Source organism: Terrabacter sp. R4-6 (assembly GCF_057529065.1).
In genome coordinates this window covers 1,644,657-1,869,122 of record NZ_CP197224.1, presented here as the reverse complement: position 1 = coordinate 1,869,122, position 224,466 = coordinate 1,644,657, and the positions used below count along the sequence as shown (strand labels likewise).

Annotated in this window: 211 protein-coding genes, 4 pseudogenes and 1 riboswitch (1 of these 216 cut by a window edge); of the genes and pseudogenes, 112 read left to right on the top strand and 103 right to left on the bottom strand. The window is 72.7% G+C overall.

Features of this window, described 5'->3' with window-relative positions; all coding sequences use genetic code 11:
• The first annotated feature begins 49 nt into the window (after positions 1 to 49).
• Positions 50 to 610: a type 1 glutamine amidotransferase domain-containing protein gene (locus ACSSS0_RS08825; RefSeq protein WP_435984365.1), complete on the top strand. Its 561-nt coding sequence runs from the start codon at positions 50 to 52 to the stop codon at positions 608 to 610.
• 4 nt (positions 611 to 614) lie between these two features.
• Here ACSSS0_RS08825 and ACSSS0_RS08820 read toward each other — a convergent pair whose 3' ends face one another.
• A complete protein-coding gene (locus ACSSS0_RS08820; RefSeq protein WP_487230822.1) occupies positions 615 to 2,168 on the bottom strand; it encodes an LLM class flavin-dependent oxidoreductase in 1,554 nt (517 codons plus the stop codon).
• A 28-nt stretch (positions 2,169 to 2,196) separates the two neighbouring features.
• Here ACSSS0_RS08820 and ACSSS0_RS08815 point away from each other — a divergent pair, with 28 nt between their 5' ends.
• From ACSSS0_RS08815 to ACSSS0_RS08805, 3 genes are all read left to right on the top strand, one after another.
• Positions 2,197 to 3,522, top strand: coding sequence for a M20/M25/M40 family metallo-hydrolase (locus ACSSS0_RS08815; RefSeq protein WP_487230821.1), 1,326 nt, complete (start codon positions 2,197 to 2,199; stop codon positions 3,520 to 3,522).
• Between the two features lie 31 nt (positions 3,523 to 3,553).
• Complete coding sequence (locus tag ACSSS0_RS08810; protein WP_487230820.1) at positions 3,554 to 5,008, top strand: MFS transporter; 1,455 nt, start codon at positions 3,554 to 3,556, stop codon at positions 5,006 to 5,008.
• Positions 5,009 to 5,188: 180 nt separating this feature from the next.
• Positions 5,189 to 5,434: a hypothetical protein gene (locus ACSSS0_RS08805; RefSeq protein ID WP_487230819.1), complete on the top strand. Its 246-nt coding sequence runs from the start codon at positions 5,189 to 5,191 to the stop codon at positions 5,432 to 5,434.
• A gap of 16 nt (positions 5,435 to 5,450) precedes the next feature.
• Here ACSSS0_RS08805 and ACSSS0_RS08800 read toward each other — a convergent pair whose 3' ends face one another.
• Complete coding sequence (locus tag ACSSS0_RS08800) at positions 5,451 to 7,025, bottom strand: HNH endonuclease signature motif containing protein (RefSeq protein ID WP_487230818.1); 1,575 nt, start codon at positions 7,023 to 7,025, stop codon at positions 5,451 to 5,453.
• Between the two features lie 182 nt (positions 7,026 to 7,207).
• Between ACSSS0_RS08800 and ACSSS0_RS08795 the strand changes: the two genes are divergently transcribed.
• Together ACSSS0_RS08795 and ACSSS0_RS08790 are read left to right on the top strand one after the other, a co-directional pair.
• Complete coding sequence (locus tag ACSSS0_RS08795) at positions 7,208 to 7,918, top strand: alpha/beta hydrolase (RefSeq protein ID WP_487230817.1); 711 nt, start codon at positions 7,208 to 7,210, stop codon at positions 7,916 to 7,918.
• A 72-nt stretch (positions 7,919 to 7,990) separates the two neighbouring features.
• The gene (locus ACSSS0_RS08790; RefSeq protein WP_487230816.1) at positions 7,991 to 9,286 is read left to right on the top strand and encodes an ATP-grasp domain-containing protein; all 1,296 of its coding nucleotides are present in this window, start codon (positions 7,991 to 7,993) and stop codon (positions 9,284 to 9,286) included.
• Here the strand turns inward: ACSSS0_RS08790 and ACSSS0_RS08785 are convergent.
• On the bottom strand, positions 9,283 to 9,921 hold the full coding sequence (locus ACSSS0_RS08785) for a DUF1345 domain-containing protein (RefSeq protein ID WP_487230815.1): 639 nt from the start codon (positions 9,919 to 9,921) through the stop codon (positions 9,283 to 9,285). The two genes, ACSSS0_RS08790 and ACSSS0_RS08785, sit on opposite strands and share 4 nt — an antisense overlap.
• A gap of 148 nt (positions 9,922 to 10,069) precedes the next feature.
• On the opposite strand from ACSSS0_RS08785, the gene ACSSS0_RS08780 reads away from it, so the two are divergent.
• Genes ACSSS0_RS08780 through ACSSS0_RS08770 form a run of 3 tightly spaced genes read left to right on the top strand, consistent with a single transcriptional unit; the run spans position 10,070 to position 12,562 of the window.
• A complete protein-coding gene (locus tag ACSSS0_RS08780) occupies positions 10,070 to 11,098 on the top strand; it encodes a diacylglycerol/lipid kinase family protein (protein ID WP_487230814.1) in 1,029 nt (342 codons plus the stop codon).
• A gap of 25 nt (positions 11,099 to 11,123) precedes the next feature.
• Entirely contained in the window at positions 11,124 to 11,834 is a 711-nt protein-coding gene (locus ACSSS0_RS08775; RefSeq protein WP_487230813.1) for a phosphatase PAP2 family protein, read from the top strand.
• Positions 11,831 to 12,562, top strand: coding sequence for a phosphatase PAP2 family protein (locus ACSSS0_RS08770; RefSeq protein WP_487230812.1), 732 nt, complete (start codon positions 11,831 to 11,833; stop codon positions 12,560 to 12,562). The genes ACSSS0_RS08775 and ACSSS0_RS08770 overlap by 4 nt, the downstream gene beginning before the upstream one ends.
• A gap of 81 nt (positions 12,563 to 12,643) precedes the next feature.
• Here the strand turns inward: ACSSS0_RS08770 and ACSSS0_RS08765 are convergent, their stop codons facing one another.
• The 5 genes from ACSSS0_RS08765 to ACSSS0_RS08745 form a co-directional block, all read right to left on the bottom strand.
• On the bottom strand, positions 12,644 to 12,814 hold the full coding sequence (locus ACSSS0_RS08765) for a hypothetical protein (RefSeq protein WP_487230811.1): 171 nt from the start codon (positions 12,812 to 12,814) through the stop codon (positions 12,644 to 12,646).
• Positions 12,815 to 12,955: 141 nt separating this feature from the next.
• Positions 12,956 to 13,741 (bottom strand): DUF1206 domain-containing protein, encoded by a 786-nt coding sequence (locus ACSSS0_RS08760; RefSeq protein WP_487230810.1) that lies wholly within the window; start codon positions 13,739 to 13,741, stop codon positions 12,956 to 12,958.
• 105 nt (positions 13,742 to 13,846) lie between these two features.
• Complete coding sequence (locus ACSSS0_RS08755; protein WP_435984379.1) at positions 13,847 to 14,023, bottom strand: hypothetical protein; 177 nt, start codon at positions 14,021 to 14,023, stop codon at positions 13,847 to 13,849.
• A gap of 104 nt (positions 14,024 to 14,127) precedes the next feature.
• A complete protein-coding gene (locus ACSSS0_RS08750; RefSeq protein WP_487230809.1) occupies positions 14,128 to 14,991 on the bottom strand; it encodes an acyl-CoA thioester hydrolase/BAAT C-terminal domain-containing protein in 864 nt (287 codons plus the stop codon).
• Positions 14,992 to 14,993: 2 nt separating this feature from the next.
• The gene (locus ACSSS0_RS08745; protein WP_487230808.1) at positions 14,994 to 17,543 is read right to left on the bottom strand and encodes a DEAD/DEAH box helicase; all 2,550 of its coding nucleotides are present in this window, start codon (positions 17,541 to 17,543) and stop codon (positions 14,994 to 14,996) included.
• Here ACSSS0_RS08745 and ACSSS0_RS08740 point away from each other — a divergent pair.
• Positions 17,515 to 18,306: pseudogene (locus ACSSS0_RS08740) on the top strand (family 43 glycosylhydrolase); the annotation flags it as partial. The gene ACSSS0_RS08745 and the pseudogene ACSSS0_RS08740 sit on opposite strands and share 29 nt — an antisense overlap.
• Here the strand turns inward: ACSSS0_RS08740 and ACSSS0_RS08735 are convergent.
• Positions 18,285 to 18,443 (bottom strand): hypothetical protein, encoded by a 159-nt coding sequence (locus ACSSS0_RS08735; protein WP_487231237.1) that lies wholly within the window; start codon positions 18,441 to 18,443, stop codon positions 18,285 to 18,287. The pseudogene ACSSS0_RS08740 and the gene ACSSS0_RS08735 overlap by 22 nt on opposite strands.
• On the opposite strand from ACSSS0_RS08735, the gene ACSSS0_RS08730 reads away from it, so the two are divergent.
• From ACSSS0_RS08730 to ACSSS0_RS08710, 5 genes are all read left to right on the top strand, one after another.
• Positions 18,438 to 18,716, top strand: coding sequence for a hypothetical protein (locus ACSSS0_RS08730; protein ID WP_487231236.1), 279 nt, complete (start codon positions 18,438 to 18,440; stop codon positions 18,714 to 18,716). The two genes, ACSSS0_RS08735 and ACSSS0_RS08730, sit on opposite strands and share 6 nt — an antisense overlap.
• Positions 18,717 to 18,764: 48 nt before the next feature.
• Positions 18,765 to 23,684 (top strand): ATP-dependent helicase, encoded by a 4,920-nt coding sequence (locus tag ACSSS0_RS08725; protein WP_487230807.1) that lies wholly within the window; start codon positions 18,765 to 18,767, stop codon positions 23,682 to 23,684.
• Between the two features lie 206 nt (positions 23,685 to 23,890).
• Positions 23,891 to 25,924, top strand: coding sequence for a multicopper oxidase family protein (locus ACSSS0_RS08720; RefSeq protein WP_487230806.1), 2,034 nt, complete (start codon positions 23,891 to 23,893; stop codon positions 25,922 to 25,924).
• A 263-nt stretch (positions 25,925 to 26,187) separates the two neighbouring features.
• A complete protein-coding gene (locus ACSSS0_RS08715) occupies positions 26,188 to 26,667 on the top strand; it encodes a hypothetical protein (RefSeq protein ID WP_487230805.1) in 480 nt (159 codons plus the stop codon).
• 80 nt (positions 26,668 to 26,747) lie between these two features.
• Entirely contained in the window at positions 26,748 to 27,521 is a 774-nt protein-coding gene (locus ACSSS0_RS08710; protein WP_487230804.1) for an isocitrate lyase/PEP mutase family protein, read from the top strand.
• Positions 27,522 to 27,527: 6 nt separating this feature from the next.
• On the opposite strand, the gene ACSSS0_RS08705 is transcribed toward ACSSS0_RS08710, so the two are convergent.
• Entirely contained in the window at positions 27,528 to 29,201 is a 1,674-nt protein-coding gene (locus ACSSS0_RS08705; RefSeq protein ID WP_487231199.1) for an extracellular catalytic domain type 1 short-chain-length polyhydroxyalkanoate depolymerase, read from the bottom strand.
• A 1,070-nt stretch (positions 29,202 to 30,271) separates the two neighbouring features.
• A pseudogene (locus ACSSS0_RS08700) lies at positions 30,272 to 30,649 on the bottom strand (glycosyltransferase family A protein); the annotation flags it as partial.
• Between the two features lie 103 nt (positions 30,650 to 30,752).
• Here ACSSS0_RS08700 and ACSSS0_RS08695 point away from each other — a divergent pair.
• Entirely contained in the window at positions 30,753 to 31,625 is an 873-nt protein-coding gene (locus tag ACSSS0_RS08695) for a DNA-formamidopyrimidine glycosylase family protein (RefSeq protein WP_487230803.1), read from the top strand.
• 68 nt (positions 31,626 to 31,693) lie between these two features.
• The gene (locus ACSSS0_RS08690; RefSeq protein WP_487230802.1) at positions 31,694 to 32,122 is read left to right on the top strand and encodes a VOC family protein; all 429 of its coding nucleotides are present in this window, start codon (positions 31,694 to 31,696) and stop codon (positions 32,120 to 32,122) included.
• 25 nt (positions 32,123 to 32,147) lie between these two features.
• On the opposite strand, the gene ACSSS0_RS08685 is transcribed toward ACSSS0_RS08690, so the two are convergent.
• Genes ACSSS0_RS08685 through ACSSS0_RS08675 form a run of 3 tightly spaced genes read right to left on the bottom strand, consistent with a single transcriptional unit; the run spans position 32,148 to position 36,123 of the window.
• The gene (locus ACSSS0_RS08685) at positions 32,148 to 33,068 is read right to left on the bottom strand and encodes a carbohydrate kinase family protein (protein ID WP_487230801.1); all 921 of its coding nucleotides are present in this window, start codon (positions 33,066 to 33,068) and stop codon (positions 32,148 to 32,150) included.
• Positions 33,069 to 33,094: 26 nt separating this feature from the next.
• Entirely contained in the window at positions 33,095 to 34,342 is a 1,248-nt protein-coding gene (locus tag ACSSS0_RS08680) for a hypothetical protein (RefSeq protein WP_487230800.1), read from the bottom strand.
• Between the two features lie 56 nt (positions 34,343 to 34,398).
• A complete protein-coding gene (locus ACSSS0_RS08675) occupies positions 34,399 to 36,123 on the bottom strand; it encodes a glycerol-3-phosphate dehydrogenase/oxidase (RefSeq protein ID WP_435984403.1) in 1,725 nt (574 codons plus the stop codon).
• Between the two features lie 102 nt (positions 36,124 to 36,225).
• Between ACSSS0_RS08675 and ACSSS0_RS08670 the strand changes: the two genes are divergently transcribed.
• The 3 genes from ACSSS0_RS08670 to glpK all read left to right on the top strand — a co-directional run bounded on the left by ACSSS0_RS08670 (position 36,226) and on the right by glpK (position 38,703).
• A complete protein-coding gene (locus ACSSS0_RS08670; RefSeq protein WP_487230799.1) occupies positions 36,226 to 36,744 on the top strand; it encodes a YfbM family protein in 519 nt (172 codons plus the stop codon).
• A gap of 27 nt (positions 36,745 to 36,771) precedes the next feature.
• Positions 36,772 to 36,930 (top strand): DUF1660 family phage protein, encoded by a 159-nt coding sequence (locus ACSSS0_RS08665; RefSeq protein ID WP_435984405.1) that lies wholly within the window; start codon positions 36,772 to 36,774, stop codon positions 36,928 to 36,930.
• Positions 36,931 to 37,176: 246 nt separating this feature from the next.
• A complete protein-coding gene (glpK, locus tag ACSSS0_RS08660; RefSeq protein ID WP_487230798.1) occupies positions 37,177 to 38,703 on the top strand; it encodes a glycerol kinase GlpK in 1,527 nt (508 codons plus the stop codon).
• A gap of 16 nt (positions 38,704 to 38,719) precedes the next feature.
• Here the strand turns inward: glpK and ACSSS0_RS08655 are convergent, their stop codons facing one another.
• Positions 38,720 to 39,226: a MarR family winged helix-turn-helix transcriptional regulator gene (locus ACSSS0_RS08655; protein ID WP_487230797.1), complete on the bottom strand. Its 507-nt coding sequence runs from the start codon at positions 39,224 to 39,226 to the stop codon at positions 38,720 to 38,722.
• Positions 39,227 to 39,316: 90 nt separating this feature from the next.
• Here ACSSS0_RS08655 and ACSSS0_RS08650 point away from each other — a divergent pair.
• Positions 39,317 to 40,462, top strand: a pseudogene (locus ACSSS0_RS08650) (MFS transporter); the annotation flags it as partial.
• A 63-nt stretch (positions 40,463 to 40,525) separates the two neighbouring features.
• Here ACSSS0_RS08650 and tpx read toward each other — a convergent pair.
• Positions 40,526 to 41,020, bottom strand: coding sequence for a thiol peroxidase (gene tpx / locus ACSSS0_RS08645; protein ID WP_435984409.1), 495 nt, complete (start codon positions 41,018 to 41,020; stop codon positions 40,526 to 40,528).
• Between the two features lie 41 nt (positions 41,021 to 41,061).
• Between tpx and ACSSS0_RS08640 the strand changes: the two genes are divergently transcribed.
• The 5 genes from ACSSS0_RS08640 (at position 41,062) to ACSSS0_RS08620 (ending at position 46,154) form a co-directional block, all read left to right on the top strand.
• Positions 41,062 to 41,727, top strand: a complete 666-nt coding sequence (locus ACSSS0_RS08640; RefSeq protein ID WP_487230796.1) for a ceramidase domain-containing protein — start codon at positions 41,062 to 41,064, stop codon at positions 41,725 to 41,727.
• Positions 41,724 to 42,122 carry an ankyrin repeat domain-containing protein gene (locus ACSSS0_RS08635; protein ID WP_487230795.1) on the top strand — a complete coding sequence of 133 codons (399 nt, stop codon included), beginning with the start codon at positions 41,724 to 41,726 and terminating at the stop codon, positions 42,120 to 42,122. The genes ACSSS0_RS08640 and ACSSS0_RS08635 overlap by 4 nt, the downstream gene beginning before the upstream one ends.
• Positions 42,119 to 42,367 (top strand): hypothetical protein, encoded by a 249-nt coding sequence (locus ACSSS0_RS08630; RefSeq protein WP_487230794.1) that lies wholly within the window; start codon positions 42,119 to 42,121, stop codon positions 42,365 to 42,367. The genes ACSSS0_RS08635 and ACSSS0_RS08630 overlap by 4 nt, the downstream gene beginning before the upstream one ends.
• 62 nt (positions 42,368 to 42,429) lie before the next feature.
• On the top strand, positions 42,430 to 45,234 hold the full coding sequence (locus ACSSS0_RS08625; protein ID WP_487230793.1) for an alpha/beta fold hydrolase: 2,805 nt from the start codon (positions 42,430 to 42,432) through the stop codon (positions 45,232 to 45,234).
• Positions 45,231 to 46,154 (top strand): ABC transporter permease subunit, encoded by a 924-nt coding sequence (locus ACSSS0_RS08620; protein ID WP_487230792.1) that lies wholly within the window; start codon positions 45,231 to 45,233, stop codon positions 46,152 to 46,154. The genes ACSSS0_RS08625 and ACSSS0_RS08620 overlap by 4 nt, the downstream gene beginning before the upstream one ends.
• 3 nt (positions 46,155 to 46,157) lie before the next feature.
• Here ACSSS0_RS08620 and ACSSS0_RS08615 read toward each other — a convergent pair whose 3' ends face one another.
• The 3 genes from ACSSS0_RS08615 to ACSSS0_RS08605 are packed head-to-tail and all read right to left on the bottom strand — an operon-like array spanning position 46,158 to position 48,084.
• Positions 46,158 to 47,030, bottom strand: a complete 873-nt coding sequence (locus ACSSS0_RS08615; RefSeq protein ID WP_487230791.1) for an LLM class F420-dependent oxidoreductase — start codon at positions 47,028 to 47,030, stop codon at positions 46,158 to 46,160.
• 36 nt (positions 47,031 to 47,066) lie between these two features.
• Positions 47,067 to 47,600, bottom strand: coding sequence for a phosphoribosyltransferase (locus ACSSS0_RS08610; RefSeq protein ID WP_435984417.1), 534 nt, complete (start codon positions 47,598 to 47,600; stop codon positions 47,067 to 47,069).
• Between the two features lie 37 nt (positions 47,601 to 47,637).
• On the bottom strand, positions 47,638 to 48,084 hold the full coding sequence (locus ACSSS0_RS08605) for a hypothetical protein (protein WP_487230790.1): 447 nt from the start codon (positions 48,082 to 48,084) through the stop codon (positions 47,638 to 47,640).
• 64 nt (positions 48,085 to 48,148) lie between these two features.
• On the opposite strand from ACSSS0_RS08605, the gene ACSSS0_RS08600 reads away from it, so the two are divergent.
• Entirely contained in the window at positions 48,149 to 49,387 is a 1,239-nt protein-coding gene (locus ACSSS0_RS08600) for an aminotransferase class I/II-fold pyridoxal phosphate-dependent enzyme (protein ID WP_487230789.1), read from the top strand.
• A 107-nt stretch (positions 49,388 to 49,494) separates the two neighbouring features.
• On the opposite strand, the gene ACSSS0_RS08595 is transcribed toward ACSSS0_RS08600, so the two are convergent.
• Positions 49,495 to 49,815 (bottom strand): hypothetical protein, encoded by a 321-nt coding sequence (locus tag ACSSS0_RS08595; protein ID WP_487230788.1) that lies wholly within the window; start codon positions 49,813 to 49,815, stop codon positions 49,495 to 49,497.
• A gap of 143 nt (positions 49,816 to 49,958) precedes the next feature.
• On the opposite strand from ACSSS0_RS08595, the gene ACSSS0_RS08590 reads away from it, so the two are divergent.
• On the top strand, positions 49,959 to 50,720 hold the full coding sequence (locus ACSSS0_RS08590) for a DUF5995 family protein (protein WP_487230787.1): 762 nt from the start codon (positions 49,959 to 49,961) through the stop codon (positions 50,718 to 50,720).
• Positions 50,721 to 50,739: 19 nt separating this feature from the next.
• On the opposite strand, the gene ACSSS0_RS08585 is transcribed toward ACSSS0_RS08590, so the two are convergent.
• On the bottom strand, positions 50,740 to 52,026 hold the full coding sequence (locus ACSSS0_RS08585; protein WP_435984422.1) for an MFS transporter: 1,287 nt from the start codon (positions 52,024 to 52,026) through the stop codon (positions 50,740 to 50,742).
• A gap of 132 nt (positions 52,027 to 52,158) precedes the next feature.
• On the opposite strand from ACSSS0_RS08585, the gene ACSSS0_RS08580 reads away from it, so the two are divergent.
• The 5 genes from ACSSS0_RS08580 (at position 52,159) to ACSSS0_RS08560 (ending at position 57,381) form a co-directional block, all read left to right on the top strand.
• The gene (locus ACSSS0_RS08580; RefSeq protein WP_435984423.1) at positions 52,159 to 52,671 is read left to right on the top strand and encodes a MarR family winged helix-turn-helix transcriptional regulator; all 513 of its coding nucleotides are present in this window, start codon (positions 52,159 to 52,161) and stop codon (positions 52,669 to 52,671) included.
• A 25-nt stretch (positions 52,672 to 52,696) separates the two neighbouring features.
• Entirely contained in the window at positions 52,697 to 53,536 is an 840-nt protein-coding gene (locus tag ACSSS0_RS08575; protein ID WP_487230786.1) for an SDR family oxidoreductase, read from the top strand.
• A gap of 22 nt (positions 53,537 to 53,558) precedes the next feature.
• Positions 53,559 to 55,229: a 5,6-dimethylbenzimidazole synthase gene (gene bluB / locus ACSSS0_RS08570; protein WP_487230785.1), complete on the top strand. Its 1,671-nt coding sequence runs from the start codon at positions 53,559 to 53,561 to the stop codon at positions 55,227 to 55,229.
• A 78-nt stretch (positions 55,230 to 55,307) separates the two neighbouring features.
• On the top strand, positions 55,308 to 56,864 hold the full coding sequence (locus ACSSS0_RS08565; RefSeq protein WP_487230784.1) for a peptide MFS transporter: 1,557 nt from the start codon (positions 55,308 to 55,310) through the stop codon (positions 56,862 to 56,864).
• Position 56,865: 1 nt separating this feature from the next.
• Positions 56,866 to 57,381 carry a gamma carbonic anhydrase family protein gene (locus ACSSS0_RS08560; protein ID WP_487230783.1) on the top strand — a complete coding sequence of 172 codons (516 nt, stop codon included), beginning with the start codon at positions 56,866 to 56,868 and terminating at the stop codon, positions 57,379 to 57,381.
• A gap of 52 nt (positions 57,382 to 57,433) precedes the next feature.
• Here the strand turns inward: ACSSS0_RS08560 and ACSSS0_RS08555 are convergent, their stop codons facing one another.
• Together ACSSS0_RS08555 and ACSSS0_RS08550 are read right to left on the bottom strand one after the other, a co-directional pair.
• Positions 57,434 to 58,195, bottom strand: coding sequence for a sulfite exporter TauE/SafE family protein (locus tag ACSSS0_RS08555; RefSeq protein ID WP_487230782.1), 762 nt, complete (start codon positions 58,193 to 58,195; stop codon positions 57,434 to 57,436).
• Positions 58,192 to 58,890 carry a FadR/GntR family transcriptional regulator gene (locus ACSSS0_RS08550; RefSeq protein WP_487230781.1) on the bottom strand — a complete coding sequence of 233 codons (699 nt, stop codon included), beginning with the start codon at positions 58,888 to 58,890 and terminating at the stop codon, positions 58,192 to 58,194. The genes ACSSS0_RS08555 and ACSSS0_RS08550 overlap by 4 nt, the downstream gene beginning before the upstream one ends.
• Before the next feature lie 119 nt (positions 58,891 to 59,009).
• On the opposite strand from ACSSS0_RS08550, the gene ACSSS0_RS08545 reads away from it, so the two are divergent.
• The 4 genes from ACSSS0_RS08545 to ACSSS0_RS08530 all read left to right on the top strand — a co-directional run bounded on the left by ACSSS0_RS08545 (position 59,010) and on the right by ACSSS0_RS08530 (position 63,854).
• Positions 59,010 to 60,350, top strand: a complete 1,341-nt coding sequence (locus tag ACSSS0_RS08545; RefSeq protein WP_487230780.1) for an SLC13 family permease — start codon at positions 59,010 to 59,012, stop codon at positions 60,348 to 60,350.
• Between the two features lie 4 nt (positions 60,351 to 60,354).
• On the top strand, positions 60,355 to 61,530 hold the full coding sequence (locus tag ACSSS0_RS08540; protein ID WP_435984431.1) for a CaiB/BaiF CoA transferase family protein: 1,176 nt from the start codon (positions 60,355 to 60,357) through the stop codon (positions 61,528 to 61,530).
• Positions 61,530 to 62,981, top strand: a complete 1,452-nt coding sequence (locus tag ACSSS0_RS08535) for a carboxyl transferase domain-containing protein (protein ID WP_487230779.1) — start codon at positions 61,530 to 61,532, stop codon at positions 62,979 to 62,981. The genes ACSSS0_RS08540 and ACSSS0_RS08535 overlap by 1 nt, the downstream gene beginning before the upstream one ends.
• A 99-nt stretch (positions 62,982 to 63,080) precedes the next feature.
• Entirely contained in the window at positions 63,081 to 63,854 is a 774-nt protein-coding gene (locus ACSSS0_RS08530; protein ID WP_487230778.1) for a LuxR C-terminal-related transcriptional regulator, read from the top strand.
• Between the two features lie 19 nt (positions 63,855 to 63,873).
• Here ACSSS0_RS08530 and ACSSS0_RS08525 read toward each other — a convergent pair whose 3' ends face one another.
• Positions 63,874 to 64,716 carry a helix-turn-helix domain-containing protein gene (locus ACSSS0_RS08525; RefSeq protein WP_487230777.1) on the bottom strand — a complete coding sequence of 281 codons (843 nt, stop codon included), beginning with the start codon at positions 64,714 to 64,716 and terminating at the stop codon, positions 63,874 to 63,876.
• A gap of 51 nt (positions 64,717 to 64,767) precedes the next feature.
• On the opposite strand from ACSSS0_RS08525, the gene ACSSS0_RS08520 reads away from it, so the two are divergent.
• Complete coding sequence (locus tag ACSSS0_RS08520) at positions 64,768 to 65,337, top strand: TIGR03086 family metal-binding protein (RefSeq protein WP_487230776.1); 570 nt, start codon at positions 64,768 to 64,770, stop codon at positions 65,335 to 65,337.
• 4 nt (positions 65,338 to 65,341) lie between these two features.
• Here ACSSS0_RS08520 and ACSSS0_RS08515 read toward each other — a convergent pair whose 3' ends face one another.
• The gene (locus tag ACSSS0_RS08515) at positions 65,342 to 66,040 is read right to left on the bottom strand and encodes a response regulator (RefSeq protein ID WP_487230775.1); all 699 of its coding nucleotides are present in this window, start codon (positions 66,038 to 66,040) and stop codon (positions 65,342 to 65,344) included.
• The gene (locus ACSSS0_RS08510; protein WP_487230774.1) at positions 66,033 to 67,688 is read right to left on the bottom strand and encodes a sensor histidine kinase; all 1,656 of its coding nucleotides are present in this window, start codon (positions 67,686 to 67,688) and stop codon (positions 66,033 to 66,035) included. Before ACSSS0_RS08510 ends, ACSSS0_RS08515 begins: the two co-directional genes overlap by 8 nt.
• Positions 67,689 to 67,775: 87 nt before the next feature.
• Between ACSSS0_RS08510 and ACSSS0_RS08505 the strand changes: the two genes are divergently transcribed.
• Positions 67,776 to 69,176, top strand: a complete 1,401-nt coding sequence (locus ACSSS0_RS08505; protein ID WP_435984438.1) for a cation:dicarboxylate symporter family transporter — start codon at positions 67,776 to 67,778, stop codon at positions 69,174 to 69,176.
• A 265-nt stretch (positions 69,177 to 69,441) separates the two neighbouring features.
• Positions 69,442 to 71,262 carry a BCCT family transporter gene (locus tag ACSSS0_RS08500; RefSeq protein WP_487230773.1) on the top strand — a complete coding sequence of 607 codons (1,821 nt, stop codon included), beginning with the start codon at positions 69,442 to 69,444 and terminating at the stop codon, positions 71,260 to 71,262.
• Between the two features lie 45 nt (positions 71,263 to 71,307).
• Here the strand turns inward: ACSSS0_RS08500 and ACSSS0_RS08495 are convergent, their stop codons facing one another.
• Both ACSSS0_RS08495 and ACSSS0_RS08490 read right to left on the bottom strand, forming a co-directional pair.
• Positions 71,308 to 71,955, bottom strand: coding sequence for a response regulator (locus ACSSS0_RS08495; protein WP_435984440.1), 648 nt, complete (start codon positions 71,953 to 71,955; stop codon positions 71,308 to 71,310).
• Complete coding sequence (locus ACSSS0_RS08490; protein ID WP_487230772.1) at positions 71,948 to 73,144, bottom strand: sensor histidine kinase; 1,197 nt, start codon at positions 73,142 to 73,144, stop codon at positions 71,948 to 71,950. The genes ACSSS0_RS08495 and ACSSS0_RS08490 overlap by 8 nt, the downstream gene beginning before the upstream one ends.
• Positions 73,145 to 73,291: 147 nt before the next feature.
• Between ACSSS0_RS08490 and ACSSS0_RS08485 the strand changes: the two genes are divergently transcribed.
• Positions 73,292 to 74,251, top strand: a complete 960-nt coding sequence (locus tag ACSSS0_RS08485; protein WP_487230771.1) for an SMP-30/gluconolactonase/LRE family protein — start codon at positions 73,292 to 73,294, stop codon at positions 74,249 to 74,251.
• Here ACSSS0_RS08485 and ACSSS0_RS08480 read toward each other — a convergent pair.
• Positions 74,229 to 74,366 (bottom strand): hypothetical protein, encoded by a 138-nt coding sequence (locus ACSSS0_RS08480; RefSeq protein WP_487230770.1) that lies wholly within the window; start codon positions 74,364 to 74,366, stop codon positions 74,229 to 74,231. The genes ACSSS0_RS08485 and ACSSS0_RS08480 overlap by 23 nt on opposite strands.
• A 106-nt stretch (positions 74,367 to 74,472) precedes the next feature.
• Between ACSSS0_RS08480 and ACSSS0_RS08475 the strand changes: the two genes are divergently transcribed.
• Entirely contained in the window at positions 74,473 to 75,627 is a 1,155-nt protein-coding gene (locus tag ACSSS0_RS08475) for an ankyrin repeat domain-containing protein (protein WP_487230769.1), read from the top strand.
• On the opposite strand, the gene ACSSS0_RS08470 is transcribed toward ACSSS0_RS08475, so the two are convergent.
• Complete coding sequence (locus ACSSS0_RS08470) at positions 75,611 to 76,066, bottom strand: MarR family winged helix-turn-helix transcriptional regulator (protein WP_435984444.1); 456 nt, start codon at positions 76,064 to 76,066, stop codon at positions 75,611 to 75,613. The two genes, ACSSS0_RS08475 and ACSSS0_RS08470, sit on opposite strands and share 17 nt — an antisense overlap.
• Positions 76,067 to 76,128: 62 nt before the next feature.
• On the opposite strand from ACSSS0_RS08470, the gene ACSSS0_RS08465 reads away from it, so the two are divergent.
• A complete protein-coding gene (locus ACSSS0_RS08465) occupies positions 76,129 to 76,497 on the top strand; it encodes a VOC family protein (RefSeq protein WP_487230768.1) in 369 nt (122 codons plus the stop codon).
• Between the two features lie 3 nt (positions 76,498 to 76,500).
• Here ACSSS0_RS08465 and ACSSS0_RS08460 read toward each other — a convergent pair whose 3' ends face one another.
• From ACSSS0_RS08460 to ACSSS0_RS08445, 4 genes are all read right to left on the bottom strand, one after another.
• Positions 76,501 to 77,748: a VOC family protein gene (locus tag ACSSS0_RS08460; protein WP_487230767.1), complete on the bottom strand. Its 1,248-nt coding sequence runs from the start codon at positions 77,746 to 77,748 to the stop codon at positions 76,501 to 76,503.
• 83 nt (positions 77,749 to 77,831) lie between these two features.
• On the bottom strand, positions 77,832 to 79,358 hold the full coding sequence (locus ACSSS0_RS08455; protein WP_487230766.1) for a PH domain-containing protein: 1,527 nt from the start codon (positions 79,356 to 79,358) through the stop codon (positions 77,832 to 77,834).
• Complete coding sequence (locus tag ACSSS0_RS08450; RefSeq protein ID WP_435984448.1) at positions 79,355 to 79,858, bottom strand: PH domain-containing protein; 504 nt, start codon at positions 79,856 to 79,858, stop codon at positions 79,355 to 79,357. The genes ACSSS0_RS08455 and ACSSS0_RS08450 overlap by 4 nt, the downstream gene beginning before the upstream one ends.
• 93 nt (positions 79,859 to 79,951) lie before the next feature.
• Positions 79,952 to 81,820, bottom strand: a complete 1,869-nt coding sequence (locus ACSSS0_RS08445; protein WP_487230765.1) for an ABC transporter ATP-binding protein — start codon at positions 81,818 to 81,820, stop codon at positions 79,952 to 79,954.
• A gap of 90 nt (positions 81,821 to 81,910) precedes the next feature.
• Here ACSSS0_RS08445 and ACSSS0_RS08440 point away from each other — a divergent pair, with 90 nt between their 5' ends.
• The 5 genes from ACSSS0_RS08440 to ACSSS0_RS08420 all read left to right on the top strand — a co-directional run bounded on the left by ACSSS0_RS08440 (position 81,911) and on the right by ACSSS0_RS08420 (position 86,008).
• Positions 81,911 to 82,333, top strand: a complete 423-nt coding sequence (locus ACSSS0_RS08440; protein WP_487230764.1) for a MarR family winged helix-turn-helix transcriptional regulator — start codon at positions 81,911 to 81,913, stop codon at positions 82,331 to 82,333.
• An 85-nt stretch (positions 82,334 to 82,418) separates the two neighbouring features.
• Entirely contained in the window at positions 82,419 to 83,129 is a 711-nt protein-coding gene (locus ACSSS0_RS08435) for a P-loop NTPase family protein (protein ID WP_487230763.1), read from the top strand.
• Positions 83,130 to 83,131: 2 nt separating this feature from the next.
• Entirely contained in the window at positions 83,132 to 83,674 is a 543-nt protein-coding gene (locus tag ACSSS0_RS08430) for a 2'-5' RNA ligase family protein (RefSeq protein ID WP_487230762.1), read from the top strand.
• Positions 83,671 to 84,705 (top strand): LLM class flavin-dependent oxidoreductase, encoded by a 1,035-nt coding sequence (locus tag ACSSS0_RS08425; RefSeq protein ID WP_487230761.1) that lies wholly within the window; start codon positions 83,671 to 83,673, stop codon positions 84,703 to 84,705. The genes ACSSS0_RS08430 and ACSSS0_RS08425 overlap by 4 nt, the downstream gene beginning before the upstream one ends.
• 1 nt (position 84,706) lies before the next feature.
• Complete coding sequence (locus ACSSS0_RS08420; RefSeq protein ID WP_487230760.1) at positions 84,707 to 86,008, top strand: glycosyltransferase; 1,302 nt, start codon at positions 84,707 to 84,709, stop codon at positions 86,006 to 86,008.
• A gap of 48 nt (positions 86,009 to 86,056) precedes the next feature.
• Here ACSSS0_RS08420 and ACSSS0_RS08415 read toward each other — a convergent pair whose 3' ends face one another.
• The gene (locus ACSSS0_RS08415; RefSeq protein ID WP_487230759.1) at positions 86,057 to 87,346 is read right to left on the bottom strand and encodes an adenylate/guanylate cyclase domain-containing protein; all 1,290 of its coding nucleotides are present in this window, start codon (positions 87,344 to 87,346) and stop codon (positions 86,057 to 86,059) included.
• A 171-nt stretch (positions 87,347 to 87,517) separates the two neighbouring features.
• Positions 87,518 to 89,539, bottom strand: coding sequence for an FAD-dependent oxidoreductase (locus ACSSS0_RS08410; RefSeq protein WP_487230758.1), 2,022 nt, complete (start codon positions 89,537 to 89,539; stop codon positions 87,518 to 87,520).
• 88 nt (positions 89,540 to 89,627) lie between these two features.
• Here ACSSS0_RS08410 and ACSSS0_RS08405 point away from each other — a divergent pair, with 88 nt between their 5' ends.
• Positions 89,628 to 91,073, top strand: coding sequence for a flavin-containing monooxygenase (locus tag ACSSS0_RS08405; protein WP_487230757.1), 1,446 nt, complete (start codon positions 89,628 to 89,630; stop codon positions 91,071 to 91,073).
• Positions 91,074 to 91,079: 6 nt separating this feature from the next.
• On the opposite strand, the gene ACSSS0_RS08400 is transcribed toward ACSSS0_RS08405, so the two are convergent.
• The 3 genes from ACSSS0_RS08400 to ACSSS0_RS08390 form a co-directional block, all read right to left on the bottom strand.
• On the bottom strand, positions 91,080 to 91,373 hold the full coding sequence (locus tag ACSSS0_RS08400; RefSeq protein ID WP_487230756.1) for a DUF3072 domain-containing protein: 294 nt from the start codon (positions 91,371 to 91,373) through the stop codon (positions 91,080 to 91,082).
• 38 nt (positions 91,374 to 91,411) lie between these two features.
• A complete protein-coding gene (locus ACSSS0_RS08395) occupies positions 91,412 to 91,918 on the bottom strand; it encodes a sigma factor (protein WP_487230755.1) in 507 nt (168 codons plus the stop codon).
• 116 nt (positions 91,919 to 92,034) lie between these two features.
• Positions 92,035 to 93,372, bottom strand: a complete 1,338-nt coding sequence (locus ACSSS0_RS08390; protein WP_487230754.1) for an HNH endonuclease signature motif containing protein — start codon at positions 93,370 to 93,372, stop codon at positions 92,035 to 92,037.
• Between the two features lie 90 nt (positions 93,373 to 93,462).
• Between ACSSS0_RS08390 and ACSSS0_RS08385 the strand changes: the two genes are divergently transcribed.
• A complete protein-coding gene (locus ACSSS0_RS08385) occupies positions 93,463 to 94,419 on the top strand; it encodes an IS1595 family transposase (RefSeq protein WP_487229256.1) in 957 nt (318 codons plus the stop codon).
• Positions 94,420 to 94,512: 93 nt separating this feature from the next.
• On the opposite strand, the gene ACSSS0_RS08380 is transcribed toward ACSSS0_RS08385, so the two are convergent.
• Positions 94,513 to 95,787 carry a DUF4921 family protein gene (locus ACSSS0_RS08380; protein WP_487230753.1) on the bottom strand — a complete coding sequence of 425 codons (1,275 nt, stop codon included), beginning with the start codon at positions 95,785 to 95,787 and terminating at the stop codon, positions 94,513 to 94,515.
• A 60-nt stretch (positions 95,788 to 95,847) separates the two neighbouring features.
• Between ACSSS0_RS08380 and ACSSS0_RS08375 the strand changes: the two genes are divergently transcribed.
• Complete coding sequence (locus tag ACSSS0_RS08375; protein ID WP_487230752.1) at positions 95,848 to 98,175, top strand: exo-beta-d-1,3/1,6-glucosidase; 2,328 nt, start codon at positions 95,848 to 95,850, stop codon at positions 98,173 to 98,175.
• Here the strand turns inward: ACSSS0_RS08375 and ACSSS0_RS08370 are convergent.
• Complete coding sequence (locus tag ACSSS0_RS08370) at positions 98,123 to 98,572, bottom strand: nitroreductase/quinone reductase family protein (RefSeq protein ID WP_487230751.1); 450 nt, start codon at positions 98,570 to 98,572, stop codon at positions 98,123 to 98,125. The genes ACSSS0_RS08375 and ACSSS0_RS08370 overlap by 53 nt on opposite strands.
• Before the next feature lie 96 nt (positions 98,573 to 98,668).
• Here ACSSS0_RS08370 and ACSSS0_RS08365 point away from each other — a divergent pair, with 96 nt between their 5' ends.
• A complete protein-coding gene (locus ACSSS0_RS08365; RefSeq protein ID WP_487230750.1) occupies positions 98,669 to 99,640 on the top strand; it encodes an NADPH:quinone oxidoreductase family protein in 972 nt (323 codons plus the stop codon).
• A 10-nt stretch (positions 99,641 to 99,650) separates the two neighbouring features.
• Entirely contained in the window at positions 99,651 to 100,469 is an 819-nt protein-coding gene (locus ACSSS0_RS08360; protein WP_487230749.1) for an SDR family NAD(P)-dependent oxidoreductase, read from the top strand.
• Positions 100,470 to 100,477: 8 nt separating this feature from the next.
• On the opposite strand, the gene ACSSS0_RS08355 is transcribed toward ACSSS0_RS08360, so the two are convergent.
• From ACSSS0_RS08355 to ACSSS0_RS08345, 3 genes are all read right to left on the bottom strand, one after another.
• The gene (locus ACSSS0_RS08355; RefSeq protein WP_487230748.1) at positions 100,478 to 101,212 is read right to left on the bottom strand and encodes a helix-turn-helix transcriptional regulator; all 735 of its coding nucleotides are present in this window, start codon (positions 101,210 to 101,212) and stop codon (positions 100,478 to 100,480) included.
• A gap of 61 nt (positions 101,213 to 101,273) precedes the next feature.
• Positions 101,274 to 101,741, bottom strand: coding sequence for a TY-Chap domain-containing protein (locus tag ACSSS0_RS08350; RefSeq protein ID WP_487230747.1), 468 nt, complete (start codon positions 101,739 to 101,741; stop codon positions 101,274 to 101,276).
• On the bottom strand, positions 101,738 to 102,220 hold the full coding sequence (locus ACSSS0_RS08345) for an acyl-CoA thioesterase (RefSeq protein WP_487230746.1): 483 nt from the start codon (positions 102,218 to 102,220) through the stop codon (positions 101,738 to 101,740). Before ACSSS0_RS08345 ends, ACSSS0_RS08350 begins: the two co-directional genes overlap by 4 nt.
• Positions 102,221 to 102,287: 67 nt before the next feature.
• Here ACSSS0_RS08345 and ACSSS0_RS08340 point away from each other — a divergent pair, with 67 nt between their 5' ends.
• The 4 genes from ACSSS0_RS08340 (at position 102,288) to ACSSS0_RS08325 (ending at position 107,507) form a co-directional block, all read left to right on the top strand.
• A complete protein-coding gene (locus tag ACSSS0_RS08340) occupies positions 102,288 to 105,701 on the top strand; it encodes a DEAD/DEAH box helicase (protein WP_487230745.1) in 3,414 nt (1,137 codons plus the stop codon).
• 119 nt (positions 105,702 to 105,820) lie between these two features.
• Positions 105,821 to 106,267, top strand: coding sequence for an aromatic ring-opening dioxygenase LigA (locus ACSSS0_RS08335; RefSeq protein ID WP_487230744.1), 447 nt, complete (start codon positions 105,821 to 105,823; stop codon positions 106,265 to 106,267).
• Positions 106,264 to 106,734, top strand: coding sequence for a heme-degrading domain-containing protein (locus tag ACSSS0_RS08330; protein WP_487230743.1), 471 nt, complete (start codon positions 106,264 to 106,266; stop codon positions 106,732 to 106,734). Before ACSSS0_RS08335 ends, ACSSS0_RS08330 begins: the two co-directional genes overlap by 4 nt.
• Positions 106,735 to 106,886: 152 nt before the next feature.
• Positions 106,887 to 107,507: a superoxide dismutase gene (locus ACSSS0_RS08325; RefSeq protein WP_487230742.1), complete on the top strand. Its 621-nt coding sequence runs from the start codon at positions 106,887 to 106,889 to the stop codon at positions 107,505 to 107,507.
• 65 nt (positions 107,508 to 107,572) lie between these two features.
• On the opposite strand, the gene ACSSS0_RS08320 is transcribed toward ACSSS0_RS08325, so the two are convergent.
• Genes ACSSS0_RS08320 through ACSSS0_RS08295 form a run of 6 tightly spaced genes read right to left on the bottom strand, consistent with a single transcriptional unit; the run spans position 107,573 to position 115,465 of the window.
• The gene (locus tag ACSSS0_RS08320; RefSeq protein ID WP_487230741.1) at positions 107,573 to 109,003 is read right to left on the bottom strand and encodes a pyridoxal phosphate-dependent decarboxylase family protein; all 1,431 of its coding nucleotides are present in this window, start codon (positions 109,001 to 109,003) and stop codon (positions 107,573 to 107,575) included.
• A 4-nt stretch (positions 109,004 to 109,007) separates the two neighbouring features.
• Complete coding sequence (locus ACSSS0_RS08315) at positions 109,008 to 110,354, bottom strand: MFS transporter (RefSeq protein ID WP_487230740.1); 1,347 nt, start codon at positions 110,352 to 110,354, stop codon at positions 109,008 to 109,010.
• 26 nt (positions 110,355 to 110,380) lie between these two features.
• On the bottom strand, positions 110,381 to 111,565 hold the full coding sequence (gene galK, locus ACSSS0_RS08310; RefSeq protein WP_487230739.1) for a galactokinase: 1,185 nt from the start codon (positions 111,563 to 111,565) through the stop codon (positions 110,381 to 110,383).
• The gene (galT, locus tag ACSSS0_RS08305; RefSeq protein ID WP_487230738.1) at positions 111,562 to 112,689 is read right to left on the bottom strand and encodes a galactose-1-phosphate uridylyltransferase; all 1,128 of its coding nucleotides are present in this window, start codon (positions 112,687 to 112,689) and stop codon (positions 111,562 to 111,564) included. The genes galK and galT overlap by 4 nt, the downstream gene beginning before the upstream one ends.
• Positions 112,689 to 113,465, bottom strand: coding sequence for a DeoR/GlpR family DNA-binding transcription regulator (locus ACSSS0_RS08300; protein ID WP_435984477.1), 777 nt, complete (start codon positions 113,463 to 113,465; stop codon positions 112,689 to 112,691). Before ACSSS0_RS08300 ends, galT begins: the two co-directional genes overlap by 1 nt.
• A 2-nt stretch (positions 113,466 to 113,467) precedes the next feature.
• A complete protein-coding gene (locus ACSSS0_RS08295) occupies positions 113,468 to 115,465 on the bottom strand; it encodes a beta-galactosidase (RefSeq protein WP_487230737.1) in 1,998 nt (665 codons plus the stop codon).
• A 362-nt stretch (positions 115,466 to 115,827) separates the two neighbouring features.
• Here ACSSS0_RS08295 and ACSSS0_RS08290 point away from each other — a divergent pair, with 362 nt between their 5' ends.
• Genes ACSSS0_RS08290 through ACSSS0_RS08275 form a run of 4 tightly spaced genes read left to right on the top strand, consistent with a single transcriptional unit; the run spans position 115,828 to position 121,212 of the window.
• Entirely contained in the window at positions 115,828 to 117,180 is a 1,353-nt protein-coding gene (locus ACSSS0_RS08290; RefSeq protein ID WP_435984479.1) for an ABC transporter substrate-binding protein, read from the top strand.
• Between the two features lie 16 nt (positions 117,181 to 117,196).
• Complete coding sequence (locus tag ACSSS0_RS08285) at positions 117,197 to 118,090, top strand: carbohydrate ABC transporter permease (protein ID WP_435984480.1); 894 nt, start codon at positions 117,197 to 117,199, stop codon at positions 118,088 to 118,090.
• A 1-nt stretch (position 118,091) separates the two neighbouring features.
• Positions 118,092 to 119,009 carry a carbohydrate ABC transporter permease gene (locus tag ACSSS0_RS08280; protein WP_487230736.1) on the top strand — a complete coding sequence of 306 codons (918 nt, stop codon included), beginning with the start codon at positions 118,092 to 118,094 and terminating at the stop codon, positions 119,007 to 119,009.
• 1 nt (position 119,010) lies between these two features.
• On the top strand, positions 119,011 to 121,212 hold the full coding sequence (locus ACSSS0_RS08275) for an alpha-galactosidase (protein WP_487230735.1): 2,202 nt from the start codon (positions 119,011 to 119,013) through the stop codon (positions 121,210 to 121,212).
• A 69-nt stretch (positions 121,213 to 121,281) separates the two neighbouring features.
• Here ACSSS0_RS08275 and ACSSS0_RS08270 read toward each other — a convergent pair whose 3' ends face one another.
• Entirely contained in the window at positions 121,282 to 121,791 is a 510-nt protein-coding gene (locus ACSSS0_RS08270; protein ID WP_487230734.1) for a Fur family transcriptional regulator, read from the bottom strand.
• A 32-nt stretch (positions 121,792 to 121,823) separates the two neighbouring features.
• Between ACSSS0_RS08270 and tdh the strand changes: the two genes are divergently transcribed.
• Genes tdh through ACSSS0_RS08255 form a run of 3 tightly spaced genes read left to right on the top strand, consistent with a single transcriptional unit; the run spans position 121,824 to position 123,884 of the window.
• On the top strand, positions 121,824 to 122,861 hold the full coding sequence (tdh, locus tag ACSSS0_RS08265) for an L-threonine 3-dehydrogenase (protein WP_487230733.1): 1,038 nt from the start codon (positions 121,824 to 121,826) through the stop codon (positions 122,859 to 122,861).
• 1 nt (position 122,862) lies between these two features.
• Positions 122,863 to 123,510, top strand: coding sequence for an alpha/beta fold hydrolase (locus ACSSS0_RS08260; protein WP_487230732.1), 648 nt, complete (start codon positions 122,863 to 122,865; stop codon positions 123,508 to 123,510).
• Positions 123,507 to 123,884 (top strand): DUF2568 domain-containing protein, encoded by a 378-nt coding sequence (locus ACSSS0_RS08255; protein WP_487230731.1) that lies wholly within the window; start codon positions 123,507 to 123,509, stop codon positions 123,882 to 123,884. Before ACSSS0_RS08260 ends, ACSSS0_RS08255 begins: the two co-directional genes overlap by 4 nt.
• Positions 123,885 to 123,902: 18 nt before the next feature.
• Here ACSSS0_RS08255 and ACSSS0_RS08250 read toward each other — a convergent pair whose 3' ends face one another.
• Entirely contained in the window at positions 123,903 to 124,283 is a 381-nt protein-coding gene (locus ACSSS0_RS08250; RefSeq protein ID WP_487230730.1) for a hypothetical protein, read from the bottom strand.
• A 143-nt stretch (positions 124,284 to 124,426) separates the two neighbouring features.
• Here ACSSS0_RS08250 and ACSSS0_RS08245 point away from each other — a divergent pair, with 143 nt between their 5' ends.
• Positions 124,427 to 125,029 (top strand): dihydrofolate reductase family protein, encoded by a 603-nt coding sequence (locus tag ACSSS0_RS08245; RefSeq protein WP_487230729.1) that lies wholly within the window; start codon positions 124,427 to 124,429, stop codon positions 125,027 to 125,029.
• Here the strand turns inward: ACSSS0_RS08245 and ACSSS0_RS08240 are convergent.
• The 4 genes from ACSSS0_RS08240 to ACSSS0_RS08225 all read right to left on the bottom strand — a co-directional run bounded on the left by ACSSS0_RS08240 (position 125,019) and on the right by ACSSS0_RS08225 (position 129,850).
• On the bottom strand, positions 125,019 to 128,057 hold the full coding sequence (locus ACSSS0_RS08240; protein WP_487230728.1) for a CHAT domain-containing protein: 3,039 nt from the start codon (positions 128,055 to 128,057) through the stop codon (positions 125,019 to 125,021). The genes ACSSS0_RS08245 and ACSSS0_RS08240 overlap by 11 nt on opposite strands.
• Positions 128,058 to 128,060: 3 nt before the next feature.
• Positions 128,061 to 128,888, bottom strand: coding sequence for a caspase family protein (locus ACSSS0_RS08235; RefSeq protein ID WP_487230727.1), 828 nt, complete (start codon positions 128,886 to 128,888; stop codon positions 128,061 to 128,063).
• A gap of 128 nt (positions 128,889 to 129,016) precedes the next feature.
• Positions 129,017 to 129,265: an SCO4226 family nickel-binding protein gene (locus ACSSS0_RS08230; RefSeq protein WP_056772372.1), complete on the bottom strand. Its 249-nt coding sequence runs from the start codon at positions 129,263 to 129,265 to the stop codon at positions 129,017 to 129,019.
• A 93-nt stretch (positions 129,266 to 129,358) separates the two neighbouring features.
• Positions 129,359 to 129,850 carry a pyridoxamine 5'-phosphate oxidase family protein gene (locus ACSSS0_RS08225; protein WP_487230726.1) on the bottom strand — a complete coding sequence of 164 codons (492 nt, stop codon included), beginning with the start codon at positions 129,848 to 129,850 and terminating at the stop codon, positions 129,359 to 129,361.
• A 144-nt stretch (positions 129,851 to 129,994) separates the two neighbouring features.
• Here ACSSS0_RS08225 and ACSSS0_RS08220 point away from each other — a divergent pair, with 144 nt between their 5' ends.
• Positions 129,995 to 131,188: a glycine C-acetyltransferase gene (locus ACSSS0_RS08220; RefSeq protein WP_487230725.1), complete on the top strand. Its 1,194-nt coding sequence runs from the start codon at positions 129,995 to 129,997 to the stop codon at positions 131,186 to 131,188.
• A gap of 43 nt (positions 131,189 to 131,231) precedes the next feature.
• Here ACSSS0_RS08220 and ACSSS0_RS08215 read toward each other — a convergent pair whose 3' ends face one another.
• The 3 genes from ACSSS0_RS08215 to ACSSS0_RS08205 all read right to left on the bottom strand — a co-directional run bounded on the left by ACSSS0_RS08215 (position 131,232) and on the right by ACSSS0_RS08205 (position 133,917).
• On the bottom strand, positions 131,232 to 132,656 hold the full coding sequence (locus ACSSS0_RS08215) for a PepSY-associated TM helix domain-containing protein (RefSeq protein ID WP_487230724.1): 1,425 nt from the start codon (positions 132,654 to 132,656) through the stop codon (positions 131,232 to 131,234).
• 64 nt (positions 132,657 to 132,720) lie between these two features.
• Positions 132,721 to 133,425 (bottom strand): hypothetical protein, encoded by a 705-nt coding sequence (locus tag ACSSS0_RS08210; protein WP_487230723.1) that lies wholly within the window; start codon positions 133,423 to 133,425, stop codon positions 132,721 to 132,723.
• Positions 133,426 to 133,479: 54 nt separating this feature from the next.
• Complete coding sequence (locus ACSSS0_RS08205) at positions 133,480 to 133,917, bottom strand: pyridoxamine 5'-phosphate oxidase family protein (protein ID WP_487230722.1); 438 nt, start codon at positions 133,915 to 133,917, stop codon at positions 133,480 to 133,482.
• A 138-nt stretch (positions 133,918 to 134,055) separates the two neighbouring features.
• Here ACSSS0_RS08205 and ACSSS0_RS08200 point away from each other — a divergent pair, with 138 nt between their 5' ends.
• Together ACSSS0_RS08200 and ACSSS0_RS08195 are read left to right on the top strand one after the other, a co-directional pair.
• Complete coding sequence (locus tag ACSSS0_RS08200) at positions 134,056 to 136,098, top strand: NAD(+) synthase (protein ID WP_487230721.1); 2,043 nt, start codon at positions 134,056 to 134,058, stop codon at positions 136,096 to 136,098.
• Between the two features lie 10 nt (positions 136,099 to 136,108).
• Positions 136,109 to 136,609, top strand: a complete 501-nt coding sequence (locus ACSSS0_RS08195; protein ID WP_487230720.1) for a GNAT family N-acetyltransferase — start codon at positions 136,109 to 136,111, stop codon at positions 136,607 to 136,609.
• A gap of 13 nt (positions 136,610 to 136,622) precedes the next feature.
• On the opposite strand, the gene ACSSS0_RS08190 is transcribed toward ACSSS0_RS08195, so the two are convergent.
• The 3 genes from ACSSS0_RS08190 to ACSSS0_RS08180 all read right to left on the bottom strand — a co-directional run bounded on the left by ACSSS0_RS08190 (position 136,623) and on the right by ACSSS0_RS08180 (position 140,993).
• Positions 136,623 to 137,663, bottom strand: coding sequence for a zinc-dependent alcohol dehydrogenase family protein (locus tag ACSSS0_RS08190; protein ID WP_487231198.1), 1,041 nt, complete (start codon positions 137,661 to 137,663; stop codon positions 136,623 to 136,625).
• A 138-nt stretch (positions 137,664 to 137,801) separates the two neighbouring features.
• The gene (locus tag ACSSS0_RS08185; RefSeq protein WP_487230719.1) at positions 137,802 to 139,988 is read right to left on the bottom strand and encodes a DEAD/DEAH box helicase; all 2,187 of its coding nucleotides are present in this window, start codon (positions 139,986 to 139,988) and stop codon (positions 137,802 to 137,804) included.
• Positions 139,989 to 140,243: 255 nt separating this feature from the next.
• A complete protein-coding gene (locus ACSSS0_RS08180; RefSeq protein ID WP_487230718.1) occupies positions 140,244 to 140,993 on the bottom strand; it encodes a VIT1/CCC1 transporter family protein in 750 nt (249 codons plus the stop codon).
• Between the two features lie 157 nt (positions 140,994 to 141,150).
• Here ACSSS0_RS08180 and ACSSS0_RS08175 point away from each other — a divergent pair, with 157 nt between their 5' ends.
• Positions 141,151 to 144,375 carry an ATP-binding protein gene (locus ACSSS0_RS08175; RefSeq protein ID WP_487230717.1) on the top strand — a complete coding sequence of 1,075 codons (3,225 nt, stop codon included), beginning with the start codon at positions 141,151 to 141,153 and terminating at the stop codon, positions 144,373 to 144,375.
• Here ACSSS0_RS08175 and ACSSS0_RS08170 read toward each other — a convergent pair whose 3' ends face one another.
• Positions 144,376 to 145,083, bottom strand: coding sequence for a hypothetical protein (locus ACSSS0_RS08170; RefSeq protein WP_487230716.1), 708 nt, complete (start codon positions 145,081 to 145,083; stop codon positions 144,376 to 144,378).
• A 140-nt stretch (positions 145,084 to 145,223) separates the two neighbouring features.
• On the opposite strand from ACSSS0_RS08170, the gene ACSSS0_RS08165 reads away from it, so the two are divergent.
• From ACSSS0_RS08165 to ACSSS0_RS08150, 4 genes are all read left to right on the top strand, one after another.
• Positions 145,224 to 145,961, top strand: a complete 738-nt coding sequence (locus ACSSS0_RS08165) for a response regulator transcription factor (RefSeq protein ID WP_435984501.1) — start codon at positions 145,224 to 145,226, stop codon at positions 145,959 to 145,961.
• A complete protein-coding gene (locus ACSSS0_RS08160; RefSeq protein ID WP_487230715.1) occupies positions 145,939 to 147,684 on the top strand; it encodes a sensor histidine kinase in 1,746 nt (581 codons plus the stop codon). Before ACSSS0_RS08165 ends, ACSSS0_RS08160 begins: the two co-directional genes overlap by 23 nt.
• Before the next feature lie 89 nt (positions 147,685 to 147,773).
• Positions 147,774 to 149,768 carry a glycosyltransferase family 39 protein gene (locus ACSSS0_RS08155; protein WP_487230714.1) on the top strand — a complete coding sequence of 665 codons (1,995 nt, stop codon included), beginning with the start codon at positions 147,774 to 147,776 and terminating at the stop codon, positions 149,766 to 149,768.
• A gap of 1 nt (position 149,769) precedes the next feature.
• The gene (locus tag ACSSS0_RS08150) at positions 149,770 to 150,294 is read left to right on the top strand and encodes a GtrA family protein (RefSeq protein WP_487230713.1); all 525 of its coding nucleotides are present in this window, start codon (positions 149,770 to 149,772) and stop codon (positions 150,292 to 150,294) included.
• A gap of 25 nt (positions 150,295 to 150,319) precedes the next feature.
• On the opposite strand, the gene ACSSS0_RS08145 is transcribed toward ACSSS0_RS08150, so the two are convergent.
• Entirely contained in the window at positions 150,320 to 151,426 is a 1,107-nt protein-coding gene (locus tag ACSSS0_RS08145) for an MBL fold metallo-hydrolase (RefSeq protein ID WP_487230712.1), read from the bottom strand.
• A gap of 103 nt (positions 151,427 to 151,529) precedes the next feature.
• The gene (locus ACSSS0_RS08140) at positions 151,530 to 152,846 is read right to left on the bottom strand and encodes an MBL fold metallo-hydrolase (RefSeq protein WP_435984506.1); all 1,317 of its coding nucleotides are present in this window, start codon (positions 152,844 to 152,846) and stop codon (positions 151,530 to 151,532) included.
• Between the two features lie 105 nt (positions 152,847 to 152,951).
• Between ACSSS0_RS08140 and ACSSS0_RS08135 the strand changes: the two genes are divergently transcribed.
• The 5 genes from ACSSS0_RS08135 (at position 152,952) to ACSSS0_RS08115 (ending at position 155,802) form a co-directional block, all read left to right on the top strand.
• Complete coding sequence (locus ACSSS0_RS08135; RefSeq protein WP_435984507.1) at positions 152,952 to 153,512, top strand: toxin-antitoxin system HicB family antitoxin; 561 nt, start codon at positions 152,952 to 152,954, stop codon at positions 153,510 to 153,512.
• A 56-nt stretch (positions 153,513 to 153,568) separates the two neighbouring features.
• On the top strand, positions 153,569 to 154,438 hold the full coding sequence (locus tag ACSSS0_RS08130) for a DUF4097 family beta strand repeat-containing protein (RefSeq protein ID WP_435984508.1): 870 nt from the start codon (positions 153,569 to 153,571) through the stop codon (positions 154,436 to 154,438).
• A complete protein-coding gene (locus tag ACSSS0_RS08125) occupies positions 154,435 to 154,707 on the top strand; it encodes a hypothetical protein (RefSeq protein WP_487230711.1) in 273 nt (90 codons plus the stop codon). The genes ACSSS0_RS08130 and ACSSS0_RS08125 overlap by 4 nt, the downstream gene beginning before the upstream one ends.
• A gap of 87 nt (positions 154,708 to 154,794) precedes the next feature.
• Positions 154,795 to 155,418, top strand: coding sequence for an FMN-binding negative transcriptional regulator (locus ACSSS0_RS08120; RefSeq protein ID WP_487230710.1), 624 nt, complete (start codon positions 154,795 to 154,797; stop codon positions 155,416 to 155,418).
• Positions 155,419 to 155,508: 90 nt separating this feature from the next.
• Positions 155,509 to 155,802 (top strand): hypothetical protein, encoded by a 294-nt coding sequence (locus tag ACSSS0_RS08115; protein WP_435984511.1) that lies wholly within the window; start codon positions 155,509 to 155,511, stop codon positions 155,800 to 155,802.
• 16 nt (positions 155,803 to 155,818) lie between these two features.
• Here ACSSS0_RS08115 and ACSSS0_RS08110 read toward each other — a convergent pair whose 3' ends face one another.
• The 3 genes from ACSSS0_RS08110 to ACSSS0_RS08100 are packed head-to-tail and all read right to left on the bottom strand — an operon-like array spanning position 155,819 to position 160,475.
• Positions 155,819 to 157,504, bottom strand: coding sequence for an NAD(P)/FAD-dependent oxidoreductase (locus ACSSS0_RS08110; protein ID WP_435984512.1), 1,686 nt, complete (start codon positions 157,502 to 157,504; stop codon positions 155,819 to 155,821).
• A gap of 46 nt (positions 157,505 to 157,550) precedes the next feature.
• Positions 157,551 to 159,653, bottom strand: coding sequence for a glycogen debranching N-terminal domain-containing protein (locus ACSSS0_RS08105; protein WP_487230709.1), 2,103 nt, complete (start codon positions 159,651 to 159,653; stop codon positions 157,551 to 157,553).
• A gap of 48 nt (positions 159,654 to 159,701) precedes the next feature.
• Positions 159,702 to 160,475 (bottom strand): hypothetical protein, encoded by a 774-nt coding sequence (locus ACSSS0_RS08100; protein WP_435984514.1) that lies wholly within the window; start codon positions 160,473 to 160,475, stop codon positions 159,702 to 159,704.
• Positions 160,476 to 160,699: 224 nt separating this feature from the next.
• On the opposite strand from ACSSS0_RS08100, the pseudogene ACSSS0_RS08095 reads away from it, so the two are divergent.
• Positions 160,700 to 160,798: pseudogene (locus ACSSS0_RS08095) on the top strand (carbohydrate ABC transporter permease); the annotation flags it as partial.
• Here ACSSS0_RS08095 and ACSSS0_RS08090 read toward each other — a convergent pair.
• Positions 160,788 to 161,654 (bottom strand): phosphatase PAP2 family protein, encoded by an 867-nt coding sequence (locus ACSSS0_RS08090; protein ID WP_487230708.1) that lies wholly within the window; start codon positions 161,652 to 161,654, stop codon positions 160,788 to 160,790. The pseudogene ACSSS0_RS08095 and the gene ACSSS0_RS08090 sit on opposite strands and share 11 nt — an antisense overlap.
• Positions 161,655 to 161,798: 144 nt before the next feature.
• On the opposite strand from ACSSS0_RS08090, the gene ACSSS0_RS08085 reads away from it, so the two are divergent.
• Positions 161,799 to 163,241 carry an HNH endonuclease signature motif containing protein gene (locus ACSSS0_RS08085; RefSeq protein WP_487230707.1) on the top strand — a complete coding sequence of 481 codons (1,443 nt, stop codon included), beginning with the start codon at positions 161,799 to 161,801 and terminating at the stop codon, positions 163,239 to 163,241.
• Between the two features lie 27 nt (positions 163,242 to 163,268).
• On the opposite strand, the gene ACSSS0_RS08080 is transcribed toward ACSSS0_RS08085, so the two are convergent.
• From ACSSS0_RS08080 to ACSSS0_RS08070, 3 genes are read right to left on the bottom strand one after another with little or no spacing between them, the layout of a single operon-like run.
• Positions 163,269 to 163,649: a VOC family protein gene (locus tag ACSSS0_RS08080; RefSeq protein WP_487230706.1), complete on the bottom strand. Its 381-nt coding sequence runs from the start codon at positions 163,647 to 163,649 to the stop codon at positions 163,269 to 163,271.
• On the bottom strand, positions 163,649 to 164,173 hold the full coding sequence (locus ACSSS0_RS08075) for an SRPBCC family protein (protein ID WP_487230705.1): 525 nt from the start codon (positions 164,171 to 164,173) through the stop codon (positions 163,649 to 163,651). Before ACSSS0_RS08075 ends, ACSSS0_RS08080 begins: the two co-directional genes overlap by 1 nt.
• On the bottom strand, positions 164,170 to 164,487 hold the full coding sequence (locus ACSSS0_RS08070; RefSeq protein ID WP_435984519.1) for an ArsR/SmtB family transcription factor: 318 nt from the start codon (positions 164,485 to 164,487) through the stop codon (positions 164,170 to 164,172). The genes ACSSS0_RS08075 and ACSSS0_RS08070 overlap by 4 nt, the downstream gene beginning before the upstream one ends.
• Before the next feature lie 78 nt (positions 164,488 to 164,565).
• Here ACSSS0_RS08070 and ACSSS0_RS08065 point away from each other — a divergent pair, with 78 nt between their 5' ends.
• Positions 164,566 to 165,084 carry a putative immunity protein gene (locus tag ACSSS0_RS08065; protein WP_487230704.1) on the top strand — a complete coding sequence of 173 codons (519 nt, stop codon included), beginning with the start codon at positions 164,566 to 164,568 and terminating at the stop codon, positions 165,082 to 165,084.
• A gap of 12 nt (positions 165,085 to 165,096) precedes the next feature.
• Here the strand turns inward: ACSSS0_RS08065 and ACSSS0_RS08060 are convergent, their stop codons facing one another.
• Together ACSSS0_RS08060 and ACSSS0_RS08055 are read right to left on the bottom strand one after the other, a co-directional pair.
• Positions 165,097 to 165,591 (bottom strand): CAP domain-containing protein, encoded by a 495-nt coding sequence (locus tag ACSSS0_RS08060; protein WP_435984521.1) that lies wholly within the window; start codon positions 165,589 to 165,591, stop codon positions 165,097 to 165,099.
• A gap of 103 nt (positions 165,592 to 165,694) precedes the next feature.
• A complete protein-coding gene (locus tag ACSSS0_RS08055; protein ID WP_435984522.1) occupies positions 165,695 to 166,189 on the bottom strand; it encodes a DUF4385 domain-containing protein in 495 nt (164 codons plus the stop codon).
• Positions 166,190 to 166,262: 73 nt separating this feature from the next.
• Here ACSSS0_RS08055 and ACSSS0_RS08050 point away from each other — a divergent pair, with 73 nt between their 5' ends.
• Both ACSSS0_RS08050 and ACSSS0_RS08045 read left to right on the top strand, forming a co-directional pair.
• A complete protein-coding gene (locus tag ACSSS0_RS08050) occupies positions 166,263 to 166,841 on the top strand; it encodes a GNAT family N-acetyltransferase (protein ID WP_487230703.1) in 579 nt (192 codons plus the stop codon).
• A 9-nt stretch (positions 166,842 to 166,850) separates the two neighbouring features.
• On the top strand, positions 166,851 to 167,438 hold the full coding sequence (locus ACSSS0_RS08045) for a DNA-3-methyladenine glycosylase I (protein WP_435984524.1): 588 nt from the start codon (positions 166,851 to 166,853) through the stop codon (positions 167,436 to 167,438).
• Positions 167,439 to 167,441: 3 nt separating this feature from the next.
• Here ACSSS0_RS08045 and ACSSS0_RS08040 read toward each other — a convergent pair whose 3' ends face one another.
• From ACSSS0_RS08040 to ACSSS0_RS08025, 4 genes are all read right to left on the bottom strand, one after another.
• Positions 167,442 to 168,998 carry a phytoene desaturase family protein gene (locus ACSSS0_RS08040; protein ID WP_487230702.1) on the bottom strand — a complete coding sequence of 519 codons (1,557 nt, stop codon included), beginning with the start codon at positions 168,996 to 168,998 and terminating at the stop codon, positions 167,442 to 167,444.
• Positions 168,999 to 169,062: 64 nt separating this feature from the next.
• On the bottom strand, positions 169,063 to 170,151 hold the full coding sequence (locus ACSSS0_RS08035; protein ID WP_487230701.1) for an SGNH/GDSL hydrolase family protein: 1,089 nt from the start codon (positions 170,149 to 170,151) through the stop codon (positions 169,063 to 169,065).
• A 188-nt stretch (positions 170,152 to 170,339) separates the two neighbouring features.
• Positions 170,340 to 171,467 carry an AI-2E family transporter gene (locus tag ACSSS0_RS08030; protein ID WP_487230700.1) on the bottom strand — a complete coding sequence of 376 codons (1,128 nt, stop codon included), beginning with the start codon at positions 171,465 to 171,467 and terminating at the stop codon, positions 170,340 to 170,342.
• Between the two features lie 11 nt (positions 171,468 to 171,478).
• Positions 171,479 to 173,353 (bottom strand): alkyl/aryl-sulfatase, encoded by a 1,875-nt coding sequence (locus ACSSS0_RS08025; RefSeq protein ID WP_487230699.1) that lies wholly within the window; start codon positions 173,351 to 173,353, stop codon positions 171,479 to 171,481.
• A 131-nt stretch (positions 173,354 to 173,484) separates the two neighbouring features.
• On the opposite strand from ACSSS0_RS08025, the gene ACSSS0_RS08020 reads away from it, so the two are divergent.
• From ACSSS0_RS08020 to ACSSS0_RS08000, 5 genes are read left to right on the top strand one after another with little or no spacing between them, the layout of a single operon-like run.
• Positions 173,485 to 173,934 carry a DUF6325 family protein gene (locus ACSSS0_RS08020; protein WP_435984528.1) on the top strand — a complete coding sequence of 150 codons (450 nt, stop codon included), beginning with the start codon at positions 173,485 to 173,487 and terminating at the stop codon, positions 173,932 to 173,934.
• A complete protein-coding gene (locus ACSSS0_RS08015) occupies positions 173,931 to 174,302 on the top strand; it encodes an SHOCT domain-containing protein (RefSeq protein WP_487230698.1) in 372 nt (123 codons plus the stop codon). Before ACSSS0_RS08020 ends, ACSSS0_RS08015 begins: the two co-directional genes overlap by 4 nt.
• A gap of 7 nt (positions 174,303 to 174,309) precedes the next feature.
• The gene (locus ACSSS0_RS08010; RefSeq protein ID WP_487230697.1) at positions 174,310 to 176,046 is read left to right on the top strand and encodes a SulP family inorganic anion transporter; all 1,737 of its coding nucleotides are present in this window, start codon (positions 174,310 to 174,312) and stop codon (positions 176,044 to 176,046) included.
• 52 nt (positions 176,047 to 176,098) lie between these two features.
• Complete coding sequence (locus ACSSS0_RS08005; RefSeq protein WP_487230696.1) at positions 176,099 to 176,788, top strand: PH domain-containing protein; 690 nt, start codon at positions 176,099 to 176,101, stop codon at positions 176,786 to 176,788.
• 51 nt (positions 176,789 to 176,839) lie between these two features.
• Positions 176,840 to 178,603: an AMP-binding protein gene (locus ACSSS0_RS08000; protein ID WP_487230695.1), complete on the top strand. Its 1,764-nt coding sequence runs from the start codon at positions 176,840 to 176,842 to the stop codon at positions 178,601 to 178,603.
• Here the strand turns inward: ACSSS0_RS08000 and ACSSS0_RS07995 are convergent.
• A complete protein-coding gene (locus ACSSS0_RS07995) occupies positions 178,593 to 180,275 on the bottom strand; it encodes a metallophosphoesterase family protein (protein WP_487230694.1) in 1,683 nt (560 codons plus the stop codon). The two genes, ACSSS0_RS08000 and ACSSS0_RS07995, sit on opposite strands and share 11 nt — an antisense overlap.
• 103 nt (positions 180,276 to 180,378) lie before the next feature.
• On the opposite strand from ACSSS0_RS07995, the gene ACSSS0_RS07990 reads away from it, so the two are divergent.
• Together ACSSS0_RS07990 and ACSSS0_RS07985 are read left to right on the top strand one after the other, a co-directional pair.
• Entirely contained in the window at positions 180,379 to 180,603 is a 225-nt protein-coding gene (locus tag ACSSS0_RS07990; protein ID WP_487230693.1) for a hypothetical protein, read from the top strand.
• Positions 180,600 to 181,283, top strand: coding sequence for a histidine phosphatase family protein (locus ACSSS0_RS07985; protein ID WP_435984535.1), 684 nt, complete (start codon positions 180,600 to 180,602; stop codon positions 181,281 to 181,283). Before ACSSS0_RS07990 ends, ACSSS0_RS07985 begins: the two co-directional genes overlap by 4 nt.
• Positions 181,284 to 181,304: 21 nt before the next feature.
• Here the strand turns inward: ACSSS0_RS07985 and ACSSS0_RS07980 are convergent, their stop codons facing one another.
• The 5 genes from ACSSS0_RS07980 to ACSSS0_RS07960 all read right to left on the bottom strand — a co-directional run bounded on the left by ACSSS0_RS07980 (position 181,305) and on the right by ACSSS0_RS07960 (position 185,300).
• Positions 181,305 to 181,946 (bottom strand): proteasome activator, encoded by a 642-nt coding sequence (locus ACSSS0_RS07980; protein ID WP_487230692.1) that lies wholly within the window; start codon positions 181,944 to 181,946, stop codon positions 181,305 to 181,307.
• Between the two features lie 106 nt (positions 181,947 to 182,052).
• Positions 182,053 to 182,664 (bottom strand): hypothetical protein, encoded by a 612-nt coding sequence (locus tag ACSSS0_RS07975; protein WP_487230691.1) that lies wholly within the window; start codon positions 182,662 to 182,664, stop codon positions 182,053 to 182,055.
• A 156-nt stretch (positions 182,665 to 182,820) separates the two neighbouring features.
• Positions 182,821 to 183,798, bottom strand: a complete 978-nt coding sequence (locus ACSSS0_RS07970; protein WP_487230690.1) for an NAD(P)H-quinone oxidoreductase — start codon at positions 183,796 to 183,798, stop codon at positions 182,821 to 182,823.
• Between the two features lie 10 nt (positions 183,799 to 183,808).
• On the bottom strand, positions 183,809 to 184,525 hold the full coding sequence (locus ACSSS0_RS07965) for a Type 1 glutamine amidotransferase-like domain-containing protein (RefSeq protein WP_487230689.1): 717 nt from the start codon (positions 184,523 to 184,525) through the stop codon (positions 183,809 to 183,811).
• Position 184,526: 1 nt separating this feature from the next.
• On the bottom strand, positions 184,527 to 185,300 hold the full coding sequence (locus tag ACSSS0_RS07960) for an IclR family transcriptional regulator (protein ID WP_487230688.1): 774 nt from the start codon (positions 185,298 to 185,300) through the stop codon (positions 184,527 to 184,529).
• Positions 185,301 to 185,401: 101 nt separating this feature from the next.
• On the opposite strand from ACSSS0_RS07960, the gene hutH reads away from it, so the two are divergent.
• Entirely contained in the window at positions 185,402 to 186,967 is a 1,566-nt protein-coding gene (gene hutH, locus ACSSS0_RS07955) for a histidine ammonia-lyase (RefSeq protein ID WP_487230687.1), read from the top strand.
• 43 nt (positions 186,968 to 187,010) lie between these two features.
• Positions 187,011 to 188,666, top strand: a complete 1,656-nt coding sequence (gene hutU / locus ACSSS0_RS07950) for a urocanate hydratase (protein ID WP_487230686.1) — start codon at positions 187,011 to 187,013, stop codon at positions 188,664 to 188,666.
• A 37-nt stretch (positions 188,667 to 188,703) separates the two neighbouring features.
• On the opposite strand, the gene ACSSS0_RS07945 is transcribed toward hutU, so the two are convergent.
• Positions 188,704 to 189,081, bottom strand: coding sequence for a DUF3253 domain-containing protein (locus tag ACSSS0_RS07945; protein WP_435984543.1), 378 nt, complete (start codon positions 189,079 to 189,081; stop codon positions 188,704 to 188,706).
• Positions 189,082 to 189,115: 34 nt separating this feature from the next.
• On the bottom strand, positions 189,116 to 189,649 hold the full coding sequence (locus ACSSS0_RS07940; protein WP_487230685.1) for an aminoacyl-tRNA deacylase: 534 nt from the start codon (positions 189,647 to 189,649) through the stop codon (positions 189,116 to 189,118).
• 53 nt (positions 189,650 to 189,702) lie between these two features.
• On the opposite strand from ACSSS0_RS07940, the gene ACSSS0_RS07935 reads away from it, so the two are divergent.
• From ACSSS0_RS07935 to hutI, 3 genes are read left to right on the top strand one after another with little or no spacing between them, the layout of a single operon-like run.
• On the top strand, positions 189,703 to 190,965 hold the full coding sequence (locus ACSSS0_RS07935) for an allantoate amidohydrolase (RefSeq protein WP_435984545.1): 1,263 nt from the start codon (positions 189,703 to 189,705) through the stop codon (positions 190,963 to 190,965).
• Entirely contained in the window at positions 190,962 to 192,308 is a 1,347-nt protein-coding gene (locus ACSSS0_RS07930; protein ID WP_487230684.1) for a formimidoylglutamate deiminase, read from the top strand. Before ACSSS0_RS07935 ends, ACSSS0_RS07930 begins: the two co-directional genes overlap by 4 nt.
• A complete protein-coding gene (hutI, locus tag ACSSS0_RS07925; RefSeq protein ID WP_487230683.1) occupies positions 192,305 to 193,501 on the top strand; it encodes an imidazolonepropionase in 1,197 nt (398 codons plus the stop codon). Before ACSSS0_RS07930 ends, hutI begins: the two co-directional genes overlap by 4 nt.
• On the opposite strand, the gene ACSSS0_RS07920 is transcribed toward hutI, so the two are convergent.
• Both ACSSS0_RS07920 and ACSSS0_RS07915 read right to left on the bottom strand, forming a co-directional pair.
• Positions 193,498 to 193,707, bottom strand: a complete 210-nt coding sequence (locus tag ACSSS0_RS07920) for a DUF1918 domain-containing protein (RefSeq protein ID WP_435984548.1) — start codon at positions 193,705 to 193,707, stop codon at positions 193,498 to 193,500. The genes hutI and ACSSS0_RS07920 overlap by 4 nt on opposite strands.
• Positions 193,708 to 193,799: 92 nt before the next feature.
• Positions 193,800 to 195,212 (bottom strand): MBL fold metallo-hydrolase, encoded by a 1,413-nt coding sequence (locus ACSSS0_RS07915; protein WP_487230682.1) that lies wholly within the window; start codon positions 195,210 to 195,212, stop codon positions 193,800 to 193,802.
• Positions 195,213 to 195,373: 161 nt separating this feature from the next.
• Between ACSSS0_RS07915 and ACSSS0_RS07910 the strand changes: the two genes are divergently transcribed.
• Together ACSSS0_RS07910 and ACSSS0_RS07905 are read left to right on the top strand one after the other, a co-directional pair.
• Positions 195,374 to 196,558, top strand: a complete 1,185-nt coding sequence (locus ACSSS0_RS07910; RefSeq protein ID WP_487230681.1) for a sensor histidine kinase — start codon at positions 195,374 to 195,376, stop codon at positions 196,556 to 196,558.
• 44 nt (positions 196,559 to 196,602) lie between these two features.
• Positions 196,603 to 197,256 (top strand): response regulator transcription factor, encoded by a 654-nt coding sequence (locus ACSSS0_RS07905; RefSeq protein WP_435987805.1) that lies wholly within the window; start codon positions 196,603 to 196,605, stop codon positions 197,254 to 197,256.
• Positions 197,257 to 197,306: 50 nt separating this feature from the next.
• Here the strand turns inward: ACSSS0_RS07905 and ACSSS0_RS07900 are convergent, their stop codons facing one another.
• Positions 197,307 to 197,825, bottom strand: coding sequence for a DUF1918 domain-containing protein (locus tag ACSSS0_RS07900; protein WP_487230680.1), 519 nt, complete (start codon positions 197,823 to 197,825; stop codon positions 197,307 to 197,309).
• A gap of 133 nt (positions 197,826 to 197,958) precedes the next feature.
• Between ACSSS0_RS07900 and ACSSS0_RS07895 the strand changes: the two genes are divergently transcribed.
• Entirely contained in the window at positions 197,959 to 199,014 is a 1,056-nt protein-coding gene (locus ACSSS0_RS07895) for a zinc-dependent alcohol dehydrogenase family protein (protein WP_487230679.1), read from the top strand.
• 49 nt (positions 199,015 to 199,063) lie between these two features.
• Here ACSSS0_RS07895 and ACSSS0_RS07890 read toward each other — a convergent pair whose 3' ends face one another.
• Positions 199,064 to 199,522: a DUF4235 domain-containing protein gene (locus tag ACSSS0_RS07890; RefSeq protein WP_487230678.1), complete on the bottom strand. Its 459-nt coding sequence runs from the start codon at positions 199,520 to 199,522 to the stop codon at positions 199,064 to 199,066.
• Between the two features lie 73 nt (positions 199,523 to 199,595).
• Positions 199,596 to 199,711: riboswitch (TPP riboswitch) on the top strand.
• Positions 199,712 to 199,800: 89 nt separating this feature from the next.
• On the opposite strand from ACSSS0_RS07890, the gene ACSSS0_RS07885 reads away from it, so the two are divergent.
• From ACSSS0_RS07885 to ACSSS0_RS07855, 7 genes are all read left to right on the top strand, one after another.
• The gene (locus ACSSS0_RS07885; protein WP_487230677.1) at positions 199,801 to 200,415 is read left to right on the top strand and encodes an ECF transporter S component; all 615 of its coding nucleotides are present in this window, start codon (positions 199,801 to 199,803) and stop codon (positions 200,413 to 200,415) included.
• 22 nt (positions 200,416 to 200,437) lie between these two features.
• Positions 200,438 to 202,768 carry an ATP-binding cassette domain-containing protein gene (locus tag ACSSS0_RS07880; protein WP_487230676.1) on the top strand — a complete coding sequence of 777 codons (2,331 nt, stop codon included), beginning with the start codon at positions 200,438 to 200,440 and terminating at the stop codon, positions 202,766 to 202,768.
• Positions 202,769 to 202,823: 55 nt separating this feature from the next.
• Entirely contained in the window at positions 202,824 to 203,360 is a 537-nt protein-coding gene (locus ACSSS0_RS07875) for a hypothetical protein (RefSeq protein WP_487230675.1), read from the top strand.
• Between the two features lie 2 nt (positions 203,361 to 203,362).
• On the top strand, positions 203,363 to 203,959 hold the full coding sequence (locus ACSSS0_RS07870; protein ID WP_487230674.1) for a histidine phosphatase family protein: 597 nt from the start codon (positions 203,363 to 203,365) through the stop codon (positions 203,957 to 203,959).
• Entirely contained in the window at positions 203,952 to 205,508 is a 1,557-nt protein-coding gene (gene mptB, locus ACSSS0_RS07865; RefSeq protein ID WP_487230673.1) for a polyprenol phosphomannose-dependent alpha 1,6 mannosyltransferase MptB, read from the top strand. Before ACSSS0_RS07870 ends, mptB begins: the two co-directional genes overlap by 8 nt.
• Before the next feature lie 76 nt (positions 205,509 to 205,584).
• Entirely contained in the window at positions 205,585 to 206,145 is a 561-nt protein-coding gene (locus ACSSS0_RS07860; RefSeq protein WP_487230672.1) for a hypothetical protein, read from the top strand.
• 167 nt (positions 206,146 to 206,312) lie between these two features.
• Complete coding sequence (locus ACSSS0_RS07855) at positions 206,313 to 207,527, top strand: pyridoxal phosphate-dependent aminotransferase (protein ID WP_435987806.1); 1,215 nt, start codon at positions 206,313 to 206,315, stop codon at positions 207,525 to 207,527.
• 10 nt (positions 207,528 to 207,537) lie between these two features.
• Here the strand turns inward: ACSSS0_RS07855 and ACSSS0_RS07850 are convergent, their stop codons facing one another.
• Complete coding sequence (locus tag ACSSS0_RS07850; protein WP_435984560.1) at positions 207,538 to 207,819, bottom strand: hypothetical protein; 282 nt, start codon at positions 207,817 to 207,819, stop codon at positions 207,538 to 207,540.
• 24 nt (positions 207,820 to 207,843) lie between these two features.
• Between ACSSS0_RS07850 and ACSSS0_RS07845 the strand changes: the two genes are divergently transcribed.
• The 3 genes from ACSSS0_RS07845 to ACSSS0_RS07835 all read left to right on the top strand — a co-directional run bounded on the left by ACSSS0_RS07845 (position 207,844) and on the right by ACSSS0_RS07835 (position 209,838).
• Positions 207,844 to 208,284: a hypothetical protein gene (locus ACSSS0_RS07845; RefSeq protein WP_487230671.1), complete on the top strand. Its 441-nt coding sequence runs from the start codon at positions 207,844 to 207,846 to the stop codon at positions 208,282 to 208,284.
• A gap of 61 nt (positions 208,285 to 208,345) precedes the next feature.
• Positions 208,346 to 209,359: an LLM class flavin-dependent oxidoreductase gene (locus ACSSS0_RS07840; protein ID WP_487230670.1), complete on the top strand. Its 1,014-nt coding sequence runs from the start codon at positions 208,346 to 208,348 to the stop codon at positions 209,357 to 209,359.
• A 50-nt stretch (positions 209,360 to 209,409) separates the two neighbouring features.
• Entirely contained in the window at positions 209,410 to 209,838 is a 429-nt protein-coding gene (locus tag ACSSS0_RS07835) for an OsmC family protein (RefSeq protein ID WP_435984563.1), read from the top strand.
• 15 nt (positions 209,839 to 209,853) lie between these two features.
• On the opposite strand, the gene ACSSS0_RS07830 is transcribed toward ACSSS0_RS07835, so the two are convergent.
• The 4 genes from ACSSS0_RS07830 to ACSSS0_RS07815 all read right to left on the bottom strand — a co-directional run bounded on the left by ACSSS0_RS07830 (position 209,854) and on the right by ACSSS0_RS07815 (position 214,024).
• Complete coding sequence (locus tag ACSSS0_RS07830) at positions 209,854 to 210,777, bottom strand: helix-turn-helix transcriptional regulator (RefSeq protein WP_435984564.1); 924 nt, start codon at positions 210,775 to 210,777, stop codon at positions 209,854 to 209,856.
• 100 nt (positions 210,778 to 210,877) lie between these two features.
• Complete coding sequence (locus ACSSS0_RS07825) at positions 210,878 to 212,263, bottom strand: L,D-transpeptidase family protein (protein ID WP_487230669.1); 1,386 nt, start codon at positions 212,261 to 212,263, stop codon at positions 210,878 to 210,880.
• 174 nt (positions 212,264 to 212,437) lie between these two features.
• Entirely contained in the window at positions 212,438 to 213,286 is an 849-nt protein-coding gene (locus ACSSS0_RS07820; RefSeq protein ID WP_487230668.1) for a thioesterase family protein, read from the bottom strand.
• A 9-nt stretch (positions 213,287 to 213,295) separates the two neighbouring features.
• Positions 213,296 to 214,024, bottom strand: coding sequence for a TetR/AcrR family transcriptional regulator (locus ACSSS0_RS07815; protein ID WP_487230667.1), 729 nt, complete (start codon positions 214,022 to 214,024; stop codon positions 213,296 to 213,298).
• Positions 214,025 to 214,113: 89 nt separating this feature from the next.
• On the opposite strand from ACSSS0_RS07815, the gene ACSSS0_RS07810 reads away from it, so the two are divergent.
• The gene (locus ACSSS0_RS07810) at positions 214,114 to 214,497 is read left to right on the top strand and encodes a VOC family protein (RefSeq protein ID WP_487230666.1); all 384 of its coding nucleotides are present in this window, start codon (positions 214,114 to 214,116) and stop codon (positions 214,495 to 214,497) included.
• A 21-nt stretch (positions 214,498 to 214,518) separates the two neighbouring features.
• Here the strand turns inward: ACSSS0_RS07810 and ACSSS0_RS07805 are convergent, their stop codons facing one another.
• The 3 genes from ACSSS0_RS07805 to ACSSS0_RS07795 are packed head-to-tail and all read right to left on the bottom strand — an operon-like array spanning position 214,519 to position 217,295.
• The gene (locus tag ACSSS0_RS07805; RefSeq protein WP_487230665.1) at positions 214,519 to 215,217 is read right to left on the bottom strand and encodes a TetR/AcrR family transcriptional regulator; all 699 of its coding nucleotides are present in this window, start codon (positions 215,215 to 215,217) and stop codon (positions 214,519 to 214,521) included.
• Between the two features lie 34 nt (positions 215,218 to 215,251).
• Complete coding sequence (locus tag ACSSS0_RS07800; RefSeq protein ID WP_487230664.1) at positions 215,252 to 216,310, bottom strand: glycerophosphodiester phosphodiesterase family protein; 1,059 nt, start codon at positions 216,308 to 216,310, stop codon at positions 215,252 to 215,254.
• Between the two features lie 4 nt (positions 216,311 to 216,314).
• Positions 216,315 to 217,295, bottom strand: coding sequence for an L-lactate dehydrogenase (locus ACSSS0_RS07795; RefSeq protein ID WP_487230663.1), 981 nt, complete (start codon positions 217,293 to 217,295; stop codon positions 216,315 to 216,317).
• A gap of 55 nt (positions 217,296 to 217,350) precedes the next feature.
• Here ACSSS0_RS07795 and ACSSS0_RS07790 point away from each other — a divergent pair, with 55 nt between their 5' ends.
• Together ACSSS0_RS07790 and ACSSS0_RS07785 are read left to right on the top strand one after the other, a co-directional pair.
• Complete coding sequence (locus ACSSS0_RS07790) at positions 217,351 to 217,833, top strand: P-loop nucleotide/nucleoside kinase family protein (RefSeq protein ID WP_435984572.1); 483 nt, start codon at positions 217,351 to 217,353, stop codon at positions 217,831 to 217,833.
• Between the two features lie 44 nt (positions 217,834 to 217,877).
• Positions 217,878 to 218,636: a YqjF family protein gene (locus tag ACSSS0_RS07785; RefSeq protein ID WP_487230662.1), complete on the top strand. Its 759-nt coding sequence runs from the start codon at positions 217,878 to 217,880 to the stop codon at positions 218,634 to 218,636.
• 3 nt (positions 218,637 to 218,639) lie between these two features.
• Here ACSSS0_RS07785 and ACSSS0_RS07780 read toward each other — a convergent pair whose 3' ends face one another.
• Positions 218,640 to 220,016: an aspartate aminotransferase family protein gene (locus ACSSS0_RS07780; RefSeq protein ID WP_487230661.1), complete on the bottom strand. Its 1,377-nt coding sequence runs from the start codon at positions 220,014 to 220,016 to the stop codon at positions 218,640 to 218,642.
• Between the two features lie 152 nt (positions 220,017 to 220,168).
• Between ACSSS0_RS07780 and ACSSS0_RS07775 the strand changes: the two genes are divergently transcribed.
• Positions 220,169 to 221,551, top strand: a complete 1,383-nt coding sequence (locus ACSSS0_RS07775; RefSeq protein ID WP_487230660.1) for an NAD(P)/FAD-dependent oxidoreductase — start codon at positions 220,169 to 220,171, stop codon at positions 221,549 to 221,551.
• Between the two features lie 147 nt (positions 221,552 to 221,698).
• Here the strand turns inward: ACSSS0_RS07775 and ACSSS0_RS07770 are convergent, their stop codons facing one another.
• The 4 genes from ACSSS0_RS07770 to ACSSS0_RS07755 form a co-directional block, all read right to left on the bottom strand.
• Complete coding sequence (locus tag ACSSS0_RS07770) at positions 221,699 to 222,520, bottom strand: 2-phosphosulfolactate phosphatase (RefSeq protein ID WP_487230659.1); 822 nt, start codon at positions 222,518 to 222,520, stop codon at positions 221,699 to 221,701.
• A 21-nt stretch (positions 222,521 to 222,541) separates the two neighbouring features.
• Positions 222,542 to 223,354: a CAP domain-containing protein gene (locus tag ACSSS0_RS07765; protein WP_487230658.1), complete on the bottom strand. Its 813-nt coding sequence runs from the start codon at positions 223,352 to 223,354 to the stop codon at positions 222,542 to 222,544.
• A gap of 69 nt (positions 223,355 to 223,423) precedes the next feature.
• On the bottom strand, positions 223,424 to 223,837 hold the full coding sequence (locus tag ACSSS0_RS07760; RefSeq protein ID WP_487230657.1) for an MmcQ/YjbR family DNA-binding protein: 414 nt from the start codon (positions 223,835 to 223,837) through the stop codon (positions 223,424 to 223,426).
• A gap of 38 nt (positions 223,838 to 223,875) precedes the next feature.
• Positions 223,876 to 224,466, bottom strand: partial view of a DsbA family oxidoreductase gene (locus ACSSS0_RS07755; protein WP_487230656.1) — the 3' portion only. The gene runs 129 nt beyond the window's last position; 591 of the gene's 720 nt are visible here — the last part of the coding sequence; its start codon lies beyond the right edge, outside the window — the gene reads right to left on this strand; it ends in the stop codon at positions 223,876 to 223,878.

The window sequence follows — 224,466 nt, the reverse complement described above, 5'->3', positions numbered from 1 at the left end:
AGGAGCCGAGGGTGGCAGTTCACGCCACCCCAGAGCAAAGGAGGGCCACATGGCCAAGCGAGTCGCATTCCTCGTCGCGAACGAGGGCATCGAGCAGGTCGAGCTGACCGAGCCGTGGAAGGCCGTCACCGACGCCGGGCACGAGGCCGTCGTCGTCAGCCCCGAGGCCGGCGAGGTGCAGATGTTCAACCACCTCGACAAGGGGGACACCAAGGCCGTAGACGTCACGGTCGCCGACGCCAGGGCCGAGGACTTCGACGCGCTCGTGCTGCCCGGTGGCGTCGCCAACCCCGACAACCTGCGCACGCACGCCGACGCCGTGGGGCTCGTGCGGGACTTCGTCGCGTCGGGCCGACCCGTCGCCGCGATCTGCCACGCGCCGTGGACCCTCATCGAGGCCGACGTCGTCAAGGGGCGTCGCCTGACGTCGTGGCCGAGCCTGCAGACCGACATCCGCAACGCGGGTGGCGAGTGGACCGACGAGTCGCTCGTCGTCGACGGCAACCTCATCACGAGCCGCAACCCCGACGACCTGCCCGACTTCTGCGGCGCCGTCGTCGAGGCGCTCGAGCACGGCTCGGCGGCCGCCACGGCCGCACCGTCGGCCTGAGCGATCAGCCGAACCCGTGGCGGGCCAGCGGGTGGAGCAGCTCGCGCTCCTCGTAGGCGAGGTGTGACAGGAGCGTGTCGGTGAGCAGGTCGAGGGCGCGCTGGACCTCGTCCAGCGCGCCCTGCCCTGCCCGGCCGTACTCCTCGGTCCCGACGAGCCCGACAAGGGCGTCGTCGACCTGTTCGAGCACGTCGGCGATGACGTGGTGCTCCTCCTCGAGCCGGTCGATGACCGGGCCGAGGTCGGGCTCGGCGCCGCGCAGGTGGACGAAGATGCTGCGGTCCTCGAGCGTGTGGTGCCCCGTAACGAGGCGGCAGTACGTCTCGCAGTAAGCCCCGAGCGTCCAGTTGTTCTGGCGCATCGCCATCGTGTTGATGACCGAGCGCGCCGCCCCGGTGGACATCGAGCCACGGCGCACCTGGCCGACGATGTCGCGCAGCTGGGCGAGCTCGCCGCGCAGGTGGTCGTGCACGTCGACGAGGTGCTGCGGGACCGCCTGCTGGGCGGGAGAGTATGCCGCGTGCTCGGCCTTGGCGGTCACGGGACGGTCGTCCTCGCGCCAGGGGAGGGCGGGGCTGAGTCGGACCCCGTCGTCCGGTGTCGCGCGGACGGTGAGCGGGGAGCCGTCGACAGGAGCAGCGGCTGGGTGGACCGGAGTCGCTGAGGCGCGTTCGGCGTCGACGAGGTCACGCACCGCTGGGGCGACCTCGGCGGCATACCGCCTCACGACGTCGGGATCGTCGGTGCCGAGGACGAAGGTGCTCATCCCCTCCGTCAGCGCCAGGCCGGCCAGCTGCTCGGCCCAGTCGTCGGCCGTGCCGCGGAGGAAGCCGCGGCCCGTGCCGAACGAGCCGAAGACGTTGTACATCCGCCGGATCGCCTGGGGGCCGCGCCCGGCCCGGTCGGCGGCCTCGTCGATGACGGCGTTCATCCCGGCGAGGGCCTCGGGGTCGGCGTAGCCCATGCTCGGCAGCCAGCCGTCGGCGAGACGGGCGGTGACCCGCAGCATGCGCGGCTTGTAGGCGCCGAGCCAGATCTCGACGCGGTGCACAGGGAAGGGGCCGGCGTGCATCCCCGCGACGGAGTAGTGCTCGCCCGGGACCGTCACCGACCGCGCCCCCGGCTGGTCGGGGTCCTGGCCCCAGACGCCGCGGATGATGCGGATCGCCTCGACGAGCGCGTCGACCGCCTCCCCGGGCGTGCGGCGCTCGCCGCCCGCCGCGACGATCGCGTCCCAGAAGGCGCCGGTGCCGAGGCCCAGCTCGGCGCGGCCCCCGCTGATGACGTCGAGGGTCGCGACCTGCTTGGCCAGGCCGACGGGTGGACGGAGCGGCAGGTTGGCCACGTTGGCCGCGACCCGGATCGCGCTGGTGCGCACGGCGACGGCCGTGAGCAGGGTGGAGGTGTCGAGGTGCTTGGCGTTGTAGGGGTGGTCCTGGACCGTGAAGAGGTCGATGCCCACGACGTCGGCGAGCTGCGCCAGCTCGAGCGTCTCGTGCACCCGTGAGGCATCGGGGCTCGCGAACACCCCGAACTGCAGCTCGTGCCCGTAGTCCATGCGGTCAGGGTGGCATACGCTCCGGGCCATGAACGGGGACGACGCTGCCGTCGAGGCGCTACGGGCGCTCATCCGCATCCCGACGGTCTCCGACTGGGACCCGGCGCTCGAGGACCGGGCGGCGTTCGAGGCTCTCCTCGCCGAGCTGCGCGAGCGGTTCCCGCGGCTGCACGCCGCGTGCGAGGTCGACCGCATCAGCGGGGACGCCCTCCTCGTGCGCTGGCCGGGGCGTACGCCTCAGGCGCCGGTCGTGCTCATGGCGCACCTCGACGTGGTCCCGGTCGACGACCCCTCCGTCTGGACGCACCCGCCCTTCGCGGCGGAGCTCGCCGACGGGCACGTCTGGGGTCGTGGGGCGCTCGACTGCAAGGGATCGCTCGTCGCGACGTGCCAGGCGGTCGAGGACCTCATCACCGAGGGCGTCACGCCGGGCCGGGACGTGTGGCTCTCGTTCGGCTGCAACGAGGAGGTGTCGGGGCGCGCCGCCAAGGACGCCGTCGCGATCCTGCGCGAGCGGGGCGTCGAGCCGTGGTTCGTCATCGACGAGGGCGGCGCCATCGTCCAGGGCGCGCTCCCGGGCGTCGACGCCCCCATGGCCGTCATCGGGGTCTCCGAGAAGGGCACGGTCGACGTCGACCTCACCGCCCGGGGCGACGGTGGCCACGCCTCGGCGCCGCGCCGGATGGGCGCGACGAGCCGGCTCGCCCGCGCCATCCTCCGCCTCGAGCGCAGGCCCTTCCCGAGCCACCTGCCCGACGCCACCGTCGACATGCTCGAGCGCGCCGGCGCCCACGCGCGGATGCCGTATGCCGCGGTCTTCGGCCACGCGCGCCGTCTACGACCCGTGCTCTCCCGGGTCCTCCCGCGGCTGGGGCACGAGACCGCGGCGCTCACCCGGACGACGGTGGCCGTCACCCAGCTCTCGGGGTCTCCCGGCGCCAACGTCATCGCCGCGACCGCCCGCGCGCACGTCAACATGCGGGTCATGGTGGGGGAGACGGTCGACGGCGCCATCGAGCGGATCCGCCGCACCGTCAAGGACCCCCACGTCGAGGTGACGCTGGTCAGTGGCGACGAGCCCAGCCCCGTGTCGCCGACGGACGACACGGCATACGCCCTCCTCGAGTCGACGCTGCGGGACGTGTTCCCCGGGACGGTCGCCGTCCCGTACGTCATGCTCGCGGCGACGGACTCACGCCACTTCCACCGGGTGTGGCCGCGCGTCTACCGCTTCACGCCGTTCCGGATGACCGACGCGCAGCGCGCCTCGATCCACGGCGTCGACGAGCGCATCGGGGTGGAAGACCTCCGTGACGGCGTCGCGTGGTACCGCCGCCTCATCGAACAGCTCTAGTCGAATCAGTCTGAGAGAGAACGAGATCCGCATGTCAGACAGCACGGCCGTCTCCGATGCCGCCCGGGCCGTGGCCCGCAGCCCGATCACCAAGGTCGTCGGCTTCCTCATCTGCGTCGAGCTCGCGAGTGGGGTGCTGCAGGGCTACTACACGCCGATCTTCACCGACATCGCGCGGCACCTGTCGATCAAGGACGCCGACGTCAACTGGTTCGAGGCCGCCCAGCTCATCGTGTCGGCGCTCGTCGTGCCGCTCCTCGCGCGGCTCGGCGACCTCATCGGCCACCGCAAGGTGCTCCTGCTGTCGACCGTCGTCACGGCGCTCGCGTCGTGGGGCGTGGCCTTCGCGCCGAGCTTCGGGCTCTTCCTCGTGGCCTGGGCGATCCAGGGCTTCTACGTCGTGTGGCTTCCGATGGAGGTGGCGATCATCCACCGCCGCACCGGCGGCTCCGAGCGGCGCGTCCGGGGTGCGGCCGGCCTGCTCGTCGCCGGGCTCGAGCTCGGAGTCATCGCCGGCGCCCTGACGAGTGGTGCCCTCGCCGAGTCGCTCGGCATGACGGCCCTGCTCGCCCTGCCGGCCGTCGTCGTGACGCTGGCCCTCGTGGCGATCTGGTTCGGCGTCGAGGAGTCGCCCGTGCTCGCCCACGGCTCCGTCGACTGGCGTGGCTTCTGGCTGATCACCCTCGCGCTCGGCCTCGTCATGGGCGGGCTCGTCATGCTGCGCGTCCTGGGCCCGGCGAGCCCGTGGCCGTGGGGCGTCCTGGGGCTCGGCGCGGCCGCGTTCGTGCCGTTCGCGCGCGTCGAGCTCGCCCAGCGGGAGCCCCTCGTCGACCTGCGCATCCTCTCGGCGCGCGGCCAGTGGCCCGTCCAGGCGACGGCCTTCCTCTTCGGCGTCTCGGTGCTCGGGGCGCAAATCCCGCTGTCGACCTTCGCGCGCACCGACCCGGCCGTCACGGGCTACGGTCTCGGGGCCTCGGCGGGCAAGGTGTCGATCATCATCGGCGGCTACGTGCTCTCCCTCGCCGTCGGGGCCCTGCTGCTCCACCTGCTCGCACACCGGACGGGGACGCGGGTGGCCATGGTCGTGGCGGCGGTCCTCGCCGCGGTCGGCTACCTGCTCTTCCTCCCCTTCCACGACACCCTCGCCCAGACGATGACGAACATGGTCATCGCGGGCCTCGGGTCCGGGGCCCTCGTCGCGGGCCTGCCGACGGCGGCCGCCGCGCAGGCGCCGCCGACCCACACCGGCCTGACGACGGGGATGACGAACACGACGAAGACCATCGGAGGCGCGTTCGCCTCGAGCGTCTTCGCCATCGCGCTCGCCTCGACGGGCACGGTCGACGCGGAGGCGACGGCCCACGCGTCACTCTTCGGCTACCTCGCGGTGTGGACGATCTGCGGTGTCACGGCCCTCGTCGCGGCCGTCTTCCTCGCGGTCGTGCGACCGGTCAGCGACCGGTCCGCTGCTGCGGTGCCCGACTGAGCACCTCGCCGGCGCCCCCGGTGACGAGCCGCTCGTAGGCCCCTGATCGCACGCCCATGAGACGCCGTCGCGACCCGTGTGGTGGTGTCATGGAGCCATGGACGTGCCGAAGCAGACTGACGAGGCCAGCGCCCGCTTCCGGGACCTCGCCAGCGAAGGGTCCGGGGTCGAGGTCAGCCGATGTTCGGCACTCTCGCCGCGCTCGTCGACGGGCACGTCTTCGCCGTCGCGCTGGGCGACGTCGTCGGGGTGAAGCTCCCCCCGGACGCCCTCGCCGAGCTCGGTGCCGTGCCCGGATCGGAGGTCCTGACGATGGGTGGCCGCCGCATGAAGGCGTATCGCAGCCTCCCCGCGGGTATGCCGTCCGCTGAGCGCCGCGTCTGGCTGGCGCGGGCGCGTGACCACGTCGCAAACCTGCACTCCTGAGGAGGACCGCTGCCGCTCAGAAGGGCGGCGGGTCGTGCTCGACCGGGAGAGCCGGTCCTGAATCGCGTTGGGACGGTGGGGGATCGGCCGGTGTGACCGGGTCGTCCCGTCGCGCGGGTGGGTCGACGCCGGCGCGCCAGTTCTTGGGGTGGGTGGTGTAGGTGCGGCCGGTGAGGGTGGTCCAGGTGAGGCCGTCGTCGGCGACGGGTCGTGAGGTCCAGATGCCGTCGGTTTTGAGGTTGTGGTGGAGGCGGTGCTTGGCGTGGAGGTTGTCGGTGCTGGTGGGTCCGGTGGGCCAGGGGGTCTCGTGGTCGAGGTCGCAGCGGGTGGCGGGGACGTGGCAGTCGGGTCCGCGGCAGGTGCCGTCGACGGCTTGGACGTGCTCGAGGACGGCTTGGGTGGGGCGGTAGGTGCGGGTCGGTCGGGTGAGGGCTCGGCCGGTGCGCAGGTCGACGGGCAGGGTGGCCCAGAGGGAGCCGGGTCGGGTGATGATCTCGCGGGCGTGGGTGGCGGTGACCCAGCCGTGGCCGGGCAGCTCGCACGCGGTGTCGGCCTGTCCGGTGGCGACCTCGAAGGGCACGACGATCCACGCCAGCGCGGCAGCGCCACCGGAGACCCCTCCCGAGGTGGCCCTGGACGCTGCACCGGGCGCCTTGTGGGGCGCCTTGTCGGTGGCATGGCCGGCCGCGGCGGTGAGCTCCGGCCGGCGATGGTGGGCTTCGCGGAGGAGGGCGTCGGTGGCGAGGTCGGCGCGGAGCTGGTCGAGGCTGCGCGGGTCGCCCGCGCCGCGCAGTCCGCGCGCGGTGGTGTCGAGGTGGTCCATGACCGCGGCGACGGACGCGGCGTCGGTGGTGACGGTCAGCCAGCCCATCCCGTCGTCGGTGACCCGGCCGAACACCCCGCGCCGGGCCCGGGCGTGCGCGTGCCGCTCGGCGCTGCCCCGGGCATCGACCGAGGCGACCGCGCGCCGCAGGCGGGCGGTGAAGGTGCGTTGCGGGAGGGGTTGGCCGTCCCGGGACGGGGCGAGCACGGCCTGAGCGACGGTGGTGACGTCGGCGTCGGGCAGCAACGCGGTGTCGGAGGCGACCTGCAGCACCCGGTGCAGCGAGGTCGCCCCGGCGCGGAGCGCGCCGAGCAGCGCCCGGTGCCGTCGCGGGCGGGTGGCCACCGCGAGCCGCCGGGCGACCTCCCCGGTCCCGACGCCGGTCGCGAGCGCGATCTCCTCGGTGACGACCCGCTCGGGAGAGACCCGCGCGGACACCCGGGCGGCGGCCCCGGCGGGCAGGGCGTCGATCTGCTGGGCCTCGATAGTGGCCAGTGCGCCGTACGCGGCGAGCAGGTCGGCCTCGAGGCGGGCCTTGGCGACCTCGAGCGCCTGGATCTCGGCGAGCACCCGCTCCCCGGCCCGCGCCAGCCCCTCCAGCGCCGCCGCCGCTCGGGCCCGCCCGCGCCCCGCGCGCAGCTGCGTGAGGACCGGGTCGAGGGTGCGCGCCCAGTGGTCCGGGTCGGAGGACCATCGGGCACGCAGCACCGGCCAGGGCCCTCCCGAGCGCACGGCGGAGGTCTCGGCCGGCGACGCGACGTACGGCACGGGAACCTCCTTTTGATGGCACCTTCAGGACCTCTATTAGAACAGGTGTTCGACCGCGTTTCAAGAGCCGGAGCCAACCTGTGGACAACGAGTTGGTCTCTCCTGCAGTCGAACCCGAGGACTGAAGCGACCTGTGGACGACCAGGGGTGTCCCTGTCGGCATCCGCGCATAGGGTCTCCGCATGGCGCGCACGAGACTGACGGTCACCGGCACTCCGGTCGGCGACATCGAGCTCGCGATGGTCACGCCGGTCGGCACGCGACGCGCCGAGGCGCTCCCGCTGCTCATGGCCCACGACGGTCCGGAGTACTCCCGCCGCGCCCACCTCCTCTCCGTCCTGCGCGCCGCGACGGACGCCGGCCGCGTCCCACCGACCCGCGTCGTCCTGCTCGAGCCCGGAGCGCGCAACGAGCGGTATGCCGCCAACCCCCTCTGGGCGGAGGCGCTCACCGCGCACGTGCTCCCGACGGTCGGGACCGCATACGCCATCGACGGGAGGCCGACCCTCATGGGGGCGAGCCTGGGAGCGCTCGCCTCCCTCCAGGCGGAGTGGTGCCACCCGGGGACGTTCGGTGGGCTCTTCCTGCAGTCGGGGTCCTTCTTCCGCAGGCGCGTCGACGACGAGGAGGACTTCGAGTTCTGGGACCGCGTCACGACCTTCGTGACCAACGTCAGGCGGGTCCGGCGACGCCGCACCGACGCGCGCATCGTCATGACGTGCGGCACCGACGAGGGCAACCTGACGAACAACCGCCAGATGGCGCGGACCCTCGCCGCGAGCGGTCACGACGTGTCCTTCACCGAGCTGCCGGGCCGGCACGACTGGCGCTCGTGGGAGGCGGCGTTCGACCCGCACCTGCTCGACCTGCTCGCCCGTCCGGCCACCCGCTGACCGGCGACAGACGCCGCGGTTCCTGCAAGGATCGCAGTCGATGACCCGACCCCCGACGGTAGGAGCAGCACGATGACCGACACCGCACAGCAGGACCAGTCCGCCGCATCGAGCACCTCGTCGACGAGGACGCACCTCGTCGGGCTCCTGCTCGGTGCCGAGGAGGACTGGCCCACCGCCTTCGAGGCGTTGCTCGCGCTCGTCGGGCCGATCACGACCGACGACGGCGTCACCCACGAGCTGACGAGCGAGCGGCTCACCATCGAGCCGTTCGACCTGCGCCAGCCGGTGCGCACCGAGCTCGTCATCGACCGCCTCGCCTACTGGTACTACCACCCGCGCGAGTGGCTCAAGAAGGCCGCGCTGATGAACGACACCTACCTGCTCAACAGCCCCTTCACCTTCCAGTCCATGGAGAAGCACAGCGCCTACGTCGCCCTCATGCGCCTCGGGCTCAAGGTCCCCGAGACGTGGCTCGTGCCCTACAAGCACCCCGTCGACAACGTCCGCTGGGCCTACACGTCCGCGAAGTACAACCGCCCGTTCGACCTCAAGGCGATCGCCAACCGGCTCGGCTACCCGATGTACATGAAGCCCTTCGACGGCGGCGGCTGGCGCGGCGTCTCCCGGATCAACGACGAGACCGACCTCGTCAAGGCCTACGACGAGTCCGGCGAGATGCTCATGCACCTGCAGTCGACCATCGAGTACGACCACTTCGCGCGGGCCCTGTCGATCGGTCCCGAGACGATGGTCATGGACTTCCGGCCCGAGCAGCCGATGCACAACCGGTATGCCGTGAGCCACGACTTCCTGTCCCCGTCGGCCGGCAAGCAGACCGCGGCCATCAGCCGCATCGTCAACGCGATGTTCGGCTGGGAGTTCAACTCGTGCGAGATGCTCGTCAAGGGTGACGACGTCTACCCGATCGACTACGCCAACGCCTGCCCCGACGTCGCCGTCACGTCGCTGCACTACTACTTCCCGTGGGCCATCAAGGCGCTCGTGCGGTGGTCGACCTTCTGCGTCATCACCGGTCGCCGCGGCCCGATGGACCTCGAGATGCGCCGCTACTTCGACGTCGCCGACCGCGACGACCTCACCGACGAGGAGAAGCTCGACGAGTTCCTCGCGATCGCCGACGAGTACTTCGACACGGCCGCCTACTGGGCGTGGTGCGAGCGCCACCTGCCGCACCTCGACACCGCGGTCCTCGAGTGGGTGCAGTCCGACGTGTTCACCAACCTGCTCCGCTCGACCGTCGTCACGACCTACCCGGCGCACGAGCGCGACCGCTTCATGGCGCACTTCGGCGGGCTCATCGGCCTGTGGGTCACCGACGAGAAGGCGCGGCTCGGCCTCTCCTAGCCGAGCGAGCCGCCGATGCCCGCGACGAGGTTGATCGTCGCGGCGATGACGATGGTCCCGTAGAGGTAGGCGAGCAGCGTGTGCCCGAGCACGACCCGGCGCACGGCCGAGCTCCTGAGGTCGGTGTCCGAGACCTGGTAGGCCATGCCGAGGTTGAAGGAGAAGTAGGCGAAGTCCGAGAACGTCGGGTCCTCGTCCTGGTTGAAGTCGATGGGTGGGCGCGGGCTCGCGTAAAAGACGCGGGCGTAGCGCAGCACGTAGACGGTGTGGACGCAGAGCCACCCGACGGCGACCGCGCCGACCCCGACGACCGCGTCGACGACCTCGGCGCCGCGCAGGGCGCGGCCACCGACGAGGAGGATGGTCACGCCCGCGAGGCTGGCGAGCCCGACGAGGATGACGACGACGTCGTACCAGGCGGCGTCGCCGTCGCGGCCCTGCACCTTCTCGCGGGTCGTGTCGGCGTCGTGGCCGAGGACGTGGACGAGGAGCGGGACGGCGAAGGCGAGCCCGGCGACGACGAAGCCGGCGAGCCCGTGGACGAGGAATCCGTGGGCTGGTCCCAGCGGCACGAGGACCCCGGCGAGCACCCCGACGACGACGGCGACGGCGAGACGACGCCGGATGGTGGGCATCTTCGGAGGCTACCGCCGCGACCGGCTCGACGGCTGGACGCCGGCTGGTGGTGCGCTGGTGGTCGGCTGGGTGCCCGGTCGGGGTATGTCACGGACTGGCCCCGCTCGACGGCCGCCCCCCTCACGCCCCGAGCCCTAGGATCCCCACATGTCAGACACGCCCAGCGCTCGTCGCAGCCTCACCGTGGTCTACAACCCGGTCAAGGTCGACGACCTCGTCGCTGCCCAGGAGCTCGTCGCCAAGGCAGCGGCCCGGCACGGCTGGGAGGACCCGTCGTGGATCGAGACCACCAAGGACGAGACCGGCGAGAAGCAGGGGCGCGAGGCCGTCCGCGCCGGCTCGGACGTCGTCGCATCGCTGGGTGGTGACGGCACCGTCCGCGCGGTCGCCTCGGCGCTCGTCGGCAGCGACGTGGCGCTGGGCCTGCTACCGGGCGGCACGGGCAACCTGCTCGCCCGCAACCTCGGCCTTCCCGTCGACTCGCTGGAGGACGCCGTCGAGGCGATGCTCGGAGGCACCGACCGCCGCATCGACGTCGGCCTCATGCGCGTGTCCGACGAGCCGATCCGCCCGTCCGCGAGCCACGCGACGAAGGACGGCGGCGACCAGGTGGCCGACGACGAGGAGGTCTTCCTCGTCATGGCCGGCCTCGGCCTCGACGGCCAGGTCATGGCCGGCACCAACGAGAAGGTCAAGGCAGCGGTCGGCTGGATCGCCTACGTCTTCAGCGCCCTGCGCCAGGTGTTCAGCCGCGGCTTCCGCGTCGACGTCGCCTCGAGAGGTGGCTCCGGCGTGACCGGCGAGCACGGCGACCACGAGCGCGGCCACGACGAACGGAGCGGGTCGGTGAGACGGCATGCGCGCACCGTCGTCGTCGGCAACTGCGGAACGCTCCAGGGCGGCATCGAGCTCATGCCCCAGGCCAAGATCGACGACGGCATCCTCGACGCCGTCGTCGTCGCACCCAACGGCGCGCTCGGCTGGTTCTCCGTCCTCTCGGACGTCGTGACGCGCCACCGCGCCGGCCACGGCCGTCTCGACCGCTTCCGCGGACGCGAGTTCACCATCACCGCGGGCCGACCCGTCGAGGCGGAGATCGACGGCGACCCGATCGGCGAGCACGTCTCCCTCGGCATCCGCATCCTCCCCGACTCGCTGGTGGTCCGGGTTGGCTGAGCGACGTCCTGACGGCCGGCGACCCGTGGGTCGCGGCCGCCGCCTGCTCAAGGCCGTCGGGTTCGGGCTCGCCTTCGCCGTCCCCGTCACGGCTCTCGCGTTCGTCGTGCGCGAGAAGTTCCTCCCCGTCATCGAGCTCGACGAGCGGCTCATCGTCGCCGCGACCGACATCACCCGCGACAACCCGTGGCTCAAGACGGTCCTGCTCGCCTGGCAGGAGGCCACCCAGCCGAAGTGGGTCTACATCATCGCCTCGGGTGTGTGCTTCGTCGTGTGGCGCCGCCACCGCGAGCTCGCGACCCGCTGTCTCTGGGCGTTCATCACGATGATGGTCGCCTGGAACCTCCAGCTCGTCCTCAAGGAGGTCGTGCGGCGGGCCCGCCCCGCCGTCAGCGACCCCGTCTCGCACGCCCCGGGCTACAGCTTCCCCTCGGGCCACGTGGCCAACGCCGCGGCCATCGCGACCGTCATGACGCTCCTGCTCTGGCCGCTGCTGTCGCCCGTCGCCCGCCGGTGGCTCGTGGCCGGCCTGACGGCCTACGTCCTCCTGACGGCCCTCGACCGCGTCTTCCTCGGCGTGCACTACCCCTCAGACGTCCTGGCCGGGATCCTCTTCGGGGTCGGCCTGGGCACGGCGTCCTACGTCGGCTACCTCGGGTGGAACCCCCAGAGCCCGGACGAACCCCCTCCGCCGGAGGGGGACGTCGGGCCCGAGTCATCGAAAGGCAGCACGTGAACCACACCTTCGTCCACCGCTACGAGATCGACTCCTCGCGACCAACCGTCGGGTCGGCGCTGCGGGACATGGCGCTGCGCGTGCTCGCTCCCGCCGTCGTCCTCTTCGGTCTCATCGTCGGGCTCGGCCTCCTCATCATGGGTCCCCTCGACAACCTCCCCTGGGAGGACGACCTCAGCAAGAGCGTCGCCGCCGGGCGCACCGAGCTGTGGAACTCGATCACCATGGTGTGGTCCCGCATCGGCAACACCGAGATCGTCATCGGCGTCTGCGTCTGCGTCGTGGCCATCGTGTGGTGGCGCACGAAGCAGTGGTGGTATGCCGTCATACCGGCCATCGCGATCGCCGCCCAGGCGAGCGTCTTCGTCGCCGCGACGACCCTCACCGACCGCAAGCGACCGGCCGTCGAGCACCTCGACCCGGCACCCCCGACGTCGAGCTACCCCAGCGGCCACATGGGGGCGGCGACCGCGCTCTACCTCACCTTCGCGCTCATGGCCCAGCGCATCGAGACGGTGTGGCTGCGGCGCCTCGTCACCGTGGTCTGCGCGATCGTGCCGCTCCTCGTGGGCTACGCCCGCCTCTACCGCGGCATGCACCACCTCGTCGACATCCTCGTCGGGCTCGTCAACGGCATCGTGTGCGCGCTGCTCGCGTGGAACTACCTGCGCCGCCGGACGACCGGCGAGCGCGTGACGAGCGCGGCACGCGAGGCCGTCTCCCGCTGACGCGACTCCGACCTGCGAACGGCGATGGCCGGGAACCCGATTCGGGCTCCCGGCCATCGCCGTTCTCGTTCCCGCGAGGTCTCAACCGGGGGACACCTGCGACCGGCGCATGCGCCACCCGCGGATGAGGACCAGGCCGCTGCGCGGCGTCGTCTGCGGGTCGACGACGGGTCGTTGGGCGCGTCGGGTCCGTCGACCGAGGTCGGCGGTGCGCTGACGGGCGATGGCCTCGTTCAGGTACATCGTGGTCATGGTGTCCTCCTGCACTCGTGATGCGTGACACACAGAGCAGGCGGCGGTGGCCCTGATGCAGTCGAGACGGAAACGGCCCCGAGTGCCCGGAAATGTCCGGGCACTCGGGGCCGTCGCGCGTCGCGCGTCAGTCGGCGCGGTTCAGACGTCGGCGTGGCGGGCGCGGCCGAAGCAGTAGACGCCGAAGGCGATGAGGCCGAGCGCGACGAGGGCGAGCAGCACCGGGCCTCCGGGGGCGCCGAGCAGGTTGCGGAGTGCGCCGTCGAGGCCGCGGGCCTCGCTGGGCTTGTGCCGCACGGCCGCGAGGACGAAGAGACCACCGACGATGGCCAGGGCGATGCCCTTGGCGATGTAGCCGATGCGACCGGCCTTGACGATCCACTCGCTCGGGTGGGTCTCGAGGTCCTGGAGGAACTTCTTCGTCCATCCCTTGACGACGTGGTAGACGCCGACGCCGATGACGGCGAGCCCGAGGAGGGCGACGAGCCACTGGCCTGCGGGCTGCTTCATGAGGCTCGCGGTGAAGTCGGTGGTCTGGTTCTTGCTCGAGGAGCCGCTGCCGCTCGCGAACCGGAACGCGGTCCAGGCGAGGGCGAGGTAGACGACGGCCTTGCCGGCCGCCTTGAGCCGGTCACTGGTCTCCCAGCCTCCGGAGATGGCCTCCGTGATCTGCCACAGGGCGAGGCCGAGCCAGGCGATGACGGCGACCCAGAGGAGGAAGAGGCCGAAGCCGTTGTCGGCCATCGAGCCCAGGGCGCCGGACTGGTCGGCGCTGGTGCCCTTCGCTCCGAAGGCGAGTCTCAGCGCGATCGCGCCGATGATGATGTGCAGCACGCCGTTGACGGCGTAGCCGATGCGCGCTGCCGTCTCGAGCGCCGGGTGGTCACCCGCGCGCTGTGATGCGACCTTGACGTCTGTGGAGTCCATGCACGTGATCCTGTCGGTTGAGGGGTCCCCGATGGGCCACTGGGGAACATACCCACGTCGGGCAGGAAATCGGCGCGTCGCCCGGGGGCTTCTCGGGCCGGGGGCTCAGACGAGCCGCAGGTGCCGGCGGCGGCCGTGGTCGCGCGACGTCCGGCGCCGTCCCGCCGGGACCGCGTGCTCCGGCTCGGGCTCCGGGTGACGCAGGCGGGCCAGCTCGGCCCGCTGCCGGAGGTCGGCCTCGCGCTGGGCGAGGAGGGCGCTGACGATGTGGGGGGAGAGCATGGCGTGGATCCTTCGAGGTCGGTGTCGTGCTGGCCTCTCCAGCGTCGTTCTGAGGTGCACCCGGGCACATCGGGAGATCGGCGTATGCCGGCCGGCGAGGTGCCTCAGATCCGCGGCCTCCCGCGTCGGTGCAGGTCGAGGACGCGCCGGATCTCGGGCCACGCGCGCTCGCCGAGCTCGCGGTCGGCGGCCTCGGTGCCGCCACGGGCCATCCGCAGCCCGCCGCCCGCGACGGGCTCACCGGGCAGGATGACGCGGTGCCCGGCCTGCGGGTGCGTGACGAGCGTCGTCGGCAGGTCGAGGGCCCGGCGCCGGGCCTGGACGGCCCGCGCGAAGGTCACCGACGGCCACACCTGGTCGTCGCCGCCCGCCACGAGCAGCACGTCGCCGAAGAAGCGCTCGACGGGGATCGTCGCGGCGGCCACCGCTGCCCCCGCCGAGCGCAGGCTCTGCGCGTAGACGGGGGTGAACGCGGGTGGCTCGCCCGCGGGCTCGGCCGCGTCCTCGTAGGGCACGAACGGGAGCGCCTCGCCGGCACGGGACCACGACGAGTGCTGCGGGCGCAGCTCCCCGTCGGGGCCGGGGCCGACGTTGGCCCACACGACGTGGCTCGGCGCGAGCGCGACGACGGCGTCGACGACCGGGTCGTCGGCGGCATACGCGAGGAAGGCCTCGGCCGTCTTGGAGGTGCCCACGAGCACGACGCGGTCGCAGCGCTCGGCGAGGGACGCGACGGAGGGGGCGAAGGCCTCGAGGGGGTACTCCCAGATGCCGACCGGCTGGCCCTCGCCGCCGAACCACCGGTAGGTCAGTGCGGCGGTCACGCCGGCGCCGGCGAGCAGCCGCGCCCGGTCGCGCTCGACGCGGCCGCTCGACCCGGACAGCACGAGGACGCCCGTGCCGTTGCCGCCGTCGGCGGCCTCGACGAGGACGCCGTCGTGGTCGGTGGGGTGTTCGCGAACCGCCACGGTCAGCCGCCCAGGCGCTCGAAGCCGGTGACGGTGAGGACGGCAGCGCCGGCCTCGTCGCTCGCCGCGAGGTCGACGACGGCCGTGATGCCCCAGTCCTTGTCGTCCTCGGGGTCGACGACGACCTGGCGCAGCCGCCACTCGGCGGGCGTGCGCTCGACCTGGAGCAGCGCCGGTGAGCGCGCCCCCTGGTCGGTCGCTATGGCGTCGTGGTCGTCGTAGTAGGCGCCGAGGGCGTCGTTCCACGCCTGGGCGTCCATGACGACCTTCTGCGGGGGGTCGGTGAGCTCGGCGACGCGGGCCTCGAGCGCACCGAGCGCCTCCCACTCGTCGCGGGACGCGAGCTCGACCCGGTGGAACATCGAGTTGCGGATCATGACGGTGAACGCCCGCTCGTTGCCGGTGATCGGCCGCGCCGGCGGGGCGATGTCGGTCTGGGTGAGCACGGCGTCGCTCGGGTTGACGAGGTCCTCCCACTCGTCGAGCAGGCTCGAGTCGGTCTGGCGCACGAGCTCGCCGAGCCACTCGATGATGTCCTCGAGCTCCTCGGTGCGGCTGGTCTCGGGGATCGTGTGCCGCAGGGTGCGGTAGGCGTCGGTGAGGTAGCGCAGGACGAGCCCCTCGGACCGGGACAGCCCGTAGTAGGACACGAACTCGTTGAAGGTCATGCCGCGCTCGTACATCTCGCGGACGACCGACTTCGGCGACAGCGCGTCCTGCGAGATCCACGGGTGGCTCTGGCGGTAGGCCGTGAGCGTCACCTCGAGCAGCTCGGCCAGCGGCTTGGGCCAGGTGACCTCCTCGAGCCGCTCCATGCGCTCCTCGTACTCGACGCCGTCGAGCTTCATCGCCGCGACGGCCTCGCCCCGGGCCTTGAACTCCTGCGCCCACAGCACCTGTCGGGGGTCCTCGAGGATGGCCTCGATGACGGAGACGAGGTCCCTGGCGTAGGTGTCGCTCTCGGGGTCGAGGGTGTCCATGACGGCGAGGGCGAAGGGTGCGAGCGGCTGGTTGAGGGCGAAGTCGCGCTGGAGGTCGATGGTCAGCGCGTGCCGTCGGCCGGAGTCCTCGACGGTGGCGAGGCGCTCGACGACGCCGGACGTGATGAGCTCCTTGGCCAGCACGAGCGCATGCCGCTGGAGGCGCCGCTGGTCCTTGGCCTCGTGGTGGTTGTCGGAGAGCAGGCGCGCCGCGTGGGCGACCGGGTTGCCCTCGCGCGCCAGGATGTTGACGAGCATCGAGTGCGACACGCGCATCCGCGGCTGGAGCGGCTCCGGCTCGGCGACGATGAGCCGCTCGAACGTCTCCTCGGACCAGTTGACGAAGCCGTCGGGCGCCTTCTTGCGCTGGATCTTCTTCTGCTTCTTGGGGTCGTCGCCCGCCTTCTCGACGGCCCGGAGGTTCTCGACGACGTGGTCGGGAGCCTGGGCGACGACCCAGCCGCGTGCGTCGAACCCGGCCCGTCCGGCGCGCCCGACGATCTGGTGGAACTCGCGCGCCTTGAGCAGGCGCTGCTTCGTGCCGTCGAACTTCGTCAGGCCGGTGAGCAGGACCGTGCGGATCGGCACGTTGATCCCGACGCCGAGGGTGTCGGTGCCGCAGATGACCTTGAGCAGGCCGTCCTGGGCGAGCTGCTCGACGAGGCGGCGGTACTTCGGCAGCATGCCCGCGTGGTGCACGCCGATGCCGTGCCGCACGAGCCGCGAGAGGGTGCGCCCGAAGCCCGCCCCGAAGCGGAAGGCGCCGATGCGCTCGGCGATCGCCTCGCGCTCCTCGCGCGTCGTGATCTTGACCGCCATGAGGCTCTGGGCGCGCTCGAGGGCGGCCGCCTGCGTGAAGTGGACGACGTAGACGGGCGCGCGGTCCTTCTCGAGCAGCTCCTCGATGGTCTCGTGGAGGGGGGTGACGGCATACGAGAACTCCAGGGGGACGGGACGCTCGGTGCCGCTGATGACGGCCGTGGAGCGGCCGGTGCGTCGGGTCAGGTCGTCGGTGAACATCGTGACGTCACCGAGGGTGGCCGACATGAGGACGAACTGCGCGTGCGGCAGCTCGATGATCGGCACCTGCCACGCCCACCCGCGGTCGGGCTCGGAGTAGAAGTGGAACTCGTCCATGACGACGAGACCGACGTCGGCCGAGCTGCCTTCTCGCAGAGCGAGGTTCGCGAGGATCTCGGCGGTGCAGCAGATGATCGGGGCGTCGGCGTTGACGGACGCGTCACCGGTGATCATGCCGACGTTGTCGGCGCCGAACTGCTCGCAGAGCGCGAAGAACTTCTCGGAGACGAGCGCCTTGATCGGCGCGGTGTAGAACGACACCCGGTCGTCGGCGAGCGCCGTCAGGTGCGCGGCCGTCGCGACGAGCGACTTCCCGGAGCCCGTCGGCGTCGAGAGGATGAGGTTGCTCCCGCTGAGGATCTCGAGGAACGCCTCCTCCTGGTGCGGGTAGAGCGTGAGGCCGCGCTCGGTCGTCCACTCGGTGAAGACCTCGTAGAGGGCGTCGGGATCGGGGTCCCGCGGGATGCGCTCGCTGAGGTTCTTCGTCACCACGCGAGTATGCCGTCCGGCGGGGCCATGCTCCCAACCGTCGCCCGGCCCGGATCCGGGTAGGGGTACCCATCGACGCCGCCAGTGCCGAGGGCGCAGAATCGCGCTGACCGGGCAGGCCGCCCGGTCTCTCCAGGGGAAACAGGCACACCACATGAAGAAGTCAGCAGTCGCCGCTGCCCTCGCGGCCGCGGCGGTCGCGGCGGTCGCCATGCCGGGAGCGCTCGCGAGCGCGCCCGCGCAGGCCGTCACGACGGGCGCGAGCGCCCGCAACGTCATCGCCCGGGACTTCCCGGACCCCGGCTTCGCGACGTTCACGACGCGCGCCCAGGGCACGAAGTACTACCTGTACGCGACGGGCGCAGGCTTCCGGGTCGCTCGCTCGGCGTCGCCCGGGTCGGGCTTCTCGGTCCTCGGCAACTCGATGAACGCCCGCCCGGCCTGGACCTTCGAGACGACCGACAGCTCGCCCGCGCAGCTGTGGGCACCGCACGTCTTCCAGACGGCGACGACGCCCGGCTCCGAGCGCTTCACGATGTACTTCGCCGCCCGCCGAGAGGCCCCCGGCACGGCCAACCACAACAAGCACTGCATCGGCGCGGCCCGCTCGTCGTCGCCGACGGGTGCCTTCAGCCCGGTGTCGACGCCGCTCATCTGCCCGCCCGCGGGCTACTCCGAGGCCATCGACCCGGTCGAGTACCGCACCCGCTACGGCAACCGCTACCTCGTCTACAAGATCGGCAACTACAGCCCGCGCCGCTTCCAGATCATGGCCGTGCGCGTCGACAACGCGGCCGGCACGACGCTGGCCGGCTCGCCCAGGGTCGTCCTCAGCGCGAGCCGCATCGGCTCGGCGTCGCCGAGGCGCCAGACGTCTACCGCGACTCCGCCGGCAAGGTGCACCTCTTCGTGTCGCGCAACGGCTACAAGGACTGCACCTACGCGACGCAGGTCTGGTCGGGCACCGACCTCTTCGCCCTGGGCAACCCGCGCTGGGTCGGCGGCATGGGCGTCTCGACGACCGACCGCTTCTGCGGCCCGGGCGGCGCCGAGGTGATCAACGACGGCGGCGTGCTCCGCGTCGCCTTCCACGCGCGCAAGAGCTACGACCCGCTCGTGCGGCCCGCCTGGACCGGAGTGCTCAAGTGGAGCGGCGGCAACCCGTACCTCTCCTGAGGCCCGGCGGGCCTTGTGGTGTCGGCGCGGGATGGCAGGCTGACCCCGATGGCACAGGGCAAGCAGGTCGACGTGCTCGACCGATTCTCTCCGGCGACCGCCGAGTGGTTCCGGAGCAGCTTCAGCGCGCCCACGACCGCCCAGGCCGGCGCGTGGGACGCCATCAGCTCGGGCCACCACACCGTCGTCGTCGCCCCGACCGGCTCGGGCAAGACGCTCTCGGCCTTCCTGTGGGCCATCGACCGGATGGCGAGCGAGCCGGTCCCCGAGGAGCGGCTCGAGCGGTGCCGCGTCCTCTACGTCTCGCCGATGAAGGCGCTGGCCGTCGACGTCGAGCGCAACCTCCGCGCCCCGCTCGTCGGCATCGGCCACGCCGCGACGCGGCTCGAGCTGCCGCCGCCCGACATCAGCGTCAGCGTGCGCTCGGGCGACACCCCCGCCAACGAGCGCCGGGCCTTCGCCCGTACGCCCACCGACATCCTCATCACGACGCCCGAGTCGCTCTTCCTCATGCTCACCTCGTCGGTGCGCGAGGCGCTCAAGGGCGTCGAGACGGTCATCATCGACGAGGTCCATGCCGTCGCCGGCACCAAGCGCGGCGCCCACCTGGCCCTCAGCCTCGAGCGCCTCGACGCCCTGCTGCCCACCCCCGCCCAGCGCGTGGGTCTCTCGGCGACGGTGCGCCCCGTCGAGGAGGTCGCGCGCTACCTCGCGGGCGGCCGACCGGTCGAGATCGTGCAGCCGGTGTCGACGAAGCAGTGGGACCTCGACGTCGTCGTCCCCGTCCCCGACATGGGCGAGCTGGGCGGCGCCCCGGCCGAGATCTCGCCCGGGGTCCCCGACCTGTCCGGACCGGCCGCGGGGCAGGCGCCGCAGGCGAGCATCTGGCCGCACGTCGAGGAGCGCATCGTCGACCTCATCGCCGAGCACCGCTCGACGATCGTCTTCTCCAACTCGCGGCGCCTCGCCGAGCGGCTCACTTCGCGCCTCAACGAGATCTGGGAGGAGCGCCTCGCCGAGCAGGAGGACCTCCCGGTCCCGGGCCTCGCCGCGCTGTCGACCCGCCCGCCGGCCCAGGTCATGGCCCAGGCGGGGGTGTCGCGCGGCGCGCCGGCCGTGCTCGCTCGCGCCCACCACGGCTCCGTGAGCAAGGAGCACCGCGCCACCATCGAGGAGGACCTCAAGGCCGGCCGGCTGCCCGCCGTCGTCGCGACGAGCAGCCTCGAGCTCGGCATCGACATGGGCGCCGTCGACCTCGTCATCCAGGTCGAGAGCCCGCCGTCGGTGGCGAGCGGGCTCCAGCGCGTCGGTCGCGCCGGGCACCAGGTCGGCGCCGTGAGCCAGGGCGTCATGTTCCCGAAATTCCGCGGCGACCTCGTGCAGACCGCCGTCGTCGTCGAGCGCATGCGCGCCGGCGCCATCGAGTCGCTGCGCATCCCGGCCAACCCCGTCGACGTGCTCGCCCAGCAGGTCGTCGCGATGTGCGCCATGGACGACTGGAGCGTCGCCGACGTCGAGGCGCTCGTGCACCGCACGGCGAGCTTCGCCTCGCTCCCGCGCTCGGTCCTCGAGGCCACGCTCGACATGCTCGCCGGACGCTACCCGTCCGACGAGTTCGCCGAGCTGCGCCCGCGCATCGTCTGGGACCGCGTCACCGACACGCTCTCGGGTCGCCGCGGCGCCCAGCGCCTCGCCGTGACGAGCGGCGGCACCATCCCCGACCGGGGGCTGTATGCCGTGTTCCTCGCCTCCGGGGAGGGGCCCGGTCGCCGGGTCGGCGAGCTCGACGAGGAGATGGTCTACGAGTCGCGCGTCGGCGACGTCTTCACCCTCGGCACCTCGACGTGGCGCATCGAGGACATCACCCACGACCGGGTGCTCGTGACGCCCGCTCCCGGACAGGCCGGCAAGCTGCCGTTCTGGAAGGGCGACCAGCAGGGCCGGCCCGCCGAGCTGGGCCGCGCCCTCGGTGGCTTCGTCCGCGAGATCGTCGGACTGACGCCCGAGCGGGCCCGCGCGCGGGTCACGGCCGCCGGCCTCGACGAGTGGGCCGCCGACAACCTCATCGGCTACCTCACCGAGCAGAAGGAGGCGACGCGCCACGTCCCCGACGACCGCACCATCGTCGTCGAGCGCTTCCGCGACGAGATCGGCGACTGGCGCGTGGCCGTCCTCTCACCCTTCGGCGGGCAGGTGCACGCGCCGTGGGCGCTCTGCGTCGCGGCGCGCATGCGCGAGCGCTTCGGCATCGACGTCCAGGCCATGCACGGCGACGACGGCATCGTCTTCCGGCTGCCCGACCTCGAGTTCGAGGACGGCGCGGCCGTCGGCCAGCAGCTCGTCGAGCTCGTCACCCTCGAGCCCGAGGAGGTGAGCGAGCTCGTCACGCAGGAGATCGGCGGATCGGCCCTGTTCGCAGCGCGGTTCAGGGAGTGCGCGGCCCGGGCGCTCCTGCTGCCGCGCCGCCGGCCCGACAAGCGCCAGCCGCTCTGGCAGCAGCGGCAGCGCGCCGCCCAGCTGCTCGAGGTGGCCAGCCAGTACCCCAGCTTCCCCATCGTCCTCGAGGCCGTGCGCGAGTGCGTCCAGGACGTCTTCGACGTACCGGGCCTCGTCGAGCTCATGGGCGACATCCGCTCGCGTGCCGTCAAGGTCGTCGACGTCGAGTCGAGCCAGCCCAGCCCCTTCGCCAAGTCGCTCGTCTTCGGCTACGTCGCCCAGTACCTCTACGAGGGCGACTCGCCGCTCGCCGAGCGCCGGGCGGCGGCGCTCGCGCTCGACCCGTCGCTGCTGTCCGAGCTGCTCGGCCAGGGTGAGGCGCTCGCGCTGCGCGACCTGCTCGACCCCGAGGCGGTGGCCCGCACCGAGGCCGAGCTGCAGCGGCTGACGCCCGAGCGCGGGGCGCGGGACGGCGAGGACGTCGCCGACCTGCTCCGAGTGCTCGGCCCGCTGTCGGTCCGCGACATCGTCGCCCGGGCGGCCGAGGGCTTCGAGCCGGTCGCCGTCGAGGCGGCCCTCACCGAGCTCGAGGCGGCCCGCCGGGTCATCGCCGTGCGCGTCGGCGGCGACGACCGCTGGGCTGCGATCGAGGACGCCGCCCGGCTGCGCGACGCCCTCGGCACGGCGCTCCCGGTCGGGGTGCCGCAGGCCTTCCTCGACCCGGTGCCCGACCCGCTCGCCGACCTCGTCGCGCGCTTCGCCCGCACCCACGGTCCCTTCGCCGTCCAGACCGTCGCGTCCTGGTGGGGGGTCGGACCTGCGGTCGTCCACGACGCGCTGCGCCGACTCGTCTCGGCCGGCCGGGTCGTCGAGGGCGAGCTGCTGCCCACCGAGAACGGTGGTGGTCACGGCCCCGAGTTCTGCGACGCCGAGGTGCTGCGCCTGCTCCGGCGCCGCTCGCTGGCCGCGCTCCGGCACGAGGTCGAGCCGGTCGCCCAGCCCGACCTCGCCCGCTTCCTGCCGCAGTGGCAGGGCGTCGGCGGCGGGCTGCGCGGCCGCGAAGGGCTGCTGCGTGCGGTCGAGCAGCTCACCGGGGCCGTGGTGCCCGCGAGCGCCGTCGAGTCGCTCGTGCTGCCGGCGCGCGTCGCCGACTACCGCCCCGCGCTGCTCGACGAGGTGATGAGCTCGGGCGAGGTCGTCTGGCGCGGCCACGGCTCGCTGCCCGGCGACGACGGCTGGGTCAGCCTCCACCTCGCCGATGCCGCCCACCTGACGCTCACGCCACCCGAGGTCGTCGAGCTCTCCGACGACGAGCGCGCTGTCCTCGACGCGCTCGAGGGCGGCGGCGCGTACTTCTTCCGGGCCCTCTCGACCCGCGTGGGGCTCGGCGACAGCGAGCTCAACGACGCCCTGTGGTCGCTGCTGTGGTCGGGGCGCGTCACCAACGACACCATCGCGCCGCTGCGCGCCCTCCTCGCCGGCGGACGCACCGCGCACAAGCGCACCTCCTCCGGCCCACGGTCGAGCAGGTATGCCGGCCGGCGCGGCTCGCTCGGCCGCTTCGGATCCCTACGCGGGCCCCTCGCGGGCACGAGCCCGTCCCAGGTCGAGGCCGCCGAGGAGGCCGCGACGGGGAAGGCACTGGCGGCAGGCCGCGCGGTCGGCTCCGGACCGTCGACCGGCGTGGGTCGCTGGACCGCGCTCCCGCCCGCCGAGTCCGACCCGACGGTGCGCGCCGTCACCAACGCCGAGCTGCTGCTCGACCGCTACGGCGTGCTGACCCGCGGGTCGGTCGTCACCGAGGACGTCCCGGGCGGCTTCGCGGCGGTCTATCGCGTGCTCGCCGCGGCCGAGGAGGCCGGCAAGGTCCGGCGCGGCTACTTCGTCGAGGGCCTCGGCGCCTCGCAGTTCGCCTCGACGGGCGCCGTCGACCGGCTCCGGTCGATGTCACGCCTGCCCGGAGGCGACGAGGGCGGCAGCGGCCGACGCGTCGACCCTGCCGAGCGCGACGAGTGGCTCACGCCGACACCCGCCGCGACTGGCCGCGGAGGCCAGCGTGGCCGTGAGCGCTCCGGACCGCCGGCCCTCGTCCTCGCGGCCAGTGACCCTGCCAACCCCTACGGCGCCGCGATCGCCTGGCCCGAGCGTGGGCTCACCGACGCCGCCCAGGAGCCCGACGGCGCACCGAGTTCCGGTGACGCGGCAGGCGAGATCCCGGCCAAGGGCGCCTCGCGCCGCAAGGGCCACCAGCCCGGGCGCAAGGCAGGAGCCCTTGTCGTCACCGTCGACGGCGAGCTCGTCCTCTACGTCGAGCGCGGCGGCAAGACGATGCTCTGCTGGTCCGACGATCCCGAGCACCTCCAGGCCGCCGCCGACGCGCTCGCGCTCGCCGTGCGCGAGGGAGCCCTCGGCCGGCTCACCGTCGAGAAGGCCGACGGCGCCTCGGTGCTCGGCTCCGACCACCCGCTCGTGCAGGCCCTGTCACAGGCCGGCTTCCACATGACCCCGCGGGGCCTGCGCCTGCGCCGCTGAGGCGCGACCACTCGACCTTTTCGGGTTCCCGTGTGGTGCCCCCTCCCCGGTGGGATCCTGAGGAGACCGGGGGAGCACGGACAGCGTGGCGCTGCCGGGGGACGCCATCGATCAGGTCAGGGATCTGGGTGGTGACCGAGATGACGGGTCTTGGCGAGCCGGGCCGTCGGCCGGTGAGTCGACGGAGCTTCATCAGGGCAGCAGGCGTGGCGGGAGCCGGGTTCGTGCTCTACGCCTACGGACCGGCAGGGACGCGGCGGGCGGTGGCGTCGGTCCCCGGGGGCTCGCTGGACGCGGGCTCGGTGCCGAAGTTCGTGACGCCGCTGCTCATACCGCCGGTGATGCCGCGCGCGGGGACCATCAAGCGCAAGGGCGGCAAACCGGTCGACTACTACGAGATCTCGGTGACGCAGCTCTCCCAGCAGATCCTTCCGGCCGGCCTGCCCGCGACGACGGTGTGGGGCTACGGCGCTGTGGCCTCTGGCAGCAAGAAGGGACTGTTGCTCCATCACGCCCCGTCGCTGACCATCGAGTCCACGTGGGGCCGCCCGGTGCGGGTCAAGTGGATCAACGGTCTCGTGGACACCGGCGGGAACTACCTGCCGCACCTGCTGCCGGTCGACCCGACGTTGCACTGGGCCAACCCGCCCGGTGGGGTTGTCGGGCGCGACACCCGGCCGGAGTTCCATCAGACCCCGGGGCGCTACACCGGTCCCGTTCCGATGGTGACGCACCTCCACGGAGCCGTTGGCGTCGGTGACGAGAGCGACGGCTACCCGGAGGCCTGGTTCCTGCCGGCAGCCGGCGACCTGCCGACCGGATACGCGACCGAGGGCACCTGGTACGCCTTCTTCAGGGACAAGGCAGCCCGGAAGTTCGGCTCCGGGTGGGGCCCGGGCTACGCCGTCTTCCAGTACCCGAACGACCAACGTGCGTCGACGCTCTGGTACCACGACCACACCCTCGGCATGACCCGCCTCAACGTGTACGCGGGGCCCGCCGGGTTCTTCCTCGTCAGGGGTGGACCACAGGGCGATAAGGCTGTCCTCGACGTCCGATCCGGTGCGACTGCCGTGCTGCCCGGACCCGCGCCGAAGAGGGGGGACGCCTTTCCTCCCAAGAAGACCTACTACGAGATCCCGATCGCGATCCAGGACCGGGCGTTCGACGAGGACGGCTCCCTCTTCTACCCCGACAGCCGCGAGTTCTTCGACGGCGCCACGGCGGCGGACCCGGGCTTCGTCCCCGACACGGACCTCTCGCCGATCTGGAACCCCGAGTTCTTCGGCAACACGATCATGGTCAACGGCAACACGTGGCCCTTCCAGGTCGTGGAGCAACGCCGGTACCGGTTCCGCTTCCTCAACGGCTGCCAGTCCCGCTTCCTCATCCTCGACTTCGCCCACATCCCCGGCGTGGAGGTCTGGGCCATCGGCAACGAGGGCGGCTTCCTGGCTGCGCCGGTGAACCTCACAGCCGACCACGACAACCGGCTCCTGATGGGCCTGGCCGAGCGCGCCGACCTCGTCGTCGACTTCACGCACGTGCCCGTCGGGAAGCACGTCCTGGCCAACGTCGGCCCCGACGAGCCCTTCGGAGGTGGGGAGCCGGACGACGACTTCGACGCTGCCGACCTCGACACGACCGGGCAGGTCCTGCAGTTCCGCGTCGTGCCGGCCACCGGACCCGACCCCACGACGCCACCCCGGTTCCTGCGCCTGCCGGCCCTCGCGCCGCTGCCGGCCGAGACGCGCACCCGGCCGCTCGCCCTGCTCGAGATGATGTCGGACGTCTGGGACGGACCCGCCGAGGCGCTGCTGGGCACCGTGGACAGCGGGGGCGGTCCGGAGCACCTCATGTGGGCCGACCCGGTCACCGAGGGTCCTCGCGTCGGAGACACCGAGATCTGGGAGTTCCACAACTTCACGGCCGACGCCCACCCCATGCACGTCCACGAGACGACGTTCGAGGTGGTCGACCGACAGGCCCTGGTGACCAACGAGGACGGTGAGACCGACCCGCCGTCCCGGCTCGCGGGCGATCCCCGCCCGCCCGAGGCGTGGGAGAGCGGCGTCAAGGACACGGTCGTCGCCTACCCGGGCGAGGTGACGCGCATCCGGGCCAGGTTCAGCAACCCGGGCCAGTTCGTCTGGCACTGCCACATCGTCGAGCACGAGGACAACGAGATGATGCGGCCCTACCGGATCGGGCCCGAGCAGCAGGGCCAACCGGGCGGCTGACCAGGCGGGTGACCCGGCGGCTGAAGGGGGTCAGGAGAAGGTGTCGCCGTCGGTCATCGTCACGGCGCTCGGCGCCGTGGGCCGCCACGCGAGGGACTCCTGCGTGCCGAGGCGTGCCCGCAGAGCCGGCTGGGCGGCATACCACCCGATGAGCTCGGAGAGCTCGTCCGCGCGGAGCCAGAGGTAGGCGACCGGGACGGCGACGCGACCGGGGACGGGCTCGACCGAGGACGAAGGGCGCCAGCCGCGCGCCGGCGGCGAGCGTGACGAGGCCGAAGAGCACGGCCGCCCAGGCGGCCGGCGCGGTGAGCACGACCATGAAGACGCACCAGGCCGTCACGAGGACGGCGTTGGTGAGCGGCGTCGCGAACGACCCGCGTGAGCGCAGGACGGCGGTCGAGGCGGCACCGGACGGCGCTGCGGCGAGGACGAGCCGCCCCGGGCGCCGCACGCTCCACGACCAGCGGGCGACCGCCTCGGCGACCCACACGACCGCGCCACAGGTGGCCATCGCGAAGGTGCCGACGCCGAGCGCGCGCAGCCAGAGCGGCTCGTCCTGCGACACGAGCAGGAGCGCCACGAGCCCACTCGCGAAGGCGGCGAGGAGGACGAGCTCGCCGAGCAGGAGCAGCACGAAGGTCGCGGCGCGCTCGCGGTCGAGCCACCGCCGGATGAGCACGGGACCGTGGCGGGCACCCCAGGCTCCGGCGGACGCGTACGACCCGATCACGTCGCGATGCTAGCCGCGGACGAGGCCGTCGGTGCCCCGTCGCGTCCGGGTACGTCCACCCCGTCGAGCACCGCGACCGAGAGGACCCGAGAGATGGACACCGCTGCCAAGGCCCACGAGCTCCAGCGCCTGCACCGCGACCCCGAGCTGCTGCTCGTCGTCAACGTCTGGGACGTCATCACCGCCCGCGTCGTCGCCGACACTCCCGGCACGAAGGCGCTCGCCACGGCGAGCCACTCGATCGCGGCGTCGTACGGCTACCCCGACGGCGAGCAGATCCCGCGCGACCTCATGATCGACGCCGTCGGTCGCATCGCCGCCGCCGTCGACCTGCCGGTGACGGCCGACCTCGAGGCGGGCTACGGCGACGCGGGCGAGACGGTGGCCCGGGCCATCGACGTCGGCGTCGTCGGCGCCAACCTCGAGGACCAGATGAAGCCCCTGCCCGACGCCGTCCGGGCCGTCGAGGCCGCCGTCGCCGCCGGTGAGCGGGCGGGCATCCCGTTCGTCCTCAACGCCCGCACCGACGCGTACGTCAAGGCCGGCGACCGCGACCCGGCCGACGTCCTCGCCGACGCCGTCGAGCGCGGCCGCGCCTACCTCGACGCCGGCGCCTCGACCTTCTTCGTCCCCGGCAAGCTCGACGAGAGGACCGTGAGCCGGCTCGTCGAGGAGCTGGGGCCGCAGACGGTCACCGTCATCGCCATCCCCGGCTCGCTCGACCTCGCGACGCTCCAGCGCCTCGGCGTCGCCCGGGTGTCCTACGGGCCGTGGAGCCAGAACGTCGCCCTGACCGCCCTGGCCCGGCTCGCCGAGGACGTCTACGCCGGTGGCGCACTGCCCGAGGACACCCGCAAGCTCAACTGAGCCTGCTCAGCACTTCTCCCAGTAGCCGGGGGAGGACTGCTCGAGCGTGGCCGTGTAGAAGGTGTTGTAGAGGCCGAGGTTCTGGTTCGAGCCGAGGGCGTACGCGTATCCGCCGGACTGGTAGGCCCGCCCGGCGACGACGTGGGCGTAGTTGCTCGACGTGATGCAGGTCGGGGCGGGCGCCGAGGTCGTGCTCGTCGACGTCGTCGGGGTGCTCGTCGTGGTCCCGCTCGGCGTGCTCGTCGTGCTCGTCGTGCTCGTGGGGGTCGGGGAGCTCCCGCCGTCGAGGCCGAAGAACCGGACGTCGTCGTAGGCCGCGCACACCGTGTCGATGAAGTACGCGCCGGCCGTGCCGCACTGGTCGGCGGCCGTGCCCGGGTCGACGGCCGTGCCGTGGCCCATCCCCGCGATCTTCGTCAGACGCACCTGGCCGGCGTAGTCCTCCCACGTGACCCCGGAGCTGATGGTGCCCGTCGAGGTCGGGGTCTGGGAGACGCCGTTCGCGTTCGTGAACTGGTCGCGCAGCTCGACCCCGTTCACCGGCGCGACGGTGGTGTCGGACTGGCCCTGCCAGATGGCCACCTTGGGTCGGGGACCCGAGTAGCCGGCATACGCACCCCGCACGAGGTCACCCCATGCCGCCGGGGACGTGTCGACGCCCGGGTTCATGCACGAGAAGGCGGCAGTCGTCGACGTGGCACAGCGGTAGGGGATGCCCGCGTTGAGCGAGCCGCCGGCGAACGTGTCCGGGTAGGTCGCGAGCATGACTGCCGTCATGGCGGCGCCGGCCGACAGGCCCGTGACGTAGACGCGACGCGGGTCGCTGCCGTAGTTCGCCGTCGCGTAGTCGACCATCTGGGCGATGCTCGCCGCCTCGCCCTGGCCGCGGGCCGTGTCGCCGGACTGGAACCAGTTGAAGCACGAGCTCGAGTTGTTGCTGCTGCTCTGCTGCGCGAGGACGAGCGCGAAGCCGTGCCGGTCGCGAAGGTGCGCCAGCCCGAGCTCGTGAAGTACGCCGTCGCGTTCTGGGTGCAGCCGTGCAGCAGGGAGCGCCTCCGCGGTGGCGAGGTCGACGGCCGGGGGTGCCCCGTCGCGGCGAGCAGCCGCTCGCGCAGCGTCACGGGGTCGACGCCGGTGTTGGCGAAGCGCTTCTGCCGGGCCGAGAGGTCGAGCACCTCGACGTCGGCGTGCTCGGCGAGCCCGGCGACGACCGCGGAGGCGAACTTCGGGTAGGCGCCCGGCAGCACGGTGACGCGCGGTCGGCCGCTTCCGGGCGGCGTGGCCTGACGGGTGGTCGGGCTCGGGGTGCGCAGACCGAGCAGGCGCCCGACCTCGGTCTCGCGCAGGGGCGCGAGGAAGGTGTCCGGCTCCGACACGATCGCCGAGCGCGTCTCTGCCGTGTGCAGGCGCCGCGTGAAGAGCAGGTCGAGCGCGACCGTCGTGAGGAAGGCGGCGCGGTCGAGGTCGCCGTCCGCGAGCGCCTCGTCGGTGTGACGCAGGGTCACCCGGGCGGCGCCGACGACGTCGACGGTCCCGGGGTCGACCCCGGTGAGGACGGCGTGCAGCGCCCGAAGTGCCGGGTGGGGGAGCTCGCCGAAGAGGGCCTCCCGGTCGTCGAGCAGGGCGGTCGCGGCCTCGAGCCGCCCCGCGCGGAGCAGCCGGTAGGCCACCATCGTCCACAGCTCGGGGTCGAGCTCGACCCGGGTGCGTGCGGTCTCGTCGCGCAGGAGGCGCGATGCCGCACGGGCGGCGTGCGCGTCGGCGAGCGAGCCCCGCAGCTGGCTGGCGGCCGTGCGCAGCACGAGGCCGGCGAGCTCGTGCGCGCCGACGGTGGGACTGGCGTCGCCCCACGTGCGCAGCAGGGTCGAGCCGGCGCGGTCGAGGACGACCCGCGTGCCCGGCTCGGCGAGCAGCGCGGCCGCGCGGGTGTCGACGCGGCCGTAGGCGGGCGCGGCCAGCCGGGCGGGCACGAGCTCGGGGAGCGCGCGCCGTCCCAGGCGCAGGCCCTCCTGCGAGGCCCGGAGCGCGATCCGTCGGTGGCGGGCCCCGCCGGCCGTGAGCCGGGACTCGATCCAGCCGAGCGAGGTGGGGAGCACCTTGATGCGATGCGTGTCGGGCAGCCTGCGCAAGCTCTGCTCGAGCCGACCTCGGTAGTGCAGGACGCGGATGCCGTGACCGCTGCGGGCGAGGAAGCCGAGCATCCGCGCGTGCGCGTTGACGGACCCGGCGCTGCCCGCGACGACGACGAGGGACCGGGCGTCCGACGGTGGCGTGTGGAAGAGGCCGAAGCCGTCGGCCGTCCCGTCGACGTGGGCCGGGGCAAGGGCGGTGATGCCGGGGATGCCGGCGTGGCGGAGCGCGGCCTCGACGTGGGCCCGGCCGCCGGGGTGGGTCTCGGCGACCTGCCGCAGGTCGGCGACCTCCGCGGCCACGAGGGCGTTCGTGACCGCGGTCCGGTCGGCAGGGTCGGCCTGCGTCCCCGTCGTCAGGGCCGTGAGGACGGCCAGGTGGGAGCGGACGGCCGCGTCGGGGTCGACGTCGACCGCAGCGCCGGTCCGGTGGTCGGGCGTGCCGAGAGGGGCAGGCGTCAGGTCGAGCTCGGCGAACTGTCGGTCGAACCGGCTGAGCAGCTGCCCGTGGAGCACCGTGTCCTCGCTGCCGCAGAGACCCTCGACGAACGGGGTGTCGACGAGCCACCGGGTCGGGTAGAGCCTGCCGCGCCGCCCGCGCAGGCTCTCCGCCGCGAGGTGCGGCGCGACATGGCGCGGGGCGTCGTCGCCCGCCGGCGTGGTGCTGACGACGATGCGCTCGCGGTGGCGGACGGCGTACAACGTCTCGAGGTACGTCGGCGCGACCGCGTCGGTGCCGTCGACGAACGTCGTCCACGGGGCGCGCGCGAGTCCGACGCCGACGTTGCGGGCGGCGCCCGGGGAGCCGGCGACGGCGTCGACGAGCTCGACCTCGTGGCCCGCCGACGGTCCCCGCGCCGCGCGCTCGACGGCGTCCCGGGCGCTCGACCCCGGGCCGTGGAGCACGACGACGACCTCGAACCGGTCGGCCGGGAGGGTCTGGGCCGCCAGCGCACCGAGGCACGCGGCCACCCGGTCGCAGGAGCCGTGGGCGGACACGACGACGGAGAGGTCACGCACCCGGCGAAGGTAGTCGGGAGATGTGAATAGGCTGGACGGGCGCGCGACCGCGCAGGTGAACGACCGGTGATCAGGAGGTGGCGTGCCCGAGGGAGACACCGTGTGGCGCACGGCCACCCGGCTCGACCAGGCCCTCGCCGGCCGCGAGATCGTCGAGTCCGACCTGCGCTGGCCGGGCGAGATCGCGACCGCGGACCTCACCGGCCGCACGACGCTCGAGGTCGTCAGCCGGGGCAAGCACGTGCTGCACCGCGTCGAGGGGGGTCTGACCCTGCACTCGCACCTGCGCATGGAGGGTCAGTGGCGCGTCGAGGCGACGGCCGGCCTGCCCGCCCGGTGGCGGCGCAACCCGCAGCTGCGGGCCCTCGTCGCGGCGCCCGACTGGACCGCGCTCGGGCTGCGCCTCGGCATGCTCGACCTCGTGCCGACCGCGCGTGAGAGCGACCTCGTGGGCCACCTCGGGCCCGACGTGCTCGGCCCCGACTGGGACCTCGAGCGAGCCGTCGCCAACGTCGCCGCCGCCCACGTCCCCGTCGGCCAGGCGCTGCTCGACCAGCGCAACCTCGCGGGCGTCGGCACCATGTGGTGTGCCGAGACGCTCTTCCTCGAGAAGGTGCCGCCGTGGAGCGTCGCCGACGAGCTCGGCCGCGAGACCGTCGAGCGGGTCGTGGCCCGGGCACACCGCCTCATCGACAACGGCCGGCGCCACGCGGTGCAGTCGAGCACCGGGAGCCAGCGCCTCGACGAGGCGCACTACGTCCACGCGCGGAGCGGTCGGCCGTGCCGGCGCTGCGGCGCGACGGTGCGGGTCGCGATGATCGGCGAGCCCACGCGCGAACGCACGATGTTCTACTGCCCCGGCTGCCAGGGCGGCCTGGGACCGACCGACGACGGCCGGCCCCAGGCTCCTCTCGGCTCGAACCGGGGAGCAGCCCGGTCGCGACGCTCGTACTGAAAGCGGCCGCGGCTGTCGGTCGGCGGTCCTACCGTGAAGGATCCGCTTCACCCGAGAGGAGCACGGCCATGGCATCCCGCCTCAACCCCTACATCGGTTTCAAGGACGACGCCAGAGCGGCGATGGAGTTCTACAGGTCCGTCTTCGGCGGCGAGCTGACGGTGTCGACGTTCGGCGAGTTCGGCGACAGCGGGCCGAACGCCGACAACGTCATGCACGCCCAGCTCGAGACGCCGAGCGGCTACACGATCATGGCATCGGACACCCCCGAGCAGATGCCCTACCAGCCGGGCACCAACATCTCGGTCAGCCTGAGCGGCGACGACACCGACGAGCTGCACGGCTACTGGGACAAGCTCGCCGACGGCGGCACCGTCATGATGCCCCTCGAGAAGCAGGCGTGGGGCGACGAGTTCGGCATGCTGACCGACCGGTTCGGCATCGGCTGGATGGTCAACATCGGCAGCGGGACGTCGGACGACGCACCGACGGAGTGAGCGCCGAGGCGGTCCGGTCGGGTGCTCAGTCCCGGCCGGTGCCGCCGTAGTGGACCGACAGCCGGCGGGCGAGCTCGGCCGGGTCGATGAGGCTCGAGTGCGTCCCGGCGGTGCCGCAGGCCCACGCGCCCGCGACGGTGCCGGCCCGGGCCGCCGCGCGGGCGTCGCCTCCGGCCAGCCACGCGTGCAGGAACGCCGAGACGTACGCGTCGCCCGCGCCGTTCGAGTCGACGGCCGGACGGCCCTCGAGGTCGACGGCAGCCACAGCGAACGACCCGCCCTCGCGCACCGTCACCCGGCTGCCGCGGGCGCCGTCCATGACGACGACGAGCCGCGCCCGCCCGCGGTCGAGCACGTCGGCGACGACGTCGTCCTCGACCCCGTGCAGGCGCGAGCCCGACACGAAGACGAGGTCGGCGGCATACGCGAACGGGCGGTGGTGCGGGTTGCGGCCGTCCCAGTCGTGCAGATCGGTCGACGTCGTGGCTCCCGCGGCGGCGGCCTCCTCGAGGGCACCGACCGTCCACGGCATGATCGAGGCGTGGACGTGCCGCGCCTCCTCGAGCGGTCCGCGCCAGAGCGCCGGGTCTGGGGCGAGGTCGTAGGGGTGGCGCGGGTCGTAGAAGGACATCCGTCGTCCCGTCGCGTCGACGAGGTTCACGGCGCGACGCGTGCCGCTCCCGTCGACGACGTGGTCGAAGGCGAGGCCCTCGGCCGCGAAGCGGTCGAGCAGCATCCGGCCCTCGTGGTCGTCGCCGATGACGTCGACGAAGCGCGTGGCGAGCCCGAGCCGGTGGCAGCCGAGCGCCACACCGCTGCCCGTGTGGCCCACGACGGTGTCGATCGGCGGGACGACGTGCGAGTCGGCGAACGGGACGGGGAGCGTCTCGACGCGCACGATGGTGTCGACGCCGGCACCGCCGACGACGAGGACGTCAGTCTTCACGGCCTCATTGTGCACGGCCGGGGCGCTCAGGGACGTGTGACGCTGAGCAGGCCGAGGCACATCTCGTCGGTCGTGCCCTCGCCCCAGACGACGTAGCGCTCGGGCAGGCCCTGGAGGTCTGGCAGCTTGTCGCGCCAGGCCTGGTCGTGCGTGCAGCTGACCCGGATCGAGTCGCCGGGGCGGATCGCCGTCGCCGGGATCGGGACCGAGCCCTGGTTGTCGAAGTCCCAGACCCTGATGTCGAGGAGCGTCCTGGCGCGAGCCGTGCCTGGGTTGAGGTCGATGCGCAGGGACGAGCCGAGCAGGTGCATGTGGCCGGCCACGGCACGGATCGTCGCGGCCTGCTCGACGCGGCGCGTGCAGGACTGGGTCGCGCCAGGGGTCGGGATGAGCGTGCCGTTGCAGACGAGCAGCAGGCCGTTGACGATGGGCGACGACATGGCGCCGAAGCGCTCGGTGACGTCGGCGACGGCCGCGTTGCGGTCGCACAGTGGCCCGGACTTGCCTGCGCGACAAGGCAGCTCGACCGGCGCGGGGTAGAGCATCGTCTCGAGCGGCTTGAGCTTCGACGAGGACGAGAGGCGCATCTTGACCGAGGTGCGGTCGGGCGTCACGCCGTGACGGAGGTTGTAGTGCACCTGCATGACGAGCAGCGAGCCGCGCTGCATGGGGATGCCGACGTCGGCCGGCAGGACGTTCTCGCGCCCGCCCGGTGCCCAGGCGCCGACCCACGGCGCGTCGTCGAGGCTGGCGCCACGCGAGCCGAGTCCGGTGCCGCCGAAGCAGGTCCAGCCATTGCCGCCGGACTCGGCGTCCCGGGCGCGCGCCGCGGCGGCCGCGGACGGTGGCACACGGAAGAGGATGACGTGGTGCACCTCCTGTGGCTGGCCCGGGGCGATGTCGAATCCGGTGACGAACGCGTCGCGCGTCACCTGCGGGTCGAGGACGAAGCACCGGTAGTCGTCGGTGCCGGTCGTCGGGGCCTTCGGCGTGTAGGAGACCGGGGACGTCACGGTTCGCATCGACTCGCCGGCCCGGAGCGCGGCCGGCTTGGCAGGGGCGACGGGCTTGGCGGCGTGACCGGTGGCGGCCGTCGTCGGGTGGTCGGTGGCGCTGGCAGACCCGGTCGTGTGCCCGGTCGCGTGCCCCTCGAGCCGTGCCTGTGCGGTCGGGTTGGGCGTGCCGCAGCCCGCGACGAGCATGGCGACCGCCGCGACGGCGCCCACGACGGCGGGGGTCGCCCGCATCGCGGTCCGGCCGCGTCGAGTCCTCATCCCGTCAGTCTAGGAACGAGGACGCCCTTCGGAGCCGTTGTCGAGTGTTCGGTCCGTCAGGCCTGCTCGGGCGCCCGGCTCACCGGGATGCGGCGCACGTCGGGGGCGCTCAGTCGTTCGGCGTTGGCCTCGGAGTCGGCGAGCTCCTTCTGCGATTCGAGCTCGGCCTCGACCCGGGCGATGTAGCCGGACACCTCGGCCTCGACCCGCTCGGCGTCCCACCCGAGCACCGGCGCCACGATCTCGGCCACGGCGCGGGCGCTGTCGGCGCCGCGGCTCGAGGTCTCGATGGAGATGCGGGTGCGGCGGGCCAGCACGTCGTCCAGGTGCAGCGCGCCCTCGTGCGTGGCGGCATACAGCGCCTCGACCCGGAGGTACTCCTCCGCGCCGGGGAGCGGCTCGTAGAGCGAGCGGTCGTCCTCGGCGAGGGCGAAGAGCTCGTGGACGAGCGAGCCGTAGCGCTCGAGCAGGTGCGTGATGCGCCAGACCGGGAGGTCCTGGTGGCGCGCGAGCCGGTCGATCTGGTTGACGAGCGCGACGTAGCCCTCGGCGCCCGAGAGCGGGATGAACTCCGTGACGCTGTCGGAGACGTCGCCACCGATGTCCTCGCGTGCGGCGTCCACGGCGTCGGCGGCCATGACGCGGTAGGTCGTGTACTTGCCGCCCGCGATGGAGATGAGACCGGGCTGCGGGCGGGCCACGGCGTGCTCGCGCGAGAGCTGGCTCGTGTCCTCGCTCTCGCCCGAGAGGAGGGGCCGCAGACCGGCGTAGACGCCCTGGATGTCGTCGTGCGTCAGCGGCACCTTGAGCACGGTGTTGATGTGCTCGAGGATGTAGTCGATGTCGGCCCGGGTCGCCGCCGGGTGGGCGAGGTCGAGCTCCCAGTCGGTGTCGGTCGTGCCGATGATCCAGTGGGTGCCCCACGGGATGACGAAGAGGACCGACTTCTCGGTGCGCAGGATGAGGCCGGTCTCGGAGTTGATCCGGTCGCGGGCGACGACGATGTGCACGCCCTTGCTCGCGCGCACGTGGAAGCGGCCGCGACCGCCCGCCATCGTCTGGATGTCGTCGGTCCACACGCCGGTGCAGTTGATGACCACGGACGCCCGGACCTCGGTGCGCTCGCCCGTCTCGACGTCCTCGACGAGGGCTCCGACGACCCGCTCGCCTGCGCGCAGCAGCTCGACGACCCGGGCCGAGGCGACGACGGTCGCGCCGTAGGCCGCAGCGGTGCGGACCGTCGTCAGCGTGTGGCGGGCGTCGTCGGCCTGGGCGTCGTAGTAGAGGAGCCCACCGGTGAGGGCCTCGCGCTTGAGGGCCGGAGCGAGCTTGAGCGCGCCGGTGCGGGTCAGCTGCTTGTGGCGCGGGACCGAGCGGGCGCCGCCCATCGAGTCGTAGAGGGTCAGGCCAGCGGTGACGTAGGGCCGCTCCCAGCCGCGGTTGGTCAGCGGGTAGAGGAAGGAGACCGGCTTGACGAGGTGCGGGGCGATGCGGCTCAGCATGAGCTCGCGCTCCTTGAGCGCCTCGCGCACGAGGTCGAAGTTCATCTGCTCGAGATAGCGCAGACCGCCGTGGAAGAGCTTCGACGAGCGCGACGAGGTGCCCGAGGCGAAGTCGCGCTGCTCGACGAGTGCCGTCGAGAGGCCGCGGGTGGCCGCGTCGAGGGCGACCCCGCCGCCCGTCACCCCGCCACCCACGACGAGCACGTCGAACTGCTTGGTGGCGAGGCGCTTCCACGCCCGCGCCCGGTAGTCCGTGTCCAGCCGCACTGGGCTCGTCATCGGTTCCCCTTCGCGTCGGTGCCGAGAACGACACTCTAACGAGCCAGATCCGGTGTCGACTCCGGGCCGTTCACGGGGCGGTCAGCCCGTACCCTCGGCGCCATGGGCATGACGGTGGTGGCACGGGAGCTGGACTCCGAGCAGCTCGCGAGTCTCCTTGCGGACCCTTCGATCGCGAACGACCTGATCCTCGACGAGGTCGACGACGAGGGCGAGGTCGATGACGAGGGCGAGGACGGCAGCGACGGCTGGCTCGATCTCGACAAGGCGTGGCACGGCGTCCACTTCCTGCTGACGGGTGCGGCCTGGGGCACGGACAACCCCCTCGGCGGAGCCGTCCTCGGCGGCCGTGAGGTCGGTGGGGACGACGGCTACGGGCCCCCGCGGCTGCTCGAGCCCGACCTCGTCCGTGAGGTGGCCGAGGCGCTGGGCGTGGTCACCGACGCAGAGCTCCGCGCTCGCTTCGACCCCGAGGAGATGCAGCGCCTCGACATCTACCCCCAGGTCTGGGACGAGAGCGACATCCTCGACGAGTACCTCATGCCGAACGTCCAGCAGCTGCGCGACTTCTACGCCCGTGCCGCGGCTCACGACGCCGCGGTTCTCATCGGCGTGCAGTAGATGCCGAGCTGGGGCGACACTGGGCGGGTGAGACTCATGTGGATCATCTGCCAGTTCGCCGGCCACCGGTGGCGCCGTGAGAGCCGCGACGAGGAGACGATCATCGTGTGCGGACGGTGCGACGCGGTCAGCCGGGTGGCGGAGGCGCGTGAGCGCCACCGCCAGCTCGGACGCGGCGAGCTGTAGACGACCCTAGAAGTGTGGAGGGGCGGCTCGGCGGCTCGGGCGGCTCGGCGGGTCGGCGGGTCGTCGTCGTGGTCGGGCTCCGGGGCCTGCCGTCGTCGGGTGCCCGAGCGGCTGACCAGAGCCGTGCCGTCTTGGGGTTGTGGCACCCCCTGCTCAGCGACTGCGCGTCGGTGACGGCGGTGGGCGACCGTGATGGGCACGGGCGACGATGTCACCAGAGCGGCGCGCCGACGGTACGGTCTGGTCATGCCGACGGAGCAGCGCAGCCATGTCGTGTCGATCGACCAGGGGACGACGAGCACCCGGGCCATGGTCTTCGACCGCAGGGGTCGGGTCGTGGCCGTCGACCAGATGGAGCACCGGCAGATCTTCCCCCGGGCCGGCTGGGTCGAGCACGACCCGATGGAGATCTGGCAGAACACCCGCGTCGTCGTCGGCGGAGTGCTCGGCAAGGCCAACCTCAACGCCACGCACGTCGCCGCGGTCGGCATCACCAACCAGCGCGAGACGACGGTCGTCTGGGAGCGGGCGACCGGTCGGCCGATCCACAACGCCATCGTCTGGCAGGACACCCGCACCCAGGCGATCTGCGACGAGCTGGCCCGCGACGGCGGCATCGAGCGCTTCAAGGACGTCACGGGCCTCCCGCTCGCGACGTACTTCGCCGGCCCCAAGGCGCGCTGGATCCTCGACCACGTCGACGGCGCCCGCGAGCGCGCCGAGGCGGGTGAGCTGCTCTTCGGCACCATCGACACGTGGCTGCTCTGGAACCTCACGGGCGGCGCGGCCGACGGCGGCGTCCACGTCACCGACGTCACGAACGCCTCGCGCACCCTCCTGATGGACCTGCGCACCCTCGACTGGGACGCGTCGGCCGCCGAGGCGATCGGGATCCCGCTCGCGATGCTCCCCGAGATCCGCTCCTCGTCCGAGGTCTACGGCTCGTGCAAGCCGGGCATCCTCATCGACGTCCCGGTCGCCGGCATCCTCGGCGACCAGCAGGCGGCGACGTTCGGACAGGCGTGCCTCGATGTCGGCACGGCCAAGAACACCTACGGGACCGGCAACTTCATGCTCCTCAACACGGGCGAGGAGATCGTCGCGTCGAAGAACGGGCTGCTGACGACCGTCTGCTACCAGCTCGGTGACGACAAGCCCGTCTACGCCCTCGAGGGCTCCATCGCCGTCACCGGGTCGCTCGTCCAGTGGCTGCGCGACAACCTCGGCCTCATCAAGGACGCCAAGGAGGTCGAGGCCCTCGCCGCGAGCGTCGACGACAACGGCGGCGCCTACTTCGTGCCGGCCTTCTCGGGCCTCTTCGCCCCGCACTGGCGCCCCGACGCGCGTGGCGCGCTCGTCGGTCTCACGCGCTTCGTCAACAAGGGGCACATCGCGCGAGCAGCCTTGGAGGCCACGGCCTTCCAGACGCGCGAGGTCCTCGAGGCGATGAACGCCGACTCCGGCGTGCCCCTCACCGAGCTGCGGGTCGACGGCGGCATGGTCGTCAACGAGACGCTCATGCAGTTCCAGGCGGACCTGCTCGGCGTCGACGTCGTGCGACCCGTCGTGGCCGAGACGACCGCCCTCGGGGCCGCGTATGCCGCGGGCCTCGCCGTCGGCTACTGGGAGAGCACCGACGAGATCCGCGAGAACTGGGGCGAGGACCGCCGCTGGACCCCTCAGATGGACGAGGCAGAACGGGAGCGCCTCTTCCGCACGTGGAAGAAGGCCGTCGAGCGCACCCTCGACTGGGTCGACGACGACACGCCCTGACCCGCCTCCCGGTGGCTCAGGCCCCTTCCTCGAGGTGGAGGACGACCTTGCGCAGGAGGCCGTTGAGGGCAACGAGCTCCTTGGCGGTGAGGCCCGAGAAGGCCTCCTGCTCCCGAGCCATGCCGGCCTCGATCCCCTTCTCCCACAGCGCTCGTCCTGACGGTGTCGGCCGGATGAGGATGCGGCGGCGGTCGACGGGGTCGATCTCCCGGGTCGCGTGGCCACGCTGGACGAGCCGGTCGACGCGCGAGGTCATCGCGGCGCGGGTCACGCCGCACGCGTCGGCGAGCTGGGCGGGCGTCGCCTCCTCGGGGTAGGGCTGGATCATGAGCGCGTGGAGCGTGCGGTAGTCCTCGATCGTGTCGTCCGTGCCGGCGTAGCTCGCGTGGTCGGCGGCCTTGAGCCGCTTGGTGATCGCCTGCATGCGCGTGACGGCGCCCTCGACCTCGGGGTCCATGTCCTCGAGCAGGCCGCTCCAGCGCGCGACGTGCCGGTCGACCGAGTCCTGCCGCGCTCTCGCCATGCCCTCAGTCTCGCAGAGGTACCCGCCCGGCGAGTGCCGGTCCTGACTATTCGTTGACAGATAGTCAGACGTCTAACTATCGTCGAGATCATGACGATGCGTGATCTCCTCGCCCTCCGTGACGTCCGGCTGCTGCTGGCGGGCCAGGGCCTCTCCTGGATCGGTGACGCGTTCAACCCGATCGCGCTGTCGGTGGCGGTCGTCCTCGGTGGCGGGGGAGCGGGCGAGCTCGGCGTCGTGCTCGCGAGCGCCGTGGTGGCGCGCCTCCTGTGCACCCTCGTCGGTGGTGTCTGGGCCGACCGCGTCACGCCCCACCGGATCATGGTCGTCGCCGACCTGACGCGCGCCGGGTCCGTCGCCGGCATGGCGCTCGCCTTCGCGCTCGGCGACCCGCCCGTCGCCCTCCTCGCCGGTCTGGCCGCCGTCACGGCCGGCGCCGGCGCGTTCTTCTACCCGGCCTTCGTCTCGCTGCGGCCGCTCATCGTGCCGGCCACGGCGCTCCAGACCGCCAACGGCGCGATCAGCTTCCTCCAGTCCAGCGCCCAGGTGGGCGGTCCGGTCCTCGCAGGCCTCGTCGTCGCCCGGTTCGGCCCGGTCGCCGGCTTCACGGTCAACGCGCTGACGTTCCTCTGGTCGGCCGTGTGCGTCGCCCGGCTCCGGGCGCGCGCCGACCACCTCGCGGAGCGCACCGGCCTGCTGACCGAGATCCGGGAGGGTCTCGCCGAGATCCGCGGCCGCGACTGGCTATGGACGAGCCTCCTCGCGGCGGCGATGTTCCACGTGGCCAGTGGGGTCTTCATCGTCCTCGTCGAGGTGACCGCCGTGCGCGACCTCGGCGGCGCCCACGCCCTCGGGCTCATCACGGCGGCCCTCGGCGTCGGTGGGCTCGTGGGCGGGCTCGTCGGGATGCGGGTCCAGCCGCGTCGGATGCTCCTCTGGGCCTTCGCCGCCCTCGGCCTCTTCCCGCTCTTCCCGCTCGGGTTCGCCTGGCCCGGCGGGCTCGTCGCGATCATGGCGCTCGCCCTCGTCGCGCAGGCCGGCCTGCTCTACTTCGACGTCGGGTGGCAGACCGCCATCCAGCAGGGTGTGCCCCACGACCGGCTCGCCCGCGTCGTCTCGTGGGACGTGCTCATCTCGTTCGTCGCGCTACCCCTCGGCAACGTCCTCGCCGGCCCGCTCAGCGAGCACGTCGAGACATCCGACCTCATGGTCGGCATCGCCGTCTGGATGCTCGTCGCCGGCTGCTGGCCGCTGCTCGTGCGCAGCGTCCGCGGCTTCACCCGCGCGTCAGGACGCGCCTCAGGACAGGGCGGCGATGGCGGCGTCGTAGTCGGGCTCCTGCCCGATGGACGGGACGATCTCGGTGTGCGCGACGGTGCCGTCGGCGTCGATGACGACGACCGCACGGGCGAGCAGGCCGGCGAAGCCGCCGTTCTCCATGCGCACGCCGTAGTCGTAGCCGAAGCCGGATCGGAACGACGACGCCGCGACGACGTTGTCGATGCCCTCGGCGCCGCAGAAGCGGTTCAGCGCGAACGGTAGGTCGGCCGACACGCAGACGACCGACGCGTTGTCGAGGCCGGCGGCGAGCTCGTTGAAGCGACGGACGCTCGCTGCGCAGACGCCGGTGTCGACGCTCGGGAAGATGTTGAGGACCACGCGCGTGCCGGCAGGCAGCGTCACGTCGTCGCGCAGGTTCGTGCCCGTCAGCGTGAACGCCGGGGCGGGGGTGCCCACGGCCGGCAGGTCGCCGACGGTGTGGACGGTGGTGTCTCCGAGGGAGGTGGTGGCCATGGACGTATCTAACACGGGCGGCCTGGGGCTACGGTCGCGGCATGCCCGCTGACGGCGCGACGTGCCTCGCGACCCGCTGCTTCTGCGAGCTCGTCCGTCCCGACGGGATCGCCCAGCCGGCCAACGCCTGGTCGTCGCTCGCGTTCGTCGTGGCCGGGGTCGCGGCCGCCGTGCTCGTGCGTCCCGACGCCCGTCCCGAGCGGGTCCTCGTGCCGCTCCTCGGGGTGGCCCTCGTCGCCGTCGGGGTCGGCAGCTTCGCCTTCCACGCGACCCTGACGCTGTGGGGCCAGTTCGCTGACGTCCTCCCGATGTATGCCGTCGGCGTCGTCCTGCTCGCCGGTGCCCTCGTGCGCCGGGGTCGGGTCACGCCGCGCGTGGCCGTCGTCGGCGGCGTCGCCCTCCTCGTCGTCCTCGGCGTCCTGCTCTGGCTGTGGCCCGAGTCGCGACGGGTGCTCTTCGCCGCCGTCCTGCTGCCCGGCATCGTCCTCGAGCTCGTGGCCGCCCGGGGTCGTGACGGTGGCGCGCTCTGGCTGCACGTCGGGCTGGGACTGCTCGTGACGGCATACGCCCTCTGGCTGCTCGACCAGGCGGGTCTGCTCTGCGACCCGACGAGCCGGCTCCAGGGACACGCCGCGTGGCACGTCCTCGGCGCCGCAGCCGGGTGGTGCCTCGCCCGGCACTGGGCGACCCGTAGGTTGGTGGCATGACCGAGTCGCCGCTCACACCGGAGCAGCTGGAGCAGATCGTCGCGGTCGCGATGGACATGGCCCGCGACGGGCGCACGAGCGACCTCGTCGAGTTCCTCGACCACGGCTTCCCGCTCGACCAGCAGGACCCCGCCGGCAACACGCTCGTCATGCTCGCGGCCTACCACGGCCACCTCGACACGGTCGCGACCCTCGTCGACCGGGGCGCCGACGTCGACCGCCGCAACGACCGCGACCAGTCACCGGTGGCCGGGGCGATGTTCAAGGGCGAGGACGAGGTCGTCCGGGCGCTCGTCGCTGCGGGCGCCGACCTCGACGCCGGCTCGCCCACCGCGCGGGCCACGGCCCAGGTGTTCGGGCAGCAGCACCTCATCGACGGAGAGGACCGGGCGTGAGCGACCCGCAGGACACCGGGGCGCGCTCGCGCTTCGTCATCAACCTCGTCGGGGTGGTCGGCATCGTCTTCGGCGTGCTGCCGATCGTGCGCTACCTGCTCGGGCTGTCGTTCTTCGAGTTCACCGTCGCGCCGTACGAGTGGCTGCAGCTCGAGGGGGCGGCGCGGTTCCTGCCCCCGGGGATGGTGCTCGTCGTGTGCATCGTGCTCGCCTACGTCCTCGAGCAGCGCCTCTCGCGCGACTGACCGAGGCCCAACCCTCGACGGTCGGCGACCGTTCAACGACCATCGCGTGATGTGATGTGGGCATGTCGGTCCGGGCCTCCCTCCTCGCCGCGCTCGTCCTGGGGTCGAGCCTGACGGTCGCGCCCGCCCCGGCCGCGCTCGCTGCCGAGGTGTCTCCGGAGGTCACGACGGTGCCCGTCGGCGCCGAGCCCGACGGCACGGCCGTGCGCCTCGACGTCTCCGTGTGGCCCCAGGCGAGCGGCAAGCACCCGGTCGTCCTGCTCGCCCACGGCTTCGGGGGCACCAAGGACTCGGTGACGAGCCAGGCGAACGACCTGCACGACCGCGGCTACGTCGTCGTCGCGTGGAGCGCCCGCGGCCACGGCCAGTCGGGCGGTCGCATCCACCTCAACGACCCGGCCTACGAGATCGCCGACGCGAGAGCGCTGCTCGACCTCGCGGCCAAGCGGCCGGACGTCGAGCTCGACGGCCCCGGCGACCCGCGCGCGGGGGTCATGGGCGCGTCGTACGGTGGCGCGCTCGGCCTCATGCTCGCCGGCTCCGACCGCCGGGTCGACGGCGTCGTCTCGGCCATCACGTGGAACGACCTCGCCGACGCCTTCTTCCCGCAGGCCGCCGTGACGAAGCCGGCGACCACCGCCGCGGGCCGGTCCCCGATCGACGTCGCGGGACCCTTCAAGCAGGTCTGGGCGACGAACTTCTTCCTCTCGGCCCTGCGCGGCAGCCAGGACGAGGGCGAGGGCGCGGGTGCCGACACCGACCGCTGCGGCCGCTTCGACCCGACGATCTGCCGCCTCTTCGTCCAGGCCTCCGAGACCGGGACCGCCTCACCGCAGCTGACGACGCTGCTGCGCGCGCACAGCCCGAAGCCGACGATGAACGCCGTCACCGCACCGACCTTCCTCGTGCAGGGGGTCGGCGACTCCCTCTTCGGCCTCGACCAGGCCGACGCCAACGCGTCGGCGCTCGCCGCCTCCGGCACGCCGTATGCCGTCCGGTGGAGCGACGGGGGCCACGACGCCCCGAGCACGCACGAGGCGGAGGAGGTGGAGGCCTCCTACACGTGGCTCGACCACTACGTCCGCGACAAGGGCGCGGGCGGATCGGCCCTGCCGACAGCGGCGTTCACGTACGGCACTCCCGCCGGTCGGGCAGCCCAGCCGACGACGCTCCACACCCTCCCGGCATACCCGGGTCTGTCGGGAGCGGCGCTCCGCACCCGCGAGCTGCCCCTGACGACGACCTCCGGGAGCCTGCTCCACCCGCCCGGTGGGCAGCCGGCCTCGCTCATCGCCGTCCCCGGCCTCGCCGCGCTGGGTGTCAGCCTCTCGACCTACCAGATCGCGGCGCTGCCGGGTCAGTCGACGGCCCTCGACACCCAGCCCATCGCCGAGGCCGCGACCGTCGTCGGGTCGCCGACGATGCGCGTCACCGTCACGTCCGACACCCCCGACGTCACGCTCTTCGCGTCGGTGTGGCGCGTCACCGGTGGCTCGGTGACCTTGACCAACCCGCTCGTCGCGCCCGTGCGGCTCACCGTGACACCCGGTCGGCCCACGCCCGTGACGATCTCGCTGCCCGCCGCGACCTACGACCTGCCCGCCGGCACCCGGTGGCGCGTCCTGCTGACGAGCACCGAGTCGACCTACTCCAACTCGCGCACCCCGAGCGGCATCCGCATCTCGGGGGCCTTCGCCCTGACGCTGCCCGTCGCGGCCGGTGCCGCCGTCGACGGCGCCGTCGCCGGCGGTGTCGACACCGAGACCCTCCTCGCCTCCGGCGCCCTCGCGGTCCTGCTCCTCGCGGCGCTCGCCGGCTGGCTCGTGCGCCGTCGCCGCCGGATGCACCTGCCGGCGCGGCCCGACCTCGCCGACGTCCCGCTCGTCGTCGAGGGCCTCGTCAAGACGTATGCCGACGGGCACCGCGCCGTCGACGACGTGTCGTGGCGCGCCGAGAAGGGCCAGGTCGTCGGGCTGCTCGGGCCCAACGGTGCCGGCAAGACGACGACCATGCGGATGGTCATGGGGCTCATCTCCTCCGACGCGGGGAGCGTCCACGTGCTCGGTGAGCCCGTCTCGGCCGGCTCGCGGGTGCTCGGCCGGGTCGGCGCGCTCATCGAGGGCCCCGGCTTCCTGCCGCACCTCACCGGCCGCCAGAACCTCGACGCCTACTGGTCCGCGACGGGCCGGGCCACCGAGGACGCCCACATCGACGAGGCGCTCGACGTCGCGGCCCTCGGCGGCGCCGTCGACCGGCCGGTCAAGTCCTACAGCCACGGCATGAAGCAGCGGCTCGGCATCGCCCAGGCCATGCTCGGCCTGCCCGAGCTGCTCATCCTCGACGAGCCGACCAACGGGCTCGACCCGCCCCAGATCGCGGCGATGCGCCCGATCCTGCGCCGCTACGCCGAGACCGGGCGCACCGTCGTCGTCTCGAGCCACCTGCTCGCCGAGGTCGAGATGACGTGCACCCACGTCGTCGTCATGCACGCCGGCCGGGTCATCACGCAGGGCCCCGTCGCCGAGCTCGTCGACAGCGACGACACCACGGTCCTCGACCTGCCCGAGCACGTCGCGCACGAGGTCATCGCCGCCGGCGTGCACGCCCTCGAGGCGGCCGACGGCATCACTGAGGTGCGCGTCGACACCCCGACCCGCGTCGTCGTCGTCGCCGAGCGCGGCCGGGCCGAGGTCGTCGCCGCAGCGGTCACCGCCGGGCTGCCCGTGGTCGGCGTCAGTGGGCGCCGCCACCTCGAGGAGGTCTTCCTCGGGGTCATCTCGGCGGCATCCGGACCCGCAGCGGGCGGCGAGCCCGGAGACGAGGGCGCCTCCCTCGTCGAGCGACTGAGGCAGGTGAGGGCGCGATGAGCGACAACCCCGGAGCGAGCCCCGGAGACGCGCTGCTCGACGCGATGGAGCCGGCACCGGCCACGTCGGGTGCAGCGAGCGGCGAGATCCACCAGGTGCGGGACCCCCTCTCGTGGCGGTCCGAGCTGCGCAGGCAGTGGGGACGGCGGCGCACGATCTGGGCGTTCGGCCTGCTCCTCGCGCTGCCCCTCGTCCTCGTCGGCTCGTTCGCCTTCGGCGAACGGTCGAGCAACAGCCGCGGCGGCGCGTCGACCCGGATCTTCGACCTCGCCCAGAGCGGGGCCGCGAACTTCAGCCTCGTCCTCGTCTTCCTCGCCTCCGAGCTGCTGCTCGTGCTGCTCGCCGCGCTCTTCTGCGGCGACGCCGTGCCGTCCGAGGCGTCGTGGTCCTCGCTCCGCTACCTGCTCATCGCGCCGGTCCAGCGGGCCCGGCTGCTCACGAGCAAGCTCGTCATCGGGATCGCCTCGACCCTGCTCGCGACGGTCCTGCTGCCGGCCTGGGGCCTGCTCGTCGGTGGGGTCGCCTACGGCTGGGACCCGCTGACCAACCCGCTGGGCGAGAACCTCACGTGGGGCCAGTTCCTGCCCCGGCTCGCGCTCGCGATGGCCTACATCTTCGTGACGCTGCTGCCCATCGCGGCCATCGCCTTCTGGATCGGGACGCGCTCCGACGCCCCGCTCGCGGCGGTCGGCGGCGCCGTACTCGTCAGCATCCTGCTCAACATCCTCGACCAGCTCGACGCGCTCGACCCCTACCGCAACGCCTTCCCCGGCCACTACTCGCGGGCCTGGCAGGACGCCCTCGCCGTGACCCCGGACTACACCGACATGGTCCACGGCGCTTTGTGGGCGCTCGTGTGGGCCGTCGCCTTCACGATGCTCGCCTACCGCCGCTTCCGCCGCAGCGACATCCTCAGCTGAGCCTCAGAACCGCGCGGCCTCGGGGATGATCCGCTCGCCGATGAGCTCGAGCACGTCGGTCTTCGAGCCGTCACCGATGCCCATCTGCACGTGGGTCACACCGAGCCCGGCGAGGTCGCGGAGGTGCTCGAGCGTCGCGTCGACGTTCTCCCCGTTCGGGCCCGGGTCGACCGGTCCCATGACGGTCTTCTCGATCTCGTCGTAGTCGCGACCGAGGGCCTCGCAGTGACCACGCAGCACCTCGAGCTTGTGGGCGAGGTCGGGGCTGTCGAAGAGGTTGCACGCCTGGGCGTACTGCGCGACCATCCGCAGCGTCTTCTTCTCGCCGCCACCGCCGATGAGGATCGGCGGGTGCGGGCGCTGCACCGACTGCGGGGAGTTCAGGGTGCTCCCGAGCCGGTAGTGCTTGCCGGCATACGGCTCGACGCTGTCGCCCCACATCTGGAGGCAGATCTGCAGCGTCTCCTCGAGGCGCTCGAAGCGCTCGGCGGTGGCCGGGAAGGGCAGGCCGAGACCGACGCACTCCTCCTCGTTCCACGCGGCGCCGATGCCGAGCATGGCGCGGCCCTTCGACAGCACGTCGAGGGTCGTGACCTCCTTGGCGAGCAGCCCCGGCTCCCGGTAGACGGCGGCCGTGACCCACGCGAGCAGCTGGACCTTCTCGGTGACCGCGGCGAGGAAGCCGAGGGCCGTGTAGGCCTCGAGCATCTCGTGCTCCTTGGGCCCGACCATGCCGATCTGCCAGACGTGGTCCATGACCGAGAGCTTGGTGAAGCCGACGTCCTCGGCGGTCCGCGCGGTGCGGACGAGGTCGTCGACGAAGGTGGAGGAGCCGCCGCTCCACGTGAAGTTGGCGAGGTGCAGTCCGAGATGCATCCTGCGACACTACGTCCGCTCGCTGGGAGCGGACCCTCAGTGGGCGTCCGGATCCGCCGTGACCTGGGAGCCGGACACGGGCGGCTCGGCCGACCACGGGAAGACGATCCACCGGTCGGTCTGGCGCCACACGTAGTCGGGGGCCACGACCGAGCCCGGCTTGCCGTAGAGCACCGCGCTGCGCGCCTCGGCCCCGTGCTCCTGGAGCAGGTCGAGCACGAGGGCGAGGGTGCGGCCCGAGTCGGCGACGTCGTCGACGACGAGGATCCGTCGGCCCTTGAGGCTGTCGGTGTCGAGGTGGGGCGCGAGCAGGACGGGGTCGGGCAGGGTCTCCTCGACGTCGGTGTAGAACTCGACGTTGATGGCATCGGTCAGCTTGACCCCGAGCGCGTAGGACAGCCCGCCCCCGGGGATGAGCCCACCCCGCGCCACCGCGACGAGGACCTCCGGCCGGAAGCTCGAGTCGGCGACGAGGGTCGCCAGCTCGCGGACTGCGACCCCGAAGCCCTCCCACGTCAGGACCTCCTTGTCGACGAGCGTGGAGGCGTCTGCGTGGTAGGCGATCGTCATGCGCAGCAGGTTAGCCACGTCGCGTGAACGCCGTGTTTCACGTGTCGAGGGTTCCGGTGCCGGGAGCCTCGGTGCTCGCCCCGGGGCTGAGCACCGGCTCGTCGAGGGCCCGCAGCAGGGCCGCCTCGAAGGCCGCGACCGAGCCACCGGCGGCCTCGAGGGCGGACGCGCCGAGCACCGGGACGAGCACGCCACCGCGGCGGACCAGGACGACGGGAGAGCCGGACCCGGCCACGGCCGACGCCACTTCGTCGTCCATCTCGTCGAGGTGCACCAGCCGGACGGGCCGGCGGAGCCGAGCCACGAGCGCATCCCACTCGGGCTTGCGTCGGACGGTGGCGTGGGTGATGTCGCAGAGCGCGCAGTGCGCGGTGCCCCGCAGCCGGCCGTACGCGTAGCGCAGCTCACCGAGAAGGCTCCCCTCGGCGTGGTAGACGCCGACGACCTCGCCCTCGTGCGGTCCGGTCGGGTGGGGCTGGCGCACCGTGGCCTCCTCGCGGTCGGGGTCGTGGTGGCGCCACCGTACCTCGCGCCGGCGGCCGGGGCCGATGCGCGAGACTGGCCGGGTGACCACCGACCCGAGCCGCGCGACCCGACCGCTCCAGCCCTCCCGGCGCTCGCGGGTGCCGCCCTTCGAGGTCATGGACGTGCTCGACCGGGTCGCCGTGCTGCGGGCACAGGGTCGCGACGTCGTGTCCCTCTGCGCCGGAGAGCCGTCCGGGGGCGCGCCGAGCCTCGTCTCGGAGGCGGCGGCGCGGATCCACGGCTCGGGGCGCGCCCTGACCTACACGTCGGCGCTGGGCATCCGGGAGCTGCGCTCCGAGATCGCCGCGCACTACGGCCGGTGGTACGGCCTCGACGTCGACCCCGCCCGGGTCGCGATCACGACGGGCTCGTCGGGCGGCTTCGTCCTCGCCTTCCTCGCCGCCTTCGAGGCGGGGGACCGGGTCGCTCTCGCGCGGCCGGGCTACCCGGCCTACCGCAACATCCTCACTTCGCTCGGGTGCGAGGTCGTCGAGATCGACTGCGGCCCCGAGACCCGCTACCAGCCGACGCCCGAGCTGCTCGACGCCGCCCAGGCCGACGGTGCGCTCGCCGGGCTCATCGTCGCCTCGCCCGCCAACCCGACCGGCACGATGGTCGACCGCGCCGAGCTCGCCGCCGTCACCGACTGGTGCGCCGCCCACGGCGTGCGCCTCGTCAGCGACGAGATCTACCACGGCGTCACCTACCCCGAGCCCGGTGCCGCGGACCCGCGCGGCGTCTGCGCCTGGGAGACCGACGACGCCTCCCTCGTCATCTCCTCCTTCAGCAAGTACTGGGGCATGACCGGCTGGCGCCTCGGTTGGATGCTGCTGCCCGACGACCTCGTGCGCCCCGTCGACGCGCTCGCCGGCAACGTCGCGCTGTGTCCACCGGCACCGGCGCAGTATGCCGCCGTGTCGGCCTTCGCGGAGGAGTCCTACCGCGAGTGCGACGAGGCGGTCGCCGAGTTCGCGCGGACACGGAAGCTGTTGCTGGACAACGCGCCCCGGCTCGGCTGGGGTGAGTCCGCGCCGCCGGACGGCGCGTTCTACTACTGGGCCGACCTCGGGCCGCAGCTCGCCCGGTGGGGCGGCTCGGCGGCATACGCCAGCGCCCTGCTCGAGGAGGTCGGCGTCGCCATCACGCCCGGCGGCGACTTCGACGACCGGGCCGGCGGGCACTCGGTGCGCCTCAGCTTCGCCGCCGGCGCGACCGCGGTCGGCGAGGCGATCGAGCGGATCGAGGCCTTCAACACGCGCTGAGCCGCCGAGCCGCTGGGCCGCTGAGTCGCTGACCGGAAAGCGAGTCCGCCCGCGTCGAAGCCCCCGACCTCGCGGGGGCTTCGACCATCCTCACCCCTTTCAGGTCGTCAGAGGATGAGCACCACCGCAGCGATGACCGCTCCGGCCAGGCTCAGCGTGCTGAGCACGAAACTCATCACGGCGCCTGCGGTCCAGTAACCGGACCGGTCGCGGACACTCGCACCCAGCAGGCCGAAGCCTGCCGCGAGCAGCACCCCACCGGCGATCCAGCTGCCGAGGTACCAGGCCTCGGTCAGGCCCGCCAGGACCCAGCCTGCCGGCACGAAGTATGCGTACGCGCCGAAGGCTGCGACCAGGAGGCCGATGGTGATGAGCGTGTAGTCCAACGTGCGGTTGCGGAACAACCGCGGAAGACGCTCGGTCCCCACACTGTGCTTCTCAAGGAGCTGTGACATTGTCCTCACCTCCTCTCCATCCCTCACCTCCAGCGTGGCTCGCGCGCCCAGTGGGCGCCAGAGGCCTTGGTCCTGTCTCTGCCACACGGGACGCGCCGAGCCGCTAGCGTCGGCGCATGGGGTGGCTCTCCGGCGCAGTGGCGTGGGTCCGCTCGCGGATCGGTGGTCAGCCGCGCCCCGAACCGCCGGCGCCCGGCCAGCTGGCGTCGGTCGACGCGGTCGTCGAGCGGATGCGCGAGATCGACCGGGCCCTGCCCGGGAGCGACGGCGTCGCGGCCTTCAACCGGATGTACCTCCGCGTCACCGAGCTCGTGCGCGACCGGCTCGTCGAGGGGTGGTTCGGCAACCAGGCCTTCGTGACGCGGCTCGACCTCGTCTTCGCCGGTCTCTACCTCGACGCCGTGGGCGCCGGCACCCCCGACGCGTCGTGGCAGCCGCTCTTCTCGTCCCGGCTCGAGCCCGGGCGGGTGCCGATCCAGTTCGCGCTCGCCGGGATGAACGCCGACATCAACCACGACCTCCCGCTGGCCGTCGTCACGACGTGTCGTCAGCTGGGCCTGACGCCCGACAGCCCCGGCGTCGAGGCCGACTACCACCGCGTCAACGACCTGCTCGCTGCGGTGCAGGAGGACGTCCGCCGGTCCTTCCTCGACGGCATCGCCCTCGCCGTCGACGAGCAGTACGCCGGCCCCGTCGCGAACCTCGTCAGCGGCTGGAGCATCTCGCGTGCCCGCGACGCCGCCTGGACGAACGCCCGCGTGCTGTGGTCGCTCGAGGGTGTCGAGCCGCTCCGGACCGACTTCCTCGGGACGCTGTCGCGCACCGTCGGGATGGCCGGGCGCTACCTGCTGACGCCGGTCGCCGACCTCGCCCCCTGAGGGAGCGAGGCCGGCGAGGTCAGGCCGCGAGTGCCGCGGTCGCCGGCTCGAGCGGACCGTCGGCCGCCGCCCGCTGCGCCGCGACTCGGCGCTCCTCGACGCGGCGGTCACGCAGCGCGGCCCGCAGGCGCCAGGCGCCGTAGACGGCGACGAGGCTGATGACCAGGTGCAGGCCGAGGAAGCCGTTGGCGAGCCCCATGCCGAGCAGGGCGCCGGCGACGAGCGGTCCGACGGCCGAGAAGGTCGTCTGGATCGCCGTGAACGTGCCGAGCGTCGTGCCGACGAGCCCGCGGGGGGCGAGGCTCGCGGTGAGCGGGTTGAGCACCGGGGCGTACATCGTCTCGCCGACGGCGAAGATGCCGAACGTCGTGACGAAGAGGGCCGAGGCGACCTCCGGGGTCAGCTGGGCGACCGAGAGGACGACCCACGACAGGGTCCAGATGGCGCCGACGACCATGAGCAGGCTGGCTGCGTTGCGCCGCGCGGTGACGCGGACGACGACGACCTGGAGCGCGACGATGACGACGCAGTTGACGGCGGCGGCGAGGCCGATGGCGGACTCGTCGACGTCGAGGACGGTGAGGGCGTACGCCGGCAGGCCGGACTCGAACTGCGCGTAGAAGCCGAGGGCCAGGGCCACCGCGACGACCGCGGTCCAGCGCAGGGCGGGCACGGCGAAGATGCGGCGCAGGGCCTCCATCGTGCTGAGGCGCGTCTCGGCCTCACCGGCAGCGAGGTCGGGGGCGACCTCGCTCGGGGCACCGATGCCGGCGACGTGGATGAGGACGGCCGAGATGGCGAAGCCGGCGCCCGCAGCGACGAAGGCGAACGTCATGCCGTCGGTGCGCGAGAGGTCGACGAACTGGCCGGCGACGAAGGCGCCCACGGCCATGCCGATGGCCTCGGCCGTGAACTTGTAGGCGAAGACCTTGCGGCGGTCGTCGCTCCCGGCCCAGCGCAGCACGAGCACCGACGCGGCGGGGCCGGCCGCGGTCAGGCCGAAGCCGAAGACGAACATGCCGACGAGGAAGGCCGGGGCCGACTCGGCCCAGACGAGGCTGCCGACGCCGACGGCGGCGAGCAGCTTGGCCACGACGGCGACGGTCACCGGGTTGAAGCGGTCGCTGAGGCGCCCGGCGAAGGGCGCGGCGACGAGCGCGCCGACCGAGAAGAGCGTGCTGGCCAGGGCGGCCGCGAGGGCCCCCCAGCCGCGGGTGTTGGCCGCATACGCGTACTGGTAGGGCAGCACGGTGCCCCATCCGAGCATGCCGATGGACGACGCGAGGATGAGCAGCTTGGTGCGCATGGGTTTCACACCCTTTCGGAAGGACGGGGAGGCGGACTTCGGGAGTCAACGCAGCTTCGGTATCGAATATTTCGTCATCGAAGTTCGACTTCGAAAGAGTAGCACCCCGCACGGGTGCGACAATGCCTTTCCATGGCAGCGAAGCGACGGCAGACCGCCCAGCAGGAGCACGCCGCGGACGTCGCGACCTATGTCGCCGCGGGCGGCGAGGAGTCGGTGCAGCGCGTCATCACCGCGGTGTTCTCGGTGACGAAGAAGCTCGACCAGTGGTACGTCCGGCAGTTCGCCGACCTCGACCTGACCCAGGGCGAGTGGTCGGTGCTCGCCTCCCTCGCCCGCGCGGGCGACACGTGCCTCACCCCGAGCCAGCTCGCCGACCTGTCCAACGTCGCGCCCTCGTCGATGACGCACCGCCTCGACAAGATGGCCGGCCGCGGCCTGCTCCAGCGCCGGCCCGACGAGTCCAACCGCACCCGGACCCTCGTCTCGCTGACCACGGACGGGTGGGCCCTCTTCAGCGCCGCGGTCCGCGAGTCCAACGTCGTCGAGAGCGACACGCTGCGCGGCCTGTCCGACGCCGAGCGGCACGAGCTGGCCCGGCTGCTCGAGATCGTCATCGCGGGCCTCGACGACATCGACGCCTGACCCGGGCGGGCGTAGCGTCGCCCGCATGAACGCCAACGCGCAGCCGGTCGCCCTCGTCACCGGAACCTCCTCGGGCATGGGCCTGCACACCGCCGTCGAGCTGGCCCGCCGCGGCCTCACCGTCGTCGCCACGATGCGCGACACGAGCCGTGCCACGGCTCTCACCGACGCGGCAGCCGAGGCCGGCGTCGAGCTCGACGTCCGGGCCCTCGACGTCACCGACCACGAGGCCGCCCGAGCTTGCGTCGACGGGGTGCTCGCCGACCACGGCCGCATCGACGTCCTCGTCAACAACGCCGGGCGCGGTGCCGTCGCCACCGCCGAGCAGCTGAGCCTCGACGAGATCCGCGACCAGCTCGAGGTCAACTACCTCGGCCCCGTCGCCCTGACCAAGCTCGTCCTGCCGCACCTGCGCGAGGCCGGGTCCGGCACCGTGCTCACCGTGACGAGTGTCGGCGGAGCCGTCGGGCAACCCTTCGCGGACGCCTACTGCGGCGCGAAGTTCGCCGTCGAGGGCTTCATGCAGTCGCTCGCCGTCGTCATGCTCGCCCACGGCGTGCACGTCTCGGTCATCGAGCCCGCCGCCGTCGCCAGCGACTTCGTCGGCAACGTCGCCCGTCCCGAGAGCGATCCCACCGACCCGTATGCCGTCCAGCTCGACGCCTACCTCGCGCGGTCCGCGGGTGCCTTCGCGAACGCGCAGTCCTCCCGGGACGCCGCGGTCGCGATCGCCGACGCCGCGACGTCGACCGACTACCGCTTCCGCTGGCAGACCTCGGAGGGCGCGACCGCCTTCGTCGGGATGTCGCTCGCCGACACCGACGGCACCCGCGTGCTCGGCGTGACCCGGTCCTGGATCGGGTGAGCTCCTCGTTAGAGTCGGCCCCGTGAGCTACCGCAGGCCCGTCCCGACGATCGGCGACCCGTCGTCGGCCGCCGAGCGGGCCCACGCGCCCGACGCCTGGGCCCTGCGCGACGACCTCGCCTCCCTCGAGCGCGTCGTCGGCGCGCGCCGCGACATCCGTCGCTTCCGCCCCGACCCCGTCCCCGACGACGTGCTCACGGCGGTGCTCACGGCCGGCCACCGGGGCCCGTCGGTCGGGCACAGCCAGCCGTGGCGCTTCGTCGTCGTCACCGAGGCCGCGACCCGCGACGCCGCCGCCCTCATGGCCGACCGGTGCCGGCTGCGGCAGGCCGCCGGGATGGCCGAGGAGTCGGCGCGTGGTCTGCTCGACCTGCGCCTCGAGGGCATCCGTGAGGCGCCCGTCGGTGTCGTCGTCGCGTGCGACCGGCGCACCCCGGCCGCCGGCGTGCTCGGCCGGGCGACCTTCCCCGATGCCGACCTCTGGTCGTGCGCCGCCGCCATCGAGAACATCTGGCTGACCGCCCGCGCCCACGGCCTCGGCCTCGGCTGGGTCACCCTCTTCGAGCCGGCCGAGCTCGCGGACCTGCTCGGCCTGCCCGACGGCGTCGAGACCCTCGGCTGGCTCTGCCTCGGCTGGCCCGACGAGCGCCCACCCGAGCCCGGCCTCGAGCGAGCCGGGTGGAGCAGGCGCCTCCCGCTCGAGCAGGTCGTCATGCGCGAGCGCTGGACCGAGCGCGACGCCCCGCCCTCGCACCTGCGCGCCCCCGAGCCGGCCGACGTCGTCGCGGCCCGCGACCGCTCCGACGACCTCCTCGCCGTGCCGGGCTCGCTCGGCGTCCTCGACACCGTCCTCGACCGCATCACCGCGCTGGCTGCCGTCGACGGTCGGGGCACCCTCCTCGTCGCGGCCGCCGACCATGCCGTGACGGCATACGACATCTCCGCCTTCGACGCGTCGGTCACCGCCGACGTCGCCCGCGCCACCCGCGAGGGCACGTCGATGGGTGCCGTGGCCGCACGTGCGGCCGGCCTCGACATCGAGCTCGTCGATGCCGGGATCGGCTGCCGCAGAGGGGATCTCGTCACCTCCGACGCGCTCGACGAGATGACGTATGCCGCCCTGCTCGCTCTCGGACGCGAGCGCGGTCTCGCGCTGGCGGGCGCCGGTCCCGTGGCGCTCGGCGAGGTCGGTGTCGGCAACACGACCGTGGCCGCCGCACTCGTCGCAGCCCTGCTCGACGTGCCGGCCGACGAGGTCGTCGGCCGCGGCTCGTCCGCCGACGCCGCGATGCTCGACCGCAAGCGCGACGTCGTGACTCGGGCGCTCGCCCGGGTCGGCCGCGCCGGTCCCGACGAGGCCGTCCGTCGCCTCGGCGGGGGAGAGCTCGCCGTGCTCACCGGGGTGACGCTCGGCGTGGCCGAGGCCGGCGGGATCGTCGTGCTCGACGGCCTCGCGACGTCGGTGTGCGCGCTCGCCGCCGTGCGCCTCGAGCCGGCCGTCGCGGCGCACCTCGTCGCCGGACAGCGCTCACGTGAGAAGGCCCACGCCCTCGTGCTGCGCGAGCTCGGTCTCGAGCCCCTCCTCGACCTGCGGATCCGTGCGGGCGAGGGCGTCGGAGCGGCGCTCGCGACCGGCCTCGTCAAGGACGCCCTGGCCCTGCGGGCGGGCGTCGCGCGCACCTCCAGGGTTTGAGTCCGACGGTGGGACCCGCCTAGTTTGGGGTGGTTGTCCAACCGTCGAACTGCCCTCACGAGGGGCTGGGAGAATCGCATGACCACACAGACCCAGGACCGACCACCGACTCCCGAGTCGGGCGCCAGCGCCGACGACCGGGCGTTCCTCGGGCACCCCAAGGGACTGTCGACCCTCTTCTTCGTCGAGCTGTGGGAGCGCTTCTCCTACTACGGGATGCGCGCCATCCTGCTCTACTTCCTCATCGACACCGTGGCCAACGGCGGCCTCGGCATCGACGAGACGACCGGCACCGCCGTCGTCGCGATCTACGGCGCGTCCGTCTACCTCCTGTCGATCATCGGCGGCTTCACCGCCGACCGTCTCTTCGGCGCGCGACGCTCGACCCTCTACGGTGCCGTCGTCATCATGGCCGGCCACGTCTGTCTCGCCATCCCGGCCGCGGCGACCGCCTGGCTCGGCATCGCGCTCGTCGCCCTCGGCACCGGCCTGCTCAAGCCCAACGTCTCCGCCATGGTGGGCACGCTCTACAAGCCCGAGGACGCGCGCCGCGACGGCGGCTTCTCGATCTTCTACATGTCGATCAACATCGGCTCGTTCTTCTCGCCGCTCGTCGTGGGGTGGCTGCGTGAGCACTACGGCTACCACGTCGGCTTCTCGGCCGCGGCGGTCGGCATGGCCATCGCCATCGCGTGGTTCGTCTTGGGCCGCAAGGCCCTCGGTCCCGCCGTCGACGACGTGCCCAACCCGCTCTCGCCCGAGGAGCGCGGCCGCGTCGCGGCCCTCGCCGTCGGCGCCGTCGTCGCCTTCGCGGTCATCGTCGTCGTCGCGGGCCTGTGGCGCGACACGGTGCTCGACCAGGTCATCGACGCGATCTCCATCGTCGCCGTGCTGACCCCGATCGCCTACTTCACGATGATGTTCCGCAGCCCCAAGGTCGAGCGCGAGGAGAAGTCGCACCTCGCGGCCTACCTGCCGCTGTGGATCGGCGCGATGCTCTTCTGGATGATCTTCGAGCAGGCCGCCGGCAAGATGGCGATCTTCGCCGCCGACAACACCGTCACGGAGACCGCGGGCATCAGCATCAACCCCGAGTGGTTCCAGTCGATCAACCCGCTCGCCATCGTCCTGCTCGCGCCGATCTTCGGCTGGATCTGGACCAAGCGCGCCGGACGCTTCCCGTCGACCCCGATGAAGTTCGTCCTCGGTGTGACGATCATCGGCCTGTCGGCCCTCGCCATGTCCTGGGCCTTCGCGACGTTCCAGGGCAACACGGCGCCGGTCTACATCCTCGGTGGCATCTTCGTCATGCAGACCGTCGCCGAGCTCTGCCTCTCGCCGGTCGGCCTCTCGGCCACGACCCGTCTCGCGCCGCGGGCCTTCGCGAGCCAGGCCATGGCGCTGTGGTTCCTCGGCAGCGCAGCGGGTCAGGCCATCGCCGCCCAGCTCATCCAGGCGATGGGCGGCCTCAGCGACGCGGTGTACTACCTCGTCAACGGCGTCATCACCCTCGTCGTCGCCGGTGTGCTCCTCGCGCTCGTGCCGTGGATCCGTCGCAAGATGTCGACGGCCGAGCTGCACGCCACCGGCCGGGTCGAGAGCACCGACCGCACCGACAGCGTCTCGGCGCACTGACGTGATCGTCAGCCTCGACGGCGTCACCCCGGTGGTCCACGAGACCGCCTGGGTGGCGCCGAGCGCCGACCTCGTCGGCGCCGTCGACCTCCGGGCGGGCTCGAGCGTCTGGTACACCGCCGTGCTCCGCGCCGACTTCGACCCGATCGTGCTCGGCGAGCGCAGCAACCTGCAGGACGGCGTCGTCGTGCACACCGATGCCGGGCACCCGACGAGCATCGGCGCAGGTGTGTCGGTCGGCCACCGTGCCGTCCTCCACGGCTGCACCGTCGAGGACGACTGCCTCGTCGGGATGGGTGCCGTCGTGCTCAACGGGGCCCACATCGGCGCGGGCAGCCTCGTCGCCGCCGGCGCCGTCGTGCCCGAGGGCGCCGTCATCCCGCCCCGCTCGCTCGTCGCCGGGGTGCCCGGCACGGTCCGGCGCGAGATCGACGAGCCGGGACTCGCGCGCATCCGCGCCAACGCCGAGGTCTACGTCGAGCTGGCCCGCCGCCACCGCGAGGCCACCAGCGCCTGAGGGGCGCGCACGCGTGGGGCGGGCGTCACGGCATACGCCCTCGGTCTCCGCGTCAGCGGAGCAGCAGGACCGCGGCGACGACGCCCGCGACGACGACGAGCACCCGGAAGAGCGTCGGCGGCAGCCGGCGGCCGACGCGGGCGCCGACGTAGCCGCCGACGACCGAGCCGGCCGCGAGCAGCCCGATGGCCTGCCAGTCGAGGTCGGCGACGGCGACGAAGATGAGCCCGGCGACGACGTTGCCGGCGAAGATCGCGAGGGTCTTGAGGGCGTTGACGACGCGCAGGTCGATGTCGAGCCCGAGCCCGAGGACGGCGACCATCATGACGCCCGAGCCGGCGCCGAAGTAGCCGCCGTAGACGCCGGTCAGCAGCGCGAAGAAGGTCGTCACCGGCCCCATCCGGGTGCGCGGGCCGACGTCGTCGCCGCCGCGGGACCGCAGCCAGCGGGCGACCCAGGGCTGCACGCCGACGAGCAGGCAGGTGAAGAGGATGAGCCACGGCACGACGGCCTCGAAGACGCTGGGCGGCAGGGCCAGGAGGAGCACCGCGCCGCCGACCGCGCCGACGGCGCACGTGACGACGACGGTCCACGTGATGCGCGGGTGCTCGCGCAGCTCGGCGCGGTAGCCGAACGACCCGCTGACGCCGGCGGGCACGAGGCCGACGGTGTTGGACGCGTTGGCGACGACGGGTGGCAGTCCGACGGCGAGCAGGACGGGGAAGCTGACCAGCGAGGCCACCCCGACCGTCGAGGTGAGGATGCCGGCGCCGAGACCCGCGCCGAGGACGGCGAGCATCTCGAGGGGCGTCACGACCCGTCTCGCAGCACCGCCACGTCACTGACCATGACGACGTGGGCGTGCATGGCCTCGGCCGCCGCCTCGGGGTCGCCGGAGCGGATCGCGTCGGCGATGGCCCGGTGCCCGACGAGCGAGTCGGCGGGGCGGCCGGGCTGGCTGAGCGACTCGATGCGGGTCTCGCGGATGAGGTCGCGGATCTCGTCCATGAGCCGGGCGAGCAGGAGCGAGTGGGCGGCGGCGGTGACGGCACCGTGGAAGCGCTCGTCGCCCTCGACGCCGCGGCCGCCGGCCTCGACGTCGCGGGCCATCTCGGCGATGGCCTCGTCGATGCGCGCGAGGTCGTCGGCCGTGCGCCGTGCCGCCGCGAGGGCCGCGATCTTCGTCTCGAGGGCGTCGCGGGTGTCGATGATCTCGGGCAGCCGGTGGGCGTGCGCACGGATGGCCTCGACGATCCGGCGCGGGCCGGAGGCGTCCGACAGGATCGTGCCGTCGCCGTGCCGGACGGTCACGACACCGATGACCTCGAGCGCGACGAGGGCCTGGCTGAGCGTGGCGCGGCTGACGCCGAGACGCTGCGCGAGCTCGCGCTCGGGAGGCAGGCGGTCTCCCGTCGTGAGACCGTTCGACTGGATCCACGCGGTGATCTGCTCGGCGACCTGCTCGTAGAGCCGGGTGCGCGTGAGGCGGGACATCCCCGATGTCGACATGGGGTCACTCTATTGACAGTCAACCCATTGGCCTATTGGCTAGGCCACTGAGCCAGCCATGAGCCTCGTCACCAGGGCGTGGAACCAGGCGCGCTGGCCGCGACCGACGGAGGACACGCATGGGACCGGAATGGGTCTCGATCATCGCGCTCGTCGCACTCTTCGTGATCGGCACGCTGCTGCCGATCAACATGGGAGCCCTCGCCTACGTGGCGGCCTGGCTCGTCGGGGTCTACTCGCTGCAGCTCAGCGAGAAGGAGATCCTCGCCGGCGTCAGCGGTGACCTCATCCTCACCCTCATCGGCGTCACCTACCTCTTCGCCATCGCGAAGAACAACGGCACCGTCGACCTCATCGTCAGATCCGCGGTCCGGGCCGTCGGTGGACGCGTCGCCCTCATCCCGTGGGTCATGTTCTTCGTGACGGCCCTGCTCACGGCCATCGGTGCCGCGAGCCCCGCGGCCTGCGCCATCATCGGTCCGATCGCGCTCGGCTTCGCGGGCCGCTACAAGATCAACCCGCTCCTCATGGGCATGTTCGTCGTGCACGGCGCCCAGGGCGGCGGCTTCTCGCCGATCAGCATCTACGGCACGATCACGAACTCCGTCATGAAGGACAACGGCCTCCCGTCGAGCGAGATGACCGTCTTCCTCGCGAGCCTCGCGGTCAACGTCCTCATGGCCGTCATCCTCTTCCTCGTCCTCGGCGGCCGGCGCCTGATGAACCTGCGCGCCGACGACCTCGACGACGTCGACGGCCCGATGGGCGGCGCCTCGATCACCGAGGAGCTCCACCGCGGCGGCGTCGGCGTCGCCACGCGCGGCACCGGCACGATGACCGCCACCCGGACGCAGGCGCTCGGCGTCAAGCGCGACCAGGTCCTGACGCTCGTCGCCTTCACGCTCGTGGCCGTCATCGCGCTGGCCTTCGACAAGAACATCGGCTTCGTCTCGATCACCGCCGCGGTGATCCTCGCGATGCTCTCGCCGACCCAGCACAAGGACGCCATCAAGCAGGTCGCGTGGCCGACCGTCCTCCTCGTCGCCGGTGTGAGCACGTATGCCGCCGTGCTGACCGAGGCGAAGGCGCCCGAGTTCGTGGGCAGCTGGGCCGCCGGCCTCGGCGCCGCCGTCATCGGGGCGCTCGTGCTCTGCTACGTCGGTGGCGTCGTCTCGGCGTTCGCGTCGTCGACGGCGCTGCTGCCCGTCATCATCCCCATCGCCGTGCCGCTCATCGCGAACGGCGGCATCGGGCCGGCGGCGTTCGTCGCGGCGCTCGCGATCAGCTCGACGATCGTCGACGTGAGCCCGTTCTCGACGAACGGCGCCCTGATGTTGGCCAACCGGCCCGACAGCATCAGCGAACCGGTGTACTACAAGCAGATCCTCACCTACAGCGTCATCGTGGTCGTCGCCGGCCCGTTGCTCGTGTGGGCCGCCCTGATCCTTCCCGGATGGTGACCGAATGACCGTGTCTGGACCCCTCTCCGACATCCTCGTCGTCGACCTGTCCCGCGCCCTCGCGGGACCGCACGCGACGATGATGCTGGCCGACCAGGGCGCGCGCGTCATCAAGGTCGAGGCTCCCGGCCGCGGGGACGACACCCGCGGCTGGGGCCCACCCTTCGTCGGCGAGGAGGGCCGGCGTGAGTCGACCTACTTCCTGTCGGCCAACCGCAACAAGGAGTCGATCACCCTCGACCTCAAGGACGCGGCGGACCGCGACGTGCTGCTCGCGCTCGTCGACCGGGCCGACGTGCTCGTCGAGAACTTCCGCACCGGGGTGCTCGAACGGCTCGGTCTGGGCATCGACTCGCTCATGGAGCGCAACCCCCGGCTCGTCGTGCTGTCGATCACCGGCTTCGGCCACGACGGGCCCGAGGGTGGGCGTGCCGGCTACGACCAGATCGCCCAGGGCGAGGCCGGCGTCATGTCGCTGACGGGGTCCGGTCCGGACGACCCGCAGCGCGTCGGCGTCCCCATCGCCGACCTCCTGTCGGGGATGTACGGCGCCTACGGCGTCGTCGCCGCCCTCAACGAGCGGCACCGCACCGGCAAGGGCTCCGTCGTGCGCACCTCGCTGCTCGCCGCGGTCGTCGGCGTGCACGCCTTCCAGGGCACCCGGTGGACGGTCGCCGGAGAGGTCGGCCGGTCGGCGGGCAACCACCACCCGTCCATCAGCCCCTACGGCCTCTTCCACTGCCGCGACGGCTTCGTCCAGATCGCCGTCGGCAGCGAGGGCCTGTGGCAGCGCCTGTGCGCGGCGTTCGGGCTCGACCCGGCCGCCGAGGGGCTCGCGACGAACGCCGAGCGCGTCGCCGAGCGCGAGCGGGTCATCGAGGTCGTCGAGGCGGCCTTCGCCGACTGGGACGCCGAGCCGCTGCTGGCCCGGCTCGCCGAGGTCGGCGTGCCCGCGGGCAAGGTGCGCAGCCTCGACGAGGTGTACGCGTGGGACCAGACCGCGAGCCAGGGGCTGCTCGTCGAGGTCGAGCACCCGACGCTCGGGCCGCTGACGCTGCCGGGGCCGCCGCTGCGCTTCTTCGCCGGCGACGGCACCGAGGTGACACGCCGCGACCACGACGCGCCGCCGACCCTCGACGAGGACGGCGCGGCCATCCGCGCCTGGCTGAAGGAGGAGTGATGGCGCGCCGACCGTGGACCGCGCACGAGCTGCTCGACCTCGTGCTCGACACCGGCTCCTTCGAGTCGTGGGACGAGCCGATCGACATCAGTGGCCAGCCCGAGGACTACCGGCGCCAGCTCGAGGCGGCGGCCGCGAAGGCCGGCACCGACGAGTCCGTGCTCACGGGTCGTGGACTCGTGAGGGGTCGGCCGGTGGCCGTCGTCGTCAACGAGTTCCGCTTCCTCGCCGGCTCGATCGGCCGGGCCGCGGCCCAGCGGATCACCGCCGCGGTGCGTCGCGCGACCGCCGAGGGGCTGCCGGTCCTCGCCTCGACGGCGTCCGGCGGCACCCGGATGCAGGAGGGGACGCCCGCGTTCATCGAGATGGTCGAGATCTCGCGGGCGCTCATGGCGCACCGCGCCGCCCGGCTGCCCTACCTCGTGCACCTGCGTCACCCGACGACCGGCGGCGTGTATGCGTCGTGGGGGTCGCTCGGGCACGTGACCGTCGCCGAGCCCGGGGCGCTCGTCGGCTTCCTCGGGCCGAAGGTCTACGAGGCGCTCAACGGCGTGCCCTTCCCGGCCGGCGTGCAGACGGCCGAGAACCTCGCGGCCAAGGGCGTGCTCGACGCCGTCGTCGCCGCCGAGGACCTGCCGATGCTCGTCGACCGGGCGCTCGGTGTCCTCGTCGACGGCCCGACGCTGCCGCGCCTCGACCACGGGTCCGGCGAGCCGAGCCGGCACTTGTCCGCGTGGGAGTCCATCGAGGTGACCCGGCGCCCTGACCGCGCCGGGGTGCGCGAGCTGCTGCGCTACGGCGCGACCGGCACGCTCCGGCTGCGGGGCACCGACGAGGGTGAGCGGGACTCGACGATGCTCGTCGCGCTGACCCGGCTCGACGGCCAGCCCTGTGTGCTCGTCGGCCAGGACCGTGCACGTCAGTCGCCGACGTCGCCGATGGGGCCGGGGGCGCTGCGCGAGGCGAGGCGCGCCATGCGGCTCGCGGAAGAGCTCGGTATGCCGCTCGTCACCGTCATCGACACCCCCGGCGCCGAGCTGTCGGCGCACGCCGAGGAGGGCGCGATCGCCGGCGAGATCGCCCGGTGCATCGCGACCCTGACGACGATGACCGTCCCGACGGTGTCGGTCGTGCTCGGGCAGGGCTGTGGTGGCGGGGCGCTCGCGCTGCTGCCGGCCCGCGAGGTCATCGCCGCCGAGCACGCCTGGCTCTCGCCGCTCCCTCCCGAGGGTGCGAGCGCCATCGTCCACGGCGACGTGTCGCACGCCGCCGAGATGGCCGAGCTCCAGCAGGTCGGCGTGCTCGACCTCGCCGCGCGGGGCATCGTCAGCCGCATCGTGCCCGAGCCCGCGGACGACACGGCTGCCGCGCTGGCGCTCGCCGTCGTCGCCGAGTGCGCGGCAGCGCTGCGACGCCAGACGCACGGCCAGGCCCACGTCCTCGCGAGCTAGGCCCGGTTCCCCCTACGGTGGGAACGCCGGTCCGCCCCGACGGTCCCGTGGGGCGGGATGCGAGACCCCACCGGGACCTCGTGCGACCAGGAGGTGCCCGTGCACGGCGACAGCGAGCGTCAGCACTCCACCGGCGCCGGGCTCGACCTCTACGCGGCGGCCGCCGACCTCACCCAGCTCGTGAGCGGCTACGTCGTCGAGCTGCTCGCCGGTCGCCCGACGCCGGGGTTCCGACGGCTGGGCGTCGGCATCGCACAGATCGACAGGGGGCTCACGGCCCTCGAACCCACCGCACAGCGCAGCGTCTGGACGATGCACCCGATCCTCGGCTACGACCCGGCCAACGAGATGACACGGCTCGACGACCACACGCGACGCCGTGGCGTCGACCTGCGGTGCATCACGACCGAGCGCAGCCTGAACCTGTACCCCCTGCTCACCTCCGAGATCCCCCACGTCCACTTCGGCCCCGCCCGCTCCCAGTTCATCCTCGTCGACGAGTCCGTCGCCGTCGTCGGTGGACCCCACAGCGAGGAGGGCTACCCGACGGCGTGGCTCACGACGCGGAGCGACGTCATCACGCGCGTCCGCGCCATCTGGGAGCTGACGTCGAGGTTGTCGCACCCCGGTGTCCCGAGCGGGCAGAAGCCGCCCTTCACCTCTCGCCAGTGCCAGATCGCCCGGAGGCTCGTGCTCGGCGCCAAGGACTCGACCATCGCTCGTGACCTCGACGTCTCGCTCAGGACGGTCACCGCCGACGTCGCGGTGCTCCTGCACACGCTGGGTGCCGGGTCGCGAGCCGAAGCAGCGCACCTGCTGGCCGGAGGGAGCCATCGTCTGGATGCCGCCCGGCTCCGAGCGAACGCCACGTAGGGCCGCGCCGCCCCCTCCGTCAGCGGAAGCGTGATGCGAACTCGCCGGGCGTCATGCCCGTCGCCTTGCGGAAGTCACGGGTGAAGTGGGCCTGGTCGGCGTAGCCGAGCTCCGCCGCGATCCCGGCCAGCTCGGCGTCCGAGTCGCGCAGCCGGTCGGCCGCCTCCTGGAGCCTCCGGCGGCGGATGAGCCACTTCGGGCCGAGGCCGATCCGCTTGTGCAGCAGGCGTTGCAGCGTCCGCTCGCTGATGCCGAAACGCGCGCAGAGGTCGTCGACGCGCAGCAGCTCGGGGGAGGTCTCGACGTCCTCGACGATGGCGTTGACGAGGAGCCCCTCGTCGTCGACCGGAAGCAGCGGCCGCAGGGCGTCCTCGACGACCTCGCGCGCCTCCGCCTGGGCCTGCGCCGACGTCGGGTCAGGCCGCATCACCGACCTCACCCGCCGGCTGAGGTTCGCGCCGTCGAGGGTGGTGAGCGTCGACAGGTCGACGTAGCGGTCGGTCATCCGCCGGACCGGCTCCCGCGTCACGAGGTGACCCGCCGCGGGCTGGAGCATGACGCCGACCGCCCAGCCCCGGCCGGTCAGCATCGTGTGCGAGAGGCCGGACACGACGCCGTAGAAGCGCGCGTAGCTGTCGGAGACGACGACGAGGCAGACGGGGTACTGCAGGACCCGCTGCACGGAGTCACGTCCCGCAGGAACGTCCCACACCGGGATCCAGAACCGCCGGGCGAGGCCTTCGAGGTCGGGCGAGACCGAGCTGCGGGCGATCGACCACGTGCGGTCGGTGGGGTCGACGAGGTGGGCCCGCTCGATGTCGTCGCGGGCCGCCGTCCGTCCTGCCCCGGCAGACGTCGTCACGTGTCGGAAAGTATCAAGACCCGCCGACGGGCGGCTTCCTACGGTGACGGCATGACCTCACACACCACCGACGTCCTCGGCTCCTACCTCCGCCTCGCCGAACCGTTCCGCGCCGTCGTGGACCGCGTCCCCGCCCACGCCTGGGATGCCCCGAGCCCCTGCGCGGGCTGGGCGGCCCGGGACGTCCTGACCCACGTCGTCACGACCCAGCGCGAGTTCCTCGAGCAGCACGGCGTCGACGCCACGACCACCGCCGACCCCGGTGAACCGGGTGCCCTCTGGCAGGCCCATGACGCGAGGATGCGCGAGCTGCTCGCCGACCCGCGAGTGGCCGGCAAGGAGTACGACGGCGTCTTCGGCCACACGACCGTGGGGGCGTCGATCGTCACCTTCTACGGCTTCGACCTCGTCGTCCACCGCTGGGACATCGCCGTCGCCGCGGGGCTCGACGAGCACCTGTCGGACGAGGAGCTCGAGATGCTCGACCGGTCGGCCGACGGGTTCGGCGAGCACCTCTACGACGACGGCGTCTGCAAGCCCGCGGTGCCCGTCCCGGACGGCGCCGACCGTCAGGAGCGCGTGCTCGCCCGCCTCGGGCGACGGACGCCGGCGCGGGCCTGAGGCGTCACCGCGCCCAGAGGTACTCGACCTCGGGCCGCCCGGCGCCGGCATACCTCGACCGTCGCACGACGACCCTTGTCTCGCAGAGGTACTCGGCGTAGCGACGCGCGGTGACACGGCTGACGCCGAGCGCGTCGCCGAGCTCGGTGGCCGAGCGGCCGCCGTCGGACTCGCGGAGCAGGCGCGAGACGCGGGCCAGCAGCTCCTCGCCCATGCCCTTCGGGAGCCGCGCCTCGGCGGCGACGCGGGCGCCGGCGAAGACCTCGTCGACCTCGGCCTGCGTGCCGACCTCGGCGCCGCTCGTCACCTGGTCGCGGTAGGCGCGGTAGGCGAGCAGCCGCTCGCGGAGGGTCGCGAAGACGAAGGGCTTGAGGACGTACTGCACGATCCCGAGCGACACCGCGGCGCGGACGACGTCGAGGTCGCGCGCCGACGTGACGGCGATGACGTCGGCGCGGTGCCCGGCCGCCCGCATGGCGCGCACGACGTCGAGGCCGTGCCGGTCCGGGAGGTTCATGTCGAGCAGGACGACGTCGATCTGCTTGTCCTGCAACGTCTTCAGCGCCGCTTGGGAGGTCCCCACCGTCGACACGACCTCGAAGCCGTCGACCCGGCCGACGTAGGCCGTGTGGGCCTCCGCCGCGATCGGCTCGTCCTCGACGACGAGGACCCGCAGCACCTGCGACCCCGTCGCCTCACTCATCGTCGCCACCGCCGACCCCGCCACCGTTGACCCCATCACGGACGGGCAGTCGCACGGTGAACGTCGCACCCGGCGGGCCCGACACGGAGAGCGTCCCGCCGAGCCGCTCCACGGTCTGCCCCACGAGCGCGAGCCCGATGCCGCGGCGACCCGCGCTGCCCTGCTCCTTCGTCGACCAGCCGCGCCGGAAGGCGTCGTCGACGGCACCCGGCGGCAGGCCCGGCCCGTCGTCGGAGACCTCGAGGACGGCATGCCCCTGCTCGACCCTCGAGTCGAAGCGCACGTACCGCTCGGGGCGGGGTGCGCCGGGCTCGCCGGCCACGGCGTCGAGGGCGTTGTCGATGAGGTTGCCGACGATGGTGACGACGTCACGGGTGGGTGCGACGTCACGCGGCCAGTGCGCGCCCGGCTCGATCTCGAAGGCGATGCCGCGCTCGTGCGCCTCGGCCGCCTTGCCGAGCAGCAGCGCCGTCAGGGCCGGCTCGTCGACCGAGCCGACGACGCGGTCGGTGAGCAGCTGCGAGACCTGCAGCTCGTCGGTGGCGAAGTCGAGCGCGCGGTCGGTGTGCCCGAGCTCGATGAGGCTGACGATCGTGTGGAGCCGGTTGGCCGACTCGTGGGCCTGCGAGCGGAGTGCCTCGGTGAGGCCCCGGGCCGAGTCGAGCTCTCCCGTCAGGGCCTCGAGGTCGGTGCGGTCGCGCAGGGTGGCGACGTGGCCGAGGAGGCGACCCTGCCAGCGGGCCGGGCCGCGGTTGAGCACGAGCACCCGCGCCGAGGTGACGTGCAGCTCGTCCTCGTGCGCGGCGTCGTCGGTGAGCGCAGCGGTCAGGGCGGGCGTCAGCCCCAGCTCCGCGACGGGGCGACCCACGGCGTCGGCGGGCAGCGCGAGCAGCCGCGTCGCCTCGTCGTTCGCGAGCCGGAGCCGGCCGTCGAGGTCGGTGATGATGAGGCCCTCGGTGACGGCGTGCAGGACGGCGTCGTAGTACTCGTACATCTCGCGCAGCTGCTGCTCGCCGAGGCCGTGCGTCTGCCGCCGGATGCGGCGCGACACGAGGCCCGTCCCGAGACCCGACAGCAGCGCCGCCACGAGGCCGGCGAGAAGCAGTCCCGGCAGCTGGGTGCGCACCCGCTCGCCGACCGCCGACTTGCGGATGCCGACCGACACGAGGGCGACGACCTTCCCCTCGTCGGTGACGGGCACGACGACGCGTGACGACGGCCCGAGCGTGCCCGTGTAGTCCTCCTCGACGACGCCTCCGGCGAGGGCCGCCTCCGTGTGGCCGAGGAACCTCTTGCCGATCTGCGTCGGGTCGGGGTGGGTGTAGCGGATCGCGTCGCGGCTCATGACGACGACGAAGTCGGTGCCCGACTCGACCCGCACCCGCTCGGCGTACGGCTGGAGGGCCGCCGACGGGTCGGGCCCCTCGACGCCGGCGACGACGTCGGGCGTCGCCGCCATCGTCTCGGCGACCGCTAGGGCCCGGGCGATGGCCTCCTGGTCGCCCGCGCGCTGCGCCTGGCCGTACGCCCCGGCGAGCCCGGCGGCGACGACGAGCACCGCGATGAGCACCTGGAGCGCGAAGGTCTGGCGCGCGACGCTCCAGCGCGCGGGGGCCGTCAGCACCCGTCGCGAGAACTCAATGAACACAACCGTGACCCTAGTCACTGACCGCGGGAGCCTCGTCACATTCACCGGTCCCGCGCCCAGCACGGGACCCAGCCAACGGAGGTCACCGTGAGTTCCACCGCCGACAGCGCCGTCGACGCCCAGCCAGGCTCGGCCCCGAAGCGCGACCGCACCCATTACCTCTACATCGCCGTCATCGTCGCCATGGTGGCGGGCATCCTCGTGGGGTGGGCCTTCCCCGAGGTGGGCAAGAGCCTCAAGCCCCTCGGCACCGGCTTCGTCAACCTCATCAAGATGATGATCACGCCGATCATCTTCTGCACGATCGTGCTCGGCATCGGCTCGGTCCGGAAGGCCGCGCAGGTCGGCAAGGTCGGCGGCCTCGCCCTCGGCTACTTCATCACGATGTCGACGGTCGCCCTGGCCATCGGCCTCGTCGTCGGCAACATCATCAAGCCGGGTGACAGCCTCAACCTCACGGCCGCCGTCGCCGAGTCGGGCCAGTCGCAGATCTCCGCGGAGTCGGAGGGCACGGTCGACTTCCTCCTCGGGCTCATCCCCGACACGCTGGTCTCCGCGCTGACGTCGGGCTCGGTGCTCCAGGCCCTGCTCATCGCCCTCCTCGTCGGCTTCGCGCTCCAGCAGATGGGCAAGACCGGCGAGCCGATCCTCCACGCCATCAAGTACCTCGAGCGCCTCGTCTTCCGCCTCATGGCGATGATCATGTGGGCCGCCCCGATCGGTGCGTTCGGCGCCATGGCCGCCCTCGTCGGCGCGACCGGCATCGGCTCGCTCAAGAGCCTCGGCCTGCTCATGCTCGCCTTCTACGCGACGTGCGCGATCTTCGTCTTCGCCTTCCTCGGCAGCATCCTCAAGGTCGTCACGGGGATGAACGTCTTCTCGCTCTTCCGCTACCTCGGCCGCGAGTTCCTCCTCATCCTGTCGACGTCGTCGTCGGAGTCGGCCCTGCCGCGCCTCATCGCCAAGATGGAGCACCTCGGCGTCTCCCGTCCGGTCGTCGGCATCACCGTCCCGACCGGCTACTCCTTCAACCTCGACGGCACCGCCATCTACCTGACGATGGCGAGCCTCTTCATCGCCGAGGCGATGGACAAGCCGTTCAGCATCGGCGAGCAGATCAGCCTCCTCGTCTTCATGATCATCGCGAGCAAGGGCGCCGCGGGCGTCAGCGGTGCGGGTCTCGCGACCCTCGCCGGTGGCCTCCAGTCGCACCGCCCCGACCTCGTGCCGGGCGTCGGCTTCATCGTCGGCATCGACCGCCTCATGAGCGAGGCCCGCGCGCTGACGAACTTCGCCGGCAACGCCATCGCGACCGTCCTCATCGGCACGTGGGTCGGCGAGATCGACCGCGACAAGGCGTCGCGCGTCCTCTCCGGCCAGGACCGCTTCGACGAGGCGAGCATGCTCGACCACGACGACGAGGTCCAGGACGACCAGGTCCCGGACGCCCGCGGTCACGAGCCGGAGCTCGTCGGCTCCAGCCGCTGACCCACCCGTCGAGGGGCCGCGAACCTGCCGGTTCGCGGCCCTTCGTCGTCGTCGTGGCCCATCTCACTCCGCGCGTCGGGAACTTCGGGAACCTTTGGCATACATGAGGATTCACGCCTTCGTATGCCGTCCGCAGCGTGCCGTCGGCACCCTCGTTTTGCGCTCGTCCCCCCATCTTCGACACAGTGGTCGCTTCATCGAGACATCTGTGACACGTAACTGTGAGGAGACAGACGGCGCCTCGTCGGGGTGCCGTCCATGACGTATGAGTGAACTGACCAAGAGTCCCGACGACGCGCTGCACCCGGCGCTCGAGCCACCACCGGTGAACCACGAGGAGGCTGCGCCCTCCACGGTCGACAAGATCGTCTTCGGCGTCGCGGCCGGCGTCGCCATCGCCTTCGTCCTGTGGGGCGCGCTCAGCACCGAGAGCCTCAGCACGAGCGCCTCCGCCGGCCTCGACTTCGTCGTCCACAACACCGGCTGGCTCTTTTCGCTCGTCGCCTCCGGCTTCGTCGTCTTCGTCATCTGGCTGGCCGCGAGCAGGTTCGGCAACATCCCGCTCGGCGGTGACGGCGAGGCTCCCGAGTTCCGCACGTCGTCGTGGGTGGCGATGATGTTCTCCGCCGGCATGGGCATCGGCCTGATGTTCTACGGCGTCACCGAGCCGCTCACGCACCTCGTGACGCCGCCGCCGGGCACCGGCGCCAAGGGCAACCCCGAGGCCGTGCAGACCGCGATGGCCACGACGATGTTCCACTGGTCGCTGCACCCGTGGGCTATCTACGCCGTCGTCGGCCTCGCCGTCGCCTACGGCGTCTTCCGCAAGGGCCGCTCGCTGCTCATCAGCTCGGCCTTCGCCCCGCTCTTCGGCGAGAAGCGCGCCAGCGGTCCGGCCGGCCGCGTCATCGACATCTTCGCGATCTTCGCGACGCTCTTCGGCTCGGCCACCTCGCTCGGCCTCGGCGCCCTGCAGATCGGCTCCGGCCTCGAGATCGTCGGCGGCATCGGCAAGGTCGGCAACGGCGTGCTCATCGGCATCATCGCCGTGCTGACCGTCTGCTTCATCCTCTCGGCCGTCTCCGGCATCGAGAAGGGCATCCAGTGGCTCTCGAACATCAACATGGTGCTCGCGCTCGCCCTGGCGTTCTTCGTCTTCGTCGTCGGCCCGACCGTCTTCATCCTCAACCTCGTCCCGACGACCATCGGGTCCTACTTCAAGGACCTCGCGATGATGTCGGCGCGCACCGACGCCGCTGGCGGCGACGGCATGAAGGACTGGCTCGCGGGCTGGACGATCTTCTACTGGGCGTGGTGGGTCAGCTGGACGCCGTTCGTCGGCATGTTCATCGCCCGCATCTCGCGTGGCCGCACGATCCGCCAGTTCGTCTCGGGCGTCCTGCTCGTGCCGTCGGTCGTCTCGCTCATCTGGTTCGCCATCTTCGGTGGCGCCGGCATCGACCAGCAGCAGAACGGCCAGGACATCGCCGGCCAGTCGAGCCCCGAGGGCTCGCTCTTCGCGATGCTCGGCAACCTGCCGTGGCCGACCGTGACCGCGGTCGTCGTCATGCTCCTCGTCGCGATCTTCTTCGTGTCGGGCGCGGATGCCGCGTCGATCGTCATGGGCACCCTCTCCGAGAAGGGCACCCTCGAGCCGTCGAAGAAGACCGTCGTCTTCTGGGGCGCGGCCACGGGCGCCGTCGCCGCGATCATGCTGCTCATCGGCGGTGAGGACGCCTTGTCGGGCCTGCAGAACGTCACGATCGTCGCGGCCCTGCCCTTCCTCGTCATCATGATCGGGTTGGCCGTCGCGCTCGTGAAGGACCTGTCACGCGACCCGCAGGTCGTCCGGCGGCAGTATGCCGTCGCGGCCGTCGAGCACGCCGTCGTCGCGGGCGTCAGCGAGCACGGCGACGACTTCTCGCTCACCGTGCAGGAGACCGCGCCCGGCGAGGGCGTCGGCGAGATGGTCCAGACCGACCCGGTCGCCGAGCCCGTGGAGGCCAAGGACGTCGAGGCGCAGGACGGCCTCGGCGGTCACGTCGACGACCAGACCGACAAGGTCGGCGCGTCGATGCGCCTCTGACGGACGTCGCGTCAGACCGTCACGGCGGTCACCTCGAGCGCCGCATCATCCGCCCGGCCGGATGATGCGGCGCTCGATCGCTGCCGCGACCGCTCCGGCTCGGGTGTCGACGCCGAGCTTGGTGTAGACGTGCGAGAGGTGCGACTTCACGGTCGCCTCGGAGACGAGCAGCTCGCGCGCCATCTCGCGGTTGCCGAGCCCGCGCGAGAGCAGCTCGAGCACCTCCACCTCGCGCTCGGTGACGACCGGACCGGGTGACGCCGCGCGTCGCACGAGCCGTGCTGCGACCGAGGGTGCGAGCACCGTCTCGCCGCGGGCCGTGGCGCGGATGCCGGCGAAGAGCTGGTCGGCGGGGGCGTCCTTGAGCAGGTAGCCGAGGGCGCCGGCGTCGAGGGCGCGCAGGATGTCCGCCTCGGTGTCGTAGGTCGTGAGGACGAGCACGTGCGGCGGCTCCGGCAGGGCCCGCAAACGCGCCGTCACCTCGGCCCCGCCCGCCCCGTCGCCGAGGTTGAGGTCCATGAGCACCACGTCCGGCCGTTCGGTGGCGACGACGCGTTCGGCCCCCGCCAGGTCGCTCGCCTCACCGACGACCTCGATGCCGTCCTGGCCGTCGACGAGGGCACGCAGGCCGGCGCGCACGACCGGGTGGTCGTCGACGAGGACGACGCGCACGGGGCCGGGCACGTCACCCACGGGGAACCCCGGGGGTCACCGGGAAGCGCGCCGACACCGTCGTGCCCTCGCCGGGTCCGCTCTCGACGACCGCGGTCCCCCCGAGGTCCGACGCCCGCTTGCGTATGCCGTCCAGCCCGCGCCCGCGGTCACCGCGGGCGCCCGGCCGGCTCGGTCGCGCCGAGTCGAAGCCACGCCCGTCGTCCCGGACGTCGAGCAGCACCTCGTCCGGGAGGTAGGTGAGGCTCACGACGGCCCGGGTGGCCCCGGCGTGCTCGACGACGTTGGCGAGGGCGCCCCTCGCAGAGCGCACGAGGGCGCCGGCGACCGCGGGATCGAGCGCCACGGCGTCGCCGTGCACCCGCACCTGGACGTCGACGCCGTGGGTGCCGGCCGTGGCGGCCACCCGCTCGAGCGCGGCCGGCAGGGCCTCACCCGTCGTGTCGTCCGCGAGGTCCGCCGGGGCGAGGTCGCGCACGACCCGACGGACCTCGTCGAGGCCCTCGCGCGCGGCCGTCCGTGCGGCCGCGACGTGCTCGCGGGCCACGAGCGGCCTGCGTTCCCAGTCCTGCTCGGCCGCACCGAGCAGGAGGGTGATGCTGGACAGACCCTGTCCGACCGAGTCGTGGATCTCGCGCGACAGCCGGGTGCGCTCGGCGAGGGCGCCCGAGCGGTGCTGGGCGACGGCGAGGTCGGCCTGGGCGTCGGTCAGCTCGTCGATGAGGGCCTGGCGCGTGCGGGCCTCGCGCTCGAGGGCACGGTAGGACAGCACGGTGACGAGGGCGATGCCGACCGGTCCCACGAGCACGGTCGGGTCGAGGTCGTCGGTGATCCGGCTCCACGCCACGCTGACGACCGCGGTCATGACGACGACGACCGCGACGGCATACGGGAAGGGGAGGACCTGGAGCACGGCGAAGGCGACGGGCACGGCCGTCCACGCGAAGGAGGGGGCGACGAGCGTCAGCACCACCCAGAGGACGACGACGACCGTGATCCACGCGTACGGCCACACGGCGCGGTCGGCGACGAGCCGACGCGTGAGGTAGGCGGCCCCGAGGAGGGTGGCACCGGCAAGGACGAGCACCGCGGTGCCGTCGAGGTCGTGACGCAGCAGGTAGCGCACGGAGCACGTCACGAGGAGCACGACGAGGACGGCGTCGAGCCACCGGTCGAGTCGCGCCACCGGCGCGAGGATGCCCTCCTCCATGACGGGCAGCCTAGGGACGTCACGGGGCGTCGGCATCATCCGATCGGCTACTCCGACGTGGCCGGTCGCCCGACGCGGTGGGTGGGCCGGAGCGGCGAGTGTGGTGGGGACCGCACCGACCACCCTCGTCCTCACCGGGAGACCACCATGAAGCGCAGCCTCGCCGCCGTCCTCGCCCTCGCCGCAGCACCCCTGCTGCTCGCCGCACCGGCGCAGGCCCACCCCTCCGACCACGGACGCCCCGGCACCTACCTGCTCACCGGCGACGCCGGCGGCTCGAAGTTCGAGGGCATCGGTGCCGACGAGCGGCGCGGCGCCTTCTACGTCAGCGAGGTGACGGGGGGCGAGATCCACCGTGGCTCGGCCGGCGTCGCGCAGACCGAACAGTGGCTCGCGGGCGACGGCACCGACGGACGCTTCACGGCGCGCGGGATCACGACGGACGCCGCCGGCCGGGTCTACGTCGCCGGAGGTCCGAACGGCATCGGCACCGGTCGGCCCGACCTCTGGGTCTACGCGCCGGACGGCCGCCTGCTGGCCGCGCTGCGCGCCCCGGGTGACACCGTCTTCCTCAACGACGTCGCGATCGGCCCGGACGGCGCCGCGTACTTCACGAACTCGAACGCGCCGCAGGTCTACCGGGTCGCGCTCGAGGGCGGCGAGTGGGGCGTCACCCGGTGGGCGGACGCGGCGGGGACCATCGAGCAGCGAGCCGGGTTCAACCTCGGTGGCATCGTCGTCAGCGCCGACCGCTCGGCGCTCGTCGTCGCACAGGGGAACGCCGGCCTGCTGTGGCGCTTCGACCTGCGCACCGCGGCGGTGTCACCCGTCGAGACCGGGGGAGCGGCCCTCACCGACGCCGACGGCCTCGTCCGGCAGGGCTCGCGGCTCACCGTGGTGCGCAACTTCGCGCGGATGATCGCGACGCTCGAGCTTACCGCCGACGGCCGCCGCGCCCGTCTCGTGTCCCAGGTCGCCACCGACCCGGACCGGGTGCTGACGACGGCCAAGGCCCTCCGGGGTCGGATGCTCTTCGTCGACAGCAAGTTCGACGAGGCCGTGGCTGCCGGCCCGTACGAGGTCGTCACCGACCCGCTGGCACGATGAGGACCATGCGACGGGGCAGCACGACGAGCGCCACGGTCACGGCTGCCGCCGGGTTGGCCGCCGCCGTCACCGCCCTGACGCTCGCCGCCTGCACCTCGAGTGGCCCCGCAACCACGCCAGCCACTTCAGCCACTCCAGACCCTCCGACCACCTCCGTCACGACGACCGGTGGGACGACGGGGCCACTCGACGGGGGAGGGACGCGGACGGGAGGGACTGCTGTGACGACGAGGCCACTCGACGGGACGACGGCGACGGCGACGGCGTCGGCGGCCGAGCAGGCACGGCTCGACGCCGCGCTGCGGGACGCGGCGTGGAAGGACGACGTGCCGCGCGCGACGGCTCTCGTCGCTCGGGGCGCGGACGTCAACGCCAAGGACGAGACCCAGCAGTCGGCATACCTCGTCGCGACGAGCGAGGGCCGGCTCGCGCTGCTCCGGCTGGCGCTCGCCCACGGCGCTCGCGTCGACGACAAGGACAGCTGGAACGGCACCGGCCTCATCCGGGCGGCCGAGCGCGGGCACGCCCTCGTCGTCGGCGAGCTGCTCCGAGCCGGGATCGACCGCGACCACGTCAACCGGATCGGCTACCAGGCGATCCACGAGGCCGTGTGGCTCGGCCGCGACACGTCCACCTACGTCGACACGGTGCGCGTGCTCGTCGCCGGCGGTGTCCAGCTGGACCGGCCCTCACGCGACGAGGGCCTGACCCCGTTGGAGATGTCCCGCGAGCGCGGGTTCGACCGACTGACAGGAGCACTCGTGACAGCGACCACTGCGGAACCGGTGAAGGGGCCCGATGCGGCCCTGCTGTCGGCGGCCGCGCGCGGTGACGCCGACGGCGTGGCGCTCGCGCTGCGAGCCGGCGCCGACATCGAGGCCCGCGACGGCAGGATGCGCACGGCGCTGCTGCTCGCCGCCACGGGCGACCACGTCGACGCCGCACGGGTGCTCGTCGCGATGGCGGCCGACCCCGATGCCCTCGACGACCGCCACGACACCCCATGGCTCGTCACGGGCGTCACCGGCAGCGTCGCGATGCTCGAGGCGCTCCTCCCGGCCGGTCCCGACCTCACGATCCGCAACCGCTACGGGGGTGTCTCGGTCATCCCGGCGAGCGAGCGCGGACACGTCGCCTACGTGCGCCGCGTCGTCCAGACCGGCATCGACGTGAACCACGTCAACGACCTCGGCTGGACGGCCCTGCTCGAGGCCGTGATCCTCGGCGACGGTGGCGAGAGACACCAGCAGATCGTGCGGCTCCTGCTCGAGGCCGGGGCCGACCCGTCGATCGCCGACGAGGACGGTGTCACCGCGCTCGAGCACGCCCGCGACAAGGGGTATGCCGCCATCGCCCGGATCATCGAGAAGGCGTGACGCGCAAGGCGTCGACCATGCCGCGCAGGATGCGGAAGGCGTCCTCCTGCTCCGTCGAGGTCAGGCCGGCCAGCATCCTGACCTCGACGGACCGGACCGCTGCGCTCGCCGTCTCGAGGCTCCGTCGTCCGCGCGGCGTGAGTCGCGTCGGCAGGGCCTTCCCGACAGGCGCCGCAGCGGGCCTCGTCACGAAGCCGTCGCGTTCCAGGGCCTGCAGGAGCACGTTCATCGACTGGCGGGTCACGAAGGCTCCGCGCGCCAGCTCGGAGTTCGACAGGCCCGGTCGCTGGGCCAACAGCTCGAGGCACGAGTAGTGCGTCACGGTCATCCCGAGTGGTCGCAGGACGTCCTCCATGGCGGCGCGGAGGGCGCTCGACGCCTCTTTCAGCAGATAGCCCAGTGACGTCTCGAGGTCGACGCCGACACCGTCTTGACTCATGTCAGTATTCTGACATACCGTCGAGAGTGTCAGATAACTGACATGCCATCGAGGAGGCAGCCTTGCCCGTCACCGGTCCCGACTTCATCTCTCTCCAGGCCACCGATCTCGACGTCTCCCGGGCGTTCTACGAGCGGTACCTCGGCCTCGTGCGTTCGCCGGCCGGGCCCCCGCACGCCGTCGTCTTCGAGACGACGCCGATCGCCTTCGCCCTCCGCGACGTCGTCGCCGACACCGATCTCGCCTCCGTCGCGCGGCCCGGCATCGGTGCCGCGATCTGGCTCCACGCGACCGACGTCCAGGCCATCCACGACGCCCTCGACGCCGACGGGCACACCATCGTCTCCGCCCCGGTCGACGGCCCGTTCGGCCGGACCTTCACCTTCGCCGACCCCGACGGCTACCACGTCACCCTCCACGACCGCGCCTGAGGCTCACGCGGTCGTGACGAGGTCCACCTCGTTGCCCTCCGGGTCGGTGAGGGTCCGACGACCCGGGGCGGTCTCTCCGACGACCCGGCCGCCGGCGGCCAGGGCCGCCTCGACGCGGGCCCGGGCGTGGTCGTGCGGGACGTGGAGTTCGACGTGGATGCGGTTGCGATGCCGCCGCCGCTCTGCGTCGGAGGCATCCATCTGCTGGAAGAACAGGACCGGGCCGAGCCGGCGCGGGTCGTAGATGTCGGTCACGGACGCCCGTGGGTCGTGGTCGTACCCGAGCAGGGACGCCCAGAAGGACCTCACCGCATCGACGTCGACCGCGTCGATGCCGAGCTGGACGAACCGCGGGCGCGTCGGGTCCGCGGTCAGCCCCAGGTCGCGCGCCACGGTCTGGACGCCGGCGGCGAGCCGCGCGAACCCGCTCGTGACAGAGCCCTCCCCGTCGTCCCACTGGTCCTTCCCGCTGTCGACCATGACGCCGTCGGGCCGCAGGTCGACCGCCAACGGCAGGCCGGCGTCGTCAGCCAGCACGGCAACGGCAGACGCCAGCTCGGCCGCCTGCTCTGGCGAGTCGACGGGGTAGTGCACCATCGCGCCGAACAGCACCTGCCAGTCCGAGGTCTCCGGGGCCGAGGAGAGCGCGTCGCCCGGGACCACGTCGACCTCGTTCCCGTCGGCGTCGGCGAGCGCGACCCCGTACGCGCCGAACGGCTCCTGCCCGACGGCGTCCCGGGCCGCCGCCACCGCGTCCGGCACGCGCACCACGTCGACGTGGATCCGGTCGCGCAGCGGGCTCGGCCGACTCGGGTTGAACGTCATCCCAGGACTTCGTCGCGACGGGTCCACGAGCCTGTGGGCACCCACGGGCTCGTAGCCGAGCACGGACCGCCAGAACGACAGCAGGCTCGGCTGGTCCGCGGTGTCGACCACGAGCTCGAGCGCCTGGAGCGCCACCGGATCGGCGGCCAGGCCGAGGTCGCGGGCTGCCGTCGAGATCGACCGCGCCAGCTGCACGTCGGTCGACGCGAGATCGCTTCCCGTGCCGACCCGCACGCGCACCCCGCCTGGGCGCAGGTCCAGGTGCGGCAGACCGGCGTCGGACGTCAGCTCGGCGACTCGGCGGACGAGGGCCGCACCCGCCGTCATCGACGGAGCGTCGAACCAGGCGCTCGCACCGGCATCGAGGACGCGCCAGTCCCCGACGCCGTCCGCGCGCTGGAGATCGGTCTGCCTGGCTCGATGCATGAGGTCCCCTCTCGGCGCGGGACGGCGTCGTCCCCGGGTCAGCTCGAACCTAGGGTCCGTCCCGGACGAAAGTCGGCTGGAACCTACGCGAACTCGGCCAGCAGGTCGGGGCTGACCTGGACCAGGACGGCATACGCCTGTTCGACGGGCACGTCGACGACGTCGTAGTGCTGGGCGCCGGCGGCCGTCGTGGCGACCAGTGTCGCGACGCCGACGCGCCGCTGGAAGAAGGACTGCTCGATCTTCCAGCCGATGATGCCGTCGCGGTCGAGCACGACGCGCTGCCGGTCCAGCGAGCCGTGTCGCGTCACGAGGTGGTCGGGGGTGACGGTGTGCCCGAGGGCGCGGTAGCGGTCACGGCCGAGGGCGACGGCGCCGACGAGCAGGAGCGGCACGAGGACGAGCAGCGAGCCGTGCCAGTCCCAGAGCAGCCGCGCCACGACGAGCAGCGCTGCGAGGAGGAGCGCCGGCACGACGGCGCGCGTCAGGCGACGGCGTCGGGCGGCGGGACCGTGCTGCGTGAGCGGCCCTGACACGGCGGCCTCGTCAGGCCGGATGCGCAGGGCGAGGGGCGTCACGACGTCGGCCGGTGCCGGTGGGCACAGCCAGTCCGAGCCGCCCTGCTCGCGCAGCAGGCCCGAGGTGACGACCTTGAGGCGGCGCGCGCCCGCGAGGCGCAGCCCGAGCGGCTCGTCGAGCCGGATGCCGCGCACGCGAGCGGCGTCGATGCTCGTCTCCCGGTTGGTGAGCAGGCCGCGTCGCGTGTGCAGGGTGCCGAGCCGGTTGCGGGTCAGGCGGAAGCCCCAGAAGGTCAGGACGTAGGCCCCGACCGCCAGCAGCGACACGAAGCCGAGCAGGAGCAGCACGTCGACCCACCAGGACAGGCGCGCGACCCAGGACGCGCCGTCTCGGAAGACCGACCGCTCCTGCGAGAAGCGCGAGAAGCCCTGCGACGCGAAGCCGGCGATGGCCGCGGCGCTCGCGAGTCCCGTCACGGTGAGCGGCGCGTAGCGGATCCACGACGGGTCGAGACGCAGGAGCACCTCGTCGTCGACGGCCGGGGGTGCGTCGTCGGGCACGTCGTCGACGGCCACCGGCGCACCGGTCGGCGCAGGCAGGCCGGTCACGGCCGGATCGACGCGGTGGAGCAGCTCAGCTCGCAGCCGGCGTCCGGCGTCGACGCTCAGCGAGTCGAGGACGAGCCGGTCCTGCTGGCCTCCGGCCGTCGAGATCTCGACCTTGGCGAGACCGAGCAGCCGGTGGTGCACCTTGGCCGTGAGGTCGATGGTGCGCACCTTGTCGAGGCGCGCCGTCGTCGTCTGCTTCGTGAAGAGGCCGCGGCGCAGCTCGATCTGGCCCTCGGTGATGCGGTAGCGGGTCGTCACCCAGCGCAGGACGCCGAAAGCGACGATGAGCGGGACGGCATACAGCTCCCACCGGTCGTTGTCGTCGGAACCGGCCCGGAAGATGACGAGCGCGAGCAACGCGGGGAGGAAGCGGATCAGCGTCTCGAGGGGGTGGACGAGCAGCATCCGCGCGTCGAGCCGGCGCCAGCCGTCGGTCTCGCCGGTCTCTGCGGTCTCACCGGTCTCGTCGCCGACCTCGGTCACGTCGCGTCGCCCGTCTCGGCCACGGCCGCGGCCGTCAGGGCGTCGACGAGCTCGCGGGCGACGGGCAGGTCGAGCCCGTGGATGGTGACCGGGCCGGCGGCCGACGCGGTCGTGATGGTCACGGCGGCCAGGCCGAGCAGCTGCGCCACGGGCCCGCGCTGGAGGTCGACGGTCTGCACCCGGCTAAGCGGTGCGATCCGGCGCTCCTGCCACAGCCAGCCGCTCTGCGTGTAGATCGCCCGCGGCGTCGCCTCCCACCGGTGCACCCGGTAGCGCCACTGCGGCATCGCGACGGCGTAGGCCGCGCCGGCGACGAGCCACACGGCGCCGACGACCCAGTGCAGGGTGCGGGACGGGGCGTCGTCGACGAGCCACCAGACGACCTGTCCCGCCAGCAGGAGCACGAGCACGACGAGGGCCTGGAGCGTCCACATGACGACGGCGCGAGGGGACACCCGGTGGGCGGGCTCGCGCAGCACGGGGGCGTCAAGGGGTTCCACGGGCCCACGGTGTCACACGGACGTGGGCAGGCGACATCCGACCGAGGTATGCCGCCCTGCCGACCTTCGTCGGGTCGTGCCCTCGGCCGGGGCTCAGGCTGCGAGCGCCTCGTCGGCCGCGCCCTGGCGGGCCTGCACGAGCCGCGCGTAGCGGCCCCTGCGAGCCATCAGCTCGTCGTGGTCGCCGAGCTCGGCGACCCGGCCGTGGTCGAGCACGGCGATCTGCTCGGCGTCGCGGATCGTCGAGAGTCGGTGCGCGATCGTCAGGGTGGTGCGGCCGGCCATGAGCCGGTCGATCGCCGCCTGCAGCTCACGCTCGGTCTCGTTGTCGAGGGCGCTCGTCGCCTCGTCGAGCACGAGGACGCGTGGGTTGCGCAGGAGGGTGCGCGCGATCGCGAGGCGCTGCTTCTCCCCGCCGGAGAAGCGGTGCCCGCGGGCGCCGACGACGGTGTCGAGCCCCTCGGGCAGGCTCGCGACGAGCGGGGCGACCTGGGCGGCGGCGAGAGCCTGCCACAGGTTGTCGTCGTCGGCTCCGGGGGCGGCGAGCAGGAGGTTGTCGCGGATCGAGGCGTGCACGAGGTAGGTGTCCTGGGAGACGACGCCGACGATGCGGGCGAGGTCGACGGGGTCGAGGTCGCGCAGGTCGACGCCGTCGATCGTGACACGGCCGGACTCCGGGTCGTGCAGGCGCGCGAGGAGGCCCGCGAGGCTCGACTTGCCGGAGCCGGTCTCGCCGACGAGGGCCAGCGTCGTGCCGGCCGGCACGTGAAGCGTGACGTCGGAGACGGCAAACGCCCTCTCGGCGGGGGAGGTGGACGCGTCGTGGCTGAAGCTGACGCCCTCGAAACGCACCTCGCCGCGCAGCCGGTCGTGCTGCACGGCAACGGGATCGGCAGGTGGCGCTACCTCGACGGGAAGGTCGAGATAGCCGAAGATCCGGCTGAAGAGCGCCATCGAGGTGACCCACTGGGCACCGACGTCGAGCAGGCCCATGAGGGGGCGGAAGATGCCGGCCTGCAGCGTCGTGAAGGCGATGAGCGTGCCGATGGTCATGCCACCGGAGGTCGCGGGCAGGCCGGCGGCGAGGTAGATGAGTGCGGGGATCGCGGCGAAGATGATCTGCATCGTCGCCATGCGCCAGCGGCCGGCGAGCTGCGAGCGCAGCTCGAGGTCGATGAGGTCGGTGGACGTCGCGGCGAAGCGGTCGGCCGTGGCCTCACCGGCGCCGAGCGTCTTGACGAGGGTGGCACCGCTGACGGTGAGGCCCTCCTCGACCTGGCTGTGCAGGTCGGCGAGGCGGCGCTGGCGCTGCGCGGTGATGTCGCGGCGCAGGAGGGCGACCTTGCGGGTCATGAGGACGGCCGGCGGGATGACGAGCAGCGACAGCAGCGAGAGCCGCGGGCTGAGCGCGACCATGGCGATCGCCGTCGCGACGGCGGTCGTGAGGTTGCTCGCGATCGATGTTGCCGTCGACGTGATCACCGACTGCATGCCGCTGATGTCGTGGGTGAGGCGCGACTGCACCTCGCCGCTGCGCGTGCGGGTGAAGAAGGCGACGGACTGGCGCTGCAGGTGGCGGAAGACGTCGGTGCGCAGCCCGTGCATGACGCGCTGGCCGACCGTGGTGGTGAGCCACGTCTGGACGACGCCGAGCAGCTGGCTGACGACGGTGACGGCGAGCATGCCGCCGACGGCCCAGAGCAGGAGGCGGACGTCCTGGTGGGGGAGGGCGTCGTCGATGACGGCGCGCAGGAGGAAGGGCTGGGTCATCGAGATGACCGAGATGGCCACGATGATCGCGGTGACGACTGCGACGGTGCGGGCGTGGGGGCGGAAGAGGCCGGCGACCCGTCGCAGGGAGACGGGGGACTCGGCGAGCTGGGCGCGGTCCTGCGGGTCGATCTTCTCGGGTTGGCGGCCGCCTCGGTGGGCGGGCCTGAGGGCTGTGGTGGTGTCGTTCACGTGGTCACTCCATCTGTGGACTCCAATTCATGATGCTGAGGTTACCTCACTATGAGGTCGATCTATAAATCGAGCCGTATGCTGCTCCCCATGCGTGACGTCGACGAGCCCTCCCTCGACGAGCTGCTCATGGGCGCGGCCCGGGCCCTGCGGCGCCGCTGGGCCAGCGGACTCGGGCCCGACCTGTCGCCCCACGACGCGCGGGCGCTGCGCGTCATCGGGCACCACGGCCCGACCCGTCTCGGCGTCGTCGCCGACCACCTGCGCATCGCCCCCCGCTCGGCCACCGACGTCGTCGACCGGCTCGAGTCGCGCGGCCTCGTCCACCGCACCCCCGACCCGGCCGACCGCCGCGCCATGACCGTGGCCCTCACCGCCGTGGGGGAGTCGGTCCTCGCCGAGGTCGACGAGGCGCGACGTGAGGGTGCTGCGGACTTCTTCGGGTCTCTGACCGACCGCGAACGCACGTCGCTCGCCGCCATCCTCACGCGGCTCGACCCCCGAGAGCCGTGAGGTCGAAATGTCCTCTGTCATACACTTCGCTGCCGGCAACCGACGGCACGCGAGGCCGGGGCGACCACCGGCGAGGAGCTGGTGGGTGGCTGACGTGAACGGGCTCGTCATGGTCGAGGGGCGCCCGGGGTCGGGCCGCACGACGACCGCCGAGGACATCGCCCGCTGGCTGGCCGGCGAGCAGGTCGCCGTCGAGCACCGGGCCGAGGGCGAGGCCGACCACCCCGTCGACGTCGACCACGTCGCCGTGCTCGCGACCGCGCAGCTCCTCGAGCTCGCGGCCGAGTCCACGGCCACGTCCCGGGCCCTGCTCGGCGCCGCTGAGCAGCACGGCGACGTGTGGGTCGTGCGCCCCGAGTCACAGGCGACCCTGCCCGAGCCGCTGCGCGACCGAGTCCGGGAGGCCGCGAGCCGCTGTCGGGTCCCGGCCGAGGTCAGCGCCTCGCTCGTCGCCGACGCCTGGACCCGCTTCGGGCGGACCGAGCCCCGTGGCGTGCACGTCTGGGAGTCCGCCCTGCTCCGGTCGCCGGACATCGCGCTCGTGCGCCGGCTCGTCGACGCCGTGCGTGCGCACCGGCCGGTCGTCGTCTACCTCGACGACGACCGGGAGATCGGTTCGAGCCGACAGGGGCAGCGACGCGAGCTCGACCTCCTCGTCGTCGCGGGCCTCGACGTCCCGACCCTCGTGGTGCCGGTCGGCGACGGTCACCGCGACGACCACGCGGCCGCGGTCCGCCACTTCGTCGCCGAGCACGTCGGCCTCGCCCGACGGCCGGACTCGCAGCAGGTCGCCTGACCATGCCCCTGCACGCGGTCGAGGGCCTGCTCGACGCCACCACCGACACGGAGGTCCGGCGTGAGTGGGCGGCCCTCGCCGCGGCAGGACTGCCGAGCCAGGCGCACCACCAGGGCGCCACGAACGCGCCCCACATCACCCTGGCGCTCGCCGGGAAGGTCCCCGACTACGTCGAGGCGCGGATCGCCCGCGCGCTCGAGACGGTGCGGCCCGTGCCGGTCCGCCTCGGTTCGCTCCTCGTCATGGGCTCGCGTCGCTACGTCCTGGCCCGCCTCGTCGTCCCGACGCCCGAGCTGCTCGACCTCCAGCGGTCGCTCGCGGCGGCGATCGTCGGGGCGCCCGACGTGCCCGACCAGGTGCGCCCCGGCCGCTGGACCCCGCACGTGACCATCGCCCGCGGGCTCGGCTCGCGCCAGGTCGGCGAGGCGCTCGCCGTCCTCGGGCGGGCGCGCCCGCTCGAGGGCACGATCGAGTCGGTCCGTCGCTGGGACCCCGACGCCGGGCGCACGTGGCACGTCGGCGGCATACCTACGATGGGCGCATGAGCCTCGAACTCGGCCTCGACACGTTCGGCGACATCGCCAACGGGCCCGACGGTGCCCCGCTCCACCCCGCCGTGGTGATCCGGGAGGTGCTGGCCGAGGGCGAGCTCGCCGACCGGCTCGGTCTCGACTTCTTCGGCGTGGGCGAGCACCACCGCGACGACTACGCCGTCAGCGCCCCCGACGTGCTGCTCGCCGGCCTGGCCGCCCGCACCGAGCACATCCGGCTCGGCACGTCCGTCACGGTCCTGTCCAGCGACGACCCGATCCGCGTCTTCCAGCGCTTCTCCACCGTCGACGCGATCAGCCGTGGTCGCGCCGAGATCACCGTCGGCAGAGGCTCGTTCATCGAGTCCTTCCCCCTCTTCGGTCTCGACCTCGCCGACTACGAGACGCTCTTCGAGGAGAAGCTCGACCTGCTCGCAGCCGTCGTGGCCGAGGAGCCGATCCGGTGGGAGGGCTCGATCCGTCCGCCCGTGCAGGTCGAGAGGGTCATGCCGGCGACGGAGTCCGGCCACCTGCCCGTCTGGGTCGGCGTCGGCGGCACGCCCCAGTCGGTCGTCCGAGCCGCGCACTACGGCTTCCCCGTCGTCATCGCCATCATCGGTGGCTCGGCCCGCCAGTTCGCGCCGCTCGCCGACCTCTACCGCCGGGCCCTGTCCGAGATGGGCAAGCCCGAGCTGCCGATCGGGGTGCACTCGCCGGGCTACGTCGCGGCCACCGACGAGCAGGCCCGCGACGACTTCATGCCGCACTTCCTGCCCTACATGAACAAGCTCGGCCGCGAGCGCCGCTGGGCGCCGATGGGCAAGGAGCAGGCGCTCCAGCAGCTCGGGCCCGAAGGCGCCGTCTACTGCGGGTCGCCCGACACCGTGGCCGCCAAGATCGTCGACTCGGTGCGCGTGCTCGGCCTCTCCCGCTTCCAGCTGAAGTACTCCTTCGGCACCCTCCCGCACGACCAGCGGATGGAGTGCATCCGCCTCTACGCCGAGGAGGTCGTGCCGCGCGTCCGCGCGCAGCTCGGCGAGGACTGACGTGCGGATCCTCCTGCTGGGCATGGGATCCCGTGGTGACGTCCAGCCGCTCGTGGCGCTCGGGCAGCGCCTCCGGCGGATGGGGTATGCCGTGTCGCTGGCTGCGCCGGCCGACCTCGGTCACGTCGTGGCGGGCAGCGGTGTCGGCTTCGAGCCGCTGTCGTTCGACCTCGAGGGCCCGCTGCGCGAGGGACTCGGACGCGACGCGCTCCGCGGGTCGGCGCGGACCCAGGTGCGCGAGGCGCGGCTCATGCGCCAGGTCATGGCCGACACCGCCACGGCCCTGGCCGCCGACGTCGCGCGTCTCGTCGACGCCGCCGATGCGGTGGTGTCGGGGGCGCTGACCTTCGACCTCGTCGATGCGCTGCTGTCGACCGGCCGCGGGGACGGGCGCCCGTCGAAGCCGCACGTCTACGCCGTCTTCGCGCCGGTCTGGCCGAGCGCGCACGGCGACTCGGTCGCGCTCGCACTCCGACCGCGGTCGGCGTCGTGGGTCAACCGCGCGTGGAGCACCCTCGCGGGCCGGGTCGCCCTCGACCTCTTCAGGCCGGCCGGAGACCTCACCCGTGCGCGACGAGGTTTGCCGCGACAGCGGTTCCGTCACTACACGGCGGCTGCGGAGCGGACGCCGACGCTGCTCGCAGCGAGCCCGTCCGTCGTCCCGCCGGCCGCGGACTGGCCCCCGGCGCTGCGCCAGACCGGGTACTGGGTGCGCGACGAGGTCGTGAGCGGGTCGCCGGACCCGGACCTCGAGGCGTTCCTCGCCGAAGGGCCTGCTCCGGTCTTCGTCGGCTTCGGGTCCATGCCGACCCCTGATCCGGAGGGCGTCGTGCGCGACGCGGCGGGGGCGCTCGGCCGTCTCGGGATGCGCGGTGTCGTCAGCGAGGGCCTCGCCGGACTGTCGATCGGCACGACCGCGACGACGATCGGGATCCGCTCCGCCCCGCACGACGTGCTCTTCCCGCGCTGCGCCGTCGTCGTCCACCACGGGGGAGCGGGCACGACCGCGGCCGCGGTCCGGGCCGGGGTGCCGCAGGTCGTCGTCCCGCACGCCGCCGACCAGCCCTACTGGGGCCGCCGGATGGCCGACCTCGGGGTCGCCGCACCGCCGATCGCCCGCAAGGACCTCACGGCGGCGCGGCTCGAGCGGGCGCTCGAGGTCGCGCTGTCCCCGGGAGCCCGCGCGGCGGCATACGCCCTCGGTGAGCGCGTCCGCGCGGAGGACGGCGCCGGCGACGCAGCGCGACTCGTCGACACCTACCTCAGGGGCGCCGGGCCGTCACGACACACCAAGCTCGGCTGAGGCCGACCGCTCACGCTCCGGGGCCCACGTGACGGAGCACTTCGTGTGTCACGCGGTCACGCCTCCCGCGGCGTCGAGCAGGAAGGTGCGCATCGGACCCTTGCTCTTGACGAGGATCGTCCCGCGAGGGCGGAGCGTGAACTCGGGGCCGAGCGCGGCGGCGACGCGCTCGGTGACGTGGATCTGTCCCGGCAGTCCGTGGGACTCCATCCGGCTGGCCGTGTTGACGGTGTCGCCCCAGAGGTCGTAGATGAACTTGCGTCGCCCGATGACTCCCGCGACGGCGGGGCCGGTGTCGACGCCGATGCGCACGGCGAGCCACTCACAGCCCGGCTCCCGCGCGATCGACGCGATCTCCTCGCGCATCGCGAGCGCCACCCGGGCCACCGCTTGGACGTGGTCGGGCCGCCGTTCCGGCAGACCGCCCGCGACCATGTAGGCGTCGCCGATCGTCTTGATCTTCTCGACCGCCTGCGCGTCGGCCTCGCGGTCGAAGGCCGAGAAGATGCGGTCGAGGAGCGCGACGAGGTCGTCGGCAGGCATGACCTGGGTGCGCTCGGTGAAGCCGACGAGGTCGGCGAAGAGGACGGTGACCGCCTCGTAGTGCTCCGCGATGGTGCCGGAGCCGCGCTTGAGCCGTTCGGCGATCGGGCCGGGCAGGACGTTGAGGAGCAGGCGCTCGGACCTCGCCTGCTCGGCCTCGAGGGCGATGCGAGCCCGCTCGCGCTGCTCCACGAAGTAGCCGAGCATCGCGTAGGCGCTGACGGTGACGCCCATGACGTTGAGCACGAAGAAGGTGACGACGAAACCGGTCGGCAGGTCCGCCGGGTGCGCCGAGAGCCGCGGGTCGATCAGCGCCAGCGTCACGAGCGCGACGAAGAAGGCCGCGAGCCAGCCGACCGAGCGCCGCACTCCGAGCAGTGCGAGCGCGGCGAGCGGCACGAAGATCGCCCAGAGGACCATCCCGCTCGAGGCGATGAAGCCGCCGAGCGACGCCTGGAGCAGGCACGGGAGCACGAGGAACGCCACGAGCTGCGTCGTGCGGAACACGGCGAACCTGCCGGTGCGCGACAGGACGAGCAGGCCCGCCACGGTGGTCACCTGGTAGGCGGCCGGTATCGCGGCCGACAGCGGGTGGCCGAAGGCGAGGTAGGTGCCGACCCAGATGAAGGAGATCAGCGCGATGAGCACCGACGCGAAGATGAGCATGCCCTGGCGCAGACGCTCGTCCTGGCTCTGCCCTGGTCGGGCGCCGATCTCGGCAAGGCGCTCGACGATCCGGACGACAGCCCCGCTGAGACCGGTCCGGGGAAGGCTGAGCACGTCGGATGCGCCCATCCCGCGATCGTACGGCCGAGGACACGCCTCCCTCAGGGCATCCGGGTCTTCCCGGGACAGCTGGGCGCCGGTCCCTCAGGACACACCAAGGTCGGCAGAGGCCGACCGCTCACGCTCCGGAGCCCACGGGACCGAGCACTTCGTGTGTCACGCGGTCACGCCTCCCGCGGCCTAGATCGTCGCCGCGAGCTCGGTGCCCTGGCGGATGGCGCGTTTCGCGTCGAGCTCGGCCGCGACGTCGGCGCCGCCGATGACGTGGACCTTCACGCCGGCGGCGGCGAGCGCGGGACCGAGCGTGTTGACGGACTCCTGGCCGGTGCAGAGCACGATCGTGTCGACGGCGAGCACCGTCGGGTCGGAGTGGTCCTCGCCGTGGGTGATGTGGAGACCCTCGTCGTCGATGCGCTCGTAGTTGACGCCCACGTGGTGGTGAACTCCCTTGGCCTTCAGAGCTGCCCGGTGTACCCAGCCGGTCGTCTTGCCGAGCCCCTTGCCGATGGAGGTGGACTTGCGCTGGAGCAGGTGCACCTCGCGCGGCGACGGTGACGGGCGCGGCTCGACGAGACCCCCTCGGGAGACGTCGGGCTCGCCGACGCCCCACTCGGCCATCCACTGCTCGACCGTCATCGGCGACTCGACGTGGGTGAGGAGCTCCGACACGTCGACCCCGATGCCGCCGGCGCCCATGACGGCCACGCGCTGACCCAGCGGTGCCTCGCCGCGGACGGCGGCGGCATACGTCACGACCGTCGGGTGGTCGACGCCCGGGACGTCGGGCACGCGGGGCTCAACCCCGGTGGCCACGACGACCTCGTCGAAGTCGGCGAGGTCCTCGACCTCGGCGCGGCGACCGAGGTGGACCTTGACGCCGCCCAGCTCGAGGCGCCTGCGGTAGTAGCGGATCGTCTCGGCGAACTCCTCCTTGCCGGGGATCCGCATCGCGATGGCGAACTGGCCGCCGAGGTCGTCTGCAGCCTCGAAGAGCTCGACCCGGTGGCCGCGCTCGGTCAGGGCGACGGCGGTCGCGAGCCCCGCCGGGCCGGCGCCGACGACGGCGACGTGCTTGCTGCGGCGGCTCGGGGCGAGCACGAGGGTCGTCTCGCGGACGGCGCGCGGGTTGACGAGGCAGGTCGCCGTCTTCTTGGCGAAGGTGTGGTCGAGGCAGGCCTGGTTGCAGGCGATGCACGTGTTGATCTCGTCGGCCCGGTCGCCCGCGGCCTTGGCCACCCAGTCCGGGTCGGCGAGGAAGGGGCGCGCCATCGACACGAGGTCGGCGCTGCCGTCGGCGATGACGCGCTCGGCGAGGTCGGGCATCGAGATGCGGTTGGACGTGACGACCGGGACGGTGACCTCGGGACGCAGCTTCGCCGTGACGCGCGTGAAGGCCCCCCGCGGCACCGAGGTGACGATCGTGGGGACGCGGGCCTCGTGCCAGCCGATGCCGGTGTTGATGATCGTCGCGCCGGCCGCCTCGACCTCGTGGGCCAGGGCGACCACCTCGTCCCACGACTGCCCGTCGGGCACGAGGTCGAGCATCGAGAGGCGGTAGACGATGACGAAGTCGGGCCCGGCTGCCTCACGGACGGCACGGACGACCTCGACGGGCAGGCGCCGGCGGTTCTCCGGGGAGCCGCCCCACTCGTCGGTGCGCTGGTTGGTGCGCGGTGCGAGGAACTGGTTGAGCAGGTAGCCCTCCGAGCCCATGATCTCGACGCCGTCGTAGCCGGCCTCGCGTGCCAGGCGGGCGCAGCGGGCGTATGCGTCGACGGTGCTGCGGACGCCTCGTGCACCGAGCGCCCGCGGGGCGAAGGGCGAGATCGGAGACTTGATCGCCGACGCCGAGACGGCGAGCGGGTGGTAGGCGTAGCGGCCCGCATGGAGGATCTGGAGCGCTATCTTGCCGCCCTCGCGGTGCACGGCGTTCGTGATGACGCGGTGCCGACGGGCCTGACGGCTCGTGACGAGGACCGAGCCGCCGGGGTAGAGCGCGCCGGCGAGGTTGGGGGCGAAGCCGCCCGTGACGATGAGGCCGACTCCGCCGCGGGCGCGCTCGGCGTAGTAGGCCGCGATCCGGTCGAAGTCCTTGGCGCGGTCCTCGAGGCCGGTGTGCATCGAGCCCATGACGACGCGGTTGCGCAGCGTCGTGAAGCCGAGGTCGAGGGGTTCGAGCAGGTGGGGGTATGCCGTCGTCACCCGCCCGAGGGTAGCCGGTGGTTACCGTCCGGTAGCCGATCGCGCGGCGAGGGTCACAGTGCCGCTCGGGGTGGGTGAGAATGGCGGGGTGAGCGATCTCGAGCACCTGGACGTCCTCGTCGTCGGAGCCGGCCTCTCCGGTATCGGGGCCGGCTACCGCCTGTCGACGATGAGCCCGTCGCGCACGTGGGCGATCCTCGAGGCCCGGGACTCGCTCGGCGGCACGTGGGACCTCTTCCGCTACCCGGGCGTGCGGTCCGACTCCGACATGATGACGCTCGGCTTCCCGTTCGAGCCGTGGACCGACCCCGACGCGATCGCCGACGGGCCGAAGATCCTCGACTACCTGCGCCGGACGGCCGAGAAGCACGGCATCGCCGAGCGGATCCGTCTGGGGCACCGGGTCGTCGCGGCCGACTGGTCGAGCGAGGACGCGCGCTGGACGGTGACGGTCGAGCGTGACGGTGGGCGCGAGCAGCTGACGTGCGGCTTCCTCTACCTCTGCAGCGGCTACTACGACTACGAGCGACCGCATGACCCGCAGCTGCCCGGTCTCGAGTCCTACGAGGGGCGCGTCGTGCACCCGCAGTTCTGGCCGGACGACCTCGACGTCGCCGGGTGCACGGTCGTCGTCATCGGGTCCGGGGCCACGGCCGTGACGCTCGTGCCCTCGCTCGCCGAGGCCGGCGCCGACGTGACGATGCTCCAGCGCACCCCGACGTGGATCGCGTCGCTGCCGCGCCGCGACCGCACCCGGGACGTCCTGCAGAAGGTCCTGCCGGCCAAGGCAGCCGGCACGGCCTCGCGTTACAAGAACGTCCTCGGGACCATGGGCGTCTACGAGCTGAGCCGCCGGCAACCGGCGATGATGCGCTCGCTGCTGTCGAAGGGCGCCGCGAAGTCCCTCGGGTCGACCGACCTCGTCAGCGACCACTTCACGCCGACCTACGACCCGTGGGACCAGCGCCTCTGCGTCGTCCCCGACGGCGACCTATTCGACGCCGTGCGTCGTGGACGCGCCCACGTCGTCACCGACACGATCGAGACCTTCGTGCCACACGGCATACGACTGGGCTCGGGGCGGGAGCTCGACGCCGACGTCGTCGTGACGGCGACGGGTCTGCGCATCAAGATCGCCGGCGGCATCGCGATCACGGTCGACGGGGAGGCTCGTCCCACAGGCGATCTCACGGTCTACCGCGGACTGATGTTCGCCGACGTGCCCAACCTTGCCGTGTGCGTCGGCTACGTCAACGCGTCGTGGACCCTGCGCGCCGACCTCGCCAGCCGCTACGTGTGCCGGCTGCTCAACCACATGGAGCACCACGCCTGGCGGAGCGCGACGCCCCGGGCGCCGAAGGGGATGGAGGGGCAGCCGCTGCTGCCACTCGCGTCGGGCTACGTGCGGCGCGCGGCGGGCGACCTGCCCCAGCAGGGAGACGGTGCACCGTGGCTGATGCGCCAGAACTACCTGCTCGACCGGCGCGACATGCTCCGCAGCGATGTCACCGAGGCGATGTCCTTCGCCCGCTGAGAGTCGTCAGACCTCGCTGCCGTGGCCTTCGGTGCGGCCCTCGGTGACCCCGCGGCCGGTCACGGACTGGAGGCGGTCGATGTGCTCGGACGCCTGCGCCTTGGTGAGGTCACCGGGAAGCGTCTCGCCCGCCTCGCGGGCGAGCGTCTCGAGGTAGCTGCGCTGGGCGCCGGTCATGGCCTCGTCGCCGGTGACCCAGTCCTCCGGGTCCTTGACCGCCGAGTCGCCGGGGGTGCCGGCGGTCGCGGGGGTGGTGACGCCGATGACGTCGTCGTTCGAAGGTGTGTTCGATTCGCTCATGGTGTGCCCGTACCCACTTGCCCCGAGGGCCCGACAGGTCAGGCGGTGGCGGGCCTCGGCCGCAGGCCGTCGAGGGCTGCGCGGAGGCGGGCATGGGCCACGTCGACAGAGACGCCGAGGGCGCCCGCGACGTCGGCGACGGCGTACGCGTCGAAGTAGCTGAGGCCCAGGGCGTCGTCGCGCTGCGGCTCGACCGGTGGCAGGTCGACAGTGGGGCTCGGTGTCAGTGGTCGTCGGGTCGAGCGGACGTGCGCGACGGCCCTCCGGTGCGCGACCGACAGCACCCAGGCGAGTGCGCCGCTGCCCTGGCGGTAGCGCGAGGCGGTGCGCCAGACCTCGACGAAGACCTCGCCAGTGACGTGCTCAGCCTGCTCGGCGTCGCGGACCACTCGACGGACGAGGCCGAAGACACGGGCGGCCGCGAGGTCGTAGAGCCTCGAGAAGGCCGCCTCGTCACCCTGTCCGGCTCGCGACAGGAGAGGTCCCAGGACCGTGTCGAGCGCAGGGGCGGACGGCCCGCCGCGCTCGTGCCCCTGACCGTTCACCGGACCAGCCCATCCACGTCACGCCGTCCCGATCCTGCACACCCCGACGGCGCAGGTCTCACGGACGACTCGATTCGACAGTAGTCGTACCCGAAGCGACCCGCCGGTTGACGAGATCAGAACGGCGGCGGGTCGGGGTCGGTGCCGGCACCGGGCGCCGGACCGCCGTCGCGCAGGCTCGCGCGCCAGTCCTTGGGCCTCGTGACGTAGCGGCGTCCGGTCGTCGTGGTCCACCCGAGACCATCGTCGTCGACGGGTTCGGATCTCCAGATCCCCGCCGTCTTGACGTTGTGGTGGAAGCGCTCCTTGGCGTGGAGGTTGTCGACCGAGGTGGGGCCCTGCGGCCACGGGACCTCGTGGTCGAGGTCGCAGCGGCGTGCGAGCACCTCACAGTCCGGTCCGCGGCACACACCGTCGACGGCCCGGACGTGTTCGACCATCCCGCGCGGCGGCCGGTAGGAGCCGGTGGGTGCGCCGAGCGCGCGGCCCGTGCGAAGGTCGACGGGGAGGGTGCGCCACACGGACCCGGGTCGCGTCATGATGTCGCGGGCGTGCCGGGCGGTGACCCACCCGTGCCCGGGGAGCTCACACGAAGCGTCGGACTCGCCGATCGCCACCTCGAACGGCACGACCAGCCACGCCGTCGCCGGCGCGTCCGGACCGACGCACGCTCGTCCCGGCTCGAGCGGACCCCGGAGCAGACCCTGGCCTGCCAGGTCGCAACGGAGCTGGTCGAGCGACCGAGGGTCGCCGGCGTCGCGACGGGCACGTGCCGCGGTGTCGAGCCGGTCGAGCACGGCGGCGACGACGTCTCCGGCCGCCACGATCGTCAGGGAGCCCATGCCGTCCTCGGTCAGGCGGCCGAAGACCCCGCGACGGCTCTTGGCGTGCTCGTGGCGCTCGGCGGACCCTCGGTGGTCGACGGAGGCCACGGCTCGACGCAGCCTCGTGGCGAAGGTGCGTTGCGGCACCACCTGGCCGTCACGGCTCGGCGCCAGCACCGAGCGCTCGACGGACTCGACGTCGGCATCGGGCAGCAGCCCGGTCTCCGAGACGACCTGAAGAGCGCGGTGCAGGGAGGTCGAGCCGTCGCGGAGAGCCTGGCGCACGAGCCGGTGACGCCGCGGTGCGGTGGCGAGCGTCAGCCGCCGTGCGACCTCGCCGGCCCCGACGCCGGTCGCGAGGGCGATCTCGTCGGCGACGATGCGGTCGGTGGAGACGTGGACCGAGGCCGCCGCGATCTGCTGTGCCTCGACGGTGTGGAGGGCGGCGTACGCGTCGAGCAGGTCGGACTCGACCTGGGCCTTCTCGACCTCGAGCGCCTCGATCTCGCGGAGGATAAGGTCGCCCTCGATCGTCAGGTCGATCTGGAGATGGGCCTTGGTGTAGGTCTCGTCGAAGGGGGCGTCGGCCGGTGACGGTCCGATGCGCGACGGGCTGAGGAACGGTGTCACCCTGACCTCCTCGCGAATCCGCCGCTGTTGTCCAGTACCCAATTAGAACATATGTTCTGCATATCTGCTTGGGTGAAGTAGGATCTGTGGATGACCGCGAATCCGGTTCGGGGTGTGGATTATCCGTCGACGTATCAGCAGCTGCTGGAGTGGTTCCCGGACAACGAGTCGTGCCTGGACTACCTGGCCGGGCTGCGGTGGCCGGACGGGTTCGTGTGCCCCAAGTGTGAGCAGCGCGAGTTCTGGCGCACGGGTGCCGGGTTGTGGATGTGCCGGGCCTGCGGGCGGCGGACGTCGGTGACCGCAGGGACGATCTTCGACCGGACGCGGACGCCGTTGTCGACCTGGTTCGCGGCGATCTGGTTCCTGACCTCGCAGAAGAACGGGATGTCCGCGCTGGGGCTGCAACGGGTCCTCGGGTTCGGCTCGTACGAGACGGCGTGGGCGTGGATGCACAAGCTGCGCCGGGCCATGGTCCGGCCTGAACGCGACAAGCTCTCCGGCATCGTGGAGCTCGACGAGACGATGATCGGTGGCGCCACTCGTAACAGCGGTGGGGGCTACGGCGACAAGGTCGCGGTCATGATTGCCATAGAGCGCAACGAGACTCATCGTCTGGGCCGGGTGCGGCTCGCCGTCGCCGACCACCCCGGAACAGCCCAGCTCGTCGACTTCGCCACCACCGTCATCGAGCCCGGCTCCACGATCCGCACCGACGGCGCCCGCACCCTGCGCCGGCTCGCCGACCTCGGCTACACCCACGAGTTCACCCTCGGCTACTCCGCCCCCGACAAGGCCAGCGTGCTGCCCGGCGTACACCTGGTCGCATCGCTGCTCAAGCGCTGGCTCATCGGCACCCTGCACTTCCGCGTCGAGGAAGCGCACCTGCCCTACTACCTCGACGAGTACACCTTCCGGTTCAACCGCCGCAACGCCAAGTCACGCGGCCTCCTCTTCTATCGCCTGCTCGAGCAAGCCGTCGACACAACCCCGCATCCGCTGAAGGACCTCCTCAAGCCAGAAACCGGCATACCGGACTTCACCTAAGCAGATATGCAGTACATATGTTCTAATTGGGTGCAAGGGTCTGGCAGCCGACTGTGCACAGTGAATCGCCCTGTCCCGCGGTCTGTTCCGACGTCACCGGATCTCGAGGCGGTCCGAGACGACCCCGTCGGCGGCCAGCTCCCGCAGCCGCGTGACGGTGCGCTCGCGCACCGCCCACGGGTCCATCGTGTTGACGTAGATCTTCGTGCCGCCCTCGAAGCCGGCCAGCGTCGACACCCGCCACTTGAGCACCACCCGGAGAGGGATGGGCAGGTCGAGCGACGGCGGGCCGTGGTGCCACTCCTCGTTGGTCGGCACGTGGACGCCCGTCGCGGCGTGGCACGCGTGCACGAGGTCCGAGAAGTCGCGGACCTCGTCGTGCGAGAGCTCCCACGGCCGGCGCGAGGTGTTGGACGTGTAGACGACGAGCGACGGGTACTGGTGGCCGATGCCGGCGAAGGCCATGGCCGTCGGGGTGCGCGCGACGACGAGTCCCTGCGCCTCCGCGTACTGCGGGCCCCACCGCGCGAAGAGGTCCGGCTCGGCCCGCACCCGCTCGGTCTCGCGCTCGAGGTCCACGCCCGGCTCGTCGATGGCGACGAGCTGCTTGTGCAGGTGGTCGAAGGACGCACCCGCCGGCCGCAGCCAGTTCTGGAACGCCGAGACGTAGCGTGCGTGAGGGTTGCTCCGATAGAGGTCGCGCACTGCCGCGATCGTGAACCGCGTGTACTGCCAGTGCTCCTCGGGCGTGAGCGTCCCGGCGCCGGCGTTCTGGGTGTCGTCCGTGGCGCCGTCGACGAAGTGCCGACGGGAGACGACGACCTGGTGGTTGCCGGCGAAGAGCCCGACCGCCTCGCGCTCGAGGTCGTCCTCGTCGAGCGGCTCCGCGTCGGCGCCCGGCGCGCCCCGCGACCGCATCCGGATGCGCGCCAGGGCGGTCACGTGCGCCCGGCCTGCGGGCGTGGAGAGGTATGCCGTCCGGTGCGCCAGCGACTCGGGCGTCGGCTCGTAGCCGTGGGCCAGGTGCCAGTAGTCGTAGCTGAGGATCTCGAAGAGGTTGGGGAAGAGCCGGAGCTCCGGCACCGAGTCGTCGAGCCGCTCGGCGACGAGGCCGCGCACCTCGCGCACCTCGCTCCCCGACGGCTCGTCGCGGACGACCCGGGCGATCTCGGGGGTCGTCTCGAGCATCCGGCCCCAGCAGAAGGCGCAGTGGCGGTCGTGCTCGTCCGGGTCGAGGGGCTTCGGGTCGGGCCGGGCGACGCCGAGGGGGCGGGCCGCGCGACCCGGCAGCGTCCACACCTTCGTGCCGGTGAAGGGGTTGACCTGCTTGATGGTCCCGTCGGGCAGTCGCGTCAGGGGCTCGATCACCCTGTCAGCCTAGGTCGGACGGCGTCGGACGCGTGGAGCGACGTCGGCTAGCGTCGGGACGTGCCCGACGACGCCGCCCTCGCCGCCCCCGACGACCTGCCCTATCGCGACCCGTCCCGGTCGGTCGAGGAGCGTCTCGACGACCTCGTCGGCCGGATGACGTTGCCGGAGAAGGTCGGCCAGATGCTCCAGCTCGACGCGCGCGGCGACCTTAGCGACATCGTCCACTCGAAGCTGGCCGGCTCGATCCTGCACACCTCTCCGGAACGGATGCTCGAGGCCATCGCCCTCGCCGAGCAGACGCGTCTCGGCATCCCGCTCCTCACGGCGGACGACTGCATCCACGGCCACTCCTTCTGGCCGGGCGCGACGATCTTCCCGACCCAGCTCGGCATGGCCTGCTCGTGGGACCCCGACCTCGTGGAGCGTGCCGCGCGCGTCACCGCCGTCGAGGTGGCGGCGACCGGGGTCCACTGGACGTTCTCGCCGGTGCTCTGCATCACCCGTGACCTGCGCTGGGGTCGGGTGGGCGAGACCTTCGGCGAGGACCCGCACCTCATCGGTGAGCTCGGAGCGGCGATGATCCGCGGCTACCAGGGCGACGGCCTGACCGACCCGACGGCCGTCCTCGCCTGCGCCAAGCACTTCGCCGGCTACTCCGAGACGCAGGGCGGCCGCGACGCGAGCGAGGCCGACCTCAGCCGTCGCAAGCTGACGTCGTGGTTCCTGCCGCCCTTCGAGCGGGCCGTCCAGGAGGGCTGCCGCACGTTCATGCTCGGCTACCAGGCGATCGACGGCGTGCCCGTGACGGCGAACGCCTGGCTCCTCGACGAGGTGCTCAAGGGGGAGTGGGGCTTCACCGGCACCCTCGTCACCGACTGGGACAACGTCGGCCGGATGGTCTGGGAGCAGAAGGTGTGCGCCGACGACGTCGAGGCGGCGACCGTCGCCGTGCGGGCCGGCAACGACCTCGTCATGACGACGCCGCAGTTCTTCGACGCTGCCCAGGAGGCCGTCGCCCGCGGCCTGCTCGACGAGCGTGACATCGACGAGGCGGCGCGGCGGGTGCTGCGCGTCAAGCTCGAGCTCGGCCTCTTCGAGAACCCGCGTCCGCCCGACGCCGAGCGCCAGCGCGTCGTCATCGGCGCCGCCGAGCACGCCGCCCTCAACCTCGACGTGGCGCGTCGCTCGCTCGTCCTGCTGACGAACGACGGCTCCCTGCCGTATGCCGTCACGGACGTCCCCCGCACCGTGGCCGTCCTCGGGCCCAACGCCGACGACCCGCAGGCCAACCTCGGCGACTGGGCCGGGGCCTCCGGCCAGGTGGACTGGATGCCCGACGGGCACCCGCGCGAGACGGTCGAGACCGTGCTCGACGGCTTCCGCGCCGTCGTGCCGCCGGCGTGGAGCGTCACCCACGCCCGCGGGGCCGACATCGAGACCCTCGTGCCCGACCCGGAGGGGCCGCTCTTCCCGGACGGCCAGCCCCGTCCGCCGGTGTCCGCACCCGCGCCCGTCGACCCCGAGCAGCTCGCCGCCGCCGTCGCGGCCGCGCGTGCCGCCGACCTCGCCGTCGTCGTGCTCGGCGACACGATCGCCCTGACCGGCGAAGGCTGCTCGACCGCGACGCTCGACCTCCAGGGCGGTCAGGTCGCCCTGCTCGACGCGGTCGTCGACGAGCTCGACGGCACCGGCACCCCCGTCGTCGTCGTGCTGCTCCACTCCAAGCCCAACGTCCTGCCGCCCAGCGCCCTGCGGGCGGCCGCGGTCATCGAGGCCTACAGCCCCGGCATGCGCGGCGGTCGCGCCGTGGCCGAGCTCGTCCTCGGCCACATCGAGCCCGCCGGGCGTCTGCCCCTCTCGATCCCGCGTCACGTCGGTCAGCAGCCGACCTACTACAACCAGGTGCGCGGCCAGCACGGCCACCGCTACGCCGACCTCACCCAGGAGCCGCAGTTCGTCTTCGGCGAGGGCCTGACCTACACGACCGTCGCGTGGTCGGACCTCACCCTCGACGCCGCCACCTTCGCGCCCGGCGACGTCGTGGCCGCCGAGGTCACGCTGACCAACTCGGGCGACCGGACGGCATACGAGGTCGTGCAGGCCTACGTCACCGACGTCGTCACCAGCGTCACGTGGGCCGCCAAGGAGCTCAAGGCGTTCCGCCGCGTCACGGTCCCACCGGGCGAGTCGGTGACGACCCGCATCGAGGTCCAGGCCGCGGCCTGCTCCATCGTCGACGCGGCCGGTCGCCGGGTCGTCGAGCCGGGCGAGTTCGAGCTCCGGGTCGGACCGAGCTCGCGCGACGCCGACCTGCTCCGGGCGTCCTTCACGATCACGGCGCAGCGGACCTCGGCGCCCTCGGGGTCAGGGCGGCCAACGGGATGACGCGCCCTCCGGCCTTGGCCTCGTAGCCGCCGAAGAACGGCGCGACCTCGAGCAGGCGCCGCCACAGGCGGTCGCGCTCCGCGCCGTGGGCGACCGCCACGGTCACCTCGACCCGCTCGTCCCCGACCTCGATGACGGCCGTGTCGGCGTGCCGCAGGTTGCGGAACCACTGCGGCTCCGCCGCGGCACCCCCGGCGCTCCCGCACACGACGTAGGCGTCCCCGTCGCGGAAGTAGCCGACCGGGCTGGTCCGCAGCGTGCCGGACGAACGGCCGGCCACGGTGAGCAAAAGGATCGGCATGCCCCGGACGGAGCGGAGGAACCCGACGTCGAAGCGGCGGTAGAGCGCCACGTGCGCCGCGTTGCCGGCGCGCATCATCCGGTTGGCCACGCCCATGGCCGCCTCCTGGGTCTCGCGGCACGCATCTGCCGACCCGTCCAGTGTGGCCCCGAGGGCGGCTAGGGTCGAGATCCCCCGATGATGAGGAGCACCATGCGCGCGGCACGAGTCACGAGTCTCGACGGGCCGTCGTCCGTCACGGTCGGCGAGGTCGAGGCGCCCGCCCTGACCCCGGGCCACGTCCTCGTCGACGTCCACGAGGCGGGCGTCAGCTTCCCCGACGTCCTCATGAGCCGCGGGCTCTACCAGATGCGCCCGGACCTGCCCTTCGTCCCGGGCGCCGAGTGCGCCGGTGTCGTGCGCGAGGTCGGCGAGGACAGCGCCTTCCGGTCCGGCGACCGCGTCGCCGCCTTCCCGGTGCTCGGCGGCTTCGCCGAGAGTGTCGCCGTGCCCGAGGCGATGGTCTTCCCGCTGCCCGACGCCGTGTCGTTCGAGACCGGCGCCGCGCTGCCGATGAACTACCTCACCGTCCACTTCGCCCTGACCCGCCGCGGCCAGCTCGAGCGCGGCGAAACCGTCCTCGTCCACGGCGCCGCGGGAGGCATCGGCACCGCCGCCATCCAGCTCGCGCGCGCCATGGACGCCCGTGTCATCGCCGTCGTGTCGTCCGACGACAAGATCGAGACCGCCCGCGCGGCCGGCGCGCACCACATCGTCCTCGCCGACGGGTTCCTCGCGGCAGCGAAGGAGCTCACCGGCGGACGCGGCGTCGACGTCGTCGTCGACCCGGTGGGCGGCGTCCGGTTCACCGACAGCCTTCGCAGCCTGGCCCCCGAGGGTCGCCTGCTCGTCATCGGCTTCACCGCCGGCCAGATCCCCGAGGTCAAGGTCAACCGGCTGCTCCTGGGCAACCTCAGCGTCGTCGGCGTCGGCTGGGGTGCCTTCTGGATGCCGGACCCGACCTACCTGCGCACCCAGTGGGAGGCGATCCTCCCGCTCCTCGAGAGCGGGGCGCTCGCCCCGCCCATCGGGACGCGCCACCCGCTCGACGACGTCGCCGCGGCCCTCACCGAGATCGACGAGCGCCGCGCCCACGGCAAGGTGACGCTCACCGTCCGCCAGTAGGTTGGGGCGTATGCCGTCCCGCTCGCTCCGCGCGTCCGCGCCCACGTCCCCCCGCCGCGTCCTCGTCACCGGCGGTGCCTCCGGTCTCGGGCTCGCGCTCGTCCGCGCCCTCGTCGCCCGCGGCGACCACGTGCTCGCGACCGACGTGGCGACCGACCGGCCCGACGCGCTCCCGGACGCGGCGGCATACCTCCCGCTCGACGTGCGCAGCGACGAGGCGTGGGCCGCCGCACTCGCCCACGTGCGCGAGACGTGGGGCGGGCTCGACCTGCTCGTCAACAACGCCGGCGTCGCCGCGGGTGGGCGCATCGACGTCGCGACGATGGACGAGTGGCGCTGGATCGTCGACATCAACCTGCTCGGCGTCGTCCGCGGCTGCCGCACCTTCACGCCGCTCCTCAAAGAGCAGGGCAGCGGCCACATCGTCAACACCGCCTCGCTCGCGGGCCTCGTCCACGCCCCCGGCATGTCGGCCTACAACACCGTCAAGGCCGGCGTCGTCGCCCTGAGCGAGACGCTCTCGCACGAGCTCGCCCCGCACGGCGTCGACGTCTCCGTCGTGTGCCCGTCGTTCTTCCGGACCAACCTCGGGTCGTCGTTCCAGGGCGCCGACACCGAGATGGAGGAGGCCGGCAAGAAGATGGTGAGCGGCTCGAGTCGCACCGCCGACGAGATCGCCGCCATCGTCGTGCGCGGCATCGACGCCCGCCGCGACGTCATCCTCACCGACCGGGACGGGCACGTCGCGTGGCGGGCCAAGCGCTTCGCCCGACCGGCCTACACCGCCGTCATGAAGCGCGCCGCGAAGCGGGTCGCCGCCGGCCGCTGACCGCGCCGTCAGCGCTCACGGGTCGGCCGCGCCGAGGCACACTCCCGCCGAGAACCTCGACCGCACCCCAGCGTCGTCATGATCGCGGCCACCTCGTAGCGGACGGTGCGCAGGCTGACCCCGAGGACGTCGGCGATCCGCTGGTCGGTCAGGTCCTGGCGCATCATCTCGAGGATCCGTCGCTGCCTCGGGCTGAATCCCTGGGTCGTGTCGTCCTCGGACCACGTCGGCACGGCGTTCTTCAGCACGGCGTGCCAGTACCGCATGGCCGCGGCGAGCACCGTCGGTTCGGGGACGGCGATGACGGACTGCTGACCATCGAACTCGGGGCCCTGCAGCAGCACCTCCCGCAGGTTCAGGACCTTGAGCTGCATGGGGGCGCGCGTGAAGTAGTAGACGCCGGCGGCCTCCTGCGCCAGCAGGGATCGGGCCGCGGGAGTCGTGGCCGCCCAGTCGAAGAGGCTCGTCATCCTCAGGCCGGAGGCCAGGGTCTGTCGGTTGTTGGGGAGCGACGCGCGCAGGTCGGCGACCGTCGTGACCTGCCGCACCGAGAGCAGGTGCTTCCACTGGCGCGACTCCCGCATCATCTGCTCGTTGAGCCGTGGCCCCTGGCCGACCACCCGGACGTGGTCCGGTCGGTCGCCGGCCGCCAGCTGGGCGAGCACGTCGGAACGGCGGAGCTGGAGCAGGGCCGCCGCGTCGAGGACCTCCTGGTACTCGCCACTGTGGATCGCCGGCCTCATCCCGCCATGATGGCAAACGCACCCTTCGCCCCGCCTCTCGAAGGTTCGGCGGGCCCGGGGGTCAGGGACGAGGGGCGCGGCGGACGTCGACGTCGGCCGGGGTGGCCGCGCCGAGCACCCGGGCGAGGCTCGCCCGCAGCAGCTCCGCCGCCTCCGAGGCACGCTCGAAGGCCCGGCTGAACTCCGGCTCCGCGCCCTCCCGCGCCCACCCGAGACCGGCGAGGGCGGCCTGCTCGTCGCGCGTCAGGTCGGTCAGACCCTCGAACTCGGTGTCGCCGATGCACTCGAGCGCGAGCACCCCCTCGAGCCTTCGCGCCTGGACGAAGACGTCCGGCACGCGAGGTGGGTGGCCCGGCCGCTGACCGCGGCGCCGTCCTCGCGGAGCCCGCTCGGCGGCATACGTGCTCTCGGCCCGTGACGGCACGTGGACGGTGAAGGTCAGCCAGTCGTCGTCGGTGAGCGCCGCGAGGTCGGCGGCGATGCGCGCCGTCCAGGACTCCCACGACTCCTCGAGCGGACCGTCGCTCATGCGGGGCTGCCCTCGGGCGACACCACCGCCGTCTCCATGAGGGTCCGGAGGTGGTCCGGGATGGGGGTGGGACGTCGGGTCGCGGTGTCGATCTCGACGTGCACCCAGTGCCCCAGGGCCTTGATCGCCGGGTCGGCCGCCGCGCCGCGCTCCGGGTCGACGAAGAGCCCGAGCTGGTAGGTGACGCTGCTGCGCCCGAGACGGACGACGCGGACGCCGACGACGAGCGGCGCGGGGAAGGCCACCTCGGCGTAGAAGGCGCACGACGACTCCGCGACGACGCCCTGCGTCGCGTCGGTCATCGGGTCGACCGTCACGTGCTCGGCCTGCCACCCGTTGATCGCCGAGTCGAACAGCTCGTAGTAGACGGCGTTGTTGAGGTGGCCGTACATGTCGTTGTCGGACCACCGGGTCGTCACGGGACGGTGGACCGGGAAGTCGGCGAGCGTCAGCTCACGGGGGTCGGGCGTGCTGGGCATGGGCCCATCCTGCCCGACCCTGTGGACGACGCCCGGCGGTGTCGGCGGGCGAACGTACAGTGCTCAGGTGGTGTGGAGCGTGGGGCGGGCGACGTGGGTGGGTGACGTCACGGACCCCGACATCGCCCAGCAGGTCGGCTCGCGCACCTTCGAGCGCGGGCAGGCGTATGCCGCCGAGCGCCGGGTGCGCTCGCTCGCCACGCGCCCCGACGGGCTCATGCTGCTCGGCACGATCGAGGGCAGCGGCCACGAGACCTACCAGACCTTCATCGAGGCCCGGCCGCACCCGAAGGGGCGCTCGCACCTGTGGAGCGGCACGTGCAGCTGCCCGGTGCGCAGCGACTGCAAGCACGTCGTGGCGCTCATGCTCACGGCCCGCGACGTCGCCCAGGGCAGGGTCGTCGAGCCGCGACCGGCGGGCGAGGGCGAGGGCTCCGTCGAGCCGGCCGCGGCCGAGCCGGCGCCGCTCGTCGTGCCGCCGCACTGGTCCGACGTCTTCGGTCACGTCCGGCCGCGCGCGGTCGAGCCGTCCCCGGTCGCCGAGCGCCCCGAGCCGCGCGGCGACCTCATGCCGGCCGGCCTCTTCGTCGACACCGTCTACCGCGACCAGCGTGGGCGGCGCGGGGTGCCCGAGCTCAGCTACGGCCTGCGCCCGACCCGCTGGACCCGCGCCGGGACGTGGCACCGCACGCTGTCGTGGCACGACGCGCTGCCGCAGTGGCGCGCCGGCATCCGCTTCCTGCCGGAGCACGAGCGGATCATGGGGCGCCTGCACGACGTCGCCCGGCACGGCTCGGGCGGCACGACCTACTTCTCCGCGACCCCGCCGCTCTCGCTCGACGCGAGCCCCGAGGTCTGGCCGCTCCTGCGCGAAGCCCGCGCGGCCGGCATCGAGCTGCTGCCGGGCGAGGGCGTCACCGGCCCGGTCCACGTCGCCGACGACGCGGCCACGCTCGTGCTCCTCGTGAAGCGCGCCCCCGACGGCAGCGGGGACCTCGACCTCGACGTCGACATCGAGGGGATGCCTGCCGCGACGACCGGCGAGCGGCTCTACCTCGGTGACCCGGTGCACGCCGTCGCCGTCGAGGGTGACGACGACTCGCTGACCTTCGTGCCCCTCGACCAGGACCTCGACCTCGGCCCCGAGGCCCTCACCTCGGCGCTCGCCGGCCTGCGCGTGCCCGCCGACGAGCGGGGCCGCTTCCTGCGCTCCGTCGTCCCGGGCCTGCGCCAACGGCTGCGGGTCCGCTCCGAGGTGCCCCTGCCGGCGCCCGATCTGCCGCAGGACGTCCCGGCCGAGGTCGTCACGGTCCACGTCCGGGTCGTCAGCGACGTGCCGGGCGAGCTGCGCCTCGACCTGAGCCACGCCTACGACGGCACCCCGCGACCCTTCACGACGGCGCGCTTCGGCACCGTCGGTGGGCGCGACCGGGACGCCGAGTCCGCCGCGGTCCAGGCCGCGACGTCGCTGCGCTCGGTGCCCGGCGCCCTGCGTGCCGACCTCGGCGGTCACGCCTACCTCGTGCCGCGCGTCGTCCTCACGGGGATGGCGGCCGCGCGCTTCGTCGTCGACACGCTGCCCCTGCTCGAGGCCGACGAGCACGTCACCGTCGAGGTCGACGGCGACGTCCCGGCCTACGAGGAGGTGACCTCGGCTCCCGTCGTCCGGCTGGGCACCGGCGAGCGGCGTGAGCAGGCGGAGCCCGGCGACTGGTTCGACCTCCGGGTCTCGGTCGAGGTCGACGGCGAGGACGTGCCCTTCGAGCCGCTCTTCGGCGCGCTCGCCCGAGGCGACGAGATCATGCTGCTCGACTCCGGTGCGTTCTTCCGCCTCGACCGGCCCGAGCTGCACCGGCTGCGCGACCTCATCGAGGAGGCCCGCGACATCGCCGACCCCGAGACCGGCGGACTGCGGCTCAGCGCCCACCACGCCGACCTCTGGGACGAGCTCGTCGCGCTCGGCGTCGTCGACGAGCAGAGCGCCCGCTGGGCGGCCAACGTCGAGGCGCTCGGCTCCCTCGAGTCCGGGCCGCTCGCCGAGGTGCCACCCGACCTCCGGGCCACCCTGCGTCCCTACCAGCTCGACGGCTACCGCTGGCTCGCGCGCCTCTGGGACGCCCGCATCGGCGGCATCCTCGCCGACGACATGGGTCTCGGCAAGACGCTCCAGGTCATCGCGGCCCTCGTGCGCGCGCACGACCGCGGCGAGCTCGGTGACACGGGTCCCGAGGCGCGGGGTCCGGTGCTCGTCGTGGCGCCGACGAGCGTCGTCGGCACGTGGATGGGCGAGCTCGAGACCTTCGCCCCGCACCTCGCGGCGGTCGCCGTCACGGCCACCGAGCGCAAGCGCGGGGTGACCCTCGCCGACACCGTCGCGGGCGCCGAGGTCATCATCACGTCGTATGCCGTCCTGCGCCTCGACGACGCGGCCTTCCACGGCGTGCGGTGGGGTGGGGTCGTGCTCGACGAGGCCCAGTTCGTCAAGAACCGCCAGGCCAAGACCCACGTCGCCGTGCGCCGGCTCGGGGCGCCGTTCACCGTCGCCGTCACGGGCACGCCGCTCGAGAACTCCCTCATGGACCTCTGGTCGCTGCTCTCCCTGACCGCCCCCGGGCTCTACCCGCGACCCGACGTCTTCACGAAGAGCTACCGCAAGCCCATCGAGTCCGGCGAGCGCCCGGAGCTGCTCGACCTGCTGCGCCGCCGCATCCGGCCCCTGATGCTGCGCCGCACCAAGGAACAGGTCGCGATCGACCTGCCGCCCAAGCAGATCCAGGTCATGGCCCTCGACCCGCACCCGGTCCACCGGCACATCTACGACCAGCACCTCCAGCGCGAGCGGCAGCGCGTCCTCGGCCTGCTCGACGACCCCGAGTCCAACCGGGTCGCGATCCTCGCCGCGTTGACCCGCCTGCGCCAGCTCGCCCTCGACCCCGTCCTCGTCGACGAGGTCCACGCCGGCAAAGCCACCGCGGCCAAGATCGAGTTCCTCGTCGACCAGCTGCGTGAGCTCGCCGCCGAAGGCCACCGCGCGCTCGTCTTCAGCCAGTTCACCGGCTTCCTGCGCCTCGTCGAGGCGGCGCTGACGCGCGCGGGGCTCGCGACGGCATACCTCGACGGGTCGACGACCGACCGGCAGGCGGTCGTCCGCGGGTTCCGCGAGGGCGACGCCGTCGCCTTCCTCATCAGCCTCAAGGCCGGCGGTTTCGGGCTCACCCTGACCGAGGCCGACTACGTCTACGTGCTCGACCCGTGGTGGAACCCCGCCGCAGAGGCGCAGGCGATCGACCGCGCGCACCGCATCGGGCAGAGCCGTCCCGTCACGGTCTACCGGCTCGTCTCGGCCGGCACCATCGAGGAGAAGGTCGTCGCGCTGCAGGAGAGCAAGCGCGACCTCTTCCAGCGCGTCGTCGACGAGGGCGGCTCGCTCTCGGGAGCCATCACGGCCGACGACGTGCGCGACCTGCTCGGACTCGCTTGAGTCGAGACCTGATTCGCATCCGGCCCCGTGTCCCGTGGTGAGGCCCTAGCGTGGAGGTGAGCCGCTCGGTCGGGCGGCGCGTGCACGGCTCGAGACAACTCACCCCCTCGGAGGTCCGCATGAGCACCGTCAGCACCAGCACCCCCGCCACCGCCGATCGACTCCGCTCGGTCTCCGTCATCGGGACCATCGTCGTCGTCTTCGGCATCATCATGATCCTGGCCGGCGGATTCACCTGGTACCAGGTGCAGTCCCAGCTCGCCGGCGAGAAGATCACGGTCTCGGAAGATGCCTCCATGTTCGCCGGGCAGCCGGTGAACTCGCCGTGGACGGCCTACTCGGAGGCCACCACCATCGAGAAGCACGCCCTCGCGGCGAGCGGCGGCAAGACGTACGCCGAGCTGCCCAAGGACGACCCGAACCGTCAGGTCGTCATGACCGGATCGTTCCTGCGTGCCTCGCTCTTCACGTCCGTCGTGGCCTTCGGCGTCGCCTTCATGGCCTTCGGCATCGGCATCGTCCTCGTCCTGGTCGGCATCGCGTTCCGGCGGGTGGCGCGCGCGTGAGCGAGCACCCGGTGCTCGACGAGCTGGCCGCCCAGGAGGCGCGGCTCGTCTTCGACCGCTTCGACGCCGACACGGCGTGGGCGCTGGGCCTCGCCCTGCGCGACGCGGCGCGGGCCGCTGGGTCTCCGGTGGCGATCTCGATCCGTCGCAACGGGCAGCGCCTCTTCCACGCGGCGCTGCCCGGGGCCACGGCCGACAACGACGGGTGGCTCGAGCGCAAGAGCGCCGTGGTCGACCGCTACGGCCACTCCTCCCTCTACGTCGGCGAGGAGTTCCGCGCTGCCGGCAAGACGTTCGAGGACAGCTCGCGTCTCGACCCGGGAGCGTATGCCGCCCACGGCGGCGCCTTCCCGGTCATCGTCCGCGACGTCGGGTGCGTCGGCACCATCGCCGTCTCGGGCCTGCCGCAGCGCGAGGACCACCGGCTCGTCGTCGAGACGCTCGAGGCGTTCCTCTCGCCAGGGTGACCCTGCCGGTTTGACCTCAAGTCGCGTTGAAGTCGGAGGGTGGGGCAAGTGGGTACGTCACCCACGACCCGTGCTCACGGACACCCTGTCGACGCCGTTCCGGTGCGGCATAGAGTGGTCGGAGCCGGATGGTCTCCAGAAAGGAACGACAAGTGGCTTACACGCTTCCCGAGCTCGACTACGACTACGCCGCCCTCGAGCCCCACATCAGCGCTCGCATCATGGAGCTGCACCACAGCAAGCACCACAAGGCCTACGTCGACGGCGCCAACGCCGCCGTCGCCAAGCTGGAGGAGCTGCGCGAGTCGGGCGACTACGCCGCGGTGAACGGTGTCGAGAAGAACCTCGCCTTCCACCTCGGTGGTCACACCAACCACTCCGTGTTCTGGAAGAACATGAGCCCCGACGGTGGTGGCCAGCCGGAGGGTGAGGTCGCCGCGGCGATCACCGAGTACTTCGGCGGCTTCGAGAAGTTCCAGGCGCACTTCAACGCCAACGCCAACGCGATCCAGGGCTCCGGCTGGTCGATCCTCGCGTGGGACACGCTGGCCGAGCGGCCGCACATCATGCAGCTGTTCGACCAGCAGGGCAACATCCCCGTGGGCCAGATCCCGCTGCTCCAGCTCGACATGTGGGAGCACGCCTTCTACCTGCAGTACGAGAACGTCAAGGCCGACTACGTCAAGGCCTGGTGGAACGTCGTCAACTGGGAGGACGTCTCCGCTCGTCTCGAGCGCGCCAAGGCCACCAAGGGACTCATCATCCCCGGCTGAGCGACACCGACACGACAAGGGGCGGGCACCGCAGGGTGCCCGCCCCTTCGTGTGCCCGCACGACCTCAGGTCGGGCGGGCGAGGCGGTCGACGACGCCGAGGAGCAGCACCTCGCGCAGCGCCGGCGGCAGGGCGTCGAGCAGGGCGTTGACCGGAGCCATCCGCTCGGGCAGGACGAGTCCGCCGTCGCCGCCGGCCAGCCCGGCGGCGGCGAGCAGTCCGGTGAACGTCGCCTCGTCGAGAGTGGTCGGGTCGATCGCCGAGGCCATCGCGACGAGCTCGGCCGGGGCCGTGGCCGGTCCCGAGGCGCGGGCCGCCGCCGTCGCGTCGGCGAGGTCGGCGGCGATGAGGTCGGACGAGGCAGCCGTCGCCGCGCTGAAGGTGAGATGCAGGGTCGCCGGCAGGTCGCGGAAGCGCATCTGCGGCTGGACGAACCACCCGCGCTCGAGCATCTCGTCGCTGATGGTGAAGACGTCGCACGAGTCGTCGGCGACGAGGGAGAGCAGCGTCGAGTCCGGGGGAGCGGCCACCGACAGACCGGGTATGCCGTCCACCGCGGCTGCGAGGTCGAGCGCTGCCGTGCGCGCGTCGCGGGCGAGCGACGTGTAGCGGTCGGCGCCGATGTGGTGCACGACGGCCCAGGCCGCGGCCACCGGGCCGCCCGACTTCGTCGACTGCGCCGTCGTGTTGAGCATCGTGTAGCCGGGCCAGCGGGCCGAGGCGAACAGGTGCGTGCGGCGCAGGTCGGCCGAGGCGTGGAGCAGCACCGACACGCCCTTGGGCGTGTAGGCGTACTTGTGCAGGTCGAGCGACAGGCTCGTCACGTCGGGGACGGCGAAGGTCCACGGCGGCTGCTCCGGCTCGGAGTCGCGCAGGTGGGGCAGGACCCAGCCGCCGATGCACGCGTCGACGTGGCAGCGCACCCCGGCGGCTGCTGCCGCGGCGGCGACCGGACCGACGGGGTCGATGACGCCGTGGGCGTAGGACGGTGCGGACGCGACGACGAGGACGGTCCGTTCGTCGATGGCGGCGGCCATCGCCTGGGGATCAGCGCGCTTCGTCACGGGGTCGACGTCGACGAGGACGGGCTCGACCCGCAGCCAGTGCGCGGCCTTGTGGAAGGCCGCGTGGGCCGTCGTCGGGAGGATCATCCGTGGGGCCGTGATGTCGGGCCGTGCGTCCCGGGCGGCCAGGACCGCCAGCAGGATCGACTCGGTGCCGCCCGAGGTGACGACACCGGCGAACCCCGCTGGGGCGTCGACAAGCCGGCCCGCGATGCCGACGAGGTCGTTCTCCATCTGGAGCAGGGACGGGAAGGCCGTGGGGTCGAGCCCGTTCGTCGACGCGAACGCGGCGAGGGCCTCCCGGCCGATGGCATCGGCCGACGCCAGGCCGGAGTCGTAGACGTAGGCGAGGGTGCGGCCCCCGTGCGTCGGCAGGTCGCGGGCGCGCATCGCCGTCAGCGCCTCACGGATCTCGTCGTGGTCCATCGTCATGACCTCAGCAGCTCCTTCGGGCAGTCGACGCAGGGGGCGGGGAGAGCGGGAAGGCGCGCAGCGAGAGGAACGAGAGCGCGACGAGGGCGGCCGGCACGAGGGAGAAGCCCAGGGCGATCGCGGTCAGGGCCGAGTCCGACTGCGGCACGGTCGATCCCGTCGAGGACACGTAGCCACCGAGAGCCAGCACCACGGCATACGCGGCCGGTCCGAGGGCGAGGCCCAACGTCTCTCCCGCAGTCCACACGCCGGTGTAGAGGCCGACGCGCGTGCGCGCCTCGTCGGTGCGGCTCGCCACGTCGGCGAGCATCGCGAGCGGGAACATCTGGGCGCCCGCGTAGCCCACGCCGACGACGGCCACGCACGCGTAGACGACGCCCTCGGGCAGCGAGCGCAGCAGGACGAGGACGAGCGCGCCGCCACCGAGCAGGAGCGAGGCGACGACGTAGCCGACCTTCTTGTCCCGGGCCGTCCCGAAGCGCTGCCACAGAGGGGTCACGACGAGCGCCGGGGCGACGAAGCAGACGAAGAGCAGCGTCGCCGACAGCGGCGTCCCGATGATCCAGCGGGCGACGTAGTCGACGCCCGCGAGCATCGCGCCCGTCGCGAGTGCCTGAAGCACGAAGGTGGTCAGCAGGAGACGGAACGGCCTGTCGGAGCGGATGATCCGCAGCTGGTCACCGAAGGTGGCACTCGTCGCCACGCCCGTGCGGACCGGAGCCGCCCGGGTGCCCCGCCACGCGCCGTAGGCCCCGAGGGCGATGAGGGTGGCGACGAAGAAGCCGACGACGCGGTAGCCCCAGACGGGCCCGAAGGCGTCCCGGATGGCCGGCGACGCCCCACCACTGACGAGGATCGCGAGGGCGAGGATCGCGACCCGCCACGTCATGAGCCGGGTGCGCTCGTCGTAGTCATCGGTGATCTCGGCCGGCATCGCGACGTAGGGCACCTGGAAGAAGCTGTATGCCGTCGCGCAGGCGAGGTAGACCACGGCCACCCAGCCGGCCGCGAGCCACTGCGGCGCGGTCGGTCCGAGGAAGAGGAGGGCGAAGGCCGCCGCGAGGAGCAGACCGGCGCGGATGAGGAACGGCCGCCGCCGCCCGTCCGGGTGCGTCGACCGGTCGCTGATGCGCCCGGCGACCGGGTTGAGCACGACGTCCCACGCCTTGGGCGCGAAGACGATGACGCCGGCAGCGGCAGCCGGCACACCGAGCCGGTCGGTGAGGTAGGGCAGCAGGAGCAGACCGGGCACCGTGCCGAAGGACCCCGTGGCGACCGACCCGAGGCCGTAGCCCCGACGCACGGCGGCCGGCAGGGTCGGGCTGGGGGCGGGCGGCGTCGCCGAGGTCATGGACGCACCCTAGTGAGTGCGCGGCCTCAGCGGTCGCGGTCGGCGGGACCCGACGCGGTCACCGTGAACGACACGGGGGGCGTGAACCCCTCGGCCTCGAAGGCGACCGCGATCGCCGCGGCCACGGCATCGGCGTCCGCGGCTCGGACGATCGCGATGCACGAGCCGCCGAAACCGCCGCCGGTCATCCGCGCGCCCAGGGCGCCGTGCGAGCGGGCATTTGCCGTCGCGACGTCGAGCTCCTCGCACGACACCTCGTAGTCGTCGCGCAGCGAGGCGTGCGAGAGGTCGAAGAGGCGGCCGACCTCGTCGAGGTCGCCCGCCTCGAGAGCCGTGACCGCGAGCGTCACGCGCTCGATCTCGGTGACGACGTGGCGCACGCGGCGTCGTACCTCGTCGGAGCCGAGCCGACCGAGCGCGTCGTCGAGCCCGGCCGGACCGATCTCGCGGAGCGTCTCGACGCCGAGGTCGCGCGCTGCGGCCTCGCACGCGTCGCGTCGGGCGGCGTACTGCCCGTCGACGAGCGCGTGCTCGGCCCTGGTGTCCGTGACGAGCAGGACGTAGCCCGAGGCGTCGAGGTCGAAGGGCACCTGCCGCGTCTCACCGGACCGGCAGTCGAGCAGCAGGGCTGCGGCGTCGTCGCAGAGCAGCGAGGCCGACTGGTCCATGCCGCCGGTGGGTGCGCCGGCGATCTCGTTCTCGGCCTCGACGCAGCGCGCGGCCAGCCGGGCCCGTCCCTCGGTCGAGGCGAGCAGGTCGAGGTCGAAGAGGTCGCTCGCGGCCGCGGCCAGGGCGCACTCGAGGGCGGCCGAGCTCGAGAGGCCGGCACCGAACGGCACGGTGGAGTCGACGACGACGTCGAGCCCGTCGACGGGCAGGCCGTCGCGGCGCAGGGCCCAGAGGACGCCCGCGACGTAGGAGCCCCAGCCGCCGGGCTGCTCGGGGGAGATGTCGTCGAGGGCGACCTCGACGACGCCGTCCTGCTGGGCCGACACCATCCGGAGGACGCCGTCGTCGCGTCGGGACACGGCGGCATACGTCCGCTGCGGCAGGGCGATCGGGAGGCACAGACCACCGTTGTAGTCGGTGTGCTCGCCGATGAGGTTGACCCTCCCGGGCGCCGACCACACGCCCGTCGGGGCGCTGCCGAAGGTGCGCGCGAAGACGTCAGACACCGAGGCGACGACCTCGTCGCGGGTGCGCTCGCTCACGGGGCGACCTCGCGCAGGCGGGCGGCAGCCCTCTCCGGGGCCACGTCGTTGACCCAGCCGCCGACACCCGACTCGGACCCGGCGAGGAACTTGAGGCGGCCGGGGCCGCGCAGGACCGACATGAGCTGCAGGTGCAGCCGCGAGACGTGGCGCCCGGTCTTGGCCGGGGCCTGCTGCCACGCCGCGATGTAGGGCAGCTTGACGGGCGACCCGTCCGCGTCGACGTAGTAGCGGTCGAGGCGCCCGAGCAGGTCGCGGTAGACGACGGCCAGCTCGTCGCGCTCGTCGTCGTCGAGGGCGACGAGGTCGGGCACGTCGCGGTGCGGGGCGAGGTGCACCTCGACCGGCCAGCGCGCCGCGAAGGGGACGTATGCCGTCCAGTGCGTCCCCGACACGACCACCCTGGAGCCGTCGGCCCGCTCGGCGGCGAGGATGTCGGCGCCCAGGAGCCGGCCGGTGCGCTCGTGGTGGCGGCGGGCCGCCTCGAGCAGGGCCTTGGTGCGGTCGGGCAGGTAGGGGTAGGCGTAGATCTGGCCGTGCGGGTGCGGGAGCGTCACGCCGATCTCGCGGCCGCGGTTCTCGAAGGCGAAGACGTGCTCGACCTCGGGCAGGGCTCCGAGGGCCTCGGTGCGCTGGGCCCACGTGTCGATGACGGTGCGCACCCGGTCGACGGGCAGGTCCTTGAAGGACGACTCGTGGTTGCTCGTGAAGCACACGACCTCGCAGCGGCCGACGGCCGGACGGGTGCCGAAGATCCCGCTCGGGTCGGGGGCGTCGGCACCGACGGAGGTGACGGCATACGACGGGAAGCGGTTCTCGAAGACGACGACCTGGTAGTCGCTCTCGGGGATCTCCGACGGCACCGAGCCGTGGCCGGCCGGGCACAGCGGGCACTCGTCCTTGGGCGGCATGAAGGTGCGGTGCTGGCGGTGGGCGGCGACGGCGACCCAGTCGTCGACGAGGGCGTCGTGGCGCAGCTCGCCCGACTCCACCCGCGGCTCGACGGGCCTCGGGTCCTCCGCCGTGCGCTCGGCCGTGCCGGGCTCGTCGACGTAGATGATCTCGCGCCCGTCGGCGAGGTGTCTCGTCGTGAAACGCGCAGCGGTCCGGCTGTCGGTGGGCATCAGGCCTCCACGATCTCGAGGGAGCCGACGCTCTCGCGCGCGGCCTCGCGGGCCCGCTCGGGGAAGGCGTCGTCGGTGACGAACAGGTCGACGTCGGCGAGGTCGGCGAAGGTGCTGAGACCCACCGTGCCCCACTTCGACGAGTCGGCGAGGAGGCACACGTGACGCGCCGACGCGACGAGCGCGCGGTTCGTCTCGGACTCCACGAGGTTGGGCGTCGTGAGCCCGGTGCGGCCGTCGACGCCGTGGGCGCCGAGGAAGAGCAGGTCGACGTGGAGGGCGCGCAGGGCCGACACGGCGACCGGGCCGACGAGGGCGTCGGACGGGGTGCGCACGCCGCCGGTCAGCACGACCGTCTGGCCGGGTGCACCCGACTCGTGGAGCAGCTGCGCGACGGGGACCGAGTTGGTGACGACGGTCAGCTGCGGGATGTCCTTGACGGCGCGCGCCAGCTCGTAGGTCGTCGTGCCGGCGGAGATGCCGATGGCGCTGCCGACCTCGACGCGCTGCGCAGCGGCCCGGGCGATGGCCTGCTTCTGGGCGAGCTGGAGCAGCGACTTCGCCGAGAAGCCCGGCTCCTCGCTGCTCCGGGTGCCACCGAGCGCCAGGGCGCCGCCGTGCACGCGCTCGAGCAGCCCGTCGGTCGAGAGGCGCTCGATGTCACGGCGGATCGTCATGTCGGAGACGCCGAGTCTCTCGACGAGGTCCGACACCTTGACGGCCCCGGACTCCTCGACGAGCTCGAGGATGACGGAGCGCCGCTGGCTGGCGAGCATCGTCAGTCCTCCCTGAGCACGGCCACGCCACCGGGGGCGAGGTGGACGCTGCCGTCGACAGGGGCGTCCGCGACGAGGTCGTACCCAGTTGCGGCGATGGTGTGCTCGGCGTCGGTGTGGTTGAGCAGGAAGAGCCACGAGGTGTCGCCGTCGCTGCGGCGGGTCGTCTCGACGCCGCGGGGCAGGCCTGCCACGGTCGGCTCGACGCCGGCTGCGGACAGGACGTCGTCGAGGAGGGCGCCGAGGGTGGCGTCGTCGGGGAGCGTGCTGACGTACCAGGCGGATCCCGCGCTGCCCGTGCCCGCCCGCCGCGTGACCGCGGGTCGGCCGGTGAGGGGCCCGGCGGCATACGTCGTCAGCACGTCGGTGCCGGCGAGGGCGGTCACGTCCTCGCTCCACCACGTGCCCGTGCCGTCGGCGAGCGCGACCGTCTCCTCGGGGCCGAGCGGGAAGAACTCCTCGACGCGCACGCCGAGCAGGTCGCGGAAGGCGCCCGGGTAGCCGCCGAGGCGCACGTGGTCGTTCTCGTCGCTGATGCCCGAGAAGTACGTGACGAGCACCTGCGCGCCGGCCTCGGCCGCCGCGGCGACGGCTGCCGCGTGCTCGTCGGTGACGAGGTAGAGCTGGGGAACGACGACGAGGGCGTATGCCGTGAGGTCGGCCGACGGGTGCACGACGTCCGCCGTGACCCCGCGGTCGTGCAGCGCCCGGTGGATCGCCTGCGCGGCGGTCAGCGCGTCGAGCTCGGAGCTCGGCATGCACGGGCCCTCCGCAGCCCAGATCGCCTGGTAGTCGTGGAGGATCGCGACCCGCGACTCGACGCGGCTGCCGACGAGCTCCCCGAGACGACCCGCGATGCGGCCGAGCTCCTCGACCTCGCGGAAGCGGGCACTGTCGGGGCCGGCGTGCGGCACGAGGGCGCTGTGGAACTTCTCCGAGCCGGCCCGCGACTGGCGCCACTGGAACCAGCCGATGGTGTCCGCGCCGCGGGCCACGTGGGCCAGGGCGTCACGGATCGTCTGGCCGAAGTCCTTGGCGTGGTTGGTCGGCTGCCAGTTGACCGCGCTCGTCGAGTGCTCCATGAGCATCCACGGCGCGCCGCCCGCGAGGCCGCGCGTGAGGTCGCCGCTGTAGGCGAGCTCGGCGCGCGGGTGCTCGAGCGCGTCGACGATGTAGTGGTCGGTGCTGACGACGTCGACCGTCGGGGTCCACTGGGAGTAGTCGAGGTGGCGGAAGTGGTCGAGCGTCATGAAGTTCGTCGTCACGGGGACGCCCGGCGAGAGCTCGTCGAGCACGGCGCGTTCGGCGCGCATGTGGTCGAGGAGTGCGTCCGAGCTGAAGCGCTTGTAGTCGAGCACGTGCGTCGGGTTGTTGAACGTCGTCGACCGGCGCGGCGGCAGGATCTGGTCCCAGTCGGTGTAGCGCTGGCTCCAGAAGGCCGTGCCCCACGCGTCGTTGAGCGCCTCGAGGCCGGCGTAGCGCCGCTGGAGCCAGGTGCGGAAGTGGCGCGCGCACTCGTCGCAGTAGCAGGGCAGGTTGTGGCAGGCGTACTCGTTGGAGACGTGCCACATCGCCACCGCGGGGTGCTCGTGGTAGCGCGTCGCCAGCTGCCGGGTGAGCGCGACGGCGTACTCGCGGAAGACGGGCGACGTCGGGCACCAGGTCTGCCGGCTCCCCGGCCAGAGTGTGTGGCCGTCGACGTCGACCGGGAGGATCTCCGGGTGCGCGGCCGAGAGCCACGGCGGCGGGGTCGCGGTCGCGGTCGCGAGGTCGACGGCGATGCCGCCGGCGTGCAGCTTGTCCAGGATCGTGTCGAGCCACTCGAACTCGTACTCGCCCTTGGCCGGCTCGAGCCAGCTCCACGAGAAGATCCCGAGGCTGACGAACGACACGTTGGCGCGCCGCATCAGCTCGATGTCCTCGTCCCAGACGGGGCGGGGCCACTGCTCGGGGTTGTAGTCGCCACCGAGTGCCAGGGTCTTCGTCGGCCATGAGCGCATGGGACACAGGGTGTCGCTTCGCTCGCCGCGATGTCAACATTTTCAAACACATCGGACGTGTCCGTGTCCGGATGTCGTCCGGTGGTCTCGACGGGTGGGACGCCGGACGCGGCGGCTCCCCGGGCCGCCCGACGAGGGCGTCATGCGGCGGCGAATCCCTTTACAACGGTGTAAAAGCCGAGGTCAGGGCCGCAAGAAGGTCTCGGTTCGGTCGCAGCCGGCCATGGGTCTGGACGAATCCCTTGACAGAGCCACCGGGCGCCGACATCCTCTGTTTGTTGTTGAAGGTTTCTGGTGGCAGATGTTCGACTCTGTCGCCTCCTGTCGACAACGAACCCGGCACAGCGTCAAAGGAGACCGCAATGACCCGCCCCTCGAGCGAGGCCGAGTACCTGGCCCGCATGGTTCCCCCCTCCGTCCGCGGCGTCGACCGTCGGACCCTGCTGCGCGGCGCCCTCGGCGTCGGCACCCTGCTCGGAGCGGGCGGCCTCGCCGCGTGCAGCTCGGGCAGCACCGGCAGCACCGGCGTCCCGACGGGGGCCGTCACCGGCACCGTCACCGTCGGCTCCAACCAGTCGGACGCCGTGCCGAAGGCCGCCGTCCAGTCCTACATGGACGCCTTCGCCAAGGCGAACCCCGGCACGACGGTCAAGATCAACACCGTCGACCACAACTCCTTCCAGGAGAACATCAACAACTACCTGCAGGGCTCGCCCGACGACGTCTTCACGTGGTTCGCCGGCTACCGCATGCAGTTCTTCGCGGAGAAGGGCCTCGTCGGCGACATCTCCGACGTGTGGAAGAACATCACCGGCATGTCCGACGCCCTCAAGAAGGCCTCGACCGCCGCCGACGGCAAGCAGTACTTCGTGCCGATCACCAACTACCCGTGGGCGGTCTTCTACCGCAAGAGCCTCTTCCAGGAGAAGGGCTACGAGGTCCCCAAGACCCTCGACGACCTCAACGCCCTCGGCGCCCAGATGAAGAAGGACGGCCTGGCCCCGATCGCCTTCGGCGACAAGGACGGCTGGCCCGCCATGGGCACGTTCGACCAGATCAACCTGCGCGTCAACGGCTACGACTTCCACGTCAGCCTCATGGCCGGCAAGGAGTCCTGGACCGACCCGAAGGTCAAGAAGGTCTTCGACACCTGGGCCGGCATCCTCCCCCTCCACCAGGCCGACTCCCTCGGTCGCACGTGGCAGGAGGCCGCGCAGTCGCTCCAGCAGAAGAAGTCCGGCATGTACGTCCTCGGCTCCTTCCTCGCCCAGCAGTTCACCAAGGGCGCCGAGCAGGACGACCTCGACTTCTTCACCTTCCCGGAGATCGACTCGACGATCGGCACCGACGCCATCGAGGCCCCGATCGACGGCTACATGATGAGCGCCAAGCCGAAGAACGAGGGCGGTGCCAAGAAGCTGCTCCAGTACATCTCCCAGCCCGAGGCGCAGCTGCTCGCCCTCAAGGCCGACCCGAGCGTCATCGCCACCAACCAGACGGCCGACACGAGCGGCTACACGGCCCTGCAGAAGAAGTCGCTGGAGTACGTGAAGTCGGCCAAGTCGATCGCGCAGTTCATGGACCGCGACACCCGCCCCGACTTCGCGTCGACGGTGATGATCCCGGCGATCCAGAGCTTCATCAAGAACCCGAAGGACATCGACGGTCTCCTCACCAGCATCGAGGCCCAGAAGAAGAGCATCTTCGGTTCCTGAGGGGAGGCGAGCCGCCATGGCGAGCAAGCGCAAGTACAGAGGTATCGACCAGCTGTCGACACGCGACAAGGTCGTCGTGTCGCTCATGGTCGTCGTGCCGACCCTCATCGTCCTGTGGCTCGTCTGGCTGCCGGCGATCGGCTCGGTCCTGCTCTCCTTCACGAACTGGGACGGGATCGGGCCGCTCTCCGGCATCAAGTCGGTGGGGCTGCAGAACTACCGGGACATCGCGACGATCTACCCGCCGTTCTGGCCGGCCATCCAGCACAACCTGATCTGGCTCGCCGTGATGTTCCTCGTCGCGACCCCGCTCGGCATGCTCTTCGCCGTGCTCGTCGACCGGGGCGTGGCGGGCACGCGGTTCTACCAGACGAGCATCTACCTGCCGGTCGTGCTGTCCCTGGCCCTCATCGGCTTCATCTGGCAGCTGATCTACTCGCGCGACCAGGGTCTGATCAACGCCATCACGGGTGGCACGACCGACTGGTACGGCGACCCGAACGTCAACCTGTGGGCCGCGCTCGTGGCCGCGAGCTGGCGCCACGCGGGCTACATCATGCTGCTCTACCTGGCCGGCCTCAAGGGTGTCGACCCGTCGCTGCGCGAGGCGGCCAAGATCGACGGTGCCAGCGAGTCGCAGACGTTCTTCAAGGTCGTCTTCCCGGTGATGCGGCCGATCAACATCATCGTCCTCGTCGTCACCTTCATCGAGTCGCTGCGTGCCTTCGACCTCGTGTGGGTCATCAACAAGGGCCGCAACGGGCTCGAGCTGATCTCGACCCTCGTGACCCAGAACGTCGTCGGCGAGGCGAGCCGCATCGGCTTCGGGTCGGCGCTCGCGACGATCATGCTGCTCATCTCGAGCGTGCTCGTCTTCATCTACCTGCGCATCGCCATGAAGGAGGACTGACATGTCCCTCGCCGCCGACCCGGTGAAGGAGCGCAGCCAGGCGCTGCTCAAGCCGCACGAGGGGGGACCGCAGTCCGGCCGGCGCTGGCTGCTGCCGGTCATGCTCACGCTGATCTCGCTCATCTGGCTCTTCCCGCTGCTCCTCGCGCTCGTCAACTCCTTCCGCGACTACGCCTTCACGGCGAAGAACGGCTACGTCTCGTGGGGCGGGTTCACGCTCGACAACTACACGAACGCGTGGCAGCAGGCCGACTTCGGCCTGCACTTCATGAACTCGGCGATCATCACGATCCCGGCGGTCATCCTCACGCTGTTCCTGTCGTGCTGCGTGGCGTTCGTCGTGGCGCGCTTCTCGTTCACGTTCAACCTCGCGCTGCTCGGCTTCTTCCTCGCAGCCAACCTCCTGCCGCCCCAGGCGCTGCTCATCCCGGTCTACCGGATGTTCCGCGCCATCGAGGTGCCCCTGTGGATCAGCGACTCGGGCACCCTGCTCAACAGCTTCGTCGGCCTCATCCTCGTCAACATGGCCTTCCAGATCGGCTTCTGCGCCTTCGTGCTCAGCAACTACATGAAGGCGCTGCCGAAGGAGCTCTACGAGTCGGCCGTCATCGACGGTGCGAGCGTGACGCGGCAGTTCTTCCAGATCACGCTGCCGCTCTGCCGGCCGGCCCTGGCCGCGCTCGCGGTGCTCCAGACGACGTGGATCTACAACGAGTTCTTCTGGGCCACGGTGCTGCTCCAGCAGGGCGACAAGTTCCCGGTGACGAGCTCGCTCAACAACCTGCGGGGCCAGTTCTTCACGGACAACAACCTCGTGGCAGCCGGGTCGATGATCGTCGCGATCCCGACCCTCGTGATCTTCTTCGTGCTCCAACGACACTTCGTCGCCGGCCTGACGCTCGGCGCGACCAAGGGATGACGTGACCGACCTGACCGACCAGTCCGCCCAGTCCACCGTCCACCTGGAGTCCGCCGGGACCGCGCTCGTGCTCGAGCCGCGCCCCGGCGGCTCGGGGCTGCCCGAGGTGGTCCACTGGGGTCCCGCGCTCGAGGGCGGGGCGAGCACGTATGCCGCCCTTCCGGCGCTCACGGTGGCGCCCGTCGGCCACAGCGCCCTCGACGTCCCGTGGCCGCTCACCGTGCTGCCCGGCGAGGCCGACGGCTGGTCGGGCACGCCCGGCTGGGCCGGCCACCGCGCCGGGTCCGCGGGCGCCGTGCGCTGGACCGACGTGACGTCCGAGGTCGCGGACGGTGCGGTCGTGACGCGCGCGAGCTCGGCGGACGGCATACGCCTCGAGCTGCGGCACGCCCTCGACGAGCACGGCGTGCTCCGCGTGGACGCGTCGGTCACCAACACGGGTGCGGATGCCGCCCCCCTCGACGTGTCGGCGCTGCGCGCGATCCTGCCGCTGCCCGTGCGCGCGGACGAGGTGCTCGACCTCACCGGTCGCTGGTGCCGCGAGCGCTCGCCCCAGCGCAGCCGGCTCGACCACGGCACCCACCTGCGGGCGAGCCGCCGCGGTCGCACGGGCCACGACGCGACGCTGCTCATGATGGCCGGCACCGCCGGCTTCGGGTGGCGCGACGGCGAGGTCTGGGCCGTGCACACCGCGTGGAGCGGCAACCACGAGCACCTCGTCGAGGCGCTCCCCGAGGGCGCCGGGCGCCACCACGCCGTCATCGGCGGCGGCGAGCTGCTCGCCCCCGGCGAGGTGCGCCTCGCCCCGGGCGAGTCGTATGCCGCCCCGACGGTCGTCTTCGTCCACTCGACCGAGGGGCTCGACGGCCTCTCGCGCCGCCTCCACCGGAGCCTCCGTGCCCGTGCCGGCCACCCGTCGCGTCCGCGTCCCGTCGTGCTCAACACGTGGGAGGCCGTCTACTTCGAGACCGACCTCGAGCACCTGAAAGCCTTGGCGGACACGGCATCCCGCATCGGCGTCGAGCGCTTCGTCCTCGACGACGGCTGGTTCGGCGGGCGCCGCCACGACCGCGCCGGCCTCGGCGACTGGGTCGTCTCGACCGACGTGTGGCCCCAGGGCATGGGCCCCCTCGTCGACCACGTCAAGGGCCTCGGCCTCGAGTTCGGGCTGTGGTTCGAGCCCGAGATGGTCAACGAGGACAGCGACCTCGTGCGCGAGCACCCGGAGTGGGTGCTGCGGCCGGCCGCGGGCTCCCCGCGCGAGTGGCGCTGGCAGCAGCTGCTCGACCTGACCGTCGACGCCGCGCGCGAGCAGCTGCTCGAGCGGATCAGCGGGCTCGTCGACGACATCGGCATCGACTACATCAAGTGGGACCACAACCGCGACCTGCTCGAGGCCGTGCACACCGTCGACGGCCCGACCGGGCGCCTCGTCGACGCTCCCGCCGTGCACGCGCACACGCTCGCCTTCTACCGCCTGCTCGACGACCTCCGGGAGCGTCACCCGCAGCTCGAGATCGAGTCGTGCAGCAGTGGCGGTGCGCGCGTCGACCTCGCGGTGCTCGACCGCACCGACCGCATCTGGACGAGCGACTGCAACGACGCGCTCGAGCGAGCGAACATCCAGCGGTGGACGAGCCTGCTCGTGCCGGCCGAGCTCATGGGCACGCACATCGGGCCGGCCACGGCCCACACGACGCACCGCACGCTCGACCTCGGCTTCCGCATGCTCATGGCGCTGCAGGGGCACCCGGGACTCGAGTGGGACGTCACGGAGTGCTCCGACGAGGAGCTCGAGGCCCTGACGGGGTGGACGGCGCTCGCGCGCGAGCTGCGGCCGCTGCTCCACACCGGTGACCTCGTGCGCTCCGAGAGCCCCGACGGCACGGTGATCGTCACGGGTACCGTCGACGCCGACCGCAGCCGCGCGGCCTACACCGTCGCCCGTCTCGTGACCGGTCGCGACGCCGCGACGGGAGCCCTGCCCCTGCCGGGGCTCGACCCGAACCGGTCGTACGCCGTCCGCGTCCGTCCCGAGGCCGGCCTGCCCGCCGTCGTGCAGAACACCCCGCCGGGCTGGTGGGGGCCGGCCCTCGCCGAGGACGGCGTCGTCGTCCCCGGGTCGGTGCTGACCACGGTCGGCCTGCCGGTCCCCATCATGGGCCCGGCCCAGGGCTACCTCCTCGACGTCCGGGCCGTCTGACCCGGCCCCTCCACCGTCGAAAGGCCACAGAACGTGGCCTTTCGACGGTCCGGGTCCCGGGGTCCGAGGTCAGGGGGTCCGGCAGTCGCGACAGGTGCCGAGCAGCGCCGCGTGTCCGGTGTCGAGGGTGAAGCCGAGGTCGGCGCGCAGCCGCGCGGCCACCTCGTCGAACACGTCCGGTGCCACGTCGAGCACACGCCCGCAGACGTGGCACTGGACGTGGGCGTGCCCGGGGTCGTGCCGGTGGTCGTGCCGGTGTTCCGGCTCCTGCTCGGCCAGGTGGTAGACGGTCGCCGTCCCGCCGAGGTGCACGTGCGAGAGCACGCCGGTCCCGACGAGCGAGGTCAGCGTGCGATAGACGGTGGCCCGGTGGATGCCCGGCTCGACGTCGGCGACCCGCGTACCGATCAGCTCGGCCGTGAGGTGCTCGTCGGCGAGGTCGGCGGCGTCGACGACGCGCAGGACGGCATACCTCGCCGGGGTGACGCGCTCACCCACCGACCGCAGCCGCGCGACGGCGGCGGCCACCCGAGGACTCGGGGCGGCGCTCTCGTCGGGGATCTCGGCGGAGGGGGACACGCTCCCATTATCGGCAGTGGCAGACTCTCCCCGTGCGCGCACTCACCAAGCTGACCGCAGGCCCCGGCCTCTCGCTCGTCGACCGTCCCGAGCCCGAGTGCGGGCCCGCCGACGTCAAGATCCGCGTCCTGCGGGCCGGCCTCTGCGGCACCGACCTGCACCTCGCGGGCTGGGACGACTGGGCGCAGTCCACCGTCAAGCCGCCGCTCGTCATCGGGCACGAGTTCTACGGCGAGGTCGTCGAGATCGGCGAGGACGTCACGGGCATCTCCGTCGGCGACCGCGCGTCGGGCGAGGGCCACATCGTGTGCGGCCGCTGCCGCAACTGCCGCGCCGGCCGCCGCCACCTCTGCATCCGCACCGAGGGCATCGGCGTCAACCGCGACGGCGCCTTCGCCGACTACGTCGTCATCCCGGCGAGCAACGCCTGGATCCAGCCCGCCGACCTCGACCCCGACCTCGGCGCCGTCTTCGACCCGCTCGGCAACGCGACCCACACGGCCCTGCAGTGGCCGATGGTCGGCGAGGACGTCGTCATCACCGGCGCCGGCCCCATCGGCGTCATGGCCGCCGCGATCGCGCGACACGCCGGCGCCCGCTACGTCGTCGTCACCGACGCGAGCGACTACCGCCTCGCGCTCGCCGAGCACGCCGGCGCCGACCTGACGATCAACGTGACGCGCGAGAGCCTCGCCGACGCGCAGGCCCACCTCGGCATGAAGGAGGGCTTCGACATCGGCCTCGAGATGTCGGGTGCCGCCCCGGCCGTCACCGACATGATCGCCAACATGAACCACGGCGGGCGCATCGCCCTCCTCGGCCTGCCGCACCAGTCCTACGAGCTCGACTGGGGCAAGGTCATCACCCACATGATCACGCTCAAGGGCATCTACGGCCGCGAGATGTACGACACCTGGTACGCCATGTCGCAGATGATCGCGACGTCCGAGCGCTTCCGGACTGCCGTCGCCCAGGTCATCACGCACCGCTTCCCCGCCGAGCAGTGGGAGGAGGCCTTCGAGACCGCCCGGTCCGGCCAGTGCGGCAAGGTCGTCCTCGACTGGAGCTGACGTGGCTCCTCGCCCGCTCGTCCTCCTGCACGGCCTCGGCCAGTCGCCGATCGCGTGGCAGGACTTCGTGTCGGCCTACGGCGCGGGCCGCCCGATGACGGCGCCCTGGATGAAGGGCCTCAAGCCCAAGGACCCCGTCGGCTTCGACCTCGGGGACGCGGCGTCGGGTGTCGCGGACGAGCTCGAGCTGCAGGGCGTGCGCCGGGCCGACCTCGTCGGGGTGTCGGTGGGCGCGAGCGTCGCGCTGCGCCTCGCCGTCGAGCGGCCCGGGCTCGTCGGGCGTCTCGTCCTCGGCGGCGCGCTCGTGCGGCCCGGGAAGGGGGCGCTGCGGATGCAGCGCCTCGCGATGCGGCTCGTGCCGGAGAGCAGGCTCGTCGACGCGGGGGTCTCGCGCCCGCGGATGCTCGCCGTGCTCGACGCGCTCAGGGGCTTCGACGGGACCGAGTCGCTGCGCGCGGTCACGGCGCCCGTGCTCCTCGTCGCCGGGTCGAGGGACAAGGCCGGGATCGCCGCCGCGCAGGAGCTGTCGCGGCACCTGCCGACCGCGCGGCTGCAGGTCATCGACGGCGCGGGTGCGCTCGTCAACACCGAGTCGGCGCGCGAGCTCGCCGACCTCACCCACGCCTTCCTCGACGAGCCGCCCCCGTGACCGCGCGCTCCGTCGCCGGTGTCAACGCGAACGACGTCGTCGCCTTCGGCGTCGAGATCCTTGCCGTCGTCCTGCTGGCGGCCTGGGGATCCACGCTCGGGACCACCACCGCAGCCCACGTGCTCGGCGGGGTCCTCGTACCGACGGTCGCCGTCATCCTCTGGGGACTCTTCGCGGCGCCGCGGGCCGTCGTGCAGGTGCCCGTGCTCGGCGTCCTGACCAAGGTGGTCGTGCTCGGGGGTGCTGCTGTCGCAGCCTTCGCGGTCCTGCCGCTCGCGTGGGCCGTCGTCGTCGCCGTGGTCGTCGTCGTCAACACGGTGCTGACGTGGTTCGGTCCCTTCGCACGCCGGGACGCGGCTCCTCCGTTGCCCTGAGGTGCGGGGTGGACGGGCTCAGCAGAGGTTGATGCCGCCGGCGTCGAGGAGCTTGGCCACGACCTTCTCGTCCGTGACGGTGGGGACCATCCAGTTCTTGCCGGCCACCGACTTCACGCCGTCCCTGCACTCGAACGTGCTGACCCGCCGGTCGAGCTCGACGGTCTGGTCGTAGAAGGCCGCCTCGAGCGGCGTGCCCTGGGGGCCGGCGCACGTGATCTTGTGCTCGGCCAGCGACCCCTGCGTGTCACCGCTCGACGGGCAGACGAGCTCGGCGACGACGGCCCAGTCGGGGTGCGCGGCGGCCTCGGGGGACGAGGCGGGGGAGCTGCCGCCGCACGCGGCGAGGGGGAGGGTGAGGGTGGCCGTGGCGCAGGCGAGGGTGAGGCGTCGGAGCACGAGAGCGTTCCCTGAGGGTGGGGGATGGAGGGGGATCGGCCCGGGGTGACCGGGCGCAAACCCCGGTAATGCTAGACCTCCGGCAGGCGCCGGACCCACTCGAACGAGGTGCCCTGAGCATGGACGAGTGACAGAGTCGACACATGGCGCGCCTCATCTACACGACCTTCGCCTCGCTCGACGGCTACGTGAACGACGCCGGTGGCGGCTTCGAGTGGGCCGCGCCCGACCGCGAGGTGCATGCCTTCGTCAACGACCTCGAGCGCGACGTCGGCACCTACCTCTGCGGACGCCGCCTCCACGACGTGATGGTCTACTGGCAGACCGTGCCGACTGAGCCCACCGACGAGCGCACCGACGAGCCCACCGACGAGCCCGGCGACTCCGACGACGCCGTCGAGCGCGACTATGCCCGCATCTGGCAGGCCGCCGACAAGGTGGTGCACTCGCGCACCCTCGCAGGGGTGTCGGGCCCGCGGACGCGGCTCGAGCGCCACTTCGACCCCGTGGCCGTCGCGGCGTTCGTCGCCTCGGCCGACCGCGACGTCAGCATCGGCGGTCCCACCCTCGCGGCCCAGGCCCTGCGCGCCGGCATCGTCGACGAGCTGCGCCTGCTCACGGTGCCCGTCGTCGTGGGCGGCGGCACGCCGACCCTGCCGGACGGCATACGCCTCGACCTCGAGCTGCTCGAGCTCCGCCGCTTCGCCGGCGGCACGACGTACACGAGGTATGCCGTCAGGCGGTGACCGTGCCCGCCGGGTCCCGCGGGGGTGGGTCGAGCGCCACGAGCCCGTCGCGCAGGGTCTGGAGGAACTCGACCCGGCGCTGCGCCTCGGTGCCGGCCATGACGATGAGGAAGTCGACCTGGTCGCGGACCTGGCGCAGCTGCTCCTCGCTGCCGAGGTCGCTCGCGCGCCGGTAGAGGTCGAGGGCTGCCCGGGCCTCGTCGTCCGTGGCCCGGGGGCTCCACAACGCGTCGAGGACGAGCAGATCCGCGTAGACCGCGACGGTCCAGAAGGTCGGGGCGAGGTAGGCCTCCTCGCGCGCGGCACCGAGGCACTCGTCGATGAGCCGTCGGGCCTCGGCCCGGTCGAGCCCCGTACGCCCCTCGACCGGTCGCCACCGCAGGGCGAGCTCGGCCGCGAGCCAGTTGGCGAGGGCGCCGTGGCGACGCCGGTCGGTCGCCCCCGAGGCGGCCCGCGCCGCGGCATACCACTCGGACGTCTTCGCGAGTGCGTCGTGCGTGCGTGACCAGTCGCCCCCACGGCCCGAGCCTGGGCGGTCGGGACACGTGACGAGGGCGAGCCGCTTGTAGGCGCTCGCGACCCGCCACAGCCGGTCGATGCCGACGCCGCCGGACGGCTCGTGGGGCTTGCCCGGCAGGAAGGCGGCGCGGTCCGGTGCGTGCGCACCGAGCACGAGCGAGGCGGGGTTGTCGAGGAGGGTGCGGAGCCGGTCGATGGCCGACTCGATCGTCGCGACCGCGTCGTCGACGTCGTCGTCGCTCGTCGCCGCGGCCCGGACGACCTGGTCGATCCAGACCTCGAAGTCGCGCACCGTCAGGGCGGTCCCGCCCCGTTCGAGGGTCTGCTCGAAGTACTGCGTCGCGTGCGCGAAGTCGCCGAACTTGTTGTACGTCCGGGCGATGAGCACCTGGAGCGCGTCGTCCTCGCGGTCCTCGGGGGAGAGCGCCTCGTAGAGCTCGTGCAGCCGGTCCAGCCCGAAGCGGGTGTTGCGGCTGACGTCCACCGACTGGCCGAGGTTCTCGATCTCGACCCTGGCCTGCTCGGCGCTCGCGGGTGCCCGGCGCGCCGTCGTCGCCCGGTGGACGACCGCGTCCGGTGCCAGCCGGTAGTCCGGGTCGCCGTAGCACTGGTAGGCGCCCCACGTGTTGACGGCCGGGTGGTCGTTCCACGTCTGCCAGCGAGCCGCGGCGATCGCCTCGCCGAAGGTCAGGCCGGACAGCAGCCGGTCGTAGAGCGTCGCCGCGAAGGTCGACGCGGCGGCGTCGTCGACGGCCCAGCCGCAGGCGACGACGGCCCGCACGCCGATGTCGATGAGCTCGGTCGCGAAGCTCGCGGCGAGCCGGTGGTAGTTGCCCGCACGCTCGGTCGGGATCCCGGGAGCGCCCGGGACGGCCGGGCCGACGGGACTGCTCGGGCCCATCGACCCGAGGTGGCAGCAGTTGACGACGACGAGCTCGGGGACCTGCCGCATCTGGCCAACCTCGCCGGCCGTGAGGTACATGCCGTTGCCGAGCACCATGCCGGTGACCGTGGCGTCGGTCCCGTCGCCGAGCGGCCACTCGAAGACGCCGTGGCCGGCGAGGTGGACGACGCGGTAGGACGTCGCGAAGAGGGCCTGGATGACCTTGGTGCCGCTCTCGGCGATGAGCGGCTCGGCGTCGAAACCGCTCTGGCGCAGGGCATCCGCGACCCCGCGGGCCTCACGCTGGGCGGCGGGGAGCGCGCTCAGGCCACTCGCGGTGTCGCCGACGACCAGGGCGCGGCTGCTCGTCGCAGAGAGCACGTGGCTGCGCATCGAGGAGCCCTCGAGCTGGCGCACGAGCCCGCGGCGCACACCGAGCGGCTCGCGGTCCTCCTCGGTGCCGTGGTCGTCGAGCAGTTCCCACGGGTAGTGCGCCGAGCCGCGGTCGACGAGCAGCACGAGGTTGTCCGTGTCGGGCGCCTGCGCCTTGAGGTCGTTGGGGAAGAGCAGCTCGAAGAGCGTCCGGGCCGCCGACGGGTCGGGCGACGGGGAGTCGACGAGCGACTCGACGAGCCGGTCGACGAGGGCCCGCTGTGTCGGGACGGTGCGCGTCGGCGTGCCCGCCCGTCGCATCGACGCCTCGAACGACAGGCCTCCGTCGGGCTCGCTGCGCACCCGCACCTGCTGCCACCAGCCGGTGGGCTCCTGGAAGAGCAGCCGGCGCTGGCGGCCCGGCCGCTCCTCGAGCCGCAGGTCGGCGGTGAAGGAGTCGGCGAGCTCGCCGCTCGTCAGCGACGAGCCGAGGGCCTCGACCGCCTGGAGCGCACGGTCCTGCCAGAGCTCGATGATCTCGAGCTCGGCGATGTGCACGCCGAGGTCGGTGTCGGCCAGCCTGTCGTTGGCGCGCTGCACCCCGGTGAGCAGGGCCTGCACGCTGTCGCGCACCGGCAGCCCACCCTGACCCGTGCCGATGAGCAGGCTCGAGAGGCGCAGCTGGCGCACCTCGGTGCTCGTCGCCGACGCCCCGGCCGTCACGTGGCCGAGGGCCGAGGTCAGTACCGCGTGGGCGGTCGCGCGCGCCAGCGACGCGGCGCTCAGGCCGCCGATGGGGCCGAGCCCGGCCACGACCGCACCGGGCGGGCGGGTCCACTCGTCGGGGTCGGTGAACACCTGGCAGGTCTCGATCGGACCGGGGTAGATGCCGAGCACCGCGGCGCGGGAGAGCCGCCCGTCGAGCAGCTCGTCGAGGGCGCCCTCGCCGCCGACGAGGGTGCTGCCCGGGTAGTGCCCGACGAGGACGTGGTGGCGGGCGAAACGCAGGTCCCCGTGCGAGATGCGGACGCGGGTCAGTGGCCGGGAGGGGTCGACGTCCGCGTCCTGGTCCGCGTCCTGCTCCATGTCTTGCTCCACGTCCTGCTCCACGTCCTGCTGCGGCGGGTGCTCGGGCTCGTCCGCGCTCGGCGGGTCGGGCAGCGGCTGCTCGGGGACCACGCGTGCCTGCTCGACGGTCGGGACGGCATACGGCTCGGGGTCGGCCGGGGGCGTGGCGCCGACGAGGGTCGACACGGCTCAGCCCGCCCCGGACAGGAAGGTCTCGTCGAGGCGTGGGGCGCGGCCCTCGAGCTGTGGCACCTGGTCGTAGCTGCCCCGGAGGCCGGCGAGGGTCCAGGCGTGGAGGGCCCGGTAGGTCGCCGTCGGGTCCTCCCGCATGGCCCGGACGAGGAAGTAGGTGAGGGCGCCGCTGTAGTCGCCGTCGATGTGGGCGTCGGCCGACGTCTGGTTGTCGCGACAGCCGCTCACGAGGGTCTCGGGGATCTCGACGACGTGGACGTCCTCGTTGCGGCGCCGGCGACGGACGCGTCGCGGCGTGCCCGTGAAGCCGCCGCCGCGGGTCTCGTCGTCGGGGTTGGGCAGGAATCGCGCCACGACCTCCGGCGGAGGACCCCCGAGGAGCACCGGCTCGCGGGTGTTGCTGCCGGAGTGGCAGCAGTCCATGACGACGGTGAGCGAGGCCCCGGGGTCGAGCCGGTCGAACGTCGTGCGCAGCCAGTCGTCGGTCAGGGGGTCGTTCCAGTCGAGGTCGTGCGGGCAGAGGATCTCGTCTCGGTCGTCGGTGGTCTCGTCGCCGTTCGTGTCGGGGACGTTGGAGCCGTGACCCGAGTAGTGGAGATAGAGCACGTCGCCCGGCTGCGCCGAGTCGACGAGGTCGGCGATGGCACGCGTCATCGCGGACTTCGTCGCAGCTGCGTCGAGGAGCATCGTGATGTCGGACTCCGCGAAGCCGTAGAGGTCGGTCAGCGCACCGGCGACGTTGTGGACGTCGTTGACGCAGCCGCGGAGGTTCGCCCCCGGGATCGCGTACTCGTTGACCCCGATGAGCAGCGCGCGCTTGGACATGGTGGACTCCTTCGACCCGGGCCGCGCAGTGGGCGCGACGGCCCCTGGGATCCAGTGTTCTCCCGCGGGGCTGCTGATACCGCCGGTTCAGGAGGAACGTCTGGGGCTGGTCGTCGGGGTCTACCTGCTCAGGCCGTCACCGTGATCTCGTGGATCTCGTCCGCGGGGTGACCGGTCCGCTCGTGGATGCGCCTCACGGCGTCGGCGCTCGGTCCCTCGGACAGGCAGAACACATGGCCGCTCGTGGGGTCGGCCCAGGCGTGCTTGAACACGACGCCCTCGTCGTCCTGGATGTCGAGGTCGGCCTGGTGGGCCTCCATCAGTGCTTCCGACGTCACACCGGGCATGTTGGTGTGCACGTCCATGAACTCTGGCATGTGATCGCCTCGCTGGATCGTCGATCCCCCGAGGAATGGTGCCTCCACGCTACGCCGGGTCGCGTCATCCGGCAGGCACTTCGGCGAGCTCCGTCAGGCGCTCGCCGCAGTCTCCATGGCCCGCTCGATCGCACTCGGGAAACGGGTCTCGAAGTCGAGGATCGCGACCCACTCGGGCGTGACGAAGACGCGGCTCATGCGGGTGGTGATGGCCCCGAGGTTGGTGAGCCACGCGCGTCCTTGCTCCTCGCCGAGCATGCGGATCGCCATCTTCTCGTACTCGGGGGCGATCCCCTCAACCGTGTCGGTGCGCACCCGTCCGCGGATCTGCAGCACCTTGTAGGGCATCTCGTCCGTGTCGATGGACACGGCCACTCGGTCACCGTCCCGGATGGCCTTCATCTTGGGCGCATCGGGCGGCGTCCCGAAGACGAGCTCCGTCCCGTTCCAGTGGAACCCGATGGGCACCACCCGTGGTGACCCGTCGGTCCACGAGTACGCGAGGCGCGCGGGCAACGGGGACCGCAGCAGCCGCTGCGCCACTGCGTCCTCGAGCAGTGCGAGGCTTCCCTGTTGTGTCGTCATGACCTCATTCCTTCCTGTCACCCGCGGACGCGGGCGTCCTTCCAGCGTCCTCCGCCGTCACGCAGGACGTCAGCGGTTCCGCGAACATGGCCGGGCATACGCTTGGGTGGCGCCACCCGCCCCACCGACCCGCGAAGGACACCGATGTACGGCTCAGTCAAGGACGAGATCGCCGCGACGCTGCAGGAGATCAAGGACGCCGGCCTCTACAAGAACGAGCGGGAGCTGACGTCACCGCAGTCCGCGCACGTCACGACGCTCAAGGCGGAGGCGCTCAACTTCTGCGCCAACAACTACCTCGGACTGGCGAACGACCCCGACGTCGTCGCGGCCTCGAAGCGGGCGCTCGACGAGTGGGGCTTCGGCATGGCGTCGGTGCGCTTCATCTGCGGCACCCAGACGCTGCACACCTCCCTCGAGCACAAGATCAGCGAGTTCCTCGGCACGGAGGCGACGATCCTCTACTCGTCGTGCTTCGACGCGAACGGCGGCGTCTTCGAGGTGCTCTTCGGCGCCGAGGACGCGATCATCAGCGACGAGCTCAACCACGCCTCGATCATCGACGGCGTGCGTCTGTCCAAGGCGATGCGCTACCGCTACAAGAACGCCGACATGAGCGACCTGCGGGCCCAGCTCGAGGCGGCCGTCGCAGCCGGCGCCGAGCGCAAGGTCGTCGTCACCGACGGCGTCTTCTCGATGGACGGGTCCTACGCCCCGCTCGACGAGATCTGCGACCTGGCCGACGAGTTCGGCGCCCTCGTCTTCGTCGACGACTCGCACGCGGTCGGCTTCGTCGGTGACGGCGGACGCGGCACGCCAGAGCTCTTCGGCGTCATGGACCGCGTCGACATCATCACGGGCACGCTCGGCAAGGCGCTCGGCGGGGCCTCCGGCGGCTACGTGAGCTCGCACCAGGAGATCGTCGACCTGCTGCGCCAGCGCTCGCGCCCCTACCTCTTCAGCAACTCCGTGGCCCCGTCCGTCGTCGCCGGCTCGATGGCCGCCCTCGAGCTCGTCGAGAGCTCGGCGGAGAAGCGCGAGACGCTCAAGGCCAACACGGCGCTCTTCCACTCGCTCATGACCGAGGCCGGCTTCCAGCTGCTCCCGGGCACGCACCCCATCCGACCGGTCATGTTCCCCGGTGAGGACGGCGCACGCCAGGCCGCGCAGATCGCCGACCACATGCTCGGCAACGGCGTCTACGTCATCGCCTTCAGCTTCCCGGTCGTCCCGCGAGGCAAGGCGCGCATCCGGGTCCAGCTCTCGGCCGCGCACTCCGAGGCCGACGTGCGCGCCTGCGTCGACGCCTTCGTCGCGGCCCGAGACGCCGTCGGCTGACCAGCCCCAGCTGGTGGCGGGGGGCGCGCACCCGCCGCGACCGCTACCGGTCGACCGTCCCCAGCGTCGATCGCAGGCGGGGCACCCGTCGGATGACGAGCCGGTCGAGCAGGAGCACGACCACGAGCGACGCACCGAAGACCGGCAGCAGGAGCGCCAGCCCGACGACGAGGACGGCGAGCAGCGGCGACGAGGCGAACGGCATACGCCCTCGGGGTGCGCCGACGGCGCCCACCCCGCGCGGACGGCGGCGCCACCACATGATCGGCCCGGTCACGCACGACACGACGACGGCCACGCAGAAGAGCGCGGTCAGCCAGAAGTTCAGCGTGCCGAAACGGCGCCCCTCGTGGACCGCGATGCCCTGGCTGACGACCTTCGCGAGCGCGGGGTAGTCGTCGTAGCCGTAGGCGCTGACGACCTGCCCGCCGAAGCGGTCGACGTGCACGGTCCGCTCGGCCCCGGGGTCGTCGAAGGCGTAGCCGATGACCGAGTAGACGCCGCGGTCGTCCGACGGCAGCGCGACCGTCATCGGGCGCGCGAGCCCGGCCCGGTCGCCGACCTCGACGGCGGTGTCGAGGTTCGCGACACTGACCTCGTCACCCGCCGCGTCTGGGCTCGACTGCGGCACAGGGCTCTTCCCCTGTGCCCACGGCACGGCGTGGTGGCTGTGCGGCAGTGACTCGTCGAGGGTCGAGGTCGGCTTGGACAGGGCACCCGGGTCCTCGGCCCACATCGACGTGCCGCGGTCGGTGGCGAGCCGTTGCACCTGCTCGCCCCAGATGCCCGTCCACGGCAGGCCGGAGACGACCAGGAGCAGCAGCCCGGCACCGACGAACGCACCCGTGCGGGCGTGGGTCGTGCGCAGCCGTGCGCCCTCCGCGCCTGCCGCGCGCTGGCGGCGGCGCGCTCGGCGGCCCTTGAGGAAGAGGTGGTAGCCGGTGACCGCCATGACGATCGCCCAGCACGCACCGAGCTCGATGATCGTGTCGCCGAACCGGCCGGCCATGAGGTCGGCGTGCAGGCGCACGGCGGTGCCGCTGATCGTCGAGTCCGGGTCGAGCGAGCCGAGCACCCGCACGGTGTAGGGGTCGACGAAGACGTCGCGCGTCAGCCCCTCCGCCGTCTCGACGGTGAAGCGGGCACTGTCGTCATCGCCGGCCGGCTCCGTGAACGAGACGACAGTGGCGCCCGGGGTCGCCGCCTGGACGGCCTCGAGCTGGGTCTGCCGCGGCTGGGTCAGCTGGCCCTGTGCGTGGTCGACGCGCAGGAGGCCGGGGTGGACGAGCGGCTCGATCTGGAAGCGGAAGAGGTAGACGAGGCCGGTGACGGCGAGGACGAGCAGGACCGGGACGACGACGGCGGAGGCGTAGAAGTGCCACCGCCAGAAGGCGCGGAAGAGGCCGGTGGTCGGACGGGCGCCCTTGCGGGCGTGGGTTCTCGGGCGTGCGGCATCGATGACGGGCATGGTGCTCCTCGGGCATGACGGTAGGGGGCAGCGGCCGGGCGGTGGCCGGCGCTGCGAGGGGGTGTCAGGTGAGGAGGAGTGCGGGTGGGCCGCGCCGCACCGGGGTGCGCGCGCGCCACACGTCGGCCGGGACGCGGGCCGTCGACGCCCGGGGGTGGGGGCCACGCAGGCGTACGCCCGTGGCGGCGATGGCCTGCCACAGGGTCACGGCGCCGGCGCCGAGACGGCGCGCCAGGCGCACGAGTCCGGCGGCGAGCGCAGTCGCCAGCGCGCAGGCGACCCACCACGACTGCTCGCTGCGGGTCAGCAGGACACCGACGGCGACCGCGGCCACGACGTGCGCGAGCAGCATCGTCGGGGTGGGGAGCAGGTCGGTGAGCGCGCTCGTTGCGACCGCACCACCCGCGTCGGTCGTCCCGGCGCCAGTCTCGATGCGGCCGAGAGGTCGTATGCCGTGTGCCGCGTGGGACGGGCCGGTGCCGGTCCCGTGGACGGGGGACCCCGCGGCCATCGCCGCGAGCCCGTGCACGAGGTGGGCGGCCGCCTGGAGGGCGGCGAGCAGGACCGCGGACCGGACGGCCGTCAGACCCGAGCGCACGAACGGCAGGGAGACGCCGGTCAGCAGGGCCGTCGCGACGACGACGCCGGCGCCCGGGACGAGGTGGCCGCCGCCGACCGCGTGCGCGACCGTGGCTCCGCCGGAGGCGACCAGGGCCAGCACGAGCGCGCGCAGGGTCTGCGCGCGCGGGCTCCGGGCGGACGGGGGCACGTGCCAAGGGTAGACGAGGGCGCGCGCGAGCCAGCCGGTCAGCCGGTCAGCCGGTCAGCCGGATGAGCCGGTGGGCAGGTCCCGGAGCCACGGCCTCGTGAGGTCGAAGCGGCGTCCGGAGATCTCGTCGACCTCGATCGCGACGACGACGGACTTCGGGGTGTCGACCCACGGCCGCACCGGGAGGCGCTCGACCACGTAGGCGGCCTGCCCCTCGAGCGTGCGGGCCCGGCCCCGGCAGATGACGCTCGTGGCGCGCTCGCCGACGACCTCGTCGACCTCGAAGGCGACATCGGGGTTGGCGGTGACACCGAAGAGCTTGCTGCCCTCGGCCGTCATGAAGACGATGCGCTCGCCGTCGAGGGCGTAGTTGATCGGTGTCAGGTGGACCTCGCCCACGAGGTGGAAGGCCAGTCGGCCGAACTCGTGCTCGCGGAGGAAGCCCCAGGACTCCTCCGGGTGAAGGACGTGGACCGGGTTCTGGTCCGACATGGTGACCTCCTCGGATGCTGGTCGGGCGACTGTCCGACTACTACTGATGGTAGTAAATCCGGTCCGGACACGCCCACGCCCACGGGCGAGTCCCGCGTCACACGCGTCGCCCACGCGGCCGTGCGATTGACTGTGCCCATGGACTTCTACAGCTCCTGGGCCCAGGGCTTCGCCCGCGTCGCCGCGTGCACCCTGCCGATCGTCGCGGTCGACCCCGAGCGCAACGCCGACGCCGTCATCACGCAGCTGCGAGAGCTCGACGACGAGGGCGTCGGTCTCGTGCTCTTCCCGGAGCTGTGCCTGTCCGGCTACGCCATCGACGACCTGCTCCTGCAGGACCCGCTCCTCGACGCCGTCGACGACGCCCTGGCCCGCATCGCCGAGGCCACCGCGGACCTGCGCCCCGTCGTCATCGTCGGCGCGCCGCTCGAGAAGGGCTCGCGCGTCTACAACTGCGGCGTCGTCATCCACGGCGGTCGCATCCTCGGTGTCGCGCCCAAGTCCTACCTGCCGAACTACCGCGAGTTCTACGAGCGGCGCCACTTCGCCCCCGGCGACGACCAGCGTGGCCAGACCATCGACGTGGCGGGCGACCGGGTGCCGTTCGGGCCGGACCTGCTCTTCCGCGCGACCGACGTGCCGGGCTTCGTGCTGCACGTCGAGGTCTGCGAGGACATGTGGGTCCCGGTCCCGCCGAGCCACGAGGCGGCCCTCGCCGGGGCGACGATCCTCACCAACCTCTCCGGCTCGCCGATCACCGTCTCGCGCGCCGAGGACCGCCACCTGCTCGCCCGCAGCGCGTCGGCCCGCTGCCTCGCCGCCTACCTCTACGCCGCGGCCGGCGAGGGCGAGAGCTCGACCGACCTGTCGTGGGACGGCATGACGATGGTCTACGAGAACGGCGCCCTCCTCGCCGAGAGCGAGCGCTTCCCCGAGGGCGCCCGCGCGTCCGTCGCCGACATCGACCTCGACCTGCTGCGCCAGGAGCGCCAGCGGCAGGGCACCTTCGACGACAACCGCCGCACCCTCGCCGCGCGCACCGACGGCTTCCGCACCGTCGAGCTCGAGCTCGACCCGCCGGCCGGCGACCTCGGGCTGCTCCGCAAGGTCGACCGCTTCCCCTTCGTCCCCGACGACGAGGACCGCCTCGCGCTCGACTGCTACGAGGCGTACAACATCCAGGTCTCCGGGCTCGAGCAGCGGCTCCGGGCCATCGGCCAGCCCAAGGTCGTCATCGGCGTCAGCGGCGGCCTCGACTCGACCCACGCGCTCATCGTCGCGGCCAAGGCGATGGACCGGCTCGACCGGCCCCGCAGCGACATCCTCGCCTTCACGATGCCCGGCTTCGCGACGAGCGACCACACCAAGAGCAACGCCATCGCGCTCATGGAGTCGCTCGAGGTCACGTGGGAGGAGCTCGACATCCGCCCGGCGGCGACGCAGATGCTCGACGCGATGGGCCACCCGTTCGGCCGGGGCGAGGAGGTCTACGACGTCACCTTCGAGAACGTCCAGGCCGGCCTGCGCACCGACTACCTCTTCCGCATCGCCAACCAGCGCGGCGGCATCGTGCTCGGCACCGGCGACCTGTCCGAGCTCGCCCTCGGCTGGTGCACCTACGGCGTCGGCGACCAGATGAGCCACTACGGCGTCAACACCGGCGTGCCCAAGACCCTCATGCAGCACCTCATCCGCTGGGTCGTGTCGTCGAGCCAGTTCGACGAGGAGGTCGCCGGCACGCTGACCTCGATCCTCGACACCGAGATCACGCCCGAGCTCGTGCCGGCCAAGGAGGGCGAGAAGCCGCAGAGCACGCAGGCGATGATCGGGCCGTACGCGCTGCAGGACTTCACGCTCTTCCACGTGCTCCGGCGCGGCTACCGCCCCTCGAAGATCGCCTACCTCGCGTGGAACGCGTGGCGCGACAGCGAGGCGGGGGAGTGGCCCGCGGGCTATCCCGAGGCCGACCGGGGGGCATACGACCTCGCGACGATCCGGCACTGGCTCGAGGTCTTCGTCAAGCGCTACTTCGCCAACCAGTTCAAGCGCTCTGCGCTGCCCAACGGGCCCAAGGTCGTGGCGGGCGGCTCGCTCTCGCCGCGCGGTGACTGGCGTATGCCGTCCGACGCGACGTCGGTGGCGTGGCTGAGTGAGCTCGATGCGAATGTCCCTGAGAGGTAAGGCGATCCGAGTGGCTTCCACCATCACCGTCCGCGACTTCGACGAGACCGACTGGCCGCTCGTGTGGCCCGTCATCGAGGAGGTCGTCCGCGCGGGAGACACCTTCCCGTTCCCGACCGACCTCACCGAGACGGAGGCACGCGGCATCTGGCTCGAGAACGGCCCCGGCGGACGCGTGACCGTCGCCGTCGAGGGCGACCAGGTCCTCGGCACGGCGAAGATGGGCCGCAACCGGCCCGGCCCCGGGTCGCACGTCGCGACCGCGAGCTACATGGTCCCCGCCGGGGCGCGCGGCCGTGGCGTGGGTCGCGCACTCGTCGTCGACTCGCTCGACTGGGCCCGCGAGTCCGGTTATGCGGCAATGCAGTTCAACGCCGTCGTCGCCACGAACACCGGCGCGGTGCGGCTCTACGAGAGCCTCGGCTTCACCGTCGTCGGCACCGTGCCGCGAGCCCACGAGCTCCCGACCGGGGAACGCGTGGGCCTGCGGATCATGCACGTCGACCTCTGAGGTCGCGCGCCACTCAGCGCGTCAGCACCACCTTGAGGGCCCCGGTGTCCGCCGCGCGGGCGAACGTGTCGTAGGCGTCGAGGAAGTCGGCCATCGCGAAGCGGTGCGTCACGAACCGGGCCAGGTCGATGTGGTGGGTCGCCAGGAGCCGCAGCAGGGTCGGCGTCGAGTAGGTGTCGACGAGACCCGTCGTGATGGTGACGTTCCTGATCCAGAGGTCCTCCAGGTGCAGGGTGGCCGGGCCGCCGTGGACGCCCACGTTGGCGACCGTGCCACCCGGACGCACCAGCGCGGCGCACTGCTCGAACGTCGATGCCACCCCGACCGCCTCGATGGCGACGTCGGCGCCGAGGCCCTGGGTCAGGCCCCGGACGACGGCGACGGCGTCCTCGCGGGAGGGGTTCACCGTGATGTCGGCCCCGAACTGCTTGGCCGCCTCGAGTCGGGCATCGGCCAGGTCGATGGCCACGACGTGCGCCGGACTGAAGAGCTTGGCACCCATGATGGCGGAGAGCCCGACCGGGCCGGCGCCCACCACCGCTACGACGTCACCGGGCGAGACCCGGCCGTTCAGCACACCGACCTCGTAGCCCGTGGGCCCGATGTCGGCGAGCATGAGCACTTCCTCGTCAGTCACTCCTTCGGGGACGGCATACGTCGACGTGTCCGCGAAGGGGACCCGGACGTACTCCGCCTGTGTGCCGTCGATCTTGTGGCCGAGGATCCAGCCACCACCGCCGATGCACTGGCCGTAGCTGCTCTCGCGGCAGTAGCGGCACGCGCCGCACGCCGTGATGCAGGAGACGAGCACACGGTCGCCCGGCTTGACGTTCTTGACGCCGGGTCCGACCTCCTCGACCGTGCCGACCGCCTCGTGGCCGAGGATCCGGCCGTCGGTGACGGCAGCGACGTCACCCTTGAGGATGTGCAGGTCGGTGCCGCAGATGGTCACGGTGTCGACCCTGACGACGGCGTCGGTGTCGGCCTGGACCGTCGGCATCGGGACCTCGTCCCACGTCTTCCGACCGGGGCCGTGGTAGACGATCGCGTGCATGGTGCTCATGTCTCCTCCTCGGGCCGCAGGTCAGCGGCGCGGGTCCAGTCCATCGCGCGGACCGGTGAGGAGGTAGGGCCATACGTCCCGGCCCGGGGCGCCGGAACGGGACCTGGGTCCCCTCCCGGCAGGCGGGCGTCAGAGCTCGACGAGGGCCTGGCGCAGCAGCTCGACGAGGGCGTCGAGCTGGAGCGTGTCACCCGAGGTGATGTCCTCGTCGCTGCCGTCGAGGGCGCGCGCGGCGAGCCCCTGCTTGGCGTCGATGAGCTCGGCGATCTTGGAGTCGATCGTGCCGGACGCGAGGATGCGCCACGCCGTGACCGGCTCGTCCTGGCCGATGCGGTGCACGCGGTCGATGGCCTGCTGCTGCTCGGCCGCGGTCCACGACAGCTCGGCGAGCACGACGTTGGAGGCGGCGTGCAGGTTGAGGCCGACACCGGCGGCGGTCAGCGAGCAGACGGCCACGGCGACCTCGGGGTCCTTCTGGAAGGCGTCGATCGCCTCCTGGCGCTGCTTGGAGGTCTGCTCGCCGCGGACCGACACGGTGCGCAGGCCGGCCGAGGCGAGGACGCGCTCGGCGGCGTCCATGACGTCGATGTGCTTGGCGAAGAAGACGACCTTGCCGACCGAGTGCGACAGCTGGACGGCGTAGTCGGCCGCGAGCGTCGACTTGGCCTGGCCGATGCGGCGCACGAGCGAGAAGACGTTGTCGGTGCCCTTCTCGGCCGACGCGGCGCGCAGCTCGGCGGCGGCGACCCGACGCATGAGGGCCGTGTCGGGCTCGCCGTCCTCCTCGCGTCCGTCGCCGGCAGCCAGGAGGGACCGGTAGCGCTGGGCCAGCCGGCGCCCGAGGGCGCGCTCGGCCTCGCGGATCGAGCGCCCGAGGTCGTCGTCGAGCTCGACGGTGATGTCGGCGATCCGCTTGTCGGGCAGGTCCTTGGCGACGTCGACCTTGCGGCGGCGCACGATGCCCATGTCGATGACGGCGCGACGAGCCTCCGGGTAGAAGGCGCGGTCGGCAGGCGTGTGGCCGGTGTCGTCGAGGCGCCGGACGATCTCGGCCGTCGGCTTGCCGTCCCTGATCCAGCCGAGGAAGCGCCAGATCGCGTCGAAGTCCTTGACGTCGTTGATGAGCGGCGTGCCGGTGAGGGCCATGAGGAGCGGGTCGCCGCCCGGGGTCGTCGAGCGCAGCCGGTCGCCGAGGGCCAGGACCTGCTGCGAGCGCTGCGACTGGAGGTTCTTGATGAAGTGGGCCTCGTCGACGACCATCGACCGGAAGCCGAAGCTCGAGAGCCAGCCGAAGTGCCGGTCGAGGATCTCGTAGTTGACGACGAACACGTCGGCGAAGGCGTCGACGTCGTTGCCGTCGCCGTGGATGACCGTGACCCGGCGCTGCGGCGTCCACCGCTCGACCTCACGGGCCCAGTTGATCTTCACGACGTTCGGCACGACGGCGAGCATCGGGTAGGCGCCGGCGATCGAGGCGGCCATGACCGACTGGGCCGTCTTGCCGAGACCGGGCTCGTCGGCGAGCAGGAAGGTGCGGTGGCCCTCCTGGACGCTCTGGAGGAAGCGGGACTGGTGGACCATGAGCTGCGACCCGGGCGGGGAGAAGCGGTCGATCTGCGGCGTCGGCGGCAGGTCCATCGACGCGGCCTCGCCGCCCGCGCCCTGCTCGAAGGCGCGGTACAACGGGCTCAGCAGGTCCCAGCCGGCCAGCCGGTTCGGGAGGTAGTCGCTCTGGGCGCGACCGACGTCGGGCGTCAGGAACGGGTTGGCGAGCGCCCGGGACGGGACCGACTGCGGCATCACCTGGCGGGCCGCGATCTGCGGCGGGACGACCGGCCGCGGCGGCTCGGGCGCCTGGATGACGAGGTCCTCCTCGGCGAGCTCGGCGCCCGACTCGAGGAGCCAGTCGCGGCGCATCTGCTGGGCCGCGGGGCCGGGCTTGGCGTCGGCGTCGAGCAGCGTCAGCAGGCTCGTGTCGCGCGCCGCGATCTGCGCGAGGATCGTCGCGATGCCGTCGAGGCGCTTGAGCAGGTCGGCGCGGGTGGCCGACGGGATCGACGCGTCCTCGCGGACCCGGGCGCGCTCGGACCGCATGAGCAGAGCCACGACGAGGAACTTCGTCCGGTTCGTGGGGCTGGCCTTGCCCTTGCTCGAGACGCGGGACTCGACCTCGCGGACCCGCCGTGCGAGCACGGGGATGAGCGGCGCGGGGTCGTCCTTGCGCTGGGTGGCCTTCCGCTGACCCTGGTTCTGGCCGTTCTGCCCCTGCTTGGGGCCCTGGCCGTCGGTCGGTCGGCGGCGGACGCGCGTTGCCATGTTCCTCCTGATGACGCGGAGGACGTCGAGCGGGCTGGGCCCCCGGACGACACCGTGCCTGACTGGATCGGTGTCGGCGGCGGACTCGGCTCGAGTCCCGGTGGACGCGCATCGCGCGCCCCGTGTCCCGAGCGCCGGACCGGCGGTAGCGCCACGGACGGGCGCTTGGGACACCTCGACTCTACAGCCCGGCGGGCGCTGATCGGGTCGTATGCCGCGTGCGGGCCGGGAACCGGCCTGAGCCCAGCCACGGGCTCAGTCGATGTTGACCCCGACGAGCGCGCCGATGGCATACGTCACGCCCATGGCGAGCAGGCCGCCGGCGACGTTGCGCAGGACCGCGCGGGTGGCCGGGCTGCGGCCGAGGCGGGCGCTGACCCAGCCGGTGAGCGCCAGGGCCGCCGCGACGCTCACGACGGTGACGTGGATGCGGACCGACGCCGGGCTGAAGGTGATGGTGAGCATCGGCAGGATGGCGCCGACGACGAAGGCGAGCATCGAGGCGCCGGCGGCGTGCCACGGGTTCGTGAGGTCGGTCGGGTCGATGCCGAGCTCCGCCTCGGCGTGGGCCGTGAGGGCGTCGTGGGCCGTCAGCTCGCGTGCGACCTCGGCGGCGAGCTCGCGCCGCATCCCCTTCGCCTCGTAGAGCTGGGTCAGCTCCTCGAGCTCGCCGTCGGGGTCCTCGTGCAGCTCCCGGCGCTCGAGCGACAGGAGGGCCCGCTCGGAGTCGCGCTGGGTGCTGACCGAGACGTACTCCCCGGCGGCCATCGACATGGCGCCGGCGGACAGCGCGGCGATCCCCGCGAGGATGATCGCGGCCTTGTCTGCCGTCGCGCCGGCCACGCCGACGACGACGCCGGCGGTCGAGACGATGCCGTCGTTGGCGCCGAGCACCCCGGCCCGGAGCCAGTTGAGGCGGGCTCCGACGTTGGCGTCGTGGGGCTCCTCGCGGTCGTGGCCGTTGTCGAGGGGCGTGGGCTCGTCGGACGCGCGCACGTCGGACATGGGGTGGTGCTCCGATCGACGGTGGGGCGGTGTCCGTCGATCGTGGCACCCGACGGGGACGGTGTCACCGAAGGTCAGGCTCACCTTCGGCCGGCTCACGCGCCGAAAAGACGACGACATCCGGGCGCCACGGCCCGGCATGCGCGAGGATCGGGACATGTCGGGCATTGCGGGCGGTCGCGAAGCGGCAGGGGTCGACCTCTACCGCTGGATGGTCGCCGCGTCGCCCGACGGGCTGTGGGTCTTCGACGAGGAGGGCCGTACCCTCTTCGCGAACGCCCGGATGGCCGAGATGCTCGGCCGCGGCCCCGGCGACATGGTCGGCTTCTCGGTCTTCGACGCCGTCGACGACGTCGGCAAGGAGCAGTTCCGCCACCACCTCGAGGAGCTGTCCGCCGAGGGCGTCCCCGGTGACAACATCGAGTGCAGCCTCCTCGACGCCCGGGGCGACCGCTTCTGGGCGCTCGTGTCGCACACCCCCCTCGTCGACGAGTCGGGCGCGCGACGTGGCTGGATGCACCGCGTCAGCGAGTACAGCGCAGAGCGCAAGCTGCTCGACCAGCTCGCCGAGGCGCAGTCGATCGCCAAGATCGGCAGCTGGGAGTGGGACGTCGCCGCCGACCGCGTGTCGTGGTCCGACGAGCTCTACCGCATCTACGGCCTCGACCGCACCGACCTCACCCCGACCTACGAGGGCTTCCTCTCCCGCATCCACCCCGACGACCGGGACCACGTCGCCCGCGCCGTCGAGGCCGCCGTGGCCTCCGAGGACGCGTTCGAGTTCGACGCGCGCGTCGTCCAGAGCTCGGGCGAGATCGTGTGGATCCGCGGCCGGGGGCTCGTGACGCGCGACCCCGAGGGGCGTGCGCTCCGGATGGGCGGCACGACGCAGGACATCACGGAGAAGAAGGACGCCGAGCAGGCGCTCGGGCTCGTCACGGCGATGGCCACCGCGGCCAACGAGGCCGCGACGCTCGACGAGGCGCTGCCCGCGGTGCTCGTCGAGGTGGCGCGCCACACGACGTGGCGCCCGGTGCTCGCGACCGTCGTCGACGCCGGGGGCGCCCTCGGGGAGCCGGTCCGTGCACCGGAGGGCACCGAGTCCAGCCCCGTGCCGGTCGAGGTCGGGCTGGACTTCGCGGCCCGCGCCGCGCAGAGCCTGTCGGTCGTGGCCGAGCCCTCGCCGGACGGCTCGACCGTCGTGGCCGTGCCGATCGTCCACGAGGGTCGGGTGGCCGGCGTCGTCGTGCTCGACATGCGCAGCGCGGCGCTGCCGGTCGAGTCCGACGCGGTGACGATCCGGCAGATCACGGCGCTCTTCGCCCGGGTCGCCGACCGCGAGTGGACCGCCGAGCACCTCGCCCAGGCACGCGACGCCGCGATGGCGGCCTCGCGCGCCAAGTCGGAGTTCCTCGCGACGATGAGCCACGAGATCCGCACCCCGCTCAACGGCGTCATCGGCCTCAGCGAGCTGCTCGGCCGCACCGAGCTGACCCCGCACCAGAGGCGGCTCTCCGACGGGATCGACCAGGCGGGCCACGTGCTGCTCGAGCTCGTCAACGACATCCTCGACCTGTCGAAGATCGAGGCGGGCAGGCTCGAGCTCGAGTCGGTGGACTTCGACCCGGCCGCGGTGCTCGAGCGGGGCGTGGCCCTGCTTGCCGAGCGCGCCCGGGCCAAGTCGCTCGACCTGTCGGTGACGCACGGGCCCGACGTGCCCTTCATGGTCTCGGGCGACCCGGTGCGCTTCGGGCAGGTCGTCGCCAACCTCACGACGAACGCCGTGAAGTTCACCGACACCGGCAGCGTCGCCATCCACCTCACGCTCGACCACGTGACCGAGACCGGACCCGTGCTGCGGGTGGAGGTCACCGACACCGGCGCCGGCATCGCGCCCGAGGTGCGGTCCCGGCTCTTCGAGTCCTTCTCCCAGGGCGACTCGTCGACGACCCGTGAGTACGGCGGCACCGGGCTGGGCCTGGCCATCAGCCGCCAGATCGTCACGGCGTTCGGCGGCGAGATCGGCGTCGAGAGCGAGCCGGGACAGGGGAGCACGTTCTGGTTCACCGCGGCGTTCGAGCCGGCCTCGGCCCGCAACGTCGGCCGCTCCGAGTCCCAGGCAGCGGCCGTGTCGGGGCTCCGGGCGCTCGTCGTGGGCTCCAACGAGGCCCACCGCGTCCGGGTCGAGGAGCAGCTCTCGGCCTGGTCGATGTCGGTGACGTCCGCCGGCTCGGGCGTCGACGGGCTCGTCCAGCTCGACCGCGCCGACCGTGGCGGCACGCCGCTCGACGTCGTCGTGCTCGACGACCCGGGATCCGGCGCCGGTGGACTGCAGGTCGCCCGGATGATCCGCTCCGACGAACGCTTCGCGGGCGTACGCGTCGTGCTCGTCTGCGCGCACGTGCCCCCTCCCGACGTGGTGACGCTCAAGGAGGCCGGAGTCGACGCGACGCTCACCGCGCCCGTCATGCCGTCCTCTCTCTTCGACGCGATGGCCGACGTCGCGGGCCGGCACCTCGTGCCGGAGCCGGTGCCGAAGCGGTCGGTCCGTGCACCCGGGGGCACCGACGGCCGGCTCGGCACGGTCCTCGTCGTCGAGGACAACGAGGTCAACCAGCTCGTCGCCCAAGGCGTGCTCGAGAGCCTCGGCTACGCCGTCGTGCTCGCCCGCAACGGCATCGAGGGCGTCGCGGCCCACGCCGCGCGCGGCGACGACGTCGTCGCCGTCCTCATGGACTGCCAGATGCCGCAGATGGACGGCTACGCCGCGACCCGCGCCATCCGGGCCCGGGAGGAGCAGGAGGGGCAGGGTCACCGTCTCCCCGTCATCGCGATGACCGCCTCGGCCATCGCCGGCGAGCGGGAGCGGTGCCTCCAGGCGGGGATGGACGACTTCCTCACCAAGCCCATCGACGTCGCCCTCCTCGCCTCGACCCTCCAGCGCTGGACCGGCTCCGGCCCGGTGCCGCAGGCCCGCGCTGCCACGCCGCCGGCGACGAGCGAGACCGGCTCCGGTGCGCCCGAGGTGCCCGAGGTGCTCGACCTGAGTCGGCTCGACGAGCTGCGCGACCTCGACCCCGGTGACCCCTCGATGCTGTTGCGCTTCATCGACCGTTTCGGCTCGGGCGCGCGCCAGCGCCTCGCCGAGCTCGTCGACGCGCACACCCGGGGCGACGCCACGACACAGGGCCGGATCGCCCACGGCCTCAAGGGGACCGCCTCCAACCTCGGAGCCTCGGTCCTCGCCGACGTGTGCCACCAGGTCGAGGACCTCGGGGCCGCCGGTCGCCTGGCCGACGAAGCCCTCGTCGCCCGGGTCGAGGACGAGGTCGACCGGGCGACGAGGGCGCTCGAGGAGTACGCGGCAGGGCTGCGCGACTGATCAGGTCGTGGTGGCGCTGCCTGAGTCGTCCTGGCCCGGGTACTGCCCGGAGAACGGGTCGATGCCCTGACCGAGCTGCTGGAGCAGGTCCTGCGGGTCGAGCTGGCCCAGCTGGTTCGGGTCGATGCCCCCGAGGCCGCCGCCCGGCGCACCGTTCTGCAGGTTCGGCAGCTGCTGCGGGCTCGTGCCCTGCTGGTTCGGGTTCGTCAGCCCCGGCAGGCCCTGCTGGCCCTGCTGAGCGCCGGGGAACGGGAAGGTGCGACCCCCGCCCGGACCGCGGAAGCCCGTGTCCCCGCCCGTCGACCCGGCCGGCATGGCGGCTGCGGCGCCGATGGCGCCCGCGGACGTCAGCACGAGCGCGAGGCCGGCGGTCACCGCGGTCTTCTTCGCGCTCCAGCGCGAGCCGTCACCGGTGGCCGCGACGCCGTCCGCGTTCTCGCGGACGGCCTTCTCGCGGACCGGCAGGCCGGTGGGTGAGAGCGGCACGCCGGGACCGGCGATGGGAGCGGCAGCGGCACCCGGCGACACGGCATACGCGTACGGCGTGGCCGGCGGCGTCACCGGCATCTCGGTGGTCGCTGCCGACGGGAGCTGCTGGGTGTCGTCGGCGGCGTGGGCGGGGTGTGCGGCCGGCGCATCCGGGTCGAACTGCGGCAGCGCGGGCGTCGGCTGCGACACCGGGACCTGTGGCGTGGACTCGTTGCTCATGGGGCCAACGGTCGGGCGGCTGCCTGTGTGGGTGCTGTGGTGCAGCCATCGAGCCGCTGGGACTTCGGGACAGTCACTCCACAGGATTCGCACAGGAAGGTACTGGTCACGGCACAGGCCCAGGGGTTTCACTGGATGACATGAGCGAGAAGACCAAGCCCGCAGCGGCCCGACTCCAGCGACTCGACGGCTCCCCGGTGCGGGTGCTCGTCGTCGACGACGAGGCCAACCTCACCGAGCTGCTCGGCATGGCGCTGCGCTACGAGGGCTGGGAGGTGCGCGCCGCAGGCACCGGCATGGAGGCCGTGCGCGCGGCCCGCGAGTTCGACCCCGACGCCGTCGTGCTCGACATGATGCTCCCCGACTTCGACGGTCTCGAGGTGCTGCGACGCATGCGCGCCGACAACAGCAACGTGCCCGTCCTCTTCCTCACCGCCAAGGACGCCGTCGAGGACCGCGTCTCGGGCCTCACCGCCGGCGGCGACGACTACGTCACCAAGCCCTTCTCGCTCGAGGAGGTCGTCGCCCGCGTCCGAGCGCTCATGCGCCGCACGACGATCGCCGTGTCGGCGTCCGACTCGGTCCTCGTCGTCGGTGACCTCACCCTCGACGAGGACAGCCACGAGGTGATGCGCGGCAGCGAGGAGATCCACCTGACCGCGACCGAGTTCGAGCTGCTGCGCTACCTCATGCGCAACCCCAAGCGGGTGCTGTCCAAGGCGCAGATCCTCGACCGCGTCTGGAACTACGACTTCGGCGGCCAGGCCAACGTCGTCGAGCTCTACATCTCCTACCTGCGCAAGAAGATCGACGCGGGGCGCGACCCGATGATCCACACCATGCGAGGAGCTGGGTATGTCCTCAAGCCGGCCGCCTGAGGCGGACACCGAGCTGCCGGACCGCGCCGACCTGCCCGACGACGACGGCGCGAACGCGCCCGACCTCGCCCCCGAGGGCGTCGGCTTCCGTGACGAGGAGCCCGACGATGTGATGGCGTATGCCGTCCCGACACCTGCCGCAGCCACGCCGCGCCCCGAGGACGGCGTGGACGGCGACGCCGACGCCCGGGTGCCGCTGGGCCGGCGAGTTGCCGACGCGCGTGACCAGGTGCGGCCGTGGTCGGCCTGGACGTTGCGCGCCAAGCTCGTCGCCTCGATGCTCGCCCTCTTCACCCTGCTCAGCCTCGCCACGGGAGCGTTCACGGTCGTCGCCCTCGACCGCCAGCTGACCGGACAGGTCGACGACCAGCTCCACGAGTCGTTCACCCGCATCCTGAGCGGGGGCCCACTGCCCGACTTCAGCGTGAGCGGGGACGACGAACGGCGCTTCGGGGGGCCGGGCGACGAAGGGCTCAACGCCTTCCTCCCCACGAAACCCACCAGCCTGTTCCCGACGGACATCGGGAAGGCGACGTCCCTGGACAAGCAGCCGACCAACCTCACCGCGGCCCAGCTGCAGGTCCTCGCCGGGGCGGGGCTCGGTCCCAACGCCACGGACATCGACCTGGGCGGGAACCTCGGGACGTACCGCGTCATCGCCACGTACCAGACGCTCCGGCCGAGGGGGAGCCTTCCGTCCTCACCCGACGCCACCCCAGGCGTCCTCGTGGTCGGTCTGCCCATGACGCAGCAGGAGCGCACCGTCCAGCAGATGGTGGTCCTGGCGATCAGCACGGTCGCGGCCGGCATCATCCTCGTGGCCCTGATCGGGACGTGGCTCGTGCGACGCAACCTCGAGCCGCTCCGTCGGCTCGCGGCGACGGCCACGAAGGTGTCGCAGACGCCGCTGGACTCGGGCAAGGTCGCGCTCGGAGCCCGGGTCGACCCCATCGACACCGACACGCGCACCGAGGTGGGCCAGGTCGGCGCGGCCTTCAACGAGATGCTCGACCACGTCGACGAGGCGCTCAACGCCCGTCACCAGAGCGAGCAGCGGGTGCGCCAGTTCGTCGCCGACGCGTCGCACGAGCTGCGCACGCCGCTCGCCTCGATCAAGGGCTATGCCGAGCTGTCGCGCCGCGAGCCCGACCCCGTCCCGCCGACGGTGACCCATGCGATGGGTCGCATCGAGTCCGAGGCCAACCGGATGAGCTCGCTCGTCGAGGACCTGCTCCTGCTCGCGCGCCTCGACGCGGGCCGCCCGCTCGACGTGGCCCCGGTCGACATGTCGATGCTCGTCATCAACGCGGTGAGCGACGCCCACGCGGCGTCGCCCGGTCACCGCTGGGACCTCGACCTGCCGCCCGAGCCCGTCGAGGTGACGGGTGACGGCGCCCGGCTCCACCAGGTGGTCGCCAACCTGCTCGCCAACGCGCGTACCCACACCCCCGACGGCACCCGCGTCACGACGTCGGTGCGACCCGAGGGTGAGTGGGTGCGGGTCGCCGTCCACGACGACGGGCCCGGCGTGCCGGATGCCCTGCAGCCCAACGTCTTCGAGCGGTTCGCCCGTGGCGACGACGCTCGCGTCCGCGCTGGTGGCAGCACCGGTCTCGGTCTGTCGATCGTCGCCGCCGTCACCAAGGCCCACGGGGGCCGGGTGGAGCTCGACAGCCGCCCCGGCGACACGACCTTCAGCCTGCTCCTGCCCGCCGCCCCCTGACGTCCCCGGCTCACGGGCCGGCTGCACTCATCAGTGCACCAAAGTCGGGTCATAGGAAGCGCACAGTCCCGGGCTCGACGGTGGGGGACATGGACACGATGACCCTCACCACCACGGGCGGGACCGGCACAGCGGGCAGCACCGCACCGTCGCCCGTCGGGCCGGCGGACAGCCGCCCGCAGACCACGCAGCCGCCCGCCCGTGCGGGTCGTCCCGGCCGGCTCTGGCGCCTGTGGCGCGGAGCCGACGCCGACCCGGCGTGGGCCCGTCCCGCGCTCCTCGGCCTCCTGCTCGTCACGCTCGTCCTCTACACGTGGAACCTCACGGCGAGCGGCTACGCCAACTCCTTCTACTCCGCGGCCGTCCAGGCCGGCAGCGAGAGCTGGAAGGCCTTCTTCTTCGGCAGCTCCGACGCCGCCAGCTCGATCACCGTCGACAAGCCGCCGGCCTCGCTCTGGGTGATGGCACTCTCGGTGCGCGTCCTCGGTCTCAGCTCCTTCGCGATCCTGCTGCCGCAGGCGCTCATGGGTGTCGCGACGGTCGGCGTGGTCTACACGACCGTCAAGCGCCACTTCGGCGCCGCTGCCGGACTCATCGCGGGCGTCGTCCTCGCGCTGACGCCCGTCGCCGCGCTGATGTTCACCTTCAACAACCCCGACGCGCTCCTGACGCTCCTCATGGCACTCGGCGCGTGGGCCACGATCAGGGCGATCGAGCAGGCCTCGCCGAAGTGGATGATGATCGTCGGCGTCTTCATCGGCCTCGGCTTCCTCACCAAGACCCTCCAGGTCCTGCTCGTCGTCCCCTTCTTCGGGCTCGCCTACCTCATCGCTGCGCCGACGACGCTGCGCAAGCGGATCGTCCACTCCCTGCTCGCCGTCGGCACCATGGTGCTCTCGGCCGGCTGGTGGGTCGCGATCGTCGAGCTCATGCCGGCGTCCGCCCGTCCCTACATCGGCGGGAGCCAGACGAACTCCTTCCTCGAGCTGACCTTCGGCTACAACGGCCTCGGTCGCCTGAGCGGTGACGAGACCGGTTCGGTCGGCGGCGGCGGTCCGGCGGCAGGCGGCGGCATGTGGGGCTCGACCGGCCTCTTCCGGATGTTCTCCTCGAGCGTCGGCGACCAGGTCTCGTGGCTCATCCCCAGCGCGCTCATCCTGCTCGCGGCCGGTCTGTGGCTGCGTGGCCGTCGTCCGCGCACCGACCTGCGCCGCGCCGCCTACCTCGTCTGGGGTGGCTGGCTCGTCGTCACGATGCTCGTCTTCTCCCTCATGGCCGGCATCTTCCACGAGTACTACACCGTGGCCCTGGCCCCCGCCATCGGTGCCGTCGTCGGCATGGGTGCGGTCGAGGCCTGGCAGCGCCGCTCGAGCGCGGTCGGCACCATCGCCCTCGCCGCCGCGACCGTGGCCGCCGCGACGTGGGGCTTCATCCTCCTGTCGCGGACGACGGCCTACGGCGACTGGCTGCGCATCTCGGTCCTCGCGGTCGGCATGGCCGCGGCCCTGCTCATCCTCGCGACCCGCTGGATGCACGCCCGTGCCGTCCCGTTCGTCCTCGCCGCGGCCCTCGTCGCGGGCCTCGCCGGCCCGGGGGCGTATGCCGTGTCGACCACCGCACAGGGCCACAGCGGGTCCATCGTGACGGCCGGTCCCGCCGGATCGAGCCGCGGTCCCGGTGGCGCCGGAGGTATGGGAGGCATGGGAGGCATGGGCGGCCTGCTCGACGCCTCGACGCCGAGCACCGCGGTCGTCGCGGCCCTGTCGGCCGACGCGAGCAGCTACACGTGGGTCGCGGCAGCGGTCGGCTCGCAGACGGCGGCCGGTCTCCAGCTCGGCACGCAGCTGCCCGTCATGGCGATCGGAGGCTTCAACGGCTCCGACCCGAGCCCGACGCTCGCGCAGTTCCAGCAGTACGTCGCGAAAGGCCAGATCCACTACTTCGCCGGCGGCGGACGGGGATTCGGCAACCAGAACGGTGGCAGCAGCGCCTCGTCGGAGATCAGCTCGTGGGTGCAGGAGAACTTCACCCCGGTGACGATCGACGGCTCGACGTTCTACGACCTGACCCAGCCCCTCCAGTAGCATGCCGACCCCCACGTCGGTGTCGCGAGCACACCTCTCCCAGCAGGTCATCCGCTTCGCCGGCGTCGGAGTCCTCTCCACCGCCCTGCACCTCGGCCTCTTCGCGGCCCTGGTGCGGGGCGGGGCACCGTCCCAGCTGGCCAACGGCGTCGCCCTCGTCATCGCGACGGTCGTCAACACCGGGCTCAACCGGGCCTGGACCTTTGGGGTCTCGGGGCGCCGCAACCTCGTGGCGCACCACGGCCAGGCGCTCGTCATCTTCGCGATCACGTATGCCGCCACGACCGCCGCGCTCGCGGTGCTCGGAGCGGTCGCCCCGGGCGCGGGGACGCTCGTCCAGACCTTCGTCGTGGCGGTGGCCAACGTGCTCTCGACGGCGGCGCGGTTCGTCGCCATGCGTCGCTGGATCTTCCGGACCCCCGCGGCTGGGGGCGACCCCACCGCGGCACCGGGCGGACGGGCGGACCGCCACGACCCGGCATACACCGGCGGTGGCGTGCTCGAGGGCCCGCAGGGCGAGCGCTGACGGCGGTCCGTCGCCGGACGGGCTCCTAGTCGTGGTCCTCGGGGGCGGCGCAGGACTCCCACCACGGGTCCTGGTGCGCGGCGACGACCTCGTCGACGTCGCTGTCGCTCAGCTGGATCCGGGTCCCGACGCGCGGGGCGACCATCCGCACGCCGCGCTCGGCGGCGGCTCGCCGGGCCCACCGGATAGGCTCGCTCCACCAGTGCGTCGCGAGGTTGAAGGTGGCCCAGTGGATGGGCAGCAGCACCGAGTCGGTCTCGCCCTTGTTGACGTCGAGGTGCGCCTCGATCGCCTCCGCGGGGTTGAGGTGGATGTCGGGCCAGTGCACGCTGTAGGCGCCGATCGGGATGATGGTCAGGTCGAACGGGCCGAGGTCCGCGCCGATGTCGACGTAGCGGTGGGTCGGTCCCGAGTCACCGCCGAAGAAGACCGCGTGGCGCGGCCCGCGCAGCGACCACGCCGCCCAGAGGGTCTGGTTGCGCACGAACCCGCGTCCCGAGAAGTGCCGGGCCTCGGAGCACGTGATGCGGATGCCCGCGATCTCGGTCTCCTCGCGCCAGTCGAGACTCGTGATGCGCCCGGTGGGCACGCCCCACGACCGCAGGTGCTCGTCGACCCCGAGCGGCACGACGTAGTGCGGGCGGTGGGTGCGCTCGAGCTGCATGATCGACGGCTCGTCGAGGTGGTCGTAGTGGTCGTAGTGGTCGTGGCTGATGACGACCGCGTCGAGGTGCGGGATCTCGGCGATGCGGCCCGGGACCGGGTGCAGGCGCTTGGGCCCGGCGACGACCGAGGGCGAGGCCCGCTTGCCGAAGACGGGGTCGAGCAGGAAGCGACGACCGTCGAGCTCGACGACGCTCGTGGCGTGGCCGTACCACGTCACCGCCAGGTCGGCCGGCTCGTGCGGGTGACGTGGTGTCACGAGCGGGACGGTGCCGCGCGGGCGGCCGCGGCCGAACTCGCGGACCATCGTCGTGAGCATGCTGCCCGGGCCCTCGGCCTCGGACGTCGCGACGACGTGCGTCGGCTCGTGCGAGCGGAACTCGCCGTCGCGGTAGTTCGGCGACGCGGTCGCGCGCTGACGCTGCGTCGCGGTCGACGCACCCATCCGTCGGAGGATCGGGAGCTGCACGGGCTTCTCCTGCCTGTCGTGCCTCACGGCTCGGGCGGCCACGCGAGTGCGGGCTGCCGTCATTCTCGTCCAGCGTCGGGCAGGCCGCCCGAGTTCCCGACGGTCAGTCGCGGTCCTCGGGCGCCGCGCACTCCTCCCACCACGGGTCGGCGTGGGCGGCGGCGACCGCGGCGGCGTCACCGGTCGTGAGGTCGACGCGCTCACCGACGCGGGGGAAGGCGACGGGGACCCGCGCCTCGACCGCGGCACGACGGATGCGGCGCACGGGCTCGGCCCACCAGTGCATCGACAGGTTGAAGGTGGCCCAGTGGACCGGGACGAGGAGCGACTCGCGGGCGGCGGTCTGCACGGTGCGGGTCGTCTCGGTGGGATCGCCCTCCTCGTGGGTGCCACCGGGAGTGTCGATGCGCTGGTCGCCCTCGATGAACGCGTCGGCGACACCGGCGGCGTCCTCGGTGAGGGCGTGCACCTCGTCGCCGATGCGGTTGACGTCGCGGTGGGCCGCGAGCGCCTGCTCGGGGTCCATGTGGATGTCGGGCCAGAACGAGTCGTAGGCCCCGACGGGCATCAGGGTCACGTCGAAGGGGCCGAGGTCGGCGCCGATCGCGGCGAAGCGCTTGGACGTGCCCGAGTCGCCGGCGAAGTAGGCCGTGTGACGCGGGCCGTGGAGGGCCCAGCCGGCCCACAGCGTCTGGCTGTCGACGAGCCCGCGCCCGGAGTTGTGCCGCGCCTCGGTGCACGTGAGCCGGATGCCGGCGACCTCGGTCTCGCCGCGCCAGTCGAGCGCGGTGATGCGCGACTCGGGCACGCCCCAGGCGAGCAGGTGGGCGTTGACCCCGAGGGGCACGACGTAGTGGGGGCGGTGGGTCTCCTCGAGGCGCACGACCGACGGCTGGTCGAGGTGGTCGTAGTGGTCGTGGCTGATGAGGACGGCGTCGATGCTCGGGAGGTCGGCGATCGACCCGGGGACCGGGTGCATCCGCTTCGGTCCCGAGTGACGGATCGGCGAGACGCGCTCGCTGAAGACGGGGTCGATGAGGAAGCGGGCGCCGTCGAGCTCGAGGACGCTCGTGGCGTGGCCGTACCACGTGACGGCGAGCTCGCCCGGCTGCTGCGGCGGCGTCGCGGCGACGACGGGCACGGTGCCCGCCGGCCGGCCACGGCCACTGACCCGGATGGCCGCGAGCAGCGCGCTCGTCTGGGCCTTGACCCGCGGGCGCAGCGAGGGCTCCTCTCCCTCGAAGCGCCGGTTCGTGAAGTTGGGGGAGTCCTGCACGAAGGGCAGGATCGCCGCGGGCGAGGCGCCCATCCGGTTCATGACCCGCACGAACTGGCGCGCACGGGTGCGCGAGGAGACCTTCTCGATGGCGGACGAGAGGGCGCGGACGGACGGGCGGTCGGAGGTTCCGAGGCTGCGCATCGGGCACCTTTCACGAGGGGTGAGGGGCCCGCTCAACGTACCCGTCGGCGACTCCGCGTCATCATGGTGTTGACGTGACACCACAGTGGTGTCATAGTGATGCACATGGACATCACCGAGTACGTCGACGCACTGCGTCGGGATCTCGCCCAGGCGGCCAGGGCGATGGGTCCGGAGACCGAGCAGGCCGCCGAGCGGATCGGCTTCGCCCTCGACTCGTCCGCACGTCTGGCCCTCATGGACGCGCTCTCGCACGCGGCGGCCGAGATCACGAACGAGCTCGACGGCGCCTCCGTCGAGGTGCGGCTGCAAGGCCGCGAGCCCGTCTTCGTCGTCGTGGGGGCCGGCCCGTCGGCCGTCGCCGACGACACTCAGGTCATCGACACCGCTGACACCACCGTGGTGTCACCCGATGACGAGGGGGCCGAGACCTCGCGCATCACCCTGCGCCTGCCCGAGGCCCTCAAGGTCCGGGCCGAGGAGCTCGCGACGAGCCGCGGCCAGTCGCTCAACACGTGGATCGTCAACGCGGTCCGCGCCGCCACGGGGACCGGCGTGCCGCCGATGCCCGGCTTCCCGCCGATGCCGCCCGGCCCGCAGTTCGGACCCGGCGCCCCCGGCCGCAACCGCTCCTCCAACAAGCGCGTGCAGGGCTGGGTCCGATGACCCTGCCTGACCAGGCAACGACCACCACGACCACCACCGAGCAAAGGGGACTTCCCATGGGCACCACCCTCGAGACCCGCTTCGACACGACGGGTCCCATCACCCTCAAGGCCGAGCTCCTCGTCGGCGACCTGACGCTGACCGTCGGCAGCGGTCCGACGACGACCGTCCGCCTCCACCCGCACGGCAAGCACGGTGCCGAGATCGCCGAGAAGTTCACCGTCGAGGCGCACGGCAACGACGTGTCCGTGCTCGCGCCGAAGCTGCGCGACAGCTTCTTCTCGCTCGGCACGAAGGGCTCCGTCGACGTCGAGGTCGAGCTGCCCGCAGCGAGCTCGGTCGACGCCAAGACCGGCGCCGGCGACGTCACCGCGGCCGGGCTGCTCGGGGAGGTGCGCGCGGCCACCGGCGCCGGCGACCTCACCTTCCACGAGGTCGGGTCCGGCCGGTTCAAGTCGGGCTCGGGCGACATCACGCTCCAGTCGGCGAGCGGCGACCTCGACGCCAAGACCGGGTCGGGAGACATCACCGTCGGCACGGGCGGCGGTCGCCTCGACCTCACGTCGGGCAGCGGCGACATCTCGCTGCGCCGCTCCGACGCGGCCGTCAAGGCGAAGACCGGCTCCGGCGACCTCCACATCGGTGCCTCGACCGGCGACCTCGAGCTGACGACCGGCACGGGCGACGTCACCCTCGACGGCGTGCACGGGGGCGAGGTCCGGGCCAGGACCGGCACGGGCGACGTCACCATCGCCGTCGCCCACGGGGTCGCGGCCTACCTCGACCTCAACACCGTCACCGGCGACGTCGACATCGACCTCGAGGAGACGTCGGGCCCCGGGGACTCCGAGGCCCAGGCACGCCTCGTCGTGCACTCGGGCAGCGGCGACATCCGGGTCAAGCGGGCGCAGGTGAGCCTCGCATGAGCACCGGGACCCTGAGCCTGTCGCCGCAGGAGGCGATCGCCCGCGACCGCATCGTCGAGCGCGTCGCCGCCCGCCACCACGCTCCCAAGGCCGGACGCACCCGCCGGCACGTCCGGGCCGCTCTCCTGCTGCGCAGCCTCGCCGAGCGGCTCGACCCCGCGGCCGAGCGTCCCCAGCGCGCCGAACTGCACGTCGTCCCGGCCCCGCACGCCGGTAGCCCGCGTCCGTGGACGGCCGCGCCCCGCCGGGCCCCGCACCGGCACAGCTGATCCCGCCCCCTCCCCAACGGAGCCCGTCGACACCCGTCGGCGGGCTCCGTGCCTGTCCGCCCGTCCGGCCCGTGACACCATCGGTGCATGTACGTGCCCAAGGCGAACGCCATGGCCGACCCGGACGTCACGGCCTTCCTCGCGGACCGTCCGGCCGCGCGCCTCGTGACCGTCGGCCCCGACGGTCGACCGGACTCCACCCTGCTGCCCGTCCTCGTCGACGGCGACCGGGTCCTCTGCCACGTCGCCCGCGCGAACGACCACTGGGCCCGCATCGCGCCGGCCTCACCCGGTCTCGTCGTCGTGGGTGGCGCCGACGCCTACGTGTCCCCGGCCTGGTACGCCTCCAAGGCCGAGCACGGGCGCGTCGTGCCGACGTGGAACTACAGCGAGGTGCAGCTGCGCGGCACGGTCACGGTGCACGACGACCCCGACTGGGTGCTCGACGTCGTCACCCGGCTCACCGAGCGCCACGAGTCCGGGCGCGAGCGGCCTTGGGCCGTCAGCGATGCCCCGCCGAAGTACGTCCGCGGCCGGTTGCGGGCCATCGTCGGCATCGAGGTCCTCGTCGAGTCGGTCGAGGGCAAGGCCAAGCTGAGCCAGAACCGGTCGGACGCCGACCGCGAGGGCGCTGTCGACGGGATGCGGGCCGAGGGTGGCGTCCTCGCCCACGTGGTGGCCGACGAGATGGAGCGCCAGCTCCGGGGCTGAACCCCACTGCGGCACAAGGCCGTCCAGCGCATGCCGAACGCATCACCCGGGCACAGACGCCCCACAGGTGTCGGGTCGAACGTTGAGGACATGGACTCGACACCCCGCCCCGGAACTGCCCCCTCGACCTTCCGTGCCACGCTCCGTCGTGGCCTCGGTGCCGCCGGCGCTGCCGTCGCGGTCGCCTTCGTCGGCACGACGGCCCTCGGTGCCGGGGAGGCCCACGCCGCAGGCGTCTCCGGCGGTCTGACGCCCGTCCGCACGGCCTCCGAGCCGGCCCGGCACCCGCACCGCGACCACGCGGCGCACCCGGCCAACCTGCCGGCGGCCACGACGACGGCCTACCGCTACTCGTTCCGCGACGGGCAGCTCATCCGCCTCTGACGGGTGGAGCCGCGGTTCAGCGGGTCGGGTCGAGCCAGGCGTGGACGAGGGGCACGACCGAGGCACCCTCGCCGCTCGCCGAGGCCACGCGCTTCATCGAGCCGGCGCGGATGTCGCCCGCGGCGAAGACCCCGGGCACGGTCGTCTCGAGGCTCTCGGGCGGGAGGTCGCCGCGCCACCGGTCCTGGGGCACGTCGCGACCGGTGAGGACGAAGCCCCGCTCGTCGCGGGCGACCGCGTCGGGCAGCCAGTCGCAGTGGGGTGCCGCGCCGATGAGGAGGAAGAGGCCGCGGCACTCGTGCCGGGTCTCGGTGCCGTCGCGGGTGTCGCGGACCGTCACCGAGCCGAGGCGGCCGTCGTCCCCGGCGCTGCCCTCGACGACCTCGGAGCAGCCCCGGACGCTGATCCTCGGGTTGTAGCCGATCTCGCCGACGAGGTAGTCGGACATGGTCTCGGCCAGCGACTCGCGCCGCACGAGGATCGTCACGTGCCGGGCGAAGCGGGCGAGGTGGATCGCCGCCTGGCCGGCGGAGTTGCCGCCGCCGACGACCATGACGTCGTAGCCCTCCATCTCACGGGCGGCGGTCATGGCGCTGCCGTAGTGGACGCCCAGCCCGACGAGCCGCTCGATGCCCGGGGCGTCGAGGCGGCGGTACTTCACCCCGGCCGAGACGACGACGGCGCGGGCGAGCAGGTCGCCACCCTCGGTGCAGAGACGGTGCGGCGCGAGGACGCCCTCGGCGTCCACCTCGCCGGGCACGAGTGACGTCACCGGCCAGCCGGAGAAGAACTGCGTGCCGAAGCGGATGGCCTGGTTGCGCGCCCGCTGGGCCAGACGCATACCGCTGATCCCCCTCGGGAAGCCGAGGTAGTTGCGGATCATCGACGAGGTGCCCGCCTGCCCGCCGACGGCCTCCGCCTCGAGGACGACGGTGCTCAGTCCCTCGGACGAGGCGTAGACGGCGGCCGCGAGGCCGGCCGGTCCGGCCCCGACGATCGCGACGTCCACGACGCGCTCGACGTCGACGTCGGCGGGCCGACCGTAGATGCGCGAGGCCACCTCGCGAACGCTGCGGGCGCTGCCGACGCGCTGGTTGAGGTCCATGAAGAGGGGGAACTCGACCTCGCCGCCCTCTGCCGCGACGAGCGCGAGGACGTGCCGGCCCTTCTCGCTCTCGGGGGTGTAGACGCGGTTGGGCAGCCCCATCCGGTCGAGGTAGTCGCGGATGCTCAGTGTCAGGGCGTCCTCGACGGGTGAGACGATGGCGACCGCGACGACCTCGGGCTCGGCGACGGTCGAGCCCCAGTCGGAGAGCAGCTCGCAGATGGCCGAGTGGAACTCCTCGTCACGGGCACCGCGGGGCATGAGGAGGTACGCGTCGTACTTGCCCTTGGCCATGCCGCCGCGGAGCCGCTCGGCGTCGTCGCGGAAGGTCGACACGTGCGCGGCGATGACGCGGCGGGCGGTCGGCACGGTCTGGCGCCACCAGTGGAACGCCTCGTGGACGTCGGCGTCGGGGAGGCGCGACTCCGTGACGAACATCGCGACCTGACCGCCCTCGGCGACGACCGCCTTGGCGGCCTGCTTCGCCTCGTGGGCCGTCGTGGCCGTCGGCAGCTCGTAGTCGCGCTCGTAGCGGCTGAACTCGTCGCGCAGCACGTCGCAGCGGGTCTCGGACACGAGGATGATCGCCGGCTTCACCCTGCCGATCCTAGGAGCGCCGGGCCTCCAGGGGTATGCCGTCGCCTCAGTCGGTGACGACCGTGACGTCGTCGGGTGCGCTGAGCACCTCGACGTCACCGTCGGCCGAGACGGCGACGTCGATGCGGCCGCCGCAGAAGCGCAGCCCCTCGACGCGCAGCGCCCCGTAGGGGGCGGGTCGCGCAGGGGAGAGGTGCAGCGTGCGGGTGGCCGCGTCGGGTCGGGGGCGGAGCGCCACCGTGAGCAGCGCGACGGCCGATGCGGCCGACCAGGCCTGGGGCCGGCACGACGCCGGGTAGGGCGTCGGCGCGCCGCCCAGGGCGAGGCCCGAGTAGAGCTCGGGCCAGCGGTAGGAGAAGGCCTCGGCCGATGCGAGCAGGGTCCGCGCCACGGCGCTCGCCTCGGCACCGAATCCCTCGCGGGACAGGCCGATCGCCGTGATCGCGGTGTCGTGCGTCCAGATCGAGCCGGTGTGGTAGCCGATGGGGTTGAAGCCGCCGTTCCCGGTGCCGAGGGTGCGCACCCCGAAGTCGTCGAGCAGCTCGGGGCACGTGACGGTCGCTGCGACCGCCGTGGCCTCGTCAGCGGTGAGGGCGCTCGTGCCGAGCACGTGGCCCATGTTGGAGCCGAGCCCGTCGACCGCTCGACCCGCGCCGTCGAGGGCGATGGCGAGGTGGTGGCCCGCGTCGGTGTCGACCCAGAAGCGGTCGCGCAGCCGGCCCTCGAGCGCGGTCGCCGCAGCGTCAGCGGCGTCAGCGGCGTCAGCGGCGTCGGCGTCCTCGGCACCGAGCGACCGGTAGAGGCGCGCGGCGGCGCGGAGGGCCTCGACGGCATACGCCTGCGCCTCGACGAGCGCGATCGGGGCGTCGGCGACCGTGCCGTCGCGCCACCGGATCGAGTCGCCGGAGTCCTTCCAGCCCTGGTTGGCGAGGCCCGTGCCGGAGGTGTCGAGGTACTTGAGCAGGCCGTCGTCGTCGGGCTGCCCGTCGCCCGTGAGCCAGTCGACGGCGGACCGGAGGGCGGGCAGCAGCGTGCGGGCTCGCTCGGGCGCCAGGCCCCAGTCGCAGGCGTCGGCGAGGAGGCAGACCCAGAGGGCGGTCGCGTCGACGGTGCCGTAGTAGACCTGCGGCAGCGCCATGCCGGTGGTGGTGTCGCGGTGCACGTGGCGGCGCAGCTCGTGCGGGATCTTGCCGGGCGCCTCGCCCGTGACGGGGTCGTGCGTCGTGCCCTGGCGTCGGGCCAGCGTGTGCAGCGTCCCCTCGGCCAGCTCGGTGCCGAAGGGCAGCAGCATGCGGGCCGTCCAGATGGAGTCGCGGCCGAACAGCGTGAGATACCAAGGGGTTCCGGCTGCGGCGAAGATGTGCTCGGGCGAGGCGGGGTCGCGCAGGACGAGGTGGCGCAGGTCGTCGAGACCGCGCTCGACGGTGCGCGCGACCCGGTGGTCCTGGGCGGTGACGCGCACGTCGTCCCACGTCACGGCATCGGCGCCGGGGTCCGCGTCGAAGGCGGAGGCCCGGAGCCGCTCCGTCGTGACGCGCAGACAGACGGAGGCGGTGCGGCCGGGCTCGACGACGAGTGTCGTCTCGAGCGCGACGGAGCCGTCGTCACCGGGTCGCACGGCCACCATGCTGCCCGTCGGGAGCTCCTCCAGGGCGACGGACGTGCGGTGCCAGTCATCAGCCAGTTCTGCGCTGCGTTCGTCCGTGCCTATTTCAACCCTGCGCAGGTCAGGGCCTCGCAGAATGCCGGACTTGACCTCTGCAATGCCGAGCCCGTCCCCCAGGATGTCGAAGGCGACGTTTGTTTCAATTGAGTATGGATACCGAGATGTGAGCGTGACCTTCTCGACCATGACAGGGCCCTCGAGGGTGCGTCTCCTCAGGATCTCCACCATCGATTGCTGAATACCATCGTCAAGGTTTCGCGCGACACCAAGGTGAAGTCCAGTCCCCCCCGTCACCCGCTCGGCAAGGAAGTCCGGTGTCTCACGCCCGATTCGGACCGTCAACTGATTGATGATGCGTCGATCATCTACGAAAAGACCCTGGCACGTTCCGAGCTCAATGTCGCCATGACGACTTGACATCACGGTGGCGTTTCCAGAAACCAGTATCGACAGTTCGTGGAGCCACGGCTGTCGGCGAGTCATGGCGCGAGCCTATTCCATCGATGGGTTCGCCCTCGTGCCTGATTGCGATCAGGTGGTGGCTGGCCCGGGAGGTGCGGACGGCCGGAGGGGGCGGCCAGTGGACGCTGCCCGCATGGCTGCGTCGGCTACCACGTTGCGAAAGGCCTCATAACGCTCGTCCTGCCTGAGCTTCAAGGCGTTCGTGATGATGATCCACCAAGCAGCGAGCGCGAGAGCTGCGGTGGCAACCCAGCCGCCCGATGATAGTTGCGCCTGTTGACCCATCAAGAGCGTGACGGCCGCGACTGGCACAAGCGACCCGCACAGCACATTGATCTCCAGCTCGATCGCGTCGATGTTCAGGGTAGGAGCCATCCGGCGGAGCCACAGCTTGCAGTAGATGAAGGCGTCAAACAGAGGGTCCTCACTCAGCTTCGACTGATCAAGCGGTCCGTTGAGCGAAGCTCGGAGCGCTGGATGCGTAGCCATGGCTCGATCCCAAGAGTCTGCACCCAGGCGATCGACGATATCGGCACGCAACTTCCCAACGGTGCCTTGCGGACCCCATCGTTTTCCAATCGAACGTACGGCGACAAAGCCAAGTGCGCGTGCGAAGTAGCCGACTAGATAACTCAGGCTCAGTCCCGCAGCGATCCACAGGTACCGCAAGGCTCCCGCACCGTCTGCTGTTCCTGACTGCATCGATTGAAGAAGAACCGAGTCTTGGGAGACTCGCCATATGGCCAAGGATGCGACGATGACAGCGCCCGGAGCAAAAACGCTCGCAAGCGTAATGAGGAGGTACAGCGCGATGCGCCGCCAGCCAGCGTCATCCGCATCCATTTCGCTCCCAGTCATTGGCCGACGTCGAATGGATCATATTGCTTGGGAGGGGCCCACAGGGTCTTTGCAATGAAGAGACCGGACGTGTGGGCTCGAACAGAATGAGTCGCGTGCTCGGACCTCACCGTGAAGGGTTTGACCTGTCGAGCCGCCTCATCCTGCGTTCTGGACGTAGTGACCGCAGCCCATTTCCAGCCCGCTCGTCGGGGTCGTCGCTCACACACGCTGCGGCGGTGCTCATGACGATCCCGGTGGCGCTGATGTTCTTCGTCTTCCAGAAGCGGATCATCTCCGGCTCGGTCGAGGGCGCGGTCAAGGAGTAGCCGCACCCTCAGGGGCTGCGGCGTCGCCGCGCACCGCCTCGGGCCGCTCTCGCAGGGTGAGCCAGAGGCGGTGCGCGGTGATGACGGCGAGGGCCCAGGCGAGGCCGATGAGCCAGCCCGCGAGCACGTCGGTGAGCCAGTGGTGGCCGAGGAAGACGCGGGAGAGCCCCATCGTCGCGACGAAGAGCGTGCCGATCGTGATCGCGAGGGTGCGCTGCCATGCCGCGGTCGTCTCGATGAGGACGAGGTAGACGACGATCGTGGTCAGCACCGTGGCGTTGAGGGTGTGGCCGCTCGGGAACGACGGCGACACCTCGAGGGGTGGCACGGCGAGCGAGGCCGGCGGGCGGGCCCGGTCCACGACGTTCTTGCCCACGATCGTCATGGCGAGCGACCCGGCCGCGGCGATGACGGTGAGCACGATCGGTGTCCACCGGCGACGACGCCACGTGATGATCGCGACCGCGACGAGGGCGAGGATCGGCATGCCGACCGGGCCGCCGACGTCGGTGAAGGCGGTGATCGCGGAGTCGAGCCCGGGGGAGCGGAGGGTGATGGCCGCGTCGAGCACCGGCTGGTCGACCGCAGTCAGCCCGTCCCGTCCGGCGACCCCCTCGTAGACCGTCTCGATGCCCTCGACGAGGACGACCATGACGACGAGCGCGATGACGGCGAAGACGACGAAGGCCACGTGGGCCGAGGACCACGACCTGACGCGCCGTGCCGCGGGGCGTGAGGCGCGCGCGAGCCCGGCGAAGACGTCGACGAGCCAGCGGCCGAAACGGGTGCGCCAGGCCGTGAGGTCGCGCGCACCGATCGTGTCGTCCGGGGTCTGCGGGCGGGTCGGCTCTGGCATGCCCCATCCTTACCCATGACCGGCCTGACGGCCGCAGGGGTATGCCGTTGCGCGCGTCTCGATGAGGCGTAAACCCCTGTGGGACAAGACGTTTGGTGTGGACAACTCTTGTCGGGTCATTCGAACACCTGTACGATTAGGGGTATGGAGCAGAGCCGGAGCGCGCAGCAGATCGAGCAGGACTGGGACCACGTCGCGTCCCTGGCCGCCGACCTGCACGACGCGCACGCCCGGCTCGTCGACTTCGTCGCGGCCGTCCTGACCGACGGGTCCTGGCAGGCCGCCGGGCTGCGGTCACCCGAGCACTGGCTGATGCTGCGCGCCGGGCTGTCGCGGGGCCAGGCGTCCGCGGTGGTCCTGCTGGCCCGGCGGGCGCAGGAGCTGCCCGCGACCTCCGCCGCGTTGCGCCAGGGGCGGATCAGCCTGGACCAGGCCGCGGTCGTGGCCCGGCACACCCCGGCCGCGTTCGACACCACCGTGGCGGAGTTCGCGCAGCACGCGACGGTCACCCAGCTGCAGCGCACGGTCACCCGGTACGACTTCACCCTCCAACCCGACAGCGTCGACGACCGCGGCCGCGGCCTGCCCGGCGAGATACCCCCCGGTGAGCAGGACGCGACCCTGGATCGGCCACGGGTGGAGCCGGTCGAGCCGGCGCACCTGAGCATGGGCCTCGACGCCGACGGGCGGTTCCGGCTGCGCTACGACGCACCCGCCGAGGTCGGCGCGCTCGTCGAAGCGGCCCTCGCCGAGGCCAAGGACCACCTCTTCCACACCCTCGCACCCGAGGGTTGGACCGACGAGCAGAAGCGGGCCCTGAACGGGGACGTGCTGCACCCCGACCAGACCTGCACCAGCGGCGGCCGGCCCCGCGTCACCTGGGCCGACGCCCTCATCGTGCTCGCCACCCGCTCCCTCGACGCCGCCACCACGACACGCGACGGAACCTCCGGCTCCTCCGGTGGCTCGGGTGGGGCCGCTCGGCGGGCCCGGTACCGGGTCCAGGTCCACCTCGACACCGACGGCGCCTGGCTCACCGGCCGCCCCCGCCTGCCCCAGCACATCACCGACCAGCTCACCTGCGACGGGACCCTGACCCCCGTCTGGCAGACCGACGGACACCCCGTCAACGTCGGCCGCACCCAACGCGTCGTCCCGCACCGCACCCGAGTCCTGGTCCTGGACCGCGACCGCGGCTGCCGCTTCCCCGGCTGCGGCTCCACCCGCAACCTCGAGATCCACCACCTCATCCACTGGCGCGACGGCGGCCCCACCGACGACACCAACCTCCTCGGCGTCTGCACCTCCCACCACGACGGACACCACCGCGGCGAGTTCACCATCACCGGCGACCCCACCCGACCCGACGGCCTGCTCTTCCACACCGACACCGGACTACTCATCGGCCCACCCCACCAACCACCCCGGACACCACCACCACACCTGGTCCCGGCCCCCGACCCCCACCCAGACCACGACCCGAACCAGCCGAACCGATCCAGACCACCAGCCAGACTCGGCCGCCGCTACCCCGCCCCCTCCGGCGGACCCCTGCACCTGCACCTCGTCGACTTCACCCCGACCTGACGACACCTGAGGCTGTCCCGAGCGTGGTCACCTCTCGAAGAGCTGACGCGCTTCCCACGTGGACAGGCAGAACGGGTGGCCGGCGGGATCGGTGTAGACGCGGCAGTGCTCGTTGGGCTGGACCTCGAGGAGCCGGGCCCCGGCAGCGGTCGCACGTGCTCCGGTCGCCTCGAGGTCGTTGACGAAGAAGTCGAGGTGCAGCTGCGTCGGCGCGGACCCTCCCGGCCAGGTCGGCGGCTCGAAGTCCTCGACCTGCTGGAAGGCGATCATGGCGGCTCCGGTGCTGACCGCGGCCCAGTGTGCCGAGCCTCGCACGATGCCGCCCGTGATCTCGGCGTAGAACTGTGCGAGTGCCATGGCGTCGGGAGCGTTGACCGTCGTCCCGTCGAACCGGATCGTGTCGGACATCAGCGGTCCGTCAGTTTCTCGTAGGTGGGGGTCAGGGCGGTCCAGCGCTCGTGCCAGGTCGGTGCGGCCACCTCCTGCGACCAGCCGTCGGCGTGGGCCGAGCCGCCGCTCGCCAGCGACCGTCCGAGATCCTCGAGGTGCACCTGCCACCCGGCCCCGTAGAAGTGGAGCTGCCCGACCGGCAGCCCGCGCTCCTCGACGACGAGCCGCGTCCGGGACCCCTCGGCGGTGAGCCACGCCTCGATCTGGCTCTCGTCGTCGCTGCCCGGCTCGGTCGTCAGGAGCAGGTGGTGGGGCGCGTCGCAGACCTCGATGGTCGCCGGACCGGTCCACGTGCTCGTGAAGACGGCGTGGACCGTCCCTCCCACGCGCAGGTCGCCGGACACCTCGGCGATCCAGCGCGCCAGGCGCTCCGGGGTGGTGCAGGCCTCCCACAGGTCGTCGATGTCGGTGTCGTAGACGTCCTCGACGCGGACCGCTCCGCGGGTGTCGTCGAGGGCGCGCATGGTGCCGATGATCTTCACTTCCGTGCCTTCTTTCCTCGGGCGATCTCGGTGTGCAGGGCGTCGAGCCGGTTCTGCCACAGGGCGCGGTAGGCCTCCAGCCACTCGTCGACCTCGACGAGCGCCTCCGGGCGCAGGGTGTAGATCCTGCGCTGTGCCTCCTGGCGCACCTCGACGAGACCGGCTTCGCGAAGCACCCGCAGGTGCCGGGACACGCCGGGCCGGGCGATCGGCAGGGCGTCGGCCAGCTCGCCGGCCGTCGCCGGGTGGTCGCGCAGGATCTCCAGCACCGTGCGTCGGCTCTGGTCGCTCAAGGCCTGCAGCACCGCGTCCATGACGTGAATGTACCCGATCAGTTATGTACCCGCAAGGATAAACAAAAGACGGGTCCCCCTGCGTGGTAGGAACGGGGGATGCCGATCCTGCCGACCCAGCGTGACCCGCGGTTCATCACGATCCGCCGCGGCGGCACCCTGACGGACGCGCACCACCGGCTCCTCGCCGAGTGGGCCCTCGTGTGCGCCGCGCACGTGCTGCCGCTCTTCGAGACGGCGCACCCGGACGACCGGCGTCCCCACGAGGCCATGGACGTCGCCCGGGCGTGGATCCGTGGCGAGGCGCCGATGCGTGACGCCCACCAGGCGGCCTTCCGGGCCAACGCCGCCGGGCGCGGGATGGACGATCCCGTGAAGTTCGCGGCGCTGTCGGTGGGGCAGGCGGTCGCGGTCGCCCACGTCGCCGCGCACGAGCTCGGCGCTGCGGCATACGCCATCAGGGCGGTCAGCGCGGGGGCGCCGCCCGTCGAGGCCGAACGCGCCCGGGTCGAGGAGCGTGACTGGCAGCGCGAGCAGCTGCCCGCCGACATCCGCGAGCTCGTGCTCGACGACCAGCGACGCCGCAGTGCCATCTGCTGGCACGTCTTCGACGACTGAGCTGCTCCGGGGTCAGCCGCCGAAGTCCTGCGTCCAGTAGTAGCGGTAGGGGCCACCGACCGCTGAGCCGACACCGATGGCCTTGTAGCGGCAGTTGAGGATGTTGGCCTTGTGTCCCGGGCTCTTCATCCACGCGTCCATGACGGCCTTCGGCGTGGGGTAGCCCGCCGCGATGTTCTCGCCGATGAGCGATCCGGTGTAGCCCTGCGCCCGGATGCGCTGCGCGAAGGTGCGACCGTCGAGGCTCGTGTGCGAGAAGTAGCGGCGCTTCGCCATGTCGATCGAGTGCGCCTGGGCGGCGCGTGCGAGGCGCACGTCGAGCACGAGCGCTCGGCACCCGGCCTTGGCCCGCTGGACGTTGACGAGCTGGATGACCTGGTTCTGGACGCTCACCGTCGCCGCCCCCGCGGACTGCGCCGGGCCGATCGCCGGGGTGGCCGCGAGCGCGGCCGACGCGGCGACGACGAGGCCGACGCGGGTGCGGGTGGGGGTGCTGGTCGGGCGCATGGGTCCTCCGAGGTGACTGCGGGCGTATGCCGTCCTGCCACGGTACGGAGGTCGGTGACGGCCTGTCGACAAATCGGACAAAACCCCCACGGTGTCCACGCCGTCAGCCGTGTCGCTCGCGGTGCTCGGTGCGCCAGTCGGTGTACTCGGTGACCGCCTCGACGGCGTCCCAGGCCGCCTTGAACACCCGGGCCGCCGCGGCCTTCTCCTCGTCCTCCGGTCCGCGGGGGAGCTCGGTCCGGCCGTGCGCGCCGCTGCGTCCGCGCTGGTCGGCCGGGACCGGGCCGTCGTACTTGCGGCCTCCGGGGTGGTTCGCGTAGCGGCGGGCACGGGTGTAGCCCATCTGGAGGAACTTGCGGGCCATGTCGGCCCCGACGAGGTCACCGGCGGCGAGGTAGTCCTCGAACCTCGACCGGATGGCGGTCGCGCTCTCGCGAGCGGCCTCGGCGGTGCGGAACCGCCAGAGCGGCAGCAGCTCGTCCTTGTAGGGCTGCACGCGCAGCACCCCCTGCTCGCCTCGGCCGACGCGGTAGTCCTCGGGGTGTGCGCGCAGGTCGAGCGACTCGAGGTCGAGTCCGGCGTACGGGTCCGGCGTCACCCGCCCATCATGACCCGCGGGGGCGCGCGGTGGGACGTCCCACGTGTCGGTGCCCGTCGCTAGCGTTGGCGCCATGACCTTCGAGGTGCGCCCCGCGACGCTCGCGCGGTTCGACGACGTCGCCACGATGCTCGGCCCGAGGAACCCCGCGTCGACCGTGTGCTGGTGCCTGAGCCACCGGCTCGACTCGAGGACCAGCCGGAGTCTCGTCGGTCCGGCGCGCGGCGAGTTCGTCCGTGACCTGACGCGTCGCCCGGTTGCGCCCGGCGTGCTGGCCTACGACGGCGACGAGGTCGCCGGCTGGGCTGCAGTGGCACCGCGCTCGGAGCTGCCCTTCTCCCGCTCGACGAAGATCCCGCACGTCGACGACGTCGCCGTGTGGTCGATCTGGTGCATCCGCGTCCGACCCGGCCACCGGGGTCAGGGGATCTCGCTGCCGCTCCTCGAGGGCGCCGTCGACTACGCGCGCGACCGCGGCGCCCCGGCCGTCGAGGGCTACCCCGTCGACAACCGCGGGGAGAAGGTCGACCTCACGATGGCGTACGTCGGCACGCAGGTCCTCTTCGAGCGGGCGGGCTTCACCAAGGCGGCCGACACGACCGCCGTCTCCGGCGGCTTCCCCCGCGTCGTCATGCGCCGGTCGCTGTCCTAGGGTCGCGGCATGACGGTCGTCGGCGCTGACGGGCTCGCCCGCCCCACATGGGCCTCGGTGGACCCCCTTCTCATGGACTACTACGACACCGAGTGGGGGGTGCCGATCCGTGACGAGCGCGGCCTCTACGAGCGGATCTGCCTCGAGGGCTTCCAGGCCGGCCTGTCGTGGGCGACGATCCTGCGCAAGCGCCCCAGCTTCCGGGCGGCCTTCGCGGACTTCGACCCCGACGTCGTGGCCGGCTACACCGACGCCGACGTCGAGCGACTGCTCGGTGACGCCGGCATCATCCGCCACCGCGGCAAGATCCAGGCGACCATCACCAACGCCCGAGCCACCATCGCCCTGCGCGACGAGGGTGGCCTCGTCGACTTCGTCTGGGGCTTCCAGCCGGCCGACACCCCGCGCCCCGTCGACCACTCCGAGGTGCCCACCGTCTCCGAGGAGAGCAAGGCGCTGTCAAAAGCCTTGCGCAAGAAGGGCTTCGCCTTCGTCGGACCCACGACGATGTACGCCTTGATGGAGGCTGTCGGCATCGTCGACACCCACCTCATGGGCAGCCACCGGCGCGGCAGCTCGGGCGTCTGGCCCGCGTAGCCCTCAGCCGAGGATCGCTCGGGCCGCGTTGTGGCCGGGGATCGCGCTCACGCCTCCGCCACGCCGGGCGCCGGCTCCGCCGAGCAGCACGTTGTCGTATGCCGTCTCGACACCCCACGTGCCCACCTCGGGGTCCTGCTCGGCCCAGGGCCACTGCAGCGAGCGGTGGAAGATGTTGCCGCCCGGCAGGCCGACGGACTGCTCGAGGTCGACGGGGCTCTTGACCTCGATGCACGGGTTGCCGGCGCCGTCGCGGGCGAGCACCGACTCGATGGGCTCGCCGAGCACGGAGTCGAGCGAGCGCAGGGTCGCGGCCAGCGCCTCCTTCGTCGCGGACTCGTTGTCGGCGCGGAAGAGGCGCGCCGGCAGGTGCAGGCCGAAGAGCGTCAGCGTCTGCGCATCCGTGGCCGCGAGGTCCGCCCCGAGGATCGAGCGGTCCGAGAGGGTGTGGCAGTAGATCTCGCACGGCGGCAGGTCCGGGATCCGCCCGTCGCGCGCGGCGGCATACGTCTGCTCGAGCTGGCCGTAGCCCTCGTTGATGTGGAAGGTGCCGGCGAAGGCGGCGGCGGGGTCGACGGAGGCGTCGCGCAGCCGGGGGAGGCGCGTCAGCAGCATGTTGACCTTGAGCTGGGCGCCCTCGACGTCGGGCTCGGTGTCGACCGGGTCGGCTCCCGCCGCGGCGAGCAGCCGGTTGAGGACGGTCGGCGCGCAGCCGGCCACGAGGGTGCCGCCGACGGCGCTGCCGCTGCCGGCGCTCCCGCCCGACCAGGCGACCTCACCGGTCGTGGGGTCGACCGACGTGACCTCGGCCCCGGTGACGATCGTCGCGCCAGCCGAGACGGCTGCTGCCGCGAGAGAGTCCGTGAGTGCGCCCATGCCTCCGACGGGGACGTCCCAGTCGCCGGTGCCGCCGCCGATGAGGTGGTAGAGGAAGCAGACGTTCTGGCGCAGGTCGCCCTCACCGAGCGAGGCGAAGGTGCCGATGAGGGCGTCGGTGGCGATGATGCCGCGCAGGGTGTCGTCATCGGTGACCGACTCGATGAGCTCGCCGACGGGTCGCGTCGTCAGCGCGTCGAAGAGGTCGGCGTCGCCGGACAGCGCGCGCACCTGCTCGCGGGAGCGCAGCGGCTCGAGGACCGTCGGGAAGATGCGCCCGGCGACGTCGGCCATCCGGCCGTAGAAGTCGCTCCACCCGGCGTACGCGTCGTCGCCGCCGGTCAGCGCGCGGAAGGCCGCGCGCGTCGCCGTCTCGTCGCCGTGGTCGACGAGGAGGCCGCGGCCGGGATCCGAGGGGACCGGCGTGTACGACGAGAACCGCCTGCGGATGAGCCGCAGGTCGAGGTCGAGGTCGGTGAGCACCTGGCGCGGCAGCAGCGACACGAGGTAGGAGTAGCGCGACAGCCGCGCGTCGACCCCCTCGAAGGCGCGGGCGGACACGGCAGCGCCGCCCACCTGGTCCGATCGCTCGAGGAGGAGGACAGTCCTTCCCGCGCGGGCCAGGTAGGCGGCGGCCGTGAGGCCGTTGTGACCGGCCCCGATGATGATGTCGTCGTAGCGCACCCGGTCAGACTAGGTGCCGGGTCCGGGCGACGCCCGACGACCTCACCACTTCTTCAGTGCGGGCTCACCGCGCAGCCACGGCACTCCTCGCGGCGTCCTGGCGGGCCGAGTAGAGCCGGTCGGCCGCGTCGATGCTCGCCCGGCTGCCCAGGTCGACCCCGGCGCGGGCCGCGGCGGCGCGGGCCGCGGGGGTCGTGAGGTCGGGAGCGACGAACTGCTCCGGGGTGATCGTGCGGTCGGCGGCGGCATACCGCCTCGCGTCACGGGCCAGGGAGTCGGCCGACGCGACGGCCCGGGCCTCGGCCTGCTTCGCCGACAGCTTGAGGGCGAGCCCGAAGGCGGGCTTGGTCACGACGGCGTAGCCGTCACGGTGCCCGGCGACGTTGGGGTGGTAGCTCTCGCTGATCGGGTTGGACAGGCCGTTCAGCCACTCGACGCTGTCGCAGACGGCGTGGCCGACGAACCTCGAGGTGGGGTTGACGAAGGTGAAGCCGGCGTTGGCGGCGGCGGTCGCCGTCCGGGAGTTGAGCAGGTCGGCGGTCGCGTTGAGGCGCGACTCCTCGGTCGGGGAGAACCACGTGAAGGCGTTGCAGTCCTCACCGTTGAAGATGCGCGGGTAGCCGACGACGATGACGCGGGCGTTCGGGGCCTTGGCGCGGATCGAGGAGTAGAGCGTCGCGAGACGGCCCGGGATGGTGTTGTTGATGGTGCCCTGTGCCGTGTCGATGGCGCCGTTGCAGTTGCTCAGCCAGCTCGGCTGCGCGCACGTCGTCAGGACGCTCGCGAAGCCGGCGTCGTTGCCGCCCACCGAGATCGTGACGTATGCCGTGGTGCTCGACAGCGCGGACAGCTGGGTGTTCGTCACGTCGGCGACCGTCGCCCCGGAGCACGCGCGGAAGTTCAGCGCCAGGCCGAGGGCCGAGGCGTCGAGCGAGGGGTAGGCGTAGACGGAGCGCTGGCACGACGTGCCGTCGCTGATGTACGTCCGGGTCCCGGTGCCCGAGGAGTAGGAGTCGCCGAGGGCGACGTAGCCCGTGCCGGCGGCGACGGCCGGGGCGCCGAGGGCGAGGGCGGCTCCGGCACCGATGAGGGCGGAGAGGCCGGCCCCGAGGGCGCGCCGGCGGGTGGATGACATGAGGGACCGGCTCTTCACGACACACTCCTTTGTGGGTGGAAGGCTTGCTGACGCTGAGCACTGCAACCTGCAGGGGCGCCGCCCGCCGGCCACGATGTGCCCCGCGTCACACGTCCCACTACCGGACAGTAGGGCCAGCGCGGGGGTCCCGCGAGCCGAACCGAGACGGGGCGGCGCCGGCCCGGCACGCGCCGCGACGGCGCGGGTCAGGACGGCGTTGGGCCACGGTCGCCGAGGAGGCCGCCGACCCATCGCGTGTCGGGGTCGACGTCGACGAGCAGGGCCTTGACGAGCAGCGTCAGCGGGATGGCGAGCACGGCGCCGATGCCGCCGAGCATGACGGACCAGACGACGAGGGACAGGATCGTCACGACCGCCGACAGGCCCACCTCGTCGCCGACGATCTTCGGCTGGATCACCGACTGGATGATGAGGTTGATGACGCTGTAGACCACGACGACGAGGACGAACGAGCTCCACCCGCCCTCGAGCAGCGCGAGGATCGCCGGGGGCACGAGGCCGATGACGAAGCCGATGTTGGGGATGTAGTTCGTGATGAAGGCCAGCAGCCCCCAGAGGAGCGCGCCCGGCACCCCGACGAACCAGAGGAACACGGTGTCGAAGACGGCGACGATGGCGCCGAACACCGTTGCCACGACGAGGTATCGGCGCGTCCCGTGCGTGAAGGACGTCATCGCCGACACGAACGCGGGCCGCTCGGTCCGCAGCGTCGTGAGGGTCTCGGAGAAGCCCTTCGCGTCCATCGCGGAGAAGAGCACGAGCGCGAGGACGAAGGCGAGGTTCGTCACGAGCGACAGGATGTTCGAGAGCAGCGACGTGATGACCGCGGTGACGCGGCCGAGGTCGAGGGACGAGGCGATGGCCTGCGTCTGCTCGGGCTCGACACCACGGGCGGCGAGCCAGTCGGTCACGTCGGCGACGAGCGCCGCGAGGTCGTCGGCGTACTGCGGCAGCAGGCCCGCGAGCTCGGCGCCGGACACGACCATGAGCAGGGCCAGCCCGACGATGCCGAGGTAGATCGCGAGCACGACCGTGAGGGTGCCGAGCCAGTGCGGCAGCCCGCGGCGCACCATGGCGTTGCGCACCGGGAACGCCGCGATGGTGAGGACGAGCGCGAGGAAGAGCGGCCCGAGGATCCCGGACACGAGGTGGATGCCGAAGGCGACGACGAAGCCGGCCGCCAGTGCCACGAGGATGAGGACGCCGCGCGGCATCGCGGGGACCGCGCGGGCCGGCCGGGCTGGGCGCGCGGGTGGTGCAGGTGGAGCCGCCGAGGTGGGCGGCACGGGCTCCGGCGCGGATTCGTCGGTCACGTCCGTCGTCCTCAGGGGGTGACGATCGCGAAGTCGGGGTCCGGGGCCTCGAGGACCCCGAGCAGGACCCTGAGGACCTCCGCGTCTCCAGTCGTCTCCACGTCGTCGATGGTGCCCGGGTCGGTCCCCGACATCACGTCCCACAGTGCGACCTGGGGCAGTGTCAGCGCGAGGTCGGCCTCGACGGGCTGGGGCGCGGCCGTGTAGGTCAGGACGCCGTTGCGCAGGGTGAGCCGGTAGCGGGCGCCGTCCGTCAGGTCGATGTCCAGCGTGAGGTGCAGGTGCCACGACGCCGGCCCGTCCACGCGGACTGCCAGAGCATCGAAGAGCTGCTCCGGCGTCAGCTGGGCCAGCAGGTCGGGGGCCGCCGTCTGGGTCGGCGTGCCGAAGCTGCCGTGCCGCAGCTCGTGGGCGCCGGAGAGGTAGAAGTTGCGCCACGTGCCGTTCTCCGAGCCGTACGCCAGCTGGTCGAAGGTCGCCGCGAGCAGCTCGCGAGCCCCGGCGTGGCTCTCGGCGGAGAAGACGACGTGACTGAGCACCTCTGCGGCCCAACGGAAGTCACCCGAGTCGTAGGAGCCCTGAGCCTTGCGGACCACCTCGTCGGCGCCGCCCATGAACTCGACGTACCGGCGTCCTGCCTCGACCGGCGGGTGCTGCCAGAGGTGCGCCGGGTTGCCGTCGAACCAGCCCATGTAACGCTGATAGATCGCCTTGACGTTGTGACTCACGGAGCCGTAGTAGCCGTGCGAGTGCCAGGCGGCCTCGAGGGCCGGTGGCATGACGATCTCCTCGGCGATCTCGCTCCCGGTCAGGCCCCGGTTGAGCATCCGCAGGGTCTGGTCGTGCAGGTAGGCGTACAGGTCGCGCTGGAGGGAGAGGTACTCGACGCACTCCTGCTGGCCCCACGTCGGCCAGTGGTGCGAGGCGAACACGACGTCGGTCCCGGCACCGAAGAGATCGATCGCCTCCGTGAGGTAGCCCGACCAGGCATGGGGGTCGCGCACGAGTGCGCCCCTCAGGGTCAGCAGGTTGTGCAGCGTGTGCGTGGAGTTCTCGGCCATGCACAGGGCGCGCAGGTCGGGGAAGTGGAAGTGCATCTCCGCCGGGGCCTCGGTCCCGGGGGCCATCTGGAAGACGATCCGCACGCCGTCGACGACGTGCGCCTCACCGGTCGTGCCGATGTGCAGGGTCGGGACGATGAGCGTCACCGAACCTGAGGACGTGGTCTGGCCCAGGCCCGCACCGACCTGTCCCCGCACTCCCCGTTCCAGCGCGGCGCCGTACATGTAGCCGGCACGCCGGCTCATGGCTGCTCCCGCGTAGACGTTCTCCGAGACGGCGTGCGCCACGAGTCCGACGGGCGCGATGACCTGGCAGCGTCCGGCGTCGACGTCCTCCTGCGTCGTGACGCCCTTGACCCCGCCGAAGTGGTCGACGTGGGAGTGCGTGTAGATGACTGCCGTCACCGGCCTCTCGCCGCGGTGCTCGCGGTAGAGCGCCAGGGCGGCAGCGGCCGTCTCGGCGCTGATGAGCGGGTCGATGACGATGACCCCCGTCTCGCCCTCGACGAACGAGATGTTCGAGAGGTCGAGGCCGCGCACCTGGTAGAGCCCGGGGACGACCTCGTACAGCCCTTGTCGGGCGACGAGCCCCGACTGGCGCCAGAGGCTGGGGTTGACGCTGTCGGGCGCGTCGCCCCGGAGGAACGCGTAGCTGTCGTTGTCCCACACCGTCTGGCCGTCGGGGTTCGTGACCACACCGGGCTCCAGCCGCGCCACGAGTCCGCGGTCCGCGGCCTCGCTGTCGCGGACGTCGGAGAACGGGAGCCTTCCGAGCAGGTCGCGGTGCTGGTCGACGACGGCCTGGGTCACGTCCGGCGAGGTCATGGCATCCATGGCAGCACCGGCCGCGTCGTGGGGGCGTCACCCTGCCGGGGTGATGCCCACCCCGGACGCACGCCGGAGCATGAGGACGAGCGGCGCCGGTCACGACACCGCCACGAACCGGGAGGAGTCCCATGTCGACTGCGACGACAGGGCCGATCGGGCCAGTGGACCTGGCCGTCATCGGCTTCCGCGGCGAGCTGCGGCAGGACGGCATACGCGACGCGGTGGCACGGGCCGTGGACCGCGGAGCCGTACGCGTGCTCGACGTGCTCCTCGTCCGCAAGGACGACGACGGCAGCGTCCGGATGTTCGACGCCGAGTCACCCGAGGGTGCGGCGGATCTGCTCGGCTTCCCGACGGTCATGCCCGACCTCGTCGGCGAGGAGGACGCGCTCGCGATCGCCGCCGAGATGGACCCGGGGACGACCGTCCTCGTCATCGCGTGGGAGAACACGTGGGCGGCCGACATCGCCGCCGAGGTGCGCGAGCTGGACGGCCAGGTGCTCGTCATGGAGCGGCTGCCGCGTGAGGACATCGAGCTGGCGCTCAGCGCCATCGCGGCGAACGAGGAGGGGTCATGAGGGGACGCAGGGGCCGGCCGGGACTGCTGGGGGTGGCGGCGCGGACGGCCGTCGTCGCCGGCACCGCCACCGCGGTGAGCGGCAAGATGCAGCAGGGACAGCAGGCCAAGGCGCAGCAGGCCGCGGACGCCGAGGCCTACCGGCAGCAGCAGGAGGCGGCCGCCCAGGCCGCCGCCACGCAGGCCGCCGTCGACCAGGCCATGGCTGCCCAGGCGCCGCCACCCCCGTCCGCTCCGCCCGCTCCGCCTGCTGCACCCGCGCCCGACGACATGCTCGCCTCGCTCGAGCGCCTCGCGGCTCTGCACGCGCAGGGCATCCTCACGGACGAGGAGCTGGCGCACCAGAAGGCCCGGATCCTGGGCGGCTGACCCGGATGTGGGCGCCGCGATCGGGGACGACGACGGCGGCACCGTGACGGGCGGGGCGGCTCGGGGAGCCCTGGCTCGGCTGAGGAGCCGACCCTGGGGCACCGACCTCAAGGCGGGGGTCGTGCTCGGTGTCGAGAGCGTCCCCGACGGCCTGGCGAGCGGCGTCCTCGCGGGCGTCAACCCGCTCGCAGGCCTCTACGGCTACCTCTACGGCATGGTCGGTGCCGCGCTCTTCACGAGCAGCACGCTCATGGCCGTCCAGGCGACCGGCGCCATGTCGCTCGTCGTCGCCGACGCCGACCTCGGATCGCGCCCCGACCCCGAGCGGGCGCTCTGGACCCTGGCCGTCCTGACCGGCGTCGTCATGATCGCGGCCGGCCTGCTGCGCGGCGGGGCGCTGCTGCGCTTCGTGCCGAGCTCGGTCATGACCGGCTTCGTCACGGCCGTGGGCGTCAACATCGTGCTCGGACAGCTGGGCGACTTCACCGGAGCAGAGACGTCCGGCGCCAACCGGGTCATGCGCACCCTCGACCTGCTCCTCCACCCGTGGCGGGTCGACCTCATGACCCTCCTCGTCGGGGTGGTGACCCTCGTGCTCATCGTCGGCCTCCAGCGGACCCGCCTCGGCGCGCTCGGCCTCGTGGTCGCGATGGCCGTCGGCTCGTTCCTCGCGGTCCTGCTCGGGTCGCTCGCCGACGCCGACGTCGCGGTCGTGGGTGACATCGCCGCCGTCCCTCGCTCACTCCCGCTACCGGCGCTGCCGTCGCTCGGCGACGTGGCCTACCTCGCGCTGCCCGCAGTGTCGCTCGCCTTCATCGGGCTCGTGCAGGGTGCCGCCGTGTCCGCCGCCGTGCCCAACCCCGACGGGAGTCCGTCCGTCGCGTCGCGCGACTTCATCGGACAGGGGGTCGGCAACGTCGTCTCCGGCGTCTTCCGGGGCATGCCCGTCGGTGGGTCCATGTCGGCGTCGTCGCTCGTCGCGACGGCAGGGGCCCGGACCCGCGTCTCGCTCGGCTTCGCCGGTGGTGTCATGGCGCTCGTCGTGCTCGTGCTCGCCGACGTCGTGGCCCTCGTGGCGCTGCCGGCCATCGCCGCCCTGCTCATCGTCGTGGGTGCCGGCGCGGTGAGGCCCGCGAGGGTGCAGTCGGTGATGCGCACCGGGACGGTGCAGACCGTCGTCCTGGTCCTCACCTTCGTCCTGACGCTGCTCGTCCCGGTGCAGTACGCCGTGCTGGCGGGAGTCGCCCTGGCGATCGTGCTCCACGTCGTCGAGCAGTCCAACCGGGTGCGGGTCACCCGCCTCGACCTCGACGCCGAGGGGAGGGTGCGCCAGGGCGAGCCACCGGACACCGTGCCGGGTGGTGAGGTGCTCGTGCTCCAGCCCTACGGCTCCCTCTTCTTCGCCAGCGCCCCGACGTTCCAGGCGTTGCTGCCGCGCGTCGACGAGAGGTCGCGGCACGCCGTCGTCGTGCTGCGTCTGCGCGGCGTCGACCAGATCGGGCTGACCCTCATCGACGTGCTCCGCGGCTACGCGCGGGAGCTCCAGTCCCGCGACGGCGTGCTCAAGCTCGTCGTCGACAACCGGCAGGTCCTGCACCAGATGGAGGCCGAGGGCCTCGTCGGTCTCGTCGGGCCCGACCACGTCTACCTCGGCACCGAGTGGCTCGGCGAGACCACGCGCCGGGCCCGGACCGACGGTCTGCGGCTCCTCGCGGGGTCCGACCCGGCCGACGGGGAGGCCTGACCGCCTAGGCTGAATGACAACGCGTGGTCCGAGTGGACCTGACGACAGGAGGATGACCGTGGGCTTCCCGGAGAACGTGCTCGCCAAGGGAGAGAAGGTCGAGCGGGACCTGCACCCGCACTGGCTCACCGTCGTGGTGCCCACGATCTTCGGCCTCTTGCTGGCCGCAGCGTGCATCGCCGTCGTCGGCGTCACGCCCGACGACGAGACGGGCAACCGGATCCAGTGGGTCGCCGTGGCGGTCTTCGTCCTCGTCGCCGTCCCGGCGGTCTTCGTGCCCTACCTGCGCTGGCGCACGACCCACTACGTCATCACCTCGCACCGGGTCATGGTGCGACGCGGCATCCTGACGAAGAACGGCAAGGACATCACGCTCTCGAAGATCACCGACGTGAGCTTCCAGCAGACCGTGGTCGACCGGATCATCGGCGCCGGCTCGCTCCACATCGAGTCGGCCGGCGACAGCCCCGACGAGAACCTCACGAACATCCCGCGCAGCAACGAGGTGCAGCAGCTCATCAACCGCCTCATCGACGAGGACGACCTGCGCCGGCGCTCCCACGGCCGCGGTGTGGCCGATGCCCCCGGCTCCGACCCGGCCTTCGCGTCCGGCGACGACGGCTACGGCGAGGACACGACGGCCACCCCGCGCCAGCGGTCCGAGCGGCCCGACCGACCCGAGCTAGCCGAGGAGCGTCGTCGACCCCGCGACCTCGGGGACGGCAGCGACCAGCCGCTCTGACCTCGCTACGGGTCCGTGCCGCGGCCCGGTCGCGTGTGGCATCGTCGGGTCATGACCTCCACTGTCGACGAAGCCGGTGTGACCGCGACCTACCGGGCCGCCCGTGACGAGCTCCTCGCCCTGCGCGGCGACCACGCCAGAGCCGTCCGCGAGTTCACCTTCCCGGACGTCGGGGACCGCTGGAACTGGGGCGTCGACTGGTTCGACGCCGTGGCCCGCGGCAACGACCGCGCCTGCCTGACGATCGTCGAGCAGGACGAGTCGTCGGCGTCCTACTCCTGGGACGAGATGGCCCGCCGCTCGGACCAGGTGGCCGCGCACCTGGCCGCCCTCGGCGTGCGGCGCGGCGACTCGGTCATCCTCATGCTCGGCAACCAGGTCGAGCTCTGGGAGTCGATGCTCGCCGTCATCAAGCTCGGCGCCGTCGTCATGCCGACGACGACCGCCGTCGGTCCCGGTGACCTCGTCGACCGGATGGAGCGGGGCGCCGCCCGTGCCGTCATCACCAACGCCTCCGAGGTGCACAAGCTCGACAACGTGCCGGGCGACTACGTCCGCGTCGCCGTCGGTGGCGCCGACCCCGCTGGGACCGGCACGGACGGCTGGGAGAGCCACGCGGCGGCGTACGACCTCGACGTCCCGCCCACCGAGCACCCGGGTACGGGGCCCGACGACCGGATGCTCCTCTACTTCACGTCCGGCACGACGAGCCGGCCCAAGCTCGTCGAGCACACCCAGCGCTCCTACCCGGTCGGACACCTGTCGACGATGTACTGGATCGGGCTGCAGCCCGGCGACGTGCACCTCAACATCAGCAGCCCGGGCTGGGCCAAGCACGCGTGGTCGTCCTTCTTCGCGCCGTGGGCCGCCGAGGCGACGGCCTTCGTCTACAACTACAGCCGGTTCGACCCCGCCGCCCTGCTGCGGGTCCTGCGCACGCACGAGGTCACCTCGATCTGCGCACCGCCGACGGTGTGGCGGATGCTCATCAAGAGCGACCTGTCGGGCGGCCCGGGGTCGCTGCGCGAGGTCATCGGTGCCGGCGAGCCGCTCAACCCCGAGGTCATCGCGCAGGTCGAGAAGGCGTGGGGCCTGACGATCCGTGACGGCTACGGCCAGACCGAGATGACGGCCGCCGTCGGCAACACGCCCGGTTCGACCGTCAAGCCAGGCTCGATGGGACGGCCCCTGCCCGGCTGTCCGGTGGTCGTCGTCGACCCGATCACGAACGTCCTTGTCACAGAGGCCGACTCGGACGGCAACCGCGAGGGCGAGATCTGCCTCGACCTGTCGCAGCGCCCGGTGCCGCTCATGACCGGCTACCAGGGCGACGAGCAGCGCAACGCCGATGCCATGGCCGGCGGTTTCTACCACACGGGCGACGTCGCCTCGGTGGACGCCGACGGCTACATCTCCTTCGTCGGGCGCACCGACGACGTCTTCAAGGCGAGCGACTACAAGATCAGCCCGTTCGAGGTGGAGTCGGTCCTCATCGAGCACCCGGCCGTCGCCGAGGCCGCCGTCGTGCCCGCTCCCGACCCGGTGCGCCTGGCCGTGCCCAAGGCGTACATCGCCCTCGCTCCGGGCCACGAGCCCGGCGCGGACGTCGCGCGCTCGATCCTCGCGCACGCCCGCGAGAAGCTCGCTCCGTGGCAGCGGGTCCGGCGGATCGAGTTCTACGAGCTGCCCAAGACGATCTCGGGCAAGATCCGCCGGGTCGAGCTGCGCGGCCGCGAGAACGACCTCGAGGCGACCGGCGCCGAGCAGCCCGCGAACGAGTGGCGCGACGACCAGTTCCCCGACCTCAAGGGGTGACGGACAGGCCGGCCGGAGCGGTCGGCGCAGCAGGGGTCGTCGTGCCCGAGGACGCCGGGTCGTCCGGCGCGAGCGGCAGTGAGCGCACCGTCGTCTCGTCGATCCGGCTGCAGATCCGCTTCGCGGGGTCGGGCTGGTCCTGGCCCGGCGTCTGCACGGTCGACGCGACGGGCCGGTACGGGTCGATGCGGGCACCGCTGATGACCTGCACGCTGTCGTAGGCCGGCCGGCCCTCGAGCAGGTTGCGGAACGAGTAGCGGGTCAGCGAGGTCAGCTCGCACGACGTGCCGAACTGGGCGACGTCGAAGGAGTACGGCTGCCCGTCGAGCTCCTGGCCCGGCCCCTCGGCGTAGTGCGAGACGACGCCGCCGCCGGTGAAGGTGCCGACCTGGATCCGGTTCCCCTCGACCGCGGGGGTGTGCATGTGCCCGTTGACGAGGAGGCGTCCACGCTCGACCTGCTCGGCGGCATACGGCTCGTGCGTCACGACGATGTCGGGCTCCGGCTGGTCGGCGACGGCCGCGTTGTAGCGGTCGGCGGCAGGCTTGGCCTTGGCCGTCGGGTCGGCGTTGTCGTCGCCGAAGTAGCGCGGGTCGTTGAAGCCGGTGATGCGCAGCCCGTGGAAGGTCAGCTCCCGCAGCGACCCGGCCGCGTCCTCGAGGAGCACGACGTTCGGGATGCGCGCGAGGCGGGCGAGGACCGCGCGGTCGGTCGGCGACGACTGGTCGTGGTTGCCGCTCGTGAAGATGTAGGGCACGCCGAGCGACTGGATCGACGCGTAGAGGCCGGCGGCGTCACCCTCCTGGACGCGGCCGAAGTTGACGAGGTCACCGCTGTCGATGACGGCGTCGACGTCCTCCTCCTCGATGATCGTGCGCATCAGGGCGTACTGGTTCGCGCCGTGGATGTCGGAGACGAGGAGGAAGCGTGCCGACACGGGCTCGTTGACGTTGCCGGCGACGTACTTCTGCTGGAGCGCCTGCGTCACCGCGAGGAGGTTGCGGAAGTAGGGCGTCACCTGCGTGGCGCGCGCCTCGACGTCGGCGAGCAGGCCGGCGTTGCGCTGGACGACGCCGAGCACGCCGCTCGTGCGGTACTCCGCGAAGCGGCCGGGCTGGTAGGTCAGGGCGATCCCGCCGAAGGTGACGGCGGTCGCTACGACCATCGCCGAGGCGACGAAGAGCACGTGGTGGCGGCGGGTGTTGCGCTGACGGATGTAGTGCGAGGCGAGGGCGAGGAGCACCGCGATGGCCGTCGCCCCGAGGACGAAGCGGACGCCGACGCCGACCGCGGCCTGCGCGATCGCCGACGAGATCTCGTCGGGCGACGGCTGCAGGGCCCTGATGTCGACGTTGGGCCGGGTGAAGAGGTTGGTGATCTCCTCGCGCACCGCGACCTGCACGTCGAGGCCCGGCGCGACGATGGGAGAGGCGAACTGGACGTCGACGTCGCCGACGATCGTCGGGGCGTGGAGCACGGGGGAGTGGCGCGGCACCGGGTCGAGGCGCAGGACGGCGCGGTACTGCGACGTCTCGGCGACGGTGGGGGCGAGGTTCGTCGCGGCGACGCCGCCGAGGTAGCAGGCTGCGAGCACCGCGAGCCACTTGAGGACGTGCGAGCCCCGGCGCAGCCAGGGGCTGTCGCCGGCCAGCAGGTCGCCCACCCGTCCCATCGCCTCACCCTAACCGGACCGGGACGTGTCACCCGGACGGCACCGCCCGTTCACGTGCGGGTGCTGCGATGGGGTGGTCAGCGCATCGCAGCGAGGAGGAGCCATGGGGTCGGCTCGTCGCAAGGCCGTCGTCGTCACGGCACTCATGGCGTATGCCGTCCTGCTCGCCGTCGGGCCGCGTGTCCTCGGCGGGTCGGCCGGGGTCGTCATCCTCGTGGCGAGCTTCGTCGTCGGCTTCGCGTGGCTCGTCCTGCTCGTCGCCCCGTGGGCGGCACGAGGGACAGCACGAGGGGCAGCACGAGGTCGCGACCGTAGTCTGAGGCGGTGAGCCTCGAGCACCGACCGAACCGGATCATCCTCGTGCGGCACGGTGAGTCCGAGGGCAACCTCGACGACACCGTCTACGAGCGGGTGCCCGACCACCGGATCAGCCTGACGCCCAAGGGTTTCGAGCAGGCTCGCGACACGGGTGCCGCGATCCGGGAGGTGCTCGACGGGGAGTCGGTCGAGGCCTACGTGTCGCCCTACGTGCGCACCCGGCAGACCCTCGAGGCGCTCGCCCTGCCGGTGGCGGAGCGCGACGTGCGGGTCGAGCCGCGCCTGCGCGAGCAGGACTGGGCCAACTTCCAGGACCCCGTCGACATCGCGGAGCAGAAGGCCGAGCGGGACCGCTACGGCCACTTCTACTACCGGTTCAGCCACGGCGAGTCCGGGTCGGACGTCTACGACCGGGTGTCGACGTTCCTCGAGTCGATGCACCGCAACTTCGAGACGCCGGCCGCGCCGCGCAACGTCGTCATCGTGACGCACGGCCTGACGATGCGTCTCTTCTGCATGCGGTGGTTCCACTGGAGCGTCGAGTACTTCGAGTCGCTCGACAACCCGGAGAACGCCCAGCCCGTGGTGCTGCTGCGGCAGAAGGACTTCCGGTTCAAGCTCGAGGCGCCGTTCACGCAGTGGAACCCGGACGTCGTGCCGACCGAGCGCGAGCGCTCGAGCTGGCTCTGAGCGGCCGACCCAGCCGACAGGTCAGAGGTACTGGCCGGTGGGGCCGGGCTCGCCCGGGTGGTGCTCGCCGGGCTGCAGGCCGGGGGGCGTGCCGTAGGTGGCGCCCGGGCCGGGCGGCAGGGCGCGCATCTGCTGGAGCTGCTGCTGCGCCGCCATCTGCTGGGCGACGAGCGCCGTCTGGATGCCGTGGAAGAGCCCCTCGAGCCAGCCGACGAGCTGGGCCTGGGCGATGCGCAGCTCGGCGTCGGTCGGGGAGTCGTCGCGGAAGGGCAGCGCGATCCGGTCGAGCTCGGCGACGAGCTCGGGCGCGAGCCCGTCCTTGAGCTCCTCGATGGAGCGGTGGTGCACGTCGGCGAGTCGACGGCGCCCGGCCTCGTCGAGGGGTGCGTTGCGCACCTCCTCGAGCAGCTGCTTGATCATCGAGCCGATGCGCATGACCTTGGCCGGCTCCTCGACGAGGTCGGCCGGGTTGGTCCGCTCCCGCTCCCGGCGCTCCTCGCGGCTCTCCGGCCGGCCTGGCTGGCCGTGCTGGCCGTCGACGGGCTCGTCGCCCTGGGCGTTCGCGACCCCCATGCCGTCGGACGTCACGACGACGATGCGCGGCTCGTCGCGCGGGGTGTCGGTGTCGGTGCCCTGGCCCTGTCGGCTCGCGTCATCGCTCATGCGCTCCATCCTGCCTCACCCGCGGGCACGGCGGGTCGGGGCCCGTGCGTCCTCGTCCGTCCGCACGGGTCCCTGGGTGAGCCCGGGTGTGCTCAGGTGCGCGGCGTCAGTGCGCGCCCGCCGTGGCGAACCACGGGTGGTGGAGGTCGTGGTAGCGGACGTCGCTCATGGCCTTGTCCATGTCGCCCATCTGCTCCGTGATCTCGGGCGGCATCTCCTTCTTCTCGCCCTCGCGTGCCTCGGCCTCGGTGCGGAACGCCATGGTCTGGGTGAACCAGCCGTCCTTGTCGACCGCGATGGTGCCGCCGAGGATGTCCGGGCGCTCGGTGTGGAGCGTGTCCATCGGCATGTCGCGCATCATCCGGAACTTCTCCTGGTCGCTGATCCGACCCTGGATCACCTGGACGAACTGCGCGTCGTCGGAACCGCCGTCGAGCATCATCGTCACGTCATCGCAGTCGTGGAACGTGACGTCGCCGTCGAAGCACTTCTCCGTCTCGGCCCACCAGGCGCCCTGCTCGGGGCGCTGGCTGTTGCGCATGGCCGACTCCTTCGAGTCGAAGCGCACCACGCCGATGAACTCGCTGTCGTCGTCGATGCCGTAGGTGCCGCCGAGCCAGCCGTCCGCGCCCGGCTCGAGCTCGTCGCGCCACGCGTCCATGCGTGCATGGAGCCGGTCCGCGTCGTGGGTCTTGCCCTGAATCACTTGGATGAACACTGCAGAACCTCCCGATACTCGTGTGGTGGGAGGGCCGCTTCGTGGCGAAGTGGTCCACCTGTCGACGGTACGCCCGTCGGGCAGGGCGCGTCAGTGGACGAGTCCGACACGGCCGGATCGTCCCGTCCGGCACGGTGATTCGGCGGGGAGGCGCGCTCAGGTGGTGAGCAGGATCTTGCCGATGTGGCTCGACGCCTCCATCTCGCGGTGCGCCTCGGCGGCGTGCTCGAGGGGGTGGCGCGAGTGGATGACGGGACGCACCGCGCCGGACTCGATGAGGGGCCAGACGTGCTCGCGGACGGCGGCGACGATCGCGGCCTTCTCCGTCGCGGGGCGGGCCCGCAGCGAGGTGGCGATGACGGCGGCGCGCTTGGCGAGGAGCATGCCCATGTCGAGCTCGCCCTTGCGGCCGCCCATGAGGCCGATCGTGACGAGACGCCCGCTGATGGCGAGGGCCTCGACGTTGCGGGAGAGGTACTTCGCGCCCATGTTGTCGAGGATGACGTCGGCGCCGTGGCCCTTCGTCAGCTCACGGACGCGCTCGACGAAGTCCTCCTCGCGGTAGTTGACGAGGAACTCGGCGCCGAGGTCGCGGCACACGTCGAGCTTGGCCTGGCTGCCCGCCGTGACGGCGACGTGCGCGCCGACCGCCTTGGCGAGCTGGATCGCCATCGTGCCGATGCCGGAGCTGCCACCGTGGACGAGGAGCACCTGGCCCGGCTGGATGTTGGCGACGAGGAAGACGTTGGACCAGACGGTGCACGTCACCTCGGGCAGGCCCGCCGCGTCGACGAGCGAGACGCCACGCGGCACGGGCAGCAGCTGCTCGGCCGGGGCCACGACGCGCTCGGCGTAGCCGCCGCCGTCGATGAGGGCGCACACCTCGTCGCCGACCTGCCAGTCCTCGACGCCCTCGCCGAGCGCCGCGACGGTGCCGCTCACCTCGAGGCCGGGGTACTCCGACGCGCCGGGGGGCGGCGGGTAGTGGCCGAGGCGCTGCATGACGTCGGCACGGTTGACGCCCGCGGCCGCGACGTCGATGACCACGTGCCCCGGCCGCAGCTCGGGGTCGGGCACCTCGTCGAGGACGAGGCTGTCGGCGTCTCCGGGCTCGGGGATCGTGATGGCGCGCATGGGAGCGAGCCTATTGACCCGCGGCCCGAGCACGCACGAGCGCCCCGCCGGGCGTGGCCGTGTCCGGCGTGACGTGCCACACGCGTCCCGCGCCCGCCACCGCGCCGTCCGACCGGAGGAGCGTCCCCTCGTCGATCGCGACACCGCTCGGCGCCAGGCCTGCGGCCACGACGGCGACGAGGCGCGACACGGTGCCCCACTGGGCGGCGTGCACGTCGACGGAACCCGGCACGAGCCCGAGGCCACGGACCACGGCGAGGTCGTCGAGGTCCTCGTTGCTGTCCTCGGGGCAGACGGGCCGACCGTCGAGGAGCCAGCCCCCGATGACCGCATGGGAGCCGGCGACGGCCGCGCCCGCGGAGAACCCGGCATACGGCACACCCGCGGAGACGAGCGCGCGGATGCGGCTGTAGGCACCCGCGAGCGACGCGTGGTACTCCGGTGTGGGGCCGCCGCCGACGAGGAGCCCGTCGATCCCGTCGAGCGCACCCGGGTCCAGCGGCGTGCCCTCGGCCACCCGCTCCACGACGAGGTCGTGGCCCCCCACGAGACCGAGCGTGTGGACGTACTTCTCGTGGTAGTCGAGCGACTCCGGATCGGTGCCCATGACGACGAGCAGGATGCGCGGGGTGCCGCCGGCGCGACGGGCGGCGGCCTCGACGAACGGGCCGTAGAGCGTGGGGGCGAGGGCGTCGTCCCAGCCGCCGCCGATGAGGTGGACGTCCATGTCAGCGCCTTCCCGTCGAACTGGGGCTGAGCCGTCGCGCGATGTCGTCGGCGGCGAGTCGGGCCCGGGCCACGAGCTCGGCGACGTGCTCGGCGCCCGCGTCGGGGGTGCGCAGCGTCAGGGCGATCGCGGCGATCGGCCGGCCGGCGCGGTCGAGCACGGGTACGGCGACCGACGACAGGTCGGCCGTCACGGTGCCCTCCTCGCGGGCGTAGCCGTCGGTGCGCGTCCGGGTGAGCACGCTGCGCAGCTCGGCGAGCGAGCGCGGCCCGCCGCCGCTGCGCTGGACGAAGGAGGCGCGGTCGGGGTAGAGCGCGCGCACCTGGGTGGCGGGGAGCGCCGACAGCATGGCGAGCCCGCTGGCGGTCAGGTGGGCGGGCAGGCGCACGCCGACGTCGGTGACGAGCATCGGCTGCCCGGGCGCGCGTTCCTCGAGGAGGTAGATGACGTCGCGTCCGTCGAGCGTGGCGAAGTGGGCGTTGCGGCCGCACTGGTCGACGAGCCGGCGCATGGCCGCCCGTGCGACGCGGGCGAGGGGCGCCTGACGCTGGTAGGCAGAGCCGAGCTCGTAGGCGGCCTGGCCCAGCCCGAAGCGCCGCTCCTCCACGTAGTGGGTGACGTAACCGCGGCTGTGCAGCACCTTGAGCAGGTGGTAGACCGAGCTGCGGGGCAGGCCGAGGTCGCGGGCGATGGACGCGGCGGGCACCGGCTCGGCGTGGCGGGAGAGGTGCTCGAGGACGTCGAGCGCGTTGGCGGCGGCGGGGGCGTTGGACACGTGGGCCACCTCCTGTCCGCGGGCGGATGACGTCTCGCATCCGAGACAATTGTCCTCCCTCGGGGGCCGACGCGCCAGCCGTTCGGCGGTTCGATGGGTCCATGAACGCAGCACCCGCCATCGCCGCCCGAACCGTCACGGTCGGCACCGGTCCGCTCTCGCTCGACGACGTCGTCGCCGTGGCCCGCCACGAGGCCCCGGTCGAGCTCTCCGGCGAGGCCGAGGCCGAGATCGCCCGCAGCCGGGCCGTCATCGAGGACCTCGCCCACGACACCGTCGCCCACTACGGCGTCTCGACGGGCTTCGGCGCGCTCGCGACCCGCCACATCCCGACGGCGCTGCGCGCCCAGCTCCAGCGCTCGCTCGTGCGGTCGCACGCCGCCGGCGCCGGCCCCGAGGTCGAGCGCGAGGTCGTGCGCGCCCTCATGCTGCTCCGCCTGTCGACCCTCGCGACGGGCCGCACCGGCGTGCGCCTCGAGACCGCGAGGACGTATGCCGCCCTGCTCAGTGCCGGCATCACCCCGGTCGTGCACGAGTACGGCTCGCTCGGCTGCTCCGGCGACCTCGCGCCGCTGTCGCACTGCGCCCTCGCCGCCATGGGGGAGGGGCCGGTGCGCCTCGCCGACGGGACGCTCACCGACGCGGCGACCGCCCTGCGCGACCACGGGATCGAGCCGGTCGTCCTCGCCGAGAAGGAGGGCCTCGCGCTCATCAACGGCACCGACGGCATGCTCGGCATGCTCGTCCTCGCCATCCACGACCTGCGCCACCTGCTCAAGGTCGCCGACGTGTCGGCCGCGATGAGCGTCGAGGGCCTGCTCGGCACGGACGACGTCTTCGCCCCCGACCTCCACGCGCTGCGACCGCAGGTGGGGCAGGGCGACTCGGCCGCGAACATCCGTGCCGTCATGTCGGACTCGCCGATCCGCGAGTCGCACCGGACGGAGGAGTGCACCCGCGTCCAGGACGCCTACTCCCTCCGCTGCGCACCGCAGGTGCACGGCGGCGCCCGCGACACGGTCGAGCACGCCGCGCGCGTCGCCGCCGCCGAGCTCGCCTCCGCCGTCGACAACCCCGTCGTCACCCCCGACGGCCGCGTCGAGTCCAACGGCAACTTCCACGGCGCACCGGTCGCCTACGTCCTCGACTTCCTCGCCATCGTCGCGGCCGATGTCGCCTCGATGTCCGAGCGCCGGTCCGACCGCTTCCTCGACCAGGCCCGCAACCACGGCCTGCCGCCGTTCCTCGCCGACGACCCCGGCGTCGACTCGGGCCTCATGATCGCGCAGTACACCCAGGCCGCCATGGTCTCGGAGATGAAGCGCCTCGCCGTCCCCGCGTCGGTCGACTCGATCCCGAGCTCGGCCATGCAGGAGGACCACGTGTCGATGGGCTGGTCGGGCGCCCGCAAGCTGCGTCGCTCCGTCGACGCCCTCGGCCGGGTCCTCGCCATCGAGGTGCTGACGGCGGCGCGCGGCATCCAGCTGCGCGCCCCGCTCGAGCCGTCTCCCGCCACGGGCGCGGTCATCACGGCCCTCGCGGCCCGCGCGAACGCGGCCCCCGGGCCTGACCGCTTCCTCGCCCCCGACATCGAGGGCGCCCACCGGGCGGTGACCGACGGCGACGTCCTCGCCGCCGCCGAGTCCGTCACCGGCCCGCTCCCCTGAGCGACCCGGCATACCAACGTTTTCCACCTCGAAGGAGAGTGACATGGAAGGTGCACGACCCGTCCGCGCGGCGCGTGGGACGACCCTGACGGCGCAGTCGTGGGCCACCGAAGCCCCACTGCGGATGCTCATGAACAACCTCGACCCCGAGGTGGCCGAGCGCCCCGACGACCTCGTCGTCTACGGCGGCACGGGTCGCGCGGCTCGCGACTGGAAGTCCTTCGACGCGATGGTCCGGACGCTGACGACCCTCAAGCAGGACGAGACGATGCTCGTCCAGAGCGGCCGTCCCGTCGGCGTCATGCAGACGCACGAGTGGGCGCCGCGCGTCCTCATCGCCAACTCCAACCTCGTCGGCGACTGGGCGACGTGGCCCGAGTTCCGGCGCCTCGAGCACCTCGGCCTGACGATGTACGGCCAGATGACGGCCGGGTCGTGGATCTACATCGGCACCCAGGGCATCGTCCAGGGCACCTACGAGACCTTCGCCGCCGTCGCCGAGAAGAAGTTCGGCGGCACCCTCGCCGGCACGCTGACCCTCACCGGCGGCTGTGGCGGCATGGGCGGCGCGCAGCCGCTCGCCGTCACCCTCAACGAGGGCGCCTGCCTCATCGTCGACGTCGACCCGGCCCGTCTCCAGCGCCGCGTCGACCACCGCTACCTCGACGAGGTCGCGACCGACCTCGACGACGCCATCGAGAAGGCGCTCGCCGCCAAGCGCGAGCGTCGCGGCTGGTCGGTCGGCGTCGTCGGCAACGCGGCCGAGGTCTTCCCCGAGCTGCTCCGCCGCGGCGTCGAGATCGACATCGTCACCGACCAGACGTCGGCGCACGACCCGCTCAGCTACCTGCCCGAGGGCGTCGACCTCGCCGACTGGGCCGATTACGCCGAGAAGAAGCCCGAGGACTTCACCGACCGCGCCCGCGCCTCCATGGCCAAGCACGTCAAGGCGATGGTCGAGTTCCAGGATGCCGGCGCCGAGGTCTTCGACTACGGCAACTCGATCCGCGACGAGGCCCGTCAGGGCGGCTACGACCGCGCCTTCGAGTTCCCCGGCTTCGTGCCCGCCTACATCCGACCGCTCTTCTGCGAGGGCAAGGGCCCGTTCCGCTGGGCCGCGCTCTCGGGCGACCCGCGCGACATCGCGGCGACCGACAAGGCCGTGCTCGAGCTCTTCCCCGACAACGACCGACTGCACAAGTGGATCCGTGGCGCGCAGGAGCGGATCGCCTTCCAGGGCTTGCCCGCCCGCATCTGCTGGCTCGGCTACGGCGAGCGTGACAAGGCCGGCCTCAAGTTCAACGAGATGGTGCGCACGGGCGAGATCTCGGCACCCATCGTCATCGGCCGCGACCACCTCGACAGCGGCTCCGTCGCGAGCCCCTACCGAGAGACCGAGTCGATGGCCGACGGCTCCGACGCCATCGCCGACTGGCCGCTGCTCAACGCGCTCGTCAACACGAGCTCGGGCGCGAGCTGGGTCTCGATCCACCACGGCGGTGGCGTCGGCATCGGCCGGAGCCTGCACGCCGGTCAGGTCTCCCTCGCCGACGGCACCGACCTCGCGGCGCAGAAGCTCGCGCGCGTCCTCTCCAACGACCCGGGCATGGGCGTCATCCGCCACGTCGACGCCGGCTACGACATCGCCGACCGGGTCGCGCACGAGCGCGGCGTCCGCATCCCGATGCAGGAGGGCTGAGAGGGCGTATGCCGTCCAGCGGGTGCGGGCGGAGGGCTCAGCGGGGGCGTCGCACCGTGATCGGGCCCTTCGCGTGGTCGGGGTCGATGACCCGGCCGCCCTGGATGATCTGGGCGCGCCCGGCGGCGACGAGCCGCCGGGCGGCGTTGCGGGCCGGCTCGACGAGCGTCTCCCAGTCCTCGCCGCCGACGGCCCTGGCCGCCTCGGACGGGTCCACCGTCGCCGAGGCGGCGTGTGCCCTGACGAGCTTCGTCAGGGCGTCCTCCACCTCGATGTCGACGGGGGTCAGGCCGTGCTTGCGGCAGTTGTCGGAGCACCAGCGCACCGTCGCCCAGTCGCGCTCCCAGGCCTTGCGCCACGTGATCGTGCGACCGCATCGAGCGCACGGTTTGGTGGGCAGCGGGGTGCGTGACATGTGCACAGTCTGCGCCCTCGGGGCCGCGGGGGCGTCAACGGACCTTGCGGACCTCCTCGTCGGAGATGTCGGCGACGGTCGCGTCGAAGAGCCGGATGACGTCGTCGCCGTTGACCGTGAGGCCGATCCCGTGGCCGCCGCCGCCGAGCGAGATGCGGCGTCCGACGAGGTGGGTGTCGGCGATGACCGGCAGGCGCGCGGCGGAGCCGAAGGGCGTGATGGTGCCGCGCTCGTAGCCGGTGACGGCCTTCGCGGCGGCGGCGTCGGGCATCGAGATGCGGTTCGTGCCGAGCAGGGCGCGGACCTTGGCCCACGAGAAGGTGCGGTCACCGGGTACGAGGACGAAGACATGGTCGTCCTCCGCCCGGCGCACGACGAGGGTCTTGATGAGGTCACGCGGCTCGATGCCCCGAGCGGCGGCCGCCTCCTCGAGGCTCGAGACGCGCCCGTGCCGGGTCACCGTGTGCTCGATGCCCGCCGCGAGGACCGCGTCGACCGCCGGAGTGCGGATCGGCGCATCCGAGCCCGAGTCACTACGCTCGGCGGTGTCATCGCGGTCGGGGTCCATGGGACAGAGCCTAGTTACAGAGCCGGACGCGGACGCCGGCGTTGCGAGGAGTGGTGATCGAGGTGACGACGAGCTTCGACCGGATGTGGGCTGATCTCGAGCCCGTCGGTCGCGACGCCGGGTCGGGCGGCTACCGCCGCTACGCGTGGACCCGGACCGACCACGACCTCCGGGAGTGGTTCGCCGCGGAGTGCGCGGCCCGCGGCCTCGACCTCGTCGAGGACCGCGCCGGCAACCAGTGGGGCTGGTGGGGCGACCCCGACACGACGCCCGGCGTCGTCATCGGCTCGCACCTCGACTCCGTGCCCGACGGCGGCGCCTTCGACGGGCCGCTCGGTGTCGTCAGCGCGCTCGCGACCGTCGACGCGCTGCGCGAGGCGGGCTTCGAGCCCGACGTGCCGCTGGGCGTCGTCAACTTCGTCGACGAGGAGGGCGCCCGCTTCGGCATCGCCTGCGCGGGCTCCCGCATCATCACCGGCGCCCTCGACGCCGACCGGGCCCGGTCGCTGACCGACGGGGACGGCGTGACGATGGCCGAGGCCTGGCGCGGCGCGGGGCGTGACCCGGGGACCCTGGGCCGCGACGACGAGGCGGTGCGCCGCGTCGGCCGTTTCGTCGAGCTGCACGTCGAGCAGGGCAAGGCGCTCGCGCTCGCCCCCGACGGGAGCGAGGACCTCACCGACCCCGACCGGGCCGTCGCGATCGGCACCGACATCTGGCCGCACGGCCGGTGGCGCGTCGACATCCCCGGCGAGGCCAACCACGCGGGCACGACGCGCATCGCCGACCGCCAGGACGCGATGATCGGGCTCGCCACGGTCATCCAGACGGCGCGGTCGTATGCCGTGGGGCTCGGCTGCGTCGCCACCGTGGGAAAGGTCAACGTCGTCCCCGGCGGCGTCAACGCGATCCCGAGCCACGTCACGGCCTGGCTCGACGTCCGCGGGCGCAGCGAGCACGTCGTGCACGCGGCGGTCGACGCCGTATCGTCGGAGGCCAGCCGCCTCGGGGCGACGACGACGCCGGAGTCGTGGACGCCGACGACCACCTTCGACACCGGTCTCGTCGACAGGCTGCGCGGGGTCCTGCCCGACGCGCCCCTGCTCGGCACGGGCGCCGGGCACGATGCCGGCATCCTCGCGACGCACGGCGTCCCGAGCGCCATGCTCTTCGTCCGCAACCCCACAGGAGTTTCACACTCACCCAGCGAGCTCGCGAGCACCGATGACTGCCACCATGGGGTCACGGCCCTGACAGCCGTCGTGACCGCGCTGTGCACAGGGAAGGACCCCGAGTCGATGAGCGACGCCCGATGACTGCGTTCTGGTGCGAGAGTGCCTGGCTCACAGGAGGATTCGCGCGACGGGTGCGCCTCGTGACCCAGGACGGCCTCTTCAAGGAGGTCCTCGTCGACGCCGACCCCGAGCCCGACGACATCCGCCTCGCCGGCGTGACGCTGCCCGGCATGGCCAACGCGCACAGCCACGCCTTCCACCGCGCCCTGCGGGGCCGGGTCAACGGTGGCGGCGGCAACTTCTGGAGCTGGCGCGAGCAGATGTACGCCGCCGCGGAGCAGCTCAACCCCGACACGTACTTCGCCCTGGCGCGGGCCGTCTTCGCCGAGATGGTGCAGGCCGGGATCACCGTCGTGGGGGAGTTCCACTACGTCCACCACCGTCCCGGAGGCCACCCCTACGGCGACCCGAACGCCATGGGGCTCGCGGTGCGCCAGGCCGCCGACGAGGCCGGTATCCGGCTGACGCTCCTCGACACCTGCTACCTCGAGGGCGGCCTCAACGGTGGCGGCCACGTCGAGCTGCACCCCGGCCAGCGCCGCTTCAGCGACGGCACCGTCGACGCCTGGGCCTCCCGGATGTCCGCGCGCCGCCCCGAGACCGACCGCGTGCGGCTCGGTGCGGCCATCCACTCGGTCCGCGCGGTCCGCCGTGAGGACCTGCCGCGGGTCGTCGAGGCGGCCGGCGACCTGCCGCTGCACGTGCACCTGTCGGAGCAGCACGGTGAGAACCTCGCCTGCCAGATGTTCTACGGCGCGAGCCCGACGCAGCTGCTCGACGAGGCGGGTGCCCTCGGAGCCCACTCGACGGCCGTGCACGCCACTCACCTCGAGGACCGCGACATCGACCTGCTCGGCGGCACCGGCACGGGCGCGTGCTTCTGCCCGACGACCGAGCGCGACCTCGCCGACGGCATCGGCCCGGCGCGGGCGCTCCACGACGCCGGCAGCCCGCTGTCGCTGGGCTCCGACCAGCACGTCGTCATCGACCCGTTCGAGGAGCTGCGCGGTCTCGAGATGCACGAGCGCCTCGTCACCAACGAGCGCGACCGCTTCTCGGCCAACGACCTGCTCCTCGCGGCCTCCTTCAACGGCTACCGGTCCCTCGGCTGGTCCGACGGCGGCCACCTCAGCAAGGGCGCGCTCGCCGACTTCGTCACCGTGCGCACCGACACGGTCAACACCGCAGGCGCCGCGCACGACCAGATCATCTACGCGTGCGTGGCGTCCGACGTCTCGACCGTCGTCGTCGGTGGCGACATCGTCGTCAGCGACGGCCACCACCGGATGGGCGATGTCGGCCGGATGCTCGTCGGCGCCATCGACCGCGTCGCGGGAGGGGTTGTCGGAGGGGTGCACGCGTGAGCCTGCTCCTCACGGGCATCGCGGAGCTGACGACGAACGACCCGGCCCGCGGTGACGGCCACGCCGACCCCGGCGACGCGCTCCTCGGCGTCGTCCGCGACGCGGCCCTCGTCGTCTCGGACGACGGCGTCGTCGAGTGGGTCGGGCCGGCCGCCGACGCCCCCGACGCCGACACCCGCCGTGACCTGGGCGGTCGCGCGGTCATCCCCGGTTTCGTCGACTCGCACACGCACCTCGTCTTCGCCGGCGACCGCTCTGCGGAGTTCGCCGCCCGCATGACCGGCACCCCCTACGACGGGGGTGGTATCGCCGTCTCGGTCGCGGCCACCCGGGCCGCGAGCGACGACGAGCTGCGCGCCCTCGTCGCCGCCCGGGTCGCCGAGATGCGCGCGCAGGGCACGACGACCGTCGAGATCAAGAGCGGCTACGGCCTGACCCTCGACGACGAGCTGCGCAGCCTCCGCATCGCCCGCGAGCTCACGCCGCACACGACCTTCCTCGGCGCGCACGTCGTGCCGCGGGAGTACGCCTCGGACCGGGCGGCCTACGTCGACCTCGTGACGGGTCCCATGCTCGACGCGGTCGTGGCCGACGGACCCACCGCGCTCGCCGAGAGCATCGACGTCTTCTGCGAGCCCCGCTCGGCGCACGCCTTCGACGGCGACGAGGCCCGCACGATCCTCGACGCCGGCCGCGCCGCTGGCCTGTCGCTCCGCGTTCACGGCAACCAGCTCGGCCACGGTCCGGGTGTCCGCCTGGCCTGCGAGCTCGGCGCCCGCAGCGTCGACCACTGCACCTTCCTCGACGACGCCGACGTCGAGGCGCTCGCCGCGGCGCGGGGCACGACCGTCGCGACCCTACTCCCGGGCGTCGAGTTTTCGACCCGCTCGCCCTACCCCGACGCGCGGGCGCTCATCGACGCCGGCGTCGACGTGGCGCTCGCCTCCGACTGCAACCCCGGCACCTGCTACTCGTCGTCGATCCCCTTCGCGATCGCCCTCGCGGTGCGCGAGATGGGGATGACGCCCGCCGAGGCGCTGCACGCCGCGACCGCCGTCTCGGCGCGCTCGCTCGGCCTCGACCGTCGCATCGCGCCGGGGCAGCCCGCCGAGCTGGCCGTCATCGACGCGCCGAGCCACCTGCACCTCGCCTACCGCGCCGGGGTGCCGATCGTCCGCGCGCTCGACCTCTAGCCGCCCGCGGGGGACTCGTCGGGGTGCTCGCAGCGCAGCACCGAGCCGGGTCCCGGATGGATGATCCCGGTGTGCCCGTCGGACCACTCCACGACGTAGGGCGGGGCGCCGCCCTCACCCTTCACCTCCCGGATGGTCCCTTCGCGCGTGCTCTGACCGACGTGCTCCGCGGCCATCGTGATGCGGTCACCGACCCGTGCCTCCATGGCACACCTCCTCGCGCTGGGGCTCCCCCCCAAGGACACCACCTCTTCGCCCCGGCGGGAAGGACTTCGCGGGCCGGGTGACCGACGAGATGTCAGTCGAGCAGCACCCGTTCGCCGAAACGGGGCACCGAGACGGCGCAGTCGAACCGCTCGCGTACGCCGTCCGCCAGCGCCCGCGCGGCCGCGGGCTCCCCGTGGACGACGTGGACGCTCTCCGGAGGACGGGGCATCTCGCCGATCCAGGTGAGCAGCTCGTCGGCGTCGGCGTGCACCGAGAAGTCGTCGAGCGTGACGATCTCGGCCCGGACCGGGACGTAGCGCCCGGCCATCTTGAGCTCTCGCGCCCCTTCCTGCAGGTCGCGGCCGCGGGTGCCGATGGCCTGGTAGCCGGTGAGCAGCACGGTGTTGCGTGCCTGGGGCAGCAGGTGGCGCAGGTGGTGCACGACGCGCCCTCCCGTCGCCATGCCGGAGGCCGACACGATGATGCACGGCGTGCCCGGGGTGTTGAGCCGGATCGACTCCTCCGCGCTGTGCGCGGTCCGCAGCCCGGACAGGCGCCGCAGCCGGTCGAGGGCGCCGGGACGCACCTCGGCGGCGTGCGCCGGGTCGCGGTAGATGTCGAGGGCCGCGAGGGCCATCGGGCTGTCGACCCACACCGGCACGTCGGGGATCGCACCGCTCGCGACGAGGTCGGCGATGGCGAGCAGGACGATCTCGGTGCGGTCGACGGCGAAGGCCGGCACGACGACGCTGCCTCCGCGCCGGACGGTGCGCCGGATGGCATCGGCCATGACGCGGTGGTCGGGGTCGACCTCGGGGTGGGCACGGTCGCCGTACGTCGACTCGACGACGACGGTGCGGGCGGCGGGCGGCCGGGACCGGGGCAGCAGGACCGGGTGGTCGGGCCGGCCGAGGTCGCCGGAGAAGAGGACGCTCGCACCGTCGACCTCGACGAGCACGCTCGAGCTGCCGAGGATGTGCCCGGCCGGCACGAACGTCACGGTCGCGCCGTTCGCCCCGCCCACGCGTACGGCCGCGTCCTCGCCGACGGGGCGCAGCGCCGCGATGGCGACCTCGGCGTCCGCGACGGTGTAGAGCGGCAGGGGCGGGTCGTGCCGGGACCAGCCGCCGCGCCGCGCTCCCTCGGCCTCCTCCTCCTGCAGGTGCGCGCTGTCGCGCAGGATGACTCCGGCGAGGGCGGCGGTCCCGGCCGTCGCGTGCACCGGCCCGGTGAAGCCGCCCTTGACGAGCGCCGGCAGGTAGCCGCAGTGGTCGAGGTGGGCGTGCGTCAGCGCCACGGCGTCGACCGAGGCCGGGTCGACGGGAGGCGCCTCCCAGTTGAGCGACCGCCAGCGCCGCTCGCCCTGGTAGAGGCCGCAGTCGACCATGAGTCTCGCGCCCTCGCCCTCGACGAGGAACTTGCTGCCGGTGACGGTCCCGGCCGCGCCGAGGAACGTCAGTGCCGGCGCCGGTCCGTGCCGCTCGGGTCTCTCGTGACTGCTCATGGCCCCTCCTCGGGTCCACCTCCATCGTCCTCCCGCTCACGGGCACGCAGCCGTGCTTCGCCGCGTGATCATGGAGACATCCGCGCGACGGACGGCGACGTCCGGCCGGTCTCCGACCACGGTCTGACGACCCGACCCCACGGCCCTCGTAGGCTCGGGGCGTGAGCGAGGGGAGCGTCTACGACTGGCTGCAGCGCCGGCCGCTGCTCCTCGACGTCCCGCTCGCGGTCTTCCTCGCGCTGCTCGGCCTCGTCGTGCTCGGTGAGGGCCAGGGCATCGGCTGGGCCGTCGTCGGCCTCTCCAACCTCGCGCTCATCTGGAGGCGGACCCACCCGGCCACGGCGTTCGCCGTCGTCAGCATCGCGCTCGCGATCCGGGTCGTCCCGACGAGCAACCTGCTCCCCGGCGACATCGCCTTCCTCGTCGCGCTCTACTCGCTGGCCGCCTACGACCGTCGCCGCGGCGTGCGCCTCGCCGGCCTCGGCGTCGCCGCGCTCGGGTCGGCCATCGCCGGCGTTCGGTTCTCGGCCGTCAGCGGCCGCGTGCCCGGTCCCGGCGAGTTCCTCTTCACCTTCGTCGCCTGCGCCGCGGCCTCGCTCGCGGCATGGGCCCTCGGCGACCTCAAGCGCGCCCGCCGCCAGCGCCTCGCGGACCTCGAGGACCGCGCCGAGCGGGTCGAGCGCGAGCGCGAGCAGGCGCTGCGGCTCGCCGCCCAGCAGGAGCGCGCGGCCATCGCCCGCGAGATGCACGACGTCGTGGCGCACGCCCTGTCGGTCATCGTCGTGCAGGCCGACGGCGCCGCGTATGCCGCCGAGCGCAGTCCCGAGGGCGCGCTCGCCCGGTCGGTGGGTGCGCTCGAGACCATCGGCTCGACGGCCCGGGACGCCCTGACCGAGACCCGCCGTCTGGTCGGCGTGCTGCGCGACCCCGAGTCGGGCGTCGAGCTCGCCCCCAGCGGTGGCGTGGACCAGCTCGACGACCTCGTCGCGGGCGTCCGTGCGGCCGGGGTGCCGGTGACCCTGACGGTCCGGGGCGCCGAGCGCGCGCGGCCCGTGGGACTCGACCTCGCGGCATACCGCGTCGTCCAGGAGGCGCTCACCAACGTCATCAAGCACGCCGGTCCCGGCGCGAGCGCCGTCGTCGACGTCGAGCAGACCGAGGACCTGCTGCGGATCTCGGTGTGCGACGACGGGGTCGGCCCGCGCAGCGTCGACGACGGTCGCGGCCACGGGCTGCCGGGCATGCGCGAGCGGGTCGCCGTGCACGGTGGCACGCTGACGGCGGGACCGCGGGCGGGTGGCGGCTTCGAGGTGCTCGCGACGATGCCGACGGAGGGGGAGCGGTGACCGAGGTGACGAGGGAGCGACCGGTGGACCGGCCGACCCGGGTGATGATCGTCGACGACCAGGCGCTCGTGCGAGCGGGCTTCCGCATGGTGCTCGACGCCGAGCCCGACATCGACGTCGTCGCCGAGTGCGCCGACGGGCTCGCCGCGCTCGACGCGCTGCCGGGTCGTGACGTCGACGTCGTGCTCATGGACATCCGGATGCCGCGGCTCGACGGCATCGAGGCGACCCGCCGGGTCGTCGAGCGGGGCGACACCCCCAAGGTGCTGGTCCTGACGACCTTCGACCTCGACGAGTACGTCTACGCGGCGCTGCGCGCGGGTGCGGCCGGCTTCCTGCTCAAGGACGCCGGCCCGTCGGAGCTGCTCTCGGCGATCCGGGCCGTGCACACCGGCGACGCCGTCGTCGCCCCCGGGCCGACCCGACGCCTGCTCGACCGCTTCCTCCCCGTGCTCGCGAACCCCGCACAGCCCTCCGGCCTCGAGCGGCTCGACGTCCTCACCGAGCGCGAGCGCGAGGTGCTCGAGGCCGTGGGCAGGGGGCTGAACAACACCGAGATCGCCGCGACGTTCTTCGTCGCCGAGGCCACGGTCAAGACCCACGTCGGGCGCATCCTCGCCAAGCTGGGACTGCGCGACCGGGTGCAGATGGTCGTGCTCGCGTACGAGACCGGCATCGTCCGTGTCGGCGACGCCTGACGCGCCACGTGGGGGCGAGGCGGCGCCGAGTCACGCCGTGCGGCGTCTGCTCAGGTCGTCCTGACGTGGGCCTCCTCGCCCGTGCGCTGCTCGATGTCGCGCTCCGCCGCGACGATGAGCTGGTCGGCGAGGTGGCGCAGGGCCCGGGCGACGGCCACCTCGTCGCCGATCCGGCGGGACGCCGGGTCGTCGGACGCGCGGTGGCTCGAGCCCTGGGCGCTCAGGCGGTCGGTGGGGTCCGCGACGAGCACGACGGTCGCCCTCGTGTCGTCGCCGGACTCGAGCAGCGAGACCCGGACCTGCCACTCGCGCAGGTGCTGGGTCGGTGCACGGTCCGCCGGCCTCGCCGGCCGGGGCGCGGCGCTCGCCGCCTTGTCGTCGCCGGGCACTCCGAGGTGCAGCACCGACCCGGGGCCGGGGTAGATGAGCCCGGTGTGGCCGTCCGCCCAGCGCACGACGAACGGCGGCCCGCCGTCGGCGCCGTGGACCTCGAGCACCTCCCCGTCACGGGTGGGCTCGTCGACGTGCTCTGCCGCGAGCACGATGCGGTCTCCGACGTGTGCTCTCACGATGGCCTCCTCGATCGGTCTCAGACCAGAACAGCACGCGGACGGCGGCGTGCTCAGGGGCGAAGGGCACCGCGGCGCGGGACCTTGGACCCTAGCCGCGCCCCGTGGGCGGGGCGTGGGATGGGGGGACGTCGTGCGCCGGCACGACCGACGGCCCGAGGGAGGCGCCACGAGCACGATGCAGGCGTGGGTCGTCGACGATCCGGGGCCGCTGCGGCGGCACCCGCTCGTCAGGGCCGAGCTGCCGGTCCCGGAGCCCGGCCCCGGCGACGTGCTGGTCCGAGTGCGCGCCTGTGGGGTGTGCCGCACCGACCTGCACGTCGTCACCGGCGACCTGCCACGACACCGGCACCACCTCGTGCCCGGCCACGAGGTGGTGGGCGAGGTGGCTCTCCTCGGCGAGGGCGCCCACCGCTTCGCGCTCGGGGACCGGGTGGGCGTGGCCTGGCTGCGGACCACGTGCGGCGCGTGCCGGTGGTGTCGGTCGGGACGCGAGAACCTCTGCGACGCATCGCGATACACCGGCTGGGACGCGGACGGAGGCTACGCGGAGTGGACCGTCGTGCCCGAGGCGTACGCCTACCGGGTCCCGGCCTCGTTCTCGGACGTCGACGCGGCGCCGCTGCTGTGCGCGGGCATCATCGGCTACCGCTCGCTGCGACGCGCGCAGCTGCCGCCCGGGGGCCGGCTCGGCATCTACGGGTTCGGCGCGAGCGCCCACCTCACGGCTCAGGTCGCCGTCGCGCAGGGGGCGGAGGTGCACGTGCTGACCCGGGGGGTGGGTGCCCGGGCGCTCGCGGCAGAGCTCGGGGCGGCGTCGGTCGGTGGTCCCTACGACGCGCCGCCGGTGCCGCTCGACGCCGCGATCCTCTTCGCACCGGTGGGCGAGCTCGTCCCGATCGCGCTCGAGGCCCTGGCGCCGGGCGGCACGCTGGCCCTGGCGGGCATCCACCTCAGCGACATCCCCGCGCTCGACTACCAGCGCCACCTCTTCCGCGAGCGGTCCGTGCGCAGCGTCACGAGCAACACGAGGCAGGACGGCGTGGAGTTCCTCCTGCTGGCCGAGCGGTTGCAGCTCCGGGTGGCCACGACGCCGGTCCCCCTCGGAGAGGCCGACCGCGCGCTCCTGGACCTCGAGGCGGGCCGCGTGCACGGGGCTGCGGTGCTCGTGCCGGACGACTCGGGCTGAACCGTCCGGCCTGCGGCGTCACGCGCCGGGCGGGTCCGGCGGCTGAGCGTCAGCGGCCGCCCGTGGCCTTGTCGATGGCCTTCCTCGTCGCCCGCTCGGCCTTCGCCTTGCCCTTGGCGAGCTTCTTCGACGCCTTCTTGTCGGTGGGTGACACCTTCTCGTCCTCGAGCGCCTTGGGCAGGTGCCCGGTCGAGCGACGGTAGTAGCTTGCGGCGCCGCGCTCGACGGCGACCCGAGCCGTCGCCACGGCCATCGACGACAGTGCCGTGAAGAGCACGACGTCACGCGTGCGCTCGCGCTCGAAGTCACCCTTGACGGGCACGTTGCGGCCGGTCGCGAGCTTCCAGCCCTTCTGCGCGGCGTCGGTGGCGATCTTCGTCGCCAGGATGGTCGAGCCGACGCTGAGGATCTTCCACGCGGGGCCGCCGAGGGGCGTGCGCGGCGCTGCGGCGTCCTGGGCCTTGGCCTTCGCCCTCGAGACGGCCTTCTTCGTGTCCTTGGATGCCATGCTGAGACTGTACCCACGGGGCGCGGCGGACCAACGAGTACAGTCGTCCCCACAACTGAAGAGCACCACCCGTTCATCACGACAGGGGAGCGCCCTTAGCGCTGAGAGTGCGGCAGCCAGACGGCAGAGCCGCAGACCCTCGAACCTGCTCCGGTTAGCACCGGCGAAGGAAGTCGGTATTTCTCAGGCCACCGCACGGCATGCGTCATCGACGTGTGCCGGCCGGCTGGCTTCCCCCAGGTATCCACACGTATCCACTGGAACCCGGGAGACACACCATGTCCAGCACCATCACCGCGAGCGGTCCGCTGACCCGCTGGCGCACCATCGACCTGCTCACCTGCGCCTTCCTCGGCGTCGCCTTCGGCGTCGCCTACTGGGCCTGGGGGCTCGTCTACGCCGTCCCGTCCGAGGCCGTGTCCGCGGCCTTCCCCCCCCTCGGGGCCCTCTTCAACTGGCCCTGGCTCGTGGCCGGCATCGTCGGGATGCTCATCATCCGGCGCCCCGGCGCGGCCGTCTTCACCGAGCTCCTCGCGGCCGTCGTGTCGGCGCTCATCGGCACGCAGTGGGGCCTGACCACGCTCGTGTCGGGTCTCGTCCAGGGGCTCGGGGTCGAGCTCGGCTTCGCCGTCTTCGCGTATGCCGTCTACAGCTGGGCGCCGCTGCTGCTCGGTGGCTTCCTCGGCGGCGCGTTCGAGGCCGTCTACGAGTGGTACTCCTACTGGACCGACTGGGGCTGGGGCTACAAGATCTCCTACCTGCTCCTGCTCGGCGCCTCGGTCGCGGTCCTCGGCTCGCTCCTCGCCGCCGGCCTGACGCGTCTGCTCGCCGCGGCGGGTGCGCTCAACCCGTTCCCGCCGGGCCAGGAGGTCCGCGAGCAGCGGGCCGTCTGACTGGTTCGAGGTGGACGCGCCGATGGCACGAGAAGCGGAGCACCTCGACGCGCGGTCGTCGTCGGTGTCCTCGGGCCTCGGCGTGCGCGTGGAGGACCTGACGTGGAGACCCTTCGGGCGCCCCCGTCCGGTCCTCGACGGCCTCGACCTCACCCTCGAGCCCGGCGAGCGCGTGCTGCTCGCCGGGCCGAGCGGGTCGGGCAAGTCGACCCTGCTCCGGGCCGTCGCCGGCCTCCTGCTCACCGCGGACGCCGGTGACCTGTCGGGCACGGTGACCGTGGGCGGCCATGCGCCACAGGACGTTCCGGGCTCCGTCGGCCTCGTCCTGCAGGACCCGGGCGCCGGCGTCGTCGCGTCGAGCATCGGTCGTGACGTCGCCTTCGGCCTCGAGAACGTCGTGCTGCCGCGGGACGAGATGCCGTCCCGCGTCACGGCCGCGCTGCGCGAGGTCGGGCTGACGATGCCGGCCGACAGCGCGCCGTCGACCCTGAGCGGGGGCGAGTCCCAGCGGCTCGCGCTCGCGGGGGCGCTCGTCATGGAGCCGTCGGTGCTCCTGCTCGACGAGCCGACGGCGATGCTCGATGCCGACACGGCCGCCGACGTGCGGGCCGTCGTGGCCGACGTCGTCGAGCGGCGCGGCCTCACCCTCGTCGTCGTCGAGCACCGGCTCGACGGCTGGCTCGACCTCGTCGACCGGCTCGTCGTCCTCGACGCGGCGGGCTCCGTCGTGGCCGACGGCGAGCCGCGCGCGGTTCTCGCCGGCTACGGGGAGTCCCTTGCGGCGCAGGGGATCTGGGTCCCCGGCGTGCCCGACCCAGAGCCCCTCCGGCTCGACCTCGAGCCGGCTCCGCACGCGGCGGCGGGGCGCGTGCCGCAGGGCCGGGTCGTCGCAACGGCCTCCGACATCCGGGTGGAGCACCGGAGCCGTCGACTGGGGGAGCGGTCCCGCACCACCCTCGCCGTCGACGGCGCCGACCTCGAGGCACGAGCCGGCCGGTCCGTGGCCCTCGTCGGCCCGAGCGGTGCCGGCAAGTCCTCGCTCATGTCCGCGCTCGGCGGTCTCGTCGAGCCGGCCCGCGGCAGCGTCGACGTCGCGCTGCCCCTGACCCCGGCCGGGACCGGCGAGCGTGCAGCAGCGCGTGACCGCCTCGCGCCCCCGCACGAGTGGTCCTCGCTCGACCTCGCGCGCGTCGTCGCGTGGGTGCCGCAGCGCGCGGCGACCTCGCTCGTCGGCCGCACGGTGCGCGACGACGTGCTCACCACCCCGCTCGCGCTCGGGCAGGACCCCGAGACCGCCGGCCGGAGGGCCGACGCGCTGCTCGCCGCTCTCGGTCTCGCGCACCTGGCTCAGGCCGACCCGCGCCAGCTCTCCGGCGGTGAGCAGCGCCGCCTCGCCATGGCGTCGGCCGTCGCGCACGGCCCGGCCCTCGTGCTCGCCGACGAGCCGACCGTCGGGCAGGACCGGCTCACGTGGTCGGCGGTGTCCGGCGTGCTCGCCGCGGCCCGTGACGAGGGTGCGGCCGTCGTCGTCACGACCCACGACCCCGGCGTCGTCGACGACGCCGACGACGTCGTCCGGCTCGCTGCGCCCACCCAGCCGCCGCCCGACCCGGAGCCCGAGCGCCACCCGCTGCTCGCCCGCGTCGGGCCCCTGGCACTGCTCGGTGCGGCCCTCTGCGTCCTGCCCCTGCCGGCCCTGCTCGACACGTGGCGCCAGGGCCTGGCCGTCCTCGCCGTCGAGGTCGTGCTCGGACTCGTCGGCCTCATCGCCCCGGGGCGAGGTCGCGCGCCGGAGGGACGTCTCCGAGGCGTCCTCGCGCGTCTCGCGCCCGCGGCGCTCGCCGTCGCCGGCGTCGCCTGGTCGGCGTGGCTCCTCGGCGGCCGGGACCTCGAGGTCGCCGCGGGGGCCGCGCTGCGCGTGCTCTGCCTGCTCGTGCCCTCGGCCTTCGTCGTCGGCTTCCTCGACCCGGAGGGCCTCGGCGACCACCTCGCCCAGCGGGTCCGGCTCCCGGCCCGTCCCGTCGTCGCCGCGACGGCGGCCCTTCAGCGGCTCCAGTCCTTCGACACCCTCTGGGGCGAGCTCATGACGACCCGTCGCGTGCGCGGTATCCGGGCCGACCACGGGGTCCTGGCCCGCGGCCGCGAGGCCGTCGTCGTCACCGGCGGGCTCCTCATCGGCGCCCTCGGCCAGGCCTCGACGCTCGCGCTCGCGATGGACGCCCGGGGCTTCGCCGAGGCCCGCCGCCGCACGTGGGCGGGCCCCGCGCCGTGGCGTCTGCCCGACACGCTCGCCCTCGGTGCGGGCCTGCTCGTCGTCGTCGCGGCGGTCGCGGCCCGGCTGACGCTGTCCTGACGCCCTCGCGGGGCACAATGGGCGGCGCACACCTCGCGACAGGAAGGGGCCGCACGTGCCCATGCCAGGCCGACCGCGCCCAGCCACCCGGGTCATCCGGACACCCCGGGCGTATGCCGTCCCGACCCTCGCGCTGGGCCTGTCCGCCTCGCTCGTGCTGGCGCTCGCGGGCTGCGGCCAGCCCGCCCCGTCGTCGCCCGACGGCTCCGTGGCCCCGACGGTCAGCGTGCCCGTGCAGCCGACGATCACGGCCGAGACCCCGAGCGACGACGTGCCCGACCCCGTCGACACGACCGAGCCCGGCGACGGCGGCCTCTTCGACGCAGCCTCGAGCCTCACCGGCGCGACGTGCACCCCCACGGGCGAGTCGTGGAGCTTCACCGGCACCCTCACCAACTCCGACACGCAGGAGCACACCTTCACCGTGGCCGTCTTCATCGTCAAGACCTCCGACGGCTCCGACGTCGCGGGCAAGGAGGTCGAGGTGACGCTCGCCGCCGGGGCGACCGCGCCGGTCTCCGTCAAGGACTTCCACACCGGACCCAGCAAGGGCGTCGAGTGCCTGAGCGGCGTCACGGTGAAGGGGCTCTGACCGTGCGGCTCTACCTCGTGCGCCACGGCCAGACCCATGCCAACGTCGCCCGCCAGCTCGACACGGCCGTGCCCGGCCTCGACCTCACCGACGAGGGCCGCGCGCAGGCGCGGGACCTCGCCGACCGGCTCGGGGGCGAGGACCTCGGGGCGATCTACACCTCCGACCTCGTGCGCACCCAGCAGACCGCGGCGCCGCTCGCCGAGATGCTCGGCCTCGACATGGTCGTGCTCCCCGGGCTGCGCGAGATCCAGGCCGGCGACTACGAGATGTCGACCGAGTGGCAGCCCTACATCGACGCCGTCATCCGCTGGCGCGACGAGCCCCACCACACGATCCCCGGCGGCGACAGCGGGGCCGGCTTCATGGAGCGCTACGACGCGGCGATCGCCCGCATCGCCTCCGACGGCCACGAGTCCGCCGTCGCCGTGAGCCACGGGGCCGCCATGCGCGTGTGGTGCTCGGCCTCGCTCGGGCTGCCCGCCGACTTCTTCGACGGCCGCCGGCTCGACAACGCGCACGTCGTGACGATGGAGGGCGACCCCGAGGCCGGGTGGCGCCTGCTCGCGTGGGGCGACGAACCGGTCACGCATGGCTGAGCCGCGACGCGCCGGCACCGCCGGCACGTGGCGCTGGGCGGGCGCCGTCGGCGGGGTCGTGCTCGCGGCCGCCTCGTGGGGCTCGGGCGCCCTGCCGCGACCCAACACCGGCGTGCTCTGGCCGGGCGTCGCCTGGTGGACGCCCAAGGGTGGCTCGCCCCTGCTCGCCACGGTCGCGGTGCTCGCGATGGGCCTGCTCGTCCTCGCCTGGTGGCGGCTGCGCGACGCCGACGTGTCGGTGCACTGGTGGTGGGTGACCATCGCCCTGTGGTTCGCGCCGCTCGTCGCGGCGATGCCGCTCTACAGTCGGGACCTCTACTCCTACGCCGCCCAGGGTCTGCTCTGGGACCAGGGCCTCAGCCCCTACGACCACGTCGTCCGTGAGCTCGACTCGCCGTGGCGCGGCTCGACGGCGCCGACCTGGCTCGACAGCCCGACGCCCTACGGGCCCGTCTGGCTGCTCCTCGCCCGGGCGGTCGCCTCGGTCTCGGGCGAGCTGTGGGTCGCGCTCCTGCTCCTGCGGCTGCTCGCCGTGGCGGGGGTCGCCGTCATGGCGTGGGCCGTGCCCGACATCGCCCGCCGGATCGGCTGGTCACCCGTGCGGGCGCTCTGGCTCGGCGTCGCGGTGCCCCTCGTCGGCGCGCACTTCGTCGGGGGAGCCCACAACGACGCCCTCATGGTGGCGGCGGTGCTCGGCGGCCTCGCCCTCGCGCTGCGCGGGCGCTTCGTGATCGCCTGCGTCGTCATCGCCCTCGGGGCCATGGTCAAGGTCACCGCCGTCGTCGCGCTGCCGTTCGTCGTCATCCTCTGGGCCCGCCACGGCGCGACCGCGCGGGCCGCGGGGACCGGCGGGACGGCATACGCCCGCTGGGGTGACGTCGTGCGTGCCGGCGCCCTGACGCTGCTGTGCTCCGGCGTCCCCATGGCCCTGGGCGGGGTCGTGACGGGTCTCGGGTTCTCGTGGCTCAACCCGACGGGGACCCCGGGCAAGAACGAGCAGTGGACGTCGCTGCCGACCGCCGTCGGGATCGCCGTCGGTGCGGTCGGTCATCTGCTCGGCCACGACGAGTGGCGCGACGCCGGCATCGCGACCGCGCGGGCCGTGGGGCTCGTCGTCCTCGCCCTGCTCCTCGTCCTCGTCTGGCTCGCGGCCCTCAAGCCGGCGGACACCCGGGGCCTGGCCGCGGAGGACGCCGCGGCCGAGCCACGCCTGCGCCCGGTGCGGGGCATCGCCTGGGCCATGCTCGCCGTCGTCGTCCTCGCCCCCGTCTTCCTCGGGTGGTACTACCTCTGGGCGCTCCCGCTCTTCGCCGTGTCGCTCGGCGCCCTGTGGCAGGAGCGGCTCGAGCGGCCCCTCGCCGTCGTCGCGACCGTCGTCTGCTTCGCGACCCTCCCCGAGGGCTACAGCCTCGGCCTGACGACGACGGCCCTCGGGGTCCCGCTCGCCCTCGTCGTCCTCGTGCTGCTGCTGCGGCGCGGGCTGCGCACCGCCCGCCGTACCGACTGGCGCCACCTGCTCGACCTCGACCGGCCCCTCGTCCGCCGCTGAGGCCGCCGGGGTCACGGATCGGCGACAGTTGCCGTGGTCCCTGACAGAGGGGGGCCGGGTGCCCGACACTGTCCCGGTGAGTGACTCCGGCTTCGTCGACGAGGCCCCCACCGGCGCCCCTGACGGCACCCCCGACGGCGCCCCCGACGGCGCCCCTGACGGCGCCCCTGAACGAGCCCGCGCCCCCCGGAGCCGGCGACGTCCCGGCCCGGCCGCCATCGTCTTCGTCGTGCTCGTGGTCGGCCTGCTGGCCTTCGGCGGCTGGGCCTGGTCGAGCCGCGCCCACGCCGACGACGTCGCCGCCTACGAGTCCCTCGCGCGCGAGGTCGAAGAGCTCGACCGTTCGATGGTCCCGCTCGGCCACAGCGAGCTGCCGCCCTGCCGGGAGGGCGTCGACGGGCGCATCACCCGCACGTACCCGCCCTCGACCGGGCCGCAGGCCGCCGAGCTCGTCGGCTACCTCGAGCAGAAGGGCTGGACGCAGGGGACCGCCGTGCCGCCCGTCGTCGCCCACCTGACCCGCGTCGAGGACGGCCACGTCCTGACGGTCGACGTCGCTGCCGGCGCGCTCAACCAGCTCGTCGCGTCCCTGACGGCCAGCAGTCCGGGCTCCGCCGTCGGCTGCCTCGGTCGCTAGGCACCAACCCCACTCGAGTGAGCGCCCAACCCCCCTCGAGTGAGCCCCCCGACCCCGTCGAGTGGCCTCGTCGTCACACCCGTCCCACGCGCGACGTGACCGACGTGACGGGCCACATGGTGGGAATGACGCAGCCCGCGGCATACGCCGGTGGGACGCTGGTCCACATGCGCGCGGTGACCCAGAGCAAGAAGCTCCAGAACGTCTGTTACGAGATCCGTGGTCCCGTCCTGGCCGAGGCCAAGCGGCTCGAGGACGAGGGGCACCGCATCCTCAAGCTCAACATCGGCAACCCGGCGCCGTTCGGCTTCGAGGCGCCCGAGGACATCCTCGTCGACGTCATCCAGGAGCTGCCGACGGCGCAGGGCTACAGCGACAGCAAGGGCATCCTCTCGGCCCGGCGCGCCGTCAAGCAGCACTACGAGGTGCGCGACTTCCCGCCCGTCGGCGTGGAGGACATCTACCTCGGCAACGGCGTCAGCGAGCTCATCGTCATGGCGATGCAGGGACTGCTCGACAACGACGACGAAGTGCTCATCCCCGCGCCGGACTACCCGCTGTGGACCGCGGCCGCGAGCCTCGCCGGCGGCAACGCCGTCCACTACGTCTGCGACGAGCAGGCCGGCTGGGCGCCCGACCTCGACGACATCCGCAGCAAGGTCACCGACCGCACGCGCGCCATCGTCGTCATCAACCCGAACAACCCGACGGGCGCCGTGTACCCGCGGGAGGTCCTCGAGGCCATCGCGCAGGTCGCCCGCGAGCACGAGCTGATCATCATGGCCGACGAGATCTACGACAAGATCCTCTACGACGGTGCGACGCACACCTCGATCGCGGCCCTGGCGCCCGACCTGCTCTGCCTCACCTTCAACGGCCTCTCCAAGGCCTACCGCGTCGCCGGCTTCCGCTCCGGCTGGCTCGTCATCACCGGGCCCAAGGAGCACGCGCGCAACTACCTCGAGGGCCTCGACATCCTCGCCAACATGCGGCTGTGCGCCAACGTGCCGGCCCAGCACGCGATCCAGGTCGCGCTCGGCGGCTACCAGTCGATCAACGAGCTGATCCTCCCCGGCGGCCGGCTCCTCGAACAGCGCAACGTCGCGTGGGAGCTGCTGAACGCCATCCCGGGCGTCTCGGTCACCAAGCCCGAGGGGGCGCTCTACCTCTTCCCGCGGCTCGACCCGAAGGTCCACGACATCCGCGACGACGAGCGCTTCGCCCTCGACCTGCTGCGTGACCAGAAGATGCTCATCGTGCACGGCACGGGCTTCAACTGGGCGACGCCCGACCACTTCCGGCTCGTCTTCCTGCCGCGCGTCGAGGACCTCGAGGACGCCGTCGGCCGCCTCGAGAAGTTCCTCTCGACGTACTCCCAGTAGGAGGGTCGGGTCAGCGCGAGGTGGCCCACCACTTGAGGAGCAGGCCGAGCACGATGCCCCACACGACGGTGAGCAGCAGGCTGATGCCGGCGGCGAGCAGCGCCGGCCGGCGACCGCCCGGCTCGCGGCGCGCGAGGCTGATCCCGGCGAGCGCCAGCCCGAGCAGCTGCGGCAGGAAGACGAACCCGAGGACGACCGCCGACAGCGACGCGACGACCGCACCCCGGGCGATGGGCGCCTCGGCGGCCAGCCGCGCGGACGCGGCGTCGTGGGGACGATCGGGCTCGCTCACGCGTTCAGGGTAACGATGAACGCGATGACACCAGCGCACGCTCCGCGGCCGTATGCCGTCCGGCCGGCTCCGCGCCGGGCGCTCGCTGCGGGGGCCGCCCTCCTCGTCGTCCTGTCCCTGGCCGCGTGCGGTGGGTCGGACCCGACGCTCGGCGACCTGCCGGTGGGGGTCGCGGACGCACGGCCGAGCATCTCGGCGCAGGAGGCGCAGTTCGTCCTCGCCGCGCAGCAGCTGGGGGCGTCGGTCACCGGCGCCACCGTCGACGACGACATCGAGACCGGGACGACGACGTGCTGGGCGCTGAAGAACGGCGGCGTCGAGCTGGCCCAGATCGCCGTCGACGACGACGACGTGCCCCTGCCCAACACCGGTGACGCGCTGCGCACCAAGCAGCTCATGGCCGCGGGCGTGCAGGCGTTCTGCCCCGACTACGACGACCAGGTGTCCCAGCTCGACCTGCCCTGAACGGGGGCCGGGCCGATCGGTCGTTGGAATACCCGGACCGGCGCGGCCCGTTGGCACCCACGTGAGTCCTGCCCCGAGAGCCCAGCTGAACATCCTCGACCTCGTGCCCGTCCTCGACGGCGGCACCGCCGGCGAGGCGATCGCCTCGACGGTCGACATCGCCCGGCACGCCGAGAAGTGGGGCTACCAGCGCTGCTGGATGGCGGAGCACCACAACATGCGCGGCGTCGCGTCGAGCTCGACGGCGGTCCTCATCGGCCACGTCGCCGACCAGACCGAGACGATCCGCGTCGGCGCCGGCGGGATCATGCTGCCCAACCACGCGCCGTACGTCGTCGCGGAGCAGTTCGGCACCCTCGCGACGATCCACCCGGGACGCATCGACCTCGGGCTCGGCCGCGCCCCGGGCACCGATCCCTTCACGACCCGCGCGCTGCGCCGCAACGAGGCCGCCGCGATGAACTTCGCCGGCGAGGTCGAGGAGCTCATCGGCTACCTCGGCGACCCGGACCCCGACGCCAAGGTCCGCGCGATCCCCGGCGAGGGCACCCACGTGCCGATCTGGATCCTCGGCTCGAGCCACGGCGGCGCCCAGGTGGCCGCCGCACTCGGCCTGCCCTACTCCTTCGCCTCGCACTTCGCGCCGGCCGCGCTGATGAGCGCGCTCGAGGTCTACCGCTCGCGCTTCACCCCGTCGACGGAGCCCGGCGGGCTCGACGCGCCGCGCTCGATGGCCGGCGTCAACGTCATGGTCGCCGACACGACGGCCGAGGCCGAGCGCCTCTTCACGAGCGTGCTCCAGCGTTTCCACGGCATCGTCACCGGCCGCCGCACCGGCCTGCCCGAGCCCGAGGGCGACATCGCGGGCCTCATGGCGCAGTGGTCGCCGGCCGAGCGTCAGGCCGTCAGCGAGATGACCCGCGTGTCGCTCGTCGGCACGCCCGACGAGGTGCGCGACGGGCTCGCCGGCTTCGTCGAGGCCACCGGCGTCGACGAGGTCATCGTCACGTGCGGTGCCCACGACCACGAGGCCCGGCTGCGCTCCTACGAGCTGCTCGCCGATGCCTGGCTCTGAGCGCCGGACGCGACGAGCCGCCGACCCCGACGTCTGAGAGGCTGAACAGCATGACCGAGAGAGACCCGAAGGACCTGCGCCGCGTCACCTTGACCCGCGACAGCGTCGGCCGCTACACCGCCCGCAACGACCGCGGCGGCTCGATCAGTCTCAGCTCCGGCACCGACGAGCTCTCGCCGGTCGAGCTGCTCCTGGCCGCCATCGCCGGGTGCACCGCGGTTGACGTCGACACCGTGACGACGCGCCGCGCCGAGCCCGAGCAGTTCGAGATCGAGGTGACGGCCGACAAGGTCAAGGACGAGCACGGCAACCACCTCGAGGACATCGAGGTGCGCTTCCGCGTCCGCTTCCCCGAGGGCGACGGCGGTGACGCCGCGCGCGAGATGCTGCCCAAGCTCGTCAAGCGCTCGCACGACGAGTGGTGCACCGTGAGCCGCACCGTCGAGCTCGGCACGAAGGTCGCGACCTCCGTCGAGTGACCGCGGGGTGTGCCGTCAGGCTCGGTGGGCGGCGTCGAGCCACTCGATGGGGTCGCCCCACCCGAGCCGCGTGACACCGTGCTTGTCGAGCGCCCGCACCGCGAGGGTGCGCCGGTGCGCGGCGAACGTCAGCACGTGGGCGACCATCGCGCCGTAGGAGCACACGTAGGGCGGGTCGCACGACGCGTCGACGAAGACGTCGTCGAGACGGCCCTGCTCGATCGCGTCGCGCACGTGGCCGACGAAGACGGGCGCAGCCTCGGCGAGGCGGCGCCTCGCCGACGTCAGCGACTCGTGCTCCTCGAGCGAGAAGTCGTACTCGCGGCTCGCCATCGTCGCGTTCCACATCGCCATCTGGCCCACGAGCCGGCTGACGATGCGGCGCAGCGTCGAGGGGTCGGGGTCGTCGTCGACGCCCACGACGATCACCTCGTCGAGCTGCTCGTCGGTGAGCTGACCGGCGCACTCGATGAGCTGGCCGGTCAGCCAGATGTGGTGCTCGACCATCCTCTGCACGAGGTCCATGGCCGTGACCTTTCGCTGGGCCGGGAGGCGTATGCCGCCCGGCGGGTGGAAGTGGATGTCGTTGGCCGCCTCGAGGCGGATCGTCCCCGGACGTCCGCGCCACGCGCTCGGCGTCGTGCCGTAGGCGCGGCGGAACGCCCGCGTGAAGGCCTCGTGCGAGCCGTAGCCCGCCTCGACGGCGATGTCGAGGACGGAGCGGCGGCTCGCCGCCAGACGGTAGGCCGAGCGCTCGAGCAGCACCCTGCGGCGCAGGGAGCGCGGCGCCTCACCGGCGCCCGCGCTGACGATGCGGTCGAGGTGGAACCGTGACAGGTGCAGCCGGCCCGCGATCTGCTCACCGGTCAGGTCGGGCTCGTCGAGGGTGTCGACGAGCACGTCCAGCCAGGCGCTGAAGGTGTCGCGGGGTCCGGTCACGTCACGATCCTGTGTGACCGGGCCACCCGCATACCTGATCGGGTTTGCTCTGCTGACACGGCCGCTCGCTCCATCGCCCAGCCACACTGACGGCTCGGGCTCAGTGGTAGACGACGACCTTGTCGCCGATGCGCACCTTGAAGAAGAGCGCCTTGACCTGGGCGTAGTCGGCGATGTTGACGCAGCCGTGGCTGGCGCTGGCGTAGCCGAGCCGGGCGAAGTTCGACGAGTAGTGCACGGCCTGGCCGCCGGAGAAGAACATCGAGTAGGGCATCGGCGTGAAGTAGAGGTTGGAGATGACGTACTCGTACTTGCGGGAGACGCTGAAGGTGCCCTCGCGCGTCTCGGCCCCGGGGCGGCCGAAGCGGGCCCACATGGCGGTCTGCGGCGTGCCGCCGACGACCCACGTCAGCGTCCGGGTGGCCTTGTCGACGCACATGACCCGGCCCGCGTGGCAGCGCTTGTCGAGCGAGGCGAGCGTCGGCACGAGCGGGCGCAGGCCGGCGTAGTAGCGGTGCTTGTCGAAGGTGCCGGGCGTGTACGTGAGGGCCCGCAGGCGTGCCCACGTGCGGCTGTCGACGACGCCCGACTGCGGTAGGTCGTAGAGGCGCTGGAAGGCGAGCACCTCCTGGCCGAGCGTCCAGCCGTAGACGCCGGAGTACGCATACGGCCACAGCGCCTTGGCGCCCAGACGGCGCTGGAGCTCGCGCACGTTGGCGACGGGCGCGGTCGTGGCGATCGTGACCGGGGTCGCCGTCACCGCCACGAGCCGGGACCAGGTGCGCTGGTCGAGGACGCCGGACTGGGGCAGGTCGTAGGCGTGCTGGAAGGACAGCACCCGCTGGCCCAGGGTCCAGCCGTAGTAGCCGGAGATCCGCAGGGTCCACCAGGACGGCTTGACGATGCGCAGGCGGACCTGGAGGTCCTTGACGAGGTTGCCCGATGCGCCCTCGGTGGCGAGGGTCCGCGTGGCGGTGAGCGCGACGAGCCGGTCCCACGTGCGCTGGTCGACGACGCCGGACTCCGGCAGCGACTGGTCGCGCTGGAAGGCGAGAACGCCCTGGCCGAGCGTCCAGCCGTAGTAGCCCGAGATGGCGTACGTCCAGTAGGAGGCCTTGACGAGGCGCAGCCGCACCTGGAGGTCCTCGACCTTCCAGCCGGAGCTGCCGGCGGGGATGACGACGGGGCTCGGCGCGGGCGGCGGCGGGGTCGTCGTGGTCGGGACGGAGGTGGTCGGGACGGAGGTGGTCGGCGCCGCGGTGGTGGTCGTCGTGCTCGACGGGGACGTCGTGGTCGTCGTCGTGGTTGCGGTCGTCGTGGTCGTCTCGGTCGACGTGCTCTCGGCGCTGGAGCCGGTCGAGGACGAGGTGCCGGGTGGCGTCGGCGTGCCGGTCACGTCGTCGGCACGGGCGGCCGGGGCCGTGGCGGCGAGTGCGATGACCGCGAGCGCGGCAGCGACGCTGCCCACCGTGCGATTCCTGTCCATGCGGATGGTCCTCATGGTGTCCCCTGGTGTCCTGACCGCGCGACGGCGGGTGTGGGTCGGCGCGGTCGCGCCCTTCATTGTGGCAGGCGAACCGCGCTTTGGCGCGGCGTGCCGTCACTATCCAGACGCGTCGGCGCGCCGGAAGGTTGTCGTGGTCGCGCGACGGCTCCGGGGTCAGGCGCCGTCGAGGCGACGCACCGTGAGGATCTGCTCGGCGCGCCCGACCGGGCCGCGCTCGTCGTGCAACGTCGTCGACGTCAGCCCGAGGCCCGTCGGCCCCATCGTCACCCGGGTGTCGAAGCCGACCCACCCGCGCACCGGCTCGCGGAAGAGGTGCACGCTGAGGTCGACGTTGGGGAACATCCACTCCCGCGGCGAGACGCGCACGGCGATGCCGTTGGCCGTGTCGGCCAGGCGCACGAGATCGGCTGTGGGCGAGCAGGTCTCGCCGTGGACGAGCGGGTTGAGGGCGCGGATCCAGGCACGGGTCCGGCCCGGGCGGCGCTGGGCGTCGACCCGGAACTCGAGTCCCTCGATGTAGCCGCCCTCCCACGTGTCGGCCCCGGCCCAGGGCTGCATCTCGTCGGGCCCGGGGATCGGCTCGAGCTCGACGCCGGCCACCGGCTCGGAGTCGTGCGCGGCGAGCCTCCACGCGTGGGCGCGCACGACGGCGCGGTCGTCGACGAGCATCGTCGCCTCGACGAGCTCGATGGTGCGACCGGGGCGCGCCGTGCGCACCTCGACGCGGCTCGGCCGCGCCGGGATCATGCCGAGGATGTCGAAGGAGATGCGCGCGAGCTGCATCCCCTCGCGCGGCTCGTGCAGGTCGATCTCGTGGGCGAGGATGCCGCTGACCGGCGCCATGTGCTGCTCGTCGTCGCGCCAGGCGCCCTGCACGTGGACGGTCGGGGCGTAGAGGCCGCGGTCCAGCCGGCGGTAGAAGGCGGGTGTGTCGCGGTCGAGCCCGGCGCCGGCGTCGGTGCGGACGCCGGTGCCGGTGCTGTCGCGGGTCTCGCTGGTCACCGGTCCACCCTAGGTGCCGCTCCGGGGGAGTCCGGCAGCGAGCCCGTCGAGCAGCACGGCGAGGCCGAACACGTGGGCGGCGTGGGCGTCGGCAGCGGCGTTCGTGGCCGCGCCGGCGGCCTCGCCGACTCGGCTCGCGAGGGGGAAGCGCTCCTCGATCCCCAGGGCGGCGAGCTCGGCGCCCTCCCTGGCCCACCACTGCTCCGGGGTCTCCTCGCGGCGCTCGGCGCGGGCCGCCTCGAGGGCCCGGGCGGACGACCGGACGAAGGTGAGCACGAGGGCGAGCGCCTGGTCCTTGGCGGCGTCGTCGAGGGGCAGCGGCTCGACGGCGGCGAGCTCGCGCTCGTACTTGCCGAGGGTGCCGGGGCCGAGGACGGCGCGCTCGGTCTCGACGTCCGCCAGCCACGGGTGACGGGCCATGAATGCGAGGTTCTCGTCGGCGACCTGCTCGACCTGGGCCCTCCACGAGCCGGCCAGCGGCTGCCACTCCATGTCGAGCCGGCACTGGTCGACCATGAGGTCGAGCAGCTGCGCCTTGTTCTCGACGTGCCCGTAGAGGGTCATGACCCCGACCCCGAGGCGCTCGGCGATCCGGCGCAGCGAGATGTCGTGCAGGCCACGGACGTCGGCCTCGTGGATGCCGGCGTCGACGACGGCGTCGACGGTGATGGTCGGTCGCCGTCCGGGCCGGGTGGGCAGCGGGTGCTCGCGCCGCCAGAGCAGCTGGACGGTGCCCATGGGCCACCCCGTTCGTCTCGCGAACCGTCTCGGGAACGATTCCGTATGCCGTACGTTATTATCCGTACATCGTACGGAAAGAGGATCCCATGCCCGGCACCATCACCGACTTCGCCATCTCGCTCAACGTCCCCGACCCCGACGCGTCGGCCGCCTTCCTCATCGACCACTTCGGCCACGCCGTCCAGATGCGCGACGACGGGTTCGTCTCCCTCCGCCACCCCGCGGGCGGGTCGAACGTCGTCTTCCTGCGCACCGGCCTGCCCACGTTCAAGCCGGCGGAGGCGGCCGGATCCGCGGGCGACGGGCTGCTGCTCGCCTTCGTCGTCGACGACCTCGACGGCTGGCACGAGCGGCTCGTGTCGCAGGGGGTCGAGGTCGTCACCGCACCGGAGACCGAGCCGTGGGGCGAGCGCTTCGTGCAGTACCGCGACCCGAACGGTCTCGTCGTCCAGCTCGTCCAGTGGGTCTGACCCGGGACGGGGACCCGCGTCTCAGTCCGCGCCGTCGGAGAGGCCGAGGCCGAGGTCGACCATGCGGACCAGCCGCGGCGCGAGCTCGTCGACGGCCCCGGGCGGCAGGTCGCGCAGCGGCCCCTCGAGCGCGAGCATCGCCATGCCGTGGACGGCCGACCATGCGAGCAGCTCGGCGCCCGGCCGCTCGTCCTCGGACATGACGCCGGCGTCGACCATGGCGTCGAGGGAGTCGGCGAGCAGCTGGAAGGGAGTGCGTCCGCCGGCGCCGGCCGCGTCGGGGGAGGCGGCCCGGCTGAGGTCGACGGGCACGGCGAAGGCCGCGCGGAAGAGGCCCGGCTCGTCCATCGCGAACCGCAGGTAGCCGACGCCGACCGCCCGGAAGCGGGCGCGGGCCCGCTGACCCGCCTCGAGGTCGTCGGGGACGGCGTCCATCGTGGCGCTGATGACGTCCGCGGCCCGCGCCTGGGCGCGCGAGACGACCTCGCCGAGCAGCGCGTCCCGGTCGGCGAAGTGACGGTATGCCGCGTTGGCCGAGACCCCGACGCGGCGCGTCGCCTCCCGCAGGACGACCTTGTCGGGCCCGCCCTCGCGGGCGAGGTCGGTGCCGGCCTCGAGCAGGGCCCGGCGCAGGTCACCGTGGTGGTAGGTCGCCCGGGCCGGCGGCGCGCCCGAGGCGTCGGGTGCCGGGTCGGCGTCGAAGGCGGCGGGCGTGCTCACAGGCCCATCATGCTCCGGGCCGCCCCGGAGGGCCTCACCCGGCTGCGGGATGGGACGGGGGTGTCGCGAGGCCGCGCTGCGTCAGCACGGTGCGGAGCAGGTCGGGGCGGTTCGTGATGAGTCCGTCGACCCCGAGGTCGACGAGACGGCCCATGGCGTCCTCGTCGTCGACGGTCCACGGCACGACGGAGAGGCCCGCGGCGTGCGCCGACCGGACGAGCGCCGCGTCGACGGGGAGGTCCTCCCGCGGCGAGAGGGCGACGACCCCCTCGATGCTCGAGGCGGCGCGCACGACGTCGCCGCCCACCTCGTCGACGTCGATGCCGCCCAACCATGGCGACGCACCGTCCTCGCCCAGCTCGAGCCGCTCGGGCGAGACGAGGGCGACGAGGCGGGCGCGTGGCGCGATGCGGTGGACCGCGGTGAGGCTCGCCCAGTCGAACGACTGGATCGTGGCCCGGTCGGCCAGACCGCCCTCGTCGAGCACCGCCCACACCTTCGCTGCGTACTCCTCGCGCGGCACGGTCAGCCCGAGGTCGTCCGCCTGCACCTTGATCTCGACGTTGAGCCCGACGTCGTCCGCGCCGCGCTCGCGCAGCAGGTCGACGACCTCGCGGAGCTCCGGCACCTTGGCGCCGGGGACGGCGCGCTGGTCCGGGAAGCTGGGCGCGGGCTGGTAGCCGCAGTCGAGGGTGCGCACCTGCGCCAGCGTCAGCAGCCGAAAAGGCTTGCCGGAGTAGGGAAACAGGTCGTCGGACGGCTTGGCCGGGGACGTGTCGCGGCACTTGTCGGGGTTGACCCGGTTGTCGTGGGCGACGACGACGGCGCCGTCGCGGGTGACCTGCGTGTCGAGCTCGAGGGTCGTGACGCCGAGGTCGAGCGCGCGCGAGAAGGCCGCCACGGTGTTCTCCGACGTCAGGGCCGCCCCGCCCCGGTGCGCCTGCAGGTCGAAGCTGCGGGCCAGCCTCGTCGGGGCGTCCGCAGGAGTGCCCCCGCCGCCCGAGCAGGCGACGAGGGCGACCAGGGCGAGGGCCATCCCGGTGCCGCGCGCCCACACGGCAGCCGGACGCGACCCCCGACGTGTGTCCGTCACGGCGTCAGAACCCGAAGCGCCGGGCCGTGGCGCGCACGGCGTCCGCGGACGCCCGCAGGCCCGACAGCTCGGCATCGGTCATCGGCACCTCGACCCGGTCGCCGACGCCACCGGCGTGGACGATCGCCGGCACCGACAGGCACACGTCGCTGATGCCGTAGTAGCCGTCGAGCAGCGACGAGACGGGCAAGATGCGGCGCTCGTCGTAGAGGACCGCCTCGATGATCCGCGTGGCGGCGAGGCCGATCGCGTAGTTCGTCGCGCCCTTGCCCTCGATGACGCGGTACGCCGACTGCACGACGTCGGTCGCGATGCGGTCGCGGTCCGCCTCGTCGAGGGCGATGCGTCCGTCGGACGTGCGCCACTGCAGGAGCGGCACCGAGCCGATCGACGCCGACGACCACAGCGGCAGCTCGGAGTCGCCGTGCTCGCCGATGACGTACGCGTGCACGCTCTGGGCCGCGACGCCCGTGTGCCCGGCGAGCAGGAAGCGCAGCCGTGACGAGTCGAGCACCGTGCCCGAGCCGAAGAGCCGCTCGGCCGGCAGCCCGGACACCTGGAGGGCGGCGTACGTCACGACGTCGACGGGGTTGGTGACCATGACGTGCACCGCGTCGGGAGCCACCTCGACGAGGCGCGGCAGGATCGCGCGCATGATGCCGATCGTCGACTCGGCGAGGTCGAGCCGCGACTGCCCCGGCTTCTGCTTGGCGCCCGCCGTGAAGACGATGACGTCGGAGTCGGCCAGCACCTCGACGTCGTCGGAGCCGTCGACGTGCGCCATCGGGACGAACTGGATGCCGTGGCTGAGGTCGAGCGCCTCGGCCCGCACCTTGGCGGTGTTGACGTCGAAGAGCGCGACGTTCTGGGCGACGCCACGCATCAACGCGGCATACGCCAGCGTGGCGCCGACGGCGCCCGCCCCCACGATCCCCAGCTTGGTCGTGCGCCGGCGGGTGCTGCCGGCCGGCTTCTCCACGGTCATGGTCGTCCTCCGTCGCTCGTGCACGTCGTCGCTGCGAGTGTGTCAGCCTGACGGCATGACTGGTGAGGGACCGCGGCTCGTCCTCGTCGTGGGGCTGCCCGGTGCGGGCAAGACGACGCTCGCGCGGCGTCTCGAGACCGAGCGCCCCGCCGTGCGGATGAGCCCCGACGAGTGGCTGCGCGACCTGCGCATCGACCCGCTCGACGGCACCTTCCGCGACCTGCTCGAGCACCGGCTCTGGGAGGAGACCCAGCGGCTGCTCCGGCTCGGGGTCAGCGTCGTGCTCGAGTACGGCCTGTGGGCCGAGGCCGAGCGCGAGGAGAAGCGCGTCGTGGCCCGGACCCTCGGCGTCGGCGTGGAGCTGCACGTGCTCGACCTCCCCGTCGACGAGCTCTGGGCCCGCATCGAGCGCCGCAACCGCGACGGCGCCCCGGGGTCGGTGCCGATCACGCGCGAGCAGCTCGACGCGTACCTGCCGTGGTGGCACGCCCCGTCCGACGAGGAGCGGTCGCGCTACGACGCACCCTCCGGGCCCTGACGCGTGTCGAGGGTCGGCGGCGCCCCACGTGTGACGATGGGGGCGTGGACCTGCCCGTGGATGCCGTCCCGTCGCTGGACGGCTACCCCGTGCAGCCCCCGCCGCTGCGACCGCCCGTCGTCTTCGACCAGGTCTGGCGCGACCTGACGTTCGTCCACTGGCCCGTCGACCCGGACTCGGTGCGCCACCTCTTCCCCGAGGGCACCCGCCCGGACGTCTTCGCCGATGGGCACACCTACGTCGCGCTCGTCCCCTTCGTCATGGACGGCATGCGGCTCGGCCGTGCCCCGTCGCCCCGCCTGCCCTGGCTCGGCAGCTTCCTCGAGACGAACATCCGGCTCTACTCGGTCGACGACGCCGGGCGTCACGGGGTGCTCTTCCGGTCGCTCGAGACCGAGCGGGCCCTCGTCGTCGTCGGCGCGCGCGCCGGCCTCGGGATCCCCTACACGTGGGCCCGGATGCGGCTGCGGCACGAGGGCGACCGCGTCAGCTACGCGAGCCGGCGACGGGCGCCCGCGCGCGGGCTGCGCAGCCTGCTCACCGTGCGCGTCGGTGAGCCGGTCGGGCCGACGCCGCTCGAGACCTGGCTCACGGCGCGCTGGGGCGCCCACACCCGCGCGGCCGGGCGCACGCTCTGGGTGCCCAACGAGCACGCGCCGTGGCCGTTGTACGCCGCCGAGGTCGTCGAGCTCGCCGACGACCTCCTCGGGGCGAGCGGTGTCACCCCCTCCGGCCCGCGGCTGCGGGCCCTGTGGTCACCCGGTGTCGCCACGCGGTTCGGTCGGCCGTCACGCGTGGCCTGAGCCTCAGCCGCCCGACGGACCCGCCGGCGCGAAGAGCTCGCGCAGGCACTCGCCGAACATCGTCGTGTGCGCCTCGACGTCGGCGGCGGTCGTCGCCGGGCTCATCAGCGCCATGTTGTGGAAGGGCGTCAGCAGGATCCCGCGGTTGAGGGCGTAGAGGTGGAGATACTGCTGCAGCTCGAAGTCGTCGGCGTCGTGCGCCTCCTGGCCGTCGTGCGACGGTCGGCCGGAGAAGTTGTACTCGGCCCGCGCGCCGAGCCGCGTCACGTGCCAGTCGGCACCGACCGCGTCGATGCCTGCCTGCACCCCGTCGGCCCAGGCCTCGGCGAGCGGCACCATGTGCGCGAAGGCCTCGGCCGTCATGACGTGCTCGAGCGTGGCCTTCATGGCCGCCATCGAGAGGCCGTTGCCGGCGAGCGTGCCGCCGATGCCGCCGACGTCGATGTCCTCGAGCTCGACCGAGCGGGCGATCCGCTCGGCGATGTCCCGGCTGAAACCGAAGGTGCCGCACGGGATGCCGCCACCGATGGACTTGCCGATGACGAGCAGGTCCGGCTCGAGGCCGTGGGCGCCGGTGTAGCCACCGGGCCCCGCGCAGATCGTGTGGGTCTCGTCGTTGACGAGCAGCGCGCCGTAGCGCGTCGCGAGCTCGCGCACGCCCTCGTTGTAGCCGGGGTCGGGCAGCACGATGCCGATGTTGGTCAGCGCCGGCTCGACGAGGATCGCCGCGACGTCCCCGTGGGCGAGGGCGCGCTCGAGGGCCTCGAGGTCGTTGAACTCGACGACGCGCGTCGTCTCCGACGTGTCGACCGGGGCGCCGATGTTGCTGCGCCGGTCGACCGTCGAGCCGTCGGGGCCCAGCGTCGCGAAGGCCTCGTCGACGGAGCCGTGGTAGCACCAGTTGTGCACGACGACCTTGCTGCGGCCGGTGAGGTGGCGGGCGTAGCGGATCGCGTGCCGGTTGGCGTCCGTGGCCGTCAGGGTGAACTGCCAGTAGGGCAGGCCGAAGCGCTCGGCGAGGCCGGTCGACACCGCGATCGCGTCCTCGGTGGGCAGCATCGTCGTGATCCCGCGGGACAGCTGGCGGGTCACGGCCTCCACCGTCGGCGCGGGGCAGTGCCCCATCATCGCGCCGGTGTCGCCGAGGCAGAGGTCGACGTGGTCGATGCCGTCGACGCACGTGAAGTGGGCGCCCTCGGCGTGCTCGACGAAGACCGGGAAGTCACCCGGCCACTTGACCATCCAGCTCATCGGCACGCCCCCGGGCATGTGCGCGGCGGCCTGCTCGGCCAGCTCCCGGGACCGGGGCCGCGCCGCGGAGAAGGCGGCCCGCTCACGGTCGTGCAGCTCGGCGAGGCGGGCGCGGTCGACGGTGCTCATGCCCGCATCATGCCCCGAGGAGCGACGCGGCGGAAGTGATTGCCCAAACCCCGCCAGACCACGGATTCCGTAGGTGTTGGAAGGGGATTCAAGCGAAAAGGCACAGGTTACCAGGGGTTGCGGCGGGCCCAGGAGGTGGCATGATCCCGGCCATGCCCCCGAGCGGTTACCGCGGCCTCAGCCTCTGGCACGACACGATCGACGACATCGAGCCGCGCCCCTCGCTCGACACCGACGTCGACGTGGACGTCGCGGTCGTCGGGGCCGGCTACACCGGACTGTGGACGGCATACCACCTCGTCACGGCCGACCCGACGATCCGGGTCGCCGTCATCGAGAAGGAGGTCGCCGGCTTCGGCGCCTCGGGCCGCAACGGCGGCTGGTGCTCGGCCCTGTTCCCCACCTCGCTCAAGCGGATGGCGGCCGAGCGCGGCCGGGAGGCGGCGGTGCGGATGCAGCACCTGCTGCACGACACGGTCGCCGACGTCGGACGGATCGCCGACGCCGAGGGCATCGACTGCCATTTCGACCAGGGCGGCTACCTCTCCGTCGCGCGCAACCCCGCCCAGCTCGAACGGGTCCGTGAGGAGGTCGCCGACCACCGGGGGTGGGGCTTCGGAGAGGACGACCACCGGCTCCTCGACGCGCACGAGGTCACGTCGGTCGCCGGTGTCAGCGACGCGCTCGGCGGGTCGTTCACGCCGCACTGCGCGGCCATCCACCCGGCCCGGCTCGTCCGCGGGCTCGCCGACGCCGTCGAGCGGCGCGGCGTCGTCGTCCACGAACGCACGCCGGCCGTCGACGTGCGCAGCCACCGCGTCGTCACCCCGCACGGCACCGTGCGGGCCGAGCACGTCGTCCTCGCCACCGAGGGCTACACGCCGACCGTCGCGGGGCGCCGCCGGGCCATCGCGCCGATCTACTCGCTCATGACGGCGACCGAGCCGCTGCCCGACGACACCTGGGCGCAGATCGGCCTCGAGAAGCGCACGACCTTCGCCGACAACCGGCACCTGACGATCTACGGCCAGCGCACCCGCGACGGACGGATCGCCTTCGGGGGCAGGGGTGCTCCCTACCACTACGCCTCCAAGGTCTCCCCGCTCTACGACCGTGACGAGCGCGTCCACGCCGCCCTGCGCCGGATCCTGCTCGAGCTCTTCCCCGTCCTCGACGGAGTGACCTTCACGCACGCGTGGGGCGGCAACCTCGGCGTGCCGCGTGACTGGTTCCCGTCGGTGCGCCACGACCGCCACACCGGTCTGGCCTTCGCCGGGGGCTACGTCGGCGACGGCGTCGCGACGTCCGCGCTCGCCGGCCGCACACTGGCCGCGATGATCCGCGGCGACGACCCCGAGGGCCTGGCCACCCTGCCCTGGGCGGGGCGCACGTCTCGCGACTGGGAGCCCGAGCCGCTGCGCTGGCTCGGCGTCAACGCCGTCACCGCGCTCATGACCTCGGCCGACTGGTCGGAGCGGCGCACCGGTCGCCCGTCGCGCGCCGCGTCGGCCTTCTGGACGGCCCTCGGGCAGTAGTCCGGGTCGGCGCCGACCGACGACCGTCGGTCGGCCAGAACCCGCCCGACCGGCGTGTCGTCCGGTGTGTCGCGCCGCGCCGGGTCGGCGACCAACGGTCGTCCGTCTGCAGGCGCAGGCCGTATGCCGTGTCGCCGGCGTGAGGGGTCAGCCGCGGTGTGCCGTGTAGGCGCCGTCCGTCAGCACCGGGACGAGGGACGACGCGTCGAGCTCGGCCGCGACCGCCACGTCGTCCGGCCAGCCCTGCTCGACGAGCTCGCGTCCGCTCGCGCACGCGTGCAGGGCGTCGCCGATCCGGCCCTCCACGGCCAGCCAGGCCGCCCCCGCGGCCTCGGCCTCGGGGCTGAGCAGCAGGGGCCCGCCCCGGTGCTCGAGGAGGCGGGCGAGGGCGGCGACGACCGCTCCGGCACCCCAGAGGTCCTCGACGGCCGGGCGCAGGGACCCGTCGGGCCAGCGCTCGCCCGCCGGAACGACGAGCACCGCAGGCTGCGACGCGGGCCCGTGTGACCGTCGCGACGCGTCGAGCCAGTCGACGAGCCACGCGGCCACCGCGGTGCGGTTGCGCAGCGAGGCCGCCACGACGTCGGCGCCCGCGCCCGCGAGCACGGCGGTGGTCGTCGAGCCGTTGGGCGAGGGCAGGACGAGGTCGGCGAGCGGTCCCGCCGCGCGGATCGAGGACGGCGACAGGCTGACGCCGCCCTCGACACGGGTCTCCGACCGACCTCGGGCGAGCGTCGCGCCGAGCCCCTCGGCGAAGGCCGGGGCCGAGTCGTCCCTCCACCGGTAGGGGTGCACCCGGGTGCCCGCGTCGACGGCGACGGACACGCACGTCGTGAAGCTGAGGACGTCGACGACGACCGCGCACACGGGCGAACCCGCGGCGACGGCATACGCCGTCAGCTCCTCGGCGGCCCCGGGCCCCCAGTCGAGGCGGACGACGTGCCGGTCCTGCGCGTGCCACGGCTTCATGGCACCCAACCTACGGGTGGCTCAGCCGCCGAACGTCTCGGTCCAGTACGTGCCGTGGGAGCCGCCGGTCGCGTAGCCGACGCCGATGTCCCGGTAGCCGCAGTTGAGGATGTTCGTGCGGTGTCCGGGACTCGCCATCCAGCTGCGCATGACGTCCTTGGCGCTCGTCTGGCCGGCCGCGATGTTCTCGGCGATGGCGCCGCCGTCGTAGCCCGCGGCGCGGATCCGCTCGGCGAAGGTGACCCCGTCCGGGCTCGTGTGCGAGAAGTAGTCGCGCGCGGCCATGTCGTCGCTGTGGCCCTGGGCCGCACGACGGAGGGCGGCGTTCGCCGACACCGGGCCGCAGCCGGCGCGGGACCGCTCGACGTTGACGAGGGCCACGACCTGCTGGGCGACGCCCGCGCGTGGCGGGGGCGCCGGCTTGGCGGTCGCCGTCGGGCTCGGCGTGCCCGTGGCCCCGGCCGCACCGGTCGACGCGGACGTCCCTGTCGGCTGCGGGACCGCGTCCCGGGTCGGCTCCGGCACGGTGACGAGCGGAGCCGGCACGCGCGTGGTCAGTGACGGCTGTGGTGACGTCGTCGGTGTCGTCGGTGTCGTCGGTGTCGTCGGTGCCGTCGAGGGGGTGCGACCCGGCTCGGTGGCGTCGTCGACGGGGTCGGTCGGGGTGACCGCCGGCACCGAGGGCGTGGACGGCGTCGACCGGTGGCCGGGACGCATCCCACCGGACTCGTGGAGGATCGCGACACCGCCGACGACGAGCAGCGCAGACACCGTCAGGGTCACCACGGCGGCCCGCCGCGATCCCAGGACCGCGGGGTCGGTGTGCCGTCCCATGTGCGCCTTTCGTCGTCCAGCGAGCGGTACCTTACGCGCCCCGCAGGCGCGTGTGGCCGAGGGGCGGGCTCACGACCCGGAGGTGTCGAGCTCGCGCACGAGGCGGGCCGGGGCCGTCAGGCGGTAGGAGGCGTCGACGAGCTCGCCCACCTCCCGCCAGTCGACCTCCTCCGGCGAGCCGCACGCGCGCAGGTCGAGACCCACCCAGCCGGAGGGGCCGAGGTAGGCCGGGTCGTAGAAGCGCCCGTCACCGAGGAGCGCCGGGCGCTCGGCGGCGTCCGGGAGCACGAGGACCGACTGGCGGTAGGGCTCCGGGTCGTGGTCGCCCCTGACCGTCCCGCCGTAGGTGACGAACACCTTCGTCGTGAAGAAGGTCGGGCGCCCGTGCGACACCTTCTCGTCGGCGCCGGGCAGCGCGAGGCAGATGTCGCGGACCCGGGCGAGGTAGGGGTCCGCGCCGTCGAACATCAGGGGGTGGGCCACCCGACCACGGTAGGGCCGCGGGGCCCGTCAGGTGCGCCTCAGGCGCCGCAGACTCCGCCGCAGCCGCCTGCGCCGCAGCCTCCGCCGCACCCACCGCCGACGGCGACGGGCTCCGGCACGTCGTGCCGGGTCGACCACGCGGTCTCGAGGGCCTGGGTGAAGACCTCGACGGGCTGGGCGCCGGAGACGCCGTACTTGCGGTCGAAGACGAAGAAGGGGACCGACTCGATGCCGAGCATCTTGGCCGTGGCCTCGTCGCTGCGCACGTGGTTGCCGTAGTCCTCCGACTCGAGCATCGCGCGCACGGTGCCCTCGTCGAGCCCGATCTCGGTCGCGAGCCGCACGAGCACGTCGCGGTCCCCGACCGCGAGGCCGTCGGTGAAGTAGGCGCGCATGAGGCGTTCGTGGGCGGTGTCGGCGAGGCCCTGCTCGGCGGCGAGGTGGACGACCCGGTGGGCGTCGAAGGTGTTGCCGTAGCGGGCCTGCTCCCAGTTGAACGCGAGGCCCAGCTCGGTGGCCGCGGCCGCCATGGACCGGTGCTGAGCGACAGCCTGCTCGCGCGTCGTGCCGTACTTCGCGGCGACGAGGTCGACGAGCGGGACGTCCGACACCGGCTCGGCGCCGCGGTC

Bases quoted from the DNA above. Each gene is read 5' to 3' on its own strand.
- ACSSS0_RS08020 (WP_435984528.1), top strand. From the start codon at position 173,485: ATGTCGACTGCGACGACAGGGCCGATCGGGCCAGTGGACCTGGCCGTC.
- ACSSS0_RS08235 (WP_487230727.1), bottom strand. From the start codon at position 128,888: ATGTCCAAGCGCGCGCTGCTCATCGGGGTCAACGAGTACGCGATCCCG.
- ACSSS0_RS08600 (WP_487230789.1), top strand. From the start codon at position 48,149: ATGCGCGAGACTGGCCGGGTGACCACCGACCCGAGCCGCGCGACCCGA.
- ACSSS0_RS08200 (WP_487230721.1), top strand. From the start codon at position 134,056: ATGGACTTCTACAGCTCCTGGGCCCAGGGCTTCGCCCGCGTCGCCGCG.
- ACSSS0_RS08680 (WP_487230800.1), bottom strand. From the start codon at position 34,342: ATGAGGACTCGACGCGGCCGGACCGCGATGCGGGCGACCCCCGCCGTC.
- ACSSS0_RS08115 (WP_435984511.1), top strand. From the start codon at position 155,509: ATGGACTCGACACCCCGCCCCGGAACTGCCCCCTCGACCTTCCGTGCC.
- ACSSS0_RS08225 (WP_487230726.1), bottom strand. From the start codon at position 129,850: ATGACGACACAACAGGGAAGCCTCGCACTGCTCGAGGACGCAGTGGCG.
- ACSSS0_RS08540 (WP_435984431.1), top strand. From the start codon at position 60,355: ATGACCGTGTCTGGACCCCTCTCCGACATCCTCGTCGTCGACCTGTCC.
- ACSSS0_RS08105 (WP_487230709.1), bottom strand. From the start codon at position 159,653: ATGACTCGCCGACAGCCGTGGCTCCACGAACTGTCGATACTGGTTTCT.
- ACSSS0_RS08345 (WP_487230746.1), bottom strand. From the start codon at position 102,220: ATGCCCAGCACGCCCGACCCCCGTGAGCTGACGCTCGCCGACTTCCCG.
- ACSSS0_RS08615 (WP_487230791.1), bottom strand. From the start codon at position 47,030: ATGCATCTCGGACTGCACCTCGCCAACTTCACGTGGAGCGGCGGCTCC.
- ACSSS0_RS08635 (WP_487230795.1), top strand. From the start codon at position 41,724: ATGACCGAGTCGCCGCTCACACCGGAGCAGCTGGAGCAGATCGTCGCG.
- ACSSS0_RS08625 (WP_487230793.1), top strand. From the start codon at position 42,430: ATGTCGGTCCGGGCCTCCCTCCTCGCCGCGCTCGTCCTGGGGTCGAGC.
- ACSSS0_RS08300 (WP_435984477.1), bottom strand. From the start codon at position 113,465: ATGCTCGCCAGCCAGCGGCGCTCCGTCATCCTCGAGCTCGTCGAGGAG.
- ACSSS0_RS08220 (WP_487230725.1), top strand. From the start codon at position 129,995: ATGTACGGCTCAGTCAAGGACGAGATCGCCGCGACGCTGCAGGAGATC.
- ACSSS0_RS08415 (WP_487230759.1), bottom strand. From the start codon at position 87,346: ATGGGCGCATCCGACGTGCTCAGCCTTCCCCGGACCGGTCTCAGCGGG.
- ACSSS0_RS08280 (WP_487230736.1), top strand. From the start codon at position 118,092: ATGTCCCTCGCCGCCGACCCGGTGAAGGAGCGCAGCCAGGCGCTGCTC.
- ACSSS0_RS08070 (WP_435984519.1), bottom strand. From the start codon at position 164,487: ATGGACGCGGTGCTGCAGGCCTTGAGCGACCAGAGCCGACGCACGGTG.
- ACSSS0_RS07770 (WP_487230659.1), bottom strand. From the start codon at position 222,520: ATGAAGCCGTGGCACGCGCAGGACCGGCACGTCGTCCGCCTCGACTGG.
- ACSSS0_RS07920 (WP_435984548.1), bottom strand. From the start codon at position 193,707: ATGGAGGCACGGGTCGGTGACCGCATCACGATGGCCGCGGAGCACGTC.
- ACSSS0_RS07965 (WP_487230689.1), bottom strand. From the start codon at position 184,525: ATGGACGTCCACCTCATCGGCGGCGGCTGGGACGACGCCCTCGCCCCC.
- ACSSS0_RS08170 (WP_487230716.1), bottom strand. From the start codon at position 145,083: ATGAGCAACGAGTCCACGCCACAGGTCCCGGTGTCGCAGCCGACGCCC.
- ACSSS0_RS08090 (WP_487230708.1), bottom strand. From the start codon at position 161,654: ATGCCAGAGCCGACCCGCCCGCAGACCCCGGACGACACGATCGGTGCG.
- ACSSS0_RS08590 (WP_487230787.1), top strand. From the start codon at position 49,959: ATGGGGTGGCTCTCCGGCGCAGTGGCGTGGGTCCGCTCGCGGATCGGT.
- ACSSS0_RS08610 (WP_435984417.1), bottom strand. From the start codon at position 47,600: ATGACGATCGCCTACCACGCAGACGCCTCCACGCTCGTCGACAAGGAG.
- ACSSS0_RS07775 (WP_487230660.1), top strand. From the start codon at position 220,169: ATGCCCCCGAGCGGTTACCGCGGCCTCAGCCTCTGGCACGACACGATC.
- ACSSS0_RS08545 (WP_487230780.1), top strand. From the start codon at position 59,010: ATGGGACCGGAATGGGTCTCGATCATCGCGCTCGTCGCACTCTTCGTG.
- ACSSS0_RS08760 (WP_487230810.1), bottom strand. From the start codon at position 13,741: ATGGACTCCACAGACGTCAAGGTCGCATCACAGCGCGCGGGTGACCAC.
- ACSSS0_RS07880 (WP_487230676.1), top strand. From the start codon at position 200,438: ATGGCACGAGAAGCGGAGCACCTCGACGCGCGGTCGTCGTCGGTGTCC.
- ACSSS0_RS08430 (WP_487230762.1), top strand. From the start codon at position 83,132: ATGCCCCTGCACGCGGTCGAGGGCCTGCTCGACGCCACCACCGACACG.
- ACSSS0_RS07885 (WP_487230677.1), top strand. From the start codon at position 199,801: ATGTCCAGCACCATCACCGCGAGCGGTCCGCTGACCCGCTGGCGCACC.
- ACSSS0_RS07945 (WP_435984543.1), bottom strand. From the start codon at position 189,081: ATGTCACGCACCCCGCTGCCCACCAAACCGTGCGCTCGATGCGGTCGC.
- ACSSS0_RS08790 (WP_487230816.1), top strand. From the start codon at position 7,991: ATGACCGACACCGCACAGCAGGACCAGTCCGCCGCATCGAGCACCTCG.
- ACSSS0_RS08550 (WP_487230781.1), bottom strand. From the start codon at position 58,890: ATGTCGACATCGGGGATGTCCCGCCTCACGCGCACCCGGCTCTACGAG.
- ACSSS0_RS08575 (WP_487230786.1), top strand. From the start codon at position 52,697: ATGAACGCCAACGCGCAGCCGGTCGCCCTCGTCACCGGAACCTCCTCG.
- ACSSS0_RS08025 (WP_487230699.1), bottom strand. From the start codon at position 173,353: ATGACCTCGCCGGACGTGACCCAGGCCGTCGTCGACCAGCACCGCGAC.
- ACSSS0_RS08130 (WP_435984508.1), top strand. From the start codon at position 153,569: ATGGGCACCACCCTCGAGACCCGCTTCGACACGACGGGTCCCATCACC.
- ACSSS0_RS08565 (WP_487230784.1), top strand. From the start codon at position 55,308: ATGACCACACAGACCCAGGACCGACCACCGACTCCCGAGTCGGGCGCC.
- ACSSS0_RS08355 (WP_487230748.1), bottom strand. From the start codon at position 101,212: ATGAGGCCGGCGATCCACAGTGGCGAGTACCAGGAGGTCCTCGACGCG.
- ACSSS0_RS08150 (WP_487230713.1), top strand. From the start codon at position 149,770: ATGCCGACCCCCACGTCGGTGTCGCGAGCACACCTCTCCCAGCAGGTC.
- ACSSS0_RS08535 (WP_487230779.1), top strand. From the start codon at position 61,530: ATGGCGCGCCGACCGTGGACCGCGCACGAGCTGCTCGACCTCGTGCTC.
- ACSSS0_RS07835 (WP_435984563.1), top strand. From the start codon at position 209,410: ATGACCGAGAGAGACCCGAAGGACCTGCGCCGCGTCACCTTGACCCGC.
- ACSSS0_RS07915 (WP_487230682.1), bottom strand. From the start codon at position 195,212: ATGAGCAGTCACGAGAGACCCGAGCGGCACGGACCGGCGCCGGCACTG.
- ACSSS0_RS08085 (WP_487230707.1), top strand. From the start codon at position 161,799: ATGGAGCAGAGCCGGAGCGCGCAGCAGATCGAGCAGGACTGGGACCAC.
- ACSSS0_RS08005 (WP_487230696.1), top strand. From the start codon at position 176,099: ATGACCGTGGGCTTCCCGGAGAACGTGCTCGCCAAGGGAGAGAAGGTC.
- ACSSS0_RS08820 (WP_487230822.1), bottom strand. From the start codon at position 2,168: ATGGACTACGGGCACGAGCTGCAGTTCGGGGTGTTCGCGAGCCCCGAT.
- ACSSS0_RS08370 (WP_487230751.1), bottom strand. From the start codon at position 98,572: ATGGGCGTGGCCAACCGGATGATGCGCGCCGGCAACGCGGCGCACGTG.
- ACSSS0_RS08320 (WP_487230741.1), bottom strand. From the start codon at position 109,003: ATGACGATGGACCACGACGAGATCCGTGAGGCGCTGACGGCGATGCGC.
- ACSSS0_RS08470 (WP_435984444.1), bottom strand. From the start codon at position 76,066: ATGAGTCAAGACGGTGTCGGCGTCGACCTCGAGACGTCACTGGGCTAT.
- ACSSS0_RS08620 (WP_487230792.1), top strand. From the start codon at position 45,231: ATGAGCGACAACCCCGGAGCGAGCCCCGGAGACGCGCTGCTCGACGCG.
- ACSSS0_RS08295 (WP_487230737.1), bottom strand. From the start codon at position 115,465: ATGCGCTCATGGCCGACGAAGACCCTGGCACTCGGTGGCGACTACAAC.
- galT (WP_487230738.1), bottom strand. From the start codon at position 112,689: ATGCCCACCGACAGCCGGACCGCTGCGCGTTTCACGACGAGACACCTC.
- mptB (WP_487230673.1), top strand. From the start codon at position 203,952: ATGGCTGAGCCGCGACGCGCCGGCACCGCCGGCACGTGGCGCTGGGCG.
- ACSSS0_RS08755 (WP_435984379.1), bottom strand. From the start codon at position 14,023: ATGCTCTCCCCCCACATCGTCAGCGCCCTCCTCGCCCAGCGCGAGGCC.
- ACSSS0_RS08780 (WP_487230814.1), top strand. From the start codon at position 10,070: ATGTCAGACACGCCCAGCGCTCGTCGCAGCCTCACCGTGGTCTACAAC.
- ACSSS0_RS07995 (WP_487230694.1), bottom strand. From the start codon at position 180,275: ATGGGACGGGTGGGCGACCTGCTGGCCGGCGACAGCCCCTGGCTGCGC.
- ACSSS0_RS08015 (WP_487230698.1), top strand. From the start codon at position 173,931: ATGAGGGGACGCAGGGGCCGGCCGGGACTGCTGGGGGTGGCGGCGCGG.
- ACSSS0_RS08485 (WP_487230771.1), top strand. From the start codon at position 73,292: ATGAAGCGCAGCCTCGCCGCCGTCCTCGCCCTCGCCGCAGCACCCCTG.
- ACSSS0_RS08785 (WP_487230815.1), bottom strand. From the start codon at position 9,921: ATGCCCACCATCCGGCGTCGTCTCGCCGTCGCCGTCGTCGTCGGGGTG.
- ACSSS0_RS08515 (WP_487230775.1), bottom strand. From the start codon at position 66,040: ATGAGTGAGGCGACGGGGTCGCAGGTGCTGCGGGTCCTCGTCGTCGAG.
- ACSSS0_RS08350 (WP_487230747.1), bottom strand. From the start codon at position 101,741: ATGAGCGACGGTCCGCTCGAGGAGTCGTGGGAGTCCTGGACGGCGCGC.
- ACSSS0_RS08710 (WP_487230804.1), top strand. From the start codon at position 26,748: ATGGACACCGCTGCCAAGGCCCACGAGCTCCAGCGCCTGCACCGCGAC.
- ACSSS0_RS07890 (WP_487230678.1), bottom strand. From the start codon at position 199,522: ATGGCATCCAAGGACACGAAGAAGGCCGTCTCGAGGGCGAAGGCCAAG.
- ACSSS0_RS07815 (WP_487230667.1), bottom strand. From the start codon at position 214,024: ATGGGCACCGTCCAGCTGCTCTGGCGGCGCGAGCACCCGCTGCCCACC.
- ACSSS0_RS08640 (WP_487230796.1), top strand. From the start codon at position 41,062: ATGCCCGCTGACGGCGCGACGTGCCTCGCGACCCGCTGCTTCTGCGAG.
- ACSSS0_RS08190 (WP_487231198.1), bottom strand. From the start codon at position 137,663: ATGCACGCGATCGTCTACCACGGCCCCGGTCGGAAGACGTGGGACGAG.
- ACSSS0_RS08045 (WP_435984524.1), top strand. From the start codon at position 166,851: ATGACGGTCGTCGGCGCTGACGGGCTCGCCCGCCCCACATGGGCCTCG.
- ACSSS0_RS07810 (WP_487230666.1), top strand. From the start codon at position 214,114: ATGCCCGGCACCATCACCGACTTCGCCATCTCGCTCAACGTCCCCGAC.
- ACSSS0_RS08160 (WP_487230715.1), top strand. From the start codon at position 145,939: ATGTCCTCAAGCCGGCCGCCTGAGGCGGACACCGAGCTGCCGGACCGC.
- ACSSS0_RS08245 (WP_487230729.1), top strand. From the start codon at position 124,427: ATGGCGCGCCTCATCTACACGACCTTCGCCTCGCTCGACGGCTACGTG.
- ACSSS0_RS08440 (WP_487230764.1), top strand. From the start codon at position 81,911: ATGCGTGACGTCGACGAGCCCTCCCTCGACGAGCTGCTCATGGGCGCG.
- ACSSS0_RS08815 (WP_487230821.1), top strand. From the start codon at position 2,197: ATGAACGGGGACGACGCTGCCGTCGAGGCGCTACGGGCGCTCATCCGC.
- glpK (WP_487230798.1), top strand. From the start codon at position 37,177: ATGCCGACGGAGCAGCGCAGCCATGTCGTGTCGATCGACCAGGGGACG.
- ACSSS0_RS08425 (WP_487230761.1), top strand. From the start codon at position 83,671: ATGAGCCTCGAACTCGGCCTCGACACGTTCGGCGACATCGCCAACGGG.
- ACSSS0_RS08585 (WP_435984422.1), bottom strand. From the start codon at position 52,026: ATGCGCACCAAGCTGCTCATCCTCGCGTCGTCCATCGGCATGCTCGGA.
- ACSSS0_RS08520 (WP_487230776.1), top strand. From the start codon at position 64,768: ATGACCTCACACACCACCGACGTCCTCGGCTCCTACCTCCGCCTCGCC.
- ACSSS0_RS08805 (WP_487230819.1), top strand. From the start codon at position 5,189: ATGTTCGGCACTCTCGCCGCGCTCGTCGACGGGCACGTCTTCGCCGTC.
- ACSSS0_RS07990 (WP_487230693.1), top strand. From the start codon at position 180,379: ATGGGGTCGGCTCGTCGCAAGGCCGTCGTCGTCACGGCACTCATGGCG.
- ACSSS0_RS08725 (WP_487230807.1), top strand. From the start codon at position 18,765: ATGGCACAGGGCAAGCAGGTCGACGTGCTCGACCGATTCTCTCCGGCG.
- ACSSS0_RS07825 (WP_487230669.1), bottom strand. From the start codon at position 212,263: ATGGACAGGAATCGCACGGTGGGCAGCGTCGCTGCCGCGCTCGCGGTC.
- ACSSS0_RS08825 (WP_435984365.1), top strand. From the start codon at position 50: ATGGCCAAGCGAGTCGCATTCCTCGTCGCGAACGAGGGCATCGAGCAG.
- ACSSS0_RS08810 (WP_487230820.1), top strand. From the start codon at position 3,554: ATGTCAGACAGCACGGCCGTCTCCGATGCCGCCCGGGCCGTGGCCCGC.
- ACSSS0_RS08365 (WP_487230750.1), top strand. From the start codon at position 98,669: ATGCGCGCGGCACGAGTCACGAGTCTCGACGGGCCGTCGTCCGTCACG.
- ACSSS0_RS08765 (WP_487230811.1), bottom strand. From the start codon at position 12,814: ATGACCACGATGTACCTGAACGAGGCCATCGCCCGTCAGCGCACCGCC.
- ACSSS0_RS08400 (WP_487230756.1), bottom strand. From the start codon at position 91,373: ATGAGCGAATCGAACACACCTTCGAACGACGACGTCATCGGCGTCACC.
- ACSSS0_RS08670 (WP_487230799.1), top strand. From the start codon at position 36,226: ATGGGCATGACGGTGGTGGCACGGGAGCTGGACTCCGAGCAGCTCGCG.
- ACSSS0_RS08140 (WP_435984506.1), bottom strand. From the start codon at position 152,846: ATGCGCAGCCTCGGAACCTCCGACCGCCCGTCCGTCCGCGCCCTCTCG.
- ACSSS0_RS08155 (WP_487230714.1), top strand. From the start codon at position 147,774: ATGGACACGATGACCCTCACCACCACGGGCGGGACCGGCACAGCGGGC.
- ACSSS0_RS08050 (WP_487230703.1), top strand. From the start codon at position 166,263: ATGACCTTCGAGGTGCGCCCCGCGACGCTCGCGCGGTTCGACGACGTC.
- ACSSS0_RS08060 (WP_435984521.1), bottom strand. From the start codon at position 165,591: ATGCGCCCGACCAGCACCCCCACCCGCACCCGCGTCGGCCTCGTCGTC.
- ACSSS0_RS08655 (WP_487230797.1), bottom strand. From the start codon at position 39,226: ATGGCGAGAGCGCGGCAGGACTCGGTCGACCGGCACGTCGCGCGCTGG.
- ACSSS0_RS08675 (WP_435984403.1), bottom strand. From the start codon at position 36,123: ATGACGAGCCCAGTGCGGCTGGACACGGACTACCGGGCGCGGGCGTGG.
- hutH (WP_487230687.1), top strand. From the start codon at position 185,402: ATGAACGCAGCACCCGCCATCGCCGCCCGAACCGTCACGGTCGGCACC.
- tpx (WP_435984409.1), bottom strand. From the start codon at position 41,020: ATGGCCACCACCTCCCTCGGAGACACCACCGTCCACACCGTCGGCGAC.
- ACSSS0_RS08690 (WP_487230802.1), top strand. From the start codon at position 31,694: ATGGCATCCCGCCTCAACCCCTACATCGGTTTCAAGGACGACGCCAGA.
- ACSSS0_RS07940 (WP_487230685.1), bottom strand. From the start codon at position 189,649: ATGGACCCCGACCGCGATGACACCGCCGAGCGTAGTGACTCGGGCTCG.
- ACSSS0_RS07845 (WP_487230671.1), top strand. From the start codon at position 207,844: ATGACACCAGCGCACGCTCCGCGGCCGTATGCCGTCCGGCCGGCTCCG.
- ACSSS0_RS07930 (WP_487230684.1), top strand. From the start codon at position 190,962: ATGACTGCGTTCTGGTGCGAGAGTGCCTGGCTCACAGGAGGATTCGCG.
- ACSSS0_RS08100 (WP_435984514.1), bottom strand. From the start codon at position 160,475: ATGGATGCGGATGACGCTGGCTGGCGGCGCATCGCGCTGTACCTCCTC.
- ACSSS0_RS08185 (WP_487230719.1), bottom strand. From the start codon at position 139,988: ATGGCAACGCGCGTCCGCCGCCGACCGACCGACGGCCAGGGCCCCAAG.
- ACSSS0_RS07905 (WP_435987805.1), top strand. From the start codon at position 196,603: ATGATCGTCGACGACCAGGCGCTCGTGCGAGCGGGCTTCCGCATGGTG.
- hutU (WP_487230686.1), top strand. From the start codon at position 187,011: ATGGAAGGTGCACGACCCGTCCGCGCGGCGCGTGGGACGACCCTGACG.
- ACSSS0_RS08165 (WP_435984501.1), top strand. From the start codon at position 145,224: ATGAGCGAGAAGACCAAGCCCGCAGCGGCCCGACTCCAGCGACTCGAC.
- ACSSS0_RS08580 (WP_435984423.1), top strand. From the start codon at position 52,159: ATGGCAGCGAAGCGACGGCAGACCGCCCAGCAGGAGCACGCCGCGGAC.
- ACSSS0_RS08385 (WP_487229256.1), top strand. From the start codon at position 93,463: ATGACCGCGAATCCGGTTCGGGGTGTGGATTATCCGTCGACGTATCAG.
- ACSSS0_RS08795 (WP_487230817.1), top strand. From the start codon at position 7,208: ATGGCGCGCACGAGACTGACGGTCACCGGCACTCCGGTCGGCGACATC.
- ACSSS0_RS07795 (WP_487230663.1), bottom strand. From the start codon at position 217,295: ATGACCGTGGAGAAGCCGGCCGGCAGCACCCGCCGGCGCACGACCAAG.
- ACSSS0_RS08135 (WP_435984507.1), top strand. From the start codon at position 152,952: ATGGACATCACCGAGTACGTCGACGCACTGCGTCGGGATCTCGCCCAG.
- ACSSS0_RS08000 (WP_487230695.1), top strand. From the start codon at position 176,840: ATGACCTCCACTGTCGACGAAGCCGGTGTGACCGCGACCTACCGGGCC.
- ACSSS0_RS08180 (WP_487230718.1), bottom strand. From the start codon at position 140,993: ATGTCCGACGTGCGCGCGTCCGACGAGCCCACGCCCCTCGACAACGGC.
- ACSSS0_RS08285 (WP_435984480.1), top strand. From the start codon at position 117,197: ATGGCGAGCAAGCGCAAGTACAGAGGTATCGACCAGCTGTCGACACGC.
- ACSSS0_RS08230 (WP_056772372.1), bottom strand. From the start codon at position 129,265: ATGCCAGAGTTCATGGACGTGCACACCAACATGCCCGGTGTGACGTCG.
- ACSSS0_RS08065 (WP_487230704.1), top strand. From the start codon at position 164,566: ATGCCGATCCTGCCGACCCAGCGTGACCCGCGGTTCATCACGATCCGC.
- ACSSS0_RS08215 (WP_487230724.1), bottom strand. From the start codon at position 132,656: ATGCCCGTCATCGATGCCGCACGCCCGAGAACCCACGCCCGCAAGGGC.
- ACSSS0_RS07855 (WP_435987806.1), top strand. From the start codon at position 206,313: ATGCGCGCGGTGACCCAGAGCAAGAAGCTCCAGAACGTCTGTTACGAG.
- ACSSS0_RS07790 (WP_435984572.1), top strand. From the start codon at position 217,351: ATGACTGGTGAGGGACCGCGGCTCGTCCTCGTCGTGGGGCTGCCCGGT.
- ACSSS0_RS07765 (WP_487230658.1), bottom strand. From the start codon at position 223,354: ATGGGACGGCACACCGACCCCGCGGTCCTGGGATCGCGGCGGGCCGCC.
- ACSSS0_RS08205 (WP_487230722.1), bottom strand. From the start codon at position 133,917: ATGTCGGACCAGAACCCGGTCCACGTCCTTCACCCGGAGGAGTCCTGG.
- ACSSS0_RS08175 (WP_487230717.1), top strand. From the start codon at position 141,151: ATGTCGGGCATTGCGGGCGGTCGCGAAGCGGCAGGGGTCGACCTCTAC.
- ACSSS0_RS08120 (WP_487230710.1), top strand. From the start codon at position 154,795: ATGTACGTGCCCAAGGCGAACGCCATGGCCGACCCGGACGTCACGGCC.
- ACSSS0_RS08360 (WP_487230749.1), top strand. From the start codon at position 99,651: ATGCCGTCCCGCTCGCTCCGCGCGTCCGCGCCCACGTCCCCCCGCCGC.
- ACSSS0_RS08500 (WP_487230773.1), top strand. From the start codon at position 69,442: ATGAGTGAACTGACCAAGAGTCCCGACGACGCGCTGCACCCGGCGCTC.
- ACSSS0_RS08290 (WP_435984479.1), top strand. From the start codon at position 115,828: ATGACCCGCCCCTCGAGCGAGGCCGAGTACCTGGCCCGCATGGTTCCC.
- ACSSS0_RS08080 (WP_487230706.1), bottom strand. From the start codon at position 163,649: ATGTCCGACACGATCCGGTTCGACGGGACGACGGTCAACGCTCCCGAC.
- ACSSS0_RS08490 (WP_487230772.1), bottom strand. From the start codon at position 73,144: ATGGAGGAGGGCATCCTCGCGCCGGTGGCGCGACTCGACCGGTGGCTC.
- ACSSS0_RS08335 (WP_487230744.1), top strand. From the start codon at position 105,821: ATGAGCACCGTCAGCACCAGCACCCCCGCCACCGCCGATCGACTCCGC.
- ACSSS0_RS07980 (WP_487230692.1), bottom strand. From the start codon at position 181,946: ATGAGCGATGACGCGAGCCGACAGGGCCAGGGCACCGACACCGACACC.
- ACSSS0_RS08125 (WP_487230711.1), top strand. From the start codon at position 154,435: ATGAGCACCGGGACCCTGAGCCTGTCGCCGCAGGAGGCGATCGCCCGC.
- ACSSS0_RS08315 (WP_487230740.1), bottom strand. From the start codon at position 110,354: ATGACCTCGGCGACGCCGCCCGCCCCCAGCCCGACCCTGCCGGCCGCC.
- ACSSS0_RS07780 (WP_487230661.1), bottom strand. From the start codon at position 220,016: ATGAGCACCGTCGACCGCGCCCGCCTCGCCGAGCTGCACGACCGTGAG.
- ACSSS0_RS07970 (WP_487230690.1), bottom strand. From the start codon at position 183,798: ATGCGCGCCATCACGATCCCCGAGCCCGGAGACGCCGACAGCCTCGTC.
- ACSSS0_RS08460 (WP_487230767.1), bottom strand. From the start codon at position 77,748: ATGCATCGAGCCAGGCAGACCGATCTCCAGCGCGCGGACGGCGTCGGG.